General features: G+C 60.7%; 183 protein-coding genes, 1 tRNA gene, 1 other RNA gene, 5 pseudogenes and 1 riboswitch (1 of these 191 running past the window's edge). Of the genes and pseudogenes, 92 read left to right on the forward strand and 98 right to left on the reverse strand.

Annotated elements, in window-relative coordinates; all coding sequences use genetic code 11:
* From GGQ68_RS07525 to GGQ68_RS07555, 7 genes are all read left to right on the forward strand, one after another.
* Positions 1–869 carry the 3' portion of an AraC family transcriptional regulator gene (locus tag GGQ68_RS07525; protein WP_183964579.1) on the forward strand. It extends 16 nt beyond the left edge of the window, so the window shows 869 of its 885 coding nt (coding positions 17–885); the start codon falls outside the window, past its left edge; the stop codon is at positions 867–869.
* 90 nt (positions 870–959) lie between these two features.
* Positions 960–1,877: an ABC transporter substrate-binding protein gene (locus GGQ68_RS07530; RefSeq protein WP_183964581.1), complete on the forward strand. Its 918-nt coding sequence runs from the start codon at positions 960–962 to the stop codon at positions 1,875–1,877.
* Between the two features lie 60 nt (positions 1,878–1,937).
* A complete protein-coding gene (locus GGQ68_RS07535) occupies positions 1,938–3,440 on the forward strand; it encodes a sugar ABC transporter ATP-binding protein (protein ID WP_183964584.1) in 1,503 nt (500 codons plus the stop codon).
* Entirely contained in the window at positions 3,430–4,407 is a 978-nt protein-coding gene (locus GGQ68_RS07540; RefSeq protein WP_183964586.1) for an ABC transporter permease, read from the forward strand. The genes GGQ68_RS07535 and GGQ68_RS07540 overlap by 11 nt, the downstream gene beginning before the upstream one ends.
* Before the next feature lie 84 nt (positions 4,408–4,491).
* Positions 4,492–6,114 carry an FGGY-family carbohydrate kinase gene (locus GGQ68_RS07545; RefSeq protein WP_183964588.1) on the forward strand — a complete coding sequence of 541 codons (1,623 nt, stop codon included), beginning with the start codon at positions 4,492–4,494 and terminating at the stop codon, positions 6,112–6,114.
* Between the two features lie 54 nt (positions 6,115–6,168).
* Positions 6,169–6,894 (forward strand): SDR family oxidoreductase, encoded by a 726-nt coding sequence (locus tag GGQ68_RS07550; protein WP_183964590.1) that lies wholly within the window; start codon positions 6,169–6,171, stop codon positions 6,892–6,894.
* Positions 6,895–6,992: 98 nt separating this feature from the next.
* On the forward strand, positions 6,993–7,721 hold the full coding sequence (locus GGQ68_RS07555) for an SDR family oxidoreductase (RefSeq protein WP_183964592.1): 729 nt from the start codon (positions 6,993–6,995) through the stop codon (positions 7,719–7,721).
* Between the two features lie 104 nt (positions 7,722–7,825).
* Here the strand turns inward: GGQ68_RS07555 and GGQ68_RS07560 are convergent, their stop codons facing one another.
* The 8 genes from GGQ68_RS07560 to GGQ68_RS07595 form a co-directional block, all read right to left on the reverse strand.
* Positions 7,826–8,950, reverse strand: coding sequence for a sensor histidine kinase (locus GGQ68_RS07560; protein WP_183964593.1), 1,125 nt, complete (start codon positions 8,948–8,950; stop codon positions 7,826–7,828).
* Between the two features lie 34 nt (positions 8,951–8,984).
* On the reverse strand, positions 8,985–9,983 hold the full coding sequence (locus GGQ68_RS07565; protein WP_183964595.1) for a SpoIIE family protein phosphatase: 999 nt from the start codon (positions 9,981–9,983) through the stop codon (positions 8,985–8,987).
* Positions 9,984–10,013: 30 nt separating this feature from the next.
* Complete coding sequence (locus tag GGQ68_RS07570) at positions 10,014–10,430, reverse strand: ATP-binding protein (RefSeq protein ID WP_183964597.1); 417 nt, start codon at positions 10,428–10,430, stop codon at positions 10,014–10,016.
* Positions 10,427–10,783: an STAS domain-containing protein gene (locus GGQ68_RS07575; protein WP_183964600.1), complete on the reverse strand. Its 357-nt coding sequence runs from the start codon at positions 10,781–10,783 to the stop codon at positions 10,427–10,429. The genes GGQ68_RS07570 and GGQ68_RS07575 overlap by 4 nt, the downstream gene beginning before the upstream one ends.
* A gap of 16 nt (positions 10,784–10,799) precedes the next feature.
* Entirely contained in the window at positions 10,800–11,669 is an 870-nt protein-coding gene (locus GGQ68_RS07580; protein WP_183964602.1) for an STAS domain-containing protein, read from the reverse strand.
* A gap of 733 nt (positions 11,670–12,402) precedes the next feature.
* Positions 12,403–12,963, reverse strand: coding sequence for an acetolactate synthase small subunit (ilvN, locus tag GGQ68_RS07585; RefSeq protein WP_183964609.1), 561 nt, complete (start codon positions 12,961–12,963; stop codon positions 12,403–12,405).
* 29 nt (positions 12,964–12,992) lie between these two features.
* On the reverse strand, positions 12,993–14,045 hold the full coding sequence (locus GGQ68_RS07590; protein WP_183964611.1) for an acyltransferase family protein: 1,053 nt from the start codon (positions 14,043–14,045) through the stop codon (positions 12,993–12,995).
* The gene (locus GGQ68_RS07595; RefSeq protein WP_183964614.1) at positions 14,042–15,796 is read right to left on the reverse strand and encodes an acetolactate synthase 3 large subunit; all 1,755 of its coding nucleotides are present in this window, start codon (positions 15,794–15,796) and stop codon (positions 14,042–14,044) included. Before GGQ68_RS07595 ends, GGQ68_RS07590 begins: the two co-directional genes overlap by 4 nt.
* Before the next feature lie 245 nt (positions 15,797–16,041).
* On the opposite strand from GGQ68_RS07595, the gene GGQ68_RS07600 reads away from it, so the two are divergent.
* Both GGQ68_RS07600 and GGQ68_RS07605 read left to right on the forward strand, forming a co-directional pair.
* Positions 16,042–16,284, forward strand: a complete 243-nt coding sequence (locus GGQ68_RS07600) for a hypothetical protein (protein ID WP_183964615.1) — start codon at positions 16,042–16,044, stop codon at positions 16,282–16,284.
* Positions 16,285–16,363: 79 nt separating this feature from the next.
* Positions 16,364–16,573, forward strand: coding sequence for a hypothetical protein (locus GGQ68_RS07605; protein ID WP_183964617.1), 210 nt, complete (start codon positions 16,364–16,366; stop codon positions 16,571–16,573).
* A gap of 68 nt (positions 16,574–16,641) precedes the next feature.
* On the opposite strand, the gene GGQ68_RS07610 is transcribed toward GGQ68_RS07605, so the two are convergent.
* Together GGQ68_RS07610 and GGQ68_RS07615 are read right to left on the reverse strand one after the other, a co-directional pair.
* Complete coding sequence (locus GGQ68_RS07610; RefSeq protein ID WP_183964618.1) at positions 16,642–17,280, reverse strand: response regulator transcription factor; 639 nt, start codon at positions 17,278–17,280, stop codon at positions 16,642–16,644.
* Between the two features lie 29 nt (positions 17,281–17,309).
* Positions 17,310–18,692 (reverse strand): cache domain-containing protein, encoded by a 1,383-nt coding sequence (locus tag GGQ68_RS07615; protein WP_183964619.1) that lies wholly within the window; start codon positions 18,690–18,692, stop codon positions 17,310–17,312.
* Between the two features lie 178 nt (positions 18,693–18,870).
* Here GGQ68_RS07615 and GGQ68_RS07620 point away from each other — a divergent pair, with 178 nt between their 5' ends.
* The 4 genes from GGQ68_RS07620 to GGQ68_RS07635 all read left to right on the forward strand — a co-directional run bounded on the left by GGQ68_RS07620 (position 18,871) and on the right by GGQ68_RS07635 (position 24,517).
* Positions 18,871–19,755 (forward strand): LysR family transcriptional regulator, encoded by an 885-nt coding sequence (locus GGQ68_RS07620; protein ID WP_183964620.1) that lies wholly within the window; start codon positions 18,871–18,873, stop codon positions 19,753–19,755.
* Positions 19,756–19,930: 175 nt separating this feature from the next.
* Positions 19,931–21,016 carry a TRAP transporter substrate-binding protein gene (locus tag GGQ68_RS07625; RefSeq protein ID WP_183964621.1) on the forward strand — a complete coding sequence of 362 codons (1,086 nt, stop codon included), beginning with the start codon at positions 19,931–19,933 and terminating at the stop codon, positions 21,014–21,016.
* Between the two features lie 293 nt (positions 21,017–21,309).
* Positions 21,310–22,149: a TRAP transporter small permease subunit gene (locus GGQ68_RS07630; protein WP_246429308.1), complete on the forward strand. Its 840-nt coding sequence runs from the start codon at positions 21,310–21,312 to the stop codon at positions 22,147–22,149.
* 13 nt (positions 22,150–22,162) lie between these two features.
* Complete coding sequence (locus GGQ68_RS07635; protein ID WP_183964622.1) at positions 22,163–24,517, forward strand: TRAP transporter large permease; 2,355 nt, start codon at positions 22,163–22,165, stop codon at positions 24,515–24,517.
* A 477-nt stretch (positions 24,518–24,994) separates the two neighbouring features.
* Here the strand turns inward: GGQ68_RS07635 and GGQ68_RS07640 are convergent, their stop codons facing one another.
* From GGQ68_RS07640 to GGQ68_RS07655, 4 genes are all read right to left on the reverse strand, one after another.
* Positions 24,995–25,807 (reverse strand): arginyltransferase, encoded by an 813-nt coding sequence (locus GGQ68_RS07640; RefSeq protein WP_183964623.1) that lies wholly within the window; start codon positions 25,805–25,807, stop codon positions 24,995–24,997.
* 158 nt (positions 25,808–25,965) lie between these two features.
* Complete coding sequence (locus GGQ68_RS07645; protein WP_183964624.1) at positions 25,966–26,409, reverse strand: RDD family protein; 444 nt, start codon at positions 26,407–26,409, stop codon at positions 25,966–25,968.
* 63 nt (positions 26,410–26,472) lie between these two features.
* The gene (locus tag GGQ68_RS07650) at positions 26,473–26,907 is read right to left on the reverse strand and encodes a DUF2852 domain-containing protein (protein WP_183964625.1); all 435 of its coding nucleotides are present in this window, start codon (positions 26,905–26,907) and stop codon (positions 26,473–26,475) included.
* Between the two features lie 206 nt (positions 26,908–27,113).
* Entirely contained in the window at positions 27,114–27,611 is a 498-nt protein-coding gene (locus tag GGQ68_RS07655) for a YbaK/EbsC family protein (protein WP_183964627.1), read from the reverse strand.
* Positions 27,612–27,705: 94 nt separating this feature from the next.
* On the opposite strand from GGQ68_RS07655, the gene GGQ68_RS07660 reads away from it, so the two are divergent.
* Positions 27,706–30,471 carry a [protein-PII] uridylyltransferase family protein gene (locus GGQ68_RS07660; RefSeq protein WP_183964965.1) on the forward strand — a complete coding sequence of 922 codons (2,766 nt, stop codon included), beginning with the start codon at positions 27,706–27,708 and terminating at the stop codon, positions 30,469–30,471.
* A complete protein-coding gene (locus tag GGQ68_RS07665; protein ID WP_183964629.1) occupies positions 30,468–30,725 on the forward strand; it encodes a hypothetical protein in 258 nt (85 codons plus the stop codon). Before GGQ68_RS07660 ends, GGQ68_RS07665 begins: the two co-directional genes overlap by 4 nt.
* Before the next feature lie 78 nt (positions 30,726–30,803).
* On the opposite strand, the gene eda is transcribed toward GGQ68_RS07665, so the two are convergent.
* On the reverse strand, positions 30,804–31,448 hold the full coding sequence (eda, locus tag GGQ68_RS07670; RefSeq protein ID WP_183964631.1) for a bifunctional 4-hydroxy-2-oxoglutarate aldolase/2-dehydro-3-deoxy-phosphogluconate aldolase: 645 nt from the start codon (positions 31,446–31,448) through the stop codon (positions 30,804–30,806).
* Positions 31,449–31,493: 45 nt separating this feature from the next.
* Complete coding sequence (edd, locus tag GGQ68_RS07675) at positions 31,494–33,299, reverse strand: phosphogluconate dehydratase (RefSeq protein ID WP_183964633.1); 1,806 nt, start codon at positions 33,297–33,299, stop codon at positions 31,494–31,496.
* A 550-nt stretch (positions 33,300–33,849) separates the two neighbouring features.
* Between edd and GGQ68_RS07680 the strand changes: the two genes are divergently transcribed.
* From GGQ68_RS07680 to GGQ68_RS07695, 4 genes are all read left to right on the forward strand, one after another.
* A complete protein-coding gene (locus GGQ68_RS07680; RefSeq protein ID WP_183964635.1) occupies positions 33,850–35,061 on the forward strand; it encodes an RSP_2647 family RNA methyltransferase in 1,212 nt (403 codons plus the stop codon).
* A 5-nt stretch (positions 35,062–35,066) separates the two neighbouring features.
* Positions 35,067–35,615 (forward strand): RSP_2648 family PIN domain-containing protein, encoded by a 549-nt coding sequence (locus GGQ68_RS07685; protein ID WP_183964967.1) that lies wholly within the window; start codon positions 35,067–35,069, stop codon positions 35,613–35,615.
* A 95-nt stretch (positions 35,616–35,710) separates the two neighbouring features.
* Positions 35,711–37,087: a sodium:solute symporter family transporter gene (locus GGQ68_RS07690; protein ID WP_183964637.1), complete on the forward strand. Its 1,377-nt coding sequence runs from the start codon at positions 35,711–35,713 to the stop codon at positions 37,085–37,087.
* Between the two features lie 54 nt (positions 37,088–37,141).
* Positions 37,142–38,233: an ATP-binding cassette domain-containing protein gene (locus GGQ68_RS07695; protein WP_183964639.1), complete on the forward strand. Its 1,092-nt coding sequence runs from the start codon at positions 37,142–37,144 to the stop codon at positions 38,231–38,233.
* Here GGQ68_RS07695 and GGQ68_RS07700 read toward each other — a convergent pair.
* The 9 genes from GGQ68_RS07700 to ssrA form a co-directional block, all read right to left on the reverse strand.
* On the reverse strand, positions 38,230–38,463 hold the full coding sequence (locus GGQ68_RS07700; RefSeq protein ID WP_183964641.1) for a ribbon-helix-helix domain-containing protein: 234 nt from the start codon (positions 38,461–38,463) through the stop codon (positions 38,230–38,232). The genes GGQ68_RS07695 and GGQ68_RS07700 overlap by 4 nt on opposite strands.
* Complete coding sequence (locus GGQ68_RS07705) at positions 38,460–38,663, reverse strand: DUF4169 family protein (RefSeq protein WP_343055888.1); 204 nt, start codon at positions 38,661–38,663, stop codon at positions 38,460–38,462. The genes GGQ68_RS07700 and GGQ68_RS07705 overlap by 4 nt, the downstream gene beginning before the upstream one ends.
* A gap of 17 nt (positions 38,664–38,680) precedes the next feature.
* Complete coding sequence (locus GGQ68_RS07710) at positions 38,681–39,655, reverse strand: serine hydrolase domain-containing protein (protein ID WP_246429295.1); 975 nt, start codon at positions 39,653–39,655, stop codon at positions 38,681–38,683.
* 154 nt (positions 39,656–39,809) lie between these two features.
* Positions 39,810–41,207, reverse strand: a complete 1,398-nt coding sequence (gene fumC / locus GGQ68_RS07715) for a class II fumarate hydratase (RefSeq protein WP_183964643.1) — start codon at positions 41,205–41,207, stop codon at positions 39,810–39,812.
* Between the two features lie 157 nt (positions 41,208–41,364).
* A complete protein-coding gene (locus tag GGQ68_RS07720) occupies positions 41,365–42,435 on the reverse strand; it encodes a PAS domain-containing sensor histidine kinase (protein ID WP_183964651.1) in 1,071 nt (356 codons plus the stop codon).
* Between the two features lie 60 nt (positions 42,436–42,495).
* Positions 42,496–42,966: an SspB family protein gene (locus GGQ68_RS07725; RefSeq protein WP_183964654.1), complete on the reverse strand. Its 471-nt coding sequence runs from the start codon at positions 42,964–42,966 to the stop codon at positions 42,496–42,498.
* 62 nt (positions 42,967–43,028) lie between these two features.
* A complete protein-coding gene (chrA, locus tag GGQ68_RS07730) occupies positions 43,029–44,252 on the reverse strand; it encodes a chromate efflux transporter (protein ID WP_183964656.1) in 1,224 nt (407 codons plus the stop codon).
* 39 nt (positions 44,253–44,291) lie between these two features.
* Entirely contained in the window at positions 44,292–44,651 is a 360-nt protein-coding gene (locus tag GGQ68_RS07735) for a DUF4345 family protein (RefSeq protein WP_183964657.1), read from the reverse strand.
* A gap of 98 nt (positions 44,652–44,749) precedes the next feature.
* Positions 44,750–45,101: a transfer-messenger RNA gene (gene ssrA, locus GGQ68_RS07740) on the reverse strand.
* Between the two features lie 289 nt (positions 45,102–45,390).
* Here ssrA and GGQ68_RS07745 point away from each other — a divergent pair.
* On the forward strand, positions 45,391–46,251 hold the full coding sequence (locus tag GGQ68_RS07745) for a TolB family protein (protein WP_183964659.1): 861 nt from the start codon (positions 45,391–45,393) through the stop codon (positions 46,249–46,251).
* Between the two features lie 28 nt (positions 46,252–46,279).
* Complete coding sequence (locus tag GGQ68_RS07750; protein WP_183964661.1) at positions 46,280–47,575, forward strand: replication-associated recombination protein A; 1,296 nt, start codon at positions 46,280–46,282, stop codon at positions 47,573–47,575.
* 3 nt (positions 47,576–47,578) lie between these two features.
* On the opposite strand, the gene GGQ68_RS07755 is transcribed toward GGQ68_RS07750, so the two are convergent.
* From GGQ68_RS07755 to GGQ68_RS07765, 3 genes are all read right to left on the reverse strand, one after another.
* Positions 47,579–49,741: a malate synthase G gene (locus tag GGQ68_RS07755; protein ID WP_183964663.1), complete on the reverse strand. Its 2,163-nt coding sequence runs from the start codon at positions 49,739–49,741 to the stop codon at positions 47,579–47,581.
* Positions 49,742–49,875: 134 nt separating this feature from the next.
* Positions 49,876–50,178 (reverse strand): hypothetical protein, encoded by a 303-nt coding sequence (locus GGQ68_RS07760; RefSeq protein ID WP_183964665.1) that lies wholly within the window; start codon positions 50,176–50,178, stop codon positions 49,876–49,878.
* A gap of 126 nt (positions 50,179–50,304) precedes the next feature.
* Positions 50,305–50,508: riboswitch (cobalamin riboswitch) on the reverse strand.
* A 173-nt stretch (positions 50,509–50,681) separates the two neighbouring features.
* The gene (locus tag GGQ68_RS07765) at positions 50,682–51,023 is read right to left on the reverse strand and encodes a LysR family transcriptional regulator (RefSeq protein WP_221235544.1); all 342 of its coding nucleotides are present in this window, start codon (positions 51,021–51,023) and stop codon (positions 50,682–50,684) included.
* On the opposite strand from GGQ68_RS07765, the gene GGQ68_RS07770 reads away from it, so the two are divergent.
* From GGQ68_RS07770 to GGQ68_RS07810, 10 genes are all read left to right on the forward strand, one after another.
* On the forward strand, positions 51,006–51,305 hold the full coding sequence (locus GGQ68_RS07770) for a type 2 periplasmic-binding domain-containing protein (RefSeq protein ID WP_183964667.1): 300 nt from the start codon (positions 51,006–51,008) through the stop codon (positions 51,303–51,305). The two genes, GGQ68_RS07765 and GGQ68_RS07770, sit on opposite strands and share 18 nt — an antisense overlap.
* A gap of 20 nt (positions 51,306–51,325) precedes the next feature.
* Complete coding sequence (locus tag GGQ68_RS07775; protein WP_183964669.1) at positions 51,326–51,502, forward strand: hypothetical protein; 177 nt, start codon at positions 51,326–51,328, stop codon at positions 51,500–51,502.
* A gap of 40 nt (positions 51,503–51,542) precedes the next feature.
* Positions 51,543–51,890: a hypothetical protein gene (locus GGQ68_RS07780; RefSeq protein WP_183964672.1), complete on the forward strand. Its 348-nt coding sequence runs from the start codon at positions 51,543–51,545 to the stop codon at positions 51,888–51,890.
* A 14-nt stretch (positions 51,891–51,904) separates the two neighbouring features.
* The gene (locus GGQ68_RS24120; RefSeq protein WP_221235545.1) at positions 51,905–52,015 is read left to right on the forward strand and encodes a four-carbon acid sugar kinase family protein; all 111 of its coding nucleotides are present in this window, start codon (positions 51,905–51,907) and stop codon (positions 52,013–52,015) included.
* A gap of 6 nt (positions 52,016–52,021) precedes the next feature.
* A complete protein-coding gene (locus GGQ68_RS07785) occupies positions 52,022–52,318 on the forward strand; it encodes a four-carbon acid sugar kinase family protein (RefSeq protein WP_183964674.1) in 297 nt (98 codons plus the stop codon).
* A gap of 35 nt (positions 52,319–52,353) precedes the next feature.
* Positions 52,354–52,608 carry a class II aldolase/adducin family protein gene (locus GGQ68_RS07790; protein WP_246429297.1) on the forward strand — a complete coding sequence of 85 codons (255 nt, stop codon included), beginning with the start codon at positions 52,354–52,356 and terminating at the stop codon, positions 52,606–52,608.
* Position 52,609: 1 nt separating this feature from the next.
* Positions 52,610–53,413, forward strand: a complete 804-nt coding sequence (locus GGQ68_RS07795; protein WP_183964677.1) for a hydroxypyruvate isomerase family protein — start codon at positions 52,610–52,612, stop codon at positions 53,411–53,413.
* Between the two features lie 2,021 nt (positions 53,414–55,434).
* The gene (locus GGQ68_RS07800) at positions 55,435–55,911 is read left to right on the forward strand and encodes a dihydrofolate reductase (protein ID WP_183964679.1); all 477 of its coding nucleotides are present in this window, start codon (positions 55,435–55,437) and stop codon (positions 55,909–55,911) included.
* A 712-nt stretch (positions 55,912–56,623) separates the two neighbouring features.
* The gene (locus tag GGQ68_RS07805; RefSeq protein ID WP_183964681.1) at positions 56,624–60,283 is read left to right on the forward strand and encodes a vitamin B12-dependent ribonucleotide reductase; all 3,660 of its coding nucleotides are present in this window, start codon (positions 56,624–56,626) and stop codon (positions 60,281–60,283) included.
* 440 nt (positions 60,284–60,723) lie between these two features.
* Positions 60,724–61,590 (forward strand): glycosyltransferase family 2 protein, encoded by an 867-nt coding sequence (locus tag GGQ68_RS07810; protein WP_183964683.1) that lies wholly within the window; start codon positions 60,724–60,726, stop codon positions 61,588–61,590.
* A gap of 1 nt (position 61,591) precedes the next feature.
* Here GGQ68_RS07810 and GGQ68_RS07815 read toward each other — a convergent pair whose 3' ends face one another.
* Positions 61,592–62,806, reverse strand: a complete 1,215-nt coding sequence (locus GGQ68_RS07815) for an NADP-dependent isocitrate dehydrogenase (protein WP_183964685.1) — start codon at positions 62,804–62,806, stop codon at positions 61,592–61,594.
* 557 nt (positions 62,807–63,363) lie between these two features.
* Between GGQ68_RS07815 and GGQ68_RS07820 the strand changes: the two genes are divergently transcribed.
* Positions 63,364–64,788, forward strand: a complete 1,425-nt coding sequence (locus GGQ68_RS07820) for a methyl-accepting chemotaxis domain-containing protein (RefSeq protein ID WP_183964687.1) — start codon at positions 63,364–63,366, stop codon at positions 64,786–64,788.
* 7 nt (positions 64,789–64,795) lie between these two features.
* On the opposite strand, the gene GGQ68_RS07825 is transcribed toward GGQ68_RS07820, so the two are convergent.
* From GGQ68_RS07825 to GGQ68_RS07840, 4 genes are all read right to left on the reverse strand, one after another.
* Positions 64,796–66,031, reverse strand: a complete 1,236-nt coding sequence (locus GGQ68_RS07825) for a multidrug effflux MFS transporter (protein ID WP_183964690.1) — start codon at positions 66,029–66,031, stop codon at positions 64,796–64,798.
* A 21-nt stretch (positions 66,032–66,052) separates the two neighbouring features.
* Positions 66,053–66,415 (reverse strand): potassium channel family protein, encoded by a 363-nt coding sequence (locus GGQ68_RS07830; protein WP_183964692.1) that lies wholly within the window; start codon positions 66,413–66,415, stop codon positions 66,053–66,055.
* Positions 66,412–67,056: a DsbA family oxidoreductase gene (locus GGQ68_RS07835; protein ID WP_183964694.1), complete on the reverse strand. Its 645-nt coding sequence runs from the start codon at positions 67,054–67,056 to the stop codon at positions 66,412–66,414. The genes GGQ68_RS07830 and GGQ68_RS07835 overlap by 4 nt, the downstream gene beginning before the upstream one ends.
* A gap of 74 nt (positions 67,057–67,130) precedes the next feature.
* Entirely contained in the window at positions 67,131–68,642 is a 1,512-nt protein-coding gene (locus tag GGQ68_RS07840) for a class I adenylate-forming enzyme family protein (RefSeq protein ID WP_183964973.1), read from the reverse strand.
* A gap of 67 nt (positions 68,643–68,709) precedes the next feature.
* Here GGQ68_RS07840 and GGQ68_RS07845 point away from each other — a divergent pair, with 67 nt between their 5' ends.
* Together GGQ68_RS07845 and GGQ68_RS07850 are read left to right on the forward strand one after the other, a co-directional pair.
* Complete coding sequence (locus GGQ68_RS07845) at positions 68,710–69,339, forward strand: helix-turn-helix domain-containing protein (protein WP_183964696.1); 630 nt, start codon at positions 68,710–68,712, stop codon at positions 69,337–69,339.
* A 77-nt stretch (positions 69,340–69,416) separates the two neighbouring features.
* Positions 69,417–70,190, forward strand: coding sequence for a ZIP family metal transporter (locus GGQ68_RS07850; RefSeq protein WP_183964698.1), 774 nt, complete (start codon positions 69,417–69,419; stop codon positions 70,188–70,190).
* Between the two features lie 11 nt (positions 70,191–70,201).
* On the opposite strand, the gene GGQ68_RS07855 is transcribed toward GGQ68_RS07850, so the two are convergent.
* From GGQ68_RS07855 to GGQ68_RS07890, 8 genes are all read right to left on the reverse strand, one after another.
* Positions 70,202–70,666 carry an NUDIX hydrolase gene (locus GGQ68_RS07855; protein ID WP_183964701.1) on the reverse strand — a complete coding sequence of 155 codons (465 nt, stop codon included), beginning with the start codon at positions 70,664–70,666 and terminating at the stop codon, positions 70,202–70,204.
* A 165-nt stretch (positions 70,667–70,831) separates the two neighbouring features.
* The gene (locus GGQ68_RS07860) at positions 70,832–72,124 is read right to left on the reverse strand and encodes a branched-chain amino acid ABC transporter permease (protein ID WP_183964703.1); all 1,293 of its coding nucleotides are present in this window, start codon (positions 72,122–72,124) and stop codon (positions 70,832–70,834) included.
* Complete coding sequence (locus GGQ68_RS07865) at positions 72,121–73,131, reverse strand: branched-chain amino acid ABC transporter permease (RefSeq protein ID WP_183964705.1); 1,011 nt, start codon at positions 73,129–73,131, stop codon at positions 72,121–72,123. The genes GGQ68_RS07860 and GGQ68_RS07865 overlap by 4 nt, the downstream gene beginning before the upstream one ends.
* A 71-nt stretch (positions 73,132–73,202) precedes the next feature.
* Positions 73,203–73,628: a hypothetical protein gene (locus GGQ68_RS07870; RefSeq protein ID WP_183964707.1), complete on the reverse strand. Its 426-nt coding sequence runs from the start codon at positions 73,626–73,628 to the stop codon at positions 73,203–73,205.
* A 1-nt stretch (position 73,629) separates the two neighbouring features.
* Entirely contained in the window at positions 73,630–74,463 is an 834-nt protein-coding gene (locus tag GGQ68_RS07875) for an ABC transporter ATP-binding protein (protein ID WP_183964709.1), read from the reverse strand.
* Positions 74,460–75,239 (reverse strand): ABC transporter ATP-binding protein, encoded by a 780-nt coding sequence (locus GGQ68_RS07880; RefSeq protein ID WP_183964711.1) that lies wholly within the window; start codon positions 75,237–75,239, stop codon positions 74,460–74,462. The genes GGQ68_RS07875 and GGQ68_RS07880 overlap by 4 nt, the downstream gene beginning before the upstream one ends.
* A 96-nt stretch (positions 75,240–75,335) precedes the next feature.
* Complete coding sequence (locus GGQ68_RS07885) at positions 75,336–76,523, reverse strand: ABC transporter substrate-binding protein (protein ID WP_183964713.1); 1,188 nt, start codon at positions 76,521–76,523, stop codon at positions 75,336–75,338.
* Between the two features lie 638 nt (positions 76,524–77,161).
* Entirely contained in the window at positions 77,162–78,175 is a 1,014-nt protein-coding gene (locus GGQ68_RS07890) for a GlxA family transcriptional regulator (protein ID WP_183964715.1), read from the reverse strand.
* A gap of 203 nt (positions 78,176–78,378) precedes the next feature.
* On the opposite strand from GGQ68_RS07890, the gene GGQ68_RS07895 reads away from it, so the two are divergent.
* Positions 78,379–79,749, forward strand: coding sequence for a class II 3-deoxy-7-phosphoheptulonate synthase (locus tag GGQ68_RS07895; RefSeq protein ID WP_183964718.1), 1,371 nt, complete (start codon positions 78,379–78,381; stop codon positions 79,747–79,749).
* Between the two features lie 172 nt (positions 79,750–79,921).
* On the opposite strand, the gene GGQ68_RS07900 is transcribed toward GGQ68_RS07895, so the two are convergent.
* Positions 79,922–80,653 (reverse strand): PAS domain-containing protein, encoded by a 732-nt coding sequence (locus tag GGQ68_RS07900; protein ID WP_183964720.1) that lies wholly within the window; start codon positions 80,651–80,653, stop codon positions 79,922–79,924.
* Between the two features lie 250 nt (positions 80,654–80,903).
* Between GGQ68_RS07900 and GGQ68_RS07905 the strand changes: the two genes are divergently transcribed.
* The 11 genes from GGQ68_RS07905 (at position 80,904) to phoB (ending at position 91,834) form a co-directional block, all read left to right on the forward strand.
* The gene (locus GGQ68_RS07905; protein WP_183964722.1) at positions 80,904–81,794 is read left to right on the forward strand and encodes a YicC/YloC family endoribonuclease; all 891 of its coding nucleotides are present in this window, start codon (positions 80,904–80,906) and stop codon (positions 81,792–81,794) included.
* 3 nt (positions 81,795–81,797) lie between these two features.
* Complete coding sequence (gmk, locus tag GGQ68_RS07910) at positions 81,798–82,448, forward strand: guanylate kinase (protein ID WP_183964724.1); 651 nt, start codon at positions 81,798–81,800, stop codon at positions 82,446–82,448.
* Entirely contained in the window at positions 82,445–82,966 is a 522-nt protein-coding gene (locus GGQ68_RS07915) for a gamma carbonic anhydrase family protein (protein WP_183964726.1), read from the forward strand. The genes gmk and GGQ68_RS07915 overlap by 4 nt, the downstream gene beginning before the upstream one ends.
* A gap of 103 nt (positions 82,967–83,069) precedes the next feature.
* On the forward strand, positions 83,070–84,245 hold the full coding sequence (locus tag GGQ68_RS07920; protein ID WP_183964729.1) for a trans-sulfuration enzyme family protein: 1,176 nt from the start codon (positions 83,070–83,072) through the stop codon (positions 84,243–84,245).
* A complete protein-coding gene (locus GGQ68_RS07925; RefSeq protein WP_183964730.1) occupies positions 84,245–85,282 on the forward strand; it encodes a sensor histidine kinase in 1,038 nt (345 codons plus the stop codon). Before GGQ68_RS07920 ends, GGQ68_RS07925 begins: the two co-directional genes overlap by 1 nt.
* Positions 85,283–85,612: 330 nt before the next feature.
* Entirely contained in the window at positions 85,613–86,650 is a 1,038-nt protein-coding gene (locus tag GGQ68_RS07930) for a PstS family phosphate ABC transporter substrate-binding protein (RefSeq protein ID WP_183964732.1), read from the forward strand.
* Positions 86,651–86,752: 102 nt separating this feature from the next.
* The gene (gene pstC, locus GGQ68_RS07935) at positions 86,753–88,216 is read left to right on the forward strand and encodes a phosphate ABC transporter permease subunit PstC (protein WP_183964734.1); all 1,464 of its coding nucleotides are present in this window, start codon (positions 86,753–86,755) and stop codon (positions 88,214–88,216) included.
* Positions 88,216–89,568, forward strand: coding sequence for a phosphate ABC transporter permease PstA (gene pstA / locus GGQ68_RS07940; protein WP_183964736.1), 1,353 nt, complete (start codon positions 88,216–88,218; stop codon positions 89,566–89,568). Before pstC ends, pstA begins: the two co-directional genes overlap by 1 nt.
* Positions 89,569–89,595: 27 nt before the next feature.
* Positions 89,596–90,396, forward strand: a complete 801-nt coding sequence (gene pstB, locus GGQ68_RS07945) for a phosphate ABC transporter ATP-binding protein PstB (RefSeq protein WP_183964737.1) — start codon at positions 89,596–89,598, stop codon at positions 90,394–90,396.
* Positions 90,397–90,399: 3 nt separating this feature from the next.
* Entirely contained in the window at positions 90,400–91,140 is a 741-nt protein-coding gene (gene phoU, locus GGQ68_RS07950) for a phosphate signaling complex protein PhoU (RefSeq protein WP_183964739.1), read from the forward strand.
* Positions 91,141–91,144: 4 nt separating this feature from the next.
* Positions 91,145–91,834 (forward strand): phosphate regulon transcriptional regulator PhoB, encoded by a 690-nt coding sequence (phoB, locus tag GGQ68_RS07955; RefSeq protein ID WP_183964741.1) that lies wholly within the window; start codon positions 91,145–91,147, stop codon positions 91,832–91,834.
* Between the two features lie 53 nt (positions 91,835–91,887).
* Here phoB and GGQ68_RS07960 read toward each other — a convergent pair whose 3' ends face one another.
* Positions 91,888–92,418, reverse strand: coding sequence for a GNAT family N-acetyltransferase (locus GGQ68_RS07960; protein ID WP_246429309.1), 531 nt, complete (start codon positions 92,416–92,418; stop codon positions 91,888–91,890).
* Between the two features lie 511 nt (positions 92,419–92,929).
* Between GGQ68_RS07960 and aroQ the strand changes: the two genes are divergently transcribed.
* Both aroQ and GGQ68_RS07970 read left to right on the forward strand, forming a co-directional pair.
* A complete protein-coding gene (gene aroQ, locus GGQ68_RS07965; RefSeq protein WP_183964746.1) occupies positions 92,930–93,373 on the forward strand; it encodes a type II 3-dehydroquinate dehydratase in 444 nt (147 codons plus the stop codon).
* A complete protein-coding gene (locus GGQ68_RS07970) occupies positions 93,370–94,131 on the forward strand; it encodes an autoinducer binding domain-containing protein (protein WP_183964748.1) in 762 nt (253 codons plus the stop codon). Before aroQ ends, GGQ68_RS07970 begins: the two co-directional genes overlap by 4 nt.
* A 592-nt stretch (positions 94,132–94,723) precedes the next feature.
* On the opposite strand, the gene tsf is transcribed toward GGQ68_RS07970, so the two are convergent.
* Both tsf and rpsB read right to left on the reverse strand, forming a co-directional pair.
* Positions 94,724–95,599: a translation elongation factor Ts gene (gene tsf / locus GGQ68_RS07975; RefSeq protein ID WP_183964749.1), complete on the reverse strand. Its 876-nt coding sequence runs from the start codon at positions 95,597–95,599 to the stop codon at positions 94,724–94,726.
* 138 nt (positions 95,600–95,737) lie between these two features.
* Positions 95,738–96,502 (reverse strand): 30S ribosomal protein S2, encoded by a 765-nt coding sequence (gene rpsB, locus GGQ68_RS07980; RefSeq protein ID WP_183964751.1) that lies wholly within the window; start codon positions 96,500–96,502, stop codon positions 95,738–95,740.
* A gap of 262 nt (positions 96,503–96,764) precedes the next feature.
* Here rpsB and GGQ68_RS07985 point away from each other — a divergent pair, with 262 nt between their 5' ends.
* Complete coding sequence (locus GGQ68_RS07985; RefSeq protein ID WP_183964753.1) at positions 96,765–97,298, forward strand: helix-hairpin-helix domain-containing protein; 534 nt, start codon at positions 96,765–96,767, stop codon at positions 97,296–97,298.
* Between the two features lie 37 nt (positions 97,299–97,335).
* Here GGQ68_RS07985 and GGQ68_RS07990 read toward each other — a convergent pair whose 3' ends face one another.
* Positions 97,336–98,637: a HupE/UreJ family protein gene (locus GGQ68_RS07990; RefSeq protein ID WP_183964755.1), complete on the reverse strand. Its 1,302-nt coding sequence runs from the start codon at positions 98,635–98,637 to the stop codon at positions 97,336–97,338.
* 99 nt (positions 98,638–98,736) lie between these two features.
* A complete protein-coding gene (locus GGQ68_RS07995; protein WP_183964757.1) occupies positions 98,737–99,957 on the reverse strand; it encodes an acyl-CoA dehydrogenase in 1,221 nt (406 codons plus the stop codon).
* 85 nt (positions 99,958–100,042) lie between these two features.
* On the opposite strand from GGQ68_RS07995, the gene GGQ68_RS08000 reads away from it, so the two are divergent.
* The 5 genes from GGQ68_RS08000 (at position 100,043) to GGQ68_RS08020 (ending at position 104,894) form a co-directional block, all read left to right on the forward strand.
* Positions 100,043–100,969 carry a LysR substrate-binding domain-containing protein gene (locus GGQ68_RS08000; RefSeq protein WP_183964758.1) on the forward strand — a complete coding sequence of 309 codons (927 nt, stop codon included), beginning with the start codon at positions 100,043–100,045 and terminating at the stop codon, positions 100,967–100,969.
* Positions 100,966–101,859, forward strand: coding sequence for a PfkB family carbohydrate kinase (locus GGQ68_RS08005; RefSeq protein WP_183964760.1), 894 nt, complete (start codon positions 100,966–100,968; stop codon positions 101,857–101,859). The genes GGQ68_RS08000 and GGQ68_RS08005 overlap by 4 nt, the downstream gene beginning before the upstream one ends.
* Positions 101,856–102,761 (forward strand): pseudouridine-5'-phosphate glycosidase, encoded by a 906-nt coding sequence (locus tag GGQ68_RS08010; protein ID WP_183964762.1) that lies wholly within the window; start codon positions 101,856–101,858, stop codon positions 102,759–102,761. The genes GGQ68_RS08005 and GGQ68_RS08010 overlap by 4 nt, the downstream gene beginning before the upstream one ends.
* 106 nt (positions 102,762–102,867) lie before the next feature.
* Positions 102,868–103,647, forward strand: a complete 780-nt coding sequence (locus tag GGQ68_RS08015; protein ID WP_183964765.1) for a DUF502 domain-containing protein — start codon at positions 102,868–102,870, stop codon at positions 103,645–103,647.
* Positions 103,648–104,114: 467 nt separating this feature from the next.
* Entirely contained in the window at positions 104,115–104,894 is a 780-nt protein-coding gene (locus GGQ68_RS08020) for a transglutaminase-like domain-containing protein (protein ID WP_183964767.1), read from the forward strand.
* Here the strand turns inward: GGQ68_RS08020 and GGQ68_RS08025 are convergent, their stop codons facing one another.
* Positions 104,895–105,929: a patatin-like phospholipase family protein gene (locus GGQ68_RS08025; protein WP_183964769.1), complete on the reverse strand. Its 1,035-nt coding sequence runs from the start codon at positions 105,927–105,929 to the stop codon at positions 104,895–104,897. It abuts the gene before it with no gap.
* Positions 105,930–106,033: 104 nt separating this feature from the next.
* Complete coding sequence (locus GGQ68_RS08030) at positions 106,034–106,807, reverse strand: 3-hydroxybutyrate dehydrogenase (RefSeq protein ID WP_183964771.1); 774 nt, start codon at positions 106,805–106,807, stop codon at positions 106,034–106,036.
* Positions 106,808–107,168: 361 nt separating this feature from the next.
* Between GGQ68_RS08030 and GGQ68_RS08035 the strand changes: the two genes are divergently transcribed.
* The 5 genes from GGQ68_RS08035 (at position 107,169) to GGQ68_RS08055 (ending at position 113,694) form a co-directional block, all read left to right on the forward strand.
* Positions 107,169–108,992 (forward strand): extracellular solute-binding protein, encoded by a 1,824-nt coding sequence (locus tag GGQ68_RS08035; protein ID WP_183964975.1) that lies wholly within the window; start codon positions 107,169–107,171, stop codon positions 108,990–108,992.
* A 72-nt stretch (positions 108,993–109,064) separates the two neighbouring features.
* Entirely contained in the window at positions 109,065–109,178 is a 114-nt protein-coding gene (locus GGQ68_RS08040; RefSeq protein WP_183964773.1) for an entericidin EcnA/B family protein, read from the forward strand.
* A 177-nt stretch (positions 109,179–109,355) separates the two neighbouring features.
* Positions 109,356–110,069 carry a response regulator gene (locus tag GGQ68_RS08045; protein WP_183964775.1) on the forward strand — a complete coding sequence of 238 codons (714 nt, stop codon included), beginning with the start codon at positions 109,356–109,358 and terminating at the stop codon, positions 110,067–110,069.
* Between the two features lie 259 nt (positions 110,070–110,328).
* Complete coding sequence (locus GGQ68_RS08050; RefSeq protein WP_183964977.1) at positions 110,329–111,468, forward strand: FIST N-terminal domain-containing protein; 1,140 nt, start codon at positions 110,329–110,331, stop codon at positions 111,466–111,468.
* Positions 111,469–111,483: 15 nt separating this feature from the next.
* Positions 111,484–113,694: a hybrid sensor histidine kinase/response regulator gene (locus GGQ68_RS08055; RefSeq protein WP_183964780.1), complete on the forward strand. Its 2,211-nt coding sequence runs from the start codon at positions 111,484–111,486 to the stop codon at positions 113,692–113,694.
* Between the two features lie 278 nt (positions 113,695–113,972).
* Here the strand turns inward: GGQ68_RS08055 and GGQ68_RS08060 are convergent, their stop codons facing one another.
* Both GGQ68_RS08060 and GGQ68_RS08065 read right to left on the reverse strand, forming a co-directional pair.
* A complete protein-coding gene (locus tag GGQ68_RS08060) occupies positions 113,973–115,715 on the reverse strand; it encodes a methyl-accepting chemotaxis protein (protein WP_183964782.1) in 1,743 nt (580 codons plus the stop codon).
* 75 nt (positions 115,716–115,790) lie between these two features.
* Positions 115,791–116,375 (reverse strand): hypothetical protein, encoded by a 585-nt coding sequence (locus GGQ68_RS08065; RefSeq protein ID WP_183964784.1) that lies wholly within the window; start codon positions 116,373–116,375, stop codon positions 115,791–115,793.
* Positions 116,376–116,573: 198 nt separating this feature from the next.
* On the opposite strand from GGQ68_RS08065, the gene GGQ68_RS08070 reads away from it, so the two are divergent.
* Positions 116,574–116,903, forward strand: coding sequence for a DMT family transporter (locus GGQ68_RS08070; protein ID WP_183964785.1), 330 nt, complete (start codon positions 116,574–116,576; stop codon positions 116,901–116,903).
* Between the two features lie 88 nt (positions 116,904–116,991).
* Here GGQ68_RS08070 and GGQ68_RS08075 read toward each other — a convergent pair whose 3' ends face one another.
* Positions 116,992–117,612, reverse strand: coding sequence for an outer membrane protein (locus GGQ68_RS08075; RefSeq protein ID WP_183964787.1), 621 nt, complete (start codon positions 117,610–117,612; stop codon positions 116,992–116,994).
* A gap of 309 nt (positions 117,613–117,921) precedes the next feature.
* On the opposite strand from GGQ68_RS08075, the gene typA reads away from it, so the two are divergent.
* Positions 117,922–119,739 (forward strand): translational GTPase TypA, encoded by a 1,818-nt coding sequence (gene typA / locus GGQ68_RS08080; RefSeq protein ID WP_183964789.1) that lies wholly within the window; start codon positions 117,922–117,924, stop codon positions 119,737–119,739.
* Positions 119,740–119,894: 155 nt separating this feature from the next.
* On the opposite strand, the gene GGQ68_RS08085 is transcribed toward typA, so the two are convergent.
* From GGQ68_RS08085 to GGQ68_RS08105, 5 genes are all read right to left on the reverse strand, one after another.
* Positions 119,895–120,278: a hypothetical protein gene (locus tag GGQ68_RS08085; RefSeq protein WP_183964791.1), complete on the reverse strand. Its 384-nt coding sequence runs from the start codon at positions 120,276–120,278 to the stop codon at positions 119,895–119,897.
* A gap of 222 nt (positions 120,279–120,500) precedes the next feature.
* Entirely contained in the window at positions 120,501–120,770 is a 270-nt protein-coding gene (locus tag GGQ68_RS08090) for a hypothetical protein (RefSeq protein ID WP_183964793.1), read from the reverse strand.
* Between the two features lie 459 nt (positions 120,771–121,229).
* Positions 121,230–121,517: a DUF1330 domain-containing protein gene (locus tag GGQ68_RS08095; protein ID WP_183964795.1), complete on the reverse strand. Its 288-nt coding sequence runs from the start codon at positions 121,515–121,517 to the stop codon at positions 121,230–121,232.
* A 111-nt stretch (positions 121,518–121,628) separates the two neighbouring features.
* Complete coding sequence (gene alaS, locus GGQ68_RS08100) at positions 121,629–124,298, reverse strand: alanine--tRNA ligase (protein WP_183964797.1); 2,670 nt, start codon at positions 124,296–124,298, stop codon at positions 121,629–121,631.
* A gap of 92 nt (positions 124,299–124,390) precedes the next feature.
* Complete coding sequence (locus GGQ68_RS08105; RefSeq protein ID WP_183964799.1) at positions 124,391–125,287, reverse strand: LysR family transcriptional regulator; 897 nt, start codon at positions 125,285–125,287, stop codon at positions 124,391–124,393.
* A gap of 152 nt (positions 125,288–125,439) precedes the next feature.
* On the opposite strand from GGQ68_RS08105, the gene ygiD reads away from it, so the two are divergent.
* The gene (gene ygiD / locus GGQ68_RS08110) at positions 125,440–126,267 is read left to right on the forward strand and encodes a 4,5-DOPA-extradiol-dioxygenase (RefSeq protein ID WP_183964801.1); all 828 of its coding nucleotides are present in this window, start codon (positions 125,440–125,442) and stop codon (positions 126,265–126,267) included.
* Positions 126,268–126,278: 11 nt separating this feature from the next.
* Positions 126,279–127,232 (forward strand): glutathione S-transferase C-terminal domain-containing protein, encoded by a 954-nt coding sequence (locus tag GGQ68_RS08115; RefSeq protein ID WP_183964980.1) that lies wholly within the window; start codon positions 126,279–126,281, stop codon positions 127,230–127,232.
* A gap of 23 nt (positions 127,233–127,255) precedes the next feature.
* On the opposite strand, the gene GGQ68_RS08120 is transcribed toward GGQ68_RS08115, so the two are convergent.
* Entirely contained in the window at positions 127,256–128,539 is a 1,284-nt protein-coding gene (locus GGQ68_RS08120; RefSeq protein WP_183964803.1) for an ATP-binding protein, read from the reverse strand.
* Between the two features lie 37 nt (positions 128,540–128,576).
* On the opposite strand from GGQ68_RS08120, the gene GGQ68_RS08125 reads away from it, so the two are divergent.
* From GGQ68_RS08125 to GGQ68_RS24265, 4 genes and pseudogenes are all read left to right on the forward strand, one after another.
* Positions 128,577–129,500, forward strand: a complete 924-nt coding sequence (locus GGQ68_RS08125) for an MBL fold metallo-hydrolase (protein ID WP_183964805.1) — start codon at positions 128,577–128,579, stop codon at positions 129,498–129,500.
* 69 nt (positions 129,501–129,569) lie between these two features.
* Positions 129,570–129,644: transfer RNA gene (locus GGQ68_RS08130), tRNA-Asn, on the forward strand.
* A 676-nt stretch (positions 129,645–130,320) separates the two neighbouring features.
* Positions 130,321–131,031: pseudogene (locus GGQ68_RS08135) on the forward strand (CaiB/BaiF CoA transferase family protein); the annotation flags it as partial.
* Positions 131,032–131,087: 56 nt separating this feature from the next.
* A pseudogene (locus GGQ68_RS24265) lies at positions 131,088–131,270 on the forward strand (IS3 family transposase); the annotation flags it as partial.
* A 225-nt stretch (positions 131,271–131,495) separates the two neighbouring features.
* Here GGQ68_RS24265 and GGQ68_RS08140 read toward each other — a convergent pair.
* The 3 genes from GGQ68_RS08140 to GGQ68_RS08150 form a co-directional block, all read right to left on the reverse strand.
* Complete coding sequence (locus GGQ68_RS08140) at positions 131,496–132,257, reverse strand: ABC transporter ATP-binding protein (protein ID WP_183964809.1); 762 nt, start codon at positions 132,255–132,257, stop codon at positions 131,496–131,498.
* Positions 132,251–133,318, reverse strand: coding sequence for a FecCD family ABC transporter permease (locus tag GGQ68_RS08145; protein WP_183964811.1), 1,068 nt, complete (start codon positions 133,316–133,318; stop codon positions 132,251–132,253). The genes GGQ68_RS08140 and GGQ68_RS08145 overlap by 7 nt, the downstream gene beginning before the upstream one ends.
* Before the next feature lie 62 nt (positions 133,319–133,380).
* Positions 133,381–134,517, reverse strand: a complete 1,137-nt coding sequence (locus GGQ68_RS08150; protein ID WP_183964813.1) for an ABC transporter substrate-binding protein — start codon at positions 134,515–134,517, stop codon at positions 133,381–133,383.
* Between the two features lie 122 nt (positions 134,518–134,639).
* Between GGQ68_RS08150 and GGQ68_RS08155 the strand changes: the two genes are divergently transcribed.
* The gene (locus GGQ68_RS08155) at positions 134,640–135,404 is read left to right on the forward strand and encodes a class I SAM-dependent methyltransferase (RefSeq protein WP_183964814.1); all 765 of its coding nucleotides are present in this window, start codon (positions 134,640–134,642) and stop codon (positions 135,402–135,404) included.
* Positions 135,405–136,798: 1,394 nt separating this feature from the next.
* Here GGQ68_RS08155 and pcaF read toward each other — a convergent pair.
* Genes pcaF through GGQ68_RS08225 form a run of 14 tightly spaced genes read right to left on the reverse strand, consistent with a single transcriptional unit; the run spans position 136,799 to position 152,750 of the window.
* The gene (gene pcaF / locus GGQ68_RS08160; RefSeq protein ID WP_183964816.1) at positions 136,799–137,992 is read right to left on the reverse strand and encodes a 3-oxoadipyl-CoA thiolase; all 1,194 of its coding nucleotides are present in this window, start codon (positions 137,990–137,992) and stop codon (positions 136,799–136,801) included.
* Between the two features lie 25 nt (positions 137,993–138,017).
* Positions 138,018–139,601, reverse strand: coding sequence for a GMC family oxidoreductase (locus GGQ68_RS08165; protein ID WP_183964818.1), 1,584 nt, complete (start codon positions 139,599–139,601; stop codon positions 138,018–138,020).
* Positions 139,598–140,767: an acyl-CoA dehydrogenase family protein gene (locus GGQ68_RS08170; RefSeq protein WP_183964819.1), complete on the reverse strand. Its 1,170-nt coding sequence runs from the start codon at positions 140,765–140,767 to the stop codon at positions 139,598–139,600. The genes GGQ68_RS08165 and GGQ68_RS08170 overlap by 4 nt, the downstream gene beginning before the upstream one ends.
* Complete coding sequence (locus GGQ68_RS08175) at positions 140,764–141,555, reverse strand: oxepin-CoA hydrolase, alternative type (protein WP_183964821.1); 792 nt, start codon at positions 141,553–141,555, stop codon at positions 140,764–140,766. The genes GGQ68_RS08170 and GGQ68_RS08175 overlap by 4 nt, the downstream gene beginning before the upstream one ends.
* A 10-nt stretch (positions 141,556–141,565) precedes the next feature.
* Entirely contained in the window at positions 141,566–142,774 is a 1,209-nt protein-coding gene (locus GGQ68_RS08180; RefSeq protein WP_183964822.1) for a CaiB/BaiF CoA transferase family protein, read from the reverse strand.
* A gap of 13 nt (positions 142,775–142,787) precedes the next feature.
* Positions 142,788–143,672, reverse strand: a complete 885-nt coding sequence (locus GGQ68_RS08185; protein WP_183964823.1) for an SMP-30/gluconolactonase/LRE family protein — start codon at positions 143,670–143,672, stop codon at positions 142,788–142,790.
* Positions 143,665–145,191, reverse strand: a complete 1,527-nt coding sequence (locus GGQ68_RS08190) for a tripartite tricarboxylate transporter permease (protein WP_183964824.1) — start codon at positions 145,189–145,191, stop codon at positions 143,665–143,667. Before GGQ68_RS08190 ends, GGQ68_RS08185 begins: the two co-directional genes overlap by 8 nt.
* A gap of 1 nt (position 145,192) precedes the next feature.
* Complete coding sequence (locus tag GGQ68_RS08195) at positions 145,193–145,639, reverse strand: tripartite tricarboxylate transporter TctB family protein (RefSeq protein ID WP_183964825.1); 447 nt, start codon at positions 145,637–145,639, stop codon at positions 145,193–145,195.
* Between the two features lie 49 nt (positions 145,640–145,688).
* Positions 145,689–146,915, reverse strand: coding sequence for an SDR family NAD(P)-dependent oxidoreductase (locus tag GGQ68_RS08200; RefSeq protein WP_183964826.1), 1,227 nt, complete (start codon positions 146,913–146,915; stop codon positions 145,689–145,691).
* Entirely contained in the window at positions 146,915–147,661 is a 747-nt protein-coding gene (locus tag GGQ68_RS08205) for an SDR family NAD(P)-dependent oxidoreductase (RefSeq protein WP_183964827.1), read from the reverse strand. The genes GGQ68_RS08200 and GGQ68_RS08205 overlap by 1 nt, the downstream gene beginning before the upstream one ends.
* The gene (locus GGQ68_RS08210; protein ID WP_183964828.1) at positions 147,651–148,652 is read right to left on the reverse strand and encodes an acyl-CoA dehydrogenase family protein; all 1,002 of its coding nucleotides are present in this window, start codon (positions 148,650–148,652) and stop codon (positions 147,651–147,653) included. Before GGQ68_RS08210 ends, GGQ68_RS08205 begins: the two co-directional genes overlap by 11 nt.
* A 3-nt stretch (positions 148,653–148,655) precedes the next feature.
* Positions 148,656–149,840 carry an acyl-CoA dehydrogenase family protein gene (locus GGQ68_RS08215; protein ID WP_183964830.1) on the reverse strand — a complete coding sequence of 395 codons (1,185 nt, stop codon included), beginning with the start codon at positions 149,838–149,840 and terminating at the stop codon, positions 148,656–148,658.
* On the reverse strand, positions 149,837–151,975 hold the full coding sequence (locus GGQ68_RS08220; protein ID WP_183964831.1) for an acetate--CoA ligase family protein: 2,139 nt from the start codon (positions 151,973–151,975) through the stop codon (positions 149,837–149,839). The genes GGQ68_RS08215 and GGQ68_RS08220 overlap by 4 nt, the downstream gene beginning before the upstream one ends.
* 1 nt (position 151,976) lies before the next feature.
* Complete coding sequence (locus tag GGQ68_RS08225; protein WP_221235546.1) at positions 151,977–152,750, reverse strand: enoyl-CoA hydratase/isomerase family protein; 774 nt, start codon at positions 152,748–152,750, stop codon at positions 151,977–151,979.
* A 236-nt stretch (positions 152,751–152,986) separates the two neighbouring features.
* Between GGQ68_RS08225 and GGQ68_RS08230 the strand changes: the two genes are divergently transcribed.
* A complete protein-coding gene (locus tag GGQ68_RS08230; protein WP_246429299.1) occupies positions 152,987–153,964 on the forward strand; it encodes a Bug family tripartite tricarboxylate transporter substrate binding protein in 978 nt (325 codons plus the stop codon).
* Between the two features lie 122 nt (positions 153,965–154,086).
* Here GGQ68_RS08230 and GGQ68_RS24575 read toward each other — a convergent pair whose 3' ends face one another.
* Both GGQ68_RS24575 and GGQ68_RS08240 read right to left on the reverse strand, forming a co-directional pair.
* Positions 154,087–154,713, reverse strand: a complete 627-nt coding sequence (locus tag GGQ68_RS24575; RefSeq protein WP_183964834.1) for a TetR/AcrR family transcriptional regulator — start codon at positions 154,711–154,713, stop codon at positions 154,087–154,089.
* 69 nt (positions 154,714–154,782) lie between these two features.
* Entirely contained in the window at positions 154,783–155,700 is a 918-nt protein-coding gene (locus tag GGQ68_RS08240; RefSeq protein WP_183964836.1) for a LysR family transcriptional regulator, read from the reverse strand.
* Between the two features lie 109 nt (positions 155,701–155,809).
* Between GGQ68_RS08240 and GGQ68_RS08245 the strand changes: the two genes are divergently transcribed.
* Together GGQ68_RS08245 and GGQ68_RS08250 are read left to right on the forward strand one after the other, a co-directional pair.
* Entirely contained in the window at positions 155,810–156,877 is a 1,068-nt protein-coding gene (locus GGQ68_RS08245) for an LLM class flavin-dependent oxidoreductase (RefSeq protein ID WP_183964837.1), read from the forward strand.
* Positions 156,878–156,880: 3 nt separating this feature from the next.
* Positions 156,881–157,681, forward strand: coding sequence for a flavin reductase family protein (locus tag GGQ68_RS08250; RefSeq protein ID WP_183964839.1), 801 nt, complete (start codon positions 156,881–156,883; stop codon positions 157,679–157,681).
* A gap of 52 nt (positions 157,682–157,733) precedes the next feature.
* Here the strand turns inward: GGQ68_RS08250 and GGQ68_RS08255 are convergent, their stop codons facing one another.
* The 15 genes and pseudogenes from GGQ68_RS08255 to GGQ68_RS08325 form a co-directional block, all read right to left on the reverse strand.
* A complete protein-coding gene (locus GGQ68_RS08255; protein WP_183964841.1) occupies positions 157,734–158,255 on the reverse strand; it encodes a nuclear transport factor 2 family protein in 522 nt (173 codons plus the stop codon).
* A gap of 57 nt (positions 158,256–158,312) precedes the next feature.
* On the reverse strand, positions 158,313–159,806 hold the full coding sequence (locus GGQ68_RS08260) for a 3-hydroxyacyl-CoA dehydrogenase (protein WP_183964843.1): 1,494 nt from the start codon (positions 159,804–159,806) through the stop codon (positions 158,313–158,315).
* 3 nt (positions 159,807–159,809) lie between these two features.
* A complete protein-coding gene (locus GGQ68_RS08265; RefSeq protein ID WP_183964845.1) occupies positions 159,810–160,580 on the reverse strand; it encodes an enoyl-CoA hydratase-related protein in 771 nt (256 codons plus the stop codon).
* Between the two features lie 398 nt (positions 160,581–160,978).
* Positions 160,979–161,971, reverse strand: a pseudogene (locus GGQ68_RS08270) (IS5 family transposase); the annotation flags it as partial.
* Between the two features lie 522 nt (positions 161,972–162,493).
* On the reverse strand, positions 162,494–163,585 hold the full coding sequence (dctP, locus tag GGQ68_RS08275; protein ID WP_183964847.1) for a TRAP transporter substrate-binding protein DctP: 1,092 nt from the start codon (positions 163,583–163,585) through the stop codon (positions 162,494–162,496).
* 27 nt (positions 163,586–163,612) lie between these two features.
* Positions 163,613–164,908, reverse strand: coding sequence for a TRAP transporter large permease (locus tag GGQ68_RS08280; protein ID WP_183964986.1), 1,296 nt, complete (start codon positions 164,906–164,908; stop codon positions 163,613–163,615).
* Positions 164,909–164,940: 32 nt separating this feature from the next.
* Positions 164,941–165,435 carry a TRAP transporter small permease subunit gene (locus GGQ68_RS08285; RefSeq protein ID WP_183964849.1) on the reverse strand — a complete coding sequence of 165 codons (495 nt, stop codon included), beginning with the start codon at positions 165,433–165,435 and terminating at the stop codon, positions 164,941–164,943.
* Between the two features lie 258 nt (positions 165,436–165,693).
* Positions 165,694–165,975, reverse strand: a complete 282-nt coding sequence (locus GGQ68_RS08290) for a hypothetical protein (RefSeq protein WP_183964851.1) — start codon at positions 165,973–165,975, stop codon at positions 165,694–165,696.
* An 861-nt stretch (positions 165,976–166,836) separates the two neighbouring features.
* A complete protein-coding gene (locus GGQ68_RS08295) occupies positions 166,837–167,208 on the reverse strand; it encodes a glyoxalase superfamily protein (RefSeq protein ID WP_183964853.1) in 372 nt (123 codons plus the stop codon).
* Positions 167,205–167,531 (reverse strand): heme-degrading protein HmuQ, encoded by a 327-nt coding sequence (hmuQ, locus tag GGQ68_RS08300; RefSeq protein ID WP_183964855.1) that lies wholly within the window; start codon positions 167,529–167,531, stop codon positions 167,205–167,207. The genes GGQ68_RS08295 and hmuQ overlap by 4 nt, the downstream gene beginning before the upstream one ends.
* A gap of 10 nt (positions 167,532–167,541) precedes the next feature.
* The gene (locus GGQ68_RS08305) at positions 167,542–168,306 is read right to left on the reverse strand and encodes a ChaN family lipoprotein (protein ID WP_183964857.1); all 765 of its coding nucleotides are present in this window, start codon (positions 168,304–168,306) and stop codon (positions 167,542–167,544) included.
* Positions 168,307–168,315: 9 nt separating this feature from the next.
* The gene (locus GGQ68_RS08310) at positions 168,316–169,098 is read right to left on the reverse strand and encodes a heme ABC transporter ATP-binding protein (protein WP_183964859.1); all 783 of its coding nucleotides are present in this window, start codon (positions 169,096–169,098) and stop codon (positions 168,316–168,318) included.
* Complete coding sequence (locus GGQ68_RS08315) at positions 169,095–170,162, reverse strand: iron chelate uptake ABC transporter family permease subunit (protein WP_183964861.1); 1,068 nt, start codon at positions 170,160–170,162, stop codon at positions 169,095–169,097. The genes GGQ68_RS08310 and GGQ68_RS08315 overlap by 4 nt, the downstream gene beginning before the upstream one ends.
* A gap of 3 nt (positions 170,163–170,165) precedes the next feature.
* Complete coding sequence (locus tag GGQ68_RS08320) at positions 170,166–171,071, reverse strand: heme/hemin ABC transporter substrate-binding protein (protein ID WP_183964863.1); 906 nt, start codon at positions 171,069–171,071, stop codon at positions 170,166–170,168.
* A gap of 99 nt (positions 171,072–171,170) precedes the next feature.
* Complete coding sequence (locus tag GGQ68_RS08325; RefSeq protein ID WP_183964865.1) at positions 171,171–172,229, reverse strand: hemin-degrading factor; 1,059 nt, start codon at positions 172,227–172,229, stop codon at positions 171,171–171,173.
* Between the two features lie 197 nt (positions 172,230–172,426).
* Here GGQ68_RS08325 and GGQ68_RS08330 point away from each other — a divergent pair, with 197 nt between their 5' ends.
* From GGQ68_RS08330 to GGQ68_RS08355, 6 genes are all read left to right on the forward strand, one after another.
* Entirely contained in the window at positions 172,427–174,475 is a 2,049-nt protein-coding gene (locus tag GGQ68_RS08330; protein ID WP_183964867.1) for a TonB-dependent receptor domain-containing protein, read from the forward strand.
* Positions 174,476–174,650: 175 nt separating this feature from the next.
* On the forward strand, positions 174,651–175,091 hold the full coding sequence (locus GGQ68_RS08335) for a hypothetical protein (protein WP_183964869.1): 441 nt from the start codon (positions 174,651–174,653) through the stop codon (positions 175,089–175,091).
* Positions 175,088–175,768 carry a MotA/TolQ/ExbB proton channel family protein gene (locus tag GGQ68_RS08340; protein ID WP_183964871.1) on the forward strand — a complete coding sequence of 227 codons (681 nt, stop codon included), beginning with the start codon at positions 175,088–175,090 and terminating at the stop codon, positions 175,766–175,768. Before GGQ68_RS08335 ends, GGQ68_RS08340 begins: the two co-directional genes overlap by 4 nt.
* Positions 175,761–176,138 (forward strand): biopolymer transporter ExbD, encoded by a 378-nt coding sequence (locus GGQ68_RS08345; RefSeq protein WP_281374677.1) that lies wholly within the window; start codon positions 175,761–175,763, stop codon positions 176,136–176,138. Before GGQ68_RS08340 ends, GGQ68_RS08345 begins: the two co-directional genes overlap by 8 nt.
* Positions 176,138–176,524: an ExbD/TolR family protein gene (locus GGQ68_RS08350; protein ID WP_183964875.1), complete on the forward strand. Its 387-nt coding sequence runs from the start codon at positions 176,138–176,140 to the stop codon at positions 176,522–176,524. The genes GGQ68_RS08345 and GGQ68_RS08350 overlap by 1 nt, the downstream gene beginning before the upstream one ends.
* Positions 176,521–177,645 (forward strand): TonB family protein, encoded by a 1,125-nt coding sequence (locus tag GGQ68_RS08355; RefSeq protein WP_183964877.1) that lies wholly within the window; start codon positions 176,521–176,523, stop codon positions 177,643–177,645. The genes GGQ68_RS08350 and GGQ68_RS08355 overlap by 4 nt, the downstream gene beginning before the upstream one ends.
* A gap of 442 nt (positions 177,646–178,087) precedes the next feature.
* On the opposite strand, the gene GGQ68_RS08360 is transcribed toward GGQ68_RS08355, so the two are convergent.
* Positions 178,088–183,451 carry a RecQ family ATP-dependent DNA helicase gene (locus tag GGQ68_RS08360; protein ID WP_246429300.1) on the reverse strand — a complete coding sequence of 1,788 codons (5,364 nt, stop codon included), beginning with the start codon at positions 183,449–183,451 and terminating at the stop codon, positions 178,088–178,090.
* 1,661 nt (positions 183,452–185,112) lie between these two features.
* On the opposite strand from GGQ68_RS08360, the gene rraA reads away from it, so the two are divergent.
* Positions 185,113–185,586 carry a ribonuclease E activity regulator RraA gene (gene rraA, locus GGQ68_RS08365; RefSeq protein WP_183964881.1) on the forward strand — a complete coding sequence of 158 codons (474 nt, stop codon included), beginning with the start codon at positions 185,113–185,115 and terminating at the stop codon, positions 185,584–185,586.
* Positions 185,587–185,788: 202 nt separating this feature from the next.
* On the opposite strand, the gene GGQ68_RS08370 is transcribed toward rraA, so the two are convergent.
* Complete coding sequence (locus tag GGQ68_RS08370) at positions 185,789–187,150, reverse strand: sensor histidine kinase (RefSeq protein WP_183964883.1); 1,362 nt, start codon at positions 187,148–187,150, stop codon at positions 185,789–185,791.
* Positions 187,147–187,818 (reverse strand): response regulator transcription factor, encoded by a 672-nt coding sequence (locus GGQ68_RS08375; protein ID WP_183964885.1) that lies wholly within the window; start codon positions 187,816–187,818, stop codon positions 187,147–187,149. Before GGQ68_RS08375 ends, GGQ68_RS08370 begins: the two co-directional genes overlap by 4 nt.
* 147 nt (positions 187,819–187,965) lie before the next feature.
* Here GGQ68_RS08375 and GGQ68_RS08380 point away from each other — a divergent pair, with 147 nt between their 5' ends.
* The 6 genes from GGQ68_RS08380 to GGQ68_RS08405 all read left to right on the forward strand — a co-directional run bounded on the left by GGQ68_RS08380 (position 187,966) and on the right by GGQ68_RS08405 (position 194,239).
* Entirely contained in the window at positions 187,966–189,042 is a 1,077-nt protein-coding gene (locus tag GGQ68_RS08380) for a type 2 periplasmic-binding domain-containing protein (RefSeq protein WP_183964887.1), read from the forward strand.
* A gap of 84 nt (positions 189,043–189,126) precedes the next feature.
* Positions 189,127–191,157: a tripartite tricarboxylate transporter permease gene (locus GGQ68_RS08385; protein ID WP_183964889.1), complete on the forward strand. Its 2,031-nt coding sequence runs from the start codon at positions 189,127–189,129 to the stop codon at positions 191,155–191,157.
* A gap of 18 nt (positions 191,158–191,175) precedes the next feature.
* Entirely contained in the window at positions 191,176–192,264 is a 1,089-nt protein-coding gene (locus GGQ68_RS08390; protein ID WP_183964891.1) for a 4-oxalomesaconate tautomerase, read from the forward strand.
* A gap of 1 nt (position 192,265) precedes the next feature.
* Positions 192,266–193,081: a universal stress protein gene (locus GGQ68_RS08395; protein ID WP_183964893.1), complete on the forward strand. Its 816-nt coding sequence runs from the start codon at positions 192,266–192,268 to the stop codon at positions 193,079–193,081.
* 10 nt (positions 193,082–193,091) lie between these two features.
* Positions 193,092–193,253, forward strand: coding sequence for a hypothetical protein (locus tag GGQ68_RS08400; RefSeq protein ID WP_183964895.1), 162 nt, complete (start codon positions 193,092–193,094; stop codon positions 193,251–193,253).
* 11 nt (positions 193,254–193,264) lie between these two features.
* A complete protein-coding gene (locus tag GGQ68_RS08405; RefSeq protein ID WP_183964897.1) occupies positions 193,265–194,239 on the forward strand; it encodes a D-2-hydroxyacid dehydrogenase family protein in 975 nt (324 codons plus the stop codon).
* Here the strand turns inward: GGQ68_RS08405 and GGQ68_RS08410 are convergent.
* Positions 194,214–195,206: an AbrB family transcriptional regulator gene (locus GGQ68_RS08410; protein ID WP_183964987.1), complete on the reverse strand. Its 993-nt coding sequence runs from the start codon at positions 195,204–195,206 to the stop codon at positions 194,214–194,216. The two genes, GGQ68_RS08405 and GGQ68_RS08410, sit on opposite strands and share 26 nt — an antisense overlap.
* Before the next feature lie 141 nt (positions 195,207–195,347).
* On the opposite strand from GGQ68_RS08410, the gene GGQ68_RS08415 reads away from it, so the two are divergent.
* The 4 genes from GGQ68_RS08415 (at position 195,348) to GGQ68_RS08430 (ending at position 199,295) form a co-directional block, all read left to right on the forward strand.
* A complete protein-coding gene (locus GGQ68_RS08415; protein ID WP_183964899.1) occupies positions 195,348–196,025 on the forward strand; it encodes a GntR family transcriptional regulator in 678 nt (225 codons plus the stop codon).
* On the forward strand, positions 196,022–197,410 hold the full coding sequence (gene tcuA, locus GGQ68_RS08420) for an FAD-dependent tricarballylate dehydrogenase TcuA (RefSeq protein WP_183964901.1): 1,389 nt from the start codon (positions 196,022–196,024) through the stop codon (positions 197,408–197,410). Before GGQ68_RS08415 ends, tcuA begins: the two co-directional genes overlap by 4 nt.
* Entirely contained in the window at positions 197,400–198,461 is a 1,062-nt protein-coding gene (gene tcuB / locus GGQ68_RS08425; RefSeq protein WP_183964994.1) for a tricarballylate utilization 4Fe-4S protein TcuB, read from the forward strand. Before tcuA ends, tcuB begins: the two co-directional genes overlap by 11 nt.
* A 465-nt stretch (positions 198,462–198,926) precedes the next feature.
* On the forward strand, positions 198,927–199,295 hold the full coding sequence (locus GGQ68_RS08430; RefSeq protein ID WP_183964903.1) for a hypothetical protein: 369 nt from the start codon (positions 198,927–198,929) through the stop codon (positions 199,293–199,295).
* 191 nt (positions 199,296–199,486) lie between these two features.
* On the opposite strand, the gene GGQ68_RS08435 is transcribed toward GGQ68_RS08430, so the two are convergent.
* Positions 199,487–200,017: a hemerythrin domain-containing protein gene (locus GGQ68_RS08435; protein ID WP_183964906.1), complete on the reverse strand. Its 531-nt coding sequence runs from the start codon at positions 200,015–200,017 to the stop codon at positions 199,487–199,489.
* Positions 200,018–200,355: 338 nt separating this feature from the next.
* On the opposite strand from GGQ68_RS08435, the gene GGQ68_RS08440 reads away from it, so the two are divergent.
* Both GGQ68_RS08440 and GGQ68_RS08445 read left to right on the forward strand, forming a co-directional pair.
* Entirely contained in the window at positions 200,356–201,987 is a 1,632-nt protein-coding gene (locus tag GGQ68_RS08440) for an FMN-binding glutamate synthase family protein (RefSeq protein WP_183964907.1), read from the forward strand.
* A 23-nt stretch (positions 201,988–202,010) separates the two neighbouring features.
* Complete coding sequence (locus GGQ68_RS08445) at positions 202,011–203,723, forward strand: thiamine pyrophosphate-dependent enzyme (protein WP_183964908.1); 1,713 nt, start codon at positions 202,011–202,013, stop codon at positions 203,721–203,723.
* A 54-nt stretch (positions 203,724–203,777) separates the two neighbouring features.
* On the opposite strand, the pseudogene GGQ68_RS08450 reads toward GGQ68_RS08445, so the two are convergent.
* Positions 203,778–203,948, reverse strand: a pseudogene (locus tag GGQ68_RS08450) (transposase); the annotation flags it as partial.
* Positions 203,949–204,133: 185 nt separating this feature from the next.
* Here GGQ68_RS08450 and GGQ68_RS08455 point away from each other — a divergent pair.
* Positions 204,134–204,370, forward strand: a complete 237-nt coding sequence (locus GGQ68_RS08455) for a hypothetical protein (protein WP_183964909.1) — start codon at positions 204,134–204,136, stop codon at positions 204,368–204,370.
* A 26-nt stretch (positions 204,371–204,396) separates the two neighbouring features.
* A pseudogene (locus GGQ68_RS08460) lies at positions 204,397–204,635 on the forward strand (transposase); the annotation flags it as partial.
* Positions 204,636–204,663: the final 28 nt, after the last annotated feature.

Below are 204,663 nucleotides of genomic sequence, written 5' to 3' on the forward strand. Positions count from 1 at the left end.
AATTGGTCCATATCAGAGACGGAGAGTCCTTTGCTGCCTGGCGGCATGGGTATCCGTTTCGCACGGTGCGCTGGCATTATCATCCGGAATACGAAATTCACCTGGTCGTTGCCACGGACGGCAAGTTTTACATTGGCGACCATGTGGGGGAATTCTCCCCCGGTCAGCTGATTATGACCGGCCCGAACCTGCCACAGAACTGGATCAGCAACATCGGGGATGCGGAGACCGTGCCGCACCGCACCGAGGTGATCCAGTTTCCGCAAAGCTTCGTGGATAAGGTGCTGGACGCTTTTCCCGAGGCAGACGGCGCGCGTGCGCTGTTCGAGCGCAGCCACCGCGGCATTCTGTTCGACTACGCCACCGGTGAGGCCATCCGCCCGTTGATGGCGCGCTTGATCGGCGCGCGTGGGACGCTGCGGTTGGCGCTGTTCTTCGAAATCCTCGATATCTTGTTGCAGGCCAAGAAGACCCAGACCCTGTCGAGCCTGAGCTTCATGCTGGACATGGCCAAGGCCGAGGAGTCGGACATGAACCGCGTGATCGCCCATTTGCGCGATCACCTGACCGAACCGGTCAGCGAAAGCGAGCTGGCAGAGATGACCGGCCAAAGCCAAAGCGCCTTTTCGCGGTCGTTCAAACGCCATACAGGCACCACGCTGGTGCGGTTCCGCAATCAGATCCGCATTGATCTGGCCTGCCAGATGCTGGTTTCCGACCCCGACGCACGGGTGTCTGACATTTGTTTCGACGTTGGATTTCTGAACCTGTCCAACTTCAATCGACATTTTCTGCGACTGAAAGGCATGTCGCCGTCTGAATTTCGACAGACCTTCGCAGAGAACAAGGCGGTGCCCATGCCCGTCTGACCATCGCCAATCTTCACTCCGATCCATAATCCGCAGGCGTGCTGCCTGCGGACGGGGAAGATTTTTGTCTACTATCCAAGGGAGGATACAATGAAGACCTTTTTGAAAACCGTTTCCGCTGCGGCGCTGGCCGTCACTGCCACGACGGGCATCGCGCAGGCTCAGGACGATCAGCTCAAGATCGGCATGACCTTTCAGGAAATGAACAACCCCTACTTTGTCAGCATGCGTGAAGCGCTTGAAGACGCGGCAGCAAGCCTCGGGGCTGAGGTTGTGGTGACCGATGCGGGGCACGATGTGGCCAAGCAGATCTCTGACGTCGAGGACATGCTGCAACAGGACATCGACATCCTGCTGCTCAACCCCACGGACAGCGCCGGGATTGAAACAGCCGTGCGCATGGCCAAGGACGCTGGCGTGATCGTGGTCGCCGTGGACGCGAATGCCAACGGTCCGGTGGACACGTTCGTCGGCTCCAAGAACCGCGACGCCGGTTACATGTCCTGCCAGTACCTGGCAGAGGCCATGGGCGGCGAGGGCGAAGTGGCCATTCTTGACGGTATCCCGGTCATCCCGATCCTCGAGCGCGTCGAAGGCTGCAAGGCCGCGCTGGAAGAGGCCCCCGGTATCACGCTGGTGGACACGCAAAACGGTCGTCAGGACCGCTCCGTCGCACTGGGTGTGGTCGAGAACATGATCCAGGCGAACCCGAACCTTGGCGGCATCTTTTCGGTCAACGACGGTGGGGCCATGGGCGCGCTGGCCGCGATCCAGGGGTCCGGCAAGGATATCCTGCTGACATCCGTGGACGGCGCACCGGAGGCCATCGACGCCATCGCGCGCGGCACACCGTTCATCGAAACCACGGCGCAGTTCCCGCGCGATCAGGTGCGTGTCGGCCTTGGCATGGCGCTGGCGCAGTATTGGGGCGCACGCGTTGTTCCGTCCGAGGTTCCGATCGACGTTCGCGTCGTGGATGCGGACAGCGCTGAAGGCTTCGCCTGGTAAGCCATGACACCTCTCCACGCCCGGAAATGTCCGGGCGTGGATCACGTTGGGAGGCAAGACATGCTACAAATGAAGGGCATCCGGAAGGCCTTTGGCCCTGTGCAGGTGCTTCACGGTGTGAACCTTGAGGTTCAGGCCGGAGAGGTCCACGCGCTTCTGGGCGAAAACGGTGCCGGCAAATCCACCATGATGAAAATCCTTTGCGGGATCATCGGAGCGGATGACGGCGTGATCGAGATCGACGGCAAGGCGCGGCACTTTGCGCATTACGACGAGGCGATTGCGGCGGGTGTGGGCATCGTCTTTCAGGAATTCAGCCTCATTCCCTACCTGACGGCGGTGGAAAACATCTTTCTGGCCCGCGAGAAAAAGACCCGTTTCGGGTTGCTCGACCGCAAGGCCATGCGCGCCCGTGCCAAGGAAGTGCTGGACAAGCTGGGTGTCGAGGTTTCGCTCGACAAGCCTGTGGCAGAGCTGAGCGTGGCCGAGCAACAGTTCGTCGAGATCGCGAAGGCGTTGTCGCTGGATGCGCGCATTCTGGTGCTGGACGAGCCGACCGCCACCTTGACGCCCAGCGAAGTCGAATACCTGTTCAAGGTGATGCGCGAGCTGCGCAGCCAAGGCGTGGCCATTGTCTTTATCTCGCATCACCTCGAAGAGATTTTCGAGATTTGCGACCGGATCACCGTGCTGCGCGACGGCGAGTACGTCGGCACGCGCAGGGTGGGTGATATCGACACCAATGAGCTGGTGGAGATGATGGTCGGCCGCCGGATCGAAAGCAACTTTCCCCCAAAACCGGAGGCGCGTCCTCAGGCCCGTGTGGTCATTGATGCGCAGACAATCCAACTGCACAAGGCAGGTCCCTTCAGCAGCTTTCAATTGCGCCAGGGCGAGATCCTGGGCTTTGCCGGGCTGGTCGGGTCGGGGCGCACGGAGACGGCGCTGTCGATCATGGGCGCCTATCCGGCGGTGCGCGTGAACGTCGAGATCAACGGCGACGCCACGACACCACGCAATCCAAGCGAGGCGCTGGCCCGCGGCATTGGCTTGCTGCCCGAAAGCCGCAAAGAACAAGGGTTGATCACGTCATTTTCGATCATGCAGAACGTGTCGGTGAACAACTACGGCAAGTACCGCAAGATGGGCGCGTTCCTCGACCTCGCCGCAGAGCGCAAGCACACGGTCAAGGCCATCAATGACGTCCGGGTCAAAGCGCCGGGGCCGGATGCGCCCTGCGATACGCTGTCGGGGGGCAACCAGCAAAAGGTGGTTATCGCACGCTGGCTGAACCACCACACGCCGATCCTGATCTTTGACGAGCCAACCCGCGGCATCGACGTCGGGGCCAAGGCCGAGATCTATCAATTGATGCGCGAACTGACCGAGGAAGGCTATTCGATCATCATGATCTCCTCGGAATTGCCGGAAATCACCGGGCTTGCGGATCGGGTTTGCGTGTTCCGGAGCGGTGCCGTCGTGGCGACGCTCGAAGGGGCCGCCATCAACTCGGAAGAAATCATGAAACACGCCACAACGGGGAAGCTCAACTATGTCGCATGACGCCACCACCCAATCGTCGTCATCGGCCTTGCAGGCGGTGACGGCGCGTCTGAAGCACTCGCCTTTGCTGTTGCCCCTGGCTGGTCTGATCGTCGTCTCCATCGCCATGGCCTTTGCCAGCGACAACTTCTTCAGCCTGGACAACATCGTCAACGTGTTGCGGCAGCAATCCATCATTGGCATCCTTGCGATCGGCATGACCTTCGTGATCCTGACGGGCGGGATCGACCTGTCCGTGGGCGCGGTCATGGCGCTGTGTGGCACGCTTGGCACCGGTGTGATGGTCAATATGGGCATGCCCGGCGGCATCGGCCTGTTGGCGATGATTGTCGTGGGCATTCTGTTTGGCCTGTTCAACGGGCTGCTGGTGGCCTGGGGCAAGATGCCGGCGATCATCGTGACACTGGCCACAATGCTGATCGCGCGGGGCCTTGGCCTGGTTTATTCCGGCGGCTATCCCATCAGCGGCTTGCCCGGCTGGGTGTCCTGGTTTGGCATCGGCCGCGTCGCAGGTGTTCCGGTGCCGATCATCATCATGGTCGTGCTTTATGCGATGGCGTGGGTCTTGTTGCAGCGCACCGCCTTCGGCCGTCACGTCTATGCCATCGGCGGCAACGAGACCGCGACCACGTTGTCCGGTGTGAACACCAAGCGGATCAAGCTGATCGTGTTCATGATCTCCGGCTTCACCTCTGCCATGGCGGCGATTGTCTTCACCGGGCGTCTGATGAGCGGTCAGCCGGGGGCTGGCGTGGCGTTTGAACTGGACGCGATTGCCATGGTGGTTCTGGGTGGCACGGCGATTGCCGGGGGCCGGGGTCTGATCCTTGGCACGCTGATCGGCGCGGTGCTGCTGGGCATCATCAACAACGGTCTGAACCTGGTCGGCATCAACCCTTACCTCCAGGACGTCATCAAGGGTCTCATCATCCTTCTGGCCATCTACATTGGCCGTGAATGGCGGTGAACTGAACCTGCGGCCCCGGGACAATTCTCCTCCTAAAGCCCGGGGTCGACAGGCGCAGGAATGCCTCACGAACAGGAAAAGACTATGACGGATCACTTTATCGGCGTGGATGTCGGCACAGGATCAGCGCGGGCCGGCGTGTTCGACGCACAAGGCACTTTGCTGGCGACCGCCAAACATGACATTGCCATGCACCGCGCGCCCGGTGGCATCGCAGAGCAATCCAGCGCGCAGGTCTGGCAGGCTGTCTGTGACGCCACGCGCGCCGCCGTGACACAGGCAGGTGTGTCGGCGGAGAGCGTGCGCGGCATCGGCTTTGACGCGACCTGCTCGATGGTGGTGCGCGGCCCGGACGGGGCGGCATTGCCGGTGGGCGATCCGGATCACCCCGAACGCGACATCATCGTCTGGATGGACCATCGCGCGATTGCGCAGGCTGCCCGGATCAATGCCGAAGATCATGACGTCTTGAAGTACGTTGGCGGGGCGATTTCTCCGGAAATGCAAACGCCCAAGCTGCTGTGGCTCAAGGAAAACCGACCCGAGACCTACGCGGCGGCAGGACATTTCTTTGACCTGACCGATTTTCTGGGATGGATGGCGACGGGCAGCCTTGCGCGGTCGTCATGCACCGTGACCTGCAAGTGGACTTATCTGGCCCATGAGGGCCGTTGGGACCCGGCGTATTTCCGGGCGATTGGACTGGGCGATCTGGCGGAGGGTGATTTCGTCCGGATCGGGCAAGAGATCGTTGCACCGGGCACATCGCTTGGGTCCGGGCTGACGGAAGGCGCGGCCGAGCAGCTTGGGCTTTTGCCCGGAACCGCCGTGGCCGCGGGTTTGATCGACGCCCATGCGGGTGGCGTTGGCACCGTCGGTGCGGGCGGGTCGGAAACGGTGACCGATTGCCTTGGATATGTCTTTGGTACCTCGTCGTGCACGATGACCACGACCCAAGAGCCGACCTTTGTGCCGGGGGTCTGGGGGCCATATTACGCGGCGATGGTGCCGGGGGCATGGCTCAACGAGGGCGGGCAGTCCGCAGCGGGCGCGGCCATAGACCAGCTGGTGTCCCTGCACCCAAGCCACGGCGCCGCCTTGGCACAGGCGCATGGCACGCCGCTGCCGGCGTGGCTGGCCGACCAGGCGCTGGCCGCCGCTGAGACGCCCTCTGGTGCCGTGGCATTGGCGCGGGATCTGCATGTGGTGCCCGAGTTCCTCGGCAACCGCGCGCCCTTTGCCGATCCGCATGCGCGGTCGGTCATCGTGGGGCAGGGGATGGAGCAGGATCTTGCGTCATTGGTGGCGCTCTACGTCGCGGGGATCTGTGGTCTGGGCTATGGCCTGCGCCAGATCATCGAAACCCAAGGCCAGCACGGTGCGCCTGTCTCCACGATCGCGGTCAGCGGCGGTGCGGGGCAGCATCCCCTGATCCGCCAAATTCTGGCGGACGCGACGGGGTTGCCGGTTGCAACCACTGTTTGCCCGGAACCGGTCTTGCTTGGGTCGGCGATCCTGGGGGCCGTGGCGTCCGGCGTTTTGCCAGACATTTCAACGGCCATGCCGCGCATGTCGCATATCGCCGAGGTGATAGAGCCGACCGGCGGGGCCATCGGGCAGATCCACGATCACCGCTACGACGCCTTTCTCAGGTTTCAAAATCTCGCCCGCGATGTTCGGGCCGAAACCGCACGGACCGTGGCGTAATCGAAACGCACCTTCAGACGACATCCCGCTATGCCAACTTTGGAAAGGCAGCCTATGCAATTCTCAGGAAAATCCATCATCATCACCGGCGCGGGCAAGGGCATTGGTCGCGCGACCGCAGAGCTGCTGGCGGCACGGGGTGCGGAGATCATCGCGATCAGCCGCACGCAGTCCGACCTTGATAGCCTGCGCGCCGATATCGGAGGTCGGAGCATTGCAGCGGATCTGGCCAGCGCAGAGGGCGCGCGGCAGGCAATGGCCGAGGCCGGGACCTGCGATATGCTGATCAACTGCGCCGGAACCAACGTGCTTGAAAGCGTTCTGGACATGACCGAGGAGGGGTACGAGACCGTCATGGGCATCAACCTCCGGACCGCCCTGATCTGTGCGCAGGAGTTTGCGCGGGCCCGCATCGCGGCTGGTGGTGAGGGCGCGATTGTCAACGTGACCTCCATCGCCGGGCATCGCGGGTTTCAGGACCACGTGTGCTACGCCGCGTCAAAGGCCGGTCTGGAGGGGGCGACGCGCGTCATGGCAAAGGAATTGGGTCCGCATGGCATTCGGGTCGTGGCGTTGGCGCCGACGGTTACCATGACGGAACTGGCCGCCGAAGCCTGGAGCGATCCGGCCAAAAGCGCGCCGATGATGGCGCGGCACCCGGCTGGACGCTTTGCAGAGGCAGAGGACGTGGCGCGCGCCATTGCGCTGCTGCTGTCAGACGACGCGGCGATGATCACGGGGGCGATGCTGCCGGTTGACGGCGGGTTCCTTTCAGTTTGAGCCGGTCGGTTTGATCGATGCGCCGCTGCGCGCGGCCCCATCACACACCACATGCAGCGGCTTGAGCGCTGCACATATTGGATAACAGGAGACAAGACATGGGAATGCCATTGAAGGGCAAGGTCGCGGCGGTCACCGGCGCGGCCTCGGGGATCGGTTTGTCGATCACAAAGGCGCTGCTGGCGGACGGCGTGACAGTGGTCATGGTCGATCGCGATGCAGAGGCGTTGACCGCGCTGACCGCCGATCTGGGAAATGCCGCCATTGCGCAGGTGACGGACCTTCTTGACCCGCAAAGCTGTAACGCGATGGTGCCGGAGATCCTGTCCAAGGTGGATCACATCGACATCATGCTGTGCAACGCAGGCAGCTACATCGGCGGCGACCTGGTGGACACCACGCCCGAGGCCATCGACCGCATGATGAACCTCAACGTCAACGCTGTCATGAAAAACGTGCACGCGGTGGCCCCCCATATGACAGAGCGCGGCAGCGGCGATATCATCGTCACCTGCTCCATCGCGGGACATACGGCCATCCATGTGGAACCTGTCTATTCCGCGTCCAAGTGGGCGATCACCAGCTTTGTGCAGACCATGCGCCGTCAGCTGATGCAAAGCGGTGTTCGCGTGGCGCAGGTGTCGCCCGGTCCGGTGATTTCCGCCTTGCTGTCGGACTGGGAGCCGGAACGGTTGCAGCGGATGAAGGATGCAGGCGCGCTGATGGAAACCCAGGAAGTCGCGGATGCCATGATGTACATGCTGACGCGTCCCCGGAACGTGACCATTCGGGACATGGTCGTTCTGCCGTCGAACTTCGACATCTAAGCGATTGAACTATATATCGGAAAGAAGGCTGGCTCCGAGTGTGACGCTCGGGTCCGGCCTGAGACGGCAAGCCGCGCTGCGCGGTCAGGACACCCGGTCCGGCCCTAGCCGATCACCGGGAATGTCATCTCTACCATCAGGCCGGTTTCACCGGACACATTGAGATGACCGAGGTTGCTGGACACGGTGGCACGGATCATCCGCCAGCCAAGCGATCCTGACCGTTCTGGCTGTTGGCCCGGCGCAAGACCGATGCCATCGTCGCTGAAGCGATAGGTGATGGTTTCTCCTTCGGTGGACATGGAGATGGCGATACGCCCTTCGGACCGATCCGCGAAGGCGTGTTTGAAGGCGTTGGTGATCAGCTCCCCCGTGATCAGCCCAAGGTCCAGCGCAAGCCGTGCCGGTATCGGCGCGTCATCGGCATTCACATCGACGTGCACAATCAGATCGGAGCGGTTGAAGCTTTCGGCCAAGGCGGAGATCTGTTGCAGGTAGGCCAAGGGGCGCACGCTTTCGGTGTCGCCGCTTTGCAGCAGCTTGTGGGTGCGGGCCATGGATTCGATGCGTATGCCAAGCGAGGAAAGGACGCCTTTGGCTTCGTCGGTCTGTGCGCGGCGCTGCTCCATCCGGACCAGAGACCCGATCATCGTCAGGTTATTGGCGGTGCGGTGATGTACCTCTCCGATGGTCAGGTCCCGCGCGGTAAGGTCGCTTTCCAATTGGCGGATCCGGCGGTCGGCATTGCCTTCGCGCATCAGGATTTCATCGCAGCGATTGCCTGCGGCCTCGGCGCATTGAGCGATGTCGGCGCTGTCGATCGGCGCCGCAAAATCCGCCTTGATCAGGGTGCCGGTGTTGCCGGTTTCGATCTGGAAGTTGTCCGCCATGCGCCGCGCGCCTGCCAGCCCAAGCCCCATGCCTTCGCCGTGGGCGTAGGGCTCACGACCGGCCATCGCCGCATCCAGATCGTCAATCCCCGAGCCCTGATCCGCAAAGGCCAGGCGCAACACCACGGCGCCGCCGCGCGGCTCATGCAGGCTAAGCCGAGCATGTCCACCTTGACCATGCTCGATCACGTTGCGCGCCAACTCCATCGCGCAGGTGGTCAGCCGTGTCGCATGGAACGGTTTGAACCCGAGGCTGGCGGTGACGGCCTTGGCAATCTTTTGCAGGATCTTGATGTCGTCCGCCACGGTCAGCGAAAGCGAAGTGATTGTCTGGGCCATCGTCCTCTCCGGATAGGCTAAGGGAAGGGTCGCGTCAGTCGTCAGAACGAACCCAGTGGGCCACTGCGACGCTGATGTCATCGCGGCGGTATAAATCGCGATTGGCCATCAATAGCGCCGCTGTCATCAGGGCGCTTTGCCCGAACAGGGGTCTTGTGTCCTCCGGTCCTACAGTGCGCAAGCCATCGCTGTGCAGCACGAAGGTATCACCGGGCTCAAGGTCGATGCGTTCTTCCATCGGACGTGCGGCGGGGCTTCCGATGTAGCCGTCGCGTGTGGCCAAACGCTTTTGGTCGCCACGGCGCAGATAGAAGGCGCTGATATTGCCAAGGTTGCCGTAGTCGACGCGCAGGGCGCCTGGCTGCAGATCGAGAAGCGACATGACACCGCCTCGGGTACGTTTCAGATCGTCGGCGATCTGCAACAGGCGCTGCTTTGGCGGATGCATGGGGCGGTGCAGCGCGCCGTCCACCATGGCCTGACCGGCCTCGGCGGCGGAATCGCCGTGTCCCATGCCATCTGCCAGCACAAGCCGCACCCCGCCGCGATGCTCTGTCGTGCCCCAAACGTCACCGCACACAGTCTCGGTGGGATGGGACAGACGCAGACCGGCGATGTCCAGCCCATGCGGGCGCGTCACATCTGCCGTGTCAAAACGGCAGGCCCAAACTGTGCCCGTCGGTCCGGTGACGATCTCTGCGCGGTCGGACAGACGCTCGATCGCGCCGATGCCGATGCCAGCGCTGTCTCCTTCGCTGATGCGATCCTGGCGCATTCGGTCCAGATCGTCGATGCCGGGCCCGTCGTCAAAGGCAATCAGGGCGAGGGAAACTCCCATCGGCTGGGGCATGACCTGCGCCAGAAAGCACCCTGTGCCGGCATATTTCAGGATATTGGTGGTCAGTTCGGTGGCTACGATGGCGATGTCCTCGGCCCGCGTCGGGCTGAGCCCCGCTTGCACGGCTTCGGCGCGCGCTTGTTGACGTGCGGCAGCCACGTCGGCGCGCGTGGTGATGTGGAGACATTCCAGCATAAGGCACCTTTCCCTTCTGCGTTGGCGGCGTTACGCGCGCCCGGCCAATCTGACCTGCGTGCCGATCCCCGGTTCGGAGAGGACTTCGAAAGCGTCTGCCAGACGCTTCGCGCCACCCAAACCGCGCCCCAAGCCGCTCCCGGAGGTATAGCCGTCGCTCAGGGCGAGCGCCATATCCTCGATCCCCGGGCCGTCGTCGCAACAGTCTATCCAGACAGTGCGCGTGGCATTGTGGCAATGGATCAGGACCAGGGCACCGCCGCCGTAAATCAGCCCGTTGCGAAATATCTCACTGACTGCTGTCACCAGCCGGGTCTTGCGGATGACCTTGGCGCCGAGGGCGTCCATGGCACGTCCTACGGACTGACGGGCACGAAAGATATCTTGTTCGGTACGGATTTCATAGCTTTCGAAAAGTGTTCCCGGCAAAGGCGGGAGCCGTCTCACCGACTGGCCCTGAGCCGCGTCACCGCGTGTTGCAGATTGCGCGCGGTTTTCACCGCAGGCAGGGTCATGCCCAGTTCCACCAAAGTCATCGCCACCGCTGGCCGCATCCCGACAAGGTAGGTCGGCGCATCCATGAGCACGCCAATCCCCGCCAACTGCGCGATGATCCGTCCGACAAAGGTGTCGACGATTTCCAGCGCGCTGATGTCTATGACGATCCCTTGAGCGTTGTTGGCATGAACCTCCTCGGCCAGCCGGTCCTGAAGCGCCACGATGTCGCTGTCGTTGATGTTTTCGTCAATCGCGACCAGCATGATCTCGTCGACCATGAAAAGTCCTGCAGCCTGGCTCATATCGACGGCTCCGCGCTCATTTCGCAATGCGAGAGATGACGTCAGTGTCCAACTGACGGAACGCATCGGCCAGCGCCATGCGCAGCGAACTGCGGGTGCGGATCTCGCCGGTGTCCACGCCGAGCTGCACCATGGTCTGCGCGATGCGCGGGCTGATGCCGCTGATGATCGCTTCTGCGCCCATCAGGCGGACGGCGGCGGCGGTGCGGATCAGGTGCTGGGCCACCTGTGTATCGACGGTCAGAACGCCGGTGATGTCGATGATGACAATGTCGGCCTTCTTGTCGACGATGGCGGACAGCGTGTTTTCCATCACCTCCTGGGCGCGCATGGAATCAAGCGTGCCGACCAATGGCACCGCGACGATGCGATCCCAAAGCTCCACCACGGGAGAGGCCAGTTCCATCATTTCTTCTTGTTGACGTCTGATGGTCTTGTCGCGTTCGGAGATGCAGAGCTCGGTGGTGTACAGCGACACCGAGTCGATCAGGCGGGTGAACTGGTTCACTGCGTCAATCAGCACCTTGCCGTTGGAATCGTCCACCGTTGTGCGCAGACGCTCGAACAGCGGATATTTCAGCGCCAGAACAAAAGCTGCCATTTCGGCGGTTGAAACACCGCGCTTTGTGCGCTCGCGCGTGACATCTGCCAAAGCCGCGCGCATGTCGTCCCAGCACTCGGCGTCGGGGTCCAGAAGGTCGGTTTCGACGCTGGCCTTCACGCCCTTCGATAGCGCATCATACAGCATCTCGGTCTGGGTGCGCGCCTCGCGCTCGGTGAACAAGTCCCGGCGGATCAAGCCTTCTTCGGCTTGCGTGGAGCCCCATGCCTTCAACAACAGCTCGCGTTCGTTGTCCAGGATCACATGAATATAGCGCACAGGCATAGGGAAGGTCCTTGGATCGGATAAGTTGAGTTGTTGAACGTAGTTTATATGCTCGACCGAGGGAGTTGCAAGCAGCCGAAAGGAGCAGTTGCGAGGCGGTACATTTTGCGAGGTGAAATCGTCGAGCAGGCAACTGGCGGGCCGATCTGGCTTTGCCAGAATGACGTTACAGCGCAATGGTTTGGCCAAGACGCAGGAACGTGCAGCTTCGTGGATATTTCGTCGCGGCATCCATTGAGCCGCAGGCACGGTATGCCAAAAAGACGAGGCATACATTGAACTTAGTGATGCACGAGACGAGATATACCCGGCCTCTTGTCGCGTTGAGAATCTGAATTGACGGTTTGGGCGAGCGGGCCGGGTTTCCTCGATGGATTTGGCGCGTTGGGGGCTGTCTTCCAGACCCCGCGTTCCACGCCGCCGATCTTATCCGTCAGCGCTGGTTCATTGTCCGTCGTTCCAAAGCAGCGTTTTATCGCTCGCTGCATTGCAAGCGATAGCGCAACCTGAAGTGGAATTTGACCTAAGGCGCATCGCTCTGCGCAATCGTGTCAGTTGTCACCCGGCGCAGGAAAGAAACGCCTCCCGTTCGGACGGGAGGCGTTTGCGTTTGCATCTTTGACGCCACGGGACGTTTTGCCCGTCAGCACGCACGGCGAGCAAGCTCGACAGGTTTTATGCGCCGCGAGCCAGCTCGACAGGTTTTATGCGCCGCGAGCCAGCGCGGCAGGTTTTATGCGCCGCGAGCCAGCGCGGCGACGCCCGTGCGGGCCACTTCGATCAGGCCCAAGGGACGCATAAGGTCCGCGAATGCGTCAATCTTGTCCGGTGTGCCCGTAAGCTGAAAAACGAAGCTCTCCAGCGTCGAATCCACGACTTGAGCGCGGAAAATGTCGGCCAGACGCAGGGCTTCCACACGTTTTTCGCCGGAGCCTTCCACCTTGAACAGCGCCAGTTCCCGCTCGACTGAGGGGCCCTCGACCGTCAGGTCGTTGACCTTGCGCACCGGGACAATGCGGCCAAGCTGCGCCTTTATCTGTTCGATCACCTGGGGCGTGCCTTTGGTGACGATCGTGATGCGCGACAGGTGGCCCTGGTGATCGACCTCCGCCACCGTGAGGCTTTCGATGTTGTAGCCCCGGCCCGAAAACAAGCCGATGACCCGTGCCAGGACACCGGGTTCGTTTTCCACCAGAACCGCGATGGTGTGGGTTTCAGTCACGTCGGAAAAATTCGGACGCAGGTTGTAGGCAGAATGCTTCGATGAGCCTTTTTTGATCTTTAGAGCGGACATGGCGTGCTCCCTGAGCGTTGACGTGTTTGTTAAAAACCGATGAGACGGGGCGGCATGATGCGCCGCGTGAGGTGGTAGAGCGCGATCGGCCCGGCAAGGCCGAATGCGGTGCCGACAAGAAGATGCGGCAGTGTGGCGTCGGTCACACGGGACAGGCCGATGCGCGTGGCGGCAGTGAACAACGTGTGCGCCAGGAAAATAGGCATGGACAGACGTCCAAGCTCATCAAGCCAGCTTGTGATGCGACCACTCGGCAGGGCGTTCATCAAAACGACAAACGCAATGGACAGACAGGCGGCCACGGCAATCCGCACGATGATCACGGGCGGCAGTGCCAGCGTTGCGGCGTCGAGCAGGATGAACACGGCAGCGGCTGTGACCACATACCAACCCGTGGCAGGCAGGGCAGACATGCGTGCCAAGGCGATGCCAACAAGAAAGATGGGCAGGTGAAGCGCGGCGCCCACCGTGAGTGGCCCGAGTGGCAAACCCGGAATTGACACCAAAAGCGCCGTCACGGCTGCAAGCGCTATCCAGGCGCCGCGGGGCAGGGCGATGAGACGGACCAAAGGCCATACGATCAGCTGCACCAGAAACAGCGCCCACAGAAACCAGAAGTGGTCGACCGGTGGCAGCGGCAGGCTGATGACCGTGTTGAGCCCGCCCGGCGTGTTGGCGGCATCACCAGCGAGAAAACGGGCCCCCGCAAAGATATAATGCCACAAAAACAACGGCCAGAGCAGCCGGAGACATCTGTCCTTGATCGCCTCCGATGGGGTGCGTCGCGCCGCCCAGCGTTCAAACGTGTAGCCGGACAGCAGGAAGAACAACGGCATGTGAAAGCTGTAGATCAGCCGTTCCACCGTATGTATGACCCCGGCATCGGTCAGGATGCCGGCGGAGGCCAGTCCCAGCCAGCAATGACCAAACACCACCAGAAAGATGCCTGCCCCCTTGGAGCGATCGAGCCATTCGATACGACCGCGTCCTTTGGTTGCCGGTGCAGTTATTGCTGCAGCCGGAGGCGGAGCGCCCGCTGCTGCGGGCCCTCCACCGGCATCTTCCGTGGCGTTTCTGGTCACACCAGCACCGCGCCCTTGCCGGCAATGGCGTTGGTGGCGTTGTCATCGCCCAGCAGCATCTTGTTGTGCGGCGCACCCGACGGGATCATCGGGAAGCAGTTTTCGTGCTTTTCCACCATACAGTCGAAGACGACAGGTCCGTCATACTTGATCATGTCCATGATCGCGTCGTCCAGATCCGCCGGATCGCTGATGCTGATCCCCTTGCAGCCAAAGGCCTCGGCCAGCTTGACGAAATCAGGCAGGCTTTCGGACCAGGACTGCGAGTAGCGTTCACCGTGCAAAAGCTGCTGCCACTGGCGCACCATGCCGAGACGTTCGTTGTTCAGGATGAACTGCTTCACGGGCAGGTTGAACTGCGTGGCCGTGCCCAGCTCTTGCATGTTCATCAGCCAGGACGCTTCGCCAGCCACGTTGATGACCAGCGCGTCCTTATGCGCCTGCTGCACCCCGATGGAGGCGGGGAAGCCGTACCCCATGGTGCCGAGGCCCCCGGAGGTCATCCAGCGGTTCGGGTCCTCGAACCCAAGGTACTGCGCCGCCCACATCTGGTGCTGGCCGACTTCGGTGGTGATGTAGCGGTCCATGCCTTTCGTCAGCTCTTCGAGCCGCTGAAGCGCATACTGCGGTTTGATGACAGTGTCGGAGCCTTTGTACGACAGGCAATCGACTGTCTTCCACTCTTCGATCTGTTTCCACCACTTGGAGATTGCCTCGCGGTTGATCTTGCGACCGCGGGATTTCCAAAGCGCCAGCACGTCTTCCAGAACATGGGCAATGTCGCCCACGATCGGGATGTCCGTCTTCACCACCTTGTTGATGGAGGATGGGTCGATGTCCACGTGTGCCTTGCGGCTGTCCGGCGAAAACGCGTCGATGCGGCCGGTGATCCGGTCGTCAAAGCGCGCGCCGAGGTTGATCATCACGTCGCAGCCGTGCATCGCGAGATTGGCCTCGTAAAGACCGTGCATCCCCAGCATCCCGAGCCAGTTCTTGCCCGACGCGGGATATGCACCCAGACCCATGAGAGTCGAGGTGATCGGAAAGCCCGTGGCCTCCACCAGTTCGCGCAGCAGCTGAGAGGCCGCCGGACCGGAGTTGATGACGCCGCCACCGGTATAGAAGATCGGCTTCTTGGCGGTCTCGATGGCCTCGACGAGGTCCTCGATCATCTCCATGTCGCCTTTTACCTGCGGCTGGTAATGCCGGGTGTTGGCGGATGGCTTGGGCTGATAATCGGCGGAGGCGAACTGCACATCCTTGGGGATGTCCACCAACACTGGACCGGGACGGCCCGCGGTCGCGACGTGAAACGCCTCGTGGATGGTTTTCGACAGCTTCTCGGTCTCTTTCACCAGCCAGTTGTGCTTGGTGCAGGGGCGGGTGATGCCGACGGTGTCCGCTTCCTGAAAGGCGTCAGAGCCGATCATGAAGGTTGGCACCTGGCCGGTGAGCACAACCAGCGGGATCGAGTCCATCAACGCATCTGTCAGGCCCGTCACGGCGTTCGTCGCGCCGGGGCCGGAGGTCACAAGCACGACACCCGGCTTGCCGGTGGAGCGGGCGTAGCCCTCTGCCATGTGAACGGCGCCCTGTTCGTGGCGCACAAGAATGTGCTGAATGTCGTTTTGCTGAAAGATCTCGTCATAAATCGGTAGTACGGCACCGCCCGGGTAGCCAAATACCGTGTCCACACCCTGATCCCGCAGGGCTTGAACCACCATTTTCGCTCCGGTCATCTGACGTGTCATAACTGTCTCCGATCTTGACACTTGGGGCGGGCGATCCCGCCTTGGCTGTTGCGCATAAAAAAGCCCCCGATCAGGTGACGGGGGCGCATGGGGTCCTGTTCAGGGAAACCGTTACCGGCCCATGCGCTGTTCCTGTACTACGACGACTAGAATGGTCATCCGAAAAGCTCCTTGATGCGCGGGCGACATTAGGTCGGACAAAGAGAAGGGTCAACACGGGAATCCGCCTGTGAAGGCGATTAATTTTGCATTTGTTGCGTCAGCGGGTGGGGAAATGGAATTTTGCACCGGCGATTTCGCGCCGATTGGTGCGCAGGCGCGCGGCGGGTTTCTGCGCAGAGGTTGTGTGCAAATTTGGTGAGTTGGTGTCCGCAATTTCTGACGCGATGCAATCTTTGCGTGAATTCAGCGACTTGGCGATGACCCAAGGTAAGCAGACCGTCGCGCGTGCCGATATTGCAACAATTGCGCTCAATTTAGTGAATTGATCGCGAAACTCTTTTGGGCAACTGTGTCGCCAAGCGGCGGACAAACCCGTCGTGGAATTGGTTCCAAGGAGGACGCGACATGGTCCGCAACATCTTTTACCGTGACTTCAGCCTGTGCAAGGCGGCAGCCCTCGTTGGTCTGATTGGCGCGGCGATGATGTTGGGCAGTGTTCCCAAGGCTGAGCCTGACATCGCGGAAGAGATGGATGCATCTCTGCGCATGCTTCCAGTCGCGTTGCACATCCCTCACTCCGACTGTGCCGAGGCGCAGAGCGGGATCGATATTTAATATCTTCAGATATCCAAGGCGCACGAACCTCAGGCGGCTCCCTCCAACGGGAGCCGCTTTTTTCCGGCTCAGACGTTGGCGCCGGTGCCTTGCAGCACGCCGTGTTCCATGGCGTAGCGCGTCAGGCCGGCGGTGGTGGAGATATCGAGCTTGCGCTTGATGTTCTTGCGGTGGGTCTCGACGGTCCGGACCGAGATGTTGAGCGCCAGAGCCACTTCCTTGTTGGACTTGCCTTGCGCCAATTGCAGCAAAACTGTCTGTTCGCGGGTGGTCAGCGGATCACGGCCCCCGGCATTGATCGGCGTGAGCGCACCGGTGGCCCCGGTGCACAAGTACCGCTCGCCGCGCATCACCGCGTCAATGGCTTCCTTGATCTCGTCCGTCGGCACGTCCTTGAGGACATAGCCGCGCGCCCCGTGTGAAAGTGCGGTGGAGACATATTCAGGCGTGTCATGCATCGACAGAACCAGGATCCGGGTCTCTGGCGCGCGTTCAAGGATCATTTCCGTGGCGGACAACCCGCCCAATCCCGGCATGTTGAGGTCCATCAGGATCACGTCCGGATCCAGGTCGGACAGCCGGTCAATCATGGTCTGCCCGTCGCCCAACGTGGCCGCGACTTCGATGTCGTCGTAGCTTTCGAGCAATGCCTCGATGCCTTCGGCCACGAGGGGGTGATCGTCTACGATCACGACGCGGATGCGCATGCCGGATGCCTCTTTTTGCTGGGGGTCTCTTACTCGGGGGGCAACAGTTGGGTCAAGGGAACCTGAGCTTCTACCACGGTTCCCGTCCTTGTGGAATGCACACGCAGCGTGCCGCCGAGTTGATCAATACGTTCCTGCATGTTTCGCAGGCCAATTCCCTTGAGCGGACGCGCGCGGTCATCAAGGCCGCATCCGTTGTCGGCGATCCACATGGTCGCGCCGCTGCGATGGCCGCGCAGGTCAAGGCGGACCTCCGTGGCACCGGCATGCCGTTCCACATTGGTCAGCGCTTCTTGCGCGATGCGGTAAAGCGCGATTTTCGCCTCCTGGCTCAGGCGGTTGCTGAAGACGACCGTCTCGAACTGCGTGTCGATGCCCGTGCGTGTGCGAAAGTCGTCGGTCAGCGCCTTCAATGCGGGCCCAAGGCCAAGGTCGTCCAGGATGCCGGGCCGCAAATCGCGCGAGATGCGACGGACCTCCTGAATGGCGGTCGCAAGATTGGTGACCCCGGATTCCAGCGTATCCTGGGCCCTGGGATCGCCGCTTGCCAGCCTCCGCCGGGCGATGTCGAGGGCGTATTTTATTCCGACGAGCAATTGACTGATGCCGTCGTGGAGCTCGCGGGCAACGCGCCCGCGTTCTTCTTCCTGGGCGTCCAGCACACGCTGAGTCAGCTCTTTCAGCTTGGCATCTGCCAGCCGTCGTTCTCGGATATTGATGACAAGACCAGACAGGAACACCAGCAGCAGCGAACCCAGGGCAATTGCGCCGATCCACAAGAAAGTGCGGCGCACGCGGGTTTCTGTCTCGGCCCGGGTGGCGGCGACAGTGCGCAGCACATCATCGATGAAGACCCCGGTGCCGACGGCCCATCGCCACGAAGGGAATGAGGTCACATAGGTGATCATCCGGGCCTCTTCGCCGGTGGTGGGTTTGGGCCAGAGATGTTCGACGTAGCCCGCACCCTCGCGCGCGGTGGCGATGAAATCCTGGACGACGCGCGTCCCCTCGCTGTCCGTGCGGTCCCACTGATTGGTGTTGATAAGTTCGGTCTGCCGAGGAGAGACGAGGTTCAAACCGTCATAATCATACACAAAGAAGAACCCGTCTTCGCCATAGATCATCGCTGACAGGATCTGCATGACCCGCTCTTTGGCGGCCTCGTCGTCCGGCGCGGCGGAGCCGTAGATGAAATAAAACCCGTTGCGCGCCTGCGTGACGTAATTTCGCAGCTCTCGTTTCTTGGCCTCGATCAATTGCGTTTCCAACCCGCGGATTTCCCGTTCCGCCAAACTGCGGGCCTGAAAGGCCACGAGCAACGCAATGGCCGTCACTGCCAGGATCAGCGGCAGCGAGGCGAGCAGGAACATTTTCTGGCCGTAGGTGAGCCACAGGCGGTGAAAGCGCGACATCGGGACATCAAATCAGGTTGCTGGCCGAGGCGAAAGAGGGTGTTTGCACTGTTAAAAATGCGCGACCCAGCCAGTAGCTGTGCTATCGTCTTGGGAATACCGTGTTGATGTTGCTGCATGAACGCCATCTGCTGTAGCCTGTAGCAAGGACCATGACGCTTTTTTGCGAGAACGCCCGATGCTGACCGGACTGGAACATCTGCCACTAAACGGCCTGCGCGCATTTGAGGCGGCAGGGCGTCTGGGCAGTTTTCGGGCGGCCGCCGAAGAGATCGGTGTATCTCAGGGGGCCGTCGGGCAACACGTGCGCGGGTTGGAGGAAAAGCTCCGTACGGAACTGTTCGAGCGCCATCCACGCGGCGTGCGGCTGACCCGCTCGGGATGGCGGATGCATGCGCGGATGCAGCGTGCCTTTGAACACATGGAAGATGCGGTGGCGTCTTTGCATGAAGAGGACCGGCCGGTGCGGCTGGCGATACCCGGCGACCTTGCGGTGGGGTGGCTGGACCCGCGCCGCGACCTGCTGCTGGCGGCGCTGCCGGGTCTGACCCTCGAAGTCACAACGCTTGAGGACGCGGAGGCGGATCTGGTGCTGATCGCCGGAGAGCCGCCGACAGGCATGGTGCCGATAGGCGCGGCGCTGTTCCCGTCAGAGATCGTCGCCGTAGCCAAACCCGGCGTTCTGGCAGAGGGGCGCGGTTTTGCGGGAGTGCATCTGTTGCACGATCATCGTGATCTTTGGCCTGCTTTTATCGAAGGCGTGCTGAAGCTGGGACGTCCGGCGCAGCTTGGCGGTTTGCGGCTGGGCGATCCCGAAGCGGCGCTGACCGGCGCGCTGACCGGGCAGGGCGTCGCCCTGGCCGAAATGCGGTCCGTCCGACATATGATAGAGACAGGACAGTTGGAACGGGTCGAACCGGGGGCGCTGCGCAGTGGTGAAAACTATCGCCTGTGCGGTCCGGCTCAGACACTGGCACGCCCCGAGGTCCGGTCGTTGTTGGATTGGGTCACAGCAGAAATGGCGCAGGACAGCATGGCTGCACGCCTGAAGAAGAGTTCCTAGGGCGGAATACACGCTCAAAGCATTTTTTCACCTATAATTCGGTCAAAAAAGCGCTCTGTCTCCGTAGCAGTGGGTATTCCCATGGTCGGACACGTTTTCTACGGTTCCCGGACTTTCAAGGAACCGCGCAAGGTGGGGAGCTTTGCGCAAGTTAACGAATCTGGGAGGATTCCATATGGATCGTCGTGCTTTCCTGCGCGCCTCGACTGTTGGCGCGGGTGCTGCTGCTGCCTCCACTCTGGCGGCGCCCGCCTACGCGCAGGGCAAACGTACTTTGACCATGGTCACCTCGTGGCCGCGCGGCTTTGCCGTTCTCGATGACGCCGCGACCTATCTGGAGCAGATGGTGTCCGAGATGTCCGATGGCAATCTGACCATCGATAAAAAAGCCCCGGGCGAGCTGGTGGGCGCGCTGGAAGTCTTTGACGCCGTGTCCTCTGGCCAAGCTGACATGTACCATTCCGCCGACTACTATTTCGTTGGTCAGCATCCTGGTTATGCGTTCTTTACGGCCGTTCCGTTCGGCGGCACCGCGCAGGAAGTGACAAACTGGTACTACCACGGTGGCGGCGAAGAGCTGCATGACGAACTGGGCATGATTTTCAACATGAAGGGCCTGAATGCGGGCAACTCCGGCTCGCAGTCCGGGGGGTGGTTCCGCAACGAGATCAAGTCCGCTGATGACTTCAACGGCCTGAAATTCCGGATGCCGGGCCTTGGCGGTCAGGTTCTGGGCAAGCTGGGCGCGTCGGTTCAGAACATCCCCGGCGGCGAGCTGTATCAGGCGCTGTCCTCGGGCGCCTTGGACGGTCTGGAATGGGTTGGCCCGATGGCCGATGAACGCGCGGGCTTTCAGGAAGTGGCGAAGATCTATTACACCGCCGGTTTCCACGAGCCGGGCTCTGCGCTGTCCGCGAACGTCAACCTTGATGTCTGGAACGACCTGACGCCGCAGCAGCAGGCGATCATGCGCTACGCCTCCATGGCGACCACCCACTACCAGCTGGCCGAAACGCTGGCCAACAACGGTGCCGCGCTGGCCCGCCTGCAAAGCCAGGGCGTCAAGACGCTGCAGTTCTCCGACGATGTGTGGGACGCGTTCGGCGCGGCCTCCAAGGAGGTCATGGACGAGAACATGAATGACGAGCTGTTCGCCAAGATCCGCACCTCCTTTGAGGAGTCTCTGGCGAATTCCGCCGCGTGGATCAACAAGTCGGACAATTTCTACGTTCAGCAGCGCGTCCGCGTTCTGGGTCAGTAATCGTGACCTAAACATATGGAAGGCCCCCAAGGTGGGGGCCTTTTCGCCGTGAGGTGAGCCTTGGCGACCTTTGGGGGCAGGGCAAGCACTCACCACGAACAATGCGAACGGGTCAACCGGCATAAGCGGGGGAAAACATGGACGAGACAGGCTCGCAGAACCTGATCGTGTGGATCGCGACCGAGATGGTCATGGCGATCGTACACATCCTGCAGGGGATCTGGATGGCCCTTGTCGGGCTGTTCACAGCCGTTACGGGCTGGCAGCCCACCTTGGCCGAGGGCGAGACGCCCATGATCAACGCGTTTCAGTGGATCGCCTGGGACGGCTCCGCCGAGGCGAAGCAATCGCTGATGACTTTCATCTATTATGGAGCGTCGTCCGAGTTCTTCTTCATCTGCTTTACCGCGTTTCTTGTCATCTTCCTGATCGGGATCTGGTCGAACCAGTTCCTGTGGGGGGTCGTTGTGGGGTTGGAATTCGTCGGCAACACCATCGGGCGCTTCTTTGCCTGGGCCGGGTTGCTGATGGTGGTGCAGCAGGTGATCATCGTCTTCATGCAGCGGATCTTTACCCGGCCGGATATCGTGTTCGGATTTGGTCTGCCGTTGCAGTTCGACATCTCGTGGTATGCCGAAGAGCTGAAGCTTTTCAATGCCATGGTGGTGACGCTCTGCCTGACCTACACCTTTATCCAAGGCGGGCATGTGCGGGTCGATCTGGTGTATTCCGCCATCTCGTTCCGTGCCAAGCGGGTGATCGACATGATTGGCGCGATGATATTCATGGTGCCAGTGGCGGTGCTGCTGTGGATGTACACGTGGTTCTTTATGTGGCGGTCGCTGATCGTGCCGAACCCGTCCGCCTCCGAAGAGCTCGACCGTCTGGTGATGAAGGCGCGCGCCCTGCGCTGGAACGTCGAGACCATCGGTTTCTCGCCCAACGGCTTTAACGGCTACTTCCTGTTCAAGATGCTCATGGTGCTCATGATTGCCCTGATCTTCATTCAGGCCTGGGCGTTCTTCTACCGCTCGTTCCTTGAATGGAAAGAAGGGCCTTCGAGCGAGGGAAAGTACCTCGACCAAGACGTGCTGGAACAGGGCGAAGAGCCCTACGACCACGCAGAATTCTGAAAGGCTGACACAGATGTTGTTTGGACTTGATGGCGTCGAGATCGGCCTGATTATCGTCTTTCTCACGCTTTTTTCCGCGATCCTTTCCGGTTTTCCTGTGGCGTTTGCCATTGGTGGCGCCGGGATCATTTCCTTTGGCATCATTGCCGCGCTCGACAGCGCGGGGTTGCTGATCCATCAGGCCATCGACCAATCGTCGGATGCCTACAGCGCGTTGATCGCCGGCGGCGTTCCGGAAAAGGCCATTTCGGTCTTTCGCTACCCGGACCTGCCGCGCCTTGATCAGGCGCTTTTCCCGCGTGGCTGGGAATACGCCATGGACCGCAACCTGTCGTTCATCGTGAATCGCATCAACGAGCGCGTCATTGCAGGCCAAAGCATCGAGACGCTGCTGGCGGTTCTGATGTTCGTCTTGATGGGGATCGTGCTGGAACGCTCAAAGATCGCGAACGATCTGCTGACCACGATGGCCCGGGTCTTTGGCCCGCTGCCCGGCGGCCTGGCCGTGTCCATCGTTGTGGTCGGTGCTTTCCTTGCTGCTTCGACCGGGATCGTGGGCGCGACCGTGGTGACAATGGGTCTGTTGGCTTTGCCCACGATGCTGCGCAACAACTATTCGCCGGAACTGGCCACAGGTGTGATTGCGGCGTCCGGAACCTTGGGGCAGATCATTCCGCCGTCCATCGTGATCGTCCTGCTGGGCACCTTGGCGGGGGATTTGTATTCCGCAGCTCAGGAAGAGCGTGCTGTGCTGGCGGGTTGCACAGATGCGCTGACCTACCTGGGCAAACCGGCGGTGGTCTCTGTCGGGACGTTGTTCCAGGCGGCGCTGGTGCCGGGCATCCTGTTGGCGGGGCTTTATGCGGCCTACGCGTTTGGCTACGCGATGCTGAACCCTGAAAAAGCACCAGCCGTGGAATTGGGCACCTCGACAAGCGAGCCTGTAACGCGGGGCGAAGCGTTTACATGGTTGCTCGGTGTTCCGGTCGCGCTGATCGTGGGTGCGGTCCTGCTGGGCCAGATTGGTCTGGTGGGCACTCAGTCCACGGACGTTTCCAGCTTTTCTGATCAAAGCGAGTCTGCCTCATTACGCACTCAGGTCTCGCCGCAGTGTCAGGAGTCGATGATCGAGCTCCACGGGCAAACCGCGTGGGATGCCGCCGTTGCAGAGCAGGCGGCGATCGAAGCGTCCGGCGGCGTACAGCAAAGCGTTGCGCGCAGCGCCGAGCAGATCGAAGAACTCCGCACCGCAAAAATCTCCGACGCTGCGCCGATTGGTCTGGGAATTGCCACGTTGACGGTGATCTTTGGCCTGATCCTGGCCTTTGCACGGGGTGTGTCACCGTCGGCCAATCCGCGTCGGTTGCAGATCGGTGCCGCTGGTCTGGTGCTCGGGCTGCTGGTTGACTGGCTGTTCATTGCGCCGACCACGTCCTCCGGGGCAACCGTGATCGCGATGCTGATTCCATGGGCGATCACGCTCTATGGCGTCATCTTTGCCATGGGCATCCTGTCTAGGAACGAACTGTTGCGCGTCGTCTTCCCGCCGCTGATCCTGATTGTTGCTGTGCTTGGCTCCATCCTTGGCGGCATCACCAATCCGACGCCTGCTGCGGCGCTGGGTGCGGCGGGGGCGATCATGCTGGCGGCGTATCGTAGATTGGCCGAAGAGGACCGCTCGCCCAAGGTGATCTTGTGGTCCACGTTGGCTGTGGTGCTGCTGATCCTGGTGGGCGTGAACTTTGACCTGCGCATCAATACAGAGAGCGTCAGCGCCGAAAGCTGGATTGCCTTCTTCTTTGCCAATGCCCTGTGGCTTTATGCGCTGTTTGGGTTGCTGTTCAGCTGCTGGGTCTTGTTCAAGGCCGGTGTTCTGACACCAGCGGTGCGGGAAACGGCCAAGGTGACCTCGATGGTGTTCACCATCCTGATCGCCTCGCAGCTGTTGAACCTGGTGGTGATTTCGTTTGGGGGGGAGCACTACATTCAGGACTTCCTGCGCAGCTTTGACAATGTCTGGACGGTGTTCATCATCGTGATGATCGTGCTGTTTGTTCTGGGTTTCGTGCTGGATTTCCTTGAGATCATCTACATCGTGGTGCCCATCGTCGGGCCGGTGATCTACGGGGCGCATTTTGACCCGAAGTGGGTGACGATCATGATCGCGGTGAACCTGCAAACGTCTTTCCTGACACCGCCCTTTGGTTTCGCGCTGTTCTACCTGCGCGGCGTTGCGCCCAAGGAGGTTACCACTGGCCACATCTATCGCGGCGTGATCCCGTTTGTGTTGATTCAGGTGTTCGGGCTGCTGTTGCTGGCGCTGTTCCCAGGAATTGTAACCATCGTGCCGAATCTTCTTGGCGGCTGAGACAAGGCGCAGTTTCGGATGAGGAGGGCGTGCCGTAGGGCGCGCCCTTTTCGCATCAGGGCCACTGGTATGGCGGGCGTTCCTATGCGTTTGGGGAAAGCCGTTTAGCCCGGCGCGACTATGACCGGGACAGCGCCGCCGCAACTTGTCCTGAACTTGGGTGTCCGCGCCCTCTGAACGCAGGCAAGCGGTTAGCTTCTTGGAGGAGACGGGCAAACCTCGCTGGAAGGGTACGATTTTAGCGAGCCACTTAGCGAGCCACGTTGAAGTGTTCGCTGGAGGATGAAGGCCCCCTGACTGCGCATAGCTCAACGGACGGTTTGGCACGGTCCCGAACTGCGGTCAGCGGCTCATCGAGGAAGGTTGATGACAACCGCCACTAACACCTATCTGCGAATGAGTTGCGCGGTCCGCAGTGTCGTTTTCCGAATGGCGGCAGTTGCTACTTCATCGGGAAAAAGCGCCGTTTGCCAAATGTCAGCTGCGACTGTTGGGGATGGAGATATTGGCAACCTGTTCGGCAATGGGCGCAGTGGACAGAGGGTGCGTGTCTTCCTCGAAATCTTCGGGTTTGTTCAGCGCCTGCCATTGACCGCGATGATAGATTTCCAGCCCGGAGAACTGCGCCTTGTATCCCATCTTTTCCGATCCCGGCACCCAGTAACCAAGGTAAACATAGGGCAAGCCGGTTTCCTGCGCGATGGCTATGTGGTCAAGGATCATCCAGGTGCCCAGAGAGTTTTTCTGATGTTCAGGATCGTAGAACGAATACACCATCGACAGCCCGTCATCGAGCATGTCCGTCAGGCAGGTGGCGATCAGCGCGCCGCTTTCACGGTCGAGATACTCGACGACGCGGGACCGGATCGGCGTTTCTTCGACCATGGCCGCGAATTCGAACACATCCATATCCGCCATGCCGCCATCTGCATGGCGGGTGTCCAGATAGCGGCGGAAAAGGTTGTACTGCTCTTCTGTCGCCCAGGGAGAGGTCGCGCGCCGTTCCAGATGGGTGTTTTTCTTCAGCGTGCGTTTTTGCGAGCGGGTGGCCACGAATTTGGACACGTCGATGCGCGCCGACATGCAGGCAGAGCACTCCGCGCACGACGGGCGGTAAAGCACGTTCTGTGACCGGCGAAACCCCTGTTTGGAGAGGGAATCGTTCAGTTTCTGCGCGGTATCGCCTTGCAGAGCGGTGAACAATTTCCGCTCCATCCGGCCATCCAAGTAGGGGCAGGGCTGAGGAGCTGTGACATAGAACTGCGGAGCGAGGGGCAGCGAATGGCGCATGGTCTTGGCTTATCCGAACCTGTTTAACGAAACGGTAACAACGAAGCGGTGCGCCGCCAACCCCTCTGAACGCCAGAAGGCCCCGTGATGGGGGCCTTTCTGTACATAGAGTTAACGGCTGCCGGACCAACGCAGCGGTTTTTAGAGAGTTCCAAAGCTCAGGCGCGACGATTCAGCATGACGGTGCCCAGCACCATATCGGTCAGCCCGCGGCCACGCTCATCGACGAACATCAAGATCACCGATCCGATCTGAACGATCACCATGGACATGGCGACCATATAACCGAGGACGTGCAGCATGGCCTGAACCGGGCTGAGCCGCATCCCTTCAGCGTCGCGCAGCTCAATCGCCATCAGGCGCATCCCCCACGTGGCAGACCCACCAGAGATCGTCATCCAGCGATAGAGAAAACCAACCACCAGCCAGATAACGGGAATGAAAAACAACCCGACGATCGTAACGGTGCTGATGACGGCGGTCACAATGCCGATGAGAATGATATCGGCCACCCATGCGACGCCGCGCTTTGCGGTGACGCCTTCGTAGAACCCGGCCTGTCGCTCTGGGTCGGGCAAATGGCTGGTGGGTTCGTAGTACATGATTATGTCCCTCGGATCAGGCGTGGGGGCAGGGCCGTCATCGGCCCCACCCGTCAAGTCAATTTAGGCAGCTTCTGTGTCTTTTGCCATCTCGGCGGCGCGCTTTTCGCGATCCTCCATGAACTGGTCGAATTCGGTTTTGTCCTTGGCTTCGCGCAGACGCTCGAGGAAGGCTTCAAAGGCTTCCTGCTCGTTTTGCAGGCGCTGCAGCGTGTCGGCCTTGTAAGCGTCAAAGGCGCTGTTGCCAGAAGGTTTCATCGCCGACCAAGCGGTGTGACGACTGGTGGTGCGTGCGGTGCGATTGCAGCCTTTGCCAAACATGCGTTTACTCCAGATCATATATGCCAGAAGGGCAGCGCCCACGGGCCAGAAAATAATGAACCCAAGTACCATGGCCGCGATCCAGGCAGCTTTGCCCTTGTGATCCAGCCAAGCCTCGGTCCGGGTGAGCCAGCCGGCGTTGGCGGGCAGAGTGGACTGATATGCGGCGGTGGTCATGTGTGTCTCCGTTTGTGTTTCAATGTGAATGCGTTTCACATCATAGGAGATCGGGATTGTCCGGCGGTCTTTCAAGTGATGATGTGAATGTTTTTTACATTAAGCGTCGATTGAAGTTGAAAAGCATTTAGGAACAATGGGTAAGCCTGTATATTAAGGCTTCGAAAACTGATGATTTATATGAAAACCAACAGGAAAATTGCGCCTCAGCACGTGGGCGGAGGCGAATTGGCGCTCTCTTCCGTGAAATCGGCAGTCTCCGCACCGGTCAAAGTCATCAGCACTGTCGGAGGCACGTCGAACAGGTGGCGCGGTGTGCCTGCGGCGGCCCAAACTACGTCGAAGTCCAGCAAGCGCGGGTCGAGCCACGCGCGGATCGGGTTCAGGTGGCCCAATGGCGAGACACCGCCGATGGCAAACCCCGTTTGTGCCCGGATCAGCGCCGCGTCGGCCTTGCCCAGCGGTTCACCGGCCACCAGCGTAGCCTTTTCGGCACTGACCCGATTGCCGCCAGCGGTCAGGAACAGCACCGCCTCGCCCGATGTTTCCGCGCGAAAGATGATGGATTTGGCGATTTGATCAAGGTGACACCCGACGGTGTCGGCGGCCTCCTGGGCGGTGCGGGCCTTGTCGACTTCGCGGATATCAGAGGCCAGGCTGGCGGCCTCGATAGCGGCGCGGACACGTTTGAGACTTTTGGACATGGCTTACCTTTTGCAGACACTTCTATGCGGCAGATGGGTTGTCGCAGGGCAGCCGGGGCTTGCCAAGGGCGGGCGGGCATGTCCATTTGCCGCTATGGATTTAAGCAAACGCATCACCCGCCTGCCGCGTGCCTTTGACCCCGATCGCGGGGCCGAGGCACTGTCCACCACGCCATGGGCCAGCGGTGCGCTGGCCGATCTGATTAAGGGCACCGGTGGCTCCAGCCCCTATCTGAACGGGTTGATCCAACGCGAAGCCGACTGGCTCGAAGCGGCGGTCCCCGACCCGGAAAAAGCGTTCTCCACGCTGTTGAACACCTTGCCGGAGGTCGCGGCGGATCAATTGCCATCGGCCTTGCGTCAGGCCAAGAGGCGTGTCGCGCTGCTGACGGCGCTGTGTGATCTGTCCGGCGCATGGCCGTTGGAGCAGGTGACGGAGGCGCTGACGGCGCTGGCTGATCTGGCGACCACGCTGGCCATGCGCGCCACGGTTGGCCATGAGATCAAGCGCGGCAAGCTGCCCGGCATGACCGAGGATGACGTGCAGGAGTGCGCTGGCATGGTGGCGCTGGCCATGGGCAAGATGGGGGCGGGGGAGCTGAATTATTCCTCTGACATCGATATCATCATGCTGTTCGATGAGACGCGCTACGATCCTGAAGATTATCACGAGGTCCGCTCCGCGCTGGTTCGGGCAACGCGCAAGGCGTCGGCGATGCTCAACGATCTGACCGGCGAAGGCTACGTATTCCGCACGGACCTGCGGTTGCGGCCCGACCCGTCGGTCACGCCGGTCTGCATCGCCATGGAGGCGGCAGAGCGCTATTATGAAAGCTTTGGGCGCACGTGGGAGCGCGCGGCCTTCATCAAGGCACGGGCGTCTTCCGGCGATGTGGCCGCGGGCGAGCGCTTTCTCGAGGCGATCACACCCTTTGTCTGGCGCAAACATCTGGATTTTGCCGCCATTCAGGATGCCCACGACATGCGCCTGCGCATCCGCGAGCATAAGGGCTTTCACGGCGCGATCACGCTTCCGGGGCATAACATGAAGCTCGGGCGTGGTGGCATCCGTGAGATCGAGTTCTTCACCCAGACGCGTCAGTTGATTGCGGGCGGGCGCGATCCGGACCTGCGGGTGCGCGGCACGGTGCCGGGGCTGGCTGCTTTGGCCGACAAGGGGTGGATACCGCCTGACGTGGCGCGCACGCTAACAGACCATTACCGGGCGCACCGCGAAGTGGAACACCGTGTGCAGATGGTGGGGGATGCGCAGACCCACGACTTGCCGAATTCATCCGAGGGGATGGAGCGGCTGGCCTGCCTCATGGGCGTCGCGCGCGATGACATGGAGGCGGACCTGATTGAACGCCTGTCCGAGGTGCATGACCTGACCGAGGGGTTTTTCGCGCCAGGATCTGGAACGCCCTGTGAGGTGCCGGACCACTTCGAGGACAATCCAGTGGTCAGCCGATGGACCACATATCCTTGCATGCGGTCCGACAGGGCGCGGGCCTTATGGAAACGTTTGCGCCCGGAAATCCTGCGGCGGCTGGCAGAAACCGCGCGCCCGGATGAGGCGTTGCTGGCATTCGACGGGTTTCTCAAGGGGTTGCCGGCCGGGGTGCAATTGTTTTCCCTGTTCGAGGCCAATCCTCAGTTGATGGATTTGCTGGTGGACATCGTGGGCACCTCGCCCGATCTGGCGCGACATCTGGCGCGCAATTCCAGCGTTTTCGATGCCGTGATCGGCGGCGATTTCTTCAGCCCGTGGCCGGGTCGCGCGGCGTTGAGCGGCGAGCTGGCCGAAACGTTGTCCCGCGAGGCAGATTACGAGGCGCGGTTGGATCGGTCGCGGCGGTGGGCCAAGGAGTGGCACTTCTGTATTGGCGTGCAGCTGCTGCGCGGCATGATGGGACCGCAGGAGGCGGGAAAGGCCTATGCCGATCTGGCGGAGGCGGTGCTGGCGGCCCTTTGGCCCGAGGTGCAGGCGGAATTTGCGCGCAAACATGGGACACCGCCGGGACGCGGTGCGGTGGTTGTGGGCATGGGATCGCTGGGAGCGCAGCGGCTGCACGCGCGGTCCGACCTCGATATCATCGTGATCTACGATCCGCTTGATGTGGAGAACTCGGACGGGCGGCGGCCGTTGCCCGCGCGCACGTATTACGCGCGGCTCACGCAAGCCTTGGTTACAGCGATGAGCGCGCCCATGGCCGAGGGGCGCCTGTACGAGGTGGATATGCGTCTGCGGCCCTCCGGCAAACAGGGGCCGGTGGCGACGTCGCTCACCGCGTTCAAACGCTATCAGCGCGAAGAAGCATGGACCTGGGAGCACCTCGCTTTGACGCGGGCGCGCGTTGTTGCGGGTCCGGGCGACCTGGCAGAGGATGTCGAGGCGTTCCGCCGCGAAATCCTGTCGGCACCGCGCGACAAGGAAGAGGTTCTCACGGCCGTGGCCGAGATGCTCAGCCGTATTCGTGCGGCCAAGGGAACGGGTGGCCCGTGGAGTGCCAAGATCGGGCCGGGAAAAATGCAGGAGATTGACCTGATGGCGCAGGCCGCGTCGCTTTTGTCGGGCAAGGCCGTGCGGCAGACGCCGCGTGCTTTGCACGGTTGCGATTGGCTGGACAGTGCGGCTTTGGTGGCGGCGTATGAGCTGGCCTGGGCGCTACAGATCGGCGCACAGTTGGTGAGCGAGAAGCCTCTGGAGCCCGAGGATCTTGGCGGCGGCGGGTGTTCCTTTTTGTTGCGCCTGTTGGGACAAGAGGACATGGACCAGATGCGTGACGCATTGGAGGAGCACGCGGGCGCCGCTGCGGCGAGCATTGACGCGGCCTTGCCGGAAGGAAAACAGACATGAGCGACGCAGACCCCAAGGGGCTGGTTCGGGAATCCTACCGTATTGATGGTATCACGCTGGGCGAATGCCGGTCCATTTTTCTGGACTGGGCGCTGTCGGTGCCGGTGGATGCAGACACCAAGGTCCTGATCGAAGTGCTTTTGGAGCGTTACGGCGACGAAGGACATCCCATGACGCAGGTGCTGCGCGAAGGTCTCGAAGGCATGACGAAGCCAAAGCGGCGTGGCGGTTGGCGGTCGCGTCCCAGGGACTGATCTTTTGAAAAGTCGGGGTATAACCGGGAAACGCGCGCCGATTTTGGGCGCGCGTTTGGTCGTTGGTGCGATGATATATCAGGTGCGGGGCAGCGCGGCGGCTTCGCTAGCCAGTGCCTCGATCCCGGCCCAGTCGCCTTTGGCCACCATGTCCTTCGGCGCGACCCAGGAGCCACCACAGCACAAGACGTTGGACAGGCTGAGGTAGTCGTTCACGTTCTTCATGGAGACGCCGCCGGTCGGACAGAATTTCACCTGCGGGATCGGTGCGCCAATGGCCTTCAGGGCAGGTGCGCCGCCGTTGGCCTCCGCCGGAAAGAACTTTTGCACGGTGTAGCCGCGTTCCAGCAGACGCATGACTTCGGACGAGGTTGCGGCGCCGGGCAGCAACGGCAGATCGGCCGCTTCGCAGGCGTCGAGGATCGTGTCTGTGGCCCCGGGTGAGACGCCGAATTTTGCGCCGGCGTCCACTGCGCGCTTTACATCATCAGGGGTCAGCAGAGTGCCCGCGCCGACGATGCCGCCCTCGACCTTTGCCATCTCGGCGATCGCGTCGAGCGCGGCAGGCGTGCGAAGCGTGACTTCGAGTACCGGAAGTCCGCCCTTTACCAGCGCCTCCGCCAGACCGCGTGCCTGAGCCGCGTCGTCAATCACGAGAACCGGAATGACCGGGGCGAGGCGACATAGTCTTTCGCTTTCGATGCTGGCGTCTTGGGGCGTCATGGGCGGGTCCTTTTCGAATATTTTAAGCAGAGGATCGGGGGAGGCTCAGACCACCACGGCGGCGCCGTTGGAGGCAAGGCCAACATTTTCACGGAAAGCTGCAAAGAGTTCGCGGCCCACACCATGGCCATTTCCCGTCAGATCGGCGGTGGCTGGCGTGCGCTGGTCAAAGTCTTCGGCCAGACAGTCAAGTGTCCCGCTTGTGGCGTCAAGCCGAAGAATGTCGCCGTCCCGGACGCGCGCCAAGGGCCCGCCGTTGGCGGCCTCTGGCGAGACGTGGATGGCGGCGGGGACTTTGCCTGATGCGCCGGACATACGGCCATCCGTGACAAGCGCGACTTTGAGTCCCCGGTCCTGAAGCACTGCCAGCGTGGGGGTCAGCCCGTGCAGTTCGGGCATGCCGTTGGACTTGGGTCCCTGAAAGCGGACCACAAAGATCGTGTCTTCGGTGATTTCGCCATTCTTGAAGGCTGTCTTGACCGATTCCTGGTCCTGGAAAACGCGCGCTTTGGCTTCGATCACATGGCGTTCCGGTGCGACAGCAGAGACCTTGATCATCCCCGTGCCGAGGTTCCCGGTCAGTTCCTTGAGGCCGCCGGAGGCCTGGAACGGATCGGACGCCGGACGCAGGATCCTGTCGTTTTGCGACTCCTTCGGGCCGTCGCGCCACGTGAGCTTGCCGTCTGCGAGCACAGGTTCCTGGGCATAGGGAGACAAACCTTCGCCGACCACGGTTTTCACGTCGTCATGCAGCAGGCCCGCATCAAGCAGCGACCCGATCATATATTGCAAACCTCCCGCCGCGTGGAAGTGATTCACGTCGGCCAGACCGTTTGGGTACACCTTGGCCATCAACGGCGTGACGGCGGAAATGTCGTTGAAATCCTCGACCTCCAGCGCGATGCCAGCGGCGCGGGCCATGGCAGGCAGGTGCAGCACGAGGTTTGTGGAACCGCCGGTCGCCATCAATCCAACGATGCCGTTCACGAAAGCCTTGGCATCGAGCACATCACAGACAGGACGGTAATCATTGCCAAGAGCGGTGATCTCGAGCGCGCGTTTCGTCCCTGCGTCGGTCAGCGCGTCGCGCAACGGGGTGTTCGGCTGCACAAACGAGGTGCCGGGCAGATGCAGCCCCATGAATTCCATCAACATCTGGTTGGTGTTCGCAGTGCCGTAAAACGTGCAGGTGCCTGCGGCATGGTAGGACGCCATTTCGGCTTTCATCAGCTCGTCGCGACCGATGTGGCCTTCGGCGAACTGCTGGCGGACCTTGGCCTTTTCGTCGTTGGGAATGCCGGATGGCATGGGGCCTGCGGGCAGGAAAATGCCGGGAATATAACCGAACGTCGCAGCGGCGATGATCAGGCCGGGAACGATCTTGTCACAGACGCCAAGGTAGACGGCGGCGTCAAAGACGTTGTGGCTGAGGCCGATCCCGGCTGCCAACGCGATGACGTCTCGGGAAAACAGCGACAGCTCCATGCCGACCTGACCTTGGGTGACGCCGTCACACATGGCCGGAACCCCGCCTGCGACCTGAGCCGTGGCGCCGTTGTTGCGGGCCGCGGTTCGGATCAGATCGGGGAAACGCTCGAACGGCTGGTGCGCCGAGAGCATATCGTTGTAAGCGGTGATGATGCCGATGTTGGGCGCGCGCTCGGTTGCAAGGCTGTCTTTGTCAGCGCCCATGGCGGCGTAGGCGTGGGCCTGATTTCCGCAGGTCAGATGCGCGCGGCGCGGCCCTTCGTCGGCGGCGCGAGCCATGCGGTCGAGATAGGTGGCGCGCATGTCGGCGGACCTGTCCTCGATCCGCGCTGTGACGCGGGCAATGGTGTCGTTGAGGGTCATGCGAAGCCTCCGTATCCGGTTTGAGCGAAACATAACCCCGTTACCGCTAACAGTAAAGGCGTCTCTTGGCACGGCCAAGGATGCCGACGTGTGAGAACTCTTCCGCTCTTGTCGCAATCGCGCCCGACACAGAAGCGATTGAAGGGATAACGGTTTGTTGTCAGAGCTTCGGATCAGCAGGTCAGCAAGAGGACAGGGCCATCCCAATGGCGGCCTTGCCGGTAAGTCGGACGGCGCCCTTTGAGCGGATGGCCGGCTGAGACTCGCACCTTTGCCGCCGTAGAGACACCTTAGCAGCCTTCCTCGAAATGCATCCAGCTCCAGTATCCATGGATGCGGCGGTGATGGTCGCAAGGGTGCCGGACGTGAAGGCCGCGCCGGATGGTATCTTAGGTTGCGAGATTCGGATTCCGGCGCGGCCGGTTGGCTGGGCAGGCAAAGACATTGGCCCGACCCGTCCCACTGACGGATCCGACCTTCTGCAAAAGCGGCTCAAAGAGACGTTCAGAGACGCTTTTATCTCGGCAGAAAGCGGGGTAAGGCGAGAGGTATGACAGCCTCCGCCTCACCTGTTGGTGCCCGCCCCATTCTGCGACTGAAGCCCAAGGCGAACGCCCGTGCGATCCGCCATGGTTCGCCGTGGGTGTTCGACAATGAATTGGTGATGGACCGCCGGTCCAAAGCCATCGCGCCCGGCACCATCGCCACGCTCGAAGACAACGACCACACGCCGCTGGGCACTGTCGCGGTCAACACCGCCAGCCGCATCGTGGCGCGGATGCTCGACCGTGATCCGGAAGCCGTCATTGACGCTGACTGGTTCACCACCCGCCTGAGCAAGGCGCTGTCGCTGCGCGAGCGGGCTTATGATGCACCGTTCTACCGTTTGGTTCATGCCGAGGGGGACGGTCTGCCGGGTCTGATCATCGACCGCTTTGGCGATACATGCGTGATCCAGCCCAACGCGGCATGGGTTGAGGCGCATCTGGACATGCTGACGGACGCTTTGGTTCAGGTGACGGGTGTCACGAATGTGCTGAAAAATTCCGGCGGGCGCGGCCGTACACTAGAGGGCATGGATGATGCCGATGCAGTGCTGCGTGGCTCTGCGCCTGACGCGGCCGTGCCGGTGGAAATGAACGGCGCGATTTACATGGCGGATCTGACCGGCGGGCAAAAGACCGGTCTGTTCTTTGACCAGCGCGACAACCATGCTTTTGTCGCGAAACTGGCGAAAGATGTTTCTGTGCTGGATATGTTCAGCCATGTTGGCGGCTTTGGTCTGGCGGCGCTGGCGGGGGGCGCGGCAAAGGCGACCTGCGTCGACGGCTCTGCCCCGGCATTGGCGCTGGCCGCCGAAGGTGCGGCGCGCATGGGCGCGACCGACCGGTTCGAGGCGCGTCAAGGCGATGCCTTTGCCCAGCTGGAAGCCATGAAAGAAGAAGAGGCCAAGTTCGAGCTGGTGATCTGTGATCCGCCCGCGTTCGCTCCGGCCAAAGCCGCGTTGGAAAAGGGCCTGCGTGCCTATGAGCGCATCGCGCGGCTCGCCGCGCCTTTGGTGGCCGAGGATGGCTATCTTGTGTTGTGCTCCTGTTCGCATGCGGCTGACATGAACGCCTTTACCGGCGCTTGTTTGCGGGGCATCGGGCGTGCAGGACGGCGGGCACAGCTGCTGCACAGCGGCACCGCTGGTCTGGACCATCCTCTGCTGCCGCAACTGGCTGAATCCGGGTATCTCAAGGCGCTGGTTTTCCGCCTGTGAGCCAGATGCGCGCCGTCCTCGACACCTGCGTCATGTTCCCTACGGTCATGCGCGAGGTGCTCTTGGGCGTCGCGGGGCAGGGGCTGTACACCCCCCAATGGTCGGAGCGCATTCTTGAGGAATGGGCACGGGCCGCGCGCAAGCTGGGGCCAACGGGCGAACCTCAGGCGCGGGGCGAAATCGCTTTGGTCCGCGCCGCGTGGCCCAAGGCCGAGATCACCTGGAATCCCTCGCTCGAAAGCCGCCTGTGGCTGCCGGACCCGGCGGATGTGCATGTGCTCGCTGCCGCCATCGCGGGCAGCGCTGACGTGATCGTAACCATGAACGCCTCGGACTTTCCGCGCGGCACGCTCGCCGAAGAGGGGCTGTCCCGCGTCGATCCCGATGCCTTTTTGCTGGGGTTCTGGCAGGCGCATCCCGAACTGGTGGCAGACGTGGGCAACAGGGTTTTGGCCACCGCTTGTCAGCTTTCCGGCAAAGACTGGGAAATGCGTGCTTTGCTGAAAAAGGCCCGTTTGCCGCGACTGGCCAAGGCCTTGTCCCAGCCGGGCTGACGCCAAGTCACGTTCGCGCCAAGGGCCTGAAACAGCGTTCCTTTGACCCCATGCCTGGGCTAAGCCGGTACGGAATTCGTACGCAGGAAGTCCCTATGTCTCCCATTTTGATACTTGGCGGTTTCGCCGTTCTTGTCGCCTTCAGCCTGCTGGCTGCGCCGAAACGCGTCACCGAGGCGGGGTTCTTTGGCGGGCAGGGCGCGGATGGTTGCGCGCCCGGTCTTTGGACGCTGGTCTTGAGCCAGGTCACCACGTGGATCTTTGCACGCTCTCTTATGAATGCTGCGATCCTTGGATATTTCTACGGAATCGCCGGGGTGCTGGCCTACACCGCTTACTACGGCTCGTTCCTGACCGGCGGGTTTATCGTCGACCGTCTGCGCGACACCGGGGCCGTGTCTGTACAGGACTGGCTCGGCGCGCGGTTCGGCGCAGCGGGCAGAGTGACCTACAACCTCGTCATCGCGCTGCGTTTGTTGTCCGAAGTCTTTGCCAACCTCGTGGTGGTCGGGCTGATCTTTGCTGCGCTTTTGCCGGGCTCGGATGTCTGGGCTGTGTTGGCTGTGGCGGTGCTTGCGCTGGCCTATTCCGCTTGGGGCGGGCTGGCGGCGGCGCTGCGCACGGATGTCGTTCAGATGCTGCTGTTTCTCGTGGTCTTTGGGGTCGCCTTTGTGGCGTTGCTGCTGTCGCCGGAATTTTCGCTGTCCGCCGCTCTGACCGCGCCGGGCCAATCTGGTGGCTACCTTGGGTGGGTGTTGCTGGTGGTTGCCGCGTTGCAGGTGTTTTCCTATCCGGCGCATGATCCGGTGATGATGGACCGCGGTTTTGTTGCCGACACGCGCACCACGTGGCTGTCGTTCCTGCATGCATTCTGGATTTCGGCGCTGTGTATCCTGGCATTCGGTCTGTTCGGCATACAGGCCAGCCTGATGGGCGCCGCCTATGAGGGCCAACTTATTGGCACATGGGCCGCTATGTTTCCCGGCCCGATTTTTGCCGCGCTGATGTTGTCGCTGCTGGTCTCGGCCCTGTCGACGCTCGACTCTGCCCTGTCCTCCGCCGCGCGCCTCGGCGTCGAGGAGATGCGCATTGCACCGCGTAGCATGGTGGGCGGGCGCTTGGTCATGGCGGTTTTTGCAATCGCTGGCACCGGTCTGACGCTTTGGGGCAATCAAGCCTTGTTCGACGCCGTCGCCGTAAGCGGAACGGCAAGCATGTTTTTGACGCCCGTGCTTTTTGTCGGGCTGGTCATGAACCGGCCCGTGGCGCTTTGGTCCTATCTTGTGGCATGGGGCGCCGCCGTGGTCGGCGCGGGCGTGTATTTTTTGCGCGAGGGTGCGGTCGTCGCCGCGATTCTGCCTCAAGGTCACAAATATGAGCAGCTCTTCGTGATTTGCGTCGTGGTGCTGATCGTTGGATTTGCCGCAGTTTTCATGGGCGGCCGCAGGGTTGCGGGCCACAGCGCGGGCTGATACCTCCCGGATCAATCCCGAGCGTTTTGCTCAGTCCGATCAGAAAGAGACCGCGTGAGCGCATCCCACGTTCCCCCGAGACTGGAAATCCGCAACCTTGTCCGTCGCTTCGACGGCCAGACGGTGGTGGATCACGTGTCGTTGTCTATCGCGCCGGGGCAGGTGACCTGCTTGCTCGGTCCCTCCGGCTGCGGAAAATCCACCACGCTGCGCATGATCGCGGGCGTCGATACGCAGGATGAAGGCACCATTCACGTCGATGGCAGCCTGGTCTGCGATACGGTCTTTCGCATCCCGCCGGAACGTCGCTCCATCGGCCTGATGTTTCAGGACTTCGCGTTGTTTCCGCATATGAGCGTCGGCGAAAACGTCAGCTTTGGTCTGCGGACCAGCGCCTCGGAAAAACGGGCCACGGCGACACGGCTGCTCGACCGTGTTGGGCTGGCGCATTACATCGACTTTTATCCGCACCACCTTTCAGGGGGGGAACAACAGCGCGTCGCTCTGGCCCGTGCCATGGCGCCAGAGCCGAAGATCATGCTGATGGATGAACCGTTCAGCGGCCTGGACAACCGGCTGCGCGACGGGATTCGGGACGAAACGCTGGACCTGCTGAAAGAAGCAGGGGCAGCTGTGCTGCTGGTCACGCACGAGCCCGAAGAGGCCATGCGCATGGCGGACGAGATCGCGCTGATGCGTGACGGGCGCATCGTTCAGCAGGGCGCGCCCTATAACATTTTCAATGCGCCTGCTGATAAGGGTGCGATGGCGTTCTTCAGTGATATCAATGTTTTGAGGAGCAGGGTCCAAGGCGCTTTGACCGAGACACCGTTTGGCCAGTTCATGGCGCCGGGTGTTGCCGATGGAACAGAGGTCGACATCGTCTTTCGGCCGCAACACGTGGGCATCGACTTTGACCGTGGTGGCAAAGGACCGCATCCGACAGTCATCGCGGGCACTCCGGCGCGGGGCGTGGTGCGGCGGGCGCGTTTCATGGGGTCGGAAAGCCTCGTGGAGTTTCTGATGGACCACGATCAACAGGTGCTCAAGGCCACTGTACCCAATGTGTTCCTGCCGAAGGTCGGCACGCCCATGTGGCTGACGCTGCGCCGCGACCGGTGCTTTGTCTTTCCGGCGAACCCTTAGGGGCGGGCGTCGCGCTGCTCGATCAGCCGATGAAGGACATAAACCCGGATGGAGGACGCGAGGCCGACATCTGGATCGCGGGCCTCGTCAATTGCGGCGGCAAGCGCGTTCAGAGCCATGCCTTCCTCTTCCGCAATACGGCGAAATTCCCGCCAGAACACATCCTCCAGAGAGACTGACGTGCGATGCCCCTGCAAGGTCAGCGAATGTTTGATCGGCCGGCCGCTCATTCGCTTTCGTGACCGTCGAGGTCCTTGTCCGCCTTGTCCTTACGCGCCTTGGCGAGGGCCTTTTGTGCCTTGGACAGGCCGTGCTGCGCGGCGTTGGCGTCTGCCTCGGTGCGCTTGGCGCCACGGGCCTTTTGTTTGCGAAAGGTGTTGAGGTTCACGATGTTGCTCATGAAGCAAGGATAGCGCGGCAACATGCGCATGGTCCATCATGATTTATTCAAATGCGCAGGATAGGGCCGTCGAGCAGGCTCATGAGCGCGCCGAAATATCCGCCGGACCGAGCCGGGCGGTTCGGGTCCGATGTGATCGCCACTGCAAGGTCGCGTTCGGCGTGGCTTGCGATGATCTGCCCGCCATAGCCTCGCGCCAGAACCCAGCCCGAGGCGCTCAAAAACCAGCCGTACCCATAGGACAGACCGGAATAGGGAGACCGCGTCAGAGGCTGGGTTGAACGAGTAACCCAATCCTTTGAAACAACCTGTTGCCCGGCGAATCGTCCGCCGTCACGCATCATCACCGCAACCCGCAGCATTCCGCGCGGTGTCAGCCCCATCTGGTTGCCACCCATGTAGTATCCTTGGGGATCGCGGGTCCACGCCGGCACGTCGATGCCCAAAGGCTTCCCAATGCGCGTGCGGGCCTGCGCCAGAAGGCTTTGCCCGGTGGCCTCAGCCAAAGCCGCGCCAAGCACATGGGTCGACCCGGTTGAATACAGCATCGGCCCGCCCGGCTCTGCCACCATGGGGCGTGACAGCGCATCGCGCACCCAATTGCTGGAGGCGACCCAGCTGCCGTAGTTCGGCCCCGACGTGCGTTCCAATCCCGCCCGCAAGGAGGCAAGATCGCCCAGCGAGATCTCTGCGACCTCTGGCGCCGCGTCCGCAGGAACAAGGCCTGGCGCGACCTCGGCCAGCGTGTCCTCCAAGGCCACTTCGCCGCGATCAATGGCGCAGCCCAGCAGAAGCGCCACAAGACTTTTGGAACAGCTCTTGATGTTTGCAATCGCATCCAATCCGGGACCAGAGAAGGTTTCCGCCACCAGACTGTCATCCCCGCGTTGCACCATGATGGAGCGGAACTGATCGTATCGTTCGGCAAAAGCGGCAAACGGATCCGTTTGTGCCAAGCCGGGCAGGGCAGGCAGAGCGAGGGCGGAGGCAAGGAACGCGCGTCTTTTCATCCGTTGGAACATCGCACTGCGCCGCCGCATTTCAAGCGAATTCGCCTCACGTTATCGCGGGTGAAAGCTGCGCCAAAGGAAAACGCGTCCCGATTTCTCGGGACGCGTTTATTTGCTGTGTCATGGTAAAGCCAACGGGGGTCGTGAGGGATGGACCCTCGGGGCCCTACTTGGCTTTGGGGCCAACCATCTGTTCGGGACGCACCACTTTGTCGAAGGTCTCCGCATCGACAAATCCCAGCGCGATGGCTTCTTCCTTCAGCGTGGTGCCGTTCTTATGCGCCGTCTTCGCAACCTTTGTGGCGTTGTCATAGCCGATTGTGGGCGCGAGCGCCGTCACCAGCATCAGCGACTCGGTCATCAGTTTCTCGATGCGCGGGCCGTTGGCCTCGATCCCGTTCAGCATCCGCTCGGTGAAGCTGTCGGCCACATCCCCCAGCAGCTGCATGGACTGCAGAAGATTGTAGGACATCATCGGGTTGTAAACGTTCAGCTCGAAATGGCCTTGCGATCCCGCAAATTTGATCGCGGCATCGTTGCCCATCACGTGAGCGGCTACCTGCGTCATGGCCTCGGCCTGCGTCGGGTTCACCTTGCCCGGCATGATCGACGACCCCGGCTCGTTTTCGGGCAAGATCAGCTCGCCCAGACCGGAGCGCGGGCCGGACCCGAGGAAGCGGATATCGTTGGCAATCTTGTACATGGCACCGGCGGTGGTCGCCAAGGCACCAGACATGAAGACCATGGCGTCATGCGCCGCCAGTGCCTCGAATTTATTGGGGGCCGTGACAAAGGGAAGGCCGGTGATCTCCGCCATATGAGCGGCGACGGCTTCGCCCCAGCCTTCGACGGTGTTCAAACCGGTGCCCACGGCGGTGCCGCCCTGGGCCAGTTCGTAGATGCCGGGCAGCGCCTGTTCGATCCGCTTGATGCCGTTGCGCATCTGCATGGCGTAGCCGGAAAATTCCTGCCCCAGTGTCAGCGGCGTTGCGTCCTGCGTATGGGTGCGGCCGATCTTGATGATGTCCTTGAACTCATCCGCTTTGGCCTCAAGCCCTTCGGCCAGTTTGGTCAAGCCCGGGATCAGAACGTCGCGTGCCATCATGGCAGAGGCGATGTGCATGGCCGTCGGGAACGTGTCATTGGACGACTGGCCCATGTTGCAATGATCGTTCGGGTGCACCGGATCCTTGGAGCCGATCACGCCGCCGAGAATCTCGATCGCGCGGTTGGCGATCACCTCGTTGGAGTTCATGTTCGACTGCGTGCCAGAGCCTGTCTGCCAGACCACAAGCGGGAAATTGTCGTCGAACTTGCCCTCGATCACTTCGCCAGCGGCCTGAATGATGGCGTCGGCCAGTTTGGCATCCAGATTGCCGGTCGCCTTGTTTTCGATGGCGCAGGCTTTCTTGATCACGCCGAGTGCGCGGACGATGGCCACCGGCTGCTTTTCCCAACCGATGGGGAAGTTCATGATCGAACGTTGAGTTTGCGCGCCCCAATACTTTTCTGAGGGGACTTCGAGCGGGCCGAAGCTGTCGGTTTCGGTACGGGTGGCGGTCATGGGGCTCTCCTGCAATTGGAAGCGATGAGCATGTGTATGCGATTGTATGCCGGATACCCCAAAATGTGCCCTTGGGCAATCCGGCTTTGCGTACAGGTCTACCCAACAGACTGACGCGAGGCCATGCCCCAATTGGAGGAGAAGTGACCCTTGTTTTTCAACCTGCCTCCAACGCCTGTTGATAGCGCAAATTAGGCAAATGGATGCGGAACATAGTGCCGCCCTCAGGCCGGTTCATTGCCTGAATGGTGCCTTGACGGATCTGCACAAGGCGCCTGAGGCCCAGCAGGCCAAAACCTTGACCGTACTCGTAGCTTTTTCCTTCGAGGAAATCCAAGGTGCCCTCCGGCAATCCCGGCCCATTATCGAGCACCAGCAAGTCCAGGCCGTCACCAGTATCGTCCAGCTGAATGCGCAGCCAGATGCGATCCTTTTCCGAATGCTTGATCGCATTGTCGACGAGGTTGCGCAGAATGATCTGAACCGCTGTGCGATCACCGGTGATCCGTCCGCCGTCAGAGCCAAGATCATGTCGCTGCGCGGGGTCCAGCACCGTAAAAATGTCCCGTGCGAGCAGCCGCAGGTCAAAACTCTCGACCTTTACCGTGGCATTGGTCGCTTCGCTGAATTTCAACACGTCGGTAATCAGTTCCTGAGCCTTTTGGCTGACCTGCTCCATCATGCTGGCCAACTCACGGGCCTCGTTCGCATCGGCCGGCAATTCTTCCTGAAGCATCTCTGCCAGTCCAGCCATCTGGCGCATCGGTGCGCGCAGGTCGTGGGCGGCAAATGCGAGATAGCGCTCCATCTCGTCGCGAGCGCGTTCAATCATGGCGTATGTCTCCAGCTCAAGTTGTTGGGAGGCGCGCAGCGACGTGAGAACGACTGACGTTCCCACGATGGCCAGCACAGAGTCGTCATTGTTCAAGACGGGGTGCAGAGTGACGCGCACTTCGATTGGTTCATCGTCGATAGAGAGCATTATGTCATAGGATTGCGCCTGCTTGCTGTGCAGGGTTTCCTCGTGTCGCCGTTGAGCACCTTCGCCAAAGGCGCCGGGATAGATGTCGCGGGCGGTCTTGTTATACACATAGTGACGGCTGTGTCCGCTTAGGTTTTCGGCGGCGCGATTCCAGAAGATGTAGACCGGCCTGCCATCCTTGTCGGGCCGGAGCACAAAGACCGGCTGCGCAACGTAATCCAGCGCATCAAAATTGATAGAGCTCAAACGAAACATCCCGACTGAAACCAATCGGGATGTTTTTACTGCGCCAAGCTTTAGATGTGGTTACTTCCGGAAGCGATCCAAGCTGACGACCTCGGCATCGTGCTGCACGGGCTCACTGTCAGGTCCGTCAGGGCCATCATCCGGCGGTGTCGGGTCGTCGTCATCCTCGTCGTCGACTTCCTGGCTTTCGAACCGGAGCCCGAATTCCACAGACGGATCGACAAAGGTGCGGATCGCGTCATAGGGAATCACCAGACGTTCTGGCGCATCGCCAAAATTCAAAGTGATGGAGAAGCCGTCCTCGCGCACATCCAGATCGTCATACCAATTCTGCAAAACCACCGTCATTTCGCCCGGATAACGGTCCGTCAGCCAGGTCGCCAGTTCAACATCCGGATGGGTGGTGTCGAACGTAATGAAGAAGTGGTGATCGCCCGGCAGGCCGTCAGCGGCCACACCTTGCAGGACTTCGTAGATCAGCCCCCGCATGGCGCGGTGCATCAGCTTGCCGTAATCGATACTGTCGGACATGAGGTCTGCCTTTGGTTTTGTTGGCCCTATCATATTGGTTTTGGCGCGGAACGAAAGGGGGGTCATCCCGCCTGACCCAAGCCCCAACCTGCGGCCGCGCAAATTGCCAACAGAAGTGGCACAGAGGTTTTGAAGCGCAACAGCATCGCGCCAAGTACAACCAATGCCAATGCGTCGAGCCTGAGCGTCGCCAGATCGGGCAGGAGGCCGTCGGAATGCGGCGTGAACAGGACGTTCAGCCCGAACCAAAGCGACAGATTGGCAATGACACCGACCACTGCGGCGGTGATGGCGGAGAGCGCCGATTGCAAGCGCGGGCGCTGCAACAGGTTTTCGACATGTGGGGCCAGCGCGAAGATCCATAAAAAGCACGGCACAAAGGTCATCCACAGCGTCAGGGCGGAGGCCGCGAGCGCCATCTTTGTGCCGCCTGCGGCCTGTCCGGTCAGTTGTCCGACGAATTGCGTTACAAGGATCAACGGGCCGGGGGACGTTTCTGCCAGCCCCAACGCGTCGATCATCTCTGGCGCGGTCAGCCAGCCGCGGACTTCCACAACCTCTTGGGCCATGTAGGCGAGCACCGCATAAGCGCCGCCGAATGTCACCACAGCGAGTTTTGCAAAGAACGCAGCGAGGTCAAAAAGCAACGTCTGGCCGGACAGCCACAGGACGGGCAGGGGTGTCAGCCATAGCACCACCCATATAATGACGGTGAAGAGCCGCGTCTTTTTGTAGTCTTCAGGTGCGATTTCCGTCTGCTGGCCGGTTTGACGCAGTGCTCCCCAAAGCGCGGCAAGGCCCATTAACAGCGGAAAGGGCAAACTGAATACGAAAAGACCAACAAAGGCCAAACCTGCGATCACCAGATCGATTTTGCCATGCAGCGCCTTCCGCGACAGCCGGTACAGCGCTTGACCTATGATTGCGATAACACTCGCCTTGATGCCCAGAAGGATGGCGGCGGTCTCTGGGCGCGCGCTGAATTGAGCATAGGCCAAAGCAAGGCAAGCGATCACGATCGCACCGGGAAGCACAAACAAGCAGCCCGCGATCAATCCGCCGGGCGTGCCCCGCAGTCGCCAGCCCGCGTAAGTCGCAAGCTGCATCGCCTCCGGTCCCGGCAGCAACATGCAAAAGCTAAGGGCGCGCAGGAAATGTTGCTCAGAAAGCCATTTGCGCTCCTGCACAAGCGTGCGGTGCATCAGGGCGATCTGTGCGGCAGGTCCGCCAAACGACAGCAGGCCAATGCGGGCAAAACTGAAAAAGATGTCGCGAAGCGGTGTCATACATCTGCGTTAAATCGGCAGTGTAACAACCGCAAGAAATCAGGCGTCGGGCCAGTTCACCAGGATCAACCAAAGCGCAGGGAACGCTTCGAGCGCAAACCACATAAGCGCCTTGGGCTGCGGCGGCTTGTCGAGGATCATGGAGACTGCGCGGCCGGTGGCGGCACCCGCGTATGCCACGCCGAGCATGGCGTAGGCCCAGCCAGCACCGGTCGCGATGCACACAAGGCCAACTGCCACAAACAACCCGCCGGCTGATGCGCGGTACTCTGACAGACCCATCGTCGACGCAGTGGGAGCCATATCCAATGTCTTTGCGGTAAAGCGCGGCGCGAAGAACCCAAAACCGCCAAAGGCGATGGTCATCACTGCAATGAGTATGTTCACGATGTCGGACATTGTGTGCTCCGTTCTGGTGAAGCGGAGGTAGCGGCGGGCCAAGGCCGGTCAATACCTGTCTTTAAGAAGAAGGCATAAACTTGGCGGGGTAGGGATAAAGTGCAGGTTTCTGTTGCCAGGTACCTGCGAACCCCGCCTTACGCTGCTAGGCGCAAGGGCTTAAGTTTCGATTACTCGAACAGCTTACGCTGCGAGAGCAACCGGAGCACGATTGTCGTTTGCAATTGTACTTTGTGAACCGATAACGGTGGTATCTCACCGAAGCAAAGCTACATCTTTACGCGTTCGTCGATCCTGTTTCGGCCCCAAGATCCCTCAAACGAAGAGATATTTGGTGGAGCCGCCGGGTACCGCCCCCGGGTCCGATCCGTTTATTACATGCGCGTTTATGCTCATAGTCCCCGAAAGGACACTCGATATATAGGCGGGTCGGATCGGCTTGCCAAGGAGGGGGCGATGAAAAATTACGCCGGGATCGCGTGTTGCGTCCCTAAGGCCAATTCTTTCGAGTGACAAAATGCGACGCCGCGAACACGAGAGTGAGGGTGCAGTCAAACTATTGTCTCAATCGCCCGGGTTTTACACTCATTTAATTCATTTATAAATCAGAAAGCTCCTGCATTATCATTATGTTGTCGGAAGAGGCTCGTGCGGATTGCGGTGAACCTGTCAAGCCCAACTCTGGCCCCAGGTCACAGCTTGCGCTAATCTTGGTCTGGGTCAGACTGTAGGAAAAGCGATGCGCAGCAGTGTCGAAATTTACGATTTGGAAACCGGAGACACCAAGGTTGTGCTGGACAGTCCAAATATGTTGGAAGCGCCCAACTGGGCGCGGGACGGCGCAGGCTTGATCGTGAACGGCGAGGGGAGGCTTTACCGTCTGGACCTCCGGACAGCTGAACTGACGCAGATCGACACGGGCCCGCTCCACAAGTTGAACAATGATCACGGTCCGTCGCCCGATGGCGCATTCATGGCAGTCTCCGACAAGGTCGAGACTGGGAAAGCCTGTATCTATGTCCTTCCCGCTGCCGGAGGCACGCCGACCCGCATAACGCAAAATGTTCCAAGCTGGTGGCACGCATGGACGCCGGATAGTGCAAACCTGATTTATACAGCCGTGCGAGATGAAACCTTTGGCATCTACATGATACCTGCCGACGGCGGCGCGGAGCGTCGCGTGATCGGTGGTCCGCATCACTATGATGGGCCGGACATCACACCTGACGGTCAGTGGATTTGGTTTAATTCTGAACGCGGCGATTTGCCCTCCAGCCTGTGGCGGGTCCGGCCAGACGGCAGCGACCCGCAACAGATGACGCACGGGGCGCGTGTCGATTGGTTTCCACATCCTTCGCCGGACGGTCAGCACGTTGTGTACCTCAGCTATCCCGAAGGCACCGAAGGCCATCCGTTCGGACGCGAAGTGGAGCTTCGGCTCATACCCATTGAGGGTGGCGAGCCAAAGACACTTGTGCGGCTGTTCGGTGGGCAGGGCACGTTGAATGTGCCGTGCTGGGCGCCCGACGGACGGCGCTTTGTCTTTGTGCGCTACTTCCGCGAGAGCGAAGCCGTTGTCGCGACCGAGCCTTCGGTCTAGGACGGGGCGAGCCGCAACAGGAGCGACCATGGATCTTTTCGACGCAGCGCCGTCTGACCGCCGCCGTCCGCTGGCCGATGTGCTGCGCCCCACAACGCTGGATGAGGTGATCGGGCAGCAGCCGCTGGTGGCCAAAGGGTCGATCCTGAGGCGGCGCATCGCGGCTGATGCGCTTGGCAGCCTTTTGTTGTACGGTCCTCCGGGGATCGGCAAGACCTCGATTGCGCGCGCGGTCGGCAACATGCTGGGCAAGGAGTTCCGCATTCTGCATGCCGCAGGGGTGCGCGTGCAGGACATTCGCAAAATTGCAGACGAGGCGCGGATCAAGCCAATCTTGATGTTTGTGGACGAGGTGCATCGCCTGTCGTCCACCCAAGCCGATGATCTGCTGACGATCTGTGAAGAAGGCACCACCGATTTCATCGGTGCCACCACGGAAAACCCCTATCATGCCATCCCCAAAGCCCTGATCTCCCGGTCTCAGGTGCTGAAACTTGAGCCGTTGAGCCTTGAGGATATGAAAGATGTGATCCGGCGCGGCGTGGCGTTTTTGCAAGCGCAAAGCGTGGACATCGAGCTGACCGATGACCAACTCACGTTGATCGCCGGGCGGTCTGGTGGGGACGCGCGGCGCGCCTTGACCACGCTGGAGAGCCTCGCCATTGGTCACACCGGGCAGGTCACCGAGGCCATGATCGACGAGGTCTATGCCGCCGCGCCCGTGAACTTTGATCGCACCGGGGATCAGCATTATGACGTGACTTCGGCGTTTATCAAATCCATGCGTGGCTCGGACCCTGATGCGACACTGTATTGGCTCGCGGTGCTGGTGCATGCGGGCGAAGACCCGCGTTTCATTGCACGGCGGATCATGATTCACGCGTCAGAAGATATTGGCCTTGCCGACAACACCGCGTTGCAAACCGCTGTCGCGGCGGCAGAGGCGGTGGAGCGCATCGGCTATCCTGAGGCGCAGATCATCCTTGCCCACGCCGCGCTGCATATCGCGCGTGCACCGAAGTCCGCTGCCGCCTGTCGCGGCATCGGCGCGGCGCTGTCTTATGTACGCTCCAACCCTCAGCTGGCCGTTCCGCTGCATCTGAGGGACGCGCATTATGCCGGGGCCAAGAAGTTGGGCCATGTGGGCTATCGTCTACCGCATAAGGACCCCAAGGGGTGGGTCGATCAAACCTATGTAGAGAATGTCCCGCGCGGCGCGTTTTACCAAAGCGATGCGCGGGAGGCTGCGACCTTTGAAAAGCGCGCGGACGAGCATTGGCACCGGATCACCGGGAAACGCACGCCGCGCACCTTTGAAGACTAGCGCTTAGCCTTTGGCCTTCAGCTCCAGGCGGCGGCGATGGAGCACCGGTTCGGTATAGCCGGACGGTTGCTCGCGCCCTTCAAATACCAGATCGCAGGCGGCCTTGTAGGCGATGCTGTCAAAGCCCGGTGCCATCGGACGATAAAGCGGATCGCCCGCGTTCTGGCGGTCGACGACCTCTGCCATGGATTGCATAATCTCGGACACCTCCTGGCGCGAGACAACGCCGTGGTGCAGCCAGTTGGCGATATGCTGGGCGGAGATGCGGCAGGTGGCGCGATCTTCCATCAGGCCGACATCGTTGATGTCGGGGACCTTGGAACAGCCCACGCCCTGATCGATCCAGCGCACCACGTAGCCCAGGATGCCTTGCGCGTTGTTTTCCACCTCGCGGCGGATCTGGTCGCGGGTCCATTTGCGGTAGGTGGCCAGCGGAATGTCCAGCAGGGCCTCTACGTAGGCCCGGCGTCCGCCCTCGGCGAGTTTGGCCTGAACCGCCAGAACGTCAACCTTGTGGTAATGCGTGGCGTGTAGCGTGGCGGCCGTGGGAGAGGGCACCCATGCGCAGTTTGCGCCGGCGCGCGGGTGTTCGATCTTGGACTCCAGCATGGCGGACATGTTGTCGGGCTGCGCCCACATGCCTTTGCCGATCTGAGCGCGGCCAGACAGACCGCATTCCAGACCGATGTCCACGTTCTGGTTCTCGTAGGCGGTGATCCAAGATTTGCGCTTGATGAAATCCTTGCGCGAGAACGGCCCGGCTTCCATCGAGGTGTGAATTTCGTCGCCGGTGCGGTCAAGGAAGCCGGTATTGATGAAACATACGCGGCTCTTGGCGGCGCGGATGCACTCCTTGAGGTTCACCGAGGTGCGACGTTCCTCGTCCATGATGCCAAGCTTGACAGTGTACTGTGGCAGGCCAAGCACCTGTTCCACGTGGCTGAAGATCTCATCGGCAAAGGCAACTTCTTCCGGGCCGTGCATCTTTGGCTTCACCACATAGACGGAGCCGGACAGGGAATTGCGCGCGCCAGATGTCTTTTTGAGGTCGTGCATGGCGATGAGAACGGTCATCATCGCGTCCATCAGACCTTCGAAGATTTCCTGACCGTCGCGGTCGAGGATGGCCGGGTTTGTCATCAGGTGGCCGACGTTGCGCACCAGCAGCAAGGCGCGCCCCTTGAGCGTGAGGGTCGAGCCGTCCGGCGCGGTAAAGGTCCGGTCGTCATGCAATGCGCGCGTGACCGACTTGCCGCCTTTGTCGAACGTCTCGGACAGATCGCCTTGCATCAGGCCCAGCCAGTTGCGGTAGGCAGTGGTCTTGTCCTCGGCATCGACGCAGGCGACGCTGTCCTCGCAATCCACGATGGCGGACATCGCGCTTTCCAGCCGCACATCCGCAAGGCCGGAGGGCGTCGTCTTGCCAATGGGGTGGTCGGGGTTGAACACCAGCTCCACATGCAAGCCGTTGTTGCGCAGAAGGACGGAGGTTGGCGCGTCTGCACTGCCGGTGTAGCCGGCAAAACCGGCGGGCGTCTTCAGCGGTGAGCCATCCACCAAAAGCGCGCCATCCACCACGCGATAGGCCTGAGCCTGCGCATGAGACACCGCTTCGAGCGGGAATATCTGATCGAGGAACACAGCCGAACGTGCGACCACGCGGGCCGCACGCCCGTCATCGAAACCACCCGTCGGGATCGGGCCCATGGCGTCTGTGCCATAGAGCGCATCGTAAAAGCTGCCCCAGCGCGCGTTCGCTGCATTTAGAACGAACCGCGCATTTGTCACAGGAACGACCAACTGGGGGCCGGCAACCTTCGCGATTTCAGGATCGGTGTTCGCGGTCTCGATTTCGAAGTCCGGCCCCTCTGGCAGAATGTAGCCGATCTTTTGCAAGAAACCCTTGTAGGACACCGCATTGTGTGGGCCGCCGCGATTGCCTTTGTGCCACTGGTCGATCTGTTTTTGCAGATCTTCGCGCTTGTCCAGCAGCGCTTTGTTACGCGGTCCAAAGTCGTGCACCAGCGTAGACAGCCCCTCCCATAGAGTGTCGGCAGATACGTCGGTGCCGGGCAGAACCTCTTGTTCTACGAAAGTGACAAGCTTGGGGCTGATCTGCAATCCGGCACGCGCGACGCGCTGGGTCTGGCTAGGCTGGTCTGTCAATTCGGGTATCCTTGGATGGGACGTTAAACTTTGCCCAATTGTAGTCTCTCGGTCCTGCCGGGAAAAGGCGCATTTCCCGAGAAGGTGTTACACTCTGAGCCAGATGGTGAAGGTATCAGCCCGTCCGGAAATGCTCATGACATCAGGCGACGGGTTCGCGCGCCGCCCCGCCGCACCCGTGGTGGCGGCGCCAGGGTCATCGGCTGCAAAGGTGTGTCCAATGACTGGCGCAGCAGCGCACAAAACACCGCGACGGCGGGGGAGCCATCGGCAAAGATTTGCGCCATGGCAAGCGCGCGCTGCGCCTCTGCGGCATATCCGCTGTGGCCGGGCAGGGCGCCCAACCATTGCAGATATCCCATGCGGCCCATTTCCGTGGCGCGGCCGGGATGGACCGGGCCAATATCAAGTTGAGAAATCGTGCGTTCAAGTAGCATAGCGCCCTCCGCGCAGCTGGACGCGGGTCGTGTGGGACAGCGATGTCAAAAGGTCGGATCGGACCATATTGCCTGCTTTCTCCCGAGGCACCCCGCCCGAGGATTGAAGGTGACTGCGATATGCGGGACCGCATACCGGAGATGGCAGGTCTCCTGACTTGCGGGTCGTCGTGGTCCCGAACCTTCCCGGACGAATGGGTCCAGTGGTCATTTCGGGGCACTCGCCGCTTACAGTTGCGGGGGCAGTTGCGGCATAGGGCGTTAACCCGCACCGCATTCCCTTTTCAGCCCACCCTTGAAGGGCAGGGCACCATCACGCACAAATTGTCACGGTCGCTGGCGTCTGTCCAGAGAGCTAAGCAGGCATTCAGAGCAGTGGTTGTTTAAAATGTGCGCCCGAACTCTTGCTGAACAAGGCAAGAGAGCCGTGCCCTGACATTTCCGCGGTTTATCTGGCGGTTCCTCCTTCGGCGGCTGGGCATTGGTGGCATCGAGGCGAAGCTCTATGCCCGGGTGCTTTTGATAAAACCGGGCAGGCGCGGGGGAACCCATTCGCTGGCGAAGGTCGGCGCCACGCGGATGTTCAGAAGGGTGAAGGAATTCGCGCCCCGCATCTGCTCGGTGGCCACGGTGATACGCTCGATCTCGTCCCGGACCAGCTGGGAATAGCGTTCTCCCGCTTCAGTCTGCACCACCTTGCGGCCAGTGCGACCGCGCAGGCGGACTCCGATATGCGCCTCGATGGCCTGGATTTGCTGACTGATGGCGGACGGGAAAATCCCGCGGTGAACACCGAAAACCAGAAGTTCCGGGAAGAACAGGACTAAATGGCGTTGTCCGACCACAAGTGGGAATTCCTGCCGTTGCTGGCCAGCAAAGTGACATGGGCACAGCTGTCGGACACGGAAAATGGCTGGCTTTCCGAGGCATCGACCGCCGCAACCGAGTACCAGCGCAGCAACGATACCGAGGCCAATGCGGCATTGCTCGCGATCGTATCCGAGGCCGGGAAGGTGAGCGATTTCAACACCGAGGCGTTCCGCAAAGCAACCGCACCATTTTATGACACGTGGCGCGAAAAGTACGGCGACTTCATCGAAGCGTTGCTCACCCAGTCGCAGGCCTAATCTTCCGCGGCCGTCTCGCCATGACCGACAGTAGCGCGACCAGCCGCGGCGCGCAGGATCCGGGCATAGCCCGGATGATCTTGCGCCTCGCCGTAGGGACGGACGCGTTCATCACGCCTCTGACCCAGATCATCGATTCCACTCGCTGGTCGGAGTGTTCGTGGCCACCCTCACCGGGGTCGCGCTGCGCCATCTGATTGAACAGGGTGCGGTTTGGGTGAACGAGACCCCTATCTCATGTTCCGTTGGCTATGCGCGAGCGCCTTCGTGCTTGCGGCCCTGGCCGGTGGCCATATCTGCGTCGAAGCCTTGCTGTCATCCCTGCAGCACCGCCACGATCATATCCTTGCTTGTCCATGTGACGACCATGCTGCTCTTCGCTTGGCTGACCCGCGCGGGTCAGACCGTGGTCGAGGTGGCCGTGTCAGAATTCCATCCATCCTGCGCATTCCCACCGCTTGGGGCGAAGGCGGTCTGTCCGTGGCCTGCGCTTTGCTGCCGGTCACCGCGCTGACCGCGCAGATAGAGGCAAGCCACGACCGGGTCGCAAAAACTGAATTGCTGCCGCTTGATCTGATCTTCTGAGAAAGGAAGGGCAGATGCTTCTGGGATGTACTGCCGATGATTTCACCGGGACCCGCGACCTTGGCAACACGCTGACTTGTGCCGGGATCCGCACCACGCTGATGACCGGGATGCCCGGCAACTGAAATGAGGTGGACTGCGATAGGGGTGTCATCGCGCTCAAGACCCAATCCATTCCGGCAGACGATGCGATGGCGGAATCGCTCGCGGCGCTTGACTGGCAGCGCGCACAGTGGGCAACACGGATCCTGTTCAAGTATTGCTCGACTTTCGACAGTACCGCCGACGACAAAATCTGCCCGATGTCCGGAGCGCTGATGCAGGCCCTTGGCACCGACCGCACCGTGTTCGTGGGGCATCTTTTCGTCAATGACACGCTTTTGTCCTGTTTCGAGGGCACCGATCCGAAAGCCCCCTTGCGCCGATAACTCCCTATGCGGTGATGTGGCTCGGCAGTGTGCCGATGGTGCATTACACGAGGCCCGGTGCGGATACCGTGATGCCCTGCATTGAAGAGGCCGCAGTCGACCATCCGGCGGTGCTGCTTGGCAACCACGGCCCCGTGGTCAGCGCCGACGGCCTTGAAAACGCGGTCTTTGCCGCTGAAGAGCTTGAAGAGACCATCAAGCTGATCTTCCTTGCCGGGGATCGCCCGATGCGCCATCTGAGGCATGGAGACATCGACAAGTTGAACGCAACCTTCCGGCTGAGAGGCTGACATGAAACGTTTTTCCGCGAATCTCGGTTTTCTCTGGAAGGAACTCGACCTGCTTGACAGGATCAGGGCCGCAGCGGACGCAGGTTTCGATGCCGTCGAACTGCACTGGCCCTATGACACCCCGGCGCAGGACATCCTGAAGTGCTGTCAGGACGCTGGCGTGCGGCTTCTGGCGATGAATGCGCCGCGCGGCGATTTGGCGAAGGGCGAAAACGGTCTGGCCGCGCTGCAAGACCGCGAGGCGGAGTTTCGCGAGGGCTTCCTGCGTGCCGCCGAGTTCGCCATCACCGCCGGTGCGCCGCGCATGCATATCATGGCGGGGGTCACGCCCAACACGCCCGCGGCGCGGGCGACCCTTGGCGAAAACCTGCGCTGGGTCGAGGCGACTGTGCCCGAACTGAGCTATCTTCTTGAGCCCCTGAACAATTTTGACGCACCGGGTTACTTTTATCATCTGCCTGAACAGGCCGTCCGCGTCATCCAGGATGAAGAGCTGGGACGCACGCAGCTCATGTTCGACATCTACCATGTGGGGCGTGAAGGGTTGAGCCCTGAAAAGGAATTCGACCGTTTCCGTGACGCTGTTGGCCATGTCCAGATTGCCGCCGTCCCGACCCGGACCGAGCCACATGCCGGTTCGGTCGACATGGCGGCTGCCCTGAACCACCTGCTGCGCAATGGCTACTCCGGCTGGATCGGTTGCGAATACAAGCCTGAATGCACGATCGAGGCTGGGTTGCCTCGTCTGCGGCAGCTTGCGTCCTGTCTTGACGCCGGTGCTGAATGGCCAACGACGGGCGCGTAATCTTTCGATATGGCAGACATTTCCATATTCCGTTGAGGTTGTGACATGCGAATGACCTCGGCGGTTGTCGCTCGCCGCCTCTCACTTGGCTAGCATTTTACATAAACCGGCAGCCTGGCCGACGTCTTAGAGATCGGGCGCGCTGCCGCCGCACGACATATATCACGTCGATCAACTTGTGTGACAGGGCGCATCTTTGAACGGCGCTCGTGGGCCGCTCGTGGGCGTCACGCCGACAGAGAGACGGTGCTCACGTTCAAAAACGATTCCGTTCGTGCGGCAATCGCCATGTTTTCCCAAAATGCCAAACACGTTATTTGCCAGGCAAGAGGCGCTACAGCTTTTGGATCAAATGGGAGGCTAGGTTTTTTCGCCGAGCTTTTCCTCGTAAAAGACCCCGGCGGCTGGAAAGCTCACGCAGGCGTCCCGCGAAATCAGGCAGGCGCGATGTGTCCGACCATCTGCCACCTTGCACCAACGTGCGATTCCGAAATCAGCCTCTGCTCGAAACCGGATGCGGCGACCTGATGCTATAACACTCTGACCCTTGATCGATGCCATCGCAGCGTAAAAGCGGTTCGCCCGATAGAGGCACCAACTGGTAGGTCCTTCCAATAGGTCACTCTCCTGCGTCAGGATAGTGTGTGTATTGCGCCTTTCCGAGCTGCGGGTGCTATGGTCTGGCCACCGTCCGTTCAAATAAAACGGAATTTTTCCAGCCATCTGCGGCGCGTCGATCCTTGCCTGAAACGCCACCTTGCGCTGATAAATCTAAGAGAGACGTAGATTTTAGACGTTGGCGATGTATTCGATGATCACTGCCTCCGACTGCCGCCGCGTTTCCCACGCCCGTGGCCAGATTAGCTCGGCATGGAGGATTTGGAACAAGGTCTCGGGAAGGGCGATGTCATCGCAATTGTCCTTGCCACTGATCGGCAACCCGGCAGCCTTTGTTTATATGAAAGAGCAGGGAAGAACTGGAAGCCATGCTGGTATAAGGCCTTCTGATCACGGCAAATGATGCGCAACCCGTGGATTCGTGACCATGTGAAAGTCCCCCTCGGGGGCTTTATCGCAGCACGGGAGCTGGGCCTATCTCCGTATGGAAAATGTGGGAGGCTGTGACCGTCCTAGCCGACAGGGGTGCCCTTGGGCTGACCTCAGGGCGGCGAGGTGGCAATGCGCACTCACCCTCCGATCGACAGCGGAGCCGATGTAAGGTTTTTTGATAATAAAAGTCTCTGGCCGTGCGGCCGTATCGGTCTGTTCCACCATTCGTTTCCAAAGGACGCAGATCTCAACCGACATGGCTGCCAAGAAAGGAGCGCTTTTGACCAGGCTTCGGTTACGAGACCACGCAAAGCACTTGGCTGGCGAACGCTCGGAGAAGCACGTGACCGGCGGCTCAAGACGGATATAGTCGAAGGTGAAGCGGCGATTGGTTGTAGCTGTCTTGGGATCCGAGATCGATATGAAGAACTCAGCCCTTTGGTGGTAACCGCAGCTTGATTGTGGTTTCCACTGCCCAGAAGGAAGTGTCTGCGAGAGATGTCGCGAGAGCGGCCACGTCCCACGACCTTCGTCTGGCCCCTCTCACAACCGGTGTTGGACTGAGAAAACGTCCCGTTGCTACGCTTTTTCCATGTGCAATTGCAAACTCATGGGATTTGGGAGTCATGAGAGTATCACGTGGCTGACGGATGTGCATGGGCTAAGAAAGCCGATCTGCCAAGACGTTTGCGCTCTTTGGAGGTTCTGCCAGCTTTCAACGTGGGACGATAAAGAGACCAGTTTGAATGGCCTGTGCGTCAATTAAACCAATGCGATTCAAGTGCGGCAAACTCCGTCATCAAAGTTTGATTTTCCTAGATGGGATCCGAACGGAACAAGGCCGATGCCGGCATTGTGCAGACGGGACCGATCCATGACTTTACGATTGAGGATTCCATCACTTGGGGATACTCGGCGCCCACAGGCAGGGCCGGGATCTGGCGGTCCGTCCCTATATTCGGAGAGCGTCCATGATCACGTTGATCGCAGCCCATGACCATAATCGTGCAATTGGCCGGGATGGTGACATTCCTTGGCACATCCCGCAGGATCTGGCGCTGTTCAAGCGTGAGACTTTGGGGGGCGCTATTATCATGGGGCGAAAGACCTGGGACAGTCTTCCGTTCAAGCCTCTGAAAGATCGCCTGAATATTGTGGTGTCGCGTGACATGTCCTTGAACGAGCATGTGGTCACCTCGGTCGAGGCGGCCATTGCTCTGGCCTATGCAGAGGGCTATTTTCGGATCTATGGCATTGGCGGGCAAGGTATTTACGAAGAAATGTTGCCATTGGCGGATCGCTTGTTGCTCACCCAGGTGGACACGACGGTCACGGGCGCGGATACATGGTTCCCGCACAAGGGACAGGGCTGGACCGAGTTGGGCCGCAACAATCTGACAGACGGCACACCCAGCGCTATCGCCTATGAGATGATCAAGCGCCGGTAAGCACCGTAAGGTCTGTTCGGCATGGAAAGGCTGCGCAGTTGCTTCGGACGTCTTGCCTTGTGCGCGGTCAAGTGATTTAGACGCCGCATCGAGTCGCCGGGACGGTTGCAACCATATTCCTCCGATGCACACGGACGACGGCCGCAGCTCTAATATTGCCAGCAAACACAACATCTAGATCGGTGCGAATCCAGCTTTGCCAAAAATTCGGGCATGTGGACAGATTTCTGCCGCTGTTGGCGCATGTGACGCTTGCGCGTTACCGCCGTGCAACAGCACCAGCCTTTGTCCACAGGAAATTTTCGGTGCTTCCCGCGCGCTCACGTTTACCTGCCACCGGGTGGCTGTTTGTGGATAACGTTGTGCAAATGCGTTCAAAATCGCGGTTTCTTCCACGTGGCAAATATTAACAGCTTGTGAGTGAATCGGGGGCACCCCACAGGCCCTTGTGGAGGACGCCATGGTCAACACTAAATATATGGTAGCTTCGCCAAAAAAGCCGTTGACGACGCGGGCTCCTCGTGGCCATTTTGTGATGCCGGTCGAGAGTGCCACAAGATATAGTGCGCCGAGAACAGGAGCAGACAAGTCAGCCAATTGGACGGAGGGGACACTCCGAACATACGCGCCCGCCGCGCATGGGGGCTGATTTCTGCATTCTGTGACACCGACGCGGCGTTGAATTGGTCACCAATCGACGGGGCAGGATGCGATGAAGATCGAACGAAAATACACCAAGGCCGGGCAGGATGCATATGCGGAGGTGCCTTTCGTCACCACCAAATCCGAGATCCGCAACCCGGATGGCACGACCGTTTTCGCGCTCGACAACCTTGAGGTTCCCGCCAAGTGGAGCCAGGTCGCCAGCGATGTGATCGCACAGAAGTATTTTCGTAAAGCCGGCGTCCCGGTCGAGCTCAAGCGCGTTGCCGAAGCTGACGTGCCCGAGTTCCTGTGGCGCTCCGTTCCCAAAAACAAAAACACTTCGAAGGTAGGCGAAACCTCTGCGCGGCAGGTGTTCGACCGTCTGGCAGGCGCATGGACCTATTGGGGCTGGAAGGGCGGCTATTTTTCGACCGAGGAAGACGCGCAGGCTTATTACGACGAGATGCGCTACATGCTGGCGACCCAGGTCGCCGCGCCCAACAGCCCCCAGTGGTTCAACACGGGCCTGCATTGGGCCTATGGCATCGACGGGCCGGGTCAGGGCCACAGTTATGTCGACTACAAGACCGGCGAGCTGACCAAATCGCAATCCGCCTACGAACACCCGCAGCCGCATGCCTGCTTTATCCAGTCGGTGACCGACGATCTGGTCAACGATGGCGGCATCATGGACCTTTGGGTGCGTGAGGCGCGTCTGTTCAAATACGGCTCCGGCACTGGTACGAACTTCTCCTCGCTGCGGGCTGCGGGCGAAAGCCTGTCCGGCGGCGGCAAGTCGTCCGGCCTGATGGGCTTTCTGAAGATCGGGGACCGCGCGGCGGGCGCGATCAAGTCCGGCGGCACCACGCGCCGCGCGGCCAAGATGGTGATCTGCGATGCGGATCACCCCGACATCGAGGAATTCATCAACTGGAAGGTCAAGGAGGAGCAGAAGGTTGCTTCCATCGTGGCCGGGTCAAAGATGCACGAGAAGATGCTCAACGGCATTTTCGACGCGATCCGTGGCTTTGACGGGTCCGAGGCCGACGCCTACGAGCCCTCCGCCAACGCCAAGTTGAAGAAAGCCCTGCGCACCGCCAAGCAGGTGATGATCCCCGAGACATATATCAAGCGCGTTCTGGACTACGCGCGGCAGGGCTATGCCTCGATCGAATTCCCGACCTATGACACCGATTGGGACAGCGAAGCTTATGCCTCGGTCTCTGGCCAGAACTCCAACAACTCGATCCGCGTCACCGACGCCTTCCTCAAGGCTGTGCGCGAAGACAAGCCGTGGGAGTTGATCCGTCGCACAGATGGTAAAGTGGCCAAGACCATCTCTGCGCGCGAGCTGTGGGAGCAGATCGGTCACGCCGCATGGGCTTGTGCAGACCCCGGCATCCAGTTCCACGACACTGTCAACGCCTGGCACACCTGCCCCGAAGATGGCGAGATTCGCGGCTCCAACCCGTGTTCCGAGTACATGTTCCTCGACGACACAGCGTGCAACTTGGCGTCCATGAACCTGCTGACCTTCCTGCATGACGGGGAATTCGACGCGGAAACCTACATGCACGCCACGCGCCTGTGGACTCTGACGCTGGAAATCGCCGTGCTCATGGCGCAGTTCCCATCCGCCGCCATCGCGCAACGCAGCTACGATTTCCGTACCCTGGGTTTGGGCTATGCCAACATCGGCGGTCTGCTGATGAACATGGGCTATGGCTATGACAGCCGCGAGGGTCGGGCGCTGTGTGGTGCCCTGACCGCGATCATGACCGGTGTGGCCTATGCGACCTCTGCCGAGATCGCCGGCGAAGTGGGGGCCTTTGCCCGCTACGAGGCCAACAGCGACCACATGCTTCGTGTCATCCGCAATCACCGCACCGCCGCCTATGGCCGCACCGAAGGCTATGAGGGGCTCGAAGTGAAGCCCGTCGCGTTGGACCACGCAGGTTGCCCGGATGAGAAGCTGATTTCACTGGCAAAGACATCCTGGGACGAGGCGCTGAAGCTGGGCGAACGGCACGGCTATCGCAACGCGCAGGTGTCTGTTGTCGCGCCGACCGGGACCATCGGTCTGGTCATGGATTGCGACACCACGGGGATCGAGCCCGATTTTGCGCTGGTGAAGTTCAAGAAGCTCGCCGGTGGTGGCTACTTCAAGATCATCAACCGGTCCGTGCCTGCGGCGCTGGTCAAGGTGGGCTACACCTCCAGCCAGATCGAAGAGATCATCTCCTATGCGGTCGGGCACCAGACCCTTGGCAACGCACCGGGCGTGAACCACACCTCGTTGATCGGCCACGGCTTTGGCCCGGCGCAGATCGAAAAGATCGAGGCCGCGCTGGCCACCGCTTTCGACATCCGCTTCGTTTTCAACCAGTGGACGCTGGGCGAGACCTTCTGCACCGAAGTGCTGGGCATCCCGCAGGCCAAGCTGAACGATCCGACCTTCGATCTGCTGCGCCATCTGGGCTATACCAAGGCAGAGATCGACGCCGCCAATGACCACGTCTGCGGCACCATGACCCTGGAAGGCGCGCCGTTCCTGAAGGACGAGCACCTGTCGATCTTTGACTGTGCCAACCCCTGCGGCAAGAAGGGCAAGCGGTACCTGTCCGTCGACGCGCATATCTACATGATGGCGGCGGCGCAGTCGTTCATCTCTGGCGCGATCTCCAAGACGATCAACATGGCAAACGACGCTACGATCGAAGACTGCCAGAAGGCCTACGAGCTGTCGTGGTCGCTGGGGATCAAGGCCAACGCCCTCTATCGCGACGGCTCCAAGCTGTCTCAGCCGCTGGCCTCTGCGCTGGTCGAGGACGACGAAGACGCGGCCGACATTCTGGAAACCGGCACCCAGACGCAAAAGGCGCAGGTGCTGGCTGAAAAGATTGTCGAAAAGGTCGTGGTGAAGGAAATCATCCGTTCCGAGCGCACCAAGATGCCGGAACGCCGCAAGGGCTACACGCAAAAGGCCGTGGTCGGGGGCCATAAGGTCTATCTGCGCACGGGCGAGTATCAGGACGGCTCGCTGGGTGAGATCTTTATCGACATGCACAAGGAAGGCGCGGGCTTCCGTGCGATGATGAACAACTTCGCCATCGCCGTGTCCGTCGGTCTGCAATATGGCGTGCCGCTGGAAGAGTTCGTGGATGCCTTCACCTTCACCAAGTTCGAACCGGCGGGCATGGTGCAAGGCAATGACAGCATCAAGAACGCGACTTCGATCCTTGACTACATCTTCCGCGAACTGGCGGTCAGCTACCTCGACCGCACGGATCTGGCGCATGTAAAGCCCACGGGCGCTGCGTTTGATGATCTGGGCCGAGGGTCCGAGGAAGGCGTCGCCAACGTGCAGGAACTGTCTGAAACCGCTGCGACGCGCTCTCTGGAGGTGCTCAAGCAGATCTCTTCGACAGGCTATCTGCGCAAGCGTCTGCCGCAAGAGCTGGTGGTGTTCCAGGGCGGTGGTGGCGACACGGTTGCGGCGTTGAACACGCTGGTGCCGGAAACGTCAGGCGGCATGGGCACGGCCTCTGTGATGGCGACCTCGACCGTTGCGGCGGCCTCCGCTGCCATGTCGATGGACGAACGCACCAAGGCGAAGATGCAAGGCTACGAGGGCGAGGCCTGTGGCGACTGCGGCAACTACACTCTGGTGCGCAACGGCACCTGCATGAAGTGCAACACCTGTGGCGGCACGTCTGGATGTAGCTAAGGGAGTTGGGCGGCCCTCACGGGTCGCCCCAACGCGATACCCCGGTGGGGGGTGGGCGTCGGAAACCGTGTCCCCGGGACCCGGCGCTTCGGTCGGGATGGGACCATATCCATCCGAACAAGGGGTCGGTGCGCTGACCCTAAGCGCGGGCAGGGCCACAGGCAAAAACACTCGAGCGGTACAATATTGAGCCCTGTCAGCGAAACTTCAAAGGGCCCCGTTCCGGGGTCCTTTTTTTGTTTTAAAACAGATGCATGATGGCGCTTCTTAAACTTAGTTAAGAAGATAGTAATGGGCCGTTATCCCAAGTGGCAATAGCGCTCAGAGAGCTGCGCTGCGGTGTAGCCACGGTGTCGTGATTGCGTGCCAATTGCGCTCCGGGCGGTTGTGCTGTGTGCTCCGCTCTGGAACAGTCAGCCCAATGGCATTTGAGGTCGTTCATGAAAGTTGCTGCCTTGACGATGGTGTATCGCGACCACTGGGCGCTGTCGCGGTGGTATGCACATCATGCCGCGCAGTTCGGCGCGGAGAACCTGTTTGTCGTGGCGCACGGCGCCGATCCGGAGATTTCGCGCCTGTGCCCCGGCGCCTCCGTCCTGACGATCCCGCGCGATGATCTGGCGCATTTTGATCGGGCCCGAGCGGAGATGCTGAATTGTTTCCACGCCGGTTTGTCCAAGGTCTATGATTGGGTCATCCGAACCGACGCGGATGAGCTTATCTGCGTGGACCCCTATCTGTGGCGCGATGTGCCACAGGCCTTGGCCGCACAGGACGTGCCAGTGGTCACTGCGCTTGGCTTTGACCTGGTCGAGCAGCCGGGCGATGCGCCGATGCAATCCGAGCCTGTCTTTGCGCAACGCACAGCTCTGGCTTTCTCGGGGCATTATTCCAAAGCGATTGCGGCCAGACGGGCGATCCCGTTTCATCTTCATGGGGTGAAGGTTGCGCAGCGTCGACTGGCAGGGTTTCCCTTTCACATGCCGCGCGGCCTGTACCTTGCGCATCTGAAATATGCCAACGGGGCTGCTTTGCGCGATGCGATAGGGGTCCGCATGGCGGTTGCACAGGGTGATGCGGCCGGGCTGCCCGGTGTCGGCTGGTCAGAAGCCGATGCAGATGCCGATCGGTTTCACATGAGCTTTGCCGAGAAGGCCGTGGTCAACTGGGACAAGGCCGAGGCGCGCGCTCATGCAAAGTTGTCCGTCAACCCAGCGAGGGTGGAACGTTACAGTCTCGTGAAAACGCGGGCACTCAAATTCGATATCCGAACAGAGCTGCCCGCGCGATTTGCAAAGCAAGGGTAGGTTAGCCTTTCAGCGCCTTGTTGAGGTTTTCGTCGATCTTTTCGAGAAAACCCATGGTCGTCATCCAGCCTTGGTCAGGGCCGACCAGCAACGCAAGATCCTTGGTCATAAAGCCGGATTCCACGGTGTCGATGATCACGCGTTCCAGCGTTTCCGCAAATTCGAGCAGGGCAGCGTTGTCATCCAACTTTGCGCGATGCTTTAACCCGCCGGTCCAAGCGTAAATGGATGCAATGGAATTCGTCGACGTGGACTCACCTTTTTGGTGCTGGCGGTAGTGGCGGGTAACGGTGCCGTGGGCCGCTTCGGCCTCCACAATTTGCCCGTCGGGGGTCATAAGTTGAGACGCCATCATGCCCAGTGAGCCGAACCCCTGGGCCACGGTATCAGACTGCACATCGCCATCGTAGTTCTTGCAGGCCCAAACGAATTTTCCGTTCCATTTGAGCGCGCAGGCGACCATGTCGTCAATCAGACGGTGCTCGTACCAGATGCCGGCTGCCTTGAACTTATCTGCGAACTCCGCCTCGTAAATCTCTGAGAACAAATCCTTAAAGCGGCCATCGTAAGCTTTGAGGATTGTGTTTTTGGTTGACAGGTAGACGGGCCAGCCGACGTTCAGACCGTAGTTGAAGGACGCACGGGCGAAATCGCGGATCGACTCGTCCTGGTTGTACATACCCATATACACCCCTGCGTCTGGCGCGTCGTAAACGTCTCGTTCGATCACCTCGCCATTGGCGCCTTCCCACTTCATCGTCAGCTTTCCGGCGGACGGAAAATGAAAATCTGTGGCTTTGTACTGATCGCCAAAGGCGTGACGGCCCACGACGATGGGATTGGTCCAGCCCGGCACGAGACGGGGCACGTTGCGGCAGATGATCGGCTTGCGGAACACCACGCCGCCTAGAATGTTGCGGATTGTGCCGTTGGGCGATTTCCACATCTTTTTGAGACCGAACTCCTCGACCCGCTGTTCGTCCGGCGTGATCGTTGCGCATTTAACCGCAACACCCACTTCTTTTGTCTTTTCAGCGGCGTCCACCGTGATCTGGTCGTTTGTGCGATCCCGCTCTTCGATCCCGAGATCGTAATAAAGCAAATCCAGATCCAAATAGGGCAGGATCAGTTTTTCCTTGATGAAGGCCCAGATGATGCGGGTCATCTCGTCTCCGTCCATCTCGACGATCGGGTTGTCGACCTTGATCCGGGTCATGGGGAATCCCTCTTTGAGTGTGAGTCGTTGCCTGAGTTCTAACGTACGAAGTGTTAAACAGAAATATGGTACACCAATGTATACTGTAAAATCCCATTCAGCGCCTTGGAATGCGGCGAATTTTGTCGAAGTCGGGTGGTTTGACAGCTGAAAAACTGCGCATTCCAGATGGGGCTGAAGATAATAGTAACCGTTGAGGCGGTATCGGTGAGAGTATGACACGCTCACCACCCTCAGCTTCTATCAACACCGTCACGCGCCGTCGGATTCTGCGTCCCAACATGTTTGGTCGGCTTGCAAATCTGCATTGCAATTGTGTTTCAATATCTGCCCGCCGGTGGAGGGTTCGCCCTCGTGATCTTGATGTCGTGGCGTTCTAAGCCGCTCTCTTCCCGGTGATTGCGGATGAAGACCGTTCGCTGTCAGGAAGCAGTACCAACTTGGACGTCGCGCTTGCGGGTTTTGACGGATCATTGCGAGAATCCATCCTGCGCAACCGTGGTGCGTGATTTTGGTAAAGGATGAGCGTTATATGCAAATTTGTGAAGGAGCCTGATATGTTCGACCTTCAGGACGACGAAAATGCAAATCGCATAAGGCGCTTGGTCCGTGCGGTGTCTCTGCTGTTGCTGCCTCTGGCACCCTTGGCAAGTGTTTTGACACCGGCTGACGTTTCTTTAACGGTCGTTGCTGCTGCGACTTTAGGGGTGGTGCTGGTGCTAAGCTTCCGGATGACCAGCGTGTTGTCCGAATATGTATTGGCTGGCGCGTTGATGGGGCAAGCGGTCCTGTTGGTGGCTGTCTTCGCCGGGCATCCATGGGAATCGGACATTCACATGCTCTTTTTCGTGCTGCTGGCCATGATTGCGCTCGGAGGGCGGGCCGGTCCCGTGATCTTTGCCGCCGCGGTCGTGATTGCGCACGACCTCTCGCTGGAAATCGCATTGCCCGCCCTTGAACTTGGAAGTGTCCCATTGGGCATGGAATTGTTGCGTGCGGCTTTGCATGTGGGCATGATTTTGCTTGAAACATCCATTTTGGTCATTGCGGTTCGAAACCATCGCCACGAACAAGCTGTGGCGGACGCCGCGCTCCGGGAGGCCGAACTTCGCACGCGCGCTGCGGAGGCTGCGAGGTCTGAGGTGCAGACAGTTCGCGCCCGCACGGGGATCGTGCTGAGAGGGATGCAGAGTGCCTTCGCTCAGCTGAGGGCAAAGCCCGCACCGGACCCGGTTCAGGCGCCTTCGGTGGCAGATGAAGCCAATCTTACGGATGAATTGGACCTTACGATCACAGGCTTGCGACAGGCTTTTCGCGATATGTCGGAGGTGATTTCAGCGTTTTCATCGGACTCTCTTGGGGCTCAGCCAGCGTTCGAGGAACTGCAAAGGATGAGCGCCATGCATGCCGACGTGGTTGCCCAGATGTCCATTGCAACCCGGGAAATCGCCGCGGATATGGCGGTTTGCATGTCAGCGGCGGAAAACCTGACACCCAGGCAAATGGCCGCGCGGGGGCCGTGTCCCATGGACGAATGTTCCCGTCAGATCATCCAGATCTCGGAACTGATACAGGACATTTCTCTGCAGGCGGACATGCTGGCGCTGATCACCGAGGCGGAAGCAAAGCAAGCCAGTGGGGCACAGAACGCACAGATCGCGCGCATCGCAGGCGAAGCGCGTGGTCTTTACCGCACCACGGCGGAGGCCGCGCTGAGCATTCAGAACATCATCGGGCGCGCCGCGCGGTTTGCCATGACACACACTGAGATGACAGAGGCGTTGCGGACAATCTTGTCAAACATCGTGAACCAAAGCGAAACCACGCGCACTTTGACCGCATCGCTGGAGGTGCAGGGTGAGGGGGGCAAGCAGCTGAAGGCCAAGACCGCTGCGGCGGATGCGCTGAATTGGGATGTTTTTCAGGAACAGAATGGCGATGCGACGCTGCTTGGCGGACTTCGCTCTGTCGCGTTGCACTAGGCCGCTGTCAGCTGTCCTCCCGCAAGCGCATCATGAGGGCCAAGCCAAGGCCGGAGAAGCAGATACAGCCAAGCATAAGCGGAAATGGCGTGCCATTGAACGCCAACCCGACCGGGACTGCCAACAGCACGGCAAAGGTCGTCGCTCCGGCGCTGATGACGGAGGCTGCGGTGCCAGCGATATGTCCCATAGGCTCCAATGCCAGGGCGTTCAGATTGCCGATGCCCAGACTGGCCTGAAAGAACTGCGCCTGTTGCCAGATAAGCAGGATCACCAGCTGCGCGATAGGCCCGGGGGACATGTTCAGGGCCACAAGCGCACCAATCGTCACCGCGATGTAACCGGTGAACATCGCCTTCACCAGGCGCCGCATTCCCAATCGCATGACAAGCCGCGCGTTCAAATAACTTGAGGAGGCCGTGACGATAGCCGTCAGGCCGAACCAGGCAGGAAAGGAGTCAGCACGATCCATCCAGACGTCATAGATCGACTGAATGGAGGAAATCGTTGCAAACAGACCGGCAAACACCAGCGAGAGGGTAAGGATCGCAAGACGGACCTGCTGATGCCGCAGAACCTCCAGCACCGCCGCCTTCAATGTGGCAAAGCGGAACGGGCGACGGCGGTCGAGCGGCAGCGTCTCCGGAACGCGCAGCAGGAACCACGCCGTGCTTGCAATACCAAAAAGCGCAAAGGCGAGAAAAATCGCATGCCAATCCGCCACACGCAGGATCTGCGCGCCCATAAGCGGGGCCAATGCGGGGATGATTGCAAAGACCATCATGACAAAGGACACGATCTGTGCCATGCCGCGCCCCGAATAAAGGTCCCGGATCACGGCCATCACCACAACGCGCGGCCCAGAAGCGCCCAAGCCCTGCACCAACCGTGTGACCAGCAACCAAGTCATATTCTGCGAAAGCGTCGCGGCCAGCGCGGCCACGATATACAAAACCACACCACACAGGATGATGCTGCGCCGTCCGAAACGGTCAGACAGCGGCCCGGTAAAGAACGTGCCAATTCCCATGCCAAGCACAAAGCTCGTGATGACCAGCTGCGCAGCATTCGGGTTGGCGGAGGCAAGGTCGGCCGCAATCGCGGGCAGGGCGGGCATCATCGAGTCGATGGAAAACGCCACGAGTGCCGTCAGCAGCCCCATGAGCGCGATGAATTCGCGGCGACCAGGAAGCTTGTGCCGGCTCAGCGGCGCCGCCTGGGGCGCTTCAGTGGGATGGGTCATGTCGCTGTCTCTTGGATGCTGTCAGGGCTTGCGGTCTTGCGTATGAGGCGGGTCATCCTCATTGGCGGCGGCGTGATCTGCCGATCCAAGCCGCGCGATCAGCCATTCGGTGTGCTCTTCGCGTTTGCGCATGGCGTATTGACCAAACTGTTGCACCGCGACCGCAAAAATCCCGAGACCGACCAAGATGAACACAGTAGTTCCGATGCGGCCAATCGCTGTTTGCGGAACCAGTTCGCCGTAGCCTACGGTGGACAGCGTCACCACTGTGAAGAAATAGCTGTCAATCCACGACCAACCTTCAACATGGCGAAAGAAGATGGTGCCGATCAGGATAATCCCGACCAGAGTACCAAGCAGAGTTATCACGCGCAGGCGATTCATGCCTGCGTGGCAGCCCCGCTGCGCAATTCCTTGATCACGCTGTCCCACAACTCGGGCGGCTGCGCTCCGGGCACCGCGTGCTGGCTGGCCACGACGAAGGTCGGGACAGATGTCACGCCCATACCGCGCGCCGCCGCATCGCGTTCCACCATCTCGCGCTGGTCCGCATCAGAGGACAGCAGCCGCAGAACCAGGCTGGCGTCCATGCCGTAGCTGTCGGCAATATCCGCCAGAACCTCATGCTCGCCGATATCACGTCCGTCCACGAAATAGGCTTTGAACAGCGCGGAGACGATAGGCGTCTGGCATCCTTCGACCTCGGCCCAGTGGATCAGGCGGTGTGCGTCCACGGTGTTTGGCGTCTTTTCTATCTTATCGAGGTTGAGCGTCAGCCCAGCCTTTTCGGCCTGTTCATGCACGGCCGTGTAGGCTTTTACCGCCTTGTCCTTGCCGCCGAATTTTTCCTCCAGATAGCTGCGCCGATCCATACCACCCTTGGGCATCGTCGGGTTCAGCATGAAGGGCAACCAGCGGATGCGGAAGGGATGGCCGGGGTTTGCTTCCAACGCTGTGTCAAGGTTGGCCTTGCCGATATAGCACCAGGGGCAGATCGGGTCGGAGAAGATATCGAGTTGTGTCATGTCGCCTCCCGGCGTGGTTTTGGCGGGCTGTGGCGCGTTTCATAGCATCGGCGCGCAATTTGTGCCACTGCGGATCAAATCGCGTGATCTCGCAGCGCCTTGCGGATCAGTTTGCCGTTCGGGTTGCGCGGCAGTGCGTCGACGCGCACCCAGGCGCGCGGCTGCTTGTAATTGGCGAGCCGCGCGGCGGCCTCGGTTTTCAAGACGTCGTCGTCCAGCGCGGTTTCGGCGGTGAAAAATGCCACGATGATCCGCACGTCGTCCTTGATCTGCACATCCGTCACGGCGAGGTCCGTGACACCTGACAGTGACGCGAGTGCGCCCTCAACCTCCAACGGGGAGACACGGTAGCCGCCAGCGTTCATCATGTCGTCGTCGCGTCCGGCATAGGTGATTTGCCCGCTTGCATCCATCGAGGCCATGTCGCCAGTCAAGTACCAGTCGCCGTTGAACTTTTCAGCCGTGGCCTCTGGTGCGCCGAGGTACTCCAGCATCAGGCCCGGATCGCGACGGTCGATGGCGATGACACCGGGAGTGTTCAGCGGCACGGGGTGATTGTCGGGGCCGAGGATCGCCACACGGCGGCCAACCTGTGGCCGTCCCAAGGTGCCGGCGACTGGGGGAGAGCCCGGCGCGTTGGAAATGAAGGTGGAGCATTCGGACATGCCGTAGGCCTCGAATACCTCTGTGCCGGTGGCGTTGCGCCAGCCCTCGCGGATTGTTTCAGACAGTTTTTCCCCGGCGGAGAGCCCGTGCCGCAACTTGGTCATTGGTGGAATGGGAAACTTGAGGATCTGTCGGTAAACGCCAGGAGCAGCGGCGAAAATCGTCGCATCGTTGCGCTTCATCAGCAGTGGGATCTGCGCAGGCTCCGTGCCTGCAGCGGGGATCAGCGCCGTGGCGCCACAGGTCCATGGGTCCATCAGACCGGTGCCCAGCGTGTAGGTCCAGTTGAAGGCGCCTGCGTGTAACAGGCGGTCCTCCCGTCGCAATCCGTACCAGCCGTCCACCATCATCTGTCGCGCCCAGATCGCGCGATGTGCGTGCGCCACGGCCCGCGGTGTGCCTGAGGTTCCGGAGGTGTAGACGATGTAGGCCATGCGCTCCGGATCGCCCATCTCGAAGTCCGCAGGGGGCAGATCGTGCCATCCTTGGTAGGTCGTGGGGCCGTAGACAGGGACATCGGTCTGCGGGCAGGCAACACCCTCTGCCCGCAAAATAGCACGCGGGGCCAACTGCGTTATCATGCTGGCGACTTCTGGTTCGGTCAGCTGAGAGGACGAGGGCACCGGCACAATCCCTGCCGTGATCGCCCCGAGATAGGCAATGGGGAAATCGACCGTATTGCCCAGGCGCATCAGCATCACGTCACCGGGGACCAGACCTGCCTGCAACAAACCTGTGGCCGTGCCACGGATGGCGGCGATAAGACGCCCGTAGGACCATCGTTGCGCGCCCGTTGGTTTGACCACCGAAAGGGCGACCTTGTCCGGAGTGGCGCTGCCGGCGCGCAGCACGTGCTCGGCCAAATTGAACGGCGCGGGGCAGGGCGCGAAGGCGCCTTCGTCGAAGATCGAAACTGTCATGTCGGATGGAGTATTCAAGGCCACGCATGCTTGCAAGGGGCTGGGACCGCTCCTATAAGCGTGCGCCATGGCCATCGATCCCAAAGACAACACCGCCCTGATCCGCCTTGCGCGTGAAAGCGGCGAAGACGTGCAGGCAGAACCGCTCGACCTTGGTTTGCGGGTCCGTGAGCTGCGCAAGGAAAAGGACTGGACGCTGGAACAGGCCGCGCGCAAGGCCGGGCTGGCGCGATCCACTTTGTCAAAGATCGAAAACGGCCAGATGAGCCCGACGTACGATGCGTTGAAGAAGCTGGCCGTGGGCTTGGAAATCTCTGTGCCGCAGCTGTTCACGCCGCCGCAACAGGGGCAGGTAAACGGTCGCATGTCGGTGACGCGCGTGGGCGAAGGCAAGCGGCAGGCCACGGTGACCTACGAACACGATCTGCTGGCCGAGACCCTGACCCGCAAAAAGATGCTGCCCTATCGCGCCACCGTCCGGGCGCGCAGAATGGAAGAGTTCGAAGGCTGGGTCCGCCATGACGGCGAGGAATTTTTGTACGTGTTGACCGGGGTGGTGCGGCTGTACACCGAGTTTTACGAGCCAATCGAAATGAAGCGCGGCGACAGCGCCTATTATGACGCGACGATGGGGCACAATGTGGTCTCCGTCTCGTCCGAGGACGCCACGATCCTTTGGGTGACGTCGCTCAGCTGACCGCTGACCCTTGACTTGGGGTCGAAGTGATTGATCTTGTTGCGCGACCCCGGCACTCCGCCGGTGCTGGAGACACTATGACCCCTCTCATGACCGCCTTTCTGGGCGGGTCCGTTGCCGCCATCGCCACCACCGCTGGCGCCTTTCCAGCCGTGATCGGGCGCCGGATGAGCCGGGGGACCTCGGACATGATGCTGGGCTTTGCCGCTGGGGTCATGTTGTCGGCCGCTTATTTCTCGCTGATCCTGCCGGGGCTGGAGCGCGCCGAGATGCAGACCGGATCGGTCTGGTGGGCGGCGGCCATTGCCGCGGCGGGGATCACTCTGGGGGCCGGTTTTGTCTGGGTGCTGAATGCCAAGATCCCGCATGAGCATTTCAAATCCGGACCCGAAGGCGGCGCGGATCAGGCCACCGTGGCCCGCATCTGGCTGTTTGTCATAGCGATTTCGATCCATAATCTTCCAGAGGGGCTGTCGATCGGCGTGGCCTTTGGCGTGGATCAGGCCAACGGTTTGTCGGTGATGACGGGCATATCCCTTCAGGACATTCCAGAAGGGCTGGCCGTGGCAGTGGCGCTGATGGGCTTGGGCTATTCCCGCTGGACGGCGCTGGGGGTCACCGCGCTGACGGGCGCCATCGAGATCGTCGGCGCCGTTTTGGGGGCGGCGGCAGTGTCTGTGTCGGCGGCGTTGCTGCCTTGGGGACTGACCTTTGCCGCCGGGGCCATGCTGTTCATCATCAGCCATGAGATCGTGCCGGAAACACACCGTCACGGCCATCAGGACAAGGCGACGCTGGGTTTCATCGTCGGTCTGGTGCTGATGATGTTCCTCGATGTGACGCTGGGGTGAGGGCCGCCAGCCTAAAGGGTGCTGGCCAGAGCGGCCCCCTGTTGGGCGATGCGCGCGACATCGCGGCTCAGGCTGAGGGGGCCGTTTTCCAGCCCGTCTAACGCAACCCACTTGGCGTCCAGCGCATCGTCGTTCGCCACCGGCTGACCGGACACCCATGTGCAAAGAACGGCAATCAGCACGTAGTGATAGCGAAGGGCCCCCGTTGGATCATGGTCAAAGGCATCAAGGGCAGTGATGACCTGCTGCGCTTCGGCTTGTATGCCGGTTTCCTCTCGCAGCTCTCGCAGGGCGGCACATGTGATCTCTTCACCGAGGTCAACCTTGCCGCCGGGAAAGCCCCATAAACCAGCATCCGGCGGGTTTGCCCGGCGCACCAGCAGGACATCTTGGTCTTTGACGACCACTGCAATCACCGCGACGGTCGGGCGGGATGGTGGATGGGTTGCGGCCTGTGCGTTTTTGTCGTCGGTCATGAAGGTCCCCTCGGATATAGCGCCTTGAAACAGCTGCGCGGCCGAGCCTCTGCCGCCCATGCAGATCTTTCAGGCTGATAAGACAACAGGCCCTCGATGGTAAACCGAGGGCCTGTTGATATTCTGGCATGGTTGCGCGCGGATAATTCGTTGCGCGGCGCCGCGTCAGCGCTCCGGCAGGAGGCCCCTTGGCGAGAACCTGAGCACCAGCAACAAGATCACGCCCATGGTCAGGAGGCGCATGTGCTGGACCGACTCCAACAGATGCATCTTGAGCGCGGAACCGTCGGGCAGGGCGCTTGTGGCCCAGACCATCAGCTCCGGTCCCACCGTTTCGACCTGAATCCACAGGAACCAGATCAGCATACCGCCAAGGATTGCGCCGAAGTTGTTGCCGGAACCACCGACAATCACCATCACCCAGATCAGGAAGGTGTAGCGCAGTGGCTGATAGGCTGTCGGCTGCAGCAGGCCATCCAACGTGGTCATCATGGCACCGGCGACGCCACAGATGGCAGAGCCGAGGATGAAGACCTGCAAGTGGCGAAACGTGACGTCCTTGCCCATGGCGCGGGCGGAGGTTTCGTTGTCGCGGATTGCGCGCATCATACGGCCCCACGGGCTGTTGAGCGCCAATTGCGCCAGCACCAGCAGGATCACGAGAACCACGGCGAACATCCCCACGTAGCCAAGCTTGACGTAGAGGGTAGAGGCGCTCGTCGGGTCTAGGCCCCAATTCGCCGCGCGGTCGATGAAGGCAGGATCGCTTTGCAGATCAATCTCATATGGCATGGGGCGCGGCAGCCCGTTCACGTTTTTCACGCCACGGGTCAGCCATTCCTCGTTCTTCATCACCGCGATGATGATCTCGGAAATGCCAAGCGTCGCAATCGCCAGGTAGTCGGATCGCAGGCCCAGCGCGGTCTTGCCGATGATCCACGCTGCGCCAGCGGCCAGCAGGCCACCCACGGGCCACGCCAGCACCACCGGCAGGCCGAGGCCGCCAAGGTAGCCGGTTGCGGCCGGGTTCACTGCCTCGATCGCGTTGACCGCGTCGTCGCGGACCCATCGATACAACACGAACCCCGCTACCAGCAGCGCCACCAGCATCAGCGCGCTGCGGGTGCGTTTGTAGACGACGACACTGGCCGCCACGACGACGGCTCCGATGACCAGTGCCAGAAGTGCCCGGACGCCACCTGCTGACCATGCCTCTGGCACCGGTTGCACAGAGGTCAGCACCACGGCCATGCCACCTAGTGCGACAAAGCCCATGACACCGACGTTGAACAGCCCGGCGATGCCCCATTGCAGGTTCACGCCCAGCGCCATGATCGCGCTGACCAAACCCATGGCCACCAGTTTCAACGCATAATCCCAGCTTTGGAACAGGCCGGTCATCAGGATCAGCACGCCCACCAGCGCAAAGAGCGCATAGGTTTTTACTGTCTGGTTCATACGGATTTCCCCTTGAACAGGCCGGTCGGGCGGAACAGCAGAACCACCACAAGGATCATGAAGCTGACGGCAAATTTGTATTCCGTGGCAAGCAGTTGCACGAGGCCGGACGGCTCCAGCGCTTCCGGCATGGCGTAGCCGAGGACCTTTTTCCACGCGTAGGTCAGACCCACCTCGGAAAAGGCGATGACAAAGCCGCCAGCGATGGCGCCCAGAGGATTGCCCAGACCGCCCACGATGGCAGCGGCAAAGATCGGCAGCAGCAACTGGAAATAGGTGAACGGCTTATAGCTTTTGTCCAGACCGTAGAGCACACCTGCAATGGTGATCAGCCCGGCGACGATCAGCCATGTCACCATGACCACACGCTCGGGGTTGATGCCGGACAGAAGCGCCAGATCCTCGTTGTCGGAATAGGCGCGCATGGATTTGCCCGTGCGCGTGCGGTTGAGAAACCAGAACAGGGCCACCACGACAATGATCGCGGTGATCACGGTGATCGCCTGCGTCGTTTTCAGGCCCAGACCTTCGGCCAGCCCGGTGGCGCGTTTGAAATCACCCGCCGAAATGATGAAGCGTTCGCCATCATCAAACCGGATATCATCGGTTCCAAGGATGATCCGCGTCACACCGTTATACACGAACATCACACCGATGGAGACCATGACAAAGATGATCGGCTTGGCTTTTTGCGCGCGATAAAACCTGTAGACCACCCGGTCGGTGGCCAGCACCATCAGCGCTGTGCCCGCGATACCGAAGGGAATCGCAAGCAAGGCGGTCGGCAGCGGGCCAAGGCTGATTCCCCATGACTGAAACAGCCACGTGAACAGGATCGTCACCATCGTGCCAAAGGCCATGGTGTCGCCGTGGGCAAAATTGGAAAACCGCAGGATGCCGTAGATCATGGTGACCCCCAGCGCGCCCAGCGCAAGCTGACTGCCATAGGTCATGGCCGGGATCAGCACGAAATTCGTCAGCGCCACGATGGCGTTCACAAAATCCATCTATCTCTCCTCGCTGGCTGTCACGAACCGAAATTGCGCGGTCGGGCCAGTCTTGTTATCGAAAATATCTGTCATGGTTGCGGCGCACAGCTGCCAAGGTAGGACACCATCATCGGCCCATCCGCGTCGTGCACCGTATACCGGGCTGTCCCGTCGGCATTGGTTGTCACCATGTGACGAACTCCGTCGATACCGCCAGCCAAAGCCAGTGCGCCGTTTGAACGATTGCCCATCAGCGGAACATCTGCTGCGTCACTTCGCATCCGGACTTCCACCAGCAGGTTCACATCCTCAAATCCGCTGGCCTGTCCCTCCAGCGTCACGGAAAAGCGCGTGTCCTGACAGGGCTCGGCCTCGTAGCATTCGGTGACGAAATCGCAGTCCAGCACAATGGGCTGATGTATCGGGGCATCAGAGAGGCTCATCTTGTCGGCATGGGCCGGAAGCGCCGCCCCAAACATCGCACAGACCAGCGGCGGCTTGATCGAAACACCCATTCTAGCCCCCAAGGAAGGATTGGCGCACTTCCGGGTTTGCGAGCAATTCCTTGCCACTCCCGGTGTGGGCATTGGCACCTTGGACAAGAACATACCCCTTGTCAGCGATCTCAAGCGCCTGACGGGCGTTCTGTTCCACCATCAGGATCGAGATCCCGCTGCGGGCCACTTCGATGATGCGGTCAAACAGCTCGTCCATCACGATGGGCGAGACACCCGCCGTCGGCTCATCCAGCATCAGGACCTTGGGCTGCGTCATCAGGGCGCGGCCCACAGCCACCTGCTGACGTTGACCGCCAGACAGCTCACCCGCAGGCTGGCGCCGCTTGTCACGCAGGATCGGGAACAGGGTGTAGACCTGCTCCATCGTCTGCTGCATGTCGTCCTCGCGGATGAAGGCCCCCATTTCAAGGTTTTCTTCGACGCTCATGGAGGTGAAGATATTGTTGGTCTGCGGCACAAAGCCCATGCCATGCTTCACACGGTCCTGCGGAGTGAGCTGGGTGATGTCCGCGCCATCCAGACGCACGGCCCCGGATCTGACGTCGAGCATCCCGAACACAGCTTTCATCGCGGTGGATTTGCCCGCGCCATTGGGACCGACGATCACGGCGATCTCGCCACGATCCACGGCGATGGTGCAATCGTGCAGAATGTCAGGCCCTTTCCCGTAGCCCCCGGTCATGCTGTCGCCGATCAGGAACGGGCCGCCCGAGCCTTCGATCACCGGGCCGGACCGCCGCGTGGGATCGACCGAGCCGCCAGCGCCGGGCTTCGTGATGGATGCATCGTGGTTGCCTCGATCATCCTGATAGGGATTGCCGCCACCGCTCATCCAACTTGTTCCTTGTTTTTCAGGCCGGTGCCCAGATAGGCCTCGATCACCTGTTCGTTGGCCTTGATATCGGCCAATGACCCTTCGGCCAGCTTTTTGCCCTCGGCCATGACGATGACCGGGTCGCAGATGCGGCCGATGAAATCCATATCGTGTTCGATCACGCAGAAGGTGTAGCCGCGCTCCGTGTTCAGGCGCACGATCGTATCGGCGATGGTGTTGAGCAACGTGCGGTTCACGCCGGCCCCCACCTCGTCCAGAAACACGATCTTGGCATCCACCATCATGGTACGCCCCAGTTCCAGAAGCTTCTTCTGGCCGCCGGAAATTGCGCCCGCGGGATGGTCCGCCAGATGGGAGATCGTCAGGAAGTCGAGAACCTCATCGGCCTTGGCCTTCAGCGCGCGTTCTTCTTCGGCGATGCGTTTACGTCCAAACCATGTGCTCCAGAGGGTTTCGCCGCTCTGCGCTCCTGGAACCATCATCAGGTTCTCGCGGCAGGACATGGAGCTGAATTCATGCGCAATCTGGAACGTCCGCAGCAATCCCTTGTGGAACAGCTCATGTGGCGGCAGGCCAGTGATGTCCTCGCCATCCATCACGACGCGGCCAGAGGTCGGCTGCAACGCCCCCGCGATTACATTGAACAGCGTGGTCTTGCCGGCACCATTCGGGCCAACCAACCCGGTGATCGAGCCTTTGGCAATCTCCAGCGATGCACCGTCCACAGCACGAAATGCTCCGAAATGGCGGTGCAGGTTCTCTACCTTGATCAAGCAGTGTCTCCCTCAGGGATCGCGGATACACGCGTCCCGCATACGAAAAGAGGCGGCCCGGACAGTGTGTCCGGATCGCCCCCAGATCAGGTCAAATTATTTGAATTCGACGGTCTCGGTTGCGCCATCGACGACGTTATAGTGACGGTAGGAGCCCGCCGCTTCGCCACCACCGATGAACTCCACGCCGGATGCGCCGACATAGTCGATGTCGCCACCCTCTGCGAGGATCTCAAGCGCCTTGCCCAGCTCGCCCGGCAGGATCGGCTCACCCGGTGCGTTGGCCACGTCCATGATGTTTGCTGCAACCGCCTCGGAGGAGACCTCGCCGCCTTTCATCATCGCCAGCGCGATCAGCGCCGCCGCGTCATAGCTTTCGCGCGTGTAGGAGGAAGACGCGTCAAAGCCCGCGCCCTCGGTGATCTTTGCAAAGGCATCAGCGCCTTCGCCCTCGGCCCAGGGGATCGTCCCGTAGGAGCCTTCGAGCGCGTCGGAGAGTTCCGAGAACAGCGTATCGCCATACATGCCGTCGCCCATGACATAGGTGTCAAACGCGCCAGTGTCGTAAGATGCCTGGATCATGCCTTTGCCGCCTTGGTCGGTGTAGCCCAGCACCACCAGTGCTTCGCCGCCGGCAGAGGCCAGCGCCCCGATTTCGGCAGAATAGTCGGCCTTGCCGTCGTCATGCGGCGAGGACAGGGTGATCGTGCCGTCAAAGTTTTCAGCGAATGCGTCGGCGAACCCCTTGCCGTAATCGTTGTTGGTGTAGGTCACCGCGACTTCGGTGATGCCTTTCTCGGCGAGGATCTCGGCCAGGACGGCGCCCTGACGGGCATCAGACGGTGCGGTACGGAAGAACATGCCGTTGTCTTCTGCGTCAGACAGGGCGGGCGAGGTGGCCGACGGCGAGATCATCGGGATGCCATTCGGCACAGCCACGTTGGACAGAACCGCGCCGGTCACGCCGGAGCAATCCGCGCCCATCAGGGCCACGATGCCGTCGGAGGTGATCATACGCTCGGCGGCAGCGGTCGCAGCGGCCGGATCGACGCAGGTCGAATCAGCGCGCACCGGCACAAGCGTGACGCCGCTGAGGAACTGGCCGGAGTCGTTGACTTCGGTCAAAGCCAGCTCGGCGCTGTCCGCCATCATCGGCGTGATGGATTCGATCGGCCCGGTAAAGCCCAGCATAATGCCGATTTTCGCCTCGGAGGCGTGGCTTTCTGCATGTGCTGCACCTGCTGCAAGCGCAGCTGCGGAAACCGCAAGCATCAGTTTTTTCATGTCTCAACTCCCTGTGTTGGAACGATGTGTTCTGCGCGGAGGCTAGTTTCGGTTTTATCAAAAGAAAAGCCCCCGGTGATGGGTCGCGCCGCGTTAAACGATGCATGCAACGGTTTTCTATCGACCAAGGGCGACGCTTCTGACGTGAAGACGTTGCAAAATATTGGAAACTCTCGGGACGGCGACAGCAGACCTGTTCCTGCTGGCTGGGCCGCCAGTGTCGCAAACCGTGCAGGCCCACGCCGGAGAGAAGGAATTAATGTTTTGCGTCAAATGCTTGCGCACCACTTGTAGCTTTAGCAAGCAACACGACGGGCCGATTGAACCGACCAATCGGGGCGTGCGCGTGCTGACCTTGGGCAACGGCATCGCATTGCCCGCGTGGGGGCAGCAGCGCAATATCATAGCCGGAGGGCAGGGTAGTTTGCCGAATGTGCCTGCTGTGCCCGGTGACTTTACGGAAAGGCCATGAAATTAATCCGAACTGCGACAAGGCACTAAGTCACATCGCAGGCGCAGATGTGTGCCAGGCAGAGTGAGAGGGCGTGTGCGTCATCTGCGCAAGGAGCCGAGAGACATGCTGTGCAGGGTGTTCTGCTATGGGCGAAGACGTCGGGGCACTGCACCCCGACCACCCCTCAGACCGACAGCTTCGATGTCGCTTGCGTCCCACGTTCCCGGTAGGGTGTGGTTTCATAATGCGAGCGGTAGCATTTTGAAAAATGTGATGGCGAGGCAAATCCACAGGCCAATGCCACGTTGATCACGCTCATATCGGTCTGCATCAGCAGGTTACGTGCCTTTTGCAACCGCAATTCCATATAGTATCGCTTTGGCGACCGAGTCAGATAGCGCCGAAACAATCGCTCCAATTGCCGCGTGGACATACCCACCTGTTTCGCAAGCAGCGCGGGGCTGATCGGCTCTTCGATATTGGCTTCCATCATTTGAATGACCTGGCTCAGCTTGGGATGGCGCACACCGATGCGGGTCGGAACCGACAGACGCTGGGTGTCCTGATCCGTCCTGATCGAGGAGTAGATCTGCTGATCGGCGACAGCGCTTGCCAATTCATCGCCGTGGTCGCGGGCGATGATCCGCAGGAACAGGTCGATGGAGGATGTTCCGCCCGCCGTGGTCATACGGTTGCCGTCGAGGGTGAATACGGACTTGGTGAGGATCACATCCTCGAATTCTTCGGCAAAACTGTCCTGGTTCTCCCAATGGATGGTGGCGCGCTTGCCGTCCATCAGGCCTGCGCGTGCCAACGAATAGGCCGCTGTGCACAATCCCCCGACGGCCAGCCCACGCCGCGCCTCGCGCCGGAGCCAGTTCAGCAGCTTCTTGCTCGTGGCGTCCTGCACATTTGCCCCGCCACACAAGACCAGAACGTCGTCACGGTGCAGCTCTTCAAGATCGCCGTCCAATTGAAACATGGTTCCGGTTGAGCAGTTCACCGTGTCACCGCCTTCGCCAACCACGCGCCACTCATAAAGCTTGCGGTTCGACATTCGGTTCGCAAGCCTCAGACAATCGAGCGCCCCGGCGAAAGATAGAAGCGTAAAGTCCTTCAAGAGAACGAAGATAACCCGTTTGGGCTTGGCTGGCACAGTGTCGAGTTCGACAATTTGGCGCTGGCTCGGGGGCAGCATGAGGGCCTCGTTCGCAAAAGTGAGTGAAGCAGGTGAAACGTTAACAAAACGCTACGCCCAAAAAAGTATCGGGTCACAAGGACAGAGAGTCGTTTTCCCGTCAAGATATCTTACGAAAAACACGGGTTTTCAGCCTGAGAATGCTCAAGTATAAGCCACGGACTGTTTTGTTACCGTCGACATTGCTAAACCGGAGAGATCAGATGACCGAGTGGCAGAAATCGAACTGGCGCGACCTTCCGCGGGTTCAGATGCCCGAATATACGGACGCAGCCGCCCTGAAGACCGTCGAGGCGCAGCTCTCCAAGTATCCGCCGCTGGTCTTTGCCGGGGAAGCGCGCCGTCTGAAGGACCAACTGGGCGCGGCGGGCCGTGGTGAGGCGTTCCTGCTCCAAGGCGGCGATTGCGCCGAGAGCTTCGATCAGTTCAGCGCTGATGCGATCCGCGACACCTTCAAGGTGATGTTGCAGATGGCGATGGTGCTGACCTACGGCGCGAAGGTGCCCGTCGTCAAAGTCGGTCGTATGGCCGGGCAGTTCGCCAAGCCACGCTCTGCGCCGACCGAGACGATTGATGGTCTGGAGCTGCCCAGCTACCGCGGCGACATCATCAACGAACTGGCGTTCACGCCTGAGGCGCGGATTCCCGACCCCAAGAAGATGCTGCACGCCTACACGCAGGCCGCTGCGACGTTGAACCTGCTGCGCGCCTTTTCGACCGGTGGCTACGCGGACGTGCATCAGGTGCACCAGTGGACGCTGGGCTTCACCGAAGGTGAAAAGGCCGCGAAGTACCGTGAGATGGCGCAGCGCATCACCGATACGCTCGACTTCATCAAGGCGGCAGGTGTGACCGGTGATCAGGCGCATTCGCTGCAGTCGGTTGATTTCTTTACCTCTCACGAGGCGCTTTTGTTGGAGTACGAAGAAGCCCTGACGCGGATGGATTCCACATCCGGGAAATGGCTTGCCGGTTCTGGGCACATGGTCTGGATCGGTGATCGCACGCGTCAGCCTGACGGAGCGCATGTGGAATTCTGTAGCGGTGTGCAGAACCCGGTGGGTCTGAAGTGTGGTCCGACAACGACTGCCGACGACCTCAAGGTCCTGATGCGAAAGCTCAACCCGAAGAACGAGGAGGGCAAGCTCACCCTTATCGCGCGTTTCGGTGCCGGCAAGGTGGCAGAGCATCTTCCGCGCCTCATCAAGGCGGTGCAGGAAGAGGGCGCCAAGGTCACTTGGGTTTGCGATCCGATGCATGGCAACACGATCAAATCGGCAACGGGGTACAAAACGCGTCCGTTCGACAATGTCCTGCGCGAAGTGCGCGAGTTCTTTGGCGTGCACGACGCGGAGGGCACCGTCCCAGGCGGCGTGCATTTCGAGATGACAGGGCTTGACGTTACCGAATGCACCGGCGGCGTGCGTGCCGTGACTGACGAGGATCTGTCTGACCGTTACCACACAGCCTGCGACCCGCGTCTGAACGCCTCCCAGTCCTTGGAGCTTGCCTTTTTGGTGGCCGAAGAGCTGTCGACGCGCCGCGAAAACGCAAAGGCCGTTGCACACGGCTAAGGTTCTCTCAAGATTTGTGAAAGGCCGGTCCTGTTGGGCCGGCCTTTCGCGTTCTATTGGCAGGTCCGTCTAGGAGGGCGCTCCTGTACATTCAGTGCTTTCAGAATGGAAAAGGCCGTCTCCCACAAAGAGAAACGGCCTGCATCACATGCTCGAAAGGCTTGGTTGTGTCCTAGCCGTTATCCACCACCAACTTCAAATGACGGCGCTCGGTCTCTTTGCGGATAGTATCAGAGCCACTGCCAGCGATCGACTTCGGACGGAAAGGCGCGCGGTCTTCGCTCAGACTATGCACGGGCTGCTTGTCGCTCAGGTCCAGCGTCTTACGCTCTTTGATAACGCCGGTGCCGATATTGTTCTCCAGCGCCGGGATGATCTCGACCCGCTCCACCTTGAACCGGCGGGGCGTACGACCGATCCGGCCGTGGGAGACCAGCGCACCAACGCCACGTGTCAGATCACCAAAGTCGGAACGCAGCGGCAGCAGGATCAGCGAGGCCGTGATATCAGGCTTGCCAAAGCCGCCTTCGGCCCTCAGCTCCATCCTGACGATGGCGGGATCTGCGAACAGCGCCGCGACCCCTTCGCCAAATTTCTCACGGTCGGACGGGGCGATCAGGGAGGACAGCGGCATACCGGCAACCTGCATTCCCATCAATTCGTTAAGATGCGTTCCCGCCACGCGGACCTTTGCCATCGTTGGCGCGATACGCTCCATCAAGAAGGCGTTTTCCAGCGCCTGCTCCATGCCGCGCGGATCAATCTGGCTGCGCAGAGGGACGGCTGTGCCGTCGCAAAGCCCACGCCAGTAGGCCTCTACCTGCCGCAGGGGCGCCTCGCGACGCGATTTTTCCCGCTCGGTCATGGATACGATACCTTGTCCGTTCTCACCTTTACCAAACATGCTTTCCGCTCCTTATCTTGTCGGATGCGGCGTGACGGGCCCCCGGCCACCATGCCTGCATTGTAACCTTTATTGTGAAAACATTACTAGCAGAGCCGTGTCCTAATTTCGCCCCAATTCTGGCTCAAGGGTTAATGCCCCGCAAAAGCAGCACCGGCGAGGCGGTCCGACCTCGGGGATGGGCCTCCGGAGACTTGCTTAATTTGGGCGCAGCCGATACCCGAATGAGCATGTTATGAAGGAGACTTCCATGCGCCAATCCATGACCGGTTTCGCCAGTGCGCAAGGTTCGGGTTTGGGCCTGTCGTGGCAATGGGAACTGCGCGGCGTCAATGGCAAGGGACTGGACGTGCGGCTGCGCTTGCCTGACTGGGTCGATGGCCTTGAACCTCTGGTGCGTGCTGAAACCTCTAAGTCCCTGACACGCGGGAATATTCAGATAGGATTAAAGCTGACCTCCGACGGGGCCGAGGGCTCCGTCAGGATTGATGAGGGGCAGCTTTCAGCCGTCCTGCAGGCCATGACCCGAATCGAAGAAGAGGCAATGCAGCGGGGCCTGTCCCTTGCTCCGTCGACGGCGGCCGATGTTGTCGCTTTGCGCGGAATGTTGACCACAGAAGCAGCCGACGTGGACCAGGACGATCTTCGTAAACGGCTGATGGAGAATTTCCACAGCGCACTGAAGAGTTTCATCGAGATGCGGCTGGCAGAAGGTGCCGCTTTGAGTGACATTCTGAACCGTCAGCTGACAGGTATTGAGGCGCTAGTGGGGCAGGCGGCCGCCGCAATCGACGCACGCTCTGGCGCGCAAGCGGAACGGATGCGTGGCCAATTGGCCCGTGTCATGGAGAACATCGATGGGATCGAAGAGGCGCGCATCGCGCAGGAACTGGCTATGATCGCAGTGAAATCCGATGTGACAGAAGAGATTGACCGTCTTACTGCCCATGTCGCGGCAGCGCGCGGCCTGCTGGCCCAGACCGGGCCTGTGGGCCGAAAGCTCGACTTCCTGTGCCAGGAATTCAACCGTGAGGCCAATACATTGTGCGCGAAGTCCGGCGATGCCGAGCTGACCAGAATCGGCCTCGACCTCAAGACGCTCATCGATCAGATGCGCGAGCAGATACAGAACGTGGAGTAACCCATGCCCGATACGAGCCGCCGCGGCCTCTTGATCATTCTATCCTCGCCTTCGGGCGCAGGGAAATCGACGCTGGCGAAACGGCTGCGCGCCTGGGATCCATCGGTGATTTTCTCGGTCTCCGCCACCACCCGAGAGCCGCGCCCCGGCGAGGTCGATGGCGAGGATTATCATTTCATGACCGACCAGGCGTTCAAAAAGGCGGTCGGCAACGGAGAGATGTTGGAACACGCCCATGTGTTCGGCAACTTCTATGGCTCGCCCAAGGGGCCGGTTCGCGATGCGATCATCTCGGGCAAGGACGTTTTGTTCGACATTGACTGGCAGGGCGCGCAGCAGATGACCAACTCAGAACTGGCGCTGCATACGTTGTCTATCTTCCTTCTCCCGCCGTCGATCGCTGAGCTGAAGCGTCGGCTGGAGGCCCGTGGCCAGGACGGTGTAGACGTGATTACCAAGCGGATGCAGAAAAGCTGGGATGAAATATCCCACTGGGGGTCCTATGACTTCGTTTTGGTGAACGACGATCTGGACACGACGGAAGAACGCCTGAAAAGTATCATTACCGCCACACGTTTGCGCCGCACGCAGCAGCCTGAACTGCTCGATCATGTGCGCGGATTACAAGCGGAATTCGAGGAGAGTGGAGAATGACCATATACGCGCTAGACGGCCACACGCCGCGCATTCACGAATCCGCCTGGGTCGCACCGGACGCCAATCTCATCGGTCGTATCGTGTTGTCAGAGGCCTCTTCGGTCTGGTTCGGCTGCACATTGCGAGGTGATAATGAGGAAATCCGCGTCGGGAACGGGTCGAACATCCAGGAAAACGTCGTCTGCCATACGGATATGGGCTATCCGCTGACGATCGGCGAGGGCTGCACCATCGGACACAAGGCGATGCTGCACGGCTGTACCATTGGCGCAAATGTTTTGATCGGAATGGGAGCAACGGTGCTGAACGGGGCCGTTATTGAACGCAACTGCTTGATTGGCGCAGGCGCACTGATCACCGAAGGCATGCACGTGCCCGAAGGCAGCCTCGTGCTTGGCATGCCCGGCAAGGTGGTGCGCGACCTGACCCCCGAACAGATTGACGGTTTGCGCAAGTCTGCCGAATCCTACCAGCGTAACGCGCGGCGCTACGCCTCTGGCCTTACGGAGATCTGAAGCGCTGAAACGCCAGTGCGGGCGTTTTGTACACGGTTCCAACCCTTTCGAAACTGACACGCAGCGCGGGGCAAGCGTCTCCGCCATAAGACAGGGGTGCTTCATGAAGCCCACCATCCAACGTCCCGTTACCATTCCTGACAGCCTTTCGACTCCGGTCATCACGCCGATCATGCCGTCGGTGGTTTATGCCTCCAGAACGCCCGATGAATTGGACAGCCAATACGAAGGCCGCGCCTCTGGCTACACTTATGCGCGGGAGGGGCACCCGAACGCGTCTGTGCTGGCGGCACGCATCGACGCGCTGGAAGGCGTGTCCGGCGGGATCGTCCTGGGGTCCGGCATGGCGGCTGTGACAGCCGTGTTGCTCGGCTTGACCAAGGCGGGCGATCACGTGGTTGGCGGTGATCAGTTGTACGGACGCTCCCTGCGGATGATGGCCGAAGACCTGCCGCGCCTGGGGATCACGACCACGCTTGCGGATGTGAGTGATGTGGAGGCCGTCGAAGCGGCGTTCCGTCCCGAGACCCGGATGGTGCTGATCGAAGTGGTGTCCAACCCGACGCTTCGGCTTGCCGATCTCGATGGCATCGCTGCTCTGTGCAAGTCCAAGGGCGGGCTGTTGGTGGTGGACAACACCTTTACGACGCCACTGGCGGTCAAGCCCTTCGAGCATGGCGCCGATATCGTGCTGCATTCGGTGACCAAGCTGCTGGCAGGCCATTCGGACGCGACGCTGGGCTGGGTGGCCGCCAAAGACCCCGAGCTGATGCAACGGATGAATGTGTTCGCCGTGACCACCGGCATGACGGCCAGCCCCTTCGATTGCTGGCTGGCGGAGCGGGGACTTGCTACCTTCCCGATCCGGTTCCAGCGCGCCCAGGAGACGGCAAAGCGTCTGGCAGATCACCTCGCCGGTCAGGCTGGTGTGGCCAAGGTGCTGTATCCGACGCGCAGCGATCACCCGGACATGTCTCGGGCGCAATCTCTGCTGCAAGGTCAGGGCGGGAACATGGTGTCCTTCATCCTCGACGGTGGACGAGCGCAAGCCAATGCCTTTGCCCATGCTGCCAAGGGCATCGCGTTCGCACCGACTTTGGGCGATGTGGGCACCACGTTGTCACACCCTGCCTCTTCCTCGCACCGCGCGCTCACACCCGAGGGCCGCGCTGCTCTGGGCATCACCGAGGGCTTCTTTCGTGTGTCCGTCGGTCTCGAAGACCCCGAAGCGCTGCTCGCCTGTTTTGACGATGGCCTGAGCGCCGCGCGGTCTGCCTGATGCGCGCCGATGCTTCGGATGTGGTCGAGGCGGTTCCGCTGCCTTGTCTTCTGGTGCGACGCGATGAACGGATCGAGGCCGCGAATGACGCGGCTCTGGCGCTGTTGGGCCAGGGAATCCGTGGACGGCATTTCATCACCGCCCTGCGCGCGCCAACGCTGCTGGACGGGATCGAAAACTGCCTGCGCGATGGCGAGGGGCGTACCTGTGATTACCTGACCAGCAACGGGCGTCAGGACACGACGTACCGCGTGACCATACGCGCGCTGCCGCTAGACAGCGGGCGTGGCGCGTTGATCACATTTCTCGACGTGACAGAGATGGCGCAAGCCGGACAGATGCGCCGTGATTTCGTCGCAAACGTCAGCCACGAGCTGCGCACGCCGCTGACAGCGCTCATCGGCTTCATTGAGACGCTCAAAGGCCCGGCGCGCAATGACCCCGTCGGGCAGGCGCGTTTCCTGTCGATCATGGAGGCAGAGGCCGCGCGCATGAACCGACTTATCGGGGACCTGTTATCGCTAAGTCGGGTAGAGGCAGAGGAACGCGTACGTCCCACGGACAGGATTGACCCCGTGGGGATCGTGCGCTCTGTCATGCACGGATTGCAGCCCTTGGCCGAAGAGGCGCGTGTCACCTTGGCGGAAAGCCTGCCAGAGGCGCCGCTGTCCATGATGGGAGATGAAGATCAGCTGCGGCAAGTGCTGACCAACCTGATTGAGAATGGGATCAAATATGCCGGAGCCGCTGCACAGGTCACGGTCACCGTCGAACCCGTCGCCGACGATCCGCGCCTGCGCGGTCCTGCGGTGCGGTTCACCGTGGCTGACACCGGTCCCGGGATCGAACACTACCACCTTCCGCGTCTGACAGAACGATTCTACCGGGTGGACGGCCATCGCTCGCGGGAGAAGGGCGGCACCGGGCTTGGTCTCGCAATCGTCAAACACATCGTGAATCGCCACCGTGGTCGTCTGCGGGTGGAAAGCGAGCCGGGGCAGGGCACTCAGTTCATCTTCTCCCTGCCGATGGCGTAAGCGTTCGTGAACAAACTGTCATAAATCCGCGCTGACGGCTCTTGGACTGGAGAATCTCTGGCTGGTTTGGGCCAAGCGTACCCGAAAACTGTCGCCAAAGGTTATCGCCGTGGGCCGCAACCTGCTCGGAAAATTGCGGGAAAAACCACCTATAGGTGTAATTCCAGTCTTAAGCTCCATTCCAGACAGTGATTTTGCCGAAAAACAGCGCTTCGGCTCAGGGTTCATGAAACTGTTACACAAGCGTCACAAAAGCATCGTGCAGGGACACTAGGTCTGCCCCCAAGATCACCACACAGGCGATCGCATCCTAAACCTCAGGAGCAAGATATGACCCTCAAGATGACCGCCTCCGCTCTGGCGATGGCCGCAGTTGCCGCCACCTCCGCCGCTGCCCGTGACAACGTGCAGGTCGCTGGTTCGTCCACCGTTCTGCCCTACGCTTCGATCGTTGCCGAAGCCTTTGGCGAAAACTTCGACTTCCCGACACCGGTCGTGGAATCCGGCGGCTCCTCCGCTGGCCTGAAGCGTTTCTGCGAAGGTGTGGGTGAGAACACCATCGACGTCGCCAACGCATCCCGCGCGATCCGCGAAAAGGAAATCAAGGCCTGCGCCGACAACGGTGTCACCGACATCATCGAAACCCGCATCGGCTATGACGGTATCGTCTTTGCCTCGCAGATCGACGGCCCGGCGTTCACCGCGTTTGAACCGGCTGACATCTACAATGCGCTTGGCGCCAAGGTCCTGAAGGACGGTGAACTGGTCGACAACGACTACACCACCTGGAACGCCTTCAACGCGGACCTGCCCGACGCCGAAATCATGGCCTTCATCCCCGGCACCAAGCACGGCACACGTGAAGTCTTCGAAGAGAAAGTCCTGGTCGCTGGCTGCGAAGCCACCGGTGCCATGGAAGCCATGATCGAAGGCGGCATGTCCGAGGACGACGCTGAGGATGCGTGCATGTCCGTGCGCGCTGACGGCCGCTCCGTGGACATCGACGGCGACTACACAGAGACGCTCGCATCCATCGACTCCAACCCGAATGGCATCGGCGTGTTTGGCCTGGCGTTCTACGAGAACAACACCGACTCTCTGAAGGTTGCGACCATGTCCGGCGTCGAACCCACAACTGAAACCATCGCCGCAGGCGACTACCCGGTTTCCCGCCCGCTGTTCTTCTACGTGAAAAAAGCGCACATCGGCGTGATCCCCGGCCTTAAGGAATACGCGTCCTTCTTCGTGGCTGACGAAATCGCAGGCCCCGACGGCCCGCTGGCCGAATACGGCCTCGTGTCCGACCCTGAGCTTGCCGACACGCAGGCGAAGATCGAGAACGAGACCACCATGGGCGAAGGCATGTAATCAAGCACACCGGGATATTTCCCCGGTGTCTGCGGGGGCGGCGCTATCCGCTGCCCCCGTTCCCTTTTAGGACCTTCAACGAACCAAGACCTCGGGGGGCATATGCCTGCTTACTGGCTTTTCCTGATCGTGCTTGCCATTGCGGCTGTGGGCTTTGTGCTCGGCCGGATGCGTGCACTGCAAAGCGCGAAGGGCGACAGCCGTGCGCTGCATTCGCTTAAGGGCTACTATGGCTGGAACGTCGCGCTAAAGGTGCTGATCCCGGCGCTTCTGGTGCTGGTGGTCTGGCAACTGGCCTATCCGCTCTACACCAACGCGACGGTCGCCGGGTTGATCCCTGAGGCCAGTGTCAACGATGGGTCGAGCGCCGATCTGGTGCTGGCCGAAGTGCGCCGCACCGCCAACGGGTTGGAGGCCGCCGTTGCCTCCGGACAAATCGCAGATACCCAGGCGCGCGACACCCTGGCCGATCCAGTCGCCATGACGGACAGCCTGCGCAGCGCGGGCCAGATCGTCACATCAGAGCTGACGACACCCATCCTGAACGCCGCGCAACACTACCGCGCCATGGGCGAAACCGGCGCTCTGATCCGCACCGTGGTCGTCTTGCTGGTTGCCTTTGGTGGTCTTTTCTGGGGTCTTTCGGACAGTTACAAGGATTTCCGCGCCCGCAACACGGTGGAGCAAACGGTCAAATACCTGCTGATCGCAGCCGCGTCGATTGCGATCCTGACCACGCTTGGCATTGTGCTGTCGCTGATCGGGAACACGATCCGCTTCTTCAACCTGTATCCGGCGTCGGAATTCTTTGGCTCGCTCACATGGCAGCCGTCCTTTGGCGGCGGGTCCGAGCTGGGCATCTGGCCGTTGCTCTGGGGAACGCTTTATATCTCTTTCGTGGCGCTTCTGGTGGCCGTTCCGATCGGTTTGTTCGCTGCTGTATACCTGTCCGAATACGCCAGCCCGAAGCTGCGCGCCTTTGCCAAACCGGCGTTGGAGGTGCTCGCAGGTATCCCGACGATCGTCTACGGCCTGTTCGCGCTGCTCACCATCGGGCCACTCCTGATCAGTGTTTTCGGTCCCGACGGTGCAGGTTGGATGACCGGCACACGCTCGGTGATGACCGCTGGCATCGCCATGGGCATCATGCTGATCCCTTTCGTGTCTTCGCTTTCTGACGACATCATCAACGCTGTGCCACAGGCGATGCGCGACGGCTCCTACGGGCTGGGCGCGACGAAGTCCGAAACGGTAAAACAGGTGGTTCTGCCTGCCGCGCTGCCGGGCATCGTTGGCGCCGTGCTGCTCGCCGCCTCCCGCGCCATTGGCGAGACCATGATCGTGGTGCTTGGGGCTGGGGCTGCGGCCCGCCTGTCGCTGAACCCGCTCGAAGCCATGACCACCGTAACCACCCGCATCGTGTCACAGCTGACCGGTGACGCAGACTTTGCCTCGCCAGAGGCGCTGGTGGCTTTTGCCCTTGGCATGACCCTCTTTGTTCTGACCCTCGGGCTGAACGTCTTTGCACTCTATATCGTGCGCACATACCGGGAGCAGTACGACTGATGACCGACGCATCCATGCCCACCGACACTCCGCGCCACGGCAAGTCCATCATGGTGGCTGACGCGCACACGAAAAAGCGTAACGCCTCCGAGAAACGCTTTCAGGCTTATGGTCTGGCGGCCATCGGGGCAGGGGTCTTCTTCCTGCTTGTGCTGCTGGGCGCCATCCTGTCCAACGGGCTCAGCGCGTTCCAGCAGACCTTCATTGAGGTGCCCGTCTACCTTGATGCAGCAAAGCTCGACAAAAATGGCAACCGCGATCCTGAAGATTTGAAAAAGGTCTCGACCTTTGGCTACAACCCACTGATCCAGAATGCCATTCTGGAGCAAGTGCAAGCCGCCGGGATCGACACGCCCCTGGATAAAGCCAGCGAAATGAAGGCTCTGATTTCAGCCTCCGCCGCGGCGCAGCTGCGCGACCGTGTCATCGCCAATCCCGATCTCGTGGGCGAAACAGTAGATTTTCGCATCCTCGCGGCGTCCCGGGTAGATGGCTACCTCAAAGGCCGCGTGCAGCGCGAAGACCTTGCCCGCGACAAGAACATCGATGCTGTACACCTTGATATCGTTGACCAAATGAGGGAAAGGGGTTTGCTCGCCAAGGCCTTTAACTGGGAATTCGTGTTCGGCGCGGATGCCTCTGAAAGCCGCCCGGAACAGGCGGGCATCGGTATCGCCATGCTTGGCTCGTTCTTCATGATGCTGGTGGTGCTGGCGCTGGCGCTGCCCATCGGCGTCGCTGCCTCCATCTATCTCGAAGAATTCGCTCCGCAAAACTGGTTCACCGATCTGATCGAGGTGAACATCTCCAACCTCGCGGCGGTGCCATCCATCGTCTTTGGTATCCTTGGGCTTTCCGTGTTCATCCAGTTCGCCGGGCTGCCGCAGTCCGCGCCTTTGGTGGGAGGGCTTGTGCTGACGCTGATGACCCTGCCGACGATCATCATTTCGACCCGCGCCGCGCTGAAGGCCGTTCCACCCTCGATCCGTGACGCGGCGCTCGGCATTGGCGCGTCCAAGATGCAATCGGTCTTTCACCACGTCCTGCCGCTCGCCATGCCCGGCATCCTGACCGGGACCATCATCGGTCTGGCTCAGGCCTTGGGAGAGACCGCGCCGCTGCTGCTGATCGGCATGGTCGGCTACATCGCCACCAATGCCCCGGATGGCCTGGTCGAAGGCTTCATGTCGCCAAACTCGGCCATGCCCGCGCAGATCTACGAATGGGCCAAACGCGCCGACCCCGCATACTATGAACGCGCTTGGGGCGGCATCATCATTCTTCTGGTGTTCCTGCTGAGCATGAACATCATTGCCATCATCCTGCGTCGCCGCTTTGAGCGCCGCTGGTAATCCGTTGCGGAACAAAGGAACATGAATATGTACGACGCACCGCACACCACGGAGAGAGACGTGACGCAGACCGAGATAAAGATCGCCGCCAAAAACGTGCAGGTTTACTACGGCGACACCCACGCCATCAAAGACGTGGACGTCCAGATCGAAGACAAGACCGTGACTGCATTTATCGGGCCATCTGGCTGCGGCAAGTCGACCTTTCTGCGGACGCTGAACCGTATGAACGACACCATCGATATCTGCCGCGTTGAAGGCGACATTCGCATCGACGGTGAGGATATCTACGACAAGCGCGTCGACCCGGTGCAACTGCGCGCCAAAGTCGGCATGGTCTTTCAAAAGCCAAATCCGTTTCCGAAATCCATCTACGACAACGTGGCCTATGGCCCGCGCATCCACGGTCTGGCCAAGAACAAGACCGATCTCGATGAAATCGTGGAACGGGCCCTCAAACGCGGCGCCATCTGGAACGAGGTCAAGGACCGTCTGCACGCGCCGGGCACCGGCCTGTCGGGCGGCCAACAGCAGCGTCTGTGCATCGCGCGCGCCGTGGCGACTGAACCCGAGGTGCTGCTGATGGATGAGCCGTGCTCCGCGCTCGATCCCATCGCAACCAGCCAGGTCGAGGAATTGATCGACGAGCTGCGCAAAGACTATTCGGTGGTCATCGTGACACACTCCATGCAACAGGCGGCGCGCGTGTCGCAGAAAACCGCGTTCTTTCACCTCGGCAATCTGGTGGAATACGGCGAGACCGGGAAAATCTTTACCAACCCCGAAGACCCGCGCACCGAAAGCTACATCACCGGACGGATCGGATAAGCCATGAGCGACCTGAACAAACACATTGCCTCGGCCTTTGATCGTGATCTCGAAGGCATTCAGGCCCAAATCATGAAAATGGGTGGTCTTGTCGAAGAGGCCATCATGTCAGCCGCCACGGCGCTTGAAACCCGCGACGAAGAACTGGCGCAAAAGGTGCGCGATGGCGACAAGGCCATTGATGCCATGGATGAGGCGCTTGGCGAAGAAGCGGCGCGCGTCATCGCCTTGCGTGCGCCCATCGCCTCAGACTTACGGGTTGTATTGTCGGTGATGCGGATGTCTGCAAACCTCGAACGCATTGGCGATTTGTCCAAGAACATGGCTAAGCGGACCTCGGTTCTGGCACAGATGCAAAGCATCGGGGGCACTGCGTCATCGCTGCGGCGCATGGCGCGCGAAGTGGAACTTATGCTGAAGGACGCGCTGGACTCCTACATTCAGCGGGACGAGGCGCTGGCGCTTGATGTGATCTACCGCGACCGCGACGTCGACCAGATGTACAACACGCTGTTTCGCGAAGTTTTGACTTTCATGCTCGAAGATCCGCGCAACATCACGGCCTGTATGCATCTGCATTTCATTGCAAAAAACATCGAACGCATGGGCGACCACGTGACCTCGATCTGCGAACAGGTAGTCTTTTTGACCTCTGGTGCGCTGCCTGACGAGACCCGCGAAAAGATGGACAAAACGTCCACTGAAATGGGTCCGAACCCAAACCTCGTGACGCGGAAGGACTGAAACCATGTCCGCAGATCAGCCGACTGTTTTATTGGTAGAAGATGAGGCCGCACAGCGCGCGGTCTTGTCCTACAACCTTGAAGCCGAAGGGTTTCGCGTGGCCCAAGCCGAAAATGGCGAAGAGGCCCTGATCATGGTGGCGGAGGAAAATCCGGACATTATCGTGTTGGATTGGATGTTGCCGAACGTGTCCGGGATCGAGGTCTGCCGCCAGATCAAATCGCGGGCAGAGACACGTAGCACGCCGGTGATCATGCTGTCAGCGCGCTCCGAAGAGGTCGATCGCGTCCGGGGGCTGGAAACCGGCGCCGACGACTATGTGATCAAACCGTACTCCGTGATCGAGCTGATGGCACGCGTGCGTGCCCAACTGCGGCGCGCGCGGCCTTCTGCGGCTGGTCTTCGGCTGGAGTATGAGGACATCATGCTCGACTCCGAAACCCACCGTGTGACGCGTTCTGGGCTTGCGTTGAAGCTGGGACCGACGGAATTTCGGCTGCTCTCGACTTTTATGGAAAAACCTGGCCGGGTCTGGTCGCGCGAGCAATTGCTCGACCGTGTATGGGGGCGTGACATCTACGTCGACACGCGCACGGTGGACGTTCACATCGGCCGTCTGCGCAAAGCGCTGAGCCAACACGGCGGCGGCGATCCGTTGCGTACCGTGCGTGGTGCGGGATACGCTTTAGGATAAGCGTGCGCGCCACCAAAAGGCAGGGCGCGCGTCCACGTTTCTCAGCGCCCCATCTACCACAGATCTGGCGCGTCGAACCGCGGAACGCTTTTCGACGGGCCGCGCAAAGTCGGCGCGCTCTGATCCTTCAGCACCTGTCCCAACCAGCCATGCGGCATACTCAACGCCTGTGGTGGTTGAACATTCTCGGTCGTGATCGGTTCAAACCCGACGCGATGATAGAACGCCGGATCGCCATACGTGACCGCCACATCAGCGCCTTCGCTATGTACGGCACTCAGCGCATCACGAAGCATCGCGGTCCCGACACCTGTGCGCTGCTCTTCTGGTTCGACCGCCACGGGAGACAGCAGAACCACACGACGCGGATCCTCGGGAAACCTCAGCGGGCTGAAAAGGCAAGCTGCGATCAAGTTTCGCTCCCTGAAAGATCGAAACACATGAACCTCGCCATCAGTCAATTCCAGTAGATCATGAACCAGATCACCGATCACAGCACCTGCGGCAGAACCTTCAGATGCGCTGAAAACCTCTTGAAAGAATTGCACAAGTTCATCGTCAGGTCTGGCTACGGCAAGCGGCATGGTTTTCGGTCTCCAAGAAAAGCTTGGCACAATCCTAGCATCAAAGGGCACGTATTTCCGAGCGATTTAATACTTCATCCATTTTGCAACCATGTTGAGATGAGCGAGTCTTAATCGGTAAAATAGTTCTGCGTGATCTCGCGATTGAGCGATGCTTGCCGATCTGTGCCGCGATCTTGCTCACCGGCACTTTCGCGTTCAGAATGTCCTCGATTGCGCGTCTTTCACACAAATTAAGGTCTGCTTAGGTCATATCCGGTATCCTTGCTTTCCGGCACGATAGGGGATTTGTCGCAACCCAATTTAAAATGTGCCTGACTACATACGTAAAGCCAATAATCAGTATTATGTAAAATATATACTCTTATACAACCGATCATCGTAATAAAACAAGCTGATCTCCACGCACCACTCTGTCACGGCTCTCGGCAAAGTTGACCAAACGGTAAGCCATCACTGGACAACAAGGGCCTCCACTCGGTATCTCCTTGCGACAGATTAGGAGCGCGCCATGACATCGATCCTCGTACTTAACGGTCCAAACCTCAATCTGCTGGGAACCCGGCAGCCGGACGTCTACGGCCACGACACGCTAGATGATGTCGAGCAGATGTGCCGCGATCATGGCAAAGCCCACGGCGTCACAGTCGATTGCCTTCAGTCCAATTATGAAGGTGAACTGGTGACTTGGATCCACGAGGCACGTGGCACCTATGATGGCATCATTCTGAATGCCGGAGCTTACACCCACACCTCGGTCGCTTTGGCGGATGCGGTCAAAGGCACCGAAGCCAAAATGGTCGAGCTGCACATCTCAAACGTCCACGCCCGCGAAGCCTTTCGGCGTCACTCCTATCTCAGCGCAGTCGCGATCGGAGTGATGGCCGGCTTTGGCGTACGCGGCTATACTCTCGCAATCGATGCCCTGCTGGGCCACCTGGAGGACGCCGCGTGACACCCGATCAGCGCGACATCCTCATCGAACTGACCAACATCGACCGTGTCGAAGCCCTCTGGCAGCGGCATTGCGAGTTGATGGAGGCCTACGGGTTTGACCGGCTTCTTTACGGGTTCACGCGGTTCATGACGCCCAATTCACTGGGCGATCCCAATGACTTCGTCGTTCTGACCAATCATACGCAAGCCTACCGCAAAGGCTTCGTCGAGGATGGGCTGTACCGTCACGCTCCCATGGTGCGTTGGGCGCTTCAGAATGAAGGTCATTGCTCGTGGCAGGTTCTCGCGGATCAGCTATCTGCTGGCGCTCTCGACGAAAAAGCCCAGAAAGTCATGGCGTTCAACCTGCATCACAAGGTGCACGCGGGCTACACCATCAGCTTCAAATCCGTGTCGAGCCGTGCAAAAGGTGCGATTTCCATGACGACTTTGCCAGAGATGTCGCAAGACGATGCAGATGCCATTTGGGCGGAACATGGGTCTGACATCATCTTGTTAAACAATATCGTACATCTCAAGATCCTCACCCTGCCCGTTCCGCTGCAAAATCAGAACCTGACCCCCCGACAACGCGAGGCGCTCGAATGGGTTGGTGATGGTAAGACCATGCAGGACATTGCGCAGATCATGGGACTGACTCAGGCCACAATCGAAAAGCACTTACGCCTCGCGCGCGAAACGCTGAACGTTGAAACCACCGCACAAGCCGTGGCGAAAGCAGCATTCCACAACCAGATGTACATTCTCGAAGCTTGACCCAACTCAACTTTATCGAGGATCAAATTATTTAGATTCCCGTTATACGGTTTTGAATTTGTAAAGTCATATCAAGCGTGCGGACCAGAAATCGCCTATTGTATTGGTTTTCCGAGCCTTGCGGTTCATATTTTGAAATCCGTCCCCTATTTTTAACCCTAAATCGCATTTTACCGCACGGTCAGGAAATCCCGACTTCCCTAACGGCAGGTTAATTGCGAGATTGTCACTGTTCCGTGAGTGGTGGCTTTGGCCATGGGACTTGGAATGGCTGTGCGTCGTTTATTTCAGGGCGTTGTGGCTTTCCAGGCTGGCGCGGCGGGGAAATTTCTGCCTCGCAGCCAGCACCGCGACAGGACCTCCCGGCATTATCCCCAACGTCTTCGCCGGGGGGTCCGCTTTGCGTTGCCAACCTGCCGAAGCGCGTATGGCCGCGATAAGCGTTGCGGTCTTTTAGGGCCGCATCATGTCGTTCGACGGCCTGTGACCGTGGCGCGGAAATGCCACGAACGTCAGACAACATACGTCCTTGAATGTAAAAAAGGCGCCGCTGAAACAGCGACGCCTTGAATTTCCAAAGATCTGTGCAAGATCAGCCCTGAGCGGCTTTGGCCACTTCTGCTGCAAAATCTTCTTTTTCTTTCTCGATGCCTTCGCCGACCTGCATGCGGACGAAGCCAACGATCTCTGCGCCGTTGTCTTCTGCTGCCTGCTGGACGGTCTTGTCGGTGTCGAGCGCAAACTGCTGGTTCACCAGAGTGATCTCGGCCATGTACTTCTTCATGCGGCCAACGATCATTTTCTCGATCACGGCGTCCGGCTTGCCGGACTCTTTCGCGATGTCGATCTGGATCTGCTTTTCTTTTTCAACAACAGCGGGGTCCAGGTCCGCCTCGTTCAGCGCCTGCGGGTTGGCCGCTGCGACGTGCATGGCAACCTGCTTGCCAAACTCTTCGGTGCCGCCCTTCAGCGCAACCAGCACGCCGATCTGGCCCATGCCAGCGGTCGCTGCGTTGTGCACGTAGGATGCGACCACATCCCCTTCGACCTTTGCCATGCGGCGCAGGGACATGTTCTCGCCGATGGTGGCGATCTTGTCGGTGATCAGGTCATTTACGGTCTTGCCGTCGACGTCTGCGGTTTTCAACGCTTCGACGTCGTTCACGGTCAGGGCCGCTTTGGCAATGCCGCCAACCATCGCCTGGAAGTCGCCGTTCTTGGCAACGAAATCGGTCTCGGAGTTGACTTCGACAGCCACGCCAGTGCCACCGTTCACTTCGACGGCCACGAGGCCCTCGGCAGCGGTACGGCCCGCTTTCTTGGCAGCCTTCGCAAGGCCCTTGGTGCGCAGCCAGTCAACGGCGGCTTCCATGTCGCCATCGGTCTCGACCAGGGCTTTTTTGGCATCCATCATGCCAGCGCCGGTCATCTCGCGCAGTTCTTTCACCTGTGCAGCAGTGATCGCCATGTCTTGGCTCTCCTATTCTCGTCAACGGGTCCGGGTGGCCCGGTCAGCCACCCGCTTTTGTCACGGCTGTATGTCGCTTACACGACAGCGCCTGTGGAGGCGCGCCAAACCGAATGGTCAGGCGCGCGGCAATGCAGATTACTGCGCTGCGCCTTCCAAGGCTTCTTCGGCCGGAGCTTCTTCGAGCGCGCCGAGGTCAACGCCTGCCGCTTCCATCTGGCCGGTCATGCCGTCCAGAGCAGCGCGGGACACCAGATCGGTGTACAGAGCGATGGCACGGGCCGCGTCGTCGTTGCCCGGAATGATGTAGTCGATGCCTGCGGGGGAGCAGTTGGTGTCGACGATGGCCACAACCGGGATACCCAGCTTGTTGGCCTCTGCGACGGCCAGCGCTTCTTTCTTGACGTCGATGACGAACAGCATGTCCGGCACGCCGCCCATGTCACGGATACCGCCCAGCGAAGCTTGAAGCTTGGTCTGGTCGCGTTCCATGTGAAGGCGCTCTTTCTTGGTGAGGCCTTCGGCGCCGACTTCCATCTGCTCGTCGATCTGCTTGAGACGGTTGATGGACTGGGACACGGTCTGCCAGTTGGTCAGCGTGCCGCCGAGCCAGCGGTGGTTCATGTAATACTGTGCGCATTTTTCTGCGGCATCGGCGATCGGCTGAGCAGCCTGACGCTTGGTGCCGACGAACAGAACGCGGCCGCCTTTTGCGACGCAATCACGAATTGCCTGCAGTGCCTGGTCCAGCATCGGAACAGTTTGCGTCAGGTCCATGATGTGGATGCCATTACGCGCGCCGTAGATGAACTCGCCCATACGGGGGTTCCAACGCTGGGTCTGGTGACCAAAGTGAACGCCAGCTTCAAGCAGCTGACGCATGGTGAACTCGGGAAGAGCCATGCTTCTATCCTTTCCGGTTTATGCCTCGGCGGGGGATTTGTCTTGGGGTTCCAAGTCAACCGGTGGACCTGTTGGGATGTCTCCCCACCAAGGCCCGCCCCCGCCTGCGGGTTCGTGACGCGGCCATTAAAGTGCTTTTTCCGGAAACGCAAGCACAGACTGATCTAAATGGATCTTACGGCCCCTCGCGTCGCGAGCGTCCGCACATTCTGGACAGATATGGGCCAGTTTGCTTAAGTGCCACGTCAAGGAGACTTAAAACATGGTAAAATTGCTTGATGTGCGTGGCGTCGGCCCTGCGATGGAACGTGACATGAAAACGCTTGGGCTGTCTACGCCAGACGCTCTGGCACGCGCTGAACCGCAAGACCTGTGCGCCCTGCCCCGCGTTCAACTCGCCCGTGCTCGGATGTTGATTGCCGCAGCCAAGGAAGCGCTGGGTCAAGCATCATCGGCCGCTGTCGAGGATGCCGAGGACGATGGAATCCCCCTGATCCCCAGCGCTGATCCCTCTATCGATCTTGAAATTCTGGAAGAGCTGAAAGCTGCAAAGGTAAAGATAAAGCCCGCAAAAGGCGGCAAGAAAAAGAAGAAGAAAGCCGACAAGGCCACAAAGTCCTCAAAGAAAGCCAAAAAGGACAAGCAAGACAAGGCAGACAAGAAAGCTCGCAAGAAGGCAAAGACCGCAAAGGAAAGCGCCGCGCGTAAAATGGCCAAAGCCGGTAAATCTGTCTCTGCAAAGTCCTCTCCGAAAAGTAAGAAGAAGAAAAAGAAAGCCGCCCGCGCGTCGACATGACAGCACGGGCGGCACAATCGGCGTCAAGAGAACCAGATTACAGGAAAACGCGTTCCACAAACCAATAGGCGCCGACGCAAGCGATTGCACAGGATGCCGGGACTGCGACGATGCGGCGGTAGGCGTTGATGTGGTCCACGAAATGCGCAGACGCCAGACACAGCAGAGACAGCCCGGCCAGCGGCCAAAGGAATACCGGAGCGCTGGCCCCCATGGTCTGGGTAAATCCGGGTCCGTTCAGCAGGAAACCTGCCAGAACAAAGGCAATGGACAGTAACCCGTAAACCACCTGTGCCGTGCGCTGATCTGCCTTCATCTCGTCCACCCGCTGCGCCAAAACCACGAGCAGGAAGGCAATCGCCACAACCGTCAGCTGGCCGAACTCGACCCCGACGTTAAAGCCGATGAGCGCAGGAATGAACTGTCCCTGTGGCAGGCCGAATTCCTGCAGGACGCTTGCAAACCCCAACCCGTGCAGGAGGCCAAAGATAAAAATCACCGCAGGTCGCCATTTGTGCAGCTTGTCAGAAGCGATGTTCTCGACCGCGACATAGACGATGGAGGCCGCGATGATCGGCTCCACAATGCTGCCAGGGACATTCACATATCCCAAGGCGCCCAAGGCCAGCGTGACGGTATGCGCCAACGTGAACGCCGAGATTTGCCAGACCAGCGTCCGCAGACGCGTAGACAGGAAAAACAGCCCGAGCACGAACAGGATGTGATCGAGCCCCTTGGGCAAGATGTGGTCAAATCCCACGGGAATATAATTGGCAAACGTCCACCAACCTGTAGTTTCGTCGCCACCGGTTAACGAGATCGGATCAGACGGGCCACCGTTGAGATAGCCGGTAAAACCATCCTCGACCCCCATTTGTCGCAGGATCAATGTGCCGTATTGCGCAGGCCAATCGACCACCAATTCCTGGGCCCCCGCCGGCAGCGTACCGTTCAGAAACAACTGACTTTCGCGCGGCAGCTCGGTGTTCTCGACCGTCTCGACATTGACCTCCGTCAGCGCCAGGTCGACGATCTGGCCATCGGCGGTCACCTTGATCGGGGCCAGAATGGCGTCGATGTCGGCCTCTATCCGCGCTTGCAACAGCTCCGGGGACAGTTCGCGCAGCGCGTCGACGGCATTTGATCCCTCTGTTGCGTTGGTGTCCTGTATGCCCTCCAGGTCGACACCGGCAACGATCGGCTCAGCAGACAGGCGCAACACAAGCGACAGATCCTGTCCCTCTGTCGTCAGATCGCCAATGGCAGGGCGCACCTCATGTGCCTGTGCGGCGGACAGCCAGAACACGCAAGCCAACATGGCGGTCACTAGTCGGATCATATGTCACCCTTTCCCGGTGTTTGGGCAAAAGATGACCCACCTCACAGCCGAGTCAAGCGACAGGCCGCGCATCGCGCCCCGTCGCAAAGTCACCCAAGGTCAGGCAAAGGCTTGTAGACCGGTCTGCGCACGCCCAAGGATCAGCGCATGAACGTCATGCGTGCCCTCGTAAGTGTTCACCGTCTCAAGGTTCATCATGTGCCGGATCACCTGGAATTCCGCAGAAATGCCGTTGCCGCCGTGCATATCCCGTGCCATCCGCGCGATATCCAACGCTTTGCCGCAGTTGTTGCGCTTGAGGATCGAGATCATCTCAGGCGCGGCGTTGGCTTCATCCATCAGATGGCCCACCCGCAAACAGCCCTGAAGCCCCAGCGCGATTTCGGTCTGCATGTCCGCGAGCTTTTTCTGGAACAGCTGCGTCTGGGCCAAGGGACGCCCGAACTGCTTGCGATCCAGACCGTATTGCCGTGCCGCCTGCCAGCAGAACTCAGCCGCGCCCATCACGCCCCAGGCAATGCCGTAGCGCGCGCGGTTCAGACAACCAAAGGGTCCCTTTAGGCCCTGCACATGTGGCAGCAACGCGTCCTCGCCCACCTCGACACCGTCCATCACGATCTCGCCGGTGACAGAGGCCCGCAGCGACAGCTTGTTCTCGATCTTCGGCGCGCTCAGGCCCTTGGCACCTTTTTCCAGCACAAAGCCCCGGATCTTGCCTTCATGCGCGTCGGATTTCGCCCAGATCACAAAGACATCGGCGATTGGACTGTTGGAAATCCACATTTTCGAACCGGTCAGTTTGTAGCCTTTCGGTGTCTTGACCGCGCGGGTCTTCATGCCACCGGGATCGGACCCTGCGTCGGGTTCGGTCAGACCGAAACAGCCGATCAGCTTGCCCGAGGACAGACCGGGCAGATACTTTTGCCGCTGCTCCTCAGAGCCATAGGCATAGATCGGATACATCACGAGGCTCGACTGCACCGACATCATGCTGCGATAGCCGGAGTCGACGCGCTCGATTTCGCGCGCCACAAGCCCGTAGCTCACATAGCCCGCGCCGATGCCGCCGTATTCCTCGGGGACCGTGACGCCCAGCAGGCCCATTTCCCCCATCTCGGTGAAAATTTCCGGCACAACCTCTTCGTTGAGGAAACCTTTGGTTACGCGCGGGGCGAGCTTTTCATCGGCAAACGCGCGCGCGCCTTCTGCCAGCATGCGCTCTTCTTCGGTCAACTGGTCGCTCAGCCGAAACGGGTCGTCCCATGTGAATGTGCCCAGGTCCGGGGCATCTTTAGGTTTCAGGGTCGGGCGGTCTGTCATGTGATCCTCCATCTTTGCGGCGGTTATATCTTGCGTCTGCCGCATGTAAAAACGATAATTACGCAGATATTCATGAGGAAATGTCATGCATCGGCCCCTGCCCCCGTTGACCGCCCTGCGCGCGCTCGAGGCGTTGGACCGCCTGGGATCCGCAACCGAGGTCGCGGAAGAGATGAACCTGACGCAAAGCGCCGTATCTCGCCAGCTCAAGACCCTGGAGGAGCAGCTCGACGCGACTCTTTTCCTGAGGGATCGCAGGTCCTTACGGCTCACACCTCAGGCGGAAGCCTTTGCCCAGGTGGCGCGCGAGGCGCTCGACCGTCTGACCGAAGGGGCGCTGGCCTTGCGCCTCGATCCCGCCGCAGGATCGCTGCGGCTTGCAATACTGCCCAGTTTTGGGATGCATTGGCTGGTGCCGCGCCTACCGGAATTTGCCCGCGCCCATCCCGATGTGACAATCAACATGACCACACGGCTGAAACCATTTAACTTTGCCTCGGAACCATTTGATGCTGCAATACATTTTGGTACACGTCAGTGGTCGGGCACGCAGTCGCTTCCGCTGATGAACGAAGCGGTGCAACCTCTTGCAAGCCCCTTGCTCCTGCCCGAGCCCATCACGCCGGCCGCTCTGGCCAACATGCCGCTGCTGCATATCCAAAGCCGCCCGCGCGCATGGAATCACTGGTTCGAAATCCAGGGGTTGCGGCCCGCACGCCTGCCGGGCACCAGTTTTGATCAGTTCCCGACGATCGCACAGGCCGCTGCACACGGTTTGGGCGTGGCTCTGCTGCCGGATTTCCTCAGTACCCAAGACCGGGCAGAACGCCGCCTGGTTCCGGCCACCACCCTGCCGTCGGTACATCTGGGACGCTATGATCTGGTCTGGCCAACGGACCGCGCGATGCCGCCCGCCTTGCGGCTGTTCCGCGACTGGTTGGCGCAGATTGTGGCATCCGATACCGAGGCCTCTTGCCCCTCGTCAAAATCGCAGCCAATAGGGCGCACATGACTGACAAGCCAGACATTCTCTGCATCGGCTCCGTCCTGTGGGACGTGATCGGACGTGCCACGTTGCATATGCAGCGCGGCTCGGATGTGCCTGGACGCATCACACGCCTGCCGGGCGGCGTGGCGCTGAACATTGCCATGACGCTGGCCCGTTTTGGGCTGAAGCCTGCTTTGCTTTCCGCTGTGGGACGCGATTCCGAAGGAGATGAGCTGATCTCGGATTGCCGCGGACTGGGCCTGAATACCGATTTTATCTATCGTTCCGATGACTTGCCGACAGATCGTTACATGGCCGTGGAAGGGGCGAATGGCCTGATCGCGGCCATTGCTGATGCCCATTCGCTTGAGGCCGCAGGCTCCAAGATCCTGCATCCTCTGACTGACGGAACACTCGGCTCTGCCGATGCGCCTTTCGAGGGTCCCATCGCGCTCGACGGCAATCTGACGGAAAGCCTCCTGTCGGAAATTGCCGAACATCCCGGTTTTTCAGACGCGGATCTGCGCATCGCGCCCGCAAGCCCCGGCAAGGCCCTGCGCCTTGCCCCTTTCCTGCGCGCGGGACGTGGCACCCTGTATGTCAATCTAGAGGAAGCTGGGCTCCTCTGTCAGGCCCGCTTTGCGTCCGCGACCGACGCGGCTCAGGCGTTGTTGGACCGTGGGGCCGCGCGCGCTGTGGTCACCAATGGCGGCGAGACGTGTGCCGATGCCGGTGCAAACGGTCTGATCCATGCCTGCCCGCCGAAGGTCCTTGTGACCCGGATCACCGGTGCGGGTGATACTTTCATGGCGGCGCATATCGCCGCTGAACGCGACGGGGCCACCGCAGAGGCCGCGCTGGAGCGCGCGCTGACCGCCGCCGCCGCCTATGTTTCCGGAGACATGCCGACATGATCAATCTATCCCCCGAAGTGCAAAAGGCCGTGGACGCCCAGCAACCTGTTGTGGCGCTGGAATCCACCATCATCACGCACGGGATGCCCTACCCGCAGAACGTCGAAACCGCCCGCCGCGTGGAAGCCGAGATCCGCGCCCACGGCGCCACCCCTGCCACCATCGCCATCCTGAATGGGCAGATCCACGTCGGCCTGACGGAAGAACAGCTCGAAACGCTGGCACAGTCGCGGCATGTGGCCAAGCTGTCGCGCGCCGATCTTGCCGCGTGCCTCGCGACTGGCGGCACCGGCGCGACAACTGTCTCCGCCACAATGATCTGCGCCGCGCGCGCCGGGGTGCAGGTGTTCGCCACTGGCGGCATCGGCGGCGTGCATCAAGGTGCCGAGAACAGCTTTGACATTTCCGCGGATCTGCAAGAGCTCGCCCAGACGCCTGTGACCGTGGTTGCTGCCGGGGCCAAGGCGATCCTCGACCTGCCCAAGACCTGGGAAGTGCTGGAAACCCTCGGTGTGCCGGTCATCGCCTTCGGTCAGGACGAAATGCCCGCCTTCTGGTCGCGCGCCTCCGGTATCAAGGCCCCGCTGCGGATGGATACCGCCATCGATATCGCCCGCGCCCATCATCTGCGCGGCACGCTTGGGATTCCCGGCGGACAGCTTATCGCGAACCCGATCCCGAAAGAGGCCGAGATTCCGTCCAGCGTCATCGGGCCGATCATCGCGCAGGCGACGGCGGATGCTTCCAAGCACGGCATTTCGGGCAAGAACGTCACCCCCTATCTGCTTCAGCGCATATTCGAGCTGACCGACGGCCGGTCGCTCGATGCCAATATCGAGCTGGTGCTGAACAATGCCCGTCTCGCAGCCGCGATTGCCCGCGAACTGCGCAGCTTGGCCTGATAATTCATCAAATCCGCGCGGCCCCCATTGTGGCGCCGCGCGCCAGCGCATACTTTTGTCGCATCGCTTGCCCTGCCATGCTTCGCTGGCCCGTATCGGATTTACCATGAACGCCCCTTTCGAGCCCGAGCCGAAGAAACGCGGCACGCTTCTGACAAACCTTCGCAACTCTTTCCTGACCGGCATCGTCGTGATCGCCCCGGTTGGATTGACCGTTTGGCTGATCTGGACGGTGGTGGGATGGGTCGACAGCTTCGTCTGGCCTTTCGTGCCTGAGGTTTACCAACCCGCATCGCTTCTCAATCGTTGGCTGCTGGACGACAATGGAACGGCGCATTGGCCGTGGCTTTACAATTTACTGGCGAACGACCTCTCCGGACGGATCGAGGTCAACGTGCGCGGCCTTGGCGTCGTCGTGTTCCTGCTGTTCACCATGCTGGTGGGGTGGATCGCCAAGGGCATTATTGGCCGTTCCATGATCACCGTCGGTGAAAGGCTGGTGGAACGCACGCCCGTGGTGCGCTCGATCTATTCCGGGATCAAACAGCTGGCCGAAACCATCTTTGCCCAGTCCGAACGCTCGTTTGAGACGGCTTGCCTGATCGAGTACCCGCGCAAGGGCATCTGGGCCATCGGCTTCATCTCCACCCAAGCCAAGGGCGAGATCAAGGCACGCGCGCCGAACATGTCCGGTCTCACTTCGGTCTTTGTGCCGACAACGCCCAACCCGACCTCGGGCTTTTTGCTGTTCTTTCCGAACGAGGACGTGATCGAACTGGACATGAGCATCGAGGATGCGGCCAAGCTCGTAATCTCTGCCGGTCTGGTCTACCCCAACGGACAGGATGCCAAAGAGGCGGTTGAAGCCTGGGCACAGGCCTCCTGAAGCAAGTGGCGCGATCGCCCACGCTCGCCATTCAGCAAGTGCTCTGTCGGGGCGCAATTCCCCTGCTCGTGTCTGACACGGCGGGCATCTGCTTCGTCTCACCACAGGAGATCGATCGCCGAAAGGTCTACCGTCATTTCGGTCAGCTTTGGGCCTGACTTTGGTGGGGCTCTGGTTTGAGATGCGCGCAGAACCTGCCCGCCCTCCTCAAGTCCGCTCCGGCCTCTATGCCATAATCCTGACGCTTGCCACCCCTGACCCGGACGCCTGAACCGATCTTCGCGACTGATGCCGAGCCGAATATCGCCCCAGCCTGAGGCCTAGCGTGATGCAAGACAACGATGACCCGCCTCTGAAAAGCGCACCCTCGGCATCAAGGTCACTCTTTTCCATGCAACTCATTTGCGGCCAAAGCTTTGTCTGGTTAGGTGGACATCCTTCGCCAAGCCGATTCTCCCGGAGATCAAATGCAAATCCAGATCGACGTCGCCCTGCACTACCGCTTCGCCCGCGCCAACACGGTCTTTATCGCGATCGAGGCGGCAGAGACGGATGGGCAAACCATCCTGTCGCAATGGATCGACATGCCGGGTGCGATCGTGAAACGGATCAAGGGTGACTCGGATGTGGGCGAACGTATCTGGGCACAGGTGCCGCAAGGCGACATGTGGCTTACCTACACGTCCACGATGAACGTCACCCGCACGCGGTCTGATCTGTCGACCCTCAACGCTGCGCCCCGCCACAACATCCCGGCAGAGGCCGCCCCCTACCTGCGCCCTTCGCGCTATTGCCAGTCCGACAAGTTCCTGTCTTTCGTGAACAAGCGCTTCGGATTTTGCTATGGTGGCGCAAGGGTCGCAGCCATCCGCGACTGGATCGAGCAGAACCTGTCTTATGTCCCAGGCGCGTCTGATGCTGACACCAACGTGCTGGAGACATTCGCCTCGCGCGAGGGGGTTTGCCGCGACTACGCACATCTGTTGTGCTCGATGGTCCGCGCGGCGGGCATCCCCGCCAGGATGGCTGCAGTCTACAGCCCTTTCGTCAATCCGCCGGATTTCCACGCCGTGGCAGAGGTCTGGCTTGACGATGCATGGCATCTGGTGGACGGGACAGGTATGTGCCATGCCGACGACCTTGTGGTGATCGCCGTAGGCCGTGACGCCTACGACATCGCCTTCCTCGACTCCGAGGCCCCGGCGGAACTGATCAACCAAAGCGTTCGCGCCATCATCACGGGCTGATCAGGCGAACATTTCTCGCAGATCGGTGGTCTGCCGCACCCCGATGTCGTCACGGTGCTCCGCCAGAAAGGCACCAGCAGCGCGCCGACCGGCGGCCTTCATCTGCGTCAGAAGCGACGGCACGGCCACGGCCTTTGTTGCCACGGACAACTCGTTCATCAGCGCGTCATCGGAAATCATATGCACCCGCACGTCCTTCATCTGACCTGGCATCAACGTGCCGTCGTGCAAGAGACGCTGCACGAAATCAATCGCCCGCAGCTCTCGGAGCAATGACGCGTTAAAGCTGATCTCATTTATCCGGTTCTGAATTTCGGACGGCGTCACAGGCACCTTTTCCCGGACAAGCGGGTTGATGTTCACCACCATTATGTCGTCGGGCAGCGAAGGTTTGAAGAACGGGAAAAGCGCCGGATTGCCCGTGTAGCCGCCGTCCCAGAACGCTTCGACCACGCCAGTTTCAGGATCTTCCACCTCGACCGCCTGAAACATCGTCGGCAGGCAGGCAGAGGCCATGATCGCGCGTGTGTTGATACGATCGCCCTCGAAAACCCGGATCTTGCCGGTCCGTACCAGCGTGGCGCAGACAAAGAACTCCGGCCCCTGGTCGGCGCACACGTTGTTGAAATCCAACGCATTCACAATGTCTTCGAGCGGGTTGCGATACAGCGCCCCCCAGGAATAGGGCGACACTGACCGCGACACGGCGTCGGACCACATATAGGCCCAGGAATACTCGATGCCTTTGGACACGAAGCCAGGGTCGGGCAGGAACGCCTGTGCCCAATCCGGCACGGCTGACATGTCCAGCGACCCGACTTTGTTCCACACTTGGTTCAAGGCGGCTCGGGCACCGTCGCGCCCGCCCTGCACCATGCCCGCCTTGAACGCCGCGCCGTTCAGCGCCCCCGCTGAGGCCCCCGAAATAGCGGCGACCTCGATCTCCTCGTCTTCCAGCAATCTGTCGAGCACACCCCAAGTATAGGCCCCATGCGCGCCGCCCCCTTGCAGAGCAAGGTTGATCCGCTTCGCCATTCAATGGTCCTCTTCGTATGTCGTTCTTTGAAAATCAGGGACTAAACAAATAGCCGTGACGGGGCTGTGCCCCGCTGCCCGTCACGGCCCGTCTTATCAATGGATCACAGTGCGGTCCAACCGCCATCAACAGAAATCGTCGTACCGGTGATCTGTTCCGCCGCGTCTGAGCACAAGAACACCGCCGTGCCGCCAATCTGCTCTGTGGTGGCAAATTCGCGCGACGGCTGACGTTCAAGGATGACCTTCTCGATCGCTTCCTCCTCCGTCATGTTATATTTCTTGGCCGTATCGGGGATCTGCGCCTCAACCAGTGGTGTCTTCACGTAGCCGGGGCAAATCGCATTGCAGGTGATCGGCTCCTTTGCGGTTTCAAGCGCCGTCACCTTCGTCATCCCGACGATACCGTGCTTGGCCGCCACATAGGCCACCTTGTAGGGCGAGGCCGTCAGACCGTGGGCCGAGGCGATGTTCACCACCCTGCCCCAGCCCGCCTTGCGCATCATGGGCAGTGCTGCGGCTGTGGTGTGAAACGCCGAGGACATGTTAATTGCAATGATCGCATCCCATTTTTCCTGCGGGAACTCCTCAATGGGCGCGACGTGCTGAATGCCAGCGTTGTTCACAAGTATATCGCAGGCCCCGGCTTTTTCGATCAATGCGCGGCACTGATCGGGCTTCGACATATCTGCCTGTATGTACCGACAGGTCACACCGTGTTCGTCGGCAATGGATTTTGCCAGTGCGTGATCGTCCTCAGTATCGCTAAAGGAGTTGATGACGATATCCGCGCCAGCCTTGGCCATCTCATGTGCGACGCCCAGACCGATACCGGAATTGGACCCCGTGATGATCGCCGTTTTACCCTTGAGTGACATGCTACGCTCCTATGCTGCTTTGCAGCGAAGGATAGCCGCCCGCGTGCCAAAAGAAAGGCCGGATCGCGGTTTCGTGCATGGAAACCGCCGCGCGTCTTGGGTATTGCAAGCTTCTGCCGATCCACCTTTGACGGTTCGGGCAAAGACGTGACATTCCACTTGTCGATTGGACAAAAAAAGACCCCGGCCGAAGCCGGGGTTTAGTCATTGAGGCAGGTTTCATACAGGCAAGAAACCTATCGAGCAGTGACACCTTTATAAGCAATCTCCCGCAGGAGTCCAAGCTAAAAGTTTGATAAGGCGTAAAAGCATCGGTACGTTACGGCCAAGAAAACAAGGGCAGATCGGGATTGTTTCTAATATGAACGCGAACATTTTCTCAAAGACGCGACGCTGGTCCGTCAGCATTGCGGCGATTCTCGTTGCGGGAATCGCCAATGCTGAACCGCAGCATGGCATAGCTATGTATGGTGAACCGGAACTGCCACCGGATTTTGTGTCTCTTCCCTATGCAAATGCCGATGCCCCCTTTGGCGGCAAAATCGTACTGGGTGAAGTGGGCAGTTTCGACAGCTTGAATCCGCACATTTTGAAAGGCACCGCACCGTGGCAGCTGCGCTTTCTGGCTTACGAAAGTTTGATGGGCCGCAGTTACGATGAGCCCTTCACGCTTTATGGTTTGCTAGCCGAATCTATCGAGGTCGGCCCGAATCGAGAGTGGGCAGAGTTCACAATTCGCCCGGAGGCGAGGTTCTCCGATGGCTCCCCCGTAACGGTCGAGGACGTCATGTGGAGCTACGAGACGCTCGGCACCAAGGGCCACGGACGTTATCGTGGTCTGTGGCCCCAGATCGAAAGCATGGAGCAGACCGGCGAACGGTCAGTCCGGTTCACTTTCAGCGAGGACAACAGAGAGCTGGCGATGATCGTCGGCATGCGGCCCATTCTGAAGAAAGCCCAGTGGGACGGGATCGATTTCGCAAATTCCGGACTGGACGTGGTTCCAATCAGTTCTGCGCCTTACCTCATTTCCGACTATGAGCCTGGCCGATTCGTCGAACTGAGTCGTGACCCGAATTACTGGGGAAAAGACATCCCTTTTCGCAAAGGAACAAACGTCCTCGATACGATTCGAATGGAATTCTTTGCTGATTCGACCGCGCATTTCGAAGCCTTCAAAGGCGGGCTCTTGAATTCGATTCGCGAGACGAATGTCGAAAAATGGCGCACCCAATATGATTTCCCCCGCGTGCAAAACGGCGAGGTGGTGAAGTCCGAGATCGGTCACGATCGGCCAACTGGGCTTTACGGATTCGTGATGAACACGCGCCGTCAGACCTTCGCAGATTGGCGCGTCCGCGAAGCCATGCTTTTGGCCTTCAACTTCGAGTACATTAACGACGTGCAAACAGGCGGAAGTCAGCCGCGGGTAACGTCGTACTTCTCCAACTCCGTTCTGGAAAAACAGGACGGTCCGGCCGAAGGGCGTGTGCGTGAACTTCTGGAACCTTTCGCCGATGACCTTCTGCCCGGCGCACTCGAAGGCTACAGCTTGCCTGAAAGCGATGGCACCCCGCGCAACCGTGCCAACCTGTCAAAGGCGATGGATCTGCTCACAGCGGCAGGATGGACCGTCGATGCCGGCACTTTGGTCGACGGCGCCGGTCAGCCCTTCGAGTTCGAAATCCTGATCCGCCAAGGGCAAAGCGACAACGCCGCAATCGCTGATATCTATGTCACCGCGCTGGAACGCCTCGGCATCGCCGCTACCGTGATCGAAGTCGATTCCGCCCAGTACGAGGACCGGATCGCAAATTATGATTACGATATGACGTATTATGAGCGCGGTGCCTCGCTCAGCCCCGGCAACGAGCAGAAGCTTTACTGGGGCGCAGACGGCGTCGAAACGCCGGGTTCACGGAACTACATGGGCATGAACTCCCCGGCTGCAGAGGCAATGATCGACACGATGTTAAACGCTGAAAGCCGCGATGACTTTGTTGCTGCTGCCCGTGCTCTGGACCGCGTGCTCGCCTCCGGCCGGTATGTGATCCCGATTATGTACCGCTACGACAAGAGCCGTATCGCCCACGCTAAGGAACTAAAGTATTCCGAGGATCTGCCAATCTACGGTGATTGGCTGGGATTTCAGCCTGACGTCTGGTGGTGGGACGAGACCGAGTAATGACAATCGGTGGGGCTGTGTCGCCCCACTCAACCAAACCCGTGGCTAAAAAACTGAACATTGAGGCAGACAATGAAGAAAATTCTGATCGTGATGATGGCCTTGGCGCTTGCATCCTGTGGCACCGTTGACGGCATCGGACAAGATATCTCCGCCGGGTCGAGGACGGTGCAGAGCTGGCTGTAACGCTTGCACTTTTTTGGACGAAAAATCATTGGGTTGACGGAGATAGTTAACCCAATGATTGCAATTCAAAGAAATATGAAACGATCTTGTTGCATCACGGCATAAGACCAATGGGTAAGAGATTTGACCGGCAGGACTGTCTATCGTCTGTCCAACGCGACATGAGGCACGGCTGAGATGAACACCGCAGCACAGGCAGAAATCACCCCACCGATCAAGGCGCTGGTGGTCGATGATCACCCGCTATTTTGCGACGCGCTGACGTTGACGCTGCAATCCATCGCTGACTTTCAGGAAATCCGGACCTCTGGAACCTTGGAACAGGCGCTGGAGGTGCTGGCGCAAGATCAGGCTATTGGTTTCATTGTTCTGGATCTGAACTTACCAGACGTGAACGGCCTCGACGGCTTGGTCCGGCTGCGCAATGCCAACGCGCGCGCGCCTATCCTGGTGGCGTCGTCTATGGCCGACAACACCATGATCGCACACGCGTTGAAAGCGGGGGCCAACGGGTTCGTGCCGAAGCACTCACAACGCTCTGTCTTTCGGCGTGCGTTCGAGGCGGTGACCTCGGGCCGTGCCTTTGTTCCCGACGGGTTCATCGACCCCGCGGGTGGGCACAGCACCGACTCTGACACCGCCCTTGCCCGTCTGGCCAGCCTTACCAACCAACAAGCGCGCATTCTGCACCTGATCTGTGAGGGTAAGCTGAACAAGCAAATCGCATTTGACCTGTCGATCGCTGAAACAACGGTGAAGGCGCATGTGACCGCAATCATGCGCAAACTGGGCGTCCATAGCCGCACGCAGGCTGTGCTGGTTTCACAAGAGGCACGATTTTCCAATGCGGCCGAAAGCGGATTCCGCAAAGACTTGCCAAGTGGTCTTTAGCGCCATACTGCTTTTCAAAGCTTGCCATTGACGTGTTGTTGGTCAAGTGACGGATCGGGGTCGAGACATATCGCTCGGCACAGGAGGCCCGCTCCCTGCCCCACGGGCGTCCTTCCATCATGCGTCAAAGGCTCGACATCGCGTGTCGCGCCCCGGTGCGGCCGCCCATCCAGGGAGGAGAAACTGGTACGTGGATGGAACGAAGAGCACAGCTGAGGGGCCCACGCGGACCCCACCCGGCTTTTTGACCGCACCGCAGATGCAACCTTTGAAAGCGTTGCGCACAGGGCAGGTGTCGTGTTTCGTGCCGAACCCGGTAGACAGGCTGGCCCAAGCATTGGGTGAAGATCTTGGCTTGGTATGCCTTTTCGCATCGCCGGAAGCTGATTTTGAAGCGCTCACATCGGCGGCCAACGCGGGTTTCGCCGGCGCGGATGTGCTGGCCTGCACCACTGCAGGGGAGCTTGGCGCGCAAGGATACGAGGATAGCCAGATCGTCGCCGTCGGTTTTCCACGCGCCTATTTTGAAGTGACCTCCTTCGCCATCAAAGACCTCGACAGGATCGACGAGCAAGCGCTGATCGACCGGCTGATCCATCAACGTTTGGACCTGACGCGCCGCGCGCCGGATATGGTGTCGGAATTTGCCTTTACCCTGGTGGATGGATTGTCTCTGCGCGAAGAGCATTTGACGGCCGTTCTGGCGAGCGGTTTGGGGCCGATCCCCTTGTTCGGAGGCTCCGCAGGAGATGGGACGGAATTCGGCGAAACGCTTTTGTCGTTTAATGGCAATGTGATGCAGAACGCCGCTATGGTGGCTATCGTGAGGTCGCATTGTCCGGTTCAGGTCTTCAGCCTGGATCATTTGGTGCCGACAGACATTCGAATGGTCGTAACGTCAGCCAGCCCGGACACCCGCATCGTGCATGAAATCAATGCCGAACCAGCCGCTTTTGAATATGCACGCCTGCTGGGCAAAGATCCAAACCAGCTGGATCCGTTTACCTTTGCCGCGCATCCCGTTGTAGTAAAGCTCGGCGACACCCACCATGTACGCGCCATTCAAAGAGTGAGCGATACGGGCGAACTGGTGTTCTTTTCCGCCATCAACGAAGGGATGGTGCTGACACTGGCGCGACACCAGGACATGGTGGCGCATCTGGACCAGGCGTTGGATGAACTGGCAGAAGACGGCGCGCCTGACCAGATCTTGGGCTTCGACTGTCTTTTGCGGCGCATGGACGCTGGACAGGTGCAGAAGACGCGCGACATTTCCGATATTCTTCAACGGCATAATGTGGTCGGTTTCTCTACCTACGGGGAACAAATCGGTGGGCTGCATGTGAACCAGACGTTGACAGGCGTGGCGATCTATCCGCCCCGCGCACCATTGGACTAGACCCCTGAGGCTCCCATGTCGCTTGTGAACCCCGCCGACAGTCTTGAGCGGCAGAACGAAAAGTTGCTGCAGATTGCACAGTCGCTGATGAACCGCGTGGAATATGGCGCGGAGCAGAACGGCGCGGCCTATGCCCAGTTCGAGCGCGCGGCCCTGCTGGAGAAGCGGGTTCGAGAGCGCACGTTGGAGCTGGAACGGACGCTGAACCTGTTGCACGATTCAAACGCGCAATTGTCAGAGGCGAACGCGCAAACTGAGGCTGCGCGACAGAACCTGGCCGATGCCATCGAGGCCGTGTCCGAAGGGTTCGCCCTGTTCGATTCCGGTGACACTCTGGTCATGTGCAATTCGAGATTTTGCCGTGATTTCCATGAGATGCAGAAGACTCTTAAACCAGGCTTGCCGTTTTCAGAATATGTACGACAGGTCAGCCGATCGCCCTTCTTACTGCTGCCATCGGAGGAAACGCCAGACAATTGGGCAGCACGGCGCATCCGCCGCCACCAAGATCGGCACGTTATGTTCAACGTGCAGCTGCGTCTGGGGCGCTGGTTGCAGGTGTCGGAGCATCGCACCAGCACCGAAGGCACGGTGATCTTGCAGACTGACGTGACAGATCTGATCCGCATTGAGCGCGCGGAACGTGACCGTCTGCGCGACAAGCAGGCGGTTATGGTGCGCGCCACGCTGGATCACCTGAACCAAGGCGTTGGGATCTTTGACGAACTTGGGCAGCTTGTCGGATGGAACGGCAAGCTCGGCGCGCTGCTGGCGATGGACGCGCGGCGATTGCAGATCGGGGCCTCTTTTTCAGGGCTAATTGATCGGCTCGCGCAAGATGTACGCTTTGCCCAAGGGATCGACCGCGAGGGCTTTTTGCAGTGGGCACTGACCGGCAATCATCGCGCACCGATTTCATTTGAAGTCGTCCAAGGGGAACGGACAGTTTTGCAGGTCTTCGGACGCGGGATGCCGGACGGCGGATTTGTAATTTCCGTGACGGATGTGACCGCGGAACGCGAGGCCGCGCGGCGCTTGTTCGAGATGAACGAAGTGCTCGAACAGCGCGTGATGGAGCGGACACTGGAGTTGGAAGATGCTCTTTCGGCAGCGGAGCGGGCAAATGCGTCGAAGTCGCGTTTTGTGGCCGCAGCCTCGCATGATTTGTTGCAACCACTATCTGCGGCGAAGCTGTATGTCTCGTCCCTGGCGGATCGTTTTCCGGGTACCGAGGAGCACAGGGTACTGGAAAAGGCGGAGTCGGCTCTGACCTCTGCGGCCCAGATCATCGATGCGCTTTTGGACATCTCAAAACTCGACGGCGACGGACTGCATTTCGACATTCGCGCAGTAAAGTTGACGGAGATCCTCCAGCCTTTGCGAGATGAAATGAGCGTTCTGGCGGAGCGCAAGGGGGTGGAGATGCGTATCGTTGACAGCCACCTGATCGTGGACTCTGACGCCACCTATCTGCGTCGCGTTGTACAAAATTTGCTCGCAAACGCGATCCGATACACTGAGACGGGTAAAGTACTGGTCGGCGTGCGGCGCAACGGCGGCTCCGCACGGATCGAGGTCTGGGACACTGGACCCGGCATCGCCGAAGATGACCAGAACGCCATTTTTGAAGAGTTCCGACGGCTGGACACGAAGGCGTCACGCAATGAAGGGCTAGGCCTCGGACTGGCTATCGTGGAGCGCGCATGTGCGCGGTTGGGACATCCGCTCGGCCTGTGGTCCGAGGTGGGGCGCGGGTCTTGCTTTATGGTGAATGTCCCCATCGCTGGATTTCAGTCCGGGCCGCGTGATCCTCGGCGCAGCGCGCCAAGGCCCGTGCATCTAAGCCACGCCGGACTGATCGCGCTGTTGGTAGAAAATGACGCAGCTTTGCGTCGCGCGTTGAGCATAATGCTTGAAAGTTGGGGTGTGAACGTGATTGAGGCGGAAGACGCGGACTTGGCCATTGCGCTGCTGGATGATCTGCAATTGAGCCCCGATGTCTTGCTGCTGGACTATCAGCTTGGGTCTGGGCCAACTGGTCTGGCGCTTGCCCAAGAAATAAATGAGAGCCAGTTGGCGCCACTTCCATGCGCCATCATATCTGCCGACAAATCACCGCAACTTCGCCAAGACTGTAAGGTCGCGGGTGTTGAACTTTTGGCGAAACCCTTGGATCGTCACAAACTGGCGCAGTTCCTTGAAGGGGTGGCGCAGCAAATCCCTTGATCGGTCTGTTTCCCGTAATAAACGGCCAGAGACTGTTTTGAGCATTGCCTCACCACCTACAACATTTCCATAATTGCAGAATGCACCCGGCTTTTCAGGAGTATAGACCACGCTTAAACTACGCGGGTTAAGCAGTGCTAGCATTAGACGCTTGCTGTAGCCGACATCTTCCGCCGTGCACCACCCAGAAAAAGTCGAGTGTTTTATTTTTTTCCATGCCGATTGCGGATTCTTTTGAACCGTTTTCAAAGGCGCGGAACGCCCCCATAGCCTGGATATCAAGCTGCATGCTGTTCTAGAGCGGGGCCATTTGTTGCGTGTGAACCTGTTTCAAAACCTGCGACCCGCTTGCTCAAGCGATTAGCCTCTTCGTGGAGCATTTGAGAAGCAGCGGTGGACTCCTCGACCATGGCGGCATTCTGCTGCGTCACGCGGTCAAGGTTGCTGATCCCCTCGTTAATCTCATTTAAGCCCTGCGCCTGATCCTCGGCGCTCGAGGCAATCTGCTCCACCATTGCGGAAACATCTGCGATTTTGGCCAATACATCCTCAAGAGCCAATCCAGAGGCCTCCACCAGATGTACCCCCTGCTTCACCTGTTCGCCGGAGCCGAGGATGAGGTCCTTGATCTGTTGGGCAGCCTCCGCACTGCGCTGCGCCAATCCGCGTACTTCTGATGCAACCACGGCAAAACCCTTCCCGGACTCGCCCGCCCGTGCGGCTTCAACGCCAGCGTTTAAAGCCAAGAGGTTGGTTTGGAAGGCTATATCGTCTATCACAGAGGTGATTTCAGAAATCTTGTCCGAGCTTTTTTCGATCTGGTTCATAGCGATAATCGCAGATTTCATCACCTGACCATTCTTTTCGGCGGTCTCCCGGGTGTGCGACATGGTAGTGTTTGCGTCAGAAGCATTGCGGGCGGCAGATTTTACGGCGGCGAGCATCTCTTCCATGGCAGCGGCGGATTGTTCCAAGGTTGCGGCCTGTGTCTCGGTACGGCGCGAAAGGTCATCGGAAGCCGATGCAATTTGGTCGGAGCTGGCAAGAATGCCTTCAGCGCCACCTTTGACGTCCGTCACCACTTCGCAAAGGTGTTCGACAGCGCGGTTAAAGTTGGCGCGCAGGGCTTCGTATTCCTTTGGGAATGGTCCTGCGATACGCATGTGCAGAATACCATTCGCCAAATTGTCGAGCGCCTGCCCCAGTTCGCCCACCACTTTAAGCTGTTGCTCAAGTCTTTCGGCCCGCGCCTGTTCGGCCGTGCGACCTTCACGCAGCACTTTGAGCAGGGCCAAAGTGTTACGAGCGATGTCACCAATCTCGTCTTTGCGTCCGACCATCTTGGATTCAGTGTCATAATCGCCGTCGATAATCCGTTTTACGGCCCTTGTCAGACGTCGCAACGGTGCGCCAAGTGTCCGGTTCAGCAACCAAAGCGTCAAGCCCATCATCACTACGAACGAGACACCGGCGAGGACAAATATCCAACGAGCATCCTGCCAAACGAGCGCCCGCTGCGCCTCGTAGCTGCTGGCCAGCGCCAACGCCCCGATCACCGGTCCTTCCGGTCCCGCCATGACGGGCGCCGCTCGCAGTCTGTTTTTCTGCTCTGTCACGGCGCTGGTGCCAGCCAAGGCCAGACGGCCAAGTTCTATCAGAGTATCCTGTTCCGCGTCCAAACCTTCTGTCGTGTGAGCTGAGACGAGGTTTCCATCGGCATTCAAGACGATGACAGACTCCGCGTTGGCGCCAAGGCCTTGCAACAAGAGGAGCGACACTTCCTCGATCTTGTCAGCCACTTGAAAACGCAACGGTTTTTGCAGTGCTTCAAGACCTCGAGCCAACTCTCGTTCCGCTTGTCTGTTGACGTCGGAAACCGCCATCCTGTCAAAAAGCTGCATGGCTCCCGCTGAAAGCACACCGGCGACAACAATGGTCGTCGCGGCCATGAGCAGCGCACATCTTACGAAAATAGAGTGCCACACAAACTTACGTTTAATTTCTGTGTCTTGAACGGACATGGACGGTCTCCTCGCCCGGAGGGGCGGCGCTTCATAGGGGTCACCCAAAAACACATTTCGGGTGACCGACGTCATTTACATGAGGGATTCGGCGTCGAGGCCTACGGTCATCGCACCAATTGCCGCGCCCGTTGCGGGGTCGGTGAGCGTAAAGGAGATCTGCACCTGATAAATCTGAGTCGATTCGTCGAATTCGATTTCAGAGAAATGAACCGCGCCGACGCCGACGCCGTAGGTCTTTTGGTATTTGTCCTCATCCCCCTGCCAGTAGTCGGACGTCGCGTTGGAGGCAGCGACATTCAGGCCTTGCGAGTCCATAACAATGACTTCTGTCATGGTGCCGCCCAAGGCCGACACGTGCTCACGTAAAAAATCAGCAGCCGGCCCCATCAAAACTCCGTCCACAAGTGCCGACGCGCCTGTTCCCACCTCTTCTCTCCATGTTCGGTCGAGGGCGTCGATCTGGGCCTGATCGTAGCCGGAGGTCACAGCATTTTGCGCAGAGACCGCTTCGACAATCACCGGGTCATCGGCCCAGGGCAGTACATTCGCCTCCAGATAGGTGTTCAACGCATCAGCGGGCTCGGCCGCTGTGGTGACGGTCGGCAGGCCGAGGGTCATAAAGGTGCCAAGGGTGGCCGAGAACAGTGCTGCGCGCATATTTGGGTCGCTCCGGTATGGGTGTCAGATCCCCACAAGATACGCGCAGACCCCTGACCTAGCGTTAAGATAGTCGGTAAATCTCGGTGCAGTTTAAGCAAACCGTGTCCCGGATCCCAGCCAACGCGGTATTTGGTGCGCCGGACCTTGACCCTTCAGACCGCTCCAGACAGACGAGAGAGAGAACGGAGACTTCTCATGCCCTACCTCATCCTTGTTCTCGCCGTAGTGGCCGAGACAATCGGCACCACGGCTTTACAGGCGAGTCAGCAATTTACGCGGCCCTTGCCTACGATCTTGGTGGTCGTCGCCTATGGCGCGGCCTTTTATCTGTTGGCCTGGGTTTTGCGGACGATGCCTGTTGGCATTGCCTACGCTATGTGGTCCGGATTGGGGATCGTGCTCATCGCCATCATCGGTCGGCTGGTTTTTGGGCAAAAGCTCGATCTGGCGGCGATCCTTGGAATGGCCATGATCCTTGGCGGCATCGTTGTGATCCAGATTTTCTCCAAGGTTGCCACACATTGAAAGAAAAAAACCCCGGAACGCGCAGGTTCCGGGGTTCATGTCTAGGCAACAAATCGTTGCGTTTTAGATGCGTTACGCACCGAAAACATTAGAAGCGCAGGGTGCCGCGCAAGTTAATGGTCTGGTTAACCACATCCACGTTAGTGCTGCCGATGTCTTCGAAGTTCTCGGCCAAATACTCAGCGCCCAGACCGAAACGGTCAGTCACTTTGTATTCCATGCCAAAGCCACCCACGGGCGCTGTTGCATCGCCGATGTTGGTTTCAACCTTGGACATACCTGCTGTGGCGTACACGAGAGTTTGGCCAAAGTCCCAACCGCCACGAATTTTCGCGCGGGCGACGTTTTCAACGTCTACACCGTTCAGGTCAACTTCGTCCGAACCTGAGAACTCCAGTTCGCCGCCAAACACGGCGCGACCGACTTGGTAGTCATAACCGCCAAACACACCGTAAACGGCTTGGGTGTCATCATAGCTGCCGGATTCGCTCATTTGAGCGCCCAAGCTCAGACCACCATATGCACCGGTCCAGTTGCCCATCGGAGCAACGGGCGCCACCACGACCGGTGCGGCAGGTGCTGCTTCCACGACTGCAACGTCTGCACTACCAGCTGTCGCGGCAATCGGGGCCAGTGCGGTTGCGGTCAGGGCAGCGCTTGTGAGTACAAAATTACGGATTTTCATTTCGGTTTCCTTTTCCTCGTTCATCGCCGGCCATTTTTGAGGTGTCTTTAGTGGACTGATCCGGCGTCTCTGCAGTGCTATCTGGTACCTGCATGCCCGTTTGCAACGGCGTAATCCGCATTTAGGTTCCGAACTTTCCGCACAGCCTGCTTAAACGGCCAAAGAGTGCCCATGAACCCTGCGTCATAGGCCAAAAGGTGCCGGTTTCATGTGTTCGTGCAACTGCAAACAAGCGTGATAAATCCACAACAAGCGGCTTTGCAGCGGTTTGGGTCTAGCCTTTTGGCCCTTATGACGCTAGGCGAGCGGCAATCCGGACAAGAGGAAACACACATGGAATTGCGCAATGTCGCGATTATCGCGCACGTCGACCACGGGAAAACGACCCTCGTCGACGAACTGCTGAAGCAATCGGGCGCGTTTCGCGCCAATCAGGCTGTCGCCGAACGGGCAATGGACAGCAACGACCTTGAACGCGAACGCGGGATCACAATCCTTGCCAAGGCGACCTCGGTCGAATGGAAAGGCACGCGGATCAACATCGTTGACACACCCGGGCACGCTGACTTTGGTGCCGAGGTCGAGCGAATTCTGAGCATGGTCGACGGCGTTGTCCTTTTGGTGGATGCCGCAGAAGGCCCGATGCCGCAGACGAAATTCGTGACGTCCAAGGCGCTGGCGCTTGGCCTGCGTCCGATCGTGGTGCTGAACAAGGTGGACAAACCTGACGCCGAGCCGGATCGTGCGTTGGACGAGGTCTTTGACCTGTTTTCCGCACTCGACGCGGACGAAGACCAGCTGGACTTCCCGCATCTCTATGCCTCCGGTCGTTCCGGCTGGTGCGACGCAGAGCTGGACGGCACACGGTCAAACCTTGACGCGTTGTTCAACCTGATCGTCAACCACGTCCGCGAGCCCAAGCAGGTCAAGAAGCGCGACCTGGATTTCAGCATGTTGGCCGTGACGCTCGGCTCTGACCCCTTTGTGGGCCGCATGCTGACAGGACGCGTGGAATCGGGTCGCTGCAAGGTCGGCCAGACGGTTCAGTCGATCTCTCGCATCGGACAAAAAATCGAACAGTTCCGCGTGACCAAGATCCAGGCTTTCCGCGGCCTTCAATTGCAAGACATCGAAGAAGCCGAAGCAGGCGATATCGTGTCCATAGCAGGCATGACCAAAACCACCGTGGCCGATACGATCTGTGCCTTGGCTGTGGAAGAGCCTCTCGAAGCACAGCCTATCGATCCACCGACCATCACGGTGAGCTTTGGCATCAACGACAGTCCGCTTGCAGGGCGTGACGGCAAGCACGTGCAGTCCCGTGTCATCCGCAACCGCCTGTACAAAGAAGCTGAAACCAACGTTGCGATCCGCATCACCGACACGCCCGGCGGCGATGCCTTCGAGGTGTCCGGCCGTGGCGAATTGCAGATGGGGGTCCTGATCGAAAACATGCGTCGCGAAGGGTTCGAGCTGTCGATCTCTCGCCCGCAAGTGATCATGAAGGAAGAGAACGGCGTCCGTATGGAGCCCGTCGAAGAAGCAACCATCGACGTGGACGATGAGTACACCGGCGCCGTGATCGAAAAGCTGACCGGACCACGCAAAGGCGAGCTGGCTGAAATGAAACCCGCCGGCGCCGGGAAAACGCGGATCATCGCGCATGTCCCTTCGCGCGGTCTGATCGGGTACCATGGTGAGTTCCTGACTGACACCCGCGGCACAGGGGTTCTGAACCGCGTGTTCCACGGCTGGACTCCACACAAAGGTCCGATCCCGGGTCGCCGATCTGGCGTTCTGATTTCCATGGAAAATGGCGAGGCTGTGGCCTTTGCGCTGTGGAACCTCGAAGACCGCGGCAAAATGATGATTGGTGCGCAAGCCCCCGTTTATACCGGCATGATCATTGGCGAGCACAGCCGTGAAAACGACCTTGAGGTGAACCCTCTCAAGGGTAAAAAGCTTACCAACGTGCGCGCCTCCGGCACTGATGAGGCCGTCCGCCTTACCACGCCGATCACATTGTCGCTGGAGGAAGCAATTTCCTACATCAACGATGACGAACTGGTCGAAGTGACGCCGAACGCAATTCGTCTGCGCAAGAAGTACCTCGACCCGCACGAGCGCAAGCGTCAGTCCCGCTCTGCATGATAGCATCTGACGCCTGCCATTCGGCGGGCGTCACACGATGTGAGCGAAGATATAGCAACGGCACCCTTCCGGGTGCCGTTATGCGTTCGCAGCCGTGCGCAAGCCGCCCCTAAGGCACTTGCCGGTGGTTTAGTGAATGCGCACTGTGATTGAGTTTATTCTGGATCCACAGGCGTAAGTGGCTCAAGTTCGGTGCAGCCCTTCAATGGGTCACACTGGCCGTCTGGCAGGCTCTCCGCTCGGCGCAGGATGCGACGGGTGCACGTCACTTGCTGCAAAAGCACGTAGGCGGGCGCGACCAGCGCCTTTTCCTCGATATAGATTGCCGGGAAGTGGGTCATGGTGATCTGGCCGGTCTCGGCCTCGTTGTGCACCAGACGCGCCTTGCGCACCAAACGGCGGGAGGTCTCGTAAACCGCCTCGACGTTGACCTTGCGATAGCACATCGGACCAGGACCTTCATCCCGGGCAACAGCCTGGCCCGCGAGGCTCATGGCCAACAGAGTCCACCCAACGATGCGCATATCAATCCCAGTCATCAGTCCTGACCGGAAGTCTTGTGTATTTTCTGGGGTTTGACAAGATTTGCGCCGGTTGCGGGAAAGATTTCTCCACCGGGGACACCGGGCTGCAACACACACAGCATGTAGCGGACGCCAGTCCATCCACAGCCCCAGGACGCAATATACAGCCCGTCAAAACAGATGAAGGGCGCGGGTTGGCAGCCCCCGCGCCCTTCTAATGCCTACCTCAAGAGAGGATTAGCTGCAGGGTGCTTTCACTGCAACGTAGTGACCCGGAGCCGCCATGGACTTGTTCTCTTTGTACACGGCCGGGTAATGCATTTTGACCATCTGGCCGTTTGCATTGTGCTCCCACTCGGTGTGCGCCGCCATGATCAGGGTCTTGGAGGTGTGGTACTTGGCTGGAACCCAGACTTTATCGTAGCACGCCACGACTTGACCTTCCCAGGCAAATGCCGGGGCTGCGAGAGCTGCGAGAATTGCTGCGCCTGCGATAACTTTTTTCATGATCTTTCTCCCAAGAAAAGTTGTAGGTGCGAGCACCTTAGCCAAACATTCTCAGGCGACGCGACAGGAATTCCTTACTTGAGGGCCAAAAAGCGCCTACCTCCCCGGATTCCCCAAGAAAATCGGCATTCTGTGACCCAAGTGCCATATTTTTGCCACGGTTCCAGCCATTTATGAGGTGTTTTGCATTTTCGATAACGGAAACCATTCCACAAAGCGAAAGCGATACTGTGGATAACCCTGCAATTACCGGAAATTTTCTCGAATCATCCAAGCAGCAGAAACCGCACCAAGGCTGTATTCCGCCGACGGCAAAGCACCGCCGAGCCGGGCCCGAACGAGCGCGGATGATTATGTTCAACACACAACTCAACTATTTGGAAAAGAACAGCTATTGGCAGCCAGCTACCAATTCGAAATACGATACGCAACTTAGGCCAGCCAAGCTGGCCAAAATACTCAGTCGGAGATTTCGACCACCATCAACTCCCGCTCCGACGCATCTCGCGCATGACTGAGAGCTTCTTGGTATGCATCGGAGTGATAGCAGGCAACAGCCTCGTCGACGGAAGCAAACCGCGCCACAACATTGCGCGGACGGTCTTTGCCTTCAAGCTGCACATATCGTCCGCCACGGGCGATGAACTGCCCACCGTGTGCCGCGATGGCAGGCCCCGCCAAGGCCGCGTACTTGCTGTACGACGCTTCGTCGGTGACGGTGACGTGGGCGATCCAAAGTGCGGACATGAAGCTCTCCAAAGGCAAAGGCCCCGGTTGTTATACCGAGGCCCCTTTTTGCGTCTATTTTCGGTCCGGGGTCAAGTCACGGACTTGTGTCGGCCTGGGAAAAACGCTGCGTCATCCGGCGATTACAGCGCGTGCTGCAGCAATGGCTGCCTCAACGTTGTCTACGCTTGCGCCCCCGCCTTGTGCCATGTCAGGTCGGCCACCACCGCCCTTGCCGCCCAGTTCAGGAACGGCTGCCTTCACCAGATCAACGGCAGACAGCGTGGCTTTCAGATCATCTGTGACGCCTGCGGCCACCGCAGCCTTTCCACCGGCCTCCGCGATCAGCAACACGGCACCGGAGCCAAGGCGCGCCTTATGCTCGTCGATCAGCGGCGGCAAATCCTTGCCCGTAACGCCGGTCAGCACCTGTGCGTGGAATTTGACACCATTGATCTCTTCGACCTCCGTCGCGGTACCGCTGCCACCAGACATCGCCAGCTCACGTCGCAGATTGGCGACCTCGTTTTCCAGCTTCTTGCGGTCGTCCAAAAGCGCTTTGACGCGGGCAGGAACATCCGCAGGCTGGGACTTCAGATCACCGGCGACCTGCGTCAGCAACCGGTCCTGCGCTTCGAGATAATCCAGCGCCACCTGGCCGGTGAGCGCCTCGATCCGGCGCACGCCGGACGCCGACGCGGTGTCACCCAGCAGGACAAAAGCCCCAATGTCGCCGGTTTGGCGGACATGCGTGCCGCCGCAAAGCTCCAGCGAATAAGTGGTACCATCAGCCCCCTTGCCGGAGCCTGATTTGGACCCCATGGACACCACTCGGACTTCGTCGCCGTATTTTTCGCCGAACAGCGCCTGCGCGCCCAGTCCACGGGCATCGTCAGGCGTCATGATACGTGTCGTCACCGGGCTGTTCTGACGAATGTACGCATTCACGTCAGCGCTGATACCCACCATCTCTTCGTGGCTCAGACCTTTGTTATGGCTGAAGTCAAAGCGCAAGCGCTCCGGCGCATTCAGCGAGCCCCGCTGCGCCACGTGATCGCCAAGCGCCTCGCGCAGAGCCTCGTGCAACAGGTGCGTGGCCGAGTGATTTGCTCGGATGGCGGACCGACGCGCGTGATCAACCTCCAAGGCCATTGCATCACCGACCTTCAGGGTGCCCTTTTCCACCTTTACATGATGCGCGAAGACCCTGCCGCCGCCCATTTTTTGTGTATCTGTCACCTGGGCGCTGTCACGTTCATTTTCCAAACGGCGCAGTATGCCGGTATCGCCCACCTGGCCGCCGCTTTCGCCATAAAAAGGCGTCTGGTTCAGAACGACCCAGCCGTCGTCACCGGCGTCTAGGGCGGTGATCGCAGCGCCGTCCTTGACCAGTGCCAAAATCTGACCCTCGGCCCGCTCGGTGTCGTACCCGAGGAAATCGGTCGCGCCGTGGGTCTCTGCGATGTCGAACCAAACCGCCCCGTCGGCCGCCTCGCCGGAACCGGACCAGGCTGCGCGCGCGCGTGCCTTTTGCTCCGCCATGGCTGTATCAAAGCCATCAGTGTCCACTGCGCGCCCCTTTTCACGCAAAGCATCCTGCGTGAGGTCGAGCGGAAAACCAAAGGTGTCATAGAGTTTGAAGGCCGTTTCGCCCGGCAGCTGCGCGCCCTCGCCCAGATCAGCCAGCTCGTCGTCCAAAAGCTTCAGCCCGCGGTCCAGGGTCTGCTTGAAGCGCGTCTCTTCATTAAGCAGCGTTTCCTCGATCATCGACTGACCGCGTTGCAGTTCTGGGTATGCCTCGCCCATCTGGCGCACCAGTGCCGGCACCAGCTTGTACATCAGCGGATCTTGCGCGCCGAGCAGGTGGGCGTGGCGCATGGCGCGGCGCATGATGCGGCGCAGGACGTAGCCACGGCCATCATTGGACGGCATCACACCATCGGCAATCAGAAAAGAAGTAGAGCGCAGGTGGTCCGCAATGACGCGGTGATGCATTTTGCCCGGACCGTCCGGATCGGCAGAGGTCGCATGGGCTGAGGCCTCAATCAGCGCCCGCATCAGATCAGTGTCGTAATTGTCGTGCTTGCCTTGCAGCAGTGCCCCAATACGTTCCAGACCCATTCCGGTGTCGATGGACTGCATGTCCAGCGCCTTCATGGAACCGTCTTCGAACTGCTCGTTCTGCATGAAAACGACGTTCCAGATCTCGATGAAGCGATCGCCGTCTTCTTCAGCCGATCCAGGAGGGCCACCCCAGATGTGGTCGCCGTGGTCGTAGAAAATTTCCGTGCACGGGCCGCATGGACCGGTCGGGCCCATCTGCCAAAAGTTGTCCGACGTTTCGATCCGGATGATCCGGTCTTCTGGCACGCCGACTTTCTTCCAGATTTCGAAGGCTTCGTCGTCGGTATGATAGACCGTTGTCAGCAGCCGTGTCGGGTCGATGCCGAATTCCTTTGTCACCACCTCCCAAGCATACGGGATCGCTTCGGTTTTGAAATAATCGCCGAAGGAGAAGTTGCCGAGCATCTCAAAGAACGTGTGGTGGCGTGCGGTGTAGCCAACGTTGTCGAGGTCGTTGTGTTTGCCACCGGCGCGCACGCATTTCTGCGAGGACGTGGCACGGTTGTAGTCACGCTTTTCAACCCCGGTGAAACAGTTTTTGAACTGCACCATGCCGGAGTTGACGAACATCAGCGTGGGATCGTTTCGCGGGACCAGCGGGCTGGACGGCACGATCTGGTGCCCCTGCTTCTCGAAGTAGTTCAGAAAAGTCGAACGGATGTCGTTCAGGCTGGCCATGGCGCGCCCCTCATGCGTTAGGTTTCGGGCACATGTATCGCCCGTGTCCCGTCCTGTCCATAAGCGCTGATCGGTGTGAGCCAGGTTGCCGCTCAGAGGATATCGGCCTTCCCAAGATCGGCCTGCGCGAAATCGATCAAGGCCCGGGTTTTGCGTGGCAGAACACGGCCTTCGAGATAGACGGCGCTGAGCGGGCTCGCCGGTCCTGTCCAATCGGTCAGCAGCTCGATGAGCTCACCGCGGTCCAGCCGATCCCGCAACGAAAAGTGTGGGATAAGGGCCACGCCCTGCCCCGCCGCCGCAAGGTCCGTGGCGGCTCGGGCTGAATTTACACGGAAACGACCGTTCACATCGACCGTCAGCGTCTCACCTGCTTTGTCAAAGGACCAGCGGCGCGGCGCGTGCCGGTTCATGTCGAGAATACAGCTGTGGTCTGCGAGAGCCTTAGGCGACAGAGGCGCACCGTTTGTCATCAGATAGTCTGGGCTGGCGACCAGAACCGACCGCATCTCCCCCAGTTTGCGGGTCTTGAGAGACAGCATTTCAGAATGGCCAATGCGGAACGCGAGGTCGATCCCTTCGGCGGCAAGGTCCACAAAGTCGTCTTTGAGACGCAGATCGAGGCTTATTCCCCGATGCGCTGCGCCAAAACGGCCCAGCATGCCAGTCACCCATACCTCGCCGAAGGTCACAGGGGCAGACACGCGCAATGTCCCAGTCAAAGCGCGCCCCTCCTCTGTCACTGTTGCAAGAAGATCGTCCAGATCTTCGAGCACCGCAGGCGCGCGGGCCAGCAGATCTTCGCCCGCAGGGGTCAGCCCCACTTTACGTGTGGTGCGCTGAAACAGGCGGACGCTCAAGCGCCGCTCCAATTCGGCCACGTATTTAGACGTCAGCCGATTGGAGACCCCCAACTGATCTGCTGCACCGGTAAAAGACCCGGTCTGCGCCGTCGCCACGAAGGCACGCAATTCATCTACAATATCCATCAAAGGCCATTCCGAACAAAATATGGAAAGTCATTCTCTGAATTCTTCATATCATGGAGTATGCCGGGCGACTACATATGCCTTGGTCAGGCGGTCGATAGACGCTGCCAACAACGTCAGGGCCCCCTTCTGGGCCCGAGAAAGGACACCCAATGCCCGTGACACGCACGCTGGACGATCTGAAGGCCAGTCTCTCCCCGTCGGATCGAATGCCGCTGGTCTTTCTCGGCCACGGCAGCCCGATGAATGCCATCGAGAACACGCGTTACGGTCGCGCCTGGTCGGACCTGGGACGCAGCCTGCCAAAGCCTCGCGCAATTCTGGTGGTGTCCGCCCATTGGATGACACGCGGAACAACACTGGTGGACGTGTCAGAGATGCCGCGGACGATCCACGACTTCTACGGATTTCCGGAGGCTCTTTTTGCCCAGACGTACGAAGCACATGGCGCGCCGGAACTTGCCCGTGAGGTCACAACATTGCTTGCCAGCCACCACGCAGAAGAGGACGACACCTGGGGGCTGGATCATGGCGCCTGGTCCGTTCTGAAGTTTCTGTACCCAGACGCCAACGTGCCGGTGTTCCAGGTCAGCATCGACATGGGACGCGATCTGGATCACCAGTTGGACATCGGGCGCACACTGTCTGCTTTGCGCGACAAAGGTGTTCTGATCCTGGGGTCGGGAAATGTTGTGCACAACCTTCGCGCAATGCGCTGGGGCAAGGACGTCGCGCCGCAGGACTTCGCGCTGGAATTCGACCGGCTCTTTGCAGACCGGCTGGAAGACCGGGATTTCGACGGCTTGGCCGATAGAAAGGCTCTGGGCTCGCTGCTGACAATGGCCCACCCGTCTTTGGACCACTACATGCCTGCGCTGACCGTGGCCGGCGCATCAGATGCACGCGATCAACTGACGTTCATGACGGATGACATCGACTTGGGATCAGTTTCGATGCGGTCTTTTGTGTTCCACGCATAAGGAGAGTTGAGATACTTGTAGATGGTAAATGGCAAGAAGATTGGCAGCCTGTGCAGAAGGCCGATGACCAAGGCCGTTTCGTGCGGCAGGTGTCGAGCTTTCGCAATTGGGTCACGCCAGATGGTGCGCCCGGCCCCACCGGCGACGGCGGCTTTCCTGCCGAGGCCGGGAGATACCGATTGTATGTGGCGCTGATCTGCCCGTGGGCTTCGCGTGTTCTGATGACGCGTGCGCTGAAGGGGTTAAATGATATCGTTCCGGTGACTGTTGTGAACCCGACCCTCACCGATCAAGGCTGGCAATTTGGCGGCTATGATGGAGCGGACGAGGACCCGCTGTTTGGCAGTTCTTACCTGCATCAGCTATACACGAGGGCCGATCCGTTGTTCACCGGACGCGCCACGGTGCCGGTGCTTTGGGATATGAAGCGCAACGTCATGGTAAACAACGAAAGCGCTGACCTTCTGCGCATGTTCGATACTGCGTTCGAGGGGCTGGTCGCGTCTGACCTGCGTCTTTACCCGCAGGATCTGGCCGAGCAGATCGACGCGCTGAACCCTGTAATTTACGACAATCTGAACAATGGGGTTTACAAGTCGGGCTTTGCCTCGTCCCAAACTGCCTATGATGAAGCGGTGGAGGGCGTGTTCGCAACACTCGACATGTTGGAAGACCGACTGACCGAAGACTATCTGTTTGGCGACCGCGTCACAGAATCCGACATCCGGCTCTTTGTGACCCTGATCCGCTTTGACGCCGCCTATCACGGTATCTTTAAGACCAACCGCCGTCAGATCGCGGACTACCCACGACTTCAAGCCTATTTGGCGCGTATACTCGCCTTGCCTGGTGTCCGTGAGACCGTCAACATGAACCACATCACGCGGGGCTACTATTCGATCAAAGCGCTGAATCCCACTGGCATTCGCCCCATCGGACCGGCGCATGTCATGGCCTTGGCATAGGTGTAGCCGGGCATCGCCTACACTTATAGAGCAATCACGATATCCGCCCGCAAACCACCAAGCTCATCACTTTCCCCCAACCGCAACACACCCCCATGTGCACGGGCGATGTCGGCGGCAATGGCAAGCCCAAGCCCGACACCGGATCCGCGATCCTGGTTGCGTGCGGGATCCAGACGAACAAACGGTTTCAACGCCGAATCGCGGTCTTCGGGTGCAATGCCCGGACCGTCATCTTCGACCCGAATCCTCAGAGATTTGTCGGTGAGTGTCGCGGAAACCTTGCACTTCGTACCGTATCGCGTAGCGTTGCCGACGAGGTTCTCGATCGCGCGGCGCAGGGCTCTTGGACGCACGGGCACCAGCCCCTCCCCCGTCAGAAGGCCAATCGTCACCGCTTGCCCGGCCCGCTGCCCGTCTTGGATGATCGAATGGATCAGGTCAAAAATATCGGTCGGCTCATTTTCAGCCGTCTCTGCATCCCCACGTGCAAAATCGAGGAATGTATCAATCAGGCGCTGCATATCCTCCACGTCCTGTTCCAGCGGTTCGCGGTCCTCATGGTCGAGCAACGACAGACCAAGCCGCAGCCGCGTGATTGGGGTCCGCAAGTCATGACTGACACCTGAAAGCATCATCGTCCGCTGTTCGATGTGACGCTCGATCCGGTTGCGCATATCCAGAAAGGCATTTCCGGCAGCGCGCACCTCAGTTGCGCCAGAGGGCGCATACCGCACGACACGTCCACGGCCAAAAGCCTCGGCTGCATCCGCCAGTCGCGTGATCGGACGCAATTGGTTGCGCAGGTATAGGAAGGCGATCACGGTCATCAAGACGCCAAAAAAGACCATGTTCACAAAGAGCTGATGCGCGTTTGTCGGAGACGCACGCCCACGGGCGAGAGCGACTCGCCATGTCTGGCCGCTCGAAGTGATATAGAGGATGACCTGGCTGTCGTCGGGTATTTCGATCGCCTCAAGGCCGGTGACCCGCTGGTGGAGTACCCGCATCACGACGATTCCCGTCAGATCATACCACCGCCGCTGATCTTGCGATGGCGCGGCATCAACCGGTATGGGCTGTAGCCCAAGTTGAAAAGCCGATTGGTCGTTTCGGGCCATGTCGATGGCCAGATTGACGGCCCTTGCAGCCTCGCGAGAGAGCTGTTCGGTCACATCCTCGAAATGCCGCTGCACAAAGACAATGGAGACCACAAGTTGCAGTGTGATCACCGGCAGCACGAGAATGAGCGCCGCCCGACCATATAGGCTGCGCGGCATATAGCGTTTGAGCCATTCGAAAGACATCTTTATCCTTGTTGCGATGCTGAACGGAGACACCACCATGCAAGACCCGCAACCGGAGTTCCAGCCGCTTCCTGGGAAAGCCGAACCGCTCGCACCCGGTCTGCTGAGAGTATTGGCCCCCAACGCGTCGCCCATGACGTTCCGTGGGACCAATACCTACCTGCTTGGCACGCGCGAGGTGGCGGTGATCGATCCCGGCCCCATGGATGAGTCTCATATGGAAGCGATCTTGGCTGCAGTGCCCAAGGGGGGACGGATAACACAAATTCTGGTGACACACGCGCATCTTGACCATTCGCCATTGGCAGCTGCTTTGTCGGATCGTGTCGGTGTGCCTGTTTCAGGATTCGGCGGCGCGCACGCAGGACGCAGTGAGGTGATGCAGGCTCTGGCGCGCAGTGGTACGGTTGGCGGCGGCGAAGGTGTCGATCTGGCGTTTTCCCCCGACGTCATTTTATCGGATGGCGATGTGGTCAAGGGGGACGGCTGGCAGCTGGAGGCCTTGCACACGCCGGGTCACATGGCAAACCACCTCAGCTTTGCCTGGGACGACGTGCTCTTCAGCGGCGATCTGGTCATGGGATGGGCCACGTCGCTGGTCTCTCCACCAGATGGCGATCTGACGACTTTCATGGCCTCCTTGCGGCGCTTGCAAAATCGTTCGTGGTCAATCTTTCACCCCGGCCACGGTGCACCTGTTGGCATGCCTGCCCGACGCCTGTCTGATTTGATCGCCCACCGACAGGGACGCGAGTTTTCCATCGTTCGGGCTCTGGACGACGGCCCAGCCACGGCAGCGCAACTGGCAGCGCGCATTTATGTCGATACTCCAAAGTCCCTGCTTCCGGCCGCGACACGCAACGTTTTGGCGCATCTCATTGATTTAACCGTAAGATCCGTCGTGGCACCGGTTTCCGACTTAAATGCCAACGCGCAATTTCAGCACAATTCGGCAGGTTGAAAAAATTCTCAAAAAATCTGGAAAACCCTCTTGTGGCCCGGAATCCAGATAGCTATACACCCCACATATTCCGGCGTAGCTCAGCGGTAGAGCAGTTGACTGTTAATCAATTGGTCGTAGGTTCGATCCCTACCGCCGGAGCCAATTCACCCACTAAGTCCTTGATGATCAAGGCGTAGGCTGAATATGGCAAGTAAGTGTCACACAGCACTGTAGAACAATTTCATCAAGTACCGGTCGCTTGTCTCCATTTTTGGTGGCCGCATCTTGGCGACCACTCGCTTACTTCCTGCAGCGCGGCTCTACCTAGAACTGGCGTCGGCGTGTGCCTGAGTTTTCCACAAAAACCCGCCATTGGCAGCTGTCTCTGCGCACCACGGGCCGGTCTATCGCGTGTATCATCGCACGCAGATTGAACTACGAGTGCGACCGGATGCTGGATGCGATTACCGATGGAAAGCTGACCCCCGCTCAGGCCAAGGCCTGGCTGACCTCTGTTGTCCGCAGCGAGCTTGACCGCATCGAGCGTCAACGCATGATCAGCCGGATGGATCCGAGGAAAACCGGCGTCTCGATTGGGCGACGGCGCGCGCATGGTCCGCATCTGAAGGTCGGGAAGATCCGAACCTGGAACAAGCACGCGCCCTTGCGCGGGAAATCCTCGACAGCGCCCCCTCCGAGATCATCGAAACCCAAGAGCCCCTTCACATCTCCGGGGAAACCACTCTGATCGAGACACCTGCCCCAACTCAAGTCCCTACCCAAAGGCCCGAGTTCAGTTTCGATCCGGACATTGTCGCGCTAGGGTCAGGCGCCGAACAAGCTGGGCATTCCCTTGGGCGACATGGCCGGAAGCCTCTTTTCGGTTTTCGGGCTTCTGGCCGCGCTGCATGAGCGCAATGCCACCGGCAAGAGACGGCAAGTGGAGGTCGCCATGCTGGACAGCCTCATCTCCATGCAGGGCGACCTGTCACAGATTTATTTCGTCACCGGCCAAAGCCCTCGACCGGTTGGAACCCAGCATCCCAGCATCGTGCCCTATGGCTCGTTCCCGACGTCCGACGGTCATGTGATCGTGGCCTGCCTGACCGATCGCTTCTGGCAAAATTTCGCACGCAGTCTGGATCGCGAACACCTGATCGAAGATCCGCAATTTTCGCTCTATGAGCAGCGTATGGAAAATCGCGATACCCTGAACCAGATCATCATCGAGCGGATGAGCCGCGACACGTCAGAGTACTGGCTTGCACGTCTGAGCGATTTCGATGTCCCGAACGCGCCGATCCTGTCCGTTGGGGACGCGCTGGAACAGCCCCATGCCCTTGCCCGAGGATTGGTCGAAACGGTCAATCATCCAACCGAGGGCAAGATGCGCCTTGTGCGTGGCCCCATACGCTTCGATGGCGAAGATCCATCGGCTGCCACCGCCCCCAGCCTGCTGGGCCAAGACACCCAGAGCATCCTGAAGGCGACGCTTGGCTACAGCGATGAAGAGATCAAGAACTTCTCCACCACAGGGGCGATTCCGTAAAAGATGTGATATCGACCATTGTCGGTGCCTGCGCTTTAGCCATGGTGTGACGTGGCGACGGCCACCGAACACTGGCCCTCTGGCGATACGATTATGACAAGGTCAGACTGCATTCGTCGCACGGCAACAAGACCCCGGCAGAAGCGCGCCGCGCGATTAAGCTACGTGATGGCATCGCGCCCGGCGCGCTTGCCACACCCGAAACAGACGACCATCAAAACCGAGGACTCTTGTCATGACTGAGGGACGGCCAGGAGAAGGTCATCGTGTTCATGCGAGGAGCGTTGGTCAGACCCACCATCGCAATACGTCTGCGAACCAGTGGATCGATAACTCGGTCATGAGGATCGCTGCGCCGGACCTGTCAGCAATCTTTGACCGCTAGACAATAGCTCACGGTTTAACGTTCGCAGACTGGGGATAAATCGTCGGCAGTCTCGCGCCGCCTTTTTATCGATAAACCACTACATTGAAACCAGATCCGCCGGGCCATCCACGATCATCATCGGGCACCCTCGGGAGCAGCGCTCGACCCGACTGTCGATACCGTAAAGGCGGCGGATCATGTCGGGGGTCAAGACTTCCAGCGTGGGACCAAATGCTTGAATCCGCGACTCCCCCAGCGCCATGGTGTGGGCGCAGCAGCGCATCACCTGGTTGAGGTCGTGCAAGGCCAGAACCATCACCGCGTCATTTTCCTTGGCATAAAGCCTCAGCGCCTCCAGCACCTCGTACTGGCGATTGAGATCAAGCGCAGATGTCGGCTCGTCCATCAGCACCACCTTGGGCCGGCTCACCAGCGTCTGCGCGATCGATACCGCCTGCCGCTGCCCTCCGGACAGCTCCGGCAGCTGCTGATCAGCCAGATGGGTGATCTTGAAACGGCGGAGGGTTTCGTCCACTTTGCTCAGCTCGGCAGAAGACAATCGCCATCCCCCGCCCCCCTGCTTCAAGGCCAAGATGATCGATTCATACACCGTGAGTGCTGCGGACATGCCCGTGTCCTGCGGCATGTAGCGCAGATCGTTGTGTCCCGCCCCGTCCAGTCGCACATGACCGGCGCCACGCAAATGCCCCGCAATCCGACGAAACAAGGTCGATTTGCCGGCCGCGTTGGCCCCGACAAGGGCCGTCAGCACCCCACCTTGGACGCGCGCCGACGCATCGGACAAAATTTCGCGCCGACCATACCGTGCGCCGATCCGTTCCAGCGTCAGGTTTACCATGACTTGCGTCCTTTCGTGAGGATCAGTGCGGCGAAAAAGGGCACACCCACGAGTGCCGTGATGATCCCGATGGGCAGGACGGCCCCCGGCAGGATTGCCTTCGACAGCACGGATGTGGCCGACAGGATAACCGCCCCCGACAGCATCGCGCCGGGCAGAAAGAACCGCTGATCCTCGCCCAGCAGCAGCCGCGCCAGATGCGGGCCGACAATGCCGATGAACCCGATTGTTCCGACGAAGCTGACAGGCACCGCCGCGAGGACCGACACAAGCAACAGCACCTCAAGCCGCAAACGCTTGACCGGCACACCCATCGCAGAGGCGCGAACTTCGCCGAGACGAATTGCCGTCAGAGCCCAGGCCCGGCGGGCAAAAAGCGGCGTACAGACCGCAAGGATAACGGCGGTGACGGCGACCTTGCCCCAAGTCGCCTTGGTCAGGCTCCCCATGGTCCAGAACACCACAGCAGAGAGCGCCTGCTCAGAGGCAAAATACTGCAGTAACGCCAGCGCCGCGTTGAAAGAGAAAACAAGAGCGATACCCAGCAGGATGATCGTTTCCGTTGTCACGCCCCGCAGCGTCGAGAGGCCGAAGATCAGCAGCGACGCAGCCATCGCCATGGCAAAGGCGTTAATCGGCACCATCAATGACACAGCACCGGGAAACAGCGCCACGCCCAGAACCATCGCCAGAGCCGCACCGAAACTCGCTGCCGCTGACAGGCCCAAGGTGAAGGGGCTGGCCAGTGGGTTCGCCAGAATGGTCTGCATCTGCGCCCCGGCCAGCGACAGGCTCGCCCCCACGGTCACCGCCAATATCGCCATGGGCATGCGGATATCCCAAACCACGACGCGCATCTGCAAATCTGCCGATCCCGGTGCAAAGATCGTCTGCAGCACCTCCGGTACGCCGTAGCGTGCAGGTCCCAGCGACACGTCCACTGCGACCGACAGCACCAGCGCGATGGTCAATCCGACAAGGATCGCGATGCGCCGGGTCACAAGTCCGCGGTAACTTTGCGCGGTTGCGGGTTCGGAGGCGTGTATTTCCGTCGTTGACATCTCATCTCCAATGGCGTGTGGCGGCCCCGGAATGGGCCGCCATATTCAGAGGTTAAACAGGCTCAGTTGGCCGCAGCGTCCCCCAGAGACACCCAGTAGCCGGGCTTGTAATCCACCGGCAAGAAGCGCGCGTGCAACTCTTTGAGAGTTTCTTCGGGATCGAGATCCGGGAACAGCTCAGGGTGCAGCCAGGTCGCCAGTTTCTGTACGGCAACAAAGCTGTAAGGCGAGTTGTAGAACTGGTGCCAGATGCCGTGAACCTGATGGTTTTCCACTGCTTTTACGCCCGTGAAGGCGGGCCGCTCCGTCAGCGCTGCAAGTTTCTTCTTTGCCTCGGGGATGTCTGAGCCCGGCCCCATGCCGACCCACGCGCCACCGGGCACGTAGGCGTCCCAATTGCCGCCCGTGACGACGATCTGATCCGGATCGGAGGCGATGACCTGCTCCGGATTGACCGTGCCAAAGGTGCCGGGAATGAACTCCGACGCCATATTTGTGCCACCCGCAAGCTCGACGAAACGCCCAAAGTTGCCGTCGCCAAAGGACATGCAGCAATCCTCGGAGTAACCACCGGCCCGCTCGACGAAAACCAGCGGGCGCTGAAGATCGTCTTGCGCGGCGATCACGTCGGTGACGCGCGCAATCTGTGCTTCGTAGAAGCTGTTGAACTCTTCGGCCTTCTCTTCTTCGCCGAAGAGCTCTCCGATGATCTGCATCGACTGCGAGGTATGCTCGAACGGCTTTTCGCGGAAGTCGACGTAGACGATGGGGATGCCGACCTTGGCCAGTTTCTGCTCGTAACCTGCCTCGTCGGTCGCAGCCTTGGATTCGAGGTTCATGATCATCACGTCGGGGTTCAGCGAAACCGCCTGCTCGATGTCGAATGAGCCGTCCTTGAAGCCACCGAAAGTGGGAATATCGGTCAGTTCCGGAAATTTTTCCGCATAAATGTCATAGCTTTCCGGGGAAGCCTCGCGAAAATCGTCGCGCCAGCCGACGACGCGACGGAACGGGTCTTCGCGGTCCAGGACGGAGGCAAAAAAGATCTGTCGTCCTTCGCCCAGGATCACGCGCTCGACCGGTGCATCCACGGTAACTTCTCTGCCGGCGATGTCGGTCAGGGTGATCGGATCGGCTTGCACGAGGCTGGCTGCGAAGAGGCTCAACGCACTTGCGCCGAGAAGGGAATGAAGGGTCATCAGTTGCTCCTGAGTCAGGTCACTTCGGCCCGCCTAGTATATCCGACACTTTCCATCAACTAAAAAGTTGACAAAACCAATCAGCTAAATGACATCGGAGAAAACGCCACCGGAGCAGCCGCATGACCTCAAGCAACCGAAACCTTCGTGACGAAATTCGAGAATACTGGTCTGATCGCGCGGCCACCTTTGACGAAGAGCCCGGCCATCGCATCGACGACGGCGCCGAGATGGCCGCATGGGAGAGCTTGTTTCGTCGTCACCTGGGCGATGGCGACGGGCGGGCGCTCCTTGATCTCGCGTCCGGCACTGGGGAAATCGCGCGTCTATGCCAGCGCCTGGGGTTCACAGTAACGGGTCTTGATTGGGCCGAACCAATGCTGGAGCGCGCGCGGGCCAAGCTGCCAGACGTTCCCTTTATACAGGCGGACGCGGAGCGCACGACCCTGCCCCCGGCCAGCATGGACGTGATTGTCACACGCCATCTGGTCTGGACTCTGGTCGATCCGGCCGCAGCCTTTGACGAATGGTTCCGCGTGCTGCGCCCCGGCGGGGCGCTCTTGATCGTGGACGGCGACTTCGTCTCACGCGGCTGGATATATCGAATGCTGGCACGGCTTATGACCCCAAAACCGCAAAGCGCCACACCCACGGCCAACAGTTTGCGCCACCGGGATATTCTCTCTCGAGTGCATTTCAGCGAAGGGGCGCGCGTGGATTATGTGGTTCCAATGCTTAAAGCGGCGGGGTTCGATCCAATCGTCAGCGACACCCGTCTGACACCCATCCACCGCGCGCAGGCAGCTCAGCTAGGATGGCGGAAATCACGTCTGCGCCGATCAGAGCATCGTTATGTGATATGCGCGACCAAGCCAGGACCGTGTTAAATTCGATGAGTTTCAGGTGCTGAGCAGCGCATCCATCGCCGAAACGTTGAACGGGCCGACAGGGCCGCAGAAGTCGCGTCATTTTACACAGCCCTGATGATTTACCTTACCTCCAGCGCTGACGTGCTGCGGGAGAGACGCCAAACAAGGAAGCGATCTGCAATTGGAAGAACTGGTCATCTCGCGCTTACCTTCCCTCAACTCACTTCGCCAAGCGCTCGCTCGCAGGCCAAATGGGATGTCACCGAAAGACGAGTGCTGCCGTCTTGGATTATAACGCGTTGATCTAATGACGCATCGCAGCCTGAGTTTGGCGTCTGGTTTCCCAGCGGTTGCGCCAGATCAGCTCAGCCTTCAGAGAATATTAGACACTTTCAACCGTGGAATTGTCGTAACGATTGCCTGTTCCACTCATTGATACCGGCTCTTTTCGTACAAATCTGAGTGTGACCCCACTTCCCCTTTCGCCGGAGGAACTTACCCCTTGGACTGTGTCCCGGGTATGACCAGAACTTTTAACGGGCAAGGACGGCGTTCCGGACCTGAAGTTCAGCGGCTTTTCTGTCGTAGTCGCGGGCCATAAAGCCGTGGCCAAACAACTCAATGCAGGGCATGCACTGTCCGGCACTGCGCTTGAAAATCAAACGTCACGAGACGGGCCGATTTCGTCTGTCGTGACGCCAACCGCATGAAACTTCGGTGTTTCCCAACACATTCCGAGATAGAGCTTACGCCAAAGGCCCTTCTTTGGCCCACCATGCTTGCGGGGTGCAGAGCGGAACAGAAATGATCAGGGGGATCAATTCGCCTCTGAACGAAAAGCCCCCACTCGCCTTCACCTTCGGCTTTCGTCGCGTGCGGCATTGTTTCCGGACCTATGGCGGTACATGCCTTTTCGCCGGTCAGAAGATCGTAGTGGCGCCAACCCACTAGGTTTAGGGAGGGTGACGTGCCGTTTTTCTGACGGCGACACAAGGTGATGAAGTCTTGGACATTTCAACCGCCCCCTCCCAGAGGCAGCCGGCTATCGGAGGAGCCTGTCGTCTGCATTGAGCGGGTTTGCAAATCGCGCCTAGATTACGCAGACTCTTGTGACTTCATCGGAAAAGGTTTCCGGATGGCCCCGCTTTCTGGTCTCTCCGACGCGTCAAATAATGGCCAGACGCAACCAGCCCGACTGCAAACACACCACTTCTCTGCCAGCGGTACGCTTTGTCCGAGGGCCAAGTAATAGGTTGGCCCTCAACGGATCAAAGGTGCCGCTCGCATGATCCTTGACGACAACCTAGGATTATCAAAGAAAATCCTTTGCACCGGTCCGTACAACTGACGCCGGGTACCGCACTGAAAGAGCAACGGACCAGATGCATGAACTGGCCCGCTGCAATCAAGAATCACACCCGTTCGAGCGCGATAGCGATACCTTGTCCGACGCCGATGCACATTGTCGACAGGCTCTTTTCACCGGGCTTGAGGGAAAGCATGGCCGTTCCCGTAATTCGCGCGCCGGACATGCCCAGCGGATGACCCAGCGCGATGGCACCACCGTTCGGGTTTACCCGCGCATCGTCATCCGCGATGCCGAGGTCGCGCAACGTGGCGAGGCCCTGGCTGGCGAAGGCTTCGTTCAATTCGATCACCGAGAAGTCATCCTGCGTCAAACCCAGTCGCGCCATCAATTTCTTCGAAGCCGGGGCTGGGCCGAAACCCATGATGCGAGGCGGAACACCTGCCGTCGCCCCACCCAGCACACGCGCGACAGGCGTCAGCCCGTGCTGTTTTGCTGCTTTCTCGGAGGCAAGGATCAGGGCCGCGGCGCCATCGTTCACGCCTGAGGCGTTCCCGGCGGTGATGGTCCCACCGGGTCGCACGATGGGCTTCAGGCTGGCCAGCTTGTCTATTGTCGAGGCGCGCGGATGCTCGTCGGTATCGACGATCGTCTCGCCCTTGCGGGTCTTGATCGTGACCGGAGTAATCTCCTGTACCAGTCGCCCGTTCTTGATCGCCGTAGCGGCCTTGTCCTGAGACCGCAGCGCAAAGGCGTCTTGGTCCGCGCGGCTCACGCCGAATTCGTCGGCCACGTTCTCTGCGGTCTCTGGCATGGAGTCGATGCCATATTGCGCCTTCAGCAAGGGGTTCACGAAGCGCCAGCCAATGGTGGTGTCATGAACCGCATTGGCGCGGGAAAAGGCGGTTTCGGCCTTGGGCATCACGAAAGGCGCCCGGGACATGCTTTCGACACCGCCCGCGATAATCAGGTCGGCCTCACCCGCGCGGATGGCTCGCGCGGCCATGGTGACCGCGTCCATGCCCGACCCACACAGCCGGTTGATCGTGCTGCCGGGCACCTCCGTTGGCAACCCCGCCAGCAGCGCCGACATGCGTGCCACGTTGCGGTTGTCCTCGCCGGCCTGGTTTGCGCAGCCATAGTAGACTTCATCGACGGCGGCCCAGTCCACATCGCTGTTGCGGTACATCAGCGCGGTGATCGGGATCGCGCCGAGATCGTCGGCCCGCACCGGTGCGAGCGCCCCGCCGTAGCGCCCGATCGGAGTGCGGATGTAGTCGCAGATGAAAACGTCGGTCATGGTCTGTCTCTCTCTTGTCGTTCAATCACGCGTTGGCGCGGATGAAGTCCGCGGCGCGCGCGCCGATCATGATGGTCGGGGCGTTGGTATTGCCCGATGGCAGGCACGGCATAACCGAAGCATCGGCGACGCGCAGACCCTTGACGCCTTGGACCGCCAGTCGCGGGTCGACCACGGCCATCGGATCGGCTGCCGCGCCCATTTTTGCCGTACCCGCCGGGTGATAGACAGTCTTGGCATGGCTGCGGATGTATTCTGTCAGGGTTTCGTCCGTGTCCGGCCCGGGCGCAGGGCGCTTGCGCTCGGCCATCACCGCCTGCAGCGCTGGCTGCTCGAGCAGGCCAAGCGCCTTCCGGAGGGCCGCAATCGACAGGGCCATGTCCGCAGGGTCGCTCATGACGCCACTCCGAAAGACCGGCGGATCCGCAGGATCGGCAGAGCGAAGCCGTACCTCTCCGCGCGACTTCGGCCGCAGCACGCAGACCGAAAAGACAACGCCGTGTCCCTCGAGCTGCACAACCCCCTTGGCCGCGTTGTAGCCTGGCATGAAATGTAGCTGCACGTCAGGGCGTCCGCCCCCCGCCACGTCGATGAAGCCGCCGGCCTCCACCATATTGGACGACAGCAGTCCACGCCGGGTCGCTAGGTATTGCAGCATGTGCAGGGCACCGCGCGGCATGCGGTCCTCGCCCACCACCGACACCGGTTCGCGGGTCTTGACTTCAATGGGGACGATGGCGTGGTCCTGAAAATTTTGGCCGACGCCCGGAAGATCAGCGACGATGGGTATGCCTTGCGCCTCCAGATCAGCACGCGGACCGATGCCGGAACGCATCAGGATGAGCGGTGTTGCAAAAGCCCCCGCAGACAGCACGACCTCGCGCGCCGCGTGGATCTCGCGACCGTCGGACAGACGGACCCCGGTGGCGCGGCCCTGCGAGATCAGAACACGGTCGACCCGCGCATTCGTCATCACAGTGAGGTTCTTGCGCTTTCGTACCGGCCAAAGAAAGGCGCGCGCCGCCGAGGCACGCCGACCCTTGCGCGTGGTGGTCTGGAAAAAACCGATCCCCTCCTGCCGCGCGCCGTTGAAATCGCGGTTTGGCCGGATCTGTGCCTGCATCCCCGCATTTACGAAGGCCTCCGACAAGGTATGCCTGTGGCGCGGGCTGGAGACCGCGAGCGGTCCGCAGGTGCCATGATGGTCGTCGTTGAAAGTGTCGTTGTTCTCCAGCCGCTTGAAGACCGGCCCCACATCGGCCCAGCTCCATCCTTCGGCGCCGTTCGCCGCCCAGTCGTCGTAATCCTGCGGCTGGCCGCGCAGGTAAAGCATCGCGTTGACCGATGATCCGCCGCCCAGAACGTTGCCTTGTGGCACGACAAATGGACGGCCCGCGAGGCTGTCTTCCGGCTCTCCGGTGATCATCACCGCATCACGACCCTTTTGCATGATCTTGAAAAAGGTTGCGGGAATGTGGATCCAAGGGCTTACGTCGCGCCGCCCGCCTTCAAGCAGCAACACGCGGCAGCTTTCGTCCTCGCTCAGCAGTCCGGCAAGCGTCGCGCCGGCAGAGCCACCGCCAACGATGATGACGTCATGCTCGCTCATGCCCGACCAACTCCTTGCCGACGCCGGCGCTCCTGCTTGACGATGTTGAGCTGGTGGATCTGGCTGGTGCCTTCGTAGAGCCGGAACAGCCGTACATCGCGGTAGTAGCGTTCGATCGACGCGTGGTCGGCCACGTAACCCGCGCCGCCAAAGACCTGCACCGCCCGATCCGCGACCCGGCTTGCCGCCTCGGAGGCGAAATATTTGCAAATGGAGGCTTCGAGCGCAATGTCCTCACCTGCGTCGCGGGCTCTTGCGGTCTGCATCACCAGTGCGCGGGCGGCCTCGATATCCACTCGGCAATCCGCCAGCAGTGCCGCAACGAGTTGGAAATCGATGATCTTCTGTCCCGATTGTTCGCGCCCCTCGGCGTGGGTCATCGCAAGGTCGAGCATCCGGATCGACGGCCCGGTGCATAGCGCGGCCAGATGAATGCGCTGCTTGTTCAGCACCTTCATCGCGGTGCGAAACCCCTGCCCTTCGACACCACCGATCAGGTTACGCCCCGGCACGCGAACGTTATCCAAGTGCACCTCACCTACGGGGGACCCACGCTGCCCCATCATCTTGTAGGGCGCGGAGGTAGACACCCCCGGCATGCCCCGCTCTACGATGAAGGCTGAAACCCCGCGCGCGCCGGCCGTATCCGGATCGGTGCGTGCCATGACGGTGAAGATATCCGCGATGGGCGCGTTGGTGATATAGCACTTCATACCGTTAAGCACGTAGTCGTCACCATCCCGCACCGCGACTGTCGTCAGCGCCGAAGCATCCGATCCCGCCCCCGGCTCCGTCAAGGCGAAGGAGCCTGTCAGCTCGCCGCTTGCGAGGCGCGGCAGGTATTCGCGTTTCTGCGCTTCGGTTCCGTCAGCGACAAGCGCTTCGGACCCGATGCCTGTGTTGGTGCCGACGCGCGCACGAAAAGCCACCGCGCATTGGCTGAGCTCCATCGCGCCAAGGACAAGTTCCTCGGTCGTCAGGCCGGGACCGCCGTATTCCTCGGGGATGGACCAGCCAAAGTAGCCGCGCGCTGCCATGTCGGCCACGATCTCGTCGGGCACGCAATCCTCCGCCTCGACGCGGTCCTCGCTGGGATGGGCCACGTCCCGCACCCAGCGGTGAACATTCAGCAGCAGCGTATCGAGCTTTTCCTGATCACGGATCATGAATCACCTTTGCTGAAATCTGGTTTTCGCTTTTCGAGAAAAGCCGCAAGCCCTTCTCCCGCCTCGTCACCGAAGCGATGCTGATTGATCATGCGCCCCTCATAGGCGAGGTGTTCAGCCAGCGCGGCCTCACCTGCGGTGGCGATCTCCGCCTTGATGGTGCCGATGGCCATCTGCGCGCCGTGCGCACAGGCGCCGGCCAGCGCGAGGGCTGCATCGAGCGCGCCGCCCGGCTCCACCACCTCATTTACGGCCCCCGCGGCGAACAGGCGTTCCGCGCATACCGGGCGGCCAAGCATGCACAGCTCCGACACGAGCTGCCGCGGCAGGGCCTCACGCAGGAAGTAGGTCGCGCCCCCGTCGGGCGTGAGGCCGATCTTGACATATGCGGCGGTAAACTTCGCCCCTTCGCTTGCCACAACCATGTCGCAGGACAGTGCCAGCGACAGACCAAGCCCCGCCGCGCCTCCCTCGACAGCGGCGATGACTGGTTTCGGGCAGTCACGAAGCGCCATTATCATGGCGAACAGCGCATCGGTGTTTCGCGCCACCTCCGAACGGGGCAATTTCCGGCTGTCTTCGAGGGCGCGGACGTTGCCACCAGAGGAAAAGAACCCGCCCGCTCCGGTCAGCACGATGGCGCGGACGTCAGGGTCGTGGCCCGCATCGACAAAGGCCGCACGCAGCGTTTCGTACTGGTCCCGACCTATGGCGTTCTTTGTCGCGGCCCCGTGCATGGTCAGCGTCAGCACGCCGCTGGAACGGGAGCTTTCGATCTGTGTTGTCATGATATGTCCCTTAGATAATGCCGTTGTCGCGGAGCGTCGCGATTTGCTCGGCGTCGAACCCCAGATCGGCGAGGATCTCATTCGTGTCGGCGCCAAGGTCCTTAGCCGACCAGCGCACGCGACCGGGGTTGTTCGTCAGACGCGGCACCACGTTCTGCATACGCACCGTGCCAAAGTCGTCATCGGCAACAGCTGTCACCACTTCGCGCGCTTGCATCTGCGCATCTTCAAAGATCTGCTCGACCGAGTAGATCGGGCCGATGGCGCCACCCTCCCGCGCGAACGCGTCCAGCGTTTCGTCCAGCGTGTGGCTTTCCATGTAGGCGCGGAATATTTCGTCCAGTGTCTCGCGTTGCGCCATCCGTGCTCTGTTGCCGACAAAGCGCGGATCGTCGATCAACTGAGCCTGGCCGATGGCACGCATGTTCGCCGCGAACATGCTGTCGGTCGACCCCGTGACGGTGACATAGCGCCCGTCCTTCGTACGAAAGACGTTCGCCGGCGCCGTGTACTGGTTGTTGTTGCCGTCGCGCTCGCGCACCTGACCCAGCTGATCGTATTCGATGGCAATGTTCTCCAGCAGCCGGAAGGTCGCCTCCGTCAGTGCAAGGTCGATTTCCTCGCCGCGCGTGCCATTCGCCTTGATTCCGTAAAGTGCTGCCATGATCGAAAACGCGCCGAACACTCCCCCAAAGGCATCGGCGATCGGATAGCCCGGATGCACCGGAGCGCTGTCCTTCATACCAGTGATATAGGTCAGGCCGCCCATCGCCTCGAAGATACGGGCGAAGCCGCCCTGCCGGGATTTCGGCCCCGTCTGCCCGAATGCGGAGACGCGCAGGATCACCAGGTCGGGGTTCAGCGCCCAGAGCGTTTCCCGGTCCAGCCCCCATTTCGCCAGCGTACCAGGGCGAAAATTCTCAACCAGCACGTCGTGCTCGGCGATGAGTTTTTTCATGATCTCCAGCCCCTCGGGCTTGCGCAGATCGAGTGTACCGTAGCGCTTGCCCCGGTTTGTCACCTTCCACCACAGCGGCTTGTCATCGCGAAACGGCGGAAAGTACCGCAGGCCGTCGCCGCGTCCGGGCATCTCGAATTTCGTCACCTCGGCGCCAAAATCGGCCAGCAATGACGCAGCGAAGGGCGCCGCGATGATGGTCGCGATGTCGAGCACCTTGAGGCCCTTGAGTGGTCCTTGACCGTCCATTTGATCGAGCATCTCGCTCCCTCCCCTAGTCCATCATGCCCTGAAAGCAGGCCTCTTCGATCCCGCGCGCGCCATGATCGCGGATCGAGAACAGGCCACCTCCATCGGGGCTTTTTGACACCACACGCCCGGTTCCGCTGTCGCGTATCGATGTCATGTAAAGCACATCCATCCCTGCGCCGCCGAAGGCCAGGCTGGACGGGTAATCCACCGGGGCCTTGGTGCGATGCAGAACCCTGCCGTCAGGCGCAAAGCAGCCGATTTCGCCGGTGTGGATCAGTACCGCCCACATATTACCGTCGGCATCCACAGTGGCCCCGTCGATGCCGGAACCCAAGGCGGTGCAGTCGATATGAGGCCGTATGGCGCCGACATCGCCCGTCTCCGTGTCATAGTCGGCGGCAAACGACGTACGGGCACGCGTGTCGGTGAAATAGAGCGTCCCGCCATCCGGGCTGAAACAGATACCGTTTCCGATCATCACGCCCGTTTCGGCCAGCACCCGATGCCGCCCCTTGCCGAACCCGTGTATGTCACCGACAAGTTCGCCGCCGCGCCCCATGCCGATGCAGACAAAGCGGCCCTGCCTGTCCAGCTTGCCATCGTTCAGTCGCATTGTCTCCGGTGCATCCGTAATCTCCACCAGAAGCCGTTCCGCCTTGGTCTCTGGATCGAGCCAGAAGACACGCTGGTCGATGGTGGCGACAATACCGTTGCCTTCGACCAACGCGATGGCGCCGACATGTCCGGTCACCTGCAAGGTCTGAACGGTGCCGTCCGCGCGCAGTTCGCGGACCTTCCCCGCGACACCATCGATCCACCACAGGCTCTGGCTGAGGGCATTCCAGACAGGGCTTTCGCCCAATGCATCCGATCCCGTGTTCAGACGTTCGAAACGAAGATCACCCATTTGCGTCGGCCTCTTTTGCGCGGCTTTTCTTTCCGGCGGAAACAAGTCGAGACACAACGGCCCAAACGAGGATCGCAAACGTAATGGCCAAGATGCTGGCGGCGATGGGCCGGTCGGCAAAGGAGCCGATATCCCCCCTCGAGACAATCAGCGCACGGCGGAAGTATTCCTCGATCATTGGCCCCAGCACGAAGCCCAGCAGCAGTGGCGCCACCTCGAAATTCAGCGCCCGCATCCCCAGACCAAGAAAGCCGAAGCCCAACAACACGAAGACATCCACCACCTGGTAGTTCACGCTGTATATGCCGATGCAGGTAAAGGCGACGATCACCGGGAACAGCAGGTTGTAGGGGATCTTCAGGATGCGCACCCACATGCCAACCAGTGGCAGGTTGAGCACCAACAGCATCAGGTTGCCGATGACAAAGCTGACCACCAGCCCCCAGAACAGGTCGGGGCTGTCCTGAATGACCGTCGGACCGGGAATGATGCCGTGCACCATCATCACCCCAAGCATGATCGCCATCACCGGATCGCCGGGAATCCCCAGGCTGAGTGTCGGAATGAACGCTGCCTGCACCGCAGAGTTGTTCGCGGCCTCCGGCGCGGCCACGCCTTCGATGGCGCCGTTGCCGAATTCCTCGGGATGTTTAGACACACGACGCTCTACCGCGTAGGACACGAAGGTCGCCACGAGGCCACCAGTGCCGGGAAGCGCGCCAAAGAAGCCGCCGATGCCGGAACCGCGCGCCATTGGCATGATCGAGCGCTTCCAGTCTTCGCGGGTTGGAAGCATCTCGCGAAGGCGGATCTTGCCTTCGTGGACACGTGGGATCTCTTTGCGCCCGGCAGAGGCGATGATCTCCGGAAGGCCGAAAAGCCCGATGGCCACGGCGACCAGCGGCAAGCCGTCGAACAGTACCGTCTGGCCGAAGGTAAAGCGCGCCACGCCGGAGTTCAGGTCCAGCCCGATCAATCCCAGCGCCAGCCCCAGCGATACCGACACGAGCGAACGTAACGAACGCCCTGACCCGATGACCGAGGCCGCGATCAGACCAAGCAGCATGAGCGCCACGTATTCATGCGGACCAAAACGCAGCGCGACCCGCGATAAAGGGACGGAAAACCCAGCGAGCAGGATAACACCGAAGATCGACCCCACAAAGGAAGCGATGGCCGTCATGAACAGCGCTTGTCCGGCGCGTCCCTGCTGCGCCATGGGATAGCCATCGAGGCCGGTAACCGCGCTTGTCGCCGTGCCGGGCAAATTCATGAGGATCGACGCGGTCGAGCCGCCGTAGGAGGCCCCGTAATAGATCCCGCCCAGCATGATCAGTGCCAGCGTCGGTTCAAGATGAAAAGTGATCGGCATCAGCATGGCAAGCGTCGCCATGATCCCGATGCCTGGCAGAACGCCTACCAAAGTCCCGAGAAACACCCCCAGGAAACAGTAGAACAATCCGCTGAGTGAAACCGCGACGGTAAGCCCGAGCGCGATGTTGGAAAATAGCGTATCCATTTCAGAATGCCTTGATCTGGAGGCCGAGGCCCAGGCGGAATATCAGGGCGCAGACGATCGCAGTGACAAGACCAAGGATCAGCCCGACCAACGGCTTGGTGCGCTCATTGGCAAGGCTTGCCAACAGCACGGACAGGGTGATCGAGGGGATCATGCCGAAGCGTTCGATGGTCAAGGCAAACGCGCCAAAGGCCGCCGCCACAAAGAGCATACCGCGCAGTTGGTCGCGCCCTGCCATCTGTGGCGCACCAGTGACGCGCGAAGTGATGAGCATCAGTGCTGCAAGAACGACCATGGACCAGCCCAGAATGGTCGGGAAATAGCCCGGCCCCATGCTGGTCAGGGTGCCCATGCGGTAGTTCCCCGCCTCGAGAATGATGAAGATGCCGATCCCTGCCGTGATGACGGCAGCGAAGATATCTTCTAATCGGTTGAATACGAAGCGCATGTTCTCCTCCCATGGATCTCTTGCTTGTGTGGCACAGCGCCAAGTGTCGTCAGCGCGCCGTCTGGTATGAATAAATGACCTGTCCCGTCACCAAGCGGGCCCGCTCACCCCCAAGAAACCTGCACAGACCGGCAAGTCCCTCGCGTGATGGGCTGCGCCATATCACGGAGTTGACCCGCAATCCGGCGGGTGCCCATTCCAGCGCCAGCGTCCGCGTCAACATGTCCACCGCGGCCAAGGTCACGGCATCGGTGGTCTCCCCTGCGCCGATGACAATGGTCAGGGCAAAGTCGCGGCTGCGCGGCAGCTCGCGGGCACAGCGGATGGCGCGGCTGCGGATCTGCCCCAAGATGCTTTGCGCTTCGGGAAGCGCACTATCAAGGAACGTGGCGTCGATCACGGCGGCAACATGGCTGTGCGTGCCTTTTCCGATGGCCTGTGCCAAAGCCGCGTCTCCCCAGACGTCATGCCGGCCCTTCGCCGCGTCGCCCCGGGTGGGCGCGGTGTCTTCGCTCGGTGCGCCGAGCGCACTGCCCCCGTCCACGCCAAGCGTGACGCCGGTCAGGCAATCCCCGTCCAGCGCGGCGTGCAGCACGGCGGCTGCGATATCCTCTGGCAACGCGATCTCTCCGAGTGGGATGGACGCGGCAATGCGGTCCAGGTCCACGCGGCCTTCACGTGCCAAGGTTTCTACCATTGGCGTGCGTGTGTAGCCTGGCGCAATCGCGCAAAGGCTGATGCCCTTGGAGGCTGCGTCGTCTGCCCTGTCCCTGACCAGTGCAACGACTCCAGACTTCGTCGCGGAATACGCCCCGCGTAGCGCGAGTGGCCGATATGCAGCGCCGGAGGCGAGGCAGACAATCGACCCGCCGCGCGGCAGAGTGTTCAATGCGCATTCGCAGATTTCTGCCGTCGCCGTCAGATTGAGTGCGATCAGCCGCTCGAACGACGCCTCTTCGATCTCCATCAGACTACGGCCCGAGCTGTCGGTCATACCCGCGTTGTTCACGACCACGTCCAGACCGCCAAGTGCAGACCGCGCGCGATCAACCAGCGATCGCGCCTCACCGGGCACGCACAGGTCAACGCCAAGTGCCACGTGTCCGTCGCCAAGCTCCACCGCCCGAGACTTGACCGCCTCCATGTCTATGTCGGCAAGTGCCACGCGCAGGCCCTCCGCTGCAAAGGCTCGGGCAATCGCCCAGCCAATGCCGTGTGCCGCACCGGTCACCAGCGCGCAACGCCCCGAGGGGCCGGAAGACAAGAGACGAGTCATCAGCGGATCGCGATCCCGATGCCGCCGTCGATGGACAGCACCTGCCCGGTGACGAAGTCGCTTTCATCTCCAAGAAGATAGCCGATGGACCGCGCGATATCATCGACGGTGCCAAGCCGCCCCAGCGGAGTTGCCGCGGCGCGGGCTGCGTCACGTTCCGCGTTGCGGTTGCGTGCCGTGCCTTCGGTCGGGATGGCGGAGGGGGCAACGGCATTGACGCGAATGCCGCGGTCGCCCAGCTCGCTTGCCGCCGCACGGGTCAGACCGGTGACACCGGACTTGATCCCGGAATAGACCATGGAGTTCTTCGCCGACCGAAATGCCGCGGCAGAGGCGACATTCACGATTGTCCCGCCCTCTGTCATCACGGCAGACGCCGCCTGCGTGGCCCAGATGATCCCGGAAAAGCCGACGTTGAGCATGCGGTCCACAGTTTCGGGCATGATGTCGGGGATCGCTTGGTAGCGCACCCATGCCGCATTGTTGACCAGCCCATCGAGACGCCCGGTGCGTGCTACCGTATTGGCGACGGCGGCTTCGATGCCGTCCTTCGTACCAGCGTTCTCGACCACGGCAAAGGCTTCGCCGCCCGCTGCCGTGATTGTCTCGACGGCCTCGTTGGCGAATTCGGCCTTTAGGTCGTTCACCGCAACGATCCATCCTCGGGCGGCCATCAATTTTGCGGTGGCGGCCCCGATCCCGTGGCCTGCTCCTGTGACCAGGACGGTTTTCTTGTCAGACGACATTGGCAATCTCCCCATACCACGCGTTTGTCGAGGCACCGATCAGGCGCTGCCCCAAGGCTTCTGTCTTTTCGGCCACGCCGCCGGCCTGGGCCTGCGTGCGCATCTGGCGCAGATGCCGGTGCAAAGGCACCTCCCAGGTGAACCCCATGCCACCGAAGACCTGGATGGCACTTTCAGCGACCGCGATACCGGCGCGCGCCGTGGCCAGCCAGCAAGCTTCGCGCGCCAGATGCACGTCACCGCCCGGCACCTCAGTCAGGGCACGGGCCAGCGCGTTGCGCATGGTTTCGGTGGCCAGCTTGTCGCGCGACAGCCGGTGGCGGATCACTTGGTTTGCGGACAAAGGCTTGCCGAATTGACTGCGGTCCTGGGCGTACTCCACGGCCAGTGCCAGGCATTTCTCGGCGGACCCGCGAACAAAGGCCGAGCGCAAAACCATCGCGTCCGAGCAGAGCGTCTCGACCGCATCCACCGACAGCTCGATGCCATCCAGCTGCCCGGTCAGGACGAACCGCGCCTCCGGCGTTTCAATGTCGAGCGTCGCGCCACGACGCGGGGCAATGGTGGCGCCAATCCGCGCCAAAACCGCGCTGCCGTCGGCACGGAAGATCACCACCCGATCAACGGTTTCGCCCATGGGCGCCGCACCGACGACGCCATCCTCTGCAACGCCTTGCCATGCAATCGTGACAGTGGTTTCGCCTGTGATGACGGCCTCTGCCTCTGCCGCATCGAACTCTGCCAGCGCCCGCGCCACAAGCATCGCCTCCATCAGCGGAAAGCCCAGGAGCCCCTCGCCTGCCGCGGCCACCACAGGCACCGCGAAATCGAGCGGCAGTCCAAGCCCCCCGATGGTCTCAGGTGCCGCTACGCCGATCAGACCGGCCTCGGCCAGCAGCCTTGCGCGCGCTGGAGGCGCTGCTTCGGCGCAGGCTTCCATCACGGCACGCGCCGTATCTTCGAACTCTTTCGGGTCGAGATCAAAATCCATCACTCAGGCCGCCTTCTTGAGATTGAGAATACGCTTGGAAATGATGTCGAGCTGGATCTCGGTCGTCCCCGCGTAGATCGTTTCGGCCCGGCTGGCGAGATAGATGGTCTCGAACCGCGCACGGGCGTCGGTCAACGCCTGCCCGCCATCCAGCGGAAAGCGCGTGGTGACTTCATAGGCCATCTGCGCCCAACGCTGGTGCGCCTCGGACCAGTAGAGCTTTGGCAAGGAGCCGCGCGGCCCGATCTGCTGACCGTTCAAAAGATCGGCGACCATGGTTTCCACATGACCCTTGAGATTTTCGACCGCGATCCGCGCTTGCGCGATCTCGGCACTGTAGCCTTTCAGGATCTGATAGGTCCGGTTGTCGGACCGACAGGCGGCAACGAGGTGGTCGATCTCGCTCTCAAAACGCCAGGAGCGATACATCCGGTTGGTGGCCCGTTCGATCGACAGCACGCGGCTCGCCGCGGCCCAGCCTTCGTCCGGGGCGCCCAGCATGTTTTCCTCGGCGACCATGACGTTGTTGAAGAACACCTCGCAAAAAGATCGCGCACCGTCGATCGACACGATTTCCCGCACGTCGATGCCGGGGCTCTCCATCGGCACCGCAAAGAGCATCAATCCTTTGTGCCGATCATCGGCACTGCCCGTACGCGCCAGCAGAAGGCAATATTGCGACTTGGACGCGCCGGAGGTCCAGATCTTCTGACCATTCACCTTCCAGCCGTCGGCGGTTTTTTCAGCCCTGGTTCGCAGGGCCACCAGATCGGAGCCTGCCCCCGGTTCGGAGAACCCCTGGCACCAGATGTTCTCCATCTTCAAGATCTTCGGCAGCAAGTCGCGCTTCTGATCGTCGCGGCCCACAGTCATGATGATCGGACCGGCAAGCTCCTTGCCGATGGAATTCACCGCGTTGGGCATCGGCGACAGGCCGATTTCGCGGTTGGCCTCCAGGTGTTCGCGCAGACCAAGCCCGTGGCCGCCATATTCGACAGGCCAGGTGATACCGACCAGACCCGCTTCGTGCTGTGCCGCCTCGAAGGCGATTTTCTCGGCGAGGCTGGCCTCCTGCGTCGCCCGGTCCGTGCGCAGCGCATCTGTCAGATTGGTCTCGATCCAGCCGCGCGCCTGAGCGGCGTAGGCCCCGGGTTCGTAGCTGCGTTCGATGCGTTCCTGCGTCGTCATTGCGCTGCCTCCTCCGCTTCGGTCTGCCGGGGCACGATCAGCGCATCGAGCGCCACAGCTCCGTTCCCGACACCCCTCACAAGGAGCGGGTTGATGTCTATTTCGGCCACCTCTTCTGCATGCGTTACCGCAAAGCGCGACAGCGCCACGATGGCCTGCGTCAGGGTCGCAAGGTCCGCTTTGGGACGCCCCCGCGCCCCGTCGAGCAATGCAAAGGCCCTCAGGCTGCGCACCATGCGCTCCGCCTGTTCCACCGTGACTGGCGCAAGCGCCAAGGCAGTGTCTTCGAACACCTCGGTGAACACGCCGCCAAGCCCGACCATGACCACTGGACCGAAGGTCGCGTCCTGGGTCGTGCCGAGGATCAATTCCGTGCCTTGGCTGCTCATCGGTGCGACCAGCACACCGTCAAGCCGGGCGTTTGGCGCGTGCAATTCCGCCGCCGTGATCAGCCGGTTGAACGCGGCGCGCGCATTTTCCTCTCCGGACACTCCAAGTTCGACGCCGCCAATGTCGCTCTTGTGCTGGATGTCGGGAGACAGGATCTTCATCGCGACCTTGCCACCGATTTGCGCGACGGCCTGCGCGGCGTCTTGTGCCGTTGTAACGACGATCTCTTCGGGAAAGGGAAGACCTGCCGCCTTCAGCGCGGCCTTGGCCGTCGCTTCGTTCCGCGCCGCACCCGCCGGGAGTGGCGCTGGGGCAATCTCTTCGACCTGCTCCGCACCGACGTCACGCAGAGCACCGGCCGTAGCCAGCGCCGCGATGCCACGCATCGTCGCGTCGATGGTGGGAAAGCAAACGATCCCCATGGCGCGCAGATCCGCGATGGCATCCTGTGGACCACCAATAATGGCGACGAGCGCCTTGTTCGGGTGCGCTGCACTGACCTTCCGCAGGGCCTCGGTGTAGACGGCGCGCAAACGCGGAAGCCCCATGCCCATCGCCAGCATCAGGCAAACTGTCGAATTGTTCGGGTCCGCCAGCGCGGCGTCGACCAGATGTTCCAGAATCTCCGGGCTGGCCGACATTTGCGCCGTCGCGTCGATCGGGTTCACCGCCGAAGCCAGCGGCAGCCGCGCCTTGATGCGGTCCTGCGTGTCTTCGGCCAGTGCATTGACCGCGACGCCGTTGGCTGCCGCCGCATCCGCCATCATCACGCCGAAGCCCCCCGAGGCGGCGACCATCGCAGCCGACGGATCGGTCCCGATGCGACGCGCGCCCATGGCTTCCAGAGCAACACCAACCTGCACGAGGTCCTCGATCGACTGGACGCGCACCGCGCCGTAACGCTCGAACACCGCATCGAACACTCGGTCGCTGCCCGCAAGCCCGCCGGTGTGCGACAGGGCTGCCTTCTGCCCCGCCTCGCTGGTGCCGATCTTCATGACGACAACTGGCTTGCCCGCCGAACGCGCCTTGGCCAGCGCACGGATCAGCCGCGCGCCATCCCGGCAGGTTTCCAGCACTAGGAGAATGACGCGCGTCGCCTCATCGTCTGCCATCCAGTCGACCGCATCGGCCGCCTGAACGTCGGCCTCGTTGCCTGTCGCGATGAACCGCGCGATCCCGGCACCTTCGCGGCACAGACCCGCCAGCGTGACAGAACCGATGTTGCCGCTTTGCGACGCGATGGAGATCCCGCCTGCACGCGGCATTTCCTTTTCCAATGCGATGGAAAAGGTGCCTATGGCGCAATTGGCGACAGACACGGCTCCCAGACAGTTCGGGCCGACGATGCGCATGCCACTGGTCTCGGCCAGCGCCGTGACCTGCGCCTGAAGCACCTGCCCCTCGGCCCCGTTTTCGGCAAACCCGGCGGACAAAACGATGGCCGACCCCACGCCGAGTGCCGCTGCACGTTCCAGCACGCTCACGGCCGCAGCACCCGGCACCAGGATCAGGACCAGGTCCGGCACTTCCGGCAGATCGTCGAGGGAAGGATAGGCTTTCAGCCCCTGCACCTCATCCGCCTTGGGATTTACCGGGAAGACATCGCCCTTGAAGCCATGCTTGAGCAGCATGTGGATCGGGCGCCCGCCGGTCTTTTGCGGGTCCGACGACGCCCCCACCACAGCGATCGAACGCGGTTCGAAAATCGCGGTCAGCCCCGCCTTGTCACGCGTATCGTTCATGTCAGCGTCCTTTGAATTCCGGCTGGCGCTTTTCGAGAAAGGCCATGCGCGCTTCCTTGGCGTCCTCGGTTTTGGACAGGGCCATGGTGTAGTTCTGCTCCAGCCGGTAGGCGTCGCGCTGCGGCATGTTTTCGACCATGTTTGCCGCTTCCTTGGCGTATTTGATCGCCAGCGGTGCCTTGGATGCGATCTCCGTCGCGGTGGCCATGGCGGTGTCGAGCAGATCCTCGGGCTTGGTCACCGCCTCGATAACGGAGCGGTCCAGAAGATCCTGCGCAGTCATGCGCATGCCCGTGAAGAACATCCGACGCGTGGTGGACCGCCCGAAAAGACTGTTGAGCATGGAGGCCCCGCCCGCCAGGCCCACGTTGATCTCGGGCATGCCGAAAACCGCGTTCTCGGATGCGAAATATATGTCGCAGGAGGCCATCAGGCCCAGGCCTGCACCCAACGCGGTCCCGTTGACGGCGGCGACGACCGGCTTGGCACATTCCCGTATGGAGTTGCCTGTCTCGCGCGTGATCCGGTTGTGTTCGAGGAAATCACCTGGGTTCGATGGATCTGGCCGATCCTTGAGGTCTGCACCGGCGCAGAATGTCTTGCCCTCGGCTGTCAGAACGGCAGAGCGGATGTCGTCTCGCTGAGAAATCTCGTCGAATATCTCGACAATCTCGTGACGCATCTTGCGATTCAGCGCATTCACAGGTGGCCGCGCGAGGGTCACCAGTGCGACCATACCATGCATCTCCACGCGGACGTGCTCTTTGCCCATCATAACTGGGTCCTCCCTATCGCGCCGTTACGGCTTCCTCCGAGTGACCGAGCAGCAATCTTGACCAGGCCAAGCACCCGACCGACCGGTCAGTCACCGCCTTGATCTAGCCAGATAGTCGAGAATTCGCAAGAATTTTTTAAACCAGATTACGTCTTGACTGACCGACCGGTCACCACATAGCGTCTAGGCGACTCGGACCAACCAACCGTCCAGTCACCTGAGGGAGGAGACTATCCATGACCACGTATTCGCGCAGAAATCTGATCATTGCCGCAGCGCTTTCAGGCGCATCCGCATTTATGCCTTTCGCTGCTTTCGCACAGTCCGGCGATCCGATCACCCTTGTCGTACCGTACGGCGGCGGTGGTCTCATCGACGGTTTGGTGCGTGAGATCGGCGGCATGATGTCCGATGATCTTGGCCAGCCAGTGATCATCGAGAACAAGCCCGGTTCCAACGGCATCATCGGCGCGACCTACGCCGCCAATGCAAAACCCGACGGCCTGACCTATTTCATCGGTGCCACCGGGCCGCTGTCGCTCAATGTGATGTTGCGGGACGGGCTGACCTATGACCTTGACAGCTTTACCCCTGTTGGCACCATGATGAGTGGGCCACTGACGGTGACAATTCCCGCCTCGATAGAGGCCAACAATCTTGAAGAGCTGAAGGCATACGCCGATGAGCTGGGGCAACCCTTGCGCTACGCGACGCTTGGACCGGGTTCGGTCACACATCTGTTCGGCAAGGTCTTGCAGGACAAGCTCGGCATCGACTTGATCGACGTCGCCTACCCGGACAACCCTTCCGCTGTTGTGGACTTGATCGGTGGCCTCAACGATCTGAACTTTTCGACCCCGATTTCGCTGGTGAAATACGAGAACGCAGGCGACGTGAAAATGCTCGCGATCTCCTCGCCGGAGCGGCACGAGAAATTCCCGGACCTTCCGACCACGACCGAACTGGGATACCCGGATCTGGTGTCGTCCTTCTGGTTCGGGATGCTGGCGCCCGCCGGAACTCCGGAGGAAGACATCCAGCGGGTGTCCACAGCGCTGCAAAACGCGATGCAAGACCCTGATCTGCAAACAAAGATGTCGAATGTCGGCATGACACCGCAGGTTGGCGGCAGGGACGCCATGCAGGCGCAACTCGATTGGGACAAAGATTTCTGGGGCACCGTCATCAAGGAAAATGACATCCACCTTCAGTAAGCACAGCGACATTTCATGAAAAGCGCCTGTTCCAGCTCGGAGCAGGCGCTGTTCTTTATGCGGTGCGTATTAAGACGTCCTTGCGCAGCCCAGTGCCGTCAGCGTCAAACCGGAAATGCGGGTCAATCCCGCTTAACGCAGACACCACCCAGCAAGATATCGGCGTAATTATCAACGATCTCTTCCGGGGTGAGGGATTTCTCCGGGTCATGCCAACGATGCATCCAGTTGATCCCTGAAAGCACGAGGCGGCCGGTCATCGCGGGATCGACGGGATTGAATTCTCCGCTTGCGATGCCCTCCTTGATAATGTCGCGAAGCATCTTTTCGAACTCGCGCCGGCGGGCAAGTCTCCGCTCCATGCGGTGCCGATCAGGGTCAGACCAGAAGGCATTGCTTGCCGCCACCCAAGCAGAGCGGTGTTCGGAGAAAAAACGGGCCGCAGCCCTCATGAAGGCGCGTAGCTTTTCCGCCGCCGTGGCATCCTGCGGGATGCTCTCGCGCACGAAAGCATTCAGGTTTCGCGTCGCCTGAAATGAGATCCGCGCGTAGATGTCCTCCTTGCTGGCGAAGTGATGATACAGCAGCGCCTTCGAGACACCAGATGCCGTGGCAATGTCGCGCATCGAGGTGGCGTCGTAGCCCTTTTCCGCGAAGAGGTTAGTCCCGGTATCGAGGATGAACTGCACCCTTTCGCTTGGGACGCCGTCTTCATCTGATGTAATATCGTCGGCAATCTGGTCTGTCATAGGTGTCCGTCCGCATGGTCTGAAGGCACAGCCTTGCATGTGACTGACCAGCCGGTCAAGGTGCGCAAATCATGCCCCCTGACGAACACGATCCCAGTTGTCGACCACGAAATCAATGTATCGCCGCAGCTTGGCCGGAACATAGGGCGTTTGCAGATAGGTGACAAAGATTCCCTCGTCAAACGTTGTGTTGGTCACGCGGATATCGGGCAGGATCTCGACCAGCCGCCCGGAACGAATGTCGTCTGTCACCGTGTATTCGTCGAGCAAAGCAATGCCCTTTCCTGCCCGCGCCATTTCCAGCAGAACCAGACCATTGTTGGACATGAAGGTGGTCGGCACGTTGATTTCCGTGGCCGCCTCGCCCTCACCGCGACGAAACCGCCAACACACCGGTTCGGTGTTCAGCCAGTAGGTCAGGCAGGCGTGTTTGTGCAGGTCCGAGGGTTGCTCTACCGCTCCCGCGCGGGCGATATATCTGGGCGTCGCCACCAAGATGCGCCGCGAGTGGAATAGGCGCCGACGCACCAGCCCGGCCTCTTTGGGAGGTGCGATGCGGAAATCCAGGTCATACTGGTCCTCACGCAAGCGGACCGGACTTTCCGACAGGTGCAGATCGACTATGAGCTCCGGGTTCGCCTCCTGGAACTCGGGCTGTAGCCGCGCCAGGACGCTGATGCCGAACATTGTGCGGGAATGGACACGCAACACACCCTGCACCTGATTTTGCTGCGCCGTCGCATTCGTCTCCGCCGCTTTGAGGCTCGCGAGGATCTCGCGCACGTCGTGGAGATAGAGCTCGCCGCTTTCCGTCAGGCCCAGAGCACGGGTCGAGCGCAGCACCAGCGCCACGCCGAGGTCCTCTTCAAGAGCGCTGACATGTCGCGACACCGAGGCTGGGGACAGCCCGTGCTTTCGCCCCGCCGCTGAAAAACTACCGGTGTCGGCGATCGAGACGAACAGCTCCATCGCGCGCAATTTGTCCATGCCGCACCTTTTCAGAAAATGAAAAACTGAACTGCATCCAGATCATCTTCCGGCAAAAACTGCAATAAATTATCCTTGGGTCAGTTTCAGTTTCAGGGAGGAGACAATCATGGACTTTGGTGCATTCATCCTCGCGCAACAGCGCGGCTACCACCAATCCTCGCACGAGGTCATCGCCAATTCGGTCGAGCAGACCGTGATGGCCGAACAGGCCGGTTTTGCCAACGCGTGGTACGCCGAACATCACTTCAACAACTATTCTCTGTCGCCTTCACCGCTGATGATGGTGGCGCACACAGCCGCAAAGACCACGACGATCCGCCTGGGTTCAGCGGTCTGCATCCTGCCGCTGTATCATGCGCCGCGGTTCCTGGCGGAAGTCGGCTTCGTCGACTCGCTCTCTGGTGGGCGTCTGGAGCTGGGCATCGGCTCGGGCTATCAGGATTTCGAATTCCAGCGTTTCGGCACCAACCTTGATGAGTCGAGCAAGATCTTTGAAGAATACCTCGAAGTGATCCCCAAAGCGCTTGGCAACAAGATCTTCGAGCATCACAGCGAATACCTCGACATTCCGCCCTCCTCCATCGCGACGCGCCCGCTGCAGGAGCCGCTGCCGCCGATCTGGGTGACCACCGGCAATCCAAAACTGCGCGAACGTGCCTTCCGCGAAGGGTGGAATCTGTTCACAACCGCCCTGCTAGGCGGAATGGACCAAATCAAGCGCGTCCGTGGCCAGGTCGACGAAGCGATCGACGCCTCCGGCACCGACGGGTCCAAGTCACGTCTTGGCTTCCTGCGCGTTGGATATGCGTCGGACAACATGGCAGAGATCGACCACTACCTTGAAAACGCGCTGTTTCAGCGACGCCTGTCCTTCAGCCTCAAGAGCCGCAACCAGCAGACCGACGACGGCTACCTGATGAAAGAGGTTCCCACCGACAGCGATCCGTCGCTCGACGAGCTGAAAAAGAACCTTCCCGTTGGCAGCGTGAACCAGGTCATAGACCGTCTGCTGGCCGAGATCGAAGTGCTCAAGCCCGATCATATCGCGCTGCAGACGCAGCTTGGGGACTTCGACCACAAGACGATGCTCAAGCAGATGGAAGTCTGGGGCGACAAGATCATCCCTGCGATCCAGAAAGAAGTCGGCGCCGGCACGAAAATCGCGGCGGAGTAAGCGATGCGACTTGTTCTCACCCCTGGGGTTCTGCCCCGCCTTGAGCGCGCACATGATTTCAAGGCCTTCTCTGTCGCGGTGCCAACCGCAACAGAGGACCGGCTGGACGCACTTGTCGCTCCGGTCGGCGAGCTGGCGGAAGACAGACGGCACGTCTGGGTGCGCCCCGACGCCGTCCGAGCGCTGACCTTGCTGTCAGGCGATGGTTCATGGGCCGAAAAGTTCGACGAGATGGTGACATATGCCGCCCGTAACGGTTGGACTGATGAGACCGGCCGCTTCCGTGCTCACATAGAGGAAGTGCAGATCCCTGCCCCGGTCGATGCGGCCTCGTTCCGCGACGCCATGCGCCGGTTTGCCTCCGGTGTCTGCGTCGTTGCAGCGGGCGAAGGCGCTAAACGCTGTGGCATGACCGTCTCGGCCGTTTCATCGGTATCCGCCGAACCGCCGATGGTGCTGGTGTGTTTGAACCGCGCTTCCGGGTCGCACGACTGCGTCACGGGCGCTGGGACGTTCTCGATCAATATTCTGTCGTCCGAGCAGGAAGAAGAAGCCATGCTCTTTGCCGGTCAACGTGACCGCCACGGGGCCGACCGTTTCGACGATCTGTGGACGCAGGATGCTCTGGGCGCACCGGTCTTGACCACCGCGCACCACGCTCTGATCTGCACCAGCGACAGCCAACATGTTTCCGGAAGTCATACGATCCTCGTCGGGCGAGTGGTCGGCGCTCATTCAGGCGAAACCGAAGGTGCTCTGCTCAACTACAATGGCGAGCTGCGCCAAGGCACATGGGCCGCCTGAGACCTCCCCTACGACGGCCCTTTATGGGCGACCCGCACGATGGGTCGCCCTTTTAAGCTCCAATTTTATAGACCGGGTCGTCCGGAAACACGCCTCCGATAGGCTGGCGCGGACCGAAGCGGTCGATCTCGCTCGTCTCCGGCACGGCCTGCGGTTCGACCCAGTCATACACCACCACCCTATGCGCGATGCGCCACTCACCAGAGCGCCGTTCGAACAGGTCGCAGTAGCGCCCCGAAAGAATTGCCTGTCGATTGATGCCGTCAGGCCCGACACCGCGTTGCAAGGCATGGAAGTAGCTCTCCACAGCGGCAGATCCGGAACCCCGAAACTCGATCAGGATATTGGTGATGTGGTGGATGTTGCGCGCACCCCGCGCCCAGGCGCCGCGCACGCGGTCGTAAAAATCTTCGACAGGACCAGAGGTGGCCCCGTGCTGGTCCCAGGCCCCTGGCCAATAGGCGCTTTTCAAGGCGTCCTCATCCGCTCGGTCTATGCCGCGCGCATAGCGAAACAGGCAATCGCGGATGGCCTCCCGATGGGCAAGGTCTTCGGTTGAGATCACGGTCGTCATAGGCTGCTCCTTCCTGAGGTAGCGGCGCCTCCCCGACGCCGCCACCGTTGCATTCCCTCAATCTGGCGCGCTAAGCGAAAGGTCCAGTCGGGCGCGTCGTTTCAGCCAGAGGCTCGGGCGATACCGTTCGGAGCCGGTCGTCTCCTGAAGCTCCTCCATGGTGGCAAGAACCCGCTCTGCCCCAATGGCATCGCCGTGATCTAGCGGGTTGAACGGGTAGTTCAGGCCCAGGGTCATCGCCTTGCCGAGGTCCGCGGGGCTGCCGACGCCAATCTGCGCCATCTCGCAGCACAGGTTGACGATCATCGAGACGATGCGTGGCGCTACAAAACCGGGACTGTCCTTTATGACCTCCACGTGAAGGCCCGCTTGCGTCAGCCACCTCGTCACATCCTCCAGCACATCTGATCCGCCGGGTGCCGTCATCACGGTCACAAGTCCCATCTGCACGGCGGAAAGATCAACCGCCACCGTCCGCCTACGATCTAGCCCAAGCCGTGCAACCATGCTGCTACAGTCTTCGCCAAGTGGACTGACCAGGATCGGCATTGCGCCATCATCGGCAGCCGTGCTCAGCCCTCTGTCCGTCAAGGCTGCGAAGTCCGTGGCACGTTCAGGCAACACCACCGACAGTTCGCTTCGCGCACCTTCTTCGGGCACGGAAGGCAGCTTGGGCAAATCCTGATCGTAGTCGTAAAATCCCTGCCCGACCTTGCGGCCCAGCAGACCTGCTTCGAACATGTAGGCATGGCCGGCTGTTGTCGCGAGACGGCGATCGTGCTTGTATCCTTCGAAGATGAGGGTCGACACCGGGTAGTTTACATCCATGCCGGTCAGGTCCATCAGCTCGAACGGACCCATGCGAAATCCTGCGGCCATCTTCATGATCCGGTCGATCTGGGCTGGATCGGCCACACCTTCGCCATGGATGTGCAAGGCCTCGGTGTAATAGGCACGTCCGCCAAGGTTCACGATGAACCCGGGGCCGTCCTTGGCCAGAACCGGCACCTTTCCCATCGCCTCGGCCAATGCGCGCGTCGTGTCGATCACGGACCGGTCCGTCGCCGCACCACCGATCACCTCGACCAGTTTCATCAACGGCACGGGGTTGAAGAAGTGCATCCCGACCACGCGGTCCCGTCTGTCACAAGCCTTCGCAATGGATGCAATGGACAGCGAAGATGTGTTCGAGGCCAGGATGGTTTTGGGGCTGACGATCTTTTCCAGCTCGGAAAATAGACCCTGCTTGACGTCGAGCCGTTCAACGATGGCCTCCACCACCAACTGCACGTCCGATAGCGCCGACAGCTCGCACGAGCCGGACAAGCGCGCCTTTGCCGCCTCTGCCTGCTCCGGCTCGAGGCGCCCCTTCTCTGTTAGACGGTCAATGCGAGCGTCGATCCCGGCCCGCGCCTTTTCAATGGCTTCTGCGCTCATGTCATTCAGGACAACCTCAAAGCCGGAGGTCGCCAGGACCTGCGCAATACCCGCACCCATGATACCGGCGCCGATAACGCCCACCTTCCTGATGTCTTCGAATGCATAGGCCATCGGTTACTGCCCCTTGAACGTGGGTTCGCGTTTCTCAAGGAAGGCACGCATCCCTTCCTTCTGGTCGTCGGTCGAGAAGAGCATCTGGAACAGTCTGTTCTCAATCATCAGCGCTGTATCGAGCGGCGCGTTCGCCCCTTCGCGCACCGCGTCCTTGATGGCCTGCACCGCCTTGGTCGGCTGCGCGGCGACCTTTCGGGCCATCGTGGTGGCGACCTCCATCACCTGCGCGTCTGGCACAACCTCGGAGACGACGCCAAGGTCCATGGCCACATCGGCCGGAAAAAGGTCGCCGGTCAGCAAGTAACGCATCGCCTTCGCCTTGCCCGCGCTGCGCAGTATCTTCTGCGTGCCTCCGGCCCCCGGCATGATCCCGAAGCGGATTTCCGGTTGGCCGAACTTGGCAGTGTCCCCGGCGATCACGATGTCGCACATCATGGCCAGCTCGCAGCCACCACCCAGCGCAAGCCCCCGGACCGCAGCAATTACCGGTGTCCGCGAAGCTTCCAGAGCGCGCTTGGCCACCGGCATGCGATCAAAGACTTCGGCCATCGGGCGTGCCTCGGCGATCTCCGACAAGTCGGCCCCGGCGGCAAAAGCCTTTTCATCCCCGGTCAGAATGATGCAACGCACTTCCGCATCGGCGTCAAGCTCCGCGACCGCCTGCGCGATATCGGCGCGTAGCGCACTCGACAGCGCATTGCGTCGCTCAGGGCGGTTGAGCCGAATGATGGCAACGCCGTCGCCGGTCCGTTCAATGAGGGCCAAGGACATGAAATTCCTCCTGTAATCATCTCGCCGCGCCTGGCTCAGGGAGCCAACCGTTTCGTTTTCATTTGTATATTGGCCGCTTACTGCGGGAAACGGTTAAGGGGGCCAGATTACCGGGATGATCTGCAAAACAGCTTTGGGCTGACGGAAAAGAATAATCTCCGTCATGAAAGCGCGACAGGCACGGCGGTTGAGCCCCGCCCTGCGCCGGGCCACGCACCGGTGTCCGCCCAGAGCGGCACGTTTGATACGACCCGACGAAATCTGCTCAGCGCAGGCCGCGGGTTAAATGCCTCGACACACGTGCGCATGGCAAGCGCTGATGAGGGCCGGCGAGTGTGGTAAAAAGGCGTTGTTGCCTAAAGCGGGTCGAGAGCGAATTGGCTCCTTTACCAATTTGTTTATTTGACACAGGTGATCTCGGCCGTTCCAATGGTCGGGAACTGGTTCATGAGGGCCATGCGGATCGGCGGTCTGCCAAACTGGCCCCCCCCCCCCGCCATGATATGCCCGCCGAACGCCTTGAGGCATCGCATCCTGGCTTCGATGCGACTTCAGGTGTGGTAGCCACTCCAACATTTCCGGGGTGCTTTGCCGAAGGACTTTGAGGCGCGCAGTATCTGGTTGCGGGCCGTGGCTGCAGGGCCGTCCTCCGTCGACAATCGTCCGTTTCGCCTGACCGCAGTGGTGGTCTCGACATCGCGCTCGATGATAACCCTGTGGCGCCGGCGACTATCGTAGGCGCCGCCCACTGCCCGTCAGTCGATGCGAAGCAATCTGCCGAGAGGCGCCGATCTGCTCGTCATCGGGTCCCTGCTCCAGCAGGTCGGGAAGAAAAGTTCTGTCCATTGCCCGACCAAGGTTTCCTTGCAAACCATGAGCGGAGCCGTCACCGCTGGGCGTGAACTTCACCGCTCAGATGTCCGACGTGGCGGCATTCCTCACCAGATGCTATACGCCACTGGCCTCTGCGGCTGTTTCCATGTTTGCGAACCTGCCACTCCCCGTCACCCATGCACTTGATCCCGCTGCTGCCTCTCACCCGCCAGCGTATTGCAAAGCAATGTCCCGCGCGGGCACCAGCAGGTTCAACGGTGCGTGCACACGGCGACAGGGTATTTGGACATTCAAGGTTTTCTGATGCCGGCGCAGTGTGCGGCAGGCAGGCACCAGCCAATCAAGTCGCGCCATTTCCAAAAGGTTGGCAATCATTCCCGATATTTGCCGCGATGGCAGGCCAGACACCACCATCACGCTCAGGAAGAACTGGATGGCAGCGTCACAGAATGCGTCCGGTCGCCCGCGTTTGTCAGCCAAGTCATGTCGCGATCAAACCAGACCAGCAGCGATTTCCGGCTCCGAAGCGGCTTGTTGTAGCTGGACCAGTTCGTGGTTCAATAGCGGGGAAAGACGGCTTTAGCGTGCCACCGATCCAACCTACGGGATCCGTGATATGAATGCCGGGAGGCCTTTACGCAACAAAGCCGGCAAGGTACCTCCTTGTGCCGAAGGCAGATCGTAGGCTGGAAACGACATTTTGAACTGCCGAAACCCTATCGCGGTTTCCCTGCTTTAAGCCCGCACGCTGTCTCTCGGGACGCCGCTGTCGCATTGCTCGACCGCGCAGCAGACGTTTTGCACCGGACACATGCTGCCCACGGAGCCGTAGCCACGACTTTCGAGGCCCAGACACCCCCTGCCCCGCGCGTTCACATCTGAAGGCAAGCCACCACAACTGCGCCAAGAAAACAAATCCGTCGGTGTCGAGCCCTTGGAAAGCAACGAACTGGCGCAGCGCTTTTAAAGTGGCAGCGCAGGTGCATGTTAACGGCGTTTCGCTAGGAACGTTTCGTCAAAAGGTTACGAAAAAGGCCGCCCAATAAGGCGGCCTTTCGTATTTGCGGTCGTTGAAAGGTTTAGCCGTCGACGCAGGCCTGAAGCTCTTCGATCGAAGGGCCGTTGGGTGTGCGGCCCAGATTGTAAGGTGCCGATGCTTCGCGCCACTGGCTATAATTGCCCAAGTATTCCGCCATGGAAAGGTAGACCGCACCAGCAGTCGGGCTTTCGCAAGACACTTCGACGATAACCTCGTTGGCGACGTTCTGGACTTCGGCCAGAGCCTCGTCCGTGTAGCGTTCGACGGTCACTTCTTCATCCCACTTCGAGTAGGCCTCGGTGGCACGCTTTTCCGTAAAGGACAAAGACCAGAGCATTGTCGCGTCGGCCGCGATGCGCAGCTTTTCCTGCGTGTCCGCATCCAGAGCGTCCCATGCGCCCTTGTTGATCGCCACGCCGAACACGGAAGCGGACTGGTGCCAGCCAGGTGTGGACCAGTGGGTCGTAACCTGTTGGAAGCCTGCGGAGTAGTCGACGTTCGGGGTAGAAAACTCGCCGCCGTCAATGACGCCACGTTCCAGCGACTGGTAAACTTCGCCACCCGCCATGGAGACCTGGCTGCCGCCAAGACGTTCCAGAATCCGACCCTGTTCGTTGCCGGAAACCCGCAGGCGCATGCCCTGGAGATCTTCAAGCGTGGTCATGGATTTGTTGGTGTGGAAACCGGATTCGTTGTTGGTCACACCGTACGGGAGGTAGACCATCCCGAACTCACCGTAGGTCTTTTCGTAGAACTCACGACCGCCCCACTGCTGGATCCAGTTGACATAGTCGACGGCGTTGAACAGCGCCGGTGTCGTGGCCAGCGGCGTGAAAGCCGCGTCGCGCCCCGCCCAGTAGCCGGGCCAATCCGCGCCCGCCTGAACCGTGCCGGACTGGACCGCGCCAAAGACCTCGCCCGCGGGAACGAGGCTGCCGCCCTCGAAAAAGTCGATGGTCAGCGTGTCGCCGGTCAGCTTGTTGGCGAGGTCGACGAAGTGCTTGTCGAACTCGATCAGTTCCAGCGACGAGGGCCACGTGGTGGTCATCATCCAGTTGTCCTGCGCCATGGCAGGCGCTGCAAGCGATACGCTGAGCGTCACCGCGGCGAGTGTAGAGTGGTGCAATTTCATGGTCTTACTCCCTGTTTAACCTTGAATTTAGCGATAAAGCGTGGCGGGCAGCCAAGTCACCAGACCGGGAACCAGCGCCACAGCCACACACATCAACAGGATCAGCCCGATAAACGGCAGAACCCCTTTGATGATGTCCGTGGTCTTGACCTCCTTAGGGGCGATGGCGCGTAGATAGAACAGCGCATATCCGAAAGGCGGCGTCAGAAACGACGTTTGCAGAACGATCGACATGAGAACAACGAACCACAGCAGATCGACCGATGGCATCTCCTGTACGATGGGCAGGAAGATCGGGAAAGACAGCAAAACAATCCCGGTCCAATCCAGAAACGCCCCGAGGATGAAGACGATGAACATCATCACCGTCATCAGCATCCAGGGTTCCATGTCGAGCCCGCGGATGATTTCCTGCGTGGCACGCAGACCGCCCGTGATGTTGAAAACACCGGTGAACGCGGTGGCTCCCACAACAATAAAGAGGATCATCGCGCTGGTCTTGCCGGTTTCCTTCAGCGCGTCATAAAACCCTGCAAGCGTAAACCTGCGGCGCGCGATCACAATGGCCAAAGCCAGAGCTGCTCCGATGGCAGAGGCTTCGGTGGCTGTGGCAATACCAGCGAGAAGCGAGCCGAGAATGCCGAAGATCAGCAGGAGCGGCGGCATCGCCTCCTTGAGCAGCATCAGCACCAATTCCCGGCGCGGCGGCATATCGTCCGGCTGAACCGAGGGCGCCATATCCGGGCGCACCGCGGCCACGATCGCGACCCATCCCGCATACAGCAGGCCAAGGATCACGCCTGGCAGCATGGCCCCCGCAAAGAGCTCACCCACGGAAAGTGGCGAGTAGGACGCCATCAGGATCAGCATGATCGAGGGTGGAATAAGGATACCCAGACAGCCGCTGGCCGCGATGACACCTGTGGTCAGCGTCGGAGCATAGCCGTACTGCAGCATCGGGCGCAGGGCCATGACGCCCATCACGGTGATCGATGCGCCGATGATGCCGGTGGTTGCGGCCAGCAGGATCGAGATGAACACAACCGCCAGCGCCAGTCCACCGCGCACGTTGGACATCAAAAGCCGCAAGGATTCGAACATCTTGTCGGTGACACCCGAATTGCTCAGGAACTGGGCCATGAGCACGAAAAGTGGTATGGCGATCAGGGTATAATTGTCGATGACATCGCCGAAGATACGGTTGATGACGATGCCCAGGACCATAGGTTTGCCCGCGATCAGCGCGCCCAGCACCGCAGTGCCCCCCAGCACGAACGCAAGGGGATGACCCATCATCAAACCCAAAACCAGCAAACCAAACATGATGAGCGCAATGCTCTCTCCGCCAAGCCCGGTCATTGCACAATCTCCTGACGGCCAAAAATAAGTTTGAGCACTTCGCTGACGCCTTGGATCAAGAGAAGAGCGGCCGCAACGCAAAGAGCTGCCTTGAGCGGATAGATTGGCAGAGCCACCGCGCCGTATGTTGTTTCGCCTTGCGCCCAGGAGGTCGAGGCGAAGTCATAGGAGCGTGTGAGAAAGACCCATGTGAAAGGAAAGAAGAAAATCACGTAGCCGAGAATTTCGACGACACGTTGTACGCCACTCGGAAAACGCTCAAGCAGCAAATCGACGCGCACATGAGCTTGATGCTTCAGCGCGTAAGCCCCGAGCAAAATGAAATAAAAACCGTACAACTGCTTCGACAGATCGAAGGCCCAACGTGTAGGTGCGTTCAGAGCGTACCGCATTATCACGTCATAGATAATAATCGCTGCAAAAAGCACAGCCAAAACAACGACGATGCGACCGACGAATTCGTTGATCGCATCGATAGCCTTGATGATCAAAGTATATCCCCCCCTATAAGGCTTAAGCTGTCGCTGCGTCACCGCGCGATGGCCTGTCCGGTCGGGAGGCTAGACATTTAAAAGGAATAGGAAAAGGCCGACTTACCCTAAATTTACCTTCCGCTACGTCAATTTAGCGAAATCAAATACTTGATGGATCAACCAGTCATCTAATCCTATCTGTCAAAAGATGGATCGCGTACTCCCGGACTGATGAGTGCTCGGCCTCAGCAGCCCTTGGTCCGCCAGATTTCAACATCACATCATCCCGCGGCATTTGCGCGTGGCAGGTTCCTTGCCGAGGTGTTGAGGATTGACGACCAAGACCCAGCGCGGTGGATAGCCAGGTGCCTGAGTGCGGCGGTACGTACAGCCGTCTGCCGTCGTCATGTAATTGCCAGCCACCGGCGCGACATAGCCTTGAGAGCCGATATAGGGCTGCCCCTGCGCAAGGATGAGGTCTTTGGGAGTGTGGGCCTCTGTCGAGGTCAGCGCAGCCAGTCCCAGAACGGCGTGGGCGAAAATTGTCGTGAAAGCCATGGAAAGCTCCTGTGATTGCAGTTCGATCGGGAAAGACTTCGACCAAGAATCCGGCGCAATCTTGTGTCGTTACCGGCAGGAGTATGGCGAGTGAATATGTTTTTAGCGTTTAGGCTGGTGCCCGAAACCGAGTCTGGAGGCGCTGTTCTCGTCCTGCCATACAAAAATCTTGAGACTGCAGTTTCGCCTTTGCGACAAGAAAAGCCAAAGACGGCACAGGATCGCGCGGACCAAAGCCAGCAGATCGTCTAGCGAGACCAGCAGTGTTGTGGGCAAGGTCGCCGACAATCTCGTCTGAAGGCGTTTGCGGCGTGTGGCCGAAGTCCTCGACATTCTAGCGATGCCGCCTTTTGTAGATGGTCTGCTCCGCGTCCCCGAAACGCCCGCCCTACTGGGTCGCAGTCCCTTGGCTCGCCAGTAGGGCGGACCGGACTTCCCGAGGCGTCGCGGCTTCCTTGTGAAGATGGATCAGCCTGGCCCCACTACGTCCCGAACTTCATCAGAACCGATCTTGCCATGAATAAGGCCGATCACGGAGGGCTAATGTGACCATCCTAGATGGAACACCTAAGGGCCTGACTGCCCAAATGCTGGTAATCGACCTGTCGGGAATGAGATCACGGCGCGTGCATATCCCTAACAAGGCCATCACCCCCGCCGGATGCATATGAGCGGCTTCCCAGAACATGCCAGATATCATTTGTGAAAAGCAGACCCTACCTAGATATGAGTCGGCAGCGACAGCCGACCTGATCCCCTAAGGACCTGCCGCGCAGTATGACCGCATGTCCCTTCCGAGCCCAATTCGTTGGATGGAAATGACCGCTGTCGTTCTTGACCTGTAGCCTCGTTGATGTGGCGTTAGTCCGCGGTCTCTTTCTGGTCGAGAAAGCGCAGCCGGTTGCCGAATGGATCCGTTACGGACATCTCCAGACCCCAGGGCTGCAGATCCAGACCCGGGCGCATGTTGGGATTTTCCGGAAGCGCTGCGTGAAACGCCCGCAATCCTTCAACATAAACCAGCGCGGTCGATCCGGGCGTGGCATCGCCGTGATGCTCGCTCAGGTGCAGGTGAAATGTGCCCAGACGCAGAAAGGCATAGAGCGGCGCGCCCGGGTGGAAGCGGTGCTCGCCCTCCCAGTCGAACTGGAGCCAGTCGACGTAGAAGGCGCGCGCCAATGCCGCATCAAAGCTACGGAACACCGGCGCGCTGTGGCTGACACGAAGGGTCACGCGGGTAGCTTGGCGTCGATGTGCTGGATCGCGGTGAACCCTTCAAAGCGCGGCGCTCCCTCGTGCAGCTTGCGCGTATGGCCCGCGCGGGCGTGGGCGGCGCGGAATGCCTCGCTGGTGGTCCAGGCGCGGAACTGCGCCTCCGTCTGCCAGACTGTGTGCGAGGCATAAAGAATGCGGCCGTCCGTCTCGGCGCCCTTCAGCATGTGGAAGGAAACGAAACCGTCCATGTCCTGAAGGCGGCTCTCACGGCTCAGCCAAAGCTCTTCAAACTCTGCGGCATTTTCCAGCGGCACGGTAAAACGGTTCATGGCAATATACATGGGAATTTCCTCAGTTGGATGTCAGGGAATTGCAGGGATCGTCACGCTCTGCAGGCGGCACGATGCGGATATCGTCAAAGGGCTCGCCGCTGTCCGCTTCGACGAAGCCGAGTGTGTAGGTGCTCACATCCGGGGCGGCGCGGCCGATCACCGCAGGAATGCCCCAGTCGGTGCGGGCATGACCATTGCCGGCAATCACGGCGATGGGCGGACCGTAGGTCTCCAGCGCATCGAGCGCTGCCCGGGCAAAGACCGCGTCGCGATAGCGCTGGACCGCGACCATCCCGCCCATCATGTCCAGAGGCATAGCCTCGCAATGCGCCTTGAACTGAAGCTGCATCCGCGCCTCCAGCTGGTCCTCCGGCAGCTCCGTGTCCAGCCCGAAACGTCCAGCCTCCGGCCCGAAGAGCGTGGCGGCCCCGTCGGAATAAACACTGCGCACCGCCTCGCGCGGTGCGGCAGCGCCTACGATGCGTGCGTCGCCCAAACCGGCAAAGATCGGCGCGTAGATTTCGAAGTCGCGCCAACCGCTGGCCTCCCAAGCGTCAGGGATTGCGTCGCGATCAGCGTCGGCCGCGCGCGCATCCTCCGCTGTCAGCATCTCGAAGACGACAGCGGTGGGCTTGAGCTCTCTCAGGGCGGCGGCCTGCCCCAAATGTGCATCCGGATTGTCATGGACTTCGCCCAGAATGACGATATCGGCCACGGGATCAGCCACAGCGGGTATCGCGAGACAGAGCAGCAGGACAGCGGGGATGGAGGCATTGATGGGCATTGTTATCCTTCAGGCAGTGGCCGCGTGCGGCAGAATATAAGGTGTTCCAACGGGTGGCGGCGCCGAAACGCGCAGGTCACAGCCATAGGCACGCGACAGGATGCCATCGCTGAAGACCTCGCGCGGCGTGCCAAAAGCCAGACGCTGCCCCTCCGCCAGCACAGCGACACGGTCGGCGAACATCGCGGTGAGGTTCAGGTCATGCATGACGGCGATCACTCCCCCGCCCGCGCGGGCGAAATCGCGGGCGATTTCCATGACCTGCAACTGATGCGCGATATCGAGGCTTGAGACCGGTTCGTCCAGCAATAGCCAACGGGGACGCCCGTCTTCGATCGGGGACCAGACCTGCGCCAGCACGCGGGCCAGCATCACCCGCTGCGCCTCGCCGCCTGAGAGTTCCTGAAAGGTCCGTTCGGCGTAGTGAGCAAGGCCGACCCTGGCCAGCGCCTGCATCGGCACTTCAGGGCGATCCCCGGCGGTGCCCGCCTGCACACCCAGCCGCACGACTTCGAGCACTGTGAAAGGAAAGGCAAGCCTTGAGGCCTGCGGGAGCACGGCACGCTCGGACGACAGCTCCCAAGGCTGCAACCCGTCGATCTCGCGCCCGTTCAGCGTGACGCGGCCCGCGTATGGCAGCGACGCGGTCAGCGCCCCAAGAAGCGTCGACTTGCCCGATCCATTCGGCCCGACGATGGCGGTGAATTCGCCTGGCTCTGCGCGCAGCGACACGCCGCGCAACGCTTCGCGCCGCCCGTAGAAGACACGAATATCCTCAGCAATCAGGCTCATAAATCCACCATTCCGCGTCTCTTCAACAAGATCCAGAGAAAGACCGGCGCGCCAAGCACGGCGGTGACGATGCCGATGGGCAATTCGGCCGGGGCGATGACAACGCGGGCAATCACATCGGCAAGAATAAGCAACGTCGCGCCCAACAGCGCCGCATTGGGCAAGAGCGTACGGTGATCGGGACCCGAGGCAAGGCGCAGAAGATGTGGCACAACAATGCCGATAAAGCCGATCCCGCCCGCGACGGCAACGGCTGCTCCCGTGGCTCCGGCGACCGTCAGGATCGCAATGGATTTCATCCGTTGCACGTCGATGCCGATATGGGCGGCTGTGGCCTCTCCCAGCGCCAGCCCGTTCAACCCGCGTCCAAGGGTGAGCGACGCGGCAAGCGCCAGCATGACCAGCGGCCCGGCGGCCAGCACCTTGGCCCAGCTCGCGCCCGCGAGCGACCCCAGCCCCCAGAACGTCAGGTCGCGCAGCTGGTTGTCGTCCGCGATATAGACCATCACCCCAGACAGCGCGCCCGCCAATGCGGCAAGCGCGATGCCCGCCAAAAGCATCGTCGCCACCGAGGTGCGCCCGTGCCGGGTGGCGACCTTGTAGAGCAGGAGCGTCCCGCCCCAGCCCCCGAGAAAGGCGGCGATCGGCACGAGGTATGGCCCGACCAGTCCTGCGAGGCTAAGAGGCAGAAGCCCCCCCAACACGATAGCAAGGATCGCGCCGAGGCCCGCGCCCGCGCCAACACCGACAATGCCGGGATCGGCCAGCGGATTGCGGAAGAGCCCCTGCATCACCGCGCCGGAAACGGCCAGCGCCGCGCCGACAAGCGCGCCCATAGCCAGCCGGGGCAGCCGGATGTCGAACAGAACGACCCGCTCCATCTGGCTCAGATCCTGGCCCTGCGCCAGCTTGGCCAGCAAGGTCGTCAGGCGCACGTCGGTCGCTCCGATCTGCAGGCTCAGCGCACAGGCGACCAACAGAGCAGCCGCCAGCAATCCGTGCAGCGCACGGGCCCGCGCCACCCGGTCTCGCGGCGGGATGAAGCTGTCGGTTATAACCGCCACCGCTCAGGCCCCTTCGCCATAGATCGCCGCGTTGAGATCGCGCACAGCTTCTGCCGTGCGCGGGCCGAAACCAAGCAGCAGCAGCGCGTCCATCCGCACGACGGAGCGTGTCTGCGCCGCCGGGGTCAGGCGGATCGCGGGCATCTCGAAGAGGGAATCGTCATCCGCGCCATGGTTGCCCCCGCGTTTCATCATCAAGATGACATCGGGCGCGGCCAGGCCCACTGCTTCGTCGGTGATCTGCTTGTAGCCGTCGTATTCGGTCACCGCGTTGACGCCGCCCGCCATGCGAATGATCGCATCCGCCTCCGTGCCGGTGCCACTTGCGTTGATTTTGCCGCCCTCGGTCGACAGCACGAAGAGCACGCGCTTCTTCTCTGCCTCGGGCCGCTCGGCATCGCCAATTGCCGAAGCGAGCGCCTGCCCGACCTCGTCCTTGAGGTCACTGGCCTTGTCGGGCACGTCGAGCGCCGCGCCGATCACGTCGATCTTGCGCAGGATCCCTTCGGCATCGAGCGCGTTCGGCACCTCGACGAAGTCCACATCCGCCGCGCGGATCACATCAAGAGCCTCCATCGGGCCCGCGCCTTCCTCGGAGAGGATGAGCGAGGGGCCGACAGAGAGCACGCCTTCGGGCGACAACGCGCGTATGTATCCCACGTCAGGAAGCGCCGTTATCTCGGGCGGATAGCTGGAGGTCGTGTCGCGCGCTTTCAGCCGATGCTGCTCGCCCAGCGCAACGACGATTTCTGTCACCGAACCGCCGATGGAGAGCACATCGGCATGGGGGGTCGGCACGCCCGTGCTTTGTTGCGCGCTGACGTTCAGCGGGACCAAGGCCCCGAAGATAGACAACAAGAGCCCACTACAAGCCGCGAAACCACCGGATTTACCTGCCTTGCAAAACATCGCTTCAATCCCTTTCTTGTATCACCGGCATGCTACTGCTGCCGTTATCCTTGCATCTGTAGCTATCCGGCCAGAGATGGCTGCATCCGTATGTCGTGGTCACGCATCAACGCTTTCAGCGATGGGAAGCGCCTCCACGATCCGCGTCCATTCGGCGCGTGAATCGCGGCCTTCCTTGCCAAGACCGAAGACCTGGAAAATGATCCCGCCCTCGGCGTCGAATGCCTCGACCGAGACAGCCGGTCCGCGCTGGGTCGGCTTTTCGACGGCCCAGACCTCCGCCACCTTGTCGAGCCGCAAGTGCAGGTTGAAGCCGGGATCCATGATGTTCTGCCATGGCCCCATGGGCTTGAGCGTCTCGACCTTGCCGTTGTGGATCTGGATGCAGCCGCGATTGCCGACAAAAATCATCACCTCGATGCCAGCCGCCTGTACCGCCTGCAGCATGGCATTGGCCGCAGATGGCCGCAGCGCCCTTACGAACGGCGCGCCTGCGATGCGATAAGCGCCCAGACGGTTCATCTTGAGCTTGGAACACAGGCGCAGGAACTGGTGTGTATCGGTGAGCTTGGCCCATTCGGCGCGCAGCACATCGACCTTGTCGGGGCGGGCCTTCGCCGCCTCAGTCGGCGTGCGGGGTGCGACCTCCTGGCCTTCGGACTGATCGTCCAGCGCAAGCTCCGCCACGATCCCGTCCCACAGGTCATGGTTTGATCCGGCACGAAGGTGGATCTTGTGAACCGCGTCGCCCGCAGCATCGAAGATCTGCAACGAGCGACGCGTGGCCTGCTCTGCCTCTGACTTTGTTTCGACCGCGTAGGCATGGACCCAGTGCGAAGGGAAAATTCGCAGGTCGATCTCCTCCGTCAGGGTCATCGCGGCGTGTTCGCCCGAATGGTAATTGCCGTAGGTGCCGACCTTTTCGTGCACACAGGCGCCGACACGGGTCAATGCCATGACCTCGCCCAGCCGTTCGGCGGCGGGAACGATCAGGTCCGGATGGGCTGCGATTCGTGTTGCGCCCTGACCGATTCTGGCAGCCACGAGCTGCGCCTCGGAAATTCCCATGGCATCTGCGGCATCGCGGGCGCGCAGCTTTGGATTGTCTGCCAGAAAGGCACGAATGGCGGAAGGGTCGTATTGGGTGTGCTGCGTCATGGGCGTCCTCGGAGGGTTTATGTTTCCGATGGCTGCGCCCGGAGGGAAGCGGTGCGTGGCTGTCTCTAATTACTTGACTGTTTTAGTTTGATAAGGTTAACGCTGCAACCCATCGCGATAATGGGTATCGCAAAATTATCAAAACCGCCCCGCAAGCCTTCGCAAGCCATGGCAAGAAACACACGAAGGATGCGCCAATGCTTACCTCTCTGATGCGCGGCACGACCGCACTTGTTTGCCTCTCACTGGCCATGCCGGCCATGGCGCAGAACAGCGACCCCGGCTTTCTCGGAACACTGATTCTCACCGCCGGCAAGCGCGACCTCAGCTTTGGCACAGCGCTGTCCCGAACGGTCGTTGACGAGGAAGAAATCAAGGACCGGCAAGCCAGCACTGTGGCGCAGCTCGTTGATTCGGTGCCCGGTGTCACGCTGGTCAACGGCACCACGCCACAGGGTTCGGGGATCAACATCCGTGGCTTTGGCGCCAATACGACCTACGGCAGCGACCAGAAGATCGCCGTGATGATCGACGGCGCCACCGTCGGGTCCGAGGAGATCTACCGCATCGGGACACAGCTTTTCACCGATCCGCTCCTGTATCGTCAGGCGGAGGTTCTGCGTGGGACCATCGGCAGCTTTGCCTATGGATCAGGCATCGTTGGCGGTGTGGTGAAGCTGGAAACAAAGGATGCCTCGGACTTCACTGGCGGCGTACCGGGCTTTGGCGGCTCGCAAACGCTTGAATACAGCTCGAACGGCGATGGCTATGCCTCCTCGACCAGTCTGGCGTGGATGCCGGCGGAGGGCGCTGAGTTCCTCTTCAACTATACGCTGCGCGATCAAGATGACCTGACCGCCGGAGACGGAAACACGATCGGCAACAGCGCCTTCCGCACCCCCTCTTATCTCGCCAAGGCGAAGTTCACCTTCGGCGAGGACGACGCCCAGTCGCTGACTTTCAGCCATTCCCGCACAGTGGCCGATGACAAGGACGTGCCCTACGATCAGTTCCAGACCTCTGCCGACTCCTTCGGAAGCGTGGACCGGGTAACGGATACGGCGCAAAGCACGCTGCAATACCGCTTCAACCCCGTGAACGATCTGATCGATATGACCGCGACGCTGTCCTATGCCGACCAGCAGATCGACACGACCTATATCGACGGCAGTTCGTCCTTCCAGTTCGGTACCGCGGAAGACTTCTGTGCCAGCGCCTTCACCGGGGTGGTCTGTGCCGACAATCGTTACGAAACCACGAAGCTCACGATTTCCAACCGCGCGCTGTTCGGCACCGGCATGGTTCAGCACGACATGCTGGCCGGGGTTGAGGCCATCCGAAAGGAGCGGCTGGATGCGGCATCGGCACCAGGCGGCACGGATCGCCGGCTCGCAGCCTTCGTCGTGGACGAGATGACCATCGGGCAGGTCACCGTCACGCCTGCGTTGCGGTATGAATCCTCGCGGCTCGAAAGCTCCGAAACGCTGGCCGGTGTAAAGCAGACCTACGAAAAGGATGCGCTCATGGGCGGGCTCGCGTTGGGCTACGAATTCGGCAACGGTGTCTCGGTCTTCGGCTCGGCCGCCTATACCGAGGGTCTGCCGCTGATCGACGATCTGGCCGCCACCGCCACATCTCAGCGCCGGTTGGACATGACGGAGAAGTCCAGGACCTTTGAATTGGGCGCGGCCTATACCGGGACGGATGTCTTTGCTCAGGGCGACAGCCTGACGCTGCGCGGCAACCTCTACAATACAGAACTTTGGGACATCACCACCTACACCGCTGTGGGCGACACCACGAAGGACCTTGACCGGGTGGAAACCAAGGGGGTCGAGCTGGAAGCGTCCTATGGCATGGCTTCGGGTCTGTATTTCGACCTCGCCGGCCATGTGGGCGAAGGCACGGAGTTCGACCCCGATGGCAGCAGCGCCACGTGGCGCAACAGCGCGTCGGACCGTGTGCAACTGGGCATCGGCAAGAAGTGGGACGACCGTCTCGACCTGAGCTGGGAAGTCGTTCATGCCGATGACCGCCGTGATGCCACCGGCACCGACCTGTCGGACGTCACGGTCCACAATTTGCGCGCCACATGGCGGCCCGCCGATGTCGCATGGATGAAGGGTTCGGAAGTGCGGTTCGGAATCGAAAACGCGCTGGATCGCGACTACGTCGGCCATCTGTCCTCGGCCACACGCAAGGCGCCTGGGCGTACCTTCAAAGTGGCGCTCACCAAGTCGTTCTGAAGCACGCTGGACCGGGGGGGCACCCCCTCCGGTCCACTTAACAAACTTATTTGTCGCGTTAAGGCTTGACCTGAAGCGCAGCCCGTCTCAGGCCTTCCTGGTCAGTCAACCCGGCGGGAACGCCCCTTGCCACGGTGCCAGCCATATACCCGACCTCATGCAGGAGACCGCCAGAATGCCACGTTCATTGACCTCGCTTCTTGCCGTGACCACCATCGCGCTGCTGGCCTTGCCCGCCCAGGCGCAGGAGGATGCGTCCGACAAGCTGACCATCGAATTGAATTCCGTCGAAGCGCAGGACGGCAATTGCCGCATGAGCTTTGTCGTTCTGAACGGTTTTGACTCCGACCTGAAATCCGCTGTCTTCGAAGCGGTGCTTTTCGACAAGGCCGGCGCGGTGGACCGGATGACCCTGTTCGACTTCGGGTCGCTGCCGGCAACGCGCACGCGGGTCCGGCAATTCGTGGTGCCGCAGCTGGCCTGCGACAGCCTCGGGCAGGTATTGTTCAACGGTGCGCAGACCTGCGAAACGGATACAGAAGCGAGCACCGCGCAAGATGTCTGCGGCAAGGCACTGAACCTGCGCTCGCGGATCGACGTGGAGGTGATCGGATGATGATGGAATTGCGCAATGCAATCGAGCGGATCTACGACCTTGGCGGGCCAGTCGTGCTTTTGCTCTGCGCCATGTCGGTCGTGGTGTTTTCGGTGGTTCTCTACAAGCTGTGGCAATTCCAGGCGGCTGGCGTCGGGCGACACAAAGCGCTTGGGCAAGCGGTGGCGGCATGGGACGGTGGTGATCGGTCCCTCGCGCGACAGCACCTCGAAAGGTCGACAAGTTACCTTGCGCCCGTGATCGCCATGGCCATGGACGGGCAGCAGGACGGCGCGCGGCTGGAGGCAGAGGCGGAGATACGCTTTGCCCGGCTGGAGCGTGGCTTCCGGCTGCTCGATTCCGTGGCGCAGCTGGCACCCCTCCTAGGGCTTTTCGGTACGGTGCTCGGCATGATCTCCGCCTTTCAGGCCTTGCAGGAGGCGGGCAGCCAAGTCGATCCCTCCATTCTGGCCGGCGGCATCTGGGTGGCGTTGCTGACGACAGCGGTTGGTCTGGCCGTGGCCATGCCCACGTCGGTCGTGCTCAGCTGGTTCGAGGCGCGGATGGACAAGGAGCGCGTGCTGGCGGGGCAATCTCTGCGTACGATCCTGTCGCCCGCCGAAAAGGATCAGGGGCGGGGCACACAGCAAGGGCGCATGCCCGAACCGGTTGAGACGCGCGGGCCGTCCCATGCGTAAACGCACCCGACGTCGCAGGCTCTCGATGACCTCTTTGATTGACGTCATCTTCCTGCTGCTCCTGTTTTTCATGCTGAGTTCGACGTTTACCCGTTTCTCCGAGGTCGAGCTTTCGGCTGCCGGAGCCGGTGGTGCCGCGGCGGCGTCCAGCGACGCGCCGCCGTTCTTTCTGCGCCTGGGGCCTGAGACGCTGGACATCAATGGCCGTACCGTGGCGCTCGACACGCTTTGCGGCGGTTTCGGAGAGACGCAGGAGCCCGTCGTGCTGATCGCTCTGCGGGAGGCTGTCAGCGCGCAACGGCTGACGGACCTTTTGGTGGCCCTGCGGCAGGTGCCCGGGGCCAAGATCACGGTACTGGAGCAATCCTGATGCAACGTCGACGCCGCACATCCGACCGCGAACCCACCACCGCGCTCATCAATATCGTCTTCCTGATGCTGATCTTCTTCCTGGTCGCAGGCACCCTCGCGCAACCGCTGGGCAAGGACCTGACCCTTGTGCGCACCGCAGACCTCGACAGGCAGAACCCGGCGAATGCGCTGGTCGTGCATGCGGACGGCCGGATGACCTATCGCGGGGCCGAGGTCGCCTCCGCCGAGGCGTATGTGGCCGGCCTGACCGAGGAAGAGCGCGTCCGTGTACGGATCGTGCCGGACCGCGACCTGCCAGCGAAGGAACTGGTGCAACTGGGCCGCGCGCTTCGCACAGCCGGGGCCGAAAGCGTGGTCCTGGTGACAGAAAGGGGGCTGGAATGATCGCACACTCTCATACGGTGAAACTCGCGGCGGCTCTCGTCGCGGCCAGCGCCCATGCCGCGGTCGCGCTGGCGCTCCTGACCGGCGAGCCTGTCCAAACCGAAGGTGCGTCGGGCAGTTCCGAGGTGCAGCTGGGCGCGTCCTTCGCGGATCTCGTGGCAGGGACAATGCACGCCGCGGAGACGGAGGATCTGCTGGAGCCGACAGTGGCGGCGAAGCCGCCTGCCACAGCTCCGGACAAGGCGCGCCCCTTGGAAAGGGCCGAGACTGAGCCGCTCCCGCCTGCCGACAAACCTGAGGCCGCGCAACCCCAGCGTCCCCAATCGATCCCGAGCGAAACGCCGCGCGAAAGTACCAAGGTCATGCCCGAGGCGATAGTTTCCGCGCCGCTTGATACCTTGAGCAGTATTGCGCTCACTCCCTCTGAACAGGCACGATCCGAGCCTCTTCCGGAGCGCATCGCCGCTTTGCCCGTGCAACCTTTGCAGGCGGTGCGGCCTGAGACCTCCGCAACCGGTCCCTTGGCGGAGACGCCACCCGCGGCTGAGACTACGCCAGACATAACTCCCGAGGCTGTGACTGCGTCCGTCTCCGGCGAGTCCCCGACCCATGCAAGCGTGGCACGGTCCTTGCGCCCGCCACCCAAGCGCACTGCGGCCTTCGAGGAAACGGTCGCCCCAAAGGCCAAGGCCTTTGAAGCCAAGCAGCGCGCAGCCCGCTCCGCAAGGACAAAGACGCCCGCCGCAGCCCCGCGCGGCAATGCAAAGCAGAACGCCCGCGCCGGCTCGACCAAGGGGTCTCGCGCGGCGACCAACCGCCAAAGCGGGTCCGGCGGCAGCAAGCAAAAGGCGACGGGCAATGCCGCCGCAAGCAACTATCCCGGGGTGGTCATGTCCTGCGTGTCGCGGGCAGGAAGACCCAGTGTGTCCGGTGGCGGCACAGTCCGTGTATCGTTCAGCGTGAGCAGCAGTGGTCGGATTACCGGCGTCGGTCTGGCCGGTCGCTCGGGCAATGCTGCGCTCGACCGCGTGGCGGTTCAACTCATCCGCCGTGTCGGCTCCTGTCCGCCGCCCCCACCGGGCGCGCAGCGCAGTTTTTCCATAAGCATCGCCGCGCGGTAATTTCGCTTACTGTATAGACTACGTTTCAGGATGACCGATGGCGGTTATTCCCTGCCCCTATCTCGGCATCTTCCGCGGGCGTCCCGGCAAAACAGTGGCCATGAAGCGCCGGATCAAGGCTTTGATTGATCGGGCTATTCTCGGGCGCCAGAAGCAGGCTCTCATGGAGGAATTCCGGTCCGATATAGCCAAGGATGCGACAAAATTTATTTCCAGACCGGTTAGGTGCTCGGCACCCTGCCCCCTCACAGAGTGTGGCGCTCAAACTTCGCATGGACAACTTACCCTGACAGTAGTCGCCCCTCGCAACGTCGAACACCAATCCAATGCTGGCCGGTGTTGAAGCAACTCAGCTGAATTCCAAGTGATGGGGCCTCAACCCAGAACTGCGGCGGCAAAACAGGGCCGACGGTTTGCCGCGTCGCTGTCAACGCGGACGACCTCAAGCATGCGTAATTCGGCTATCGCTATTCATAGGTCGATGGCCGGGGAACGCTTCCTCGAAGCCCTGCACCATCGCCTTGTAGCTAAGGCCCAATGCAGACATCTTGCAAAGTTCGCGCCCATCGGTCCCGTCTTTGAGCACAAGGCCTCCACCCTTGGGGGCCACTTCAAAGCCACGCTCTTTGAAACTAGCGATAAATTCGTCCCACGACCCGCTTTCGCTATAGATGCGCTGCGCAAGCTCGCTGAGTGCGAACAAATTATCGGACTTGGCAGTTCTCACAAACTGCGCAGCACCGGCCTCCGAGCAATCAGCAGGGTTGGCCTGAACGACAACACTCCCGACAGCTTTGTCGGCCAACGTCTCTGCAGGGGCAACTTGGCCCGGAGGAGCAAAAACCAGCTCAGGCAAAACGGTCTCCCACTCGTCTCGACGCGCATAGTGCGCGTATTGCTCGTCGCCATCCGATTTGCGCCACTGGACCACAGCTCCAACTGCACCGGAGAGCAAGACCTGCCCCGGCGGATGCTCCCATGCCTTCGACATGCGCCCCAGAAGGCGGCCGTGACGGTCCAGAAGCTCCCAGTTGGGAGCATGATAGTTCAGGTGCAGCGGATCACCGACCCGGCACTCTTTGATTGCACGGTGAACTTCGTTCCGATCCCCTTGCCGTCCGGGATATGACAGGTCCGAATGCTTGAGGTTTGGCAAATGGTAGACCTTCGAAGATAGACCTGCAGCCGGGGAAAGGGGTCTGAGCTGTCTCTCAACCACGGAGGAACTGCCGGGCTTCAGGAGGGCATGCTCCCCCGCTGTCATGACGATCAGGCTTTTCTTGGCACGCGTCATTGCCACGTAGAAAAGTCGGCGTGGCGCATCACGGTCTTCTTTTTTTGATGCCCTGTCCCATCCGCCATCCAGAATAGCAACATGATCGAACTCGAGCCCCTTGGCCCGATGTGCTGTCAGCAGGAGCAGCCCACGCTGCTCGCCCCGTGTTTCACGCGACCATTCGGCCACCCATTCGATGATATCGGGAACTGGCATCGTCTTGGTCTTCAGCTCTTTCGCCAGTTCGGCGATGCCTTCTGCCAACAGGTCGACCCACTTGTTGCCCGACTGCTCGTTAAGGAGGTCGATGATGTCGGCAACGCCCAGCAGCTCTCCCTGTCGCCGACGAAGACTTGCCACCAGCGCCTGTGTCTCGCGCAGTCGCCAGATGTTCGGCAGGTCCTGGTTGGCCATTTCGACCTTGATACCCTGCTTTTCAGCATAGGTCCGGACCGCGCCAAGCCTCTTCCAGTCGCGGGAGATGATGGCTGTACTGGCCCAGGACCAATCCGGATCCAGTTTCGACAGCCGCATCATCTCGTCGACGGCAGCGATCGCCTGGGGCCCGTCGCCCGCGGGAACATTCAGCAGCTGAACCCTGCCCTGCCCCACACTATCCGCCTGTGCGAGGACACCGCCCTCAGGATCACGCCTGCGATCCGCGTTGATCCTGATCTCGTGGTCCAGCTTCATCCGATCCGGTGCCGCCGAAATCACCGCGTTGGACGCTGCAATGATATGGTGGGTCGACCGGTAGTTCTCGACCAGGAACGCCGGCCGCGCCTTGTAGTCCTCTTCGAACTTGCGAATGAACCCGACGGAGGCTCCGTTGAAGGCATAGATGTTCTGATCATCATCCCCCACAGCGAACAGGCTGAGCTTCAGGTCGGCATCCTCCAGAGATCTTCCCGCAATCGCGGAGATAAGCTGATACTCTTCCGGTCCAATGTCCTGGTACTCGTCCACAAGGATCCAGCGATAGCCCTGGATCAGCGTGTCCCGCTGCGCCTCGGCTTCGGATTTCGACAGACCTTCGCCCTCCAGCTGGCGCACCGCTTCCATCACGATGTCATCGAAGTCCTTACTGTCAGCACGCTGGCCCACGAAGCTGGCTCCGACCAGCTTCATCGCCATCGCGTGGCAGGTGCAGACCGTGACGCCGATGGCGTCGTCCCCGACCAAAGCGCGCAACCGCACGCGGATTTCGGCCGCAGCGTGCCTATTGTAGGCGAGGACCAGAATGCCCCGCGGGTCCTCGCGTTTCATGCGCAGCAGATAGGCGATCCGATGAACCAACACACGAGTCTTGCCTGATCCCGGCCCCGCAAGGACCAGGACATTCGTCCGGTCCCGGTCATCTGTCACGATTTCCTGCTGCCCCTTATTGCCCAGCTTCTCTACGATCGCCTCCCAGGAGGCACTGGTGGTCTGGCGTCGCACCTCGCGGCCCATGCCAGGCATCCACCGCTTCATGAACTGCTCTTTGTTGAGCAGAAAATAGTCCTCGGACAGACGTTCCGCATCGTTCTTCGACCGCAAACCGGTTTCAGCGTAAGCCGCCATGACATGGGTCTGGAGTGTCTGTTCCCCGTAATGATCCTCCAGCGGCGTGAAATGCGTTTGGGTGAACTGGCCACCGGCCGGATCGATATAAACCGTGATGGCAGAGCGAAACACCGTCAGCCCCTTGCCAAGCGTCAGCACCCCTTGCTCATGCAGCCACAACAGGGCTCGTTCCATCAGCTTGGTCATGTCGCGCACGCCGCTGGAGTTCAGAAAGGCATCCTGCGTCAACTGTGCCAGAAGATCTCCGATGGTCGTTTCAACCTGAAGATCCTTGCCCCGTACGCCCTTGGCAAGCCGCCCGATGAGATAATTCAGCAGCAGCTCCGCCGCCAGCCTGCGCAGCCTTGCCGTTTCTTCAACCGTCTTCCAAGGACGTACCAGGGTCACCATCAATGTGTTGCGGCTGGCTTTGCGCAAGGAGATATTCCCGCGCCCGCCATCCTGGCTTCGGCCATCTTGGGCGATGCCTCGTACCAGCTTGTCGACCGCATCAGGTCTCACATCGGGATGGCCCTTGTCCCGAAGGCTCTGACAGGTCTCCGCAAGGTTCAGCGGCGCAGGGGCGCGGTCGTCCAGATCCGGCGAGAGTTCCTGCATCAGGGCAATCAGGTCGGACTCCAATGAAGACGCCAGAGCCAGATTGTGCATCGAGGATTTGGCTACGCCCACGTGGACAAAAACCGTCATCGCCACGTCGTTGCGTGAGATGCCAAGCGTTTCCAAAGTCGCCATGGCCTTTGGCAACGCACCGGGTGATATCCCCGCGACACCGCAAAGCTCATCGGTCGACACGCCCTGGTCAGCCGGTGCCGACACCAGATGCGCCACGATGGCCATAAGTTGCTTGCGATGCGCCGACGTAAGGTCTGCCTCGGCCAACCGCTTCTTCGCCTCATCCACTGACCGCACCCGCAAGGAAGACGGGAACACCTGAACCCGGTTCTCCTCTCGGGAAACAAGATGCGCTTCCTCCAGCCAGGACACGGCAGTCTTCACCCGGGTGTCATCTGTTGCGCTGTCTCGCTCGAACTCCAAGTCTTTCTCGGATCTCACGATTTCACCCGACGTCGCAACGATCTTGCCGGTTTTCTTGGTGCGTTCATCGATCCGGCGCAGCGCCTTGAGGATCGCTCCGATTTCATGCCGGGCGAGGCGCGAACTGGCTGTCAGGCGGAACTGGCGCTCCACGTCGTCAGCGGCAAACAGCAGGACGCAATGGGCATCCTCCCGGTCCCGTCCTGCGCGTCCGGCCTCCTGAAGGTAGTTTTCCAAAGACCCCGGGATATCGGCATGGACGACCAGCCGGATGTCCGGCTTGTCGATCCCCATGCCGAAGGCATTCGTCGCGGCGATCACGCGCAACGCGCCTACCCGAAATTGTTCCTGAACGGCCTGCTTGTCATCAGCGCTCATTCCGGCATGGAAATGCGCCGCGTCCACGCCCTGCGATTTCAGAAATTCGGCCACCCGCTCGGTTTCCTTGCGCGACGAGCAATAGATCACGGCTCCGGAGCGCCCCTCGGCAGGCAGCAGTTCATCGAGGACACTCATGACGTCGGATAATTTGGACGCCTTGTTCGTCGGTCGCACTTCGAAAGCCAGGTTTGTCCGCGAGGCGCCCCCGTCAAGTGGCAGCAATTCGATCCCGGCCTTGGTCTGGAAGTGCTCGACGATATCTGCAACCACCTCGGGCTTTGCGGTCGCCGTGAGGCAGAGCACAGGCGCAGGTGACTGATCCCCGGAGAACTCCTTTATGAAGCGACCGAGGTAGCGGTAGTCCGGCCGGAAATCATGCCCCCATTTCGACACGCAGTGCGCCTCGTCGATGGCCCAGAGGCCGACCTCACGCTGCGCCAGAACGCTGCGGATCGAGGTGCTGCGGAGCTGTTCGGGAGAGATGATGAGGATCCCGGCGTCGCCCATCCGGACCTTGTCGAGCGCATCCTGACGTTCCGGCATGGACATCATGCCGTTGATCGTGACCGAGCATGAGATACCGGCGCGTTCCATCCCCTGAACCTGATCCGCCATCAATGCGACAAGTGGTGAAATGACAACTGTCAGTGCCCCGATCTTGTCGAACCGTGACAGCGCCGGCACTTGGTAGCACAGCGATTTGCCCGTCCCCGTCGGCAAGATCCCCAGCAGGCTGTTGCCTGACATCGCTTCGTCTACGATGCGTTCTTGCAACGGGCGCCCCTCCGGGTCTACCGGCTTGGGGCGGAAACTGGGAAACCCGAACCATTTTTCTAGCGCGCGCACTGGATCGTTCTGCTCGGCGCACCAACCGCAGGTCGGATCCTTGCAGGAGGTGTCCCGCAAATGCCTGACGATCAGCGAGGCCTCGCGGAACTGCGCCCGGACCCAAGGTGGCATGACGGAATCGCCGCCTGCCACAGTGATCCAGGACAGCGCATAGGCCATCGGCCAGCCATTCTGAGGGCTGCTCAGGCGTCGCAGCGTCTGTTCGACACGCAATCCGCAGGCGCGCGCCTCAAGTAGCCGCATGATCGCAGCACTGGCCTCGTCATAGCTTGGACAACTCCGGCCGCGCACGTAGGAAAACACTGCATCAAAGCCGCCGGCGCGTTCCATTCGCGTGGTCAGATAGTGGAATGCAGCCAATGCGTCAGGCTCGACCTCCAACATCTTTGCAAAGGCATCCAGCTGATTGGCGAGCACCTCGAACACAAGACGCGCGTCCAACTCAGGATCATTCACATGCCCGGAGGCCAGGCGTCCGTCATGATAGTGCTTCACAAGGTGGTGGTACGGGTTCCGCGGGAAGGCCAACGGGTTCAGCCACAGCGTGTCGATTGGCGCCTGAGTGAGCTTGCCGATACCGGGCCGCCTCGCGAGAAGATGCTCCAGGTCGTGCTTCAGTATGTTGTGGCCAATCGAATGCGCGACATCACCAATCTGCGCCTCGAGCTGGTCAAGAAATCCCTCGGAAATCCCTCCCATCGTTTTCAGTGCCGGCCGGTCATCACTCCGCACGGCCGCAAGGCCAAAGATCTTCGCATTGGAAGGATCGACCTCAAGATCGATTGACAGGCACCGTGACAATAGTTTGTTGTGACGCATTTTCATAGACTTATGAATAACGACGAGAAAGCGCCGAACAAAGCCCTAAGATTTATTAACTTACCAATAACGCAATATAGCACCCTGCGGCTGCCTGACCCGACGGGCCCTCACGCAACTGTCGCGTCTCCATTGCTCATTCGTTGTGAGCCGATCGCCATTCCAAAGACTCTGACACGCAGGCCGTGCAACTGCTGACTGTCTCGCTATATCCGCTTGCCGCGCCAAGTTGGATCTGTAACGCATTATTGGCACTATAGGTGCTCGTTCAGGCCACCGTTCCCTCGAAGGCGACAGGGTTTTTCCGACTCGGTACGGAGTGGCAACGGCGCGGATTCTATAAGCCGTTTCATGTGATCGAAGATGACCACCTCGGCGTGTCGCTGCGATTCCCGAGGATCGGTCATGTCTTACAATTCAAGCTTCGATGGGCAGCGCGATCGAATTTCCGCTAGCACACAGAAGGCTCCCCTTCAGGTCATCGCAGATGTATCGGACCAGAAGCCCATCGCCACCCGGCCCCAAGGCGCTCTCCAGTAGCTTTCGAGCATAGAGAGCGGTTGGAGAGGCCACTCCAAGGATATCCGCGAACGCACCCAGAGCGCTGTTGTGGTTTCCACGCCCTGCTCGCCATTTGATATACTCCTGAGCAGCTTCAAACCACAGCCGAGGGGCAGGACAGACTGCGTCAGTACCTTGAATTGATACCGGTTTTTTCTGCTGTGATAGGCTTTCGCGTCTCCAGGAACCCAAGCTTGAAGCTGTACATCTGAGGCACCTGCCCCGTCTGGCCCACGCACAACCAAAAGGCGCACCGCGCAGGGGCGACGCCCCCCTAAGCCAGTTGATCCGCCAGAGCCCAATGGGCCGCTTCGCCCGGGGTTCTGTCTGGCGAAATGTTTGATCATTGCGCCGCGTAGCGCAGCAGTGCCTCGCATTTCAACATGGGGGTGCTGGATACACCCCGGATGTCGCCCATCAGGAAACCAATCGCGAAAGCAGCGAAAAACAATCCTGAAAATGAGCATGCAGCCTGCCGTGAAAAGAGACGCGCGAGCGCCTGTGGCCCACCTCGCTCTCCCATAGATGCGACTGGCGCTGGGCACAGTTGCTTCAGAACAGCACAACGCCCCGCCCAACGTCGGCACTCGCCAAGATGCACATCGCGACGGTGCGGCGTCCAGCAAGCAGATCCTCCGAGAGCGCGCAGTTTGGGCTAACAAAATTAGGTCCTATGATACGCGGAGCGAAGCGGGCTACTCGGTCTACCTTCTTTTGCGTGATCGGGTTCAAATCCAGGCTTCATCGCGTCAACGTCCGGTCGTTTCCAATCACATGGACATTGGCACCCGGTGCGGGACACATAAGATGCGCTGCCAAAATGTCGAATTCGGTCGAAGCGTGAGCTGTCGTCTCCCCTTATATTCGTGGCCAGTTCGTCAGCGGAGATACATACGGGTGGTGGTTCGTGTTCGACCTGTGTCAAAGTGCCCGAGACACGTCGCGATTTCTGCGGCGACACTGGACGTGGGATCTATCCAATGAAAACTGCCGACCTCATCGACGTACATGCCACCAAGTTGCGGCTCGTGCATCTTCCGTTTTGCCGCTATGGCCAGAAATCCCACATCTGCGGCCCGGCGCAAACGGTGAAGTGCTTCGAGGACAACACGGCCTTGCGTGGACAGCTGGAAACACCCGGAGAGGGACGCGTGCTGGTCGTGGATGCTGGCGGCTCGACCCGGATCGCCGTGCTGGGCGACATGCTGGCCGATCTGGCGATTTCCAACGGCTGGGCAGGTGTCGTCATCAGTGGTGCCATCCGCGACAGTGCCGAGATCGCTGCAATGGATACACTGGTCTTCGCATTAGGCACCTCGCCCGTAAAAAGTGCCAAGGATGGGCTCGGCAAGGTCGGTGGGACTGTGGAACTGGGCGGAGTTCGGATCGCCCCAGGAAACTGGATCTACGCCGATGCCGACGGCGTCCTGATGAGCGCCGAAAAGCTAGTTTAGATCGGACCAGAGCCAACCTCCCTGTTCGGCGCAGCGGGTGGCCGGTGTCATCCCCACTTGTTTTCAGGACATGGCGTGAGAGTGTTTCAAGTGGTGTCCCTCCGAGGGACCTTTCAGATCGGATGGTCAATGTCCTGACCATCCGGCACGCAGTCGTCTGGCCGAGCCACGAAACACACGCGGCTGAAATGATGCTCGTGTCTCAGGCCTGTGCGACGCGAGGAAACCAAAGACAAAACGTCGCTCCCGTCTCGCTCGGAACAAGATCGACGCGTCCTGCGTGTCTGACCATCACCTGTTCAACGATGGCAAGCCCCAACCCGGTCCCCTCGCCATACTGCAACTGCGAAAAACGGCGAAAGGCTGTGCTGATCTTGTCGGGCGGAATGCCGAACCCGTCATCGTCGACCGTGATCATGAAACCCTCCTCGTCCGAAGATGTCCGGACGTTGATTGCGGTCATCTCTCCACCGCCATGCTTCAGCGCATTCTCGAGAAGATTGATCAAGGCCTCGCCAACGAGAACGGAATTGCCAAGAACCAAAAGAGGTTCCTCGGACGGTGCAAAAGCAAAGTCCAGATCACGAGATAGCGCCTTGGCGGCGAAGGCCCGGCAGACATCCTCGACGACCGTGTTCAGGTCGAAAGGTGCCATCCCCATGCTTTCATCGTATCGCAGACGCTCCAAGGACAGCAATTGTTCTGAAAGCCGCGCGGATTTGCGGGCCGCATCTACCAGTTGCTCTTCGCAGTGCGCCCGCTCCGCCGCGTCATGCACGTGCGGAAGCGCTTCGGCCAGGGTCAGGATCGCAGCTGCGGGATTTCGCAACTGGTGCGCCGCATCTGAAATAAAGGCTTGATGCGCCTCGAAACTATCCTGAACCTGCCCCAAAAGACGGTTTAGCGTCGAAACGATGTCAGACACTTCATGCGGCACCGCACGGCGTATCGGGCCGAGATCTTCGGGTGAGCGTCGCCGGATAGCGGCCTCCAGATCGTTCAGGGGGCGCAGACCTATCTGCACACCGAACCAGATGATCAAGGCAAGCGCCGCCATTAAACCGAAAATCAGCGCCGCTGCGCGAAAGGCCAGTTCCCGGGCAAAGGCCCGGCGGTCGCTGACGCGCTGCCACACCGTCACGACCGTGTCGCCGGTCAATGTGCCGATGGTGCGGTTTTCGATCATGCGCATGACGCGCATGTCCTCGCCGCGGTAGGTCGCGAAATAGTAGAACGGCAGATCCCGTGCGACGGGCGTTTCGGGACGCGGTGGATAAGCATAGCCGGTCACGTAGACGCCGCCGGGGCCGGTAACGTGGTAGAACACCTCGCCGCCCCCGGCATCCGAGATGACACGCCGGGTGCTGGGAGACAGCGCATCCCCTTCGGAAATGGCAACATCGCGTGAAATTGCCAGGGCCGCAGAAACCAGGGATCGGTCGAACAGCTCCTCCGACGTTTCCTGCGCCACCTCGAACCGCCACCATCCCAGCAGCGCCGAGACCACGAACAGCGGCGGCAAAATGACCAGAAACAGCCGCAGACGCAGCGACATCGACTTCATGGAGAGTCAATCTCCAGCATGTAACCCAGTCCGCGCGCGGTCTTGATCCTGATGCCATAAGGTTCGAGCCGCTTGCGCAGGCGCGAGACATGCGGCTCGATGGCGCTGTCTTCTGCGTCGGAGCCGGTGCCGTAGACATGGGTGATCAGTTCCGACTTCGACACGATCCGCCGCCGCCGTTCGAACAGGCATTCCAGCGTCGCGATCTCCCGGCGCGGAATGTCGAGCGGCTGATCGTCCTTCAGCACCTGGCGGCCCGTCCGGTCGAAAACCAGCGGTCCCAGTGTATCCCGCGCCGCGAATTCCAGGTTCTTGCGCCGGGCCATGGCGCGCAGCCGCGCTTCCAGCTCATCCATCTCGAAGGGTTTCGTCAGGTAGTCGTCCGCTCCGGCATCCAGCCCCGCGACGCGCTCCGCCGTTTCAGAGCGCGCGGTCAGCAGGATCACCGGCGTGCCATCGCCGCGCAGTCTCAATGCGCGCAGCAGGTCTATCCCGTCCATGCCCGGCAGGTTCAGGTCCAGCACCACCAGATCAGCGCCTTCGCGAGACAGGAACGCGTCCGCCTCGCACCCATCGTGCAGCAGGTCCACCGCATGCCCCCTGCCGCGCAACCGAAAGGCGATCCCCTGGGCCAATGCTTCGTTATCTTCGATCACAGCGATACGCATGCCTACATCTTTGTCATGATGCGCAAGTTTCGCGCAAGGTTGAGACGGCATGGTGCCGACATTGGAGGAGGGAATCATTCCCTTGATACGAAATAAATGAACCGTCGGGCCTTTGTCCCGGCGCGACAGGTCTACGGGAGGAAACCAATGACCATCAAGACATTCGCAGCCTCGGTTGCCGCAGCCACCCTTCTGGCATCCCCGACGCTCGCCGAAATCGACCTTTCCGGCAAGACGGTTGAATGGGTGATCCCGTTCTCGGAAACCGGAGGCTCCGCCAAATGGGCCAACTTCTTTGCGCCGCTTCTGTCCGAAGAACTGCCGGGCAACCCTACCGTCGTGGTGAAATTCATGCCCGGCGCAGGCTCCACCAAGGGTGCGAACTGGTTCCAGGAACAGGAATACGACGAGGGCACTCTGATTTTCGGCACGTCCGGGTCCACCCAGTTCCCTTTCCTGCTGGATGATCCGCGCGTACGCTATGAATATTCCGACTGGGTGCCGGTCATGGCGTCCGGTACCGGCGGTGTCGCGTACCTCAACCCGAAGGACGGCGAGAAGTTTGACGGCTCCGCGAACAATCTCAAAGACGTCGACTTCATCTATGGCTCGCAGGGGGCGACGCGCCTCGACCTCGTACCGCTGCTGGCATGGGAAATGCTTGGCATGAACGTCGAGCCGGTCTTTGGCATCAAGGGGCGCGGTGACGGTCGCCTGATGTTCGAACGCGGCGAGGCCACCATCGACTACCAGACCTCGTCGGCTTACCTCGGCGCCTCCGCCGAGCTGGTCGCGCAGGGCAAGGCCGTGCCGATGATGACCTGGGGTGCGCTGGACGACGCGGGCAACATCGTGCGTGACCCGACCTTCCCGGATATTCCGACCTTCAAGGAAGTTTGCGAGGCCACCGATGGCTGCGAGACCTCCGGCGAGGCATGGGATGCATGGAAAGCTTTCTTCGTGGCCGGTTTCCCGGTGCAAAAGATCGCCTTCCTGCCCAACGGCACCCCGGACGACGTCGCGAAGACCTACTCCGACGCGTTTGATGCAGTGCGCAACCGTCCGGACTTCCCGGAAATCGCCAGCAAGCGCGTCGGCAAATACGAGGTCTTCGTCGGCGCCAACGCCAAAGCAGCCACCGAAGCCGGCACGACCGTGTCGCCCGAGGCGAAAGCTTTCGTGAAGAACTGGCTGCAAGACTCCTACGGCGTGTCGCTGAAATAAGCACTGCCCCTGCGGCCCCGCGCCAGATCGGCGCGGGGCCGTCTGAATCATTTTTCCCAACATTCAAAATCGAAAGCCGGTGCGATGGAAATGTTCGCCACCGCCCTGCCTGCGCTTGGCCAGGCATGGGCCCTGATTCTACAACCTGAAGTCCTGGGATATCTCGTTCTCGGCGTGGTGATGGGCCTGGCCGTGGGTGTATTCCCGGGCCTTGGCGGCATCGCCGGGCTTTCACTGCTTTTGCCTTTCATGTTCGGCATGGACCCGGTTCTGGGCCTCGCGTTGATGGTGGGCATGGTGGCCGTTGTGCCGACCTCGGACACCTTCGCCTCTGTTCTGATGGGCATTCCCGGCAGTTCCGCGTCACAGGCCACGGTGCTCGATGGCTTTCCGCTGGCCAAGAAAGGTCAGGCGGCGCGAGCGCTGTCCGCAGCGTTCACTTCGTCGTTGTTCGGCGGGTTGGTCGGCGCGGCCTTCCTGACGATCTTCATCATCGTGGCGCGGCCACTGGTGCTGGCCTTTGGCCTGCCGGAAATGCTGATGATCTCGATTCTTGGCCTGTCCATGGTTGCCGTGCTCGCGGGCCGTGTCGCGCTCAAGGGGCTGGCGGCGGCGGGCCTCGGCATGTTGATCGGCACAATCGGTGAGGCGGATGCGGGCGGTTCGCTGCGCATGGCGTCTTATGACATCCCCTACCTCACGGACGGGCTGAAGCTGGTGATTGTCGGACTCGGCATCTTTGCCGTGCCGGAAATCATTTCGCTGCTGCGGCAGGACCGTTCCATCGCCAAGGACGCCAAGCTGGGCGCCGGCTGGGGCGAAGGCGTGAAGGACTGGGTTGCCAACAAATGGCTTTCGGTCCGCTGTTCTTTGATCGGTGTCGTCATCGGCGTGATCCCGGGCCTCGGCGGCTCGGTCGTCGACTGGATCGCCTATGGCCATGCCGTCCAGACCACCAAGGACAAGAGCCAGTTCGGCAAGGGCGAGATCCGCGGCGTGATCGGGCCGGAAAGCTCGAACAACGCCAAAGAAGGCGGTGGACTTGTCCCGACCCTGCTGTTCGGCATTCCGGGTTCCGGCTCCATGGCGATTTTCATCGGCGCCATCGCGCTGCTGGGGTCCGGCGATATCGAAGTCGGCCCGTCCATGCTGCGCGATAACCTGGACATCACCTATTCCATCGTCTGGCTGCTGGCGCTGGCCAACGTGGTTGGCACATTGCTGTGCATCGCGGCGTCGGGCGGCATCGCCAAGCTGACCACCATCCGCTTCACCTATCTCGCGCCCTTCCTCTTCATGCTGATCTCTTTCGCGGCGTTCCAGTCGGGTCAGAACTTCGAAGATATCCTCGCGCTGTTCGCAATCGGCCTGATCGGCATTTTTCTGCGCCGCTTCGACTGGTCGCGCCCCGCCTTCCTGATCGGTTTCGTGTTGTCCAACCCGGTTGAGAAATTCTCCAACCAGGCGTTTCAGATCGCGTCCTTCCGGTTCCGCAGCTCGTTCGAAGAGGGCATGAGCTATATCTTCTCACCCATCGTGATCGTGCTGCTGATCGTGACCGTTGTCTCGGTCGTGCTGGGCCTGCGTCAGGCGAAATCCATCATGGCCGAGGGCGATGTGAAATCGGGTTCCAAGCGCGCCCCAATGGTCTTCCTGCTGATCATCATGGCCTATGTGGTCGCCGCCCTGATCAACGCGAACATGATCCCCGACTACAACATGACGGACAAGATCGTGCCGCTGGTCATTGGTGGGATCACCTTGGCAGCCCTGTTGATCCTGCTGGTGCAGATGATCCTGCGCCCCGAAAACGATGCTGTCTTTGCCGACAAGGAACTGGCCGGAGAAGATGCAGATGCGCCTTTTGGCCTTTGGAGCACGCTGGCGTGGTTCCTGGGTCTGATCGTAGCGACGTATTTCATCGGCTTCATCCTCGCGCTGCTGGGTTTCCTCGTGTCGTTCCTGCGGGTTCGCGCGCAGGCCGGATGGCCCAAGACGCTGATCCTGACCGCCGCTGGCATTGCGCTGATGTGTGTCATGGCGGGCGCGCTGAACCGCGACTTCCCGCCGGGGCTGCTGCAGCACGCCGTCGATCTGCCCTGGCCGCTTAAGTAATCCAACGGAGTGAATGATATGACACAGACAGGCATTCCTTTCGTCTTCATGCGCGGCGGCACGTCTCGCGGGCTGTACTTCAACCGCAAGGACCTGCCGCAGGATCGTGAAACGCTGGCGGAGGTGCTTCTGGCCGCCATCGGGTCTGGCCATGCGATCAACATCGACGGCATCGGCGGCGGTGTGGCAGTGACCACCAAGGTCGCCATGCTCTCAGCTTCGGACGATGACTGGGCGGACGTGGACTATTTCTTTGCGCAGGTCTCGGTCGAGGATCGGCTGGTGGATTTCAAACCGACCTGCGGCAATATCCTGTCGGGCGTCGGCCCAGCGGCGGTTGAAATGGGGCTGATCACCCCCACCGGGGATGAAACCGAAGTGAAAATCCGTGCCGTCAACACCGGCGCGCGGGTGCTGGCCCGGGTCCAGACGCCGGACGGCACCATGCGCTATGACGGCGACGCCGCGATCGCGGGCGTTCCGGGCACGGCGGCCCCCATCGCGCTGAGCTTCATGGGGGTGGTCGGATCGTCGACCGGAGCCTTCCTGCCCAGCGGCAACCTGCGCGATACGTTCGATGGGATCGAGGTGACCTGCATGGATGTAGCGATGCCCATGGTCATCGCCCGTGCGTCGGATTTCGGCCTGACTGGCTATGAAACCGTGCAGGAACTGGACGAAAACCGAGACTTCTTTGCCCGGATGGAGGCGATCCGCCTGCAAGCCGGGGCCGCGATGGGTATGGGAGACGTGGCGAAATCGGTGACGCCGAAGTTCGGTCTGCTCGCCCCCGCCCGCGACGGCGGCACAATCGCAACGCGGTATTTCATGCCCTGGACGACGCACCCGTCGATGGCGGTCACTGGCTCGCAATGCCTTGCCTCTTGCGCGCTGACGCCTGGGACCGTGGCGGACGGAATGCTCGAACGCCCGGCCACCGGCCCTGCGAACGTGGTGCTGGAGCATGCCTCCGGTACGATCGAAGTGCTGGTTGATTTCGAGATGAACGACCAATTCACGTTGAACTCCGCCGGACTGCTGCGCACCGCGCGCAAGCTGGCGGATGGGCAGATTTACGTGCCCGCCTCTGTCTGGAAAGGGCACTGACATGCCGGTGATGAACCTACTTGTAGCCTTTAACGGCTCGGACGGATCGGTGGCGGCCCTGCGCTACGCAGCCTCGTTGGCCGACCGCCTGGGCGCACATGTCACCGCCATGCTGGCTCATAGCGGCCACGAGGTGATCGACAAACGCTCGCGCTGGATCCCGAAAGAGGCCCGCGCCCTGCTGGACGCCGCCAACACGGGGATCCTGCGCGAGATCGAAGATCGGTTCGAGGCAGAACGCACAGCGCTTGGACTGGCCAATGCCTTGCAACTCAAAGAGGTCACGGGCCGCGTCGATACCGTCCTGTCCGAAGCTGCACGCCATTACGACATGCTGATTGTCGGCGCACGGTCCGACACCGATGACGAACACGTCACACTGCATCCTGACCGTATTGCGCTGCTGTCGGGCCGACCGGTCATCGTTGTGCCTGCGGGCTATGACGCTGGCGCCACGCACAGCCATGCGGCCCTCGCCTGGGATGGAGGCCGGGCTGCCGCGCGCGCGCTGTCCGACAGTCTGCGTTTGCTCGAAGATGACGGCCGCGTCAGCGTGCTGACCGTCGGGCCGCGCAATCCTTGGCCCATCGACGACCTGATGGTGCACCTGTCCCGCCATGGGGTTGAGGCGACGCAGCACGACTGGCCGACCACGCACCCGGTGGCGGAGACGATCCTGGCATGGTGCGTCAAGCATAACCCATCCCTGTTGGTGCTCGGCGCCTATGAGCATTCCAAGTTTCGCGAGGATTTCCTGGGCGGTGTGACCACAGGAATCCTGTCACGCAGCACCATCCCCGTTTTGCTGTCGCACTGAGGAGCCAACCATGAGCGATTTCGAAAAACTCGCCCGCGCACGTCGCGATCTGGAAGAAACGCGCAACGACCTGTCGAAGCGCATTGCCGAAGATGCGGCCGACAAGGCTGACCTGATCCTCTTGCATGACCGGGTCAGCCGCGCGATCAAGGCGCTCTCTGGCGGTTTCTGAAAGACCACGACATGAAGGTCCACATTCTCGACGACTGGTTCGACACGTTGCGCGGTTTACCCTGCTTCGACCTGCTCACGGATCACGAGGTTACCGTCTGGACCGATCATGAACCCGATCCTGCGGCCCTGGCCGCGCGGCTTGTCGAGGCGGACTGCGTTGTGCTGTTCCGCGAGCGCACCCATGTTACCCGCGATCTGCTGGAACGGTTGCCGAACCTGCGGCTGATCTCGCAGCGCGGGGCCTGGCCGCATGTGGATGTGGACGCCTGCACCGATGCGGGCGTTTTGCTGTGTTCTAACAAGGGCGCTGATGGCGCGAATTACGCCGCGGCGGAGCTGACTTTCGCGCTGATCTTGTCTGCCATGCGCCAGCTGCCCCAGCAGATGGCCAGCGTCAAGGCGGGCGGGTGGCAGATGGGTGTTGGCCGGACCCTGCGCGGCCGGACACTAGGCCTGTACGGCTATGGCCGCATTGGGCGGGTGGTCGCAGAATATGCGCGCGCCTTCGGTATGGAGGTGGTGTGGTGGGCGTCCGAGGCGGGCCGCGCCCGCGCACAAGCGGACGGCGAAACCGTCGCGCCGAGCCGCGCGGCATTCTTTGCCGAAAGCGACGTTGTCTCCCTGCACCAGCGGCTGACACCAGAGACGCGCGGGATTGTCACGGCAGAGGATCTTGCCCGGATGGGCCCGAAGTCGGTTCTGGTGAACACCTCACGCGCGGGGCTGATCGCCCCCGGCGCGCTGCTGGACGGTTTGAACGCGGGCTGCCCCGGCATGGCCGCCATCGACGTCTTTGACTCTGAGCCGCTGCGCGACCCCGCCGACCCGTTGCTGGCGCATCCGAACCTGATCGCGACACCCCATATCGGGTTCGTTACCGAGGACGAGTTCGACAAACAGTTCGCTGACATCTTCGCGCAGGTGAATGCCTACGCCCAGGGCGCGCCGATCCACATGGTCAACCCTTCCGTCTACGGGCAATAAGCCCCGCCACCACTGGCGCGCCGACGATCACGATCACGATGCGCGTCAGGTGGTGGGTGATGACGAACCCAAGGTCCGCTCCGGTGACGATGGCCAGCACCGTCATCTCTGCCTGTCCACCGGGCGCAAAGGCCAGGAAGGCGGGCACCGGGTCGCCGAGCCCCAGCGCCGTCACCAGCCCGGAAAACCCGGCGGCCAGCACCGCCAGCACCAGCACATAGGCCACACCTGCCGCGACCACGCGCGTCAGCTCGCCCCATGTGACACCCAGAAAATGCACGCCGATGCCGCAGCCGATAAAGAACTGCGCCGCTAGGATCGCCTCGGCGGGCGGGCGGAAATGCACGATTCCCGCCAGCGACAGGGCCGCCGTCACGATCATCGGTCCGAGGATCGACGCGCCGAACAGGCCCAGCCGTTCGCCACCCTTCCAGCCGATCCACGCGGCGGCGACCATGATCAACAGCTCGTACCAAGGCAGGTCGGCCACCGGCGCGCCGATGGGATTGGTCAGGGGTGCGCCGTAGAAATGGCTGAGGATAAAGGGCGCGAGGGTCACGATGATCAACACCCGTGTCGCGTGGATCAGCGACAGCGCGCGTGGATTGCCCCCCGCCTCGGTTCCGAAGATCACCATGTCCTGAAGGCCGCCGGGCATGGCCGCGTAATAGGCCGTGGGCGCATCAAAGCCCCAGAGCCTGCGAAAGAACGGGACGCCGACAAGGGCAATCAATGCGATGAAGATCGGGATCATTGCCACCGACAGCGCCATGCGCGGCAGCTCTGCGATGACCTGCGGCGTGATCGACGCGCCCACGGCGACCCCAAGGATCGTGCGCGCCGCCACCGACACCTGCCCGAACCCTTTCAGCGGAAAATGCGCCAATGCGCCCGCAAGGCAAAAAGCCAGCGGTCCAAACAAGAACGGCAGCGGCAAGGCCAGCGACCAGAATAATGCCGTGCCCATTGCCGCCAGACCGAAGGTCAACGCGCGCCGCGCATGGGGATGAGATAAATGTTTGCGCAAACCGGCCTCCTGACAGTCTTGACGGTTGATGCATACGCTTGTATCCACCCGGATACAATACTGAACCAAGGGCTGATAACCATGGATGACGACAGCGCCCCGCAGGGCAACGGTGCCTATCTGCGCCTCCTGACCGAATTGCGCGAAGGCCGACTGAATCCCGGCGACCGGCTGCGCGAAACCGAACTGGCGGACCTGCTTGGCGTGTCTCGCACCCCCGTGCGCGAAGCCATTCGTCAGCTCGAGGCCGACGGCATTGTCACCCATGTGCCGCGTCACGGCGCCACCATCCGCAGGCTCGATTATGCCGAGGTGATGGAGCTTTACGAGATGCGTGCCGTGCTCGAAGGCACCGCCGCCCGACTGGCGGCGCGCGCGGCATCTGACATTGAAATCGAGGAACTGATCGACATGAATCAGCAGATGGCCACGCTGGGCAACGCGCCCGAGGCGTTCATCCTGAACCGTCAGTTCCATGCGGCGCTGCTGGACGCGGCCAAGAACCGCTTTCTCGCCCGGTCCATCCACGCACTGCAGAAGGCACTGATGATCCTAGGCCCGACGACGCTGACCGAACCCGACCGCGCCAGGAAGGCCGCCGAGGAACACTTCGGCATTCTCGACGCGATAAAGGCGCGGGACGGCACCTTCGCCGAAGCGGCGATGCGCGCCCATATCGAGGCCGCCCAGCGTGTGCGCGTCCGCGATTTGCGCGCCAGCAGCCACAAGACCCCCAGCTATGACGGAGACCTGCTGTGACCTCCCCAGACATCGCCATCATCGGCGGCGGCAACGCGGCGCTTTGCGCTGCCATCACGGCCGCCGAGGCCGGCGCGCGCGTTCTGATCCTTGAGACCGCGCCAAAGCCCTATCGCGGCGGCAACTCCCGCCACACCCGCAACTTTCGCTGCATGCACCATGGTCCGCTCGGGCCGCTCGTCGACAGCTACACCGAGGAAGAATACCTCGCCGACCTGATGAAAGTCACCGGCGGCAAGACCGACGAGGGGCTGGCGCGGCTTGCCATCCGCACATCAGAGGAATGCCTGCCCTGGATGGAAGAACACGGCGTACGCTTTCAGCCGTCGCTTTCAGGGACGCTGTCGCTGGCGAGGACGAATGCCTTCTTCCTCGGGGGCGGAAAGAGCCTCGTGAACGCCTATTATCTCACTGCTGGAAAGCTGGGTGTTCAGGTGGAGTACGAGGCCGCCGTCACGCATCTGGAACTGGACGATGATCGTGTGACGCGCATCGACTATACTCAGAACGGTCAGACACATACGATCACGCCGAAGGCTGTTGTCGTCGCCTCGGGCGGGTTTCAGGCCGACACCGATTGGCTCGCCCGCGCTTGGGGGCCAGCGGCGAAGAACTTCCTCATTCGCGGCACGCCCTACAATCGTGGCGTGGTGCTGGCCGATCTGCTGGATCAGGGCATCGAGCAGGTGGGCGACCCGACGCAATGCCACGCCGTCGCCATCGACGGGCGCGCGCCGAAATTCGACGGCGGCATCGTCACACGGCTCGACTGTGTGCCGTTTTCCATCGTGGTGAACAAGGACGCGCAGCGCTTTTACGACGAAGGCGAAGACGTCTGGCCCAAGCGCTACGCCATCTGGGGCCGCCTTGTCGCCGCCCAGCCCGATCAGGTGGGCTATGTGATCATCGACGCCAAGTCGCTGGAGCTGTTCATGCCCTCCGTATTTCCGCCGATCAAGGCGGACACGCTGGAGGAACTGGCCGACCAAATGGGCCTGCCCGCCGATGCGCTGGTGCAGACCGTGACCGAGTTCAACAAGTCCTGCGGCGACACCTCGGGCTTTCACCCCACAGAACTCGATGGTGTCACGACCACGGGCCTCACCCCGCCCAAGACCAACTGGGCGCGCCCGATCACTGAACCGCCGTTCTACGGCTACAGCTTACGCACCGGCGTGACCTTTACCTATCTCGGCCTGAAGGTTGACGAGACCGCGCAATGCGCCATCGGCAATCGCCCCGTCACGAACCTCTGGGCGGCGGGCGAAACCATGGCCGGGTCAATCCTTGGCCAAGGCTACCTTGCCGGGTTCGGCATGACCATCGGAACCGTCTTCGGACGCATCGCAGGCAAGGAGGCCGCGGCCCATGCAAATGCAAACTGATCTTCTTCAGGAAGCCCGTCGCCAAGCCGAGATCTGCAACGCGTGCCGCTATTGCGAAGGTTACTGTTCGGTCTTCCCTGCCCTGCACGCCGAACGTGCGTTCAGCGATGGAGATCTGACGCAGCTGGCGAACCTCTGTCACAATTGCCGGGGTTGCTACTACGCCTGTCAATACACCGCCCCGCATGAATTCGACCTGAACCTGCCACAGGCGCTGGCGAATGTGCGTCAGGACAGCTGGGAGGAGCTCGCCTTCCCCCGCGCCGCCGGCAAGGCCTTTCAGAAAAACGGCGTGCTGATCGCTGTTGCCACCGTCATCGGGTTTGCCCTGTTGTTCTGGGCGGCCCGCGCTCTAGCGTCGGGGGGGGGCGTCGGGTTCTATGCCGTGCTGTCCCATAACGCGATGGTGGCGATCTTCCTGCCGGCCTTCCTGTTCCCGCTGGTCAGCATCGCGGTCAGCCTGCGCCGCTATTGGCGTCACATCGGCGCCGGTCCATTCCGGCCCGCGCATCTGATTGAGGCGCTGCGCCAGGCGGCCAACATGAAGAACCTCAAGGGTGGGCATGGCGACGGCTGCAATTTCGAGGACGAGGATCGGTTCACCCACGCCCGCCGCGCGGTTCATCAGGCGGTCATGTACGGCTTCCTGCTCTGTTTTGCCGCCACCAGTACCGCGACCGTGATGCACTACATATTCGACATGCCTGCGCCCTATGGGCTGTTCTCCTTGCCGAAACTGCTGGGCCTGTCCGGTGGAATTTTGCTGGTGGTGGGATGTTTCGAGATGATCCGATTGAAGCTGCGCTCGGACCGTAAGTTGGGCGCTGCCGGTGCCTTCGGCGGAGAGGTGGCCTTTATTGGGCTGCTGGGTTTTACAGGCTTCAGCGGGCTGGCTCTATATGCGCTCGGTCAGACATCGGTTATGCCGGTCTTGCTGGCGATCCACCTCGGGGCGGTTCTGACGTTTTTCCTGTTCACGCCGTTCACCAAGATGGCGCACGGCTTTTACAGGCTGACCGCTCTGACTGCTGACGCCGGTCGAAGCCGCTAAAATGACCGCCGATCGGCAACTATACAGAGCGGAAAGCTGGCGTATTGGGCTTTACGGACATTGGTGATCCTTGCCGCGAAAGTTCAGAAGCCGCCCTACTGGCGAAAGGCTGAACGCCGCACGAGAAAGGTGTAGGGTTCGAGTATCGACGGACGCCAATGCGCGACAGCTCGCTTTATACCGAACGAATTGGATGCGGAAGGTCGCGACGATCCTGCAGTGACCTCCCCCCCCCTGATCCCGGAATTGGGGCTAATGAAACTTCGGAACAGGGAGACAAACATGACGAAGAGGAAGGCTGTTTACGCCGGAGGATAGGGACAGGCGGTGGCCGGCTCTCCTACCTATGCGAGCCTGTCGACAGACCTGCGGATCACCCCAGGCCAGCTGAAGACGTGGCACTTTTAATTGCTGGCGGCAGGGTCGGCTGCGGCAATAGCTCAGGGCAAATCTGAGACAGCTGAGTTGGCGCAGCTGCGGCGTGACGTGGAGCGTCTTAAGGAAGAAAAAGAGGCGATGCGTAAAGCATTCATTTTCCGCACAGTGGCCGGTGAGAACAGGGCAGCGAAGCTTGTTTTTATGGCTGCCCATGCTCACGATCCTGCCGTTCGGTCGATACGCCGGGTGCTGCAGCTGGCCCCACGCGTGGCGCCGCACAGCACCGGAAAGGCGGTGGGGACGACCCGGTGCGACGCGTTGATCGATGAGACCCGAACGATTTTCGAGAGCAGAAAGCTCCGCTCTTTGAGGACATCGAGATCTTCTGAAGCCGCCAACGGCGCCATTCCAGCATCGGATACCGCACACAGGCTCAAGCAAGGATGGAAAGGGTGACCAGAATGTCGGCCCAATCCAACAAGCCCATGTTCCGGGATCAGGGGGCAAGGCCACACGACGACGATCAGCTCGTGCAGGACCCAGTAGTGCCCTTTCCATCACGCGACCCTTGAGCCGGTCAGACGGCCGCGACGGCGCGGGTCATACCCGCGCCGATGCGACGCGGCGCAATTTTTGGTGGCCCTTGGTCAGACGTCGCCCAGCGTCTGCGCCGGGTCGTCGATGTAGGCGTCCACGTCCTTGTCCTCGACCGGGACGCCCACCATATGCGCGCATTGAAACGCAAGGAACTGCACGCCCAGCTTGTGACGGTCTTCCAGCGAGGTGTGCTTGCGGAAGTCCACCAGACCCTGACGTTCCTCTTCGCCCATGTGATCGCTGTTGGCGACCTCGCAGGCAGAGACAGCCTCGAACCAGTCGGGCGAGCCGACCTTGTGCTTCTGCACCGCTTCGCCCGTGTCGCGGATGTCGTTGTGATCGTCGATGGCGTCGCGGGTTTCTTCCTCGGCGTCGTCGGCATCGCCACCGCCGGTTCCGACCTTCAGAAGGTCCGGGTAAAAGAATCGCTCTTCTGCCTCGGCATGGGAATCGAGCAGATTTTTCAGCCGGTTCCAGATCGCTGCCAGTGCCTTGGTTTCTTTCGGGTCGATTTCGCTGATCGCGGAAAACAGGCGGCGCTGTTCGGCGTGATCGTGCAGGATGATCTGTGTGACGTCCATTGTTTCAATCCTTCGCTGGTTCGGACAGCCGGGGTCTGCACGTGGGTCAGACCCCGGCCCCGGGTTTCACAAGTGTCGGTCAGATAGGTCGAAATGCGAGGCTGGCACGGGCTTGTGCATTAGGTTTCCCCCGCTCCCCCTCTTGCGCTTGCATCTGTCCAAGATTGCGTTTGCCTGAAACTTTGAGATCATGGCCCGATCCACGCAAGCGAAATTGCGGCCCCCGGACCCACCTGAAAAAAATGTAAGAAACCCGATACATTGATGCAAACTGGGTAGCTGACTTCAAAGACAAGTCGCCCAAGTAGAGTGAACACCCCAACATGAGAGAACACGACATGAATATCACCTTTGAAAGCCTTCTTGATATGGCGAAACGGGCGGTCGTGCCTGTCGTGGCGGCGGTCCTTCTGGTGATCGCCATTTTCCAGGGCTGGGTCGTGTTCGGACTGTTGATGGCGGCCGTCGTGCTGCTGGGGATCTACGACACCTTTCAATCCCGCTGGACGATCACCCGCAACTATCCAGTCGCGGGCCGGATCCGGTGGTTGTTCTACGACCTGCGCCCCTACCTGCACAGCTACATCGTCGAGGGGGACCTTGACGGCAAGCCGTTCTCTCTGGCGGCGCGCAATCTGGTTCACGCCCGCGCGGACGGGGCAACCGACACCCAGCCCTTCGGGACCGAGCGCGACACCGATGCGGACAGCTATCACTGGATCGGGCACTCCATCTCTCCCACCCAGAACCCGGACAAATCGCCCCGCGTCGAGGTCGGCTCCGACCAGTGCAGCAAGCCATATTCGGCCTCGGTCCTGAATATCTCGGCCATGAGCTTTGGCGCGCTGTCGGCCAATGCGGTCCGGGCGCTGAACCTGGGCGCGAAGAAGGGCGGCTATTACCACGACACCGGCGAAGGCGGGCTGTCACCCTACCACTTGGAAAACGGTGGCGACATCGTGTGGGAACTGGGCTCTGGCTACTTCGGCGCGCGCGACAAGGACGGCAGCTTTGACCCCGAAAAATTCGCGGAAACCGCGCAGCGTGACGAGGTCAAGATGACCGAAATCAAGCTGAGCCAAGGGGCCAAACCCGGCCACGGCGGCCTGCTGCCCGCCGCCAAGGTGACAGATGAAATCGCCAAGATCCGCCAAGTGCCCGCGCACGAGGACTGCCTGTCGCCGCGCGGCCATTCGGCCTTTTCCACCCCGATCGAGATGCTGGAATTTGCCGCCAAGATGCGCGACCTGTCCGGAGGCAAGCCCGTTGGCCTGAAGTTGTGCATCGGTCAGCCGCACGAACCCTTTGCCATCATGAAGGGGATCATCGAGACCGGGATTCACCCCGACTTCATCGTGGTCGACGGCGGCGAAGGTGGGACCGGCGCGGCCCCGCTGGAGCTGTCCGACTGGGTCGGCATGCCCCTGTCCGAAGGTCTGGTCCTGATGCGCAACGCGCTGGTCGGTGCAGGCGTGAAGTCGCAGATCCGGCTGGCGGCCAGCGGCAAGGTCTATTCAGGGATGGGGCTGGCGCGCAATATCGCTCAGGGCGCGGACTGGTGCAACGCGGCGCGGGCCTTCATGTTTTCGGTCGGGTGTATCCAGGCGCAGCGCTGCCACTTGGGCACCTGCCCCACTGGCGTCACCGCGCAGGAACCGGCGCGGCAACGCGGGCTGATCCCCGAGGTGCAGGGCGAACGCTCGGCCCGGTTCCACGAAAAGACGGTGGATGCGCTGATGGAGATCGTCGCCTCCGCCGGGCTGGACCATCCCGGGCAGCTTGAACCCCACCACCTGATGCAAAGCAGAGGCCCCGAACGGGCATTGCCGATGGACCGGATCGCGACCTTCCTGGCCGAAGGCGCGCTGCGGGAGGCGCCTGACGACACAATCTATGCGGATTTCTGGCGCGCGGCGCGGGCGGATAGTTTCCGTCCCGCCATTGACTTGGCACGCGTCCGCGCAAGCTAAACGACCCTTTAAGGACTACAGATATGACCAAAGTTTCAGACGTCGTTGTCGACGCTCTTGTCCAGGCAGGCGCGAAGCGCTGCTACGGCATCGTGGGCGACACGATCAACCACTTCACCGACTCCGTGCGCAAATCCGATCTGGCCTGGGTCCACGTCCGCCATGAAGAGGTCGGCGGTCTGGCCGCCGGTGGCGAGGCCTTTTTAACCGGAGAGCTGGCGGTCTGCGCCGGAACCTGCGGACCGGGTACGTTGCACTTCGTCAACGGCATCTTCGAAAGCCACCGCAACGGCGCGCCCGTCGTCCTGATCGCTACCGATGTCGCCCGCACCGAAGCCGGTCTGGGCTTCCCCCAAGAGCTGAACCAACGCAAGATCTACGAACAATGCAGTGTGTTCTGCGAATACATCTCGCACCCCGATCAGGCGCGGCGGATCGTCGTGCAGGCCGCACAGGCGGCCCTGACCAAAGGCGGCGTTGCCGTCGTCATCGTCAACGGCGACATGTTCGAGGAAACCACCAAGGACGCCCTGCCCTGGTCCGTCCATCGCCCCAAGTCACGCCTGCGCCCCGCCGATGACGAGCTGGATGCGCTGGCCGAACGGTTGAATGCAGCGGGCACCGTGACGCTTTATGCCGGGATCGGCGCGCGCGACGCGAAACCTCAGCTGCTGGCGCTGGCGAAAAAGCTGTGTGCGCCCATCGCCCACACCAGCCGGTCCAAGGAATTCATCGAACCGGGCAACGACCACAACATCGGCATGATCGGCATCTTGGGCAACAAGGCCGGGGTCGAGGCGGTGGACGCCGCCGATATCATGCTCTGCCTTGGGACCGATTTCGCCTATACGCAGTTCTATCCCGGTCAGGACAAAATCGTTCAGGTTGACCGCGACCCGTCCCACATCGGACGCCGCGCGCCGGTGGGCATGGGTCTGGTCGGCGATGTCGGCCCCACTATCGAGGCTTTGCTGGGGCGGCTGGACCAGAAGACCGACACAACCCATCTGGACAAGAGCCGCAAGCAGTGGGCGAAAGATCTGGAAGGGTACAAGCACGAAGCCGAGGAAAGCGATGCGTCGCTGATCCACCCGCAGTTCGTGACCCATGCGCTGGACCGGCTGGCCGCGGACGACGCCATCTTTACCGCTGACGGGGGGTCTCCGATGGTATGGCTGCTGCGGCACCTGACAGCAAAGGGCGACCGGCGCTTTCTGACCAGCCTTCTGCACGGCACGATGGCCAACGCCTATCCGCAGGCGATGGGGGCTATGGCCGCTTATCCTGGACGCCAGGTCATCTCGATGAGCGGCGACGGCGGGATGACGATGCTGATGGGCGATCTGTTGACGCTCAAGCAAGAAAAGCTGCCGATCAAGATCCTGATCTACAACAACGGATCGCTGGGCTTCGTCGAGATGGAGCAGCGGGTCGAAGGTCTGCTGGACACCTACACCAATCTGGAAAACCCCGATTTCAGCAAGGTGGCCATCGCCTGTGGGCTAAAGGGCTGGCGGGTCGATAACGCAAACGATCTGGAAAACGCGATGGCCGAATGGCTGGCCGCCGAGGGTCCCGCCGTTCTGGACGTGCGCGTCAGCTCGGTCGAGCTGGTCATGCCGCCAAAGGTTGAGGTGGGGCAAGTCGCCTCGACCACGCTCTTCGGGGTGAAGGCGGTGCTCGACGGTCGCCTGCGCGAAGTTGTGTCGCTGTTGCGCGACAACTTCCTGCGGTAGCTCAAGAGGACAGCGCCCATGCTGGAGGGCCAAGGCAGATGCCCCGATGACGGTGCCGGTGCTGTCAATGGGGAGGTTCAGTGGGCCTGTGCCACCGCGATAGGACTTGCGCACGTCCAGAGTTCACTGGCGCCGACAAAGGGTGCTGAAATCTGGTACGGCCCGGCTCAGGTCTGCCAGCCACAGGAGGCTTTCTACGAAACCTGTGGTCTGCCGGGTCGTCATTGTTGCTCGAACCAATAGCGCTCTCAATGACGAACATCGCTAACAGGAGTTTGGTGGCTCTTCGCGGTCCCGATGTCGATCCGGCGACGGGGGCCAGGTCGTAGGTGTCCAAAGGCTGTGCCGCCGTATTCAGCGAACCCAGCGCGCCGCACCCGCCGAGCAGGCTTGTCACGCCCAGCAGCGCTATGCGCCGTTTCATTATATTGGCCCTCATGGTGTCATCTCCGATATTCAGGAACGCGATTGTCGAGCAGGAAACGAGCCGGATCACGCTCGACCCGCCGGACGAGATTGTTCAGGGTCGTAACGAGGCCGCGCGCTTCAGCGCCCAGACGGGTCAGCTCCGGCAGGCCGGTCTGGGTGAAATCTCTAAGGCCCGGCGCAGTGACCTGCCACGGGATTTTTCCTCCATCGTCGGTTAGAGTCCGATCCAACTTGAGGACGGACAATGAAGCGAACGCGATTTACGGACGAACAGATCATCCACTGTCCGGCAGGCGCATCCGCAGAATGCTGCCGAGAGGGGGCATTCTGTCGGAGCGTGAGGCCGGCGCGAAGTGTGCCGACCTGTGCCGCAAGCACGGCATGTCGGAAGGTACTTTCTACAACTGGAAAGCCAGGTTCGGCGGCATGACGGTGTCGGAGGCGAAGCGGCTGAAGGCGCTCGAGGACGAGAACGCGAAGCTGTAGGTCCAAGGGACCGTGGCCCCAGTGG

Origin of the sequence: Sagittula marina (assembly GCF_014196795.1) — a bacterium.
Taxonomy (GTDB): domain Bacteria; phylum Pseudomonadota; class Alphaproteobacteria; order Rhodobacterales; family Rhodobacteraceae; genus Sagittula; species Sagittula marina.

Coding starts and splice junctions, on each gene's coding strand:
- GGQ68_RS07960 (WP_246429309.1), bottom strand. CDS start 92,418: ATGCCGCTTGCCGTAGCCAGACCTGACGATGAACTTGTGCAATTCTTT.
- GGQ68_RS08045 (WP_183964775.1), top strand. CDS start 109,356: ATGAACACCGCAGCACAGGCAGAAATCACCCCACCGATCAAGGCGCTG.
- GGQ68_RS08225 (WP_221235546.1), bottom strand. CDS start 152,750: ATGATGGGCAAAGAGCACGTCCGCGTGGAGATGCATGGTATGGTCGCA.
- GGQ68_RS07690 (WP_183964637.1), top strand. CDS start 35,711: ATGTCTCCCATTTTGATACTTGGCGGTTTCGCCGTTCTTGTCGCCTTC.
- GGQ68_RS08030 (WP_183964771.1), bottom strand. CDS start 106,807: ATGTCACTCAAGGGTAAAACGGCGATCATCACGGGGTCCAATTCCGGT.
- GGQ68_RS07550 (WP_183964590.1), top strand. CDS start 6,169: ATGCAATTCTCAGGAAAATCCATCATCATCACCGGCGCGGGCAAGGGC.
- GGQ68_RS08220 (WP_183964831.1), bottom strand. CDS start 151,975: ATGAACGATACGCGTGACAAGGCGGGGCTGACCGCGATTTTCGAACCG.
- GGQ68_RS08290 (WP_183964851.1), bottom strand. CDS start 165,975: ATGGCTTTCACGACAATTTTCGCCCACGCCGTTCTGGGACTGGCTGCG.
- GGQ68_RS24120 (WP_221235545.1), top strand. CDS start 51,905: ATGCTTCTGGGATGTACTGCCGATGATTTCACCGGGACCCGCGACCTT.
- pstA (WP_183964736.1), top strand. CDS start 88,216: ATGACCGACGCATCCATGCCCACCGACACTCCGCGCCACGGCAAGTCC.
- GGQ68_RS07610 (WP_183964618.1), bottom strand. CDS start 17,280: ATGCGCATCCGCGTCGTGATCGTAGACGATCACCCCCTCGTGGCCGAA.
- GGQ68_RS08215 (WP_183964830.1), bottom strand. CDS start 149,840: ATGACGACGCAGGAACGCATCGAACGCAGCTACGAACCCGGGGCCTAC.
- GGQ68_RS07655 (WP_183964627.1), bottom strand. CDS start 27,611: ATGTCCAAAAGTCTCAAACGTGTCCGCGCCGCTATCGAGGCCGCCAGC.
- GGQ68_RS08175 (WP_183964821.1), bottom strand. CDS start 141,555: ATGACAACACAGATCGAAAGCTCCCGTTCCAGCGGCGTGCTGACGCTG.
- GGQ68_RS08085 (WP_183964791.1), bottom strand. CDS start 120,278: ATGACTGGGATTGATATGCGCATCGTTGGGTGGACTCTGTTGGCCATG.
- aroQ (WP_183964746.1), top strand. CDS start 92,930: ATGACATCGATCCTCGTACTTAACGGTCCAAACCTCAATCTGCTGGGA.
- rpsB (WP_183964751.1), bottom strand. CDS start 96,502: ATGGCTCTTCCCGAGTTCACCATGCGTCAGCTGCTTGAAGCTGGCGTT.
- GGQ68_RS08090 (WP_183964793.1), bottom strand. CDS start 120,770: ATGAAAAAAGTTATCGCAGGCGCAGCAATTCTCGCAGCTCTCGCAGCC.
- hmuQ (WP_183964855.1), bottom strand. CDS start 167,531: ATGTATATTGCCATGAACCGTTTTACCGTGCCGCTGGAAAATGCCGCA.
- pstC (WP_183964734.1), top strand. CDS start 86,753: ATGCCTGCTTACTGGCTTTTCCTGATCGTGCTTGCCATTGCGGCTGTG.
- GGQ68_RS08360 (WP_246429300.1), bottom strand. CDS start 183,451: ATGGGAGGGATTTCCGAGGGATTTCTTGACCAGCTCGAGGCGCAGATT.
- tsf (WP_183964749.1), bottom strand. CDS start 95,599: ATGGCGATCACTGCTGCACAGGTGAAAGAACTGCGCGAGATGACCGGC.
- GGQ68_RS08050 (WP_183964977.1), top strand. CDS start 110,329: ATGCAACCTTTGAAAGCGTTGCGCACAGGGCAGGTGTCGTGTTTCGTG.
- GGQ68_RS08415 (WP_183964899.1), top strand. CDS start 195,348: ATGGATGACGACAGCGCCCCGCAGGGCAACGGTGCCTATCTGCGCCTC.
- ygiD (WP_183964801.1), top strand. CDS start 125,440: ATGCCCGTGACACGCACGCTGGACGATCTGAAGGCCAGTCTCTCCCCG.
- GGQ68_RS08065 (WP_183964784.1), bottom strand. CDS start 116,375: ATGCGCGCAGCACTGTTCTCGGCCACCCTTGGCACCTTTATGACCCTC.
- GGQ68_RS08455 (WP_183964909.1), top strand. CDS start 204,134: ATGCGCCGTTTCATTATATTGGCCCTCATGGTGTCATCTCCGATATTC.
- GGQ68_RS08200 (WP_183964826.1), bottom strand. CDS start 146,915: ATGACTCGTCTCTTGTCTTCCGGCCCCTCGGGGCGTTGCGCGCTGGTG.
- gmk (WP_183964724.1), top strand. CDS start 81,798: ATGCCCGATACGAGCCGCCGCGGCCTCTTGATCATTCTATCCTCGCCT.
- GGQ68_RS07790 (WP_246429297.1), top strand. CDS start 52,354: ATGGTGCATTACACGAGGCCCGGTGCGGATACCGTGATGCCCTGCATT.
- GGQ68_RS07995 (WP_183964757.1), bottom strand. CDS start 99,957: ATGACAGACCGCCCGACCCTGAAACCTAAAGATGCCCCGGACCTGGGC.
- GGQ68_RS08370 (WP_183964883.1), bottom strand. CDS start 187,150: ATGAAGTCGATGTCGCTGCGTCTGCGGCTGTTTCTGGTCATTTTGCCG.
- GGQ68_RS08395 (WP_183964893.1), top strand. CDS start 192,266: ATGCCGGTGATGAACCTACTTGTAGCCTTTAACGGCTCGGACGGATCG.
- GGQ68_RS07625 (WP_183964621.1), top strand. CDS start 19,931: ATGGATCGTCGTGCTTTCCTGCGCGCCTCGACTGTTGGCGCGGGTGCT.
- GGQ68_RS07770 (WP_183964667.1), top strand. CDS start 51,006: ATGGCGTTGTCCGACCACAAGTGGGAATTCCTGCCGTTGCTGGCCAGC.
- GGQ68_RS07615 (WP_183964619.1), bottom strand. CDS start 18,692: ATGTCGCGCTTTCACCGCCTGTGGCTCACCTACGGCCAGAAAATGTTC.
- GGQ68_RS08385 (WP_183964889.1), top strand. CDS start 189,127: ATGGAAATGTTCGCCACCGCCCTGCCTGCGCTTGGCCAGGCATGGGCC.
- GGQ68_RS08010 (WP_183964762.1), top strand. CDS start 101,856: ATGATCAATCTATCCCCCGAAGTGCAAAAGGCCGTGGACGCCCAGCAA.
- GGQ68_RS08305 (WP_183964857.1), bottom strand. CDS start 168,306: ATGCCCATCAATGCCTCCATCCCCGCTGTCCTGCTGCTCTGTCTCGCG.
- GGQ68_RS08340 (WP_183964871.1), top strand. CDS start 175,088: ATGATGATGGAATTGCGCAATGCAATCGAGCGGATCTACGACCTTGGC.
- GGQ68_RS07665 (WP_183964629.1), top strand. CDS start 30,468: ATGAGCGACGCAGACCCCAAGGGGCTGGTTCGGGAATCCTACCGTATT.
- GGQ68_RS07985 (WP_183964753.1), top strand. CDS start 96,765: ATGGTAAAATTGCTTGATGTGCGTGGCGTCGGCCCTGCGATGGAACGT.
- GGQ68_RS08265 (WP_183964845.1), bottom strand. CDS start 160,580: ATGTCCTTGGCCCTCATTGAACGGACCGGCGACGGCGTTGCCATCATT.
- GGQ68_RS08155 (WP_183964814.1), top strand. CDS start 134,640: ATGACCTCAAGCAACCGAAACCTTCGTGACGAAATTCGAGAATACTGG.
- GGQ68_RS08185 (WP_183964823.1), bottom strand. CDS start 143,672: ATGGGTGATCTTCGTTTCGAACGTCTGAACACGGGATCGGATGCATTG.
- GGQ68_RS08195 (WP_183964825.1), bottom strand. CDS start 145,639: ATGCGCTTCGTATTCAACCGATTAGAAGATATCTTCGCTGCCGTCATC.
- pstB (WP_183964737.1), top strand. CDS start 89,596: ATGTACGACGCACCGCACACCACGGAGAGAGACGTGACGCAGACCGAG.
- GGQ68_RS07915 (WP_183964726.1), top strand. CDS start 82,445: ATGACCATATACGCGCTAGACGGCCACACGCCGCGCATTCACGAATCC.
- GGQ68_RS08310 (WP_183964859.1), bottom strand. CDS start 169,098: ATGAGCCTGATTGCTGAGGATATTCGTGTCTTCTACGGGCGGCGCGAA.
- GGQ68_RS07875 (WP_183964709.1), bottom strand. CDS start 74,463: ATGAGCGGTGGCGGCAATCCCTATCAGGATGATCGAGGCAACCACGAT.
- GGQ68_RS07900 (WP_183964720.1), bottom strand. CDS start 80,653: ATGTTTGGTAAAGGTGAGAACGGACAAGGTATCGTATCCATGACCGAG.
- GGQ68_RS07725 (WP_183964654.1), bottom strand. CDS start 42,966: ATGTCCGACAGTATCGATTACGGCAAGCTGATGCACCGCGCCATGCGG.
- GGQ68_RS08405 (WP_183964897.1), top strand. CDS start 193,265: ATGAAGGTCCACATTCTCGACGACTGGTTCGACACGTTGCGCGGTTTA.
- GGQ68_RS07830 (WP_183964692.1), bottom strand. CDS start 66,415: ATGAATCGCCTGCGCGTGATAACTCTGCTTGGTACTCTGGTCGGGATT.
- tcuB (WP_183964994.1), top strand. CDS start 197,400: ATGCAAACTGATCTTCTTCAGGAAGCCCGTCGCCAAGCCGAGATCTGC.
- GGQ68_RS07895 (WP_183964718.1), top strand. CDS start 78,379: ATGACCGAGTGGCAGAAATCGAACTGGCGCGACCTTCCGCGGGTTCAG.
- GGQ68_RS08260 (WP_183964843.1), bottom strand. CDS start 159,806: ATGGCCTATGCATTCGAAGACATCAGGAAGGTGGGCGTTATCGGCGCC.
- GGQ68_RS07775 (WP_183964669.1), top strand. CDS start 51,326: ATGACCGACAGTAGCGCGACCAGCCGCGGCGCGCAGGATCCGGGCATA.
- GGQ68_RS07865 (WP_183964705.1), bottom strand. CDS start 73,131: ATGGATTTTGTGAACGCCATCGTGGCGCTGACGAATTTCGTGCTGATC.
- GGQ68_RS08240 (WP_183964836.1), bottom strand. CDS start 155,700: ATGGACAAATTGCGCGCGATGGAGCTGTTCGTCTCGATCGCCGACACC.
- GGQ68_RS08375 (WP_183964885.1), bottom strand. CDS start 187,818: ATGCGTATCGCTGTGATCGAAGATAACGAAGCATTGGCCCAGGGGATC.
- GGQ68_RS08015 (WP_183964765.1), top strand. CDS start 102,868: ATGAACGCCCCTTTCGAGCCCGAGCCGAAGAAACGCGGCACGCTTCTG.
- GGQ68_RS08445 (WP_183964908.1), top strand. CDS start 202,011: ATGACCAAAGTTTCAGACGTCGTTGTCGACGCTCTTGTCCAGGCAGGC.
- GGQ68_RS07795 (WP_183964677.1), top strand. CDS start 52,610: ATGAAACGTTTTTCCGCGAATCTCGGTTTTCTCTGGAAGGAACTCGAC.
- GGQ68_RS07930 (WP_183964732.1), top strand. CDS start 85,613: ATGACCCTCAAGATGACCGCCTCCGCTCTGGCGATGGCCGCAGTTGCC.
- GGQ68_RS08040 (WP_183964773.1), top strand. CDS start 109,065: ATGAAGAAAATTCTGATCGTGATGATGGCCTTGGCGCTTGCATCCTGT.
- GGQ68_RS08350 (WP_183964875.1), top strand. CDS start 176,138: ATGCAACGTCGACGCCGCACATCCGACCGCGAACCCACCACCGCGCTC.
- GGQ68_RS07565 (WP_183964595.1), bottom strand. CDS start 9,983: ATGCTGGAATGTCTCCACATCACCACGCGCGCCGACGTGGCTGCCGCA.
- GGQ68_RS07760 (WP_183964665.1), bottom strand. CDS start 50,178: ATGCTACTTGAACGCACGATTTCTCAACTTGATATTGGCCCGGTCCAT.
- GGQ68_RS08095 (WP_183964795.1), bottom strand. CDS start 121,517: ATGTCCGCACTTTGGATCGCCCACGTCACCGTCACCGACGAAGCGTCG.
- GGQ68_RS07620 (WP_183964620.1), top strand. CDS start 18,871: ATGCTGACCGGACTGGAACATCTGCCACTAAACGGCCTGCGCGCATTT.
- GGQ68_RS07645 (WP_183964624.1), bottom strand. CDS start 26,409: ATGTACTACGAACCCACCAGCCATTTGCCCGACCCAGAGCGACAGGCC.
- GGQ68_RS08255 (WP_183964841.1), bottom strand. CDS start 158,255: ATGACGACCGTGATCTCAACCGAAGACCTTGCCCATCGGGAGGCCATC.
- GGQ68_RS08400 (WP_183964895.1), top strand. CDS start 193,092: ATGAGCGATTTCGAAAAACTCGCCCGCGCACGTCGCGATCTGGAAGAA.
- GGQ68_RS08005 (WP_183964760.1), top strand. CDS start 100,966: ATGACTGACAAGCCAGACATTCTCTGCATCGGCTCCGTCCTGTGGGAC.
- GGQ68_RS07990 (WP_183964755.1), bottom strand. CDS start 98,637: ATGATCCGACTAGTGACCGCCATGTTGGCTTGCGTGTTCTGGCTGTCC.
- GGQ68_RS07710 (WP_246429295.1), bottom strand. CDS start 39,655: ATGTTCCAACGGATGAAAAGACGCGCGTTCCTTGCCTCCGCCCTCGCT.
- GGQ68_RS07685 (WP_183964967.1), top strand. CDS start 35,067: ATGCGCGCCGTCCTCGACACCTGCGTCATGTTCCCTACGGTCATGCGC.
- GGQ68_RS08000 (WP_183964758.1), top strand. CDS start 100,043: ATGCATCGGCCCCTGCCCCCGTTGACCGCCCTGCGCGCGCTCGAGGCG.
- GGQ68_RS08125 (WP_183964805.1), top strand. CDS start 128,577: ATGCAAGACCCGCAACCGGAGTTCCAGCCGCTTCCTGGGAAAGCCGAA.
- GGQ68_RS08060 (WP_183964782.1), bottom strand. CDS start 115,715: ATGTCCGTTCAAGACACAGAAATTAAACGTAAGTTTGTGTGGCACTCT.
- phoU (WP_183964739.1), top strand. CDS start 90,400: ATGAGCGACCTGAACAAACACATTGCCTCGGCCTTTGATCGTGATCTC.
- GGQ68_RS07920 (WP_183964729.1), top strand. CDS start 83,070: ATGAAGCCCACCATCCAACGTCCCGTTACCATTCCTGACAGCCTTTCG.
- GGQ68_RS08335 (WP_183964869.1), top strand. CDS start 174,651: ATGCCACGTTCATTGACCTCGCTTCTTGCCGTGACCACCATCGCGCTG.
- pcaF (WP_183964816.1), bottom strand. CDS start 137,992: ATGACCGACGTTTTCATCTGCGACTACATCCGCACTCCGATCGGGCGC.
- GGQ68_RS07605 (WP_183964617.1), top strand. CDS start 16,364: ATGGTCCGCAACATCTTTTACCGTGACTTCAGCCTGTGCAAGGCGGCA.
- GGQ68_RS08440 (WP_183964907.1), top strand. CDS start 200,356: ATGAATATCACCTTTGAAAGCCTTCTTGATATGGCGAAACGGGCGGTC.
- GGQ68_RS07815 (WP_183964685.1), bottom strand. CDS start 62,806: ATGACCCGGATCAAGGTCGACAACCCGATCGTCGAGATGGACGGAGAC.
- GGQ68_RS07905 (WP_183964722.1), top strand. CDS start 80,904: ATGCGCCAATCCATGACCGGTTTCGCCAGTGCGCAAGGTTCGGGTTTG.
- GGQ68_RS08205 (WP_183964827.1), bottom strand. CDS start 147,661: ATGTCGTCTGACAAGAAAACCGTCCTGGTCACAGGAGCAGGCCACGGG.
- GGQ68_RS08035 (WP_183964975.1), top strand. CDS start 107,169: ATGAACGCGAACATTTTCTCAAAGACGCGACGCTGGTCCGTCAGCATT.
- GGQ68_RS07855 (WP_183964701.1), bottom strand. CDS start 70,666: ATGACCGACGACAAAAACGCACAGGCCGCAACCCATCCACCATCCCGC.
- alaS (WP_183964797.1), bottom strand. CDS start 124,298: ATGGCCAGCCTGAACGACATCCGTTCGACTTTTCTGAACTACTTCGAG.
- GGQ68_RS07540 (WP_183964586.1), top strand. CDS start 3,430: ATGTCGCATGACGCCACCACCCAATCGTCGTCATCGGCCTTGCAGGCG.
- GGQ68_RS07745 (WP_183964659.1), top strand. CDS start 45,391: ATGCGCAGCAGTGTCGAAATTTACGATTTGGAAACCGGAGACACCAAG.
- GGQ68_RS08025 (WP_183964769.1), bottom strand. CDS start 105,929: ATGGCGAAGCGGATCAACCTTGCTCTGCAAGGGGGCGGCGCGCATGGG.
- dctP (WP_183964847.1), bottom strand. CDS start 163,585: ATGAAATTGCACCACTCTACACTCGCCGCGGTGACGCTCAGCGTATCG.
- GGQ68_RS07530 (WP_183964581.1), top strand. CDS start 960: ATGAAGACCTTTTTGAAAACCGTTTCCGCTGCGGCGCTGGCCGTCACT.
- GGQ68_RS08435 (WP_183964906.1), bottom strand. CDS start 200,017: ATGGACGTCACACAGATCATCCTGCACGATCACGCCGAACAGCGCCGC.
- GGQ68_RS07885 (WP_183964713.1), bottom strand. CDS start 76,523: ATGAAAAAACTGATGCTTGCGGTTTCCGCAGCTGCGCTTGCAGCAGGT.
- GGQ68_RS08210 (WP_183964828.1), bottom strand. CDS start 148,652: ATGGATTTTGATCTCGACCCGAAAGAGTTCGAAGATACGGCGCGTGCC.
- GGQ68_RS07705 (WP_343055888.1), bottom strand. CDS start 38,663: ATGCGCATGTTGCCGCGCTATCCTTGCTTCATGAGCAACATCGTGAAC.
- GGQ68_RS08020 (WP_183964767.1), top strand. CDS start 104,115: ATGCAAATCCAGATCGACGTCGCCCTGCACTACCGCTTCGCCCGCGCC.
- GGQ68_RS08075 (WP_183964787.1), bottom strand. CDS start 117,612: ATGAACGAGGAAAAGGAAACCGAAATGAAAATCCGTAATTTTGTACTC.
- GGQ68_RS07890 (WP_183964715.1), bottom strand. CDS start 78,175: ATGCTGCCCCCGAGCCAGCGCCAAATTGTCGAACTCGACACTGTGCCA.
- GGQ68_RS07780 (WP_183964672.1), top strand. CDS start 51,543: ATGTTCCGTTGGCTATGCGCGAGCGCCTTCGTGCTTGCGGCCCTGGCC.
- GGQ68_RS07805 (WP_183964681.1), top strand. CDS start 56,624: ATGAAGATCGAACGAAAATACACCAAGGCCGGGCAGGATGCATATGCG.
- typA (WP_183964789.1), top strand. CDS start 117,922: ATGGAATTGCGCAATGTCGCGATTATCGCGCACGTCGACCACGGGAAA.
- GGQ68_RS07640 (WP_183964623.1), bottom strand. CDS start 25,807: ATGCGCCATTCGCTGCCCCTCGCTCCGCAGTTCTATGTCACAGCTCCT.
- GGQ68_RS07800 (WP_183964679.1), top strand. CDS start 55,435: ATGATCACGTTGATCGCAGCCCATGACCATAATCGTGCAATTGGCCGG.
- GGQ68_RS24575 (WP_183964834.1), bottom strand. CDS start 154,713: ATGACAGACCAGATTGCCGACGATATTACATCAGATGAAGACGGCGTC.
- GGQ68_RS07840 (WP_183964973.1), bottom strand. CDS start 68,642: ATGACAGTTTCGATCTTCGACGAAGGCGCCTTCGCGCCCTGCCCCGCG.
- GGQ68_RS07925 (WP_183964730.1), top strand. CDS start 84,245: ATGCGCGCCGATGCTTCGGATGTGGTCGAGGCGGTTCCGCTGCCTTGT.
- GGQ68_RS08325 (WP_183964865.1), bottom strand. CDS start 172,229: ATGACGCAGCACACCCAATACGACCCTTCCGCCATTCGTGCCTTTCTG.
- GGQ68_RS07735 (WP_183964657.1), bottom strand. CDS start 44,651: ATGTCCGACATCGTGAACATACTCATTGCAGTGATGACCATCGCCTTT.
- GGQ68_RS08165 (WP_183964818.1), bottom strand. CDS start 139,601: ATGAGCGAGCATGACGTCATCATCGTTGGCGGTGGCTCTGCCGGCGCG.
- GGQ68_RS07575 (WP_183964600.1), bottom strand. CDS start 10,783: ATGAGCCAGGCTGCAGGACTTTTCATGGTCGACGAGATCATGCTGGTC.
- GGQ68_RS08190 (WP_183964824.1), bottom strand. CDS start 145,191: ATGGATACGCTATTTTCCAACATCGCGCTCGGGCTTACCGTCGCGGTT.
- fumC (WP_183964643.1), bottom strand. CDS start 41,207: ATGACCGCCACCCGTACCGAAACCGACAGCTTCGGCCCGCTCGAAGTC.
- GGQ68_RS07870 (WP_183964707.1), bottom strand. CDS start 73,628: ATGGGTGTTTCGATCAAGCCGCCGCTGGTCTGTGCGATGTTTGGGGCG.
- GGQ68_RS07650 (WP_183964625.1), bottom strand. CDS start 26,907: ATGACCACCGCCGCATATCAGTCCACTCTGCCCGCCAACGCCGGCTGG.
- GGQ68_RS07660 (WP_183964965.1), top strand. CDS start 27,706: ATGGATTTAAGCAAACGCATCACCCGCCTGCCGCGTGCCTTTGACCCC.
- eda (WP_183964631.1), bottom strand. CDS start 31,448: ATGACGCCCCAAGACGCCAGCATCGAAAGCGAAAGACTATGTCGCCTC.
- GGQ68_RS08320 (WP_183964863.1), bottom strand. CDS start 171,071: ATGTTTTGCAAGGCAGGTAAATCCGGTGGTTTCGCGGCTTGTAGTGGG.
- GGQ68_RS08150 (WP_183964813.1), bottom strand. CDS start 134,517: ATGACCCTTCATTCCCTTCTCGGCGCAAGTGCGTTGAGCCTCTTCGCA.
- rraA (WP_183964881.1), top strand. CDS start 185,113: ATGAAAACTGCCGACCTCATCGACGTACATGCCACCAAGTTGCGGCTC.
- GGQ68_RS08380 (WP_183964887.1), top strand. CDS start 187,966: ATGACCATCAAGACATTCGCAGCCTCGGTTGCCGCAGCCACCCTTCTG.
- GGQ68_RS08105 (WP_183964799.1), bottom strand. CDS start 125,287: ATGGATATTGTAGATGAATTGCGTGCCTTCGTGGCGACGGCGCAGACC.
- GGQ68_RS08140 (WP_183964809.1), bottom strand. CDS start 132,257: ATGGTAAACCTGACGCTGGAACGGATCGGCGCACGGTATGGTCGGCGC.
- GGQ68_RS07825 (WP_183964690.1), bottom strand. CDS start 66,031: ATGACCCATCCCACTGAAGCGCCCCAGGCGGCGCCGCTGAGCCGGCAC.
- ilvN (WP_183964609.1), bottom strand. CDS start 12,963: ATGTCCGCTCTAAAGATCAAAAAAGGCTCATCGAAGCATTCTGCCTAC.
- phoB (WP_183964741.1), top strand. CDS start 91,145: ATGTCCGCAGATCAGCCGACTGTTTTATTGGTAGAAGATGAGGCCGCA.
- GGQ68_RS07850 (WP_183964698.1), top strand. CDS start 69,417: ATGACCCCTCTCATGACCGCCTTTCTGGGCGGGTCCGTTGCCGCCATC.
- GGQ68_RS08170 (WP_183964819.1), bottom strand. CDS start 140,767: ATGATCCGTGATCAGGAAAAGCTCGATACGCTGCTGCTGAATGTTCAC.
- GGQ68_RS08055 (WP_183964780.1), top strand. CDS start 111,484: ATGTCGCTTGTGAACCCCGCCGACAGTCTTGAGCGGCAGAACGAAAAG.
- GGQ68_RS07810 (WP_183964683.1), top strand. CDS start 60,724: ATGAAAGTTGCTGCCTTGACGATGGTGTATCGCGACCACTGGGCGCTG.
- GGQ68_RS08120 (WP_183964803.1), bottom strand. CDS start 128,539: ATGTCTTTCGAATGGCTCAAACGCTATATGCCGCGCAGCCTATATGGT.
- GGQ68_RS07700 (WP_183964641.1), bottom strand. CDS start 38,463: ATGAGCGGCCGGCCGATCAAACATTCGCTGACCTTGCAGGGGCATCGC.
- GGQ68_RS07580 (WP_183964602.1), bottom strand. CDS start 11,669: ATGCCTGTGCGCTATATTCATGTGATCCTGGACAACGAACGCGAGCTG.
- GGQ68_RS07560 (WP_183964593.1), bottom strand. CDS start 8,950: ATGGCCCAGACAATCACTTCGCTTTCGCTGACCGTGGCGGACGACATC.
- GGQ68_RS08390 (WP_183964891.1), top strand. CDS start 191,176: ATGACACAGACAGGCATTCCTTTCGTCTTCATGCGCGGCGGCACGTCT.
- GGQ68_RS08345 (WP_281374677.1), top strand. CDS start 175,761: ATGCGTAAACGCACCCGACGTCGCAGGCTCTCGATGACCTCTTTGATT.
- GGQ68_RS08280 (WP_183964986.1), bottom strand. CDS start 164,908: ATGTTTGGTTTGCTGGTTTTGGGTTTGATGATGGGTCATCCCCTTGCG.
- GGQ68_RS08245 (WP_183964837.1), top strand. CDS start 155,810: ATGGACTTTGGTGCATTCATCCTCGCGCAACAGCGCGGCTACCACCAA.
- GGQ68_RS07635 (WP_183964622.1), top strand. CDS start 22,163: ATGTTGTTTGGACTTGATGGCGTCGAGATCGGCCTGATTATCGTCTTT.
- edd (WP_183964633.1), bottom strand. CDS start 33,299: ATGACCCTCAACGACACCATTGCCCGCGTCACAGCGCGGATCGAGGAC.
- GGQ68_RS07845 (WP_183964696.1), top strand. CDS start 68,710: ATGGCCATCGATCCCAAAGACAACACCGCCCTGATCCGCCTTGCGCGT.
- GGQ68_RS08070 (WP_183964785.1), top strand. CDS start 116,574: ATGCCCTACCTCATCCTTGTTCTCGCCGTAGTGGCCGAGACAATCGGC.
- GGQ68_RS08250 (WP_183964839.1), top strand. CDS start 156,881: ATGCGACTTGTTCTCACCCCTGGGGTTCTGCCCCGCCTTGAGCGCGCA.
- GGQ68_RS07835 (WP_183964694.1), bottom strand. CDS start 67,056: ATGACACAACTCGATATCTTCTCCGACCCGATCTGCCCCTGGTGCTAT.
- GGQ68_RS08180 (WP_183964822.1), bottom strand. CDS start 142,774: ATGCTCGATCAAATGGACGGTCAAGGACCACTCAAGGGCCTCAAGGTG.
- GGQ68_RS07555 (WP_183964592.1), top strand. CDS start 6,993: ATGGGAATGCCATTGAAGGGCAAGGTCGCGGCGGTCACCGGCGCGGCC.
- GGQ68_RS08330 (WP_183964867.1), top strand. CDS start 172,427: ATGCTTACCTCTCTGATGCGCGGCACGACCGCACTTGTTTGCCTCTCA.
- GGQ68_RS08230 (WP_246429299.1), top strand. CDS start 152,987: ATGACCACGTATTCGCGCAGAAATCTGATCATTGCCGCAGCGCTTTCA.
- GGQ68_RS07630 (WP_246429308.1), top strand. CDS start 21,310: ATGATCAACGCGTTTCAGTGGATCGCCTGGGACGGCTCCGCCGAGGCG.
- GGQ68_RS07595 (WP_183964614.1), bottom strand. CDS start 15,796: ATGACACGTCAGATGACCGGAGCGAAAATGGTGGTTCAAGCCCTGCGG.
- GGQ68_RS08355 (WP_183964877.1), top strand. CDS start 176,521: ATGATCGCACACTCTCATACGGTGAAACTCGCGGCGGCTCTCGTCGCG.
- GGQ68_RS07680 (WP_183964635.1), top strand. CDS start 33,850: ATGACAGCCTCCGCCTCACCTGTTGGTGCCCGCCCCATTCTGCGACTG.
- chrA (WP_183964656.1), bottom strand. CDS start 44,252: ATGACACCGCTTCGCGACATCTTTTTCAGTTTTGCCCGCATTGGCCTG.
- GGQ68_RS07535 (WP_183964584.1), top strand. CDS start 1,938: ATGCTACAAATGAAGGGCATCCGGAAGGCCTTTGGCCCTGTGCAGGTG.
- GGQ68_RS07750 (WP_183964661.1), top strand. CDS start 46,280: ATGGATCTTTTCGACGCAGCGCCGTCTGACCGCCGCCGTCCGCTGGCC.
- GGQ68_RS07545 (WP_183964588.1), top strand. CDS start 4,492: ATGACGGATCACTTTATCGGCGTGGATGTCGGCACAGGATCAGCGCGG.
- GGQ68_RS07860 (WP_183964703.1), bottom strand. CDS start 72,124: ATGAACCAGACAGTAAAAACCTATGCGCTCTTTGCGCTGGTGGGCGTG.
- GGQ68_RS07820 (WP_183964687.1), top strand. CDS start 63,364: ATGTTCGACCTTCAGGACGACGAAAATGCAAATCGCATAAGGCGCTTG.
- GGQ68_RS08410 (WP_183964987.1), bottom strand. CDS start 195,206: ATGGGCACGGCATTATTCTGGTCGCTGGCCTTGCCGCTGCCGTTCTTG.
- GGQ68_RS08145 (WP_183964811.1), bottom strand. CDS start 133,318: ATGTCAACGACGGAAATACACGCCTCCGAACCCGCAACCGCGCAAAGT.